Origin of the sequence: Pseudoalteromonas sp. B62 (genome assembly GCF_037162565.1) — a bacterium.
In the GTDB taxonomy this organism is placed as follows: Bacteria; Pseudomonadota; Gammaproteobacteria; order Enterobacterales; family Alteromonadaceae; genus Pseudoalteromonas; species Pseudoalteromonas fuliginea.
In genome coordinates this window covers 2,074,959-2,305,644 of sequence record NZ_JARLVB010000002.1, presented here as the reverse complement: position 1 = coordinate 2,305,644, position 230,686 = coordinate 2,074,959, and the positions used below count along the sequence as shown (strand labels likewise).

Sequence of the window (230,686 nt, the reverse complement as noted above, 5' to 3'; positions counted from 1 at the left end):
TTAAACAAGCACCATGCTACCGGCCCAAGTAAACCAGCCAAAATAAGCCATCGCTTAATTGGCATGCCTTTTTTAATCGTTTCCAAATACATCACGGCTATAAACACACAACTTAGTAAAACAATAAACAAATCTACACCCTATACCAATTCGCTTAATTAAGTGATCTATTTTGAAGTAAGAAAATCGTGTCGATAACAAGGCAAAAATTTCGTTATTTAACTCCTGCATTACCCCGCATCCATGCAGTCATGTATCAGAATTTTTAACGCTGTTAACGTCAGATTTAATCACTCAAATTGATTAAGTATTATTACGGATTGGTATTAAATAGCCTAAAAATAAGGCGTGTATTCTAGCGTTATTTTGGTTGAATTTACAGCAATAAACCTCTTACATACAAAAAAGCCGAGCCATCTAAATTAAGGCTCGGCTTTTTTAAAGTTTATAACTTACTTTTCAGCACGGCCCATGAATTTATGTTCAACAGTATTTATACGAATACGGTCACCTGTTGAAATATGCTCAGGCACAGAAATATTTAAGCCTGTAGACATACGTGCAGGTTTTGAACGAGCGCTTGCAGAAGCCCCTTTAATTGAAGGATCGGTTTCTTCAACAACAAGCTCAACACTTGATGGTAAATCAAGGCCTACTGGTGCACCGTCAATGACAATAACATGCACACCTTGGGTTTCTTCATTTACAAATTGAATCTCTTCGCTAATAGCATCTTTATTTAAGTTATATGGCGTGTAATCTTCGTTATCCATGAAAACATACTCGTCGCCATCAATATACGACAACATTGCTTCGCGACGTGTTAAATCAGCAAGCGTTAGCATATCGCTGTCTTTAAATGTTTCATCCACTTTGCTGCCAGTTACTACATCGTATAAACGCATTCGATATAAACTGCCACCAGCACGGCCTTGCGGCACAGAGCGCACAATATCTTTTACAACTAGCACTCGGCCATTAAAATCAATAGCAGTACCTTTTTTAACATCACTCGCCTTTGGCATGTGTGAATTCCTATTATTTTTTTGATTGCGAGAAACATACCACGAACTCAGGATTCTTCAATAGAAACAAAACAACTTAGTGATACTTTTTGAATAATACTTAAAATCAGCGCCCCTTAATGGCGCGCTGATTTATTAAGAGTGACTTTAAAAGCGGACTTTAACGCCAGCAGATAGCTCACTTACATCGTTTTTTGACACTTTATAGTAGCTATACTTGAGTAGTAACTCGGTATTTTTATAAATCGAATACCCAACTGAACCACCCGCATAAAGCTTGGTCGTATGCTTTTTAGACTCTAGCGTTGCACCATTGGTTATATCACTTTGTATTTTATATTGATGGCGATAAGCCCCCAAAAACAACTTAGTACTAAATGATTCAGCAGGCATAAATAAATAACCGACTTCCGTGGCAACACCTTTTGGTAAGATTGGAGCATAACGCGCGTAGTCATGATGAAGGTCATTTGGTGTTGTTGTATCCGCTGTTAATTCAACACGTCCTTGCCCTAAATCAATATACCGTATTGCAACTTCCCAATTAGGAGCTAGCTCATAGTAAGCGCCCACTGACCAACTAGTATCTTTATCATCAACTGAAATGGTCTTAACATCACTGCCCGTTATTGCCAAAGAATGCTTAGCTTTAGCTTGACCTACAGTTCCCTCAAAAGACCATGCATCAGCGAGTGCACTGCCACTTATTAAGCAACTTGTAGTAATTATCGCAAAACTTGGAAACAATGACTTTCGACGGCTAAATACCAACATTGAAATCAGCAACAACCCAACGCCTCCCATACTTCCTCCCGATGACTTATTACTAATAGAAACTGATTTTACTGCACTAACGGTAATTTCAACTTGTGCCGAAGATTTAGCTCCTTTACTGTCTTTAATAGTATAGTCGACAGTATCAACACCTTCAAAACCTACCTTTGGCATGTATTGTAAAGTGCCATTAATATTAATTGATACAGTGCCATAAGTTGCCGCAGCACTAATAATAAATAATTCATCCATATCAATATCAGTATCATTACCAAGTACATCAATTTCTATTGATACGCGATCGGTGGTACTAGCTGTATCAAATATTGCTGTTGGTGCATTATTTTCCACTAAGTTAACCTTAGCATTATTGTTAGATGTTCCTCCTTGTCCATCAGTAATGCTGTATTCAATGGTCGCAATACCGATAAATGATGTAGGCGGAGTATAAAGTATCTGATTATCAATAATACTCACTTGCCCAAAATCAACCGTCGCACCCGTCAGTGTTAATGCATCTCCATCTATGTCTGTGTCATTTTCTAGCACATCAATAGTAATAGATTCACCTGCACCTATCGTTACTTCATCTTGATTTGCTTGTGGTAACTGATTCGTTGTACGCACAACAGCAACACCGCCAGGATCTACAATAGAGCCATTTGCTTTTCCATCATCATCATTTGGACCACCGTCAACAATTTGTAGTTGCACACACCATGCGCCTTCCGCTAGGCCTTGCGTCCATTCACTACTTCTTGGTGGTGGGCAATAACCTGGTTCACCCGCAGCAGATAATATTTGGTCCTGTGCTGTAGATACAAAATCAACCCATTGGCCTTCTTTAAACTTCCTATAAGTGGAATTTTGTGAGATTGGCTTTCTTTGTGGAAATACAATACTGTAGGTATCTCCAGGGTTTGGAAGCCCTGTCGCAATAAAGTCAAATACTCCACCAATATTTAATGCGTTAGCGTCGGCTGGTAATTCACTCTCTAATAATTGAACCCCTCCTGTCACATTTTGTACAACAGTCACGCCCTTTCTAACACAGACACCTGGCTCGCCTTCAACTAAAAACTTGTCACTGTCTTTGACTTGACCTTGTACCACATTACATTGACTAATAGCATCTAGGTAATCTGGTATGCCGTCATTATCAGTATCGGTAAAGCCTTCTTGGTCATCCGGTATTAGATCGCCATCAGAATCACCCGAATCGAGGGCATCAAGAGACTGTACTACTTCAACATAGATTTCTTTTGTTGTCGATAAGTTTGGTTCACCGTCATCTTCAGCCGTCACTGACACTTTATAAATACCCGGAGCAAGTGATTGTGTTGAAAAAACAAATTCCCCCTCATTTGTACTGGTATTAGTTAACTGATCATCTTGTGATAACCAATTTAGTGTTACGTTATCACTTGGGTTTACGTCCTCAGCGACCCCAGTAATAGTGACTAACTCCTCGCCTATCGCGACAAGCGATCTAGCTTCCTCATTTTGCTTAATCGATGTAGAGATTGTAGGTGCTACATTATCTTCAACAATCGTAATATTAACCGTTGATCTCGCACCCAGATTTAACGTATTCGCTAATGAAACAATAATTGTTTCGTTGCCTTCAATTTCTGAGTCAGCAAAAACAGTAAAGCTTACTTGCCCCTGGACGCCACTTTCAATAACTAATTCACTTGATGTTAAATCGTGGTCAGCACTGTTGGCCGTACCTGAAACAGTATAAGGAATTGTTACTGGATAGGTCGGTGACTCGCCATTTAAAAATACATTAAAGCGATATGTTTGATCCTCTGCTACTTGGCTATCTTTACTTAAAGAAATAAGCGGATTAACATTAATGCTCTGTGTAGCAATTGCTTCAAGCCCATTACTGTCAAAAGCCTGCCAATAGACCAAATGGCTTCCAGGAGTAAACAGTGACGTTGAATCAACGAGTGATACTGCCAATCGGTTACCTTGATTGTCAGTAGCAAGCGGTACACCTAAATCCACCTTAGTGAACAATCCTTTAGCATTAATATCCAAATCAACCGGTGTTTCAATCGTTGGCACATCATCTGTTTGTTTATTCAACGTTAATTTAGCAGTCGTTCTACTTCTTGCTTTATCTGGATCTTCAATCAGGTAACTAATCTGAATAATCCCTTGTGTACTCGCTTGCGATTTATATGCAATCACACCATTTTCAATTGTTACACTCCCCACGCTCGCGCTTGCACCGATAATACTCAATGGTTGTTCATCAGCATCGGTATCATTGGCTAATACATCCAATAAATACGTGTTTTCCTCATTTATATCTAATGAGAATACATCAGGATTTGCAACAGGTCTGTCATTCACTGAAATAACATTCAAGCTTACCGTAGCGATTGCAGATTGTTCTGTACCATCGCTTACAATGTACGTAAAACTGTCAATACCAAAGTAATTCGCATTTGGTGAGTACGTAAACACATTGCCTTGCTTACTTAAAGTACCAAATTGAGGCTGCGATATGGCTGTTAGCGTAAGTATATCGTCATCAAGATCTGAGACATCTGGAGCAAAAGTAATGGAAGCGTCTTCAAGAACATCTAACATCATACTTTGCGACACTGGGGCTTTATTTGTGTTATTTACTGTTACTGTAAATGCAGGTAAGCGTGCTTCAAGTTGTCCGTCAGTTACTGCAATAACAATATTAGTAAATTGACCTGCATTTTCTCTTACTGGTGTGCCACTAAGTTGCCCTGTTGCGCTATTAAAGCTAGCCCAACTTGGCTTATTACTGATACTGAAGGTTAATGCATCCCCATCCATATCTTGTGCACTTGGTGTAAAGCTGTACGACTCTTCTTCATTAACCTGTGCTGTCGGCGTACCCGTGATTGTTGGTGCGTCATTAGTATTAATAACCGTAATATTAAATGGCGCTAAACTTTGAGTCACTGTTGCATCATTAACACTTATAACGATGTTACTGTAGCTACCTACCTGCGCATTGAGTGGCGTACCACTTAATTTTCCGGTTTCGCTATTAAAGCTCGCCCAACTAGGTTTATTACTAATACTAAATGTCAGCGTATCATTATCCGTATCGCTTGCTATCGGGATAAATAAATACTCACTGTCTTCGTTCACTGATGCCGCAGGTATCCCACTTATCAACGGTGCATCATTAACACTGTCGACCGTAATCGAAATACGTGCAAACTCTGAATCAAGCTCACCATCATTAGCCACAATGCTCACAGAGTCACTGCCATTAAAGTTACTGTTTGGTGTATAAATAAGTATGTTACCGGTTAAGGTCGTACTGCCATTAGCAGGCTCAGTTACCACTCGATAGCTTAGAGACTGCTCTTCAATATCATTACCCGATAGAGTAACCGTTAGCGCTGTATCTTCATTTGTTGAAAGTACTTGCCCAGCGACCGTAGGTGCATCATTAATTGCATTGATAATTAACGATACAGTGACTTCATCAGAATCAATTTCACCATCGTTGGCCACAAACGTAAAGCTGTCTGTACCATTAATGTTTTCATTCGTCGTATAAAGCCAACTATCGTTACTTTGCTGTACCAAAGTTCCTTTGCTTGGCGCATTGACTATCCGGTAACTTAACGTGTCTTGATCTATATCTGTTGCAACTAACGTCAGTAGTATTGAGCCATCTTCATCCAGTGATTGCGATTGCGCAACGGCAATCGGTTTATCATTCACGGGAGCGACACTCATAGTCACTGTCGCTATATTTGATACAGCTGCGTTGCTATCTTCAACCGTATAGGTAAAGCTATCATCGCCAAAAAAGTTCGCTTGAGGCGTGTAAACAATTGCACCAGTTGCTGATACGCTCACGGATCCATTTGCAGGGTTAGTAACAATCGTTACAGAGCTCGCGTTAAGGCTATCACCAATATCAACATCACTATCATTACCCAGAACATTGACCTCAAACTGCCCTTCTTCTTGTAACTGTGCAGTGTTATCAACGGCAACTGGGGCATCATTTATCGCCGTAATACTCAGTGTAACTGTGGCTGGTACCGAAGTAAGTCCTTCACTGTCAGTAACGGTGTAAGTAAAACTGTGAACCCCATTTATATTTGCTTTAGGGGTAATTGCTAAACTACCATCAAGGTTCACGCTTACGCTGGCAAAATCATATTCACCTGCACCATCGCCTTTATTTTCTAACAGCACATTTGCGCCATTAAAACCTTGGTCTTCTACATCTGAATCATTCGCTAAAATAGCCACACTGGTTGCAGTATCTTCATCGGTCGTCACTGCATCATTAACGACAACCGGACGGTCATTCACCGCACCTATAGTTACAGTCACAGAGGCTGTATTTGATGCCAAACCATTGCTGTCGGCTATCGTATAAGTAAATGTATCGCTTCCGTTTTCATTGCCTGTAGGTGTATAAATTAAAGTACCGTCATTTTGATCAACACTCACTGACCCTTTGGATGGTTGTGCTACAACACTAATATCACCCGTTGGAATAGTATCTTCTATATCGGTAGCGTTGCTTCTAATTGAAAGTGCAGAAGTTGGTGTATCTTCATCGACCATCTCATTAAAGTTAATAGCAATCGGCGCATCATTCACTGGGGTTATAGTAATCGATACAGTCGCTTTTTCAGATATTAAACCCGTGCTGTCTTTTACTGTATATGTAAATGAATCTGTACCAGATACATTACTCAATGGTGTATAAGTTACGATTCCATTTGCAATACTAGCTTGCCCTTTAGTCGGTGCGTCCACTATCGCAGCAGAAGATACAACCATATTATCTTCAGCGTCACTGTCATTACTAACAACACTAAAAGTAACAGGAGTATCTTCATCAGTTGTTATAGAGTCGGCAACCACAATAGGGGCATCTTCTACTGGCGTAACGGTAAAGCTTACCGTCTGAACTGCTGACTTGTCTCCTGCGGCATCTTCTACCTGGTAGGTGAAACTATCAGACGTGCTTTCACTGCCATCATGTTGATAACTAAAGCTACCGTCGCTATTAAGCGTAACCGTACCCGATGACGGGTTTGTCACTTTCACTGCAGTGAATGTATCACCGCTATCAAGGTCATCATCAGTGGCATTGCTTAATACACCATTAACAGGGATGGCTGCAAATAATGCCCCTTCATCTAAACTAAATACAAAGTTTTGACCTACAGGCGCATCATTGGTATTTTTTACTTCAATATCAAATATCATCGCTGCGCTATCTTCAGTACCATCGGATACCTTTATACTGACATTCGCTGAGGTACCTACATCTTGATCGGTGGGTGTTCCTGACAGTAAACCTGTGGCCGTATCAAATGTTGCCCAACTTGGCTTATTAGTAATACTAAACGTATGTATGTCGCTTGTATCCGGATCAGTGAGCGTTGCGGTAAAGCTGTATTGAGAATCTTCATCTATTGTCGCCAATGGCGTACCTGATAGTACCGGTTTAATGTTGTAGCTTTTAACAATTGTTGCCGTTACATCGCTGGCTTCATTCCCAGCGGTATCTGATACTGTCACCGAAAGTGTAAGTGTACCTTCATTTAAAGTGGTTACATTAACACCCGTAACCTGAGCTGAAGCTCCCGTTATTGCTCTAGAATTACCTATAATTTCATTAGAGCCATCAGTCACTTTGTAAGTAAATGAACCGCTGCTTTCAAGCCCATTTAGAGTAAAACCTAACGCGGCTTCATTATCTCGAGTAATCGTATCTTGAGTTATTAAAACGCTGTGCCCTGTCGGTGCAATATTATCAGTCACCGTTACTGTGAATGATTTTTTAAACGATGACGAAGCATCATCCGCTTGCACACATACTATATAGGTGCCTGCTGAAATGGCGGCTTGAGTTTCTAGCACGCTCCCATTAATTTGAAAGCTACTGTTACCACTATTTGATGAACACGAACCACTGGCTGATGAACTAGGAGCTACCAATGTGTAAGTATGCGTACTATCATCAAGATCCGTTGTACTTAAAGTCCCAACATCAGCGCCCAAAGACACTAAAGATTGATTGATGTTTGTTGCCGATAAAGTAATGTCTGTTGGATCATCATTTACACCCACTACTTTAACCGTAGAAGAACCAAAACTACCTGTAGATCTATCAACACCACCATTAGATGTACCACCGCTATCTTTTATAGACGTTAGCGTTACAACTCTATCTCCTTCTGTCGGTGATTCACTCGTATTTTTATAAGCTAAGAAAGGAACATAGTTCTGCCATACGGCCGCAGTGTCTGAGGCGACAATCGTTACCGTTGCCTTTGAACCGCTAAGAGTGACAACATAACTAAAATTAACTGACCCCGAATATGTACCGGATGCATTATTTTCTAGCCTAATAACATCAGTGCCAAATTGAAGGAACTCATTGCCAATATCTTTTACATTACTTACCGTCAGTAATATTTGCTCAATATTTTGTCCGCTTTCAATAGCATTAATAGAGGCTGAAGAGAAAATACCAACTTGTGAGCCATTTTCTGTAAATGTTGGATTAGCCCCGACTGCTGATACAGTAGGAGCATCGTTAACCGAGGTAATTGTAACTGATGCCTGATTAGTACCTGTACTATCTACGACACCATCATTAAAGGTATAGTCAAGCACAGTTGCATTTAGAGGAATATCTGAGTTATTGGCGTAGGTAATTGCTTGCGCAACAGAGTCTACAATTACAGAAGTAGCATTGCTATTAAATGTTAGCGTTAAAGTACCTGCCGAGTTTGTGGTAACAGTCCCTACATTATTACCGTTATAACTAAATGTATTACCTTCAATTAACGTCCCTAATAGCCCCGAATGACCAAATCGATCTTCGGCACTCGCACCGCCACGTCGGCGAATAGTTAAGCTAGCATTGTTGTAATCCCCTGCGTTGCTGTTAAGTGCATCAAGTTCAGCATCTGCAATTGTCATATCGCTATCAATGCTCACTGCACTTAAACCTTCGATAAACGTAGCACCGCCATTAAGCGAGCTAAATGTAGGCGCAGAATTTGCTGAAACAAATGTAATAACGGAATCTGATCCGCTATCAGCAACCGTAAAGGCCAAATCATTACCAGGCGCATTAGTAAGTGAAAGAGTAAGTTCAGAAATATTAAAATCGGTGGCGTTGGTATCTACTTCTAATGTACTCGTGCCATTAAAACGAACGTTACTGGCCGAAAGCCCTGTGATACCGGTAATAGTAATACGATCGCCTGCGGCTAAATCGGTAATTGTATCTCCTGATAATTGTGATGAGCTACCTACAAAATTATCATTACCTGCATTGCCTGTTAGCGTATCTGTACCAGCGCCTGGGCGTAAAGTATCGGCGCCAGAGCCACCTTTAAGTACATCATCACCATTAAAATCTGATGAGGTCATGGTTAAAATGTCGGCGCTAAATGCACTTGCATCCAGGGTCACTGCAGCTGTAATAGCACTGCCACTAGCATTAGAAAAAGATACAACGCCAGCATCAGTATTAAAATTATCGGTTAAGGTGATAGTCGTGTTGTTATTAGTGCCGATTGCCAGATTCTCAATACCCGATACCGTGGTGCTGGAAAAATTAAAAATACCACCATCCATCAGTTTTAGCGTATCAGCGCCAGCAGAGCCTGTAATTGCAGTATTAAAATCATTAATATTATTAACATCAATTGCTACTGTTGCTGCAGAGGCTAAGCTTAATGTACCAATATTAAAGAATGAGCCAGAAGTCACGTCAGCACCGTCAGTAACACTCACCTTATCTGCAGCATTTAGCTCTGAGGTTAATGAACCACTAAAGCCAGCGCCACCAAGTGCAAAGGTCATTGCTGTGTTACTAGATCTATCTATTATACTTTGGGTCGCTGAGACTATCGTAATTGTTCTACTGTTTGAAGAATCATCAAATACGTTGTAAGTTTCAACATCACTGAAAGTAGAAAAATCACCATCGCCATAAACATCAATTGTTTCAGAACCTATTGCAGATATAGTGCCTGTAAAACCGGCGTGTTGCGAACGCGTCATTGAAACCCGTGCACCACTGCTAAGTGTTAGGTTTTCAATATTGGAAACTGTTGCTCCAGTAATATCCCCCGTATTACTGATAGATAGCGTATCATTAACGCTTGCTTCACCTGTTATTGTTCCAGTAAACGTTAATCCACTGACATCAAACGTATTTGCATCGGTTGTTGATGCGCTTGTCACATTGACAGACGAAGAACCTAACGTAATTGTTCGTGTATTTGTTGAATCATCACCAACGTTAAACGTTTCAATATTGCTAAGTGTTGTAAAGTTACCATCACCCGAAACCGTAATCGTTTCAGCGCCAGACGCTGTAATAGTGCCTGTAAATGTACTCACTTGCGCTGCAGATAAAGCCACCGATGAGTTTGTTGCAAGGGTTAAGTTTTCAAAACTAGACACTGTAGCACTTGTGGTGTCGGCACCTGTTGCCATGCTTAATGTATCGGTACCACCATTTGCATTGAGTGTACCTGTAACCGTTAAACCTGGAATATTTACCGTATCATTGCCCGTGCTGCCTGTTATATTTTGTGAGCCATTTGATAAGGTAATTGTGTTTGCACTACCGAGCACATACGTTTCAATATCATTCGCAGCAATTAAACCATTAGTTGCGTCTGAAATGGTAATTTGATCTGTACCTGCGCCTGAAATTGTAGAAAACGCATCATGCTGCGCTTCTTTCATCGTGACAGATACGCCGCCGCTCAAATTAAGTGTTTCAAAGTTCGAAATCGTTGCCGCCGCTAAACTCGCGCCATTAGCTAGCGTAAGTGTATCTGTGCCATCCCCACCATCGAGAGTTCCTCGGTACGAAAAGTTGGAAATATCGACTGAATCAGCTAAATTACTGCCTGTAACAGACTGGTCTCTGTCTACAAGCGTTAATGAAACTGGTGTATTTAAAACGTATGTTGCGATGGTGCTATTTGCCGTTAAATTTGCATCGCCCCCACTGCCTGCTGTAATCGTAAAGACAGGAGCCCCGCTCCCCGAAATCGTTGTAAATTGCTCATGCTGCGCTTCACTTAACGTTAAAGTGACGCTGCTAGGCACTGATAATGTTTCAAAGCCTGTTAATGTAGTAAAAGCCGTTAAATCGGATCCAGTCGGAACGTGAATGGTATCTGTACCAGTACCACCGTCAGCCACTGAACCTGTAATATGTGATGGATTGCTTATCGTTAATGTTTCGGAGTCACTACTAAACGTTATTGCCGGATTTAAATTTGTACCATCTAAGGTGCTAAAACCCGCTGCTGTAGAGCTAGCTGCTGTAAGATTAGCCACTGAAATTGTCGCGGTACGGCTAGTACTGTTTTCAGTGCCATCATTGATAACAACTGATACTGTCCGCGAAGTTGTGTTGGGCGACGAACTGGTATTGTTATACGTGATTGCTTTAAGGAAAGTGGTAACTTCAGCCGTTGTTGCAGTTGCACCTGTAATAGAAATTGTATCTTGTAAACTAATATCTGATGCACCACTAATTCCACTCAGTGCATTTTGCGCACTGGCAGATACATTAAGACCTTCAAACACCCCGTCTTGATCATTTGTTAATGCAACGGTTATTGTTGTTATTGAGTCGCCATCACTATCACCGGCTTCAGCATCGGGTGCAATCACGGTAGCAGGGCTGCCTTCAGTAAACGCCGAAAAACTCCCTGTACCTGGAATCATTGTGCCATTTAAATCAACAACAGGGGCTGAATTAACAGGAGTTGAAGACAAGTTAGTGATGGCAAGGTTATCAATTTTTAACCAGCTAAGAGTAGCGTTATCAGAATAAGCTATTTTTAACCATTTTATTTCTGTAAATAACGCACCAGAAGCATTTATAGTCTCGCTGCTACCGCTCGGTAAAGTCTCGCTATCCGCTACGCCTCCTTTATCCGTTGTTAGCCGTATAACTCTATTACTACCACTTGAGTTATAAACATATAAACTAGATAAATCAAACGTTTCGTTATTTGTAAAATATATTTTACTGTATGTCTGAGATGATGAGCTTGTAGATATATAAACATAGCCCGCTGAAAAATTATATAAATCTTGACCCCCACCAGCCCCAGACTTAACTTTTATGCTGTAGCTGGTACCCGGTATTATATAACTCTTATTATTAGCGTATCCCGTAGGTATATTATCAAAATTCAATGTACCATCAAACGCTAACACCTCAGAAAAGTCAATCAAGGCTCGCTCTGAAAATGGTCTATCAGCAAAATCGACATCCCCTTTAACTATTTCTAAATCCCAATCTCCGCCTTTATGACTATTACCGGTTAAATCGTTAGAAGCGGCTACATCAAGCTCCGTTGACTGACTAAAGAGTGTTAAAAATTGATCGCCTTGCAGACCCTTACCAATGTCACAGCCATAAAAAAACACATCCCCACCAGGTTTTACAGCCCCCTTAAATACCGCCATTAATTGTGGGTTACTTTCAATAACCGCAGTATTTATTTGGCTGTTACCTAGTTGTAGCTCGCCACTGCGCCCATGAGAAAATATACTCACGCTCTCTAACTGTTGGTAACGACCAAGCAACTCTTCAAGTTGATTTATACCTGATTCATCAGCATTGAGTTCAACAATCTCTGTCTCTGCATTTAAATCGCTATAAAATAAGGCTTTATCAGGTACTCCCGCATCGATAATGACTAGATGGTTAACACTGCTTGCAGCAGTTAACACAAGATCATCAGCCTTTGCCTTAAATGAATTAATACTTGGCACTATAAGTGGGGTGAGTTTAAACTCTGATTGCACTGGCACTTGTACACTCTGTGCAATGCCTGCGGTTTGAGTGAGCCCTAAAACCGAACCGACAACAATAGAAATAGGCGATAAGGAGAATTTCAGCATGTATTCAATCCTTTAATATATTTATGGAGAACAACGTTTTTAATACCATTACTGGTAAATTAAGGTGTTTTTTGTGTTATTAAACTTGCGTTACTGCCTTGTGGTTCTAACCAAAAAGCCATATCACTGTATTTTTTAAATAGTTCAGGAGGGAGTACAGTTTTGCGACCGGTAAACTCCACTTTACTTTTAACTTGATGTAAGCCATCTGCGCCCAAATTTTTATCAAATTCACTGGCGTTATATGTCACATTTTCAAAGTCATGCGCAAAGTTCGGTAAGCCTAAAAACTGATAAATTAGAGCCACACTCTTTTCAGGTTTACTTACGAGCAAATCGTAGTCGATCAGTAATAACTGATCCGAAAACTCACCATAAAAACCTTCTTTTAGCGCAGCCCAAGCACTACCAAAAGGCCCTTGATTAGACGCAATGTGCTCACAGCGGGTATACACGTTTTGTCGTGCTGCGGGGGAATAAATACGGCTAAATTCAAGACTGTTTTGCCTATAGACACGTTCAAAACTGTCCATTATCCAAGCTGGATTTCTGACTAAACAAATCACTTTAAAATCATTACCAAATAAGGAATTTAAGATATTAAGCTTTGCAGTCCACAGTCTATTGGTATCAAAAATAATGGGCTTTTCAACATCTTGGTAATACCCAGACCACACCCCATGACATATATTCAAGCGCTGCGCTGAACTTATGCTACTAGCAAACTCACTCCCAGCTCCCATTTGCTCAAGTAAACTAGTAACAAAACCAGCTACAGGGGTTGACATATCGGCATGAAAATCGGGGTTTTGCCGTAATATACCAGCCAATAATGTTGAACCAGTCCTCGGTAAACCAGCGATAAAATGATAATGACGCGACATAAATAGTTAACTCCGACTCGGATAAATCCCTTGCATGGCGATGATATAATGCATAGCAACAAATGGTGACTGAGAATAAAGCGGTTGGCCACCACCATGTAAATTAACGATACCTGTTAAACTATTCGCGGGCAGAGTTAGGGCAATGTTATCTTGTGCTGGAACATCAAATGTATCAACTGTCACATTACCAATACTGATCAATGAACTTGGTGCCGTAGATTGATATATTTTTTCTTGTTTATCAGGCCCACCACCAGCAACAACCGTAGCAAGTACTGCACCTGCTGTTGGTTCTCCACTATTAGCATCTTGTGTTGTTGCAATGTTTGCAGATCCCGTTACTCCACTTATCGTCTGCCCAGGAATACTGACAGAAACTGACTGTGCAAAACTTGGCAATGCAATCGTACTTTGCATCGGTGGCAAATTATTAGATGTAATATTACTAAGTTCACTTCCGCCACGCTGGCCCCACCTACGACTGGACAAGCCAGCCCCACTACCAACACCTATCGGTGTACGTCCTCTGATATCTGGTAACCCCATTGACGAACGGCCGTCACCACCATAAGTAGTACCAACAAGTGAAAAAAGGGCGGTATTTTGAGCAATACTCAATAGCTGTCCTGCACATATAGCCCAACCTCTAGGGGCAAAATTTCCTGCAAAAATCTCCACTTCGCCTAAAAATGGGTCTGCGCTCATAACGTATTTCCTTTTAAAATAATTTATATAATTACAATTGCATACCAGCTGTAATATTAGCTAAAGATGCAAAACGATAACCTGAAATACACCCAAACTGACATGAAACAATATCTAATGCCACTGAGCCTTGTTTAGTCTGCACAACTAACCCTTGTGACTTGTCAATACTTAAGACCGTACCAGCTGGCTCTGTGAATGAGGCTTGATCAACAAAGGATGCTTGTAGCACATTAAAATCACCAAATTTACCCGATAAAATAAAGCCACCATAAAGCGGGTTACCCGCTCTTGCCGCCGCGACTAAATCAACCGCGCTGTACTGTTCAAAAGACAATGTTAAATTATCATAGTTCAGGGCTGTCGCGACCTTGATTTGTTCAATGTCGGTATCTGATTGCCAATGCAAATTATCAAATTGTTCGAAGAAAATACTCAACACTTGTGGGATTGCAGATGCAACGCGAATAGCAAGGCTTTGATAAGTATCAAATGGGTGAATGGCTATACTCTGCTGTAACGAAAATTGTAGGGGGTGTTCGCAGCTTAAGCGATAAACAGTTAGTAACAAATTATCTTGATGCTCTCTAATTTGCCAGTAGAGTGGATCAGTACCTTGATAATCTGATAACTTTGCAGGGTAAATTCCATAAGCATTACCATGAAAAAAATCAATAATCGTTTGACTTTGAGTTCCCGCATTAAAACAGCTCAAGGCCATTGATACTTGCCAATCATCGAGTTGTGCAAGCAACGTATCATCATTATTCCATACTGAAAATTGTATATTTTGTGATGTGCAATGTGCTTGCAATTGACCAATTTCGCTTTGCATGTTATTTGTTTGCGTTGGCACTAATACTACAGCGCCTAACAACTGGCGCTGTATCAACATATCAATCGTAGGTATAGATAAACAACTTGAAGTAAATAACACTACCTTGCTAATTTGCTCCATAGTGTACCTCTTCGTCAGCTTTCGTCGGCAAAAAACCTGTTAAACCGGTAAGCTTATAATAAAAATCTATTTTATCTTTTTTTGTAAGTAATAAACCATCTACTGCGGGGGCCTTTGGTACAAAATCAATACATACCGAAAAAATAGGCAATGGATGCGTAATGCCTGACTGATATTGCTGTAACCAATGCCCATTATACGTCATTACTTCAGCGTAAAGGACAAGCGTTAGTTCGCTTACATCAGTGGCTGTTTGAGGAATAGAAACTGTGTTACAGCGTACAACTTGTTGTTCTCCAAGAGCAATTATGTCTAGCGTGAGCAAACTATGACGATCAAGAGTTAATATATTTCCCAGCTCAATTCTTTCATTCAACGTATCTTGATTTAATATCGGATTCGCAGCATCGCTTTGCGGTTGCAGCCACTGTTCAACATATTCTCGTTGGCAATTAACTAATGCAGCATTAACCATGATTTTACACGGTAACATTACTCCATGGTGGCTTAGTTGAGAGGCAAAGTTTCTGCATATACTCAAATGAGCTTCTTTAGAAAAACCATGCTGAAATGCCTCAGCAATAAAAATATCAAACGCTTTGTTACCTTTAAACAAAGCAGCATCAGCCTCGTAAATGCCATCGATATAGTCATTAAGTTGCAACTCATTAACTAACACCTTGAGAGATTTGATCGCTCCAGGTTGAATATCGACTAAAGAAATGCGTACTTTTTGTGGTGAAATAATTTTTTGCTGATCCATATACAGCAAAATAGGTAATAATAACGGGGCGAATGGCCCACAAGCTGGGTAGACAATATTTATTTGCGAATCCCGTTGTTGTAAATCATTAATAAGCTCAAAAATCCCTTTGTAGAAACGGGTGTTGCGATGTACATCTTTTATTGTTGTTGTGCAGTTTAAAACCGACATCACTAGGCCATGTTGATTAATATACTGTTTTGTCATTTCAACTTCATGCAATTGAGCTTGCCTAAGGACTTTCATTGCTTCTTCGTAAGCGTCAACAAAAAGTTTTTCAATTAACACAGCATCGTCTCTTTCAGTCAGTGCTTGATCTGCGATTGCTAAAAAGACTGCTGTAGAGTCAACGCTGTAGCTGGTTGCTGTTTAAGCAAACTAATTTGATCGCGCAGTGCCTGATTAAGTAACCCAGTTACAACTGGCTCTTCACTAATACATGCGGCTGACTTAGACAATTGATGGTGTAGCACCACACACTCCTTATAATTTATAATATATATTTCTTAGCGTACAATGATGTAGCAATTAAACTGTGAAGCCATCCATTTTATCAATATTATTGATTGCACAACTTGATCATGTATGGCCTTAAAAGCTTTAACTAATTAAAGGTGTTCAACTTGAGCGTTGCTCAAAGCCAAAGCCAAAGCCATCGCATCAATAAAACTATTTTGCAAAAGTAGGTGTTGTTGCCTGATTGTTAATTTCGCTTTTAAAAGAAATTCAAACCGAGTACGAATCGAGTGCTTTAATAGCTTATTAATTTTGGGTAGTGCCTACTCTAAACATGCTATAAGCTGTGGACTATGTTTTTTCATACTTAAACACTCCTTTGAGCTTTTATTGCAATATAAAATTCTATCGCAAATTAATATTATGTTCAGATAACATAATAACCCAGAAGGTATAGAGTGCAACTTTTTTAGTTCTATTATTTTTAATAATCACTGACTTGCATAAAACACTAAAAACCAATCAACTTATTGTTAACAAACTATCTATAAGTGTGGCACAAGTTAAAGATAAAAAATATTACACTCTATTACACTGCATTATTTATTACTCATAGCGAGTCTTTAGCTACTTATTTTTAATGGCGTCATGTTTATATATTGTACAACACGAGGCCTACTTCCCTTATTTGGACAGCTACCGTGAGGTAATGTATGTCGCCAAACAATTAAGCTACCTGCTTTTGCCGCTAATGGAGTGCTGTTGCATTTATCGAAATTAAAAGAGTGTGGATTAGTATTTTTAGGTAGGTTAGCTAGCCAGTCATCTATTTTTTTATGAAAGCCAGGTACACAACTAAACGCACCTTGCTCAGCGGCAACGTCAGTAAGGTACAGTAACCCTTGCGTTGCAAAGGTGAGTGGTTTATTAAAGTCTATATCCCAGTGAAGATTTGGCCCAGGAAACTGCCAACTTTCTGTCTGCGGTGGATTAAAACTAACCCTATCAGTGCTTACTATTAAGTTTTTCTCCCCCAAAGTTGCTCAAAAACATCTCGAACTTGAGGAAGAGAACGTATAACTTGCATGGTTATATCATTAAATATTTGTACCATAACCCCCTGTTTAAGCGCATGACAGCTATACCATGAAGCGGGGTTGTTTTTATCCATTTTCAAACGTTCATAAAGCATATTACAAACGTCTTCACATAATTTTTTTGACACCAACTCTGGAATAATAACATAACCATTATCATCCCAGCTTTGCCAATGCACTGGCGTTAAAATATAGTGACGAGGCGTCTCTACTAATACTGTTTCATTTTTTATGTCTGTTTTCTCAAAAAATGAAACAATGTTTTTATTAAGCTGATTTATTTTTGCGTTTGAAATAGCTCTACCATGCGTTTTTTTACCCAACTTTCAAATTCGAAAAAACTATCACTCGCAAAAATAGACTCTATAGTCGGTGTGAGCCCTAAGCCTAAAGTGTCCATAATCATGACATCAAGCGACCATTCATCTTCTATTATTTTTTTATCCGCACAGCCTTTTTTTGTAACTGTACTTTGTGCCACATTCGCTTTAATTGAAATAGACCTAAGCGCCCAGTTTCTTTATAACAAGGAAGTGTACTCTGCGTTATTGTGTGCGGAGGTGGTACTTTTACTATCAACTCATTTTGCATAATAACTCCTTTTCCTTGCCTGATTTTAGACTTGAATCTGCCACGCGTAAAACTCCTTAAATTGATTTATTAACACAATCTAAACTTTATTAGAATAGAGTGCTATATTATTGCGAGCAACGATTTTTTAGCTAAATACAGGGAGCGATATGACTATTGAGTTACTGAACAGATACCGTAATGCGGTTACACATTTGCTAAATGAGCCAGCTGATGCGGGGTTGATGAAGCCTTTTATCAACGATTTAAAAAATTACTTAGGGAATATTACGTCTATTTCAACTGACTTAGATATGAATGACTGGAATGATGAAAATACATCCCAAGGCGTTGCAATTTCTCCTGTACAAGCAGCTAAATGCACTGAAGAGACTCTTCGCACACAAATATTTATGCAAGGTATTAAGCTCGCCATTGAAGAACGTTTAAAGGCAAAGACTGATGATATTCATATTCTTTATGCTGGTACGGGGCCTTATGGCACGTTACTTATTCCTTACTTAAGTCTTGCCACAAACTCACGTATAAAAGTCACACTCATTGACATTCACCCAGAAAACATCAGTGCAATTAAAAAGCTAGTAAAGCACTTTTCAATCACCCAAAACATTGTTGCAATTACGTGTGATGACGCAACTTGTTGGCAAGCGCCCCCTCTCAGCAATTTGACATCATTATTTCAGAAACTATGACAGCGCTATTAAAGCGAGAACCTCAAGTGTTCATTTTCTCTCATTTATGCCAATACTTGCATAATTCTGGCACCTTAATCCCACAAAATATTTCTTTAAAGGCATGGCTAACACCTTTTAAATCTTTAATGTCTATAGAAGGGAGTATTACCACTGACATACTCCTAAAAGAGTTTTATTGCTTAAACATCGACGAAGCAAGGCGTTTAAATGCAGGGGATACATCCACCTTTAAAGGCAGTATGCTGATCCCAAATGGCGTTGATACTAATTACAGACTCAAGCTAACAACCGACATTCAAGTATACAAACACCATAAACTAACAGAAAATCAATGTAGTTTAAATATACCGCTTACTTTTTTACCTCATGATGCGCAGCTTCGTGGTGGTGAAGCTATTCATTATGAATACATAACACCTAACAATGCAGACTTTATATTTACATTCCCAATAAAAAACACGATTAAAACGATGAATGAATTGGCAAGATTTACAGATCTCAATAACTTGGGATTGCCTGCTGTAAAGCGTATGTTTGAGCATGCACAAGCAGCTAAATCCGGTCACCCTTTTAGTATTGCCGACGATGAATGGGCATTATGGACAGAGCTACTAGATTCATTAACGCTGCCGTACCATGAAACAACGGCAGCACTTTATCAAAGCCAAAGTATTGAAGAATTTGAACATTGGCTAGTCACTAACAGTAATCTCAAATCATTATGACTATTAGCACTGAACACAATACAGATAAGCAGTTAACTGAGGTTGAAAATATTTTAGCCTTTCTTACTGATATAGGTATAAACCACCGGTATGAAACGTTACACGAAATGACTTTTTACCCGGCCTTAAAATAGAACAAGGCACTTTATTACTTGATTTAGAAAAACTGTTATACCCAGGTGATATTCTTCATGAAGCAGGTCATATTGCAGTTACTTCAGAAGCGACAAGAACGTGTTTAACAGGGGATATGAAAAACCATGATCATCAAGCGGCCGAAGAAATGACTGCAATAGCTTGGTCGTGGGCAGCAGCTTGCTATTTAAATATCGCCCCGGATATTTTATTTCATGAACAGGGTTATAAAGGGGCATCTGATAACTTAATCGAGGCCTTTACCAACAGCACTGGTTTTGGTTACCCTCTTTTATATTCATGGTTTATGTGTGAACAGCCCAATCACCCAAACGGTTATCCAAACATGTTAAGGTGGCTAAGAAATGACGCTTATACACAAGCTCAGCTAAAATAGTCGCAGTAGATTTTATAAGGAATATGAGTGCTTAATAACAGCCTTACGCCAAAGCAGCTAACTATGTTGTGCAACGATTTAGCACAACTTAGATTAATTGCCGATTTAACACTTGCGCCTAAAATGCCTTATTTTGCCAATAAACCCTACCCAATAGGGCGTTGTAGAGAAATTCGCGATGAAGTGTTTTCATTATTGCAAATACAACTACCACAAACAGATAAACCGGGGCTGTGCTTATTAAAAAGCGTATTAACCAAGGTACCGATTTAAAAAAAGCATGGGGGTCATTACGAGATGAATACTTTCAAAACGCACTCATATTCGGGTCATGGTATATCGATGTTGCCAATGACACCGTTAATGCAAATAAGCCAAGAGTCGAAATTTTACCTTTGGCAACATCCAAATTTACGACAATTGAAAGTTTTACTCAGTTTATAAAAATAGCCCGTCCATACTGGCAAGTCGAAATATACAAAAATGATGTGTGCCCAGCTCTAGCACCTTATATGCCATTGCTTTGCGTAGGTAATAATGGATCTAGTTGGTTGGCGGCTGCTAACGATGACATGCTGAATGTTGCAATTAATAGTAATTTTGAAGAATCGAAACTCATTTTAAATTCTTTACCAAGCGCCCCCGATTCAATTACAAAGCGTTGGAAAGAAGTTCTATTACAATTCACTCATGAATATTACTTAACAGCCAAAGGGGATCCCACAGAGTTTTGCCTTCTTTATAGTAAAAATACAACTAAACCAGATCTCGCTCAACGTGATGCCGCTGTCATTGCCTATTCGTCTTTACCTAAGTCAGTTTAGCCTATTAACTGGTTTACTTTAGGTAAGCAAGCCTTGTTGGTAACAAGGTAAAAATTCATTATTTAGTTGCTCTTTGTCAGAAGTTTTTAACGCCGTTAACGCCAAATTTAATACCACACATTGATTAAGTATTATTGCGGGTTGGTATAATATCTCATAGGCTGATTTTTGTATTTAGAAGGTTTATCTCTGTATCAATATAAATAACTTCCAATACTTCAGTGTATTAATGCTAAAAAAATGAAGACAATCGATATTTCGTATCACAAAACTAATAAAATAATGCTATGGTATGTGTACCGAGTATGACTTCAAGGAATGGATCATGGACCAAATAAGAGTGCATGAGTATTTAATTAAAAAGCCACTTGTTCAAGTTACAAAACCGTTTGCTCAAGAGGTTGATGTTTATAAAGTGAATCATAAAATGTTTGCTACTCTTGCCGTTGGCAATGATGGTGAAACAAATGACGATGGAGAAATTATTTGGTGGCTTAATTTAAAGTGCGATCCTGATGAAGCACTTTCGTTACGCGACATTTTCCCTGCAGTGATCCCAGGCTATCATATGAATAAACGGTTATGGAATACTGTTATTTTAGATGGTTCGATTCCACAAGGCGAAATAGAACGAATGATCGATAATTCATTTAATTTAGTCGTGGAAAACATGCCAGAAAAAGATCGTAAAACAATAGAGCAGCATTTGTAAACGTCTACTTCTATTAGGGGCTAGCTTTCTAGCCCAATAAACCCACCTAACGTTGTTAACCTTTCAAGATTAGAATCTTCCAGTCTTGGGCTGTTTAATAGCCTTGATAAATTTATAACTTAGAATGTTTAACGCTGTTAGCGCCAGATTTAATCCCTCAAATTGATTATGTATTATTGCGCATTGGTATTAGACTTTGAGTGTGTAAATTAAATCATCATAACGCGTACCAGCAATAATATGTGATTGAGGTATAGCGTCTGTCTGTGTTAATCCGCATTTGCTCAATACATTTTCTGAGCTTGTATTACCCCGTGTCACCACAGCTTTAAACTGTTTGATACCACATTCTTGCCACGCCCATTCGATTACAGTTCTTAACGACTCAGTTGCGTACCCTTTAGAGAAGTGTTTTGGTAAAAATAAATACCCTAGTTCTGCAGTTATTCCATCATAAGTAAAACCAGTAACACCTATAACCTCCTGTGTTTCATTGTTTATAACAGCAAAGCATAATGGATGGCGAGAGTCCGGATCCCAAATAGGTAAGCGCTGCTCAAACCGCTGTCTCACAAATACTTCTTTTGGCATATCAAAGCAATATTCAAGCACGTCGGGTTCACGATCAGGGCGGGATCACACTTTGTAAATAAACAAATTTTATGATCTAATACCATAAATTTAATCACCTTAAACTTATTATGTCACTCTTCTCACATTTAGAACTCGTCAAAGATAATCGTTCACATATAAATCAACACCATAACTTAGTTGATGTGCTTTTTCTTATTATTACTGCCGTTACATCAGGGTGTGAAAACTGGCAAGATATTGAAGTCTATGGCGAAAGTAAGCTTAATTGGTTAAGAGGATTTCGTTCTTTCAAAAATGGCATACCCACTCGACATAGTATTGCTCGGATTTTTAGAACCGTTGATACTGACTCATTACTACTCGCGATGTATAGCTGGGTCAATCAAAACCGCGTTAAATCAGCGCATCCTGTCATTGCCTTCGATGGCAAAACTATTCGCGGAGCAAGTAAACACATTGCTGATAAATTACACCTCGTCTCAGCATTTGATTGTGAGGCAGGTCTCACATTATTCCACCGAACAGTTGGCAGTAAGACGAATGAAATACCGGCAGTTCGGGATTTATTGAAAATACTCGATATCAATAACACCGTCATTACACTTGATGCTTTGCACTGCCAAAAAGAAACGCTAAAACAGCTAATTAGCAGACATGCAGATTATCTAGTGCAAGCAAAGGGTAATCAAAAGAAACTTTATAGCGCGATTCAAGATGCATTTACACACCAGTATGAATCTGAAAACTCAGAGATACTTAGTCATGTAACACAAGATGCAGGGCATGGGCGAAAAGAAGTACGCACGATAGATTGTCTTGATGCGCGTTTATTACCGAGTGAAATTAAAGAGAGCTGGCCATCAGTTAGGACAATCGTTGCGGTGCAGCGAGAGCGAACGAAGGGTAATAGAACGAGTATTGACACACATTACTACCTAACATCGTTGACAGACAATATATTGATAAGTAAAGCAATAAGACAACATTGGCTGATAGAAAATCAGCAACACTGGATACTGGATGTCGTATTTAAAGAAGATGCCTGTCAAATAAATGAGCCATTAAGTGCGCAACATATGGCACTATTTAGACGCGTCGTTAGGAACATGATAAAGCAGCATACGAAAAGCAAGGGGTCAATAAGAAGTAAGTGTGTAAGAGCTTGTTATGATGATGCTTTTAGAGAAGAACTTCTTTTTGGTTAACATTTTTAACAAAGTATGCTCGCGCCCTGGGTTCACGATGGAGCTGCAAAAAAACAGACCAATCAGCATCACTCAATTGCCGCATTTTTAATCTTTCTGTAAATAACTGCATAGGCCCTCCACAAATGATTATACCAATCTGCTTATATATGGGTTCTATTTAACGTTAAGAAAATTACGCTAGAACTAGGCAAAAATTTTTGTATCTAGTGTTCTAAATAAAAAATTTTTAACGACGTTATAGTGCAATTTAATTCGTTAAATTGATCAAAGATTTATGCAGGTTGGTATTATTAATAAAAAGCACGAAAAACAATCGCAATAACTTATAAATTCTTAAGTAAAAAACCGCTCACTTATAAAGTGAGCGGCTATAAATTATATAAAAACTAAGTAGAACCAATTAGCCTTTATATTTACTCATTACTAAAGTCGCGTTTGTGCCACCAAAGCCAAAGCTATTTGACATAACCGTATTGAGTTCAACATCACGACGTTCAGTAATAATATCTAAACCAGCCGCTTGCTCATCTAGGTCATCAATATTAATTGAAGGCGCTACAAAGCTGTGCTCTAGCATTAATAATGAAAAGATTGCTTCGTGAACACCCGCAGCACCTAGAGCATGGCCTGTCATAGCTTTAGTTGCACTGATCATTGGTGACTTACCGCCAAACACTTCTTGAATTGCACCAAGCTCTTTAACGTCGCCTACAGGTGTAGATGTACCGTGAGTATTTAAGTAATCAATACTGTCTACATCTTGCATAGCTTGGCGCATACAACGTGCCGCACCTTCGCCAGATGGAGCAACCATGTCGTAGCCATCTGATGTTGCACCGTAGCCAACAATTTCAGCGTAAATGTGCGCGCCACGCGCAAGGGCATGTTCAAGTTCTTCAACTACAACAATACCGCCACCGCCAGAAATAACAAAACCATCACGGTTTGCATCATATGTACGAGATGCTTTTTCGGGTGTTTCGTTGTATTTAGTAGAAAGTGCGCCCATAGCGTCAAATTCCATTGCTAATGTCCAGTGTAATTCTTCACCGCCACCAGCAAATACAACGTCTTGTTTACCAAGTTGAATTTGTTCTACCGCGTTGCCAATACAGTGCGCAGATGTTGCACATGCTGAGCTAATTGAATAGTTAACACCTTTAATTTTAAAAGGGGTTGCTAAACAAGCAGAAGTTGTACTTGCCATAGTACGTGGCACCATATAAGGCCCCACACGTTTTACGCCTTTTTCACGTAAAATATCAGCGGCTTCTACTTGCCATTTAGACGAACCGCCACCAGAGCCAACAATAATACCCGTGCGCTCATTAGATACTTGTTCGTCAGACAAACCTGAGTCTTCGATTGCTTGTGTCATCGAAATATAAGAATAAGCAGCAGCATCACCCATAAAGCGCATTGCTTTGCGATCAACATGGGCTTTAACATCAATATCAATTTTACCCGATACGTTACTACGTAACTTATAATCAGCAAATTCTTGGTTAAAAGCGATACCGCTCTTACCTGTTTTTAGCGATTCTAATACTTCTTCTTTGTTGTTACCGATACTTGATACAACACCGATACCTGTAATTACAGCTCTTCTCATGGGTAATTCCCTTAGCTTAATACTCAATTGTGTTCTATTTTACGCGAATTTAATCACCTAAGTGGTCAGCTTTCTAGCGTACACTTGTACTCTGAACCGCTAGCTTATAAATAACGCCAGACTATTACAAAGAAAACACGTAAAATAATTAAAAATATTATTTGTAAACCTTATAAGTCATGATCAAAAACGCGCAAATACACTTTAATCACTCAGGTACTCCTGTTGCCAGCGACTTCGATGATATTTATTTTTCTGATGATAATGGCTTGGCCGAATCCCATTATGTGTTTTATGATCAAAACAATATAGATACTCGATTACAAAATCATGACCAACCACATTTTGTTATAGCCGAAACCGCTTTTGGTACCGGCCTTAACTTTTTAAATGCATGGCAGTGCTTTAATGACCACATTGCACGCCAACAAGTTCAAAATCAATTAGATATAGGTGTTAAACGGCTGCATTTTATTTCCTTTGAAAAGCACCCATTAAAATTGGCTAACTTAAGCCAACTTTTACAAGCATGGCCTTCTTTTCAGCCATTAAGTGAAGAGTTACTTGCCCAGTACCCTATAAATTTAGAAGGATGTCATCGACTCGAATTTAATAATGGCCGTGTTATCCTCGATTTGTACTTAGGTGATGCACTTGAATCAATACAAGCAATGAGCTACCCACAATCTGGAATCGTTGATGCTTGGTATTTAAATGGGCTTGAGCCAAGTAAAAATCCTGATATGTGGCAACAAAGTTTATTTAACTCCATGGCTGATATAACAAGAGCTAATGCAACCTTATCGACTTTTACTTCCGCTGACTTTGTTCAACGAGGATTAATAGAGGCTGGCTTTAGTGCTGAAAAAACAAAAGGCTTTAGCAAAAAACAAAACATACTGTTCGCAAAGCTCAAACAAGCTAATAGTTCACAATCGGCTCCATCTTATTTTAACCAAGATAAAAGCACACTTAAAAATGTGGCTGTAATTGGCGGTGGTATTGCCAGTAGTTGTGTTTTATACAGCTTAGCTAAGCGTGGTATTGCAAGCCAATTATTCTGCCAAGATGAAAAGCCCGCAATGGGCGCTTCGCATAATGTACAAGGTGCTATTTACCCTCACCTACAAGCTAAAAATTCACCGCACAGTGAATTATTCGCACATAGCTTTTTATACGCAAAACGTTTGTATAACCAGTTACTCGGTAGCGGCTTTAGCTTTGATTACGATTGGTGCGGCGTATTACAACACGCAGTAAAAAAGCCTCTCGCCGATAAACACGAAAACTTAGCGCAAAAACAGCTGTGGCCAACCCAGCTAATGCGTAATGTAACAGCCGAGGAAGGTGATGAAATAGTGGGTGTAAAAACAGGTTATTCGGGCGTATTTTTTGAACAAGGCGGCTGGGTTAACCCTCCGCAATTAGTAAACGCCATGTTAAGCGCTGCAAATAGCATAAACCCATTTAAAAGCGTATTTAACTGCAATATAAAACAGCTTAAAAAAACTGACAGCGGTTGGTTTTTATTAACGAATGATGAGCAGTTAGGTCCTTTTAGTGATGTAATTATTTGTGCAGGCGAGCACAGTGATTCATTTGAGCAAACAAAAGCGTTGCCTATTGTAGGCGTAAGAGGTCAAGTTTCGCATGTTCAGGCAAGTAAGCAATCAAACAAACTAAAAACAGTACTATGTCATAAAGGCTATTTTACTCCTGCTTATTTAGATCATCACTGTATGGGTGCCACATTTGAAAAAAATACCAAAAGCCGTCAAGTTACAGCGCTCGACAATCAGTTAAACCGCGAACAACTGCTTAACTTTTATAAACAAAGTGAATTTGCAACAACGCTTGGCAACATAACTTCTGCAAAAGCGGCTGTGCGCTGCACATTTATCGACCACCTGCCTATGGCAGGACAATGGTGTGAACAAAGTGATTACATTACAGCCTTTGCTAACTTGCGCCTAGGTAAGCGCTATCAGTACCAGCAACTAACTAAATCACAGCAAGGTCTGCATATTTTTACCGGTTTTGGCGCACGTGCTTTGTGTAGTGCCCCACTCAGTGCAGAGCACCTTATTAGCTGTTTAAACAATGAACCTCGCCCGTTAAGCGAACGTGTTAGCCAAGCGATTCATCCTGCCCGGTTTATCGTCAGAGATTTAATTCGTAATAAAATTTAAGCAACAGCGGTGCTTTTTGGTAAGCTAAAAAACACCGCTTAAAAAGTTATAATTAAAAGCCTTCCCAACAAAAACGCTACACAACCTAAAAATATAACTGCCAAAAAGTATTGTTAACTTACACCATCGCGATAATATGTAAAAAGCATAACAACCAATCAAAAAACTCTAAAAAACACGATAAAAACAGCTAATTTTAATACTCAGTTAAGTATCGTATTTTAATTAAAGTATTTTTTGAAATTAGCTCATTTAAACTAAAATTTACCCTTTAAAAATAAACGCCTACCCCAAGGTCTGTTTACACAGCACATTACTTTTCAATTTATTTATACCAACAGCATTAAATTAGTGATTTATTATAACGATGAAAAATAGCTTAATAACAAAGTAAAAATTATGACACAGAGTGATCTGTATAAATAATTTTAACAACGTTAGTAAGTTACTATCTTCGCCAGAATATTCACTTTTTAATAAAATTGGTACTAGTTAAGAAGGAATTAATTATGAGCAAGACCTTAATTATTGGCGCAAGCGGTAAAATTGGTAAAATGACCACTGAGTTATTATTAAAAAATGAACAAAATGTGGTTGCCCTAGTGCGTGATAAAAACAAGCTAAGTGATTTAAAAAGCCCTTTTTAAGTATTGTAGAGCAAGATCTCGAAGGCGACTTTAGCAACGCACTAAAAGGCTGCGATCAAGTTATATTTGCTGCAGGTTCGGGCGGTAGTACTGGCGACGACAAAACCGTTTTAATTGATTTATGGGCAGCAACTAAAGCTGCAAACTACGCCCGTGAACATTCAACAAAACACTTCATCATGGTTAGCTCTATTGGTGCAGACGATCCCGAATCAATAAATGGCGACTTGAAACCATACCTTGTAGCTAAGCATATGGCTGATGAGCATTTAATTAACAGTGGCTTAAATTACACAATTATTCGCCCTGCTACATTAACCGACGAAAAAGCATCGTTAGCAGTAACAACCGAACGCCCTAAAGACAGTGACAAAGCTAAAATTAGCCGAGAAAATGTTGCTAATGCATTACTTCATATTGCAACTAACAGCCCAAATAGCAACCGTATTTTTGAACTGTTCGATGGTGACAAACCTATCAAATCCGCTGTTAAATAAACGCCAACAAAACCACAAAATTAGTACAATGTAATACCAATCCCTTAACCAGAACTCTGGTTAAGGGATTTACTAACATATTGAACCATAATAATATTTAAATTTATTTATCTCTAGCCAGAGCTTTCAGTGAGAACAAAGTAAATTTAACGCAGTTAGCGCTTAAAATAACTACTTGAGATAGATTTATTGCCCAGAGTTCAAGTTAATTAAATATTACCTCAAGGCCCTGCCAAGCTAGCTGTAATGCCAGTAATGTTAATATGCATTTAAAAATACACTTAAAATCATTGCTCCAACCAAAGGCAACCATTGCCAAAAGCTAAAACCAACCGCTGCATATACACTCGCTTTAAATAAATGTTGAACCGACATAATGCCAGAAAACGTCGCCGTAAATCGCAGCTTACTGTAATTGCTCATGTGCAAGCAACTTCCAACGAGTGGGCCACTTGCCCCAACAAACATAGAAATAAACGTGGTAACAAAGCCGGAAAAAAACGCCACACGACCGAACTGCTTTGTAACGCAGTGGGGATTTTCCCCACAATAAATAAATTACAAAAAGCCCCGCTATTAATTTCATAGCATCAAGTTGAATATCGACAATAACAAAACTCGACAATATAGCCCCTGCACTCCCTCCAAGCGTAAAATAAATAAACATTCTTTTGTCTATATGCTTAAAACTGAGTAATAACCGATTTGTGTTCGAACCTAATTGCACAAGCCCATGTACAGGCACAACCAACGTCATTGGCATAAATGATGCCATCACAACAAGCAACATCAACCCGCCGCCGGCACCGAATGCAGCTGAAAAAATGAAGTGAAGCCCGCTAACACAATAAAAACGCTCGCCAACAGAGGCGAAATAAGATCGGTGGTAAATAAATCCATCTGTAAACCATGCTTTTAATAGAGCCATAATAATGGCGATTAAATATACCAAGGTCTACTGCTATTTTTCATCAGCCTGAACAGCCATTTTACCTGCGTGTAATGTTACTTAATTTTTGCGCTTTATTTGCACATTTAACAAATACCCTATAGCCCACTTCATTATTTGGATTAATCACGTGATAAAACTAAAATCAGAGTTTTTAAAGCTTGTTTTCATGAGTGTAACAGCCATTGGGTTATCAGCATGTGGTAGCAATAACGACAAAGACACAACTGAAACAGAAGCGATTATTATTGATAATACTTCACCCAATACAACAACGACTACAGTAATAGAAGTAGACCCTTTTAATTTCGAAGGTGGTGCATTGGTATCAGCTATAACAACTCAATTGTGTACATTAAGTAATGGCGATGAAACGTCATGCTATAAAATTGAGATTGCAGGTGCACCTGCAAATCATGAAATAGGTATTTTTTGCCCAAACACGATTACCTCAAATGCTGATGAAGCGGGTATTTGGTTTGATGGTAATGGCAAGGTATATGACATTACCGGTGATTTTATTTTAAATTTACCCGCATTATATAATGATAGCCACTGGAAACTTTATGACGAAAGCACAGGACAAGTAAATATCACAAATACGTATGCATCATGCGATGGTGCAGCAAGGCCCAATGTAGAAGAACAATACCAAAACCACTGCGTAGAATGTTCAATAGAGTATGTAAATGGTGGTATCTCGCAATCATTTCTAATACCTATAACCCCCGTAACCGCAAACCAAGCAAATAGTGTTGGTAGATCAAATATAGGCATCGCGCTTAATGGAGTTGTGTTAGCTGCTCCAGCCCCTGTAGATGCCATTTTGAGTGCCTATACCATAGCCGCATTTGATGATTGTGCAGGCCACATAAACCTTAATGAAGGCTACCACTATCATGGCGAAGCAGGTTGTAGCCAAACGCAAGCTCAATCAGACGGACATGCTGCAATGGTAGGTTATGCATTTGATGGTTTTGGGATCTTTGCCATGCTAGGGAGCAATAATACAGAACCAACTGATTTAGATGAATGCAGAGGACATTACGACGACACACGCGGCTATCATTACCATGCAGCAAGCGTCTCAGAAAATATGTTTATTGGTTGTTACAAAGGCGAAACCGCACAATAAAAAGGACAACAACATGAAAATGTTAACTATATCAAAAATGGTTATTGTGATTTTTACATTAGGCAACTCATTTTATGCGCTTAGCCACGCAGGCCATGGTAATACCGCACCTTGGCATGCATGTGAAAACAAAAAACTTAACCAAACGTGCACTTATACAACACATAATCAAAAAGCAACCGGTACTTGCCAAGCAATGAATAATGTACTTATGTGTGTACGTACTCAACCTCTCGAAAACATAATAGAAAAAGCCACTAAAAGGACGAAAAATGAAGTGACTCCTCAAAGCTCTGCTTATAAGTTAAGTAAACAGGCTACACATTAATATTTTAGCCACTATGACTTTCGAGTTACCCTGAGTTGAATGCAGCCTTGATTATTATGGTACAAAAGACCACACATCATTTGGGAAAGCATAAAAATAGCCCGAGGAGCTAATCTGTAACGTCTTCGAGTTTTTTTGATAATGCGAGAGAGCTTCATACTGATGAGGGTGCGGACTACCATCGTTTGTAACCGCCTGCGCTTTACCAGAATCGTTTGCGATACACCCAACAGCAATAAACCATCGCATATGCTCTACCCGTTTAGTTCCCCAAAAATCGGTAGAGCGATTCTGCGTTGCTTGTTTAAATTTACGTTCAGTCATTCCCAACATAGACGATGCAAATCGAATAATGTCGCCCGCCGTTAATTTTCCATCCTCTGTACCAAGCCAATCACATTCATCTTTACTATCTTGCCACTCGCCTTCAGAGTCAAAAATATACCGCTCACCCTTATTCATGTAAATATACGTTGGAGTCCAGTGTTGCTTAGCAAATACATTAACAACCGTCGATTCCCCAACCTCTAATTTTATTGTTGGCCAATATTCAGGATGTTCAATAGGCGATATTTCTTGACGCTTAAATACACTTTCGTGGAAATTTTCATTATTTGCTGTAATCACACAATCCACATTGCGCGGACGAGATCTAAACTTAGCAAATATTCCTTTAAATGAATTATGAAGTACGCCACAAGGATTTGGATTAAGCTGATTTAAAATGTTATCCCGAAAAAATAAACCGCTCTCCTGCGCTTCCTTTATCATCCACTCAAGTGCAATATCTGATAAATCTGTATCATAATACCCGCCACCTACATCGGAATGTACGCCCGGAAACCACATTTCTTTAACGTCTCGATCAACTAAATTTTCACTCCAGCGAGTAACACAAAAACTACTTCGCTTCTCATCCATTGCCATTGCGTGCCTAGCAATACTTATATGTTTTCCCAAACTAGTATCGTGAAAACGCCATGACGCAGGGTTATCCAACAAGTTAAATAGCTCCATGTCATTTGGTATACCCAACGCCCCCACCGTTTCCCATACGCCTATAAAATGAATCGGTAAGCTTTTTTTATTTTTAATATATAAACTCTTAGGGATCCTCTCTAGTTTTGACTTATAGTTTTCAAAATGTCCATGAGTCTTTTCCCACCGCGCTTTGTTATTTTCAAGCTTATTAAAATCAAGTAGCCCAAGCCCTAACAACCCACCTAAACTCCTCGCCGTAAATGCTCCTCGGCTAAACCCAAAAATAAATACTTTGTCGCCTTCGTTGTAGTTACTCGCTAACCAATGATAAGCACTACAAATATGCCTTTTTATACTTTTACCTAAAGCTCCATCAATTATAGAATCTTTTAGCCCCGTTTCTTCGCCCCCAAGACCTGGGTGGTAGTACAACTTTTGAGTGACCTCTGAATTATCTTTTTTCGCTAGCGCGTGGTAGAGCTTGACGACATTGGTTGGTGCGGGAGCACCATTGTCTTCTTGTTGAGGATTATTCCATGTGCCGTCACAGCAAATTACTAAGTTAGCCATAATTAACTTCCTTGCATCAATTAATGTTTATTATATCAATTCGCTTAATTAAGAGATTATTTTGAGCTAAGAAAATCGTATCGATAATAAGGCAAAAATTTCGTTATTTAGTTGTTATCACTCATTGCTCTGCATCCAGCATCGAGATGTAGTCGTATATCAGAAATTTTTACGCAGTTAACGCCAGATTTAATCCCTCAAATTGATTAAGTATTATTGCGGATTGGTATTACTTATTGTTACTTGAGTTCAAGTATTAAGTGACAAACGTTAATTAGTCAAAAATAAAATCCTAAAAACGAAGATCTGTAGTTCAAAAACCTTTATTGGTGGAGCTGGGGGAGTCTTAATCAATATCGTAACACACTGTTTTAACTTAAATACAAAACCAACAAACAGCTTAATTGGTACTAACCTTGGTACTAAAAAGAAATATCATAATTGAATCCCGACATTAGATTCTTTTAATAAATTATTATAACTTATTTTTATTAAGTTCCGATTTTAAATCTGCTAAAGACTTTGCTGGCTTTATTCTGTGAACCATCGCGTGACAATTAGGACATAGAGGCACCAAATCTTCTTCTGGATTTACTTCGTATTCTTTGCCGATCTCTGATAATGGAACAATGTGGTGGACATGTATATACCCTTTTCCTAAGTCACCATAAACTTTCTCAAAATCAAAACCACATACCTGACATACACAGCCAAAGTGAGCTATACACTTTTTCTAGCCTTAACATCTCTTTCATACTTATTTATAGTTACAACTTTAGTTGCCCCCTCAATGTATGTATCCGCTCCAGTTACTTCTTCTGGCAATACTTGTTCGACAAGCTGCTCATCCGCATAAAAGTTACCCCCTCTTTTGTTAGTGTTTTACTTACAGCTAGCGGAACTATTTTTTTGATTTTCACTTTTCCATTTTTTGTTTTTTCTTCTGAGCGAAACATTTCAAAAGTAAGTAATTCATACTCACCACTTTCAACTAGCTTTAAATGCTCAATTGACTGACTATATCCACTCTGCTTTCTGCCATTCTTATTTTTTTCCCAGCGGTCACTTAAAATAAGCTGACTACCATCACTTGAATTATGATTCCATGCACCAAATATAATTTGCTTTTTTTGCCTGTTAATAAATGACCAACTCCATGTCCAATTTTGACAATCTCCGCCAAGTGATTCTACAAATTGTTTTCTATTCATAATATTCCCTTTTAAGTTAAGTAGTACTCGCTATACCTATATTAAAGACCTTACGATTTCAAAAAAACTAGCCCTTAAACCCGCTCAACATGTCAAATATCACTCGCGCGAATTGCTGGTTTCTTGCGGGATCTGACAGTAGCTGCATCATTTGTTCTTGGTGTGCATCACTGCTTCCTAAGATGGCGTCATCCATCGCTTGAGGGAAATCACCTAGCATTGCTTGCTCTGGGCTATTGTTTGCAATCTGGCTCATTACAGAGGCGTTTTCGGTTAGTTTATCGCGTACTGTATAGGCATAGTTAAGCATGTCTTTATTAGTTAGGTTATCAGTAATAAAAACCTCATTAAGCTTGTCGATTATCTGAGATAAGAACGCTTCTTTTTTATCCTTCGCTTTAGCACTACCCACATCATTACTTGGCTCAAGCTTGTAATCAGGCGCGTCTTCTTTTAGCTGTATATCTTGCTGACGTATTTTTGATAGGCGGTAATGGCTCATTACTACGTTGTCTAAATCAAGCTCATCTTCAGTCACTACTTTTTCACGTAACAGTGGGCGTAAGTGGCGGGCGAACAAGCTTAGTTTTTCAAGCTCTTTGTCGTCGTATTCCACCAGCTGCGACATAAACTCGTAAAAGCGGGTAAAGCTGCCTAAATCCTTTTTGAATATCTCTAGGCGGTCTTTTTCTTGTTTGCACTCTTTAAAGCTTGTTTCTGCGTTAGCTATTAATACAGCGTCTTCAGTCTTTTTGGTGCGTTCAAACATTTCTCTCGCTTTTATATACGCCTCAATTGCCGATGCGTAACGCTTTTGCCAACGCTCTTTAGCGGGGTGAATAATATTGCTAATCGCCGCGTTTGACTTGTTCTTGGTAAAGAAGGCTGCACAAAACTGCTCAACCTCAGACCACAAAAATATACCGCTGGCACGCAGCTTTTCAAACAAATCAAAAACAATCTGAGGGTCAGTAACATCGGCAAGCTCTGCTGTTTGGTAGTAAGGCTGGAATGCTTCTAGTATGTCTTCTGGGGCATTAAAAAAGTCCAATACAAACGTGCCTGTTTCAGCTTTACTTGGGTAAGTACGATTCAATCGTGACAGGGTTTGTACACACTCAACGCCGCCTAGCTTTTTATCTACATACATAGCGCATAGTTTTGGTTGGTCGAACCCTGTTTGAAACTTATTAGCCACCAGCATTACTTGATAATCATCACTATCAAAGGCTTTGCGCATATCGCGGCCTTTGAGGTCAGGGTTCATATTTTTTTCAGTAAACTTTTTATCTAAAAATGCAGCGCTATCAGGATCGCTCTTCGTAAACTCAACTTCGCCTGAAAAAGCCACCATAGCGCGTATTGTCGAGTAACCTGTTTTTTGCTCTGCTAGAGCTTCAGCTACATACTTATCAAACGCTAGTTTGTAACGTACCGCCTCTTTGCGTGAGCCAGTTACTACCATTGCTTTGGCTTGCCCGCCTAATAAACCCATATTACGGCTCCAGCCATGCGCGAGTGTGTTACTCACATAATAAGCCGCCTCATCAGTGGTTTTGCACTTACTAATAATTTGAATATTGTGCCCCCAAGGGATTTGCACTAATTGCGAAACAGCTTGTTTCGCAATTGCATCATCACCACACCAAAATAAGTACCAACGGCGAATATGCTCTAAATTTCGTTTTGAAAAGCCTTTCATTTGCGGAAATTCGGTAATTAAATCATGGCTTAGTTGGGCTAATAACTTATCGCCCCACGCGGCTTGCTGTTGGCGGGCGACTATTTCTTCGCCCAATTGCCAATACAAAGTTAAAAGCTCGGTATTTACTTTAACAACGGCTTTTTGCTGGCTCGATGCCACTTTTTGTTTAAGCTCTGTTAGCCATTGCTTGTATTCTGCACTTTGCAGTAATGCTGGGTGTTTGTTGCTCATTACGAGTGTACCTCTTGCAACAACTTCATAATGTCACTGCTCACAGCATCAAGCTCTTTGTCAATCTCAGCTAAATCACGTGGGGACTGGTATTCATAAAAATGGCGGTTAAACGGTATTTCGTAGCCTACTATACCTAGCTCGGCGTCTTTGTCATCGCGCTTAGTGTCGTTTATCCATGCATCACTTACATGGGGTGCTACCTCGCGGTTAAAGTAGTTTTCAACCATTTGGGTTGTGCTGATACTTGGTTGAGTTGAGCCGTTTAAATAGGCCTCTTTTAACGGTACGTTTTCGTTATCACGTAAGTCGCCATCTTGCTTGTAAGTAACTACTTTGCCTTGCCACTTTTTAACATTACCTTTGTATTCAAATGCGCCATACATTGGGTTTGCTTGTTCTTTAAATGGTTTATCAACCACGCATTCTGCCGCTGGATTCTTAAAGGTAATGGCATCGAGCAGTTGTTTTTTCTCTTTAGTTTCGAGCTTAATATCTAAGACTTTAAGCGCTTGTGTGTAGGTAATGTCAAATTGGTTAAAGTCGTCTGATTGCAAGTGCTTGCCACCAGCATCGTCACCTAATTGTGTTTGTAGCTGCTGTGCTTTTTTCATAAGGGCTTTTTGGAATAACCAAAGCTTAGGCTCTAGTACATCTTTAATTTGTTTTTCTTTCAGCTCTGGGAAGTCGGCTTTAATAATAGCTCTGGCTTCAATTTCAACAGCGCTTAAATCGCCATATTTGTCGTCAGTAGTCCACTGTGTGCCAAATTTTTCATACAGCGCCATCATGGCTGCATTGTAAGGCTTAGGTGCAAAACGCAGTGATGCAATGGCTTCATCAGTTACTTGCGCTGACAACCTGAGTGGGCGCTCTATGGTGATACGACGATAACCAAACTCATAGGTATTAAATATTTTACTGGCAAAGGTTTTTGCTACATCGGCTTTAGGGTTAGCCGCTTGGCGACCACGGCTACTTTTAGCCTCTGTTGGTTTAGTTAAGCCTAGCTCTTCAAGTGTTGTCGTTTCTACTTGCTCAAAGTTACCAAAGCTGCGAGTGATTACTTTAATGTCGTCTTCGCTCATGATATTACGTTTAGAACCAAGAGATTTACGCATTTTACCGCATAGGTTAGCGCCATTAATTAGCTGAACCTTGTTTTTACGCTCAGCGCTTGGCTGCTGTGCTTTTTTGTTCGACAAAACCCACACATAGGTAGCAATGCCTGTGTTGTAAAACATATCAGTCGGTAAGGCTATAATTGCCTCAAGTAAGTCAGACTCTAAAATATAACGACGAATTTCGCTTTCACCACTGCCTGCCCCGCCCGTAAATAAAGGTGAACCATTTAGAATAATACCAATACGCCCGCCATTGTTATGATCGGTTACTGAGGGGGATGCATCGCGCATTTTACTAATAAGGTGCATTAAAAATAGCAATGAGCCGTCTGACACTCTTGGTAGGCCTGCACCAAAGCGTCCATCAAAACCCTTAATGGTATGCTCTTCTTTAATATCGCCTTCAATCTTTTTCCAATCCACCCCAAATGGCGGGTTAGATAGCATGTAATCAAACTTATCTACTGCTAGCTGATCATTCGATAAGGTATTACCTAATTTAATACGGCTTACGTCTTGCCCTTTAATAAGCATATCAGCTTTACATATAGCGTAAGACTCTGGGTTTAACTCCTGGCCAAATGCGCGCATGACTGCATTAGGGTTAAGCTCGTGTACGTACTCCATACCTGAAGATAAAAAGCCGCCAGTTCCTGCTGTTGGGTCGTAAATGGTGCGAATAATACCTTCTTTGGTTAGGGCGTCGTCGTCTTCCATAAATACCAGTGAGGTAGTTAAACGCACTATATCGCGAGGGGTAAAGTGCTCCCCCGCTGTTTCGTTAGAACTTTCAGCAAAGCGACGTATTAGCTCTTCAAACACTAAACCCATATCGTGATTTGATATAGCTTGCGGGCTTAAGTCGGTCGTTGCGAATTTTTTAACGACTTTAAAAAGTAAGTTGGCGTCGTCTAATAGCCCTATAAACTCATCAAACTTAAAGTGCTCAAATATTTCGCGGGCATCGGCTGAAAAGCATTGAAAATAACGCTCAAGATTAGCTTTAATATCACCCTGCCCCATTTTACCTAAATCCATAGGCGAGGTATTAAAAAAGGTTAAGCCGTTTGTAGCTCTTATTAATAGTTTTTCTTGTGCATCTTCTGGCAGGTTTAAGACTTTAATACGCTCAAACTCTGCTACTACTGCATCTTTACTTGGTGCGAGCACACACTCAAGGCGACGTAATAAGGTAAAGGGTAAAATAACACGGCCATATTGAGACTGCTTAAAGTCACCGCGAAGGAGATCAGCTACTGACCAGATAAATGCAGCGGTTTGAGAAAAGTTATTATTAGTTGTCATTTTAATCTTCCATAAAGTAATCGCTATCGAGCGCTTTTACTTCAAATACATGTTTGGTGCTTACGCCTAAATTATGGGTAAGCATGAGTTCGGTTAGTTGTGCGCCATCCACCAGCACTATGCGTTTTTCTATCATGCCGACATATTCAAGGGCATCTTTACTAAAGCTGCTGGTGGTAATGAAAACGCCCTTTTTAGCACGGTGCATATCAAGCGCACCTGCAAAGGCTTGTATATCTGGGCGGCCAACTGTTTTATTGGTATAACGCTTGGCTTGCAAGTATATCATTTCAAGGCCAAGTTTATCTTCTTTGATTACACCATCAATACCACCATCTTGCGTGTATTGAGTGGCTTGGCCTGCATCTTTGCGTGATCCGCCGTAACCCATGGCGAGCATTAAATCGACCACTAGGTTTTCAAAAAATACGGGGGATGCTGCTAATATCGCTTTTAGTATTTCGTCACTTAGGTTGGTATTGAGCGTGTCTACTGCAGCTTCTATGAGCTCTTCAGGGGTTTTATCAGCGTTATTACTTACTATGCTGGTGGTGTTTACTTGTGTGGGCTCACTTGAATCTTTAGAGCGTGTTTTAAAATCGAGGAAAGCATCGAACTTACTTAAGTATTGGTTATTAATTGGCTCGCCCGACTCTATTGCAGCTAGCCCTTTTTGTGTGATTTTACAAAAGGCTCTTTTGGGTTGCTCTATTAAACCTGCTTGCACTAAGTAGGTTTTAGCCCAACCCAAACGGTGATAGGCATAGGTTTGCTTACCGCTCGGTATGCGGAGCTTTAGTTGATCGGCACTAAGCCCAAGTTTACGGTAAACATCGGCATCAATATCACGCAGTTTAACGGTCTTACCATTTGCTAAACATGCTAGCAACGGGGTCATAAAAGATTGGTAATCAGGGAGTGACACAAGTATTCCTTTACAGCCTAAGAGTGGGGCTAATCCATTAATGTATATAAGGATACTATATAAAGTTATGCTATTTATCAAAGCAAACTCTGGTTTAACTTTTACATGGTAGTTAAATGATAAAATTGAGCACCAAAGGTGATCGAATATAAGAGCGATCACTCTTTAAAATTAAACTCGAACGATTTTAAATAAACTTAATTCACTGTTAATAAAGGAAATAATATTTTTTATTTGATTATTTGGTAGCTTGTTCGGTTACTTCCTGTTTTTTATTTTACCGCCTCTAGCCATTTAACTACCCTCTCTATATGCAAGTATACTTGAAGAGTCGTTTTTTACTGATTACAAGACACGCCAGTAATGAGCTAATGTCTTTCGAAGAGCAGAGCTTCCTTTTTGAAGAATGCTGGTTAGTAAGTAAAAAAGACTAAGCGCTACTTTACATTGATTTAATTTTTGAATTAAATCGAACCCTCATTCAATGAGTTTCTTAACTCACTTTTATACTTTTGGTCCAAGCTTACTAGCATAACCAAGTATTTGTTGTAACAGTAAAATATTCCCTCCGTTCATCATAAAATGACTCGCGAAAGTATACCTTAAAGCATGGCTACATTGCCCCTCTGGCAAGTTAATATTGGTTTTACTTACTGCGCTGTACAACGCTGAAATAGCAGCTAAGGCTTAGTTATTACAAACGTTGAACAATCATTAATAATTAAATTATAAGCATAAAAAAACCCGCAAATTTGGATTAACAAATTTGCGGGTTTCTTATGGTTTTCGAATAACGAGTTCAAAAACCTTTATTGGTGGAGCTGGGGGGATTTGAACCCCCGTCCGAAAAGCCTCAACCGTCGGTACTACATGTTTAGTATCGTCATTTAATTAACCTTTAAATCTCGGACGAACACGATAGATAAAGGCGAGGCCGCTTAGTTTTAACGCTTCAACCCCGGCCAGGGTTTTCGTCGCGATCAGGTGTTAGGGTGACACTCCAAAATCCAGTCCACAAGAATACATGGAAGGAGCGCTAGCTAGCCTAAGCTGCTAGAGAGTAGTTATCGTCGTTTGCGATTACTTTAGGTTGCGGCTGTTTAACGAGGCAAACCGCACCTCGACATGCACCTTGGGCGTCTTGAATTCCGTCGAATCCTAATCAGCCCCTGAATCAGTAAACTCATTCAGAGCGTGCGAGCAGTATAACTGAGTAAGGCGCTGATACTCAAGAACTAACTCGCTTTTATTTTATCTGTTAGGACTCGCTGACCTTTTAGGTTGAAATTTGTTCTATATAGAGGTGATTTAATTGCGGCGTGAGGTTTGTAGCCTAGCAGTAGGTAGTAGGCTAAGTAAAAATCGAGCAACAATGAGTGAATAGCCCTTGGAACGAACCCAAAGGGCAGCGTGTGTTTGGCATTTATGCTACGTTATCGCCTATCTATGGGGAACAACCGCACAGCATAGGCTTTGCCTTGCATAAAAACCAAATACACTTCGGCAAATTTAACTTCAAAAAATAAGCAGGCCCTCATACTAACTGCCTATTAAACAATCATATTTTTATAAATAGCTGCATAGTTAAACAACATTTACTTAACACGAGACTCTAGTTGTGCTCCAATAGAGTGCTGGCTTTTTTGATCGGATTAAAAATGCACCTTAAAGCAATAAAAAATATAACAATTATAATAACAGGCACATTAAGTAGGGAATAAATAAATGTCGGTTTTTTCATTTAATGAAGAAACGGGGTACTTATCTTTAATAGCACACCCTGTTGATAGTGGTTTTCCAATAACTGCAACGCAGTTAATTGAACTGCTAGAACAATCTGACTACTGTGATTTTGACGTTATTTCGGCCAACATTGGTAAACTTTTTTCTCAAAGCAAAGATTATAAAGAAGAGTCGTTAATTATTGCTCAGGCTGTAAATGCAACTGTTGTTATTAATATCGATGAAAAAGGCATGGTAGCAGAAGCAACCATTACCACTACAAAAGGTGGTTTATTATTATCGATGGAAGGTGCGCAAAAAGCACTGGCTGATGCCGGTGTTAAAAAAGGAATAAGCCCTCGCGCGCTTGATTCCTTTTTAGGTCAACAGTTTGAACAACCAGCTGGAAGCTCTTACAGTGCAATAATTGCTCACGGACGTAACCCTAAAGATGGCAAAGATGCTAGATTTGTCCGTTTATGCTCAACAGCCCAAGATCGTGTGCTTAGCCCTCAAGCAACTCAAGGCGGTAAGGTTGATATGAAAAACCTTGGCGCAATCATCACGGTAAAACCAGGTACACCTCTTATGCAGCGCATACCCGCCACTCGCGGTGAAGATGGCTACACTATATTTGGTGAAATTATTCCTGCAACACCAGGAAAAGAGCACCAATTACAACCTTTCGAAGGGACTAAAATAGACCCCAACAACCCAGATATACTTATTGCAGATTGTAAAGGTGTACCCGTTGCTTTGCCTCGCGGTATGCGTGTAGATGATGTTTTATGCTTTGATAACATTGATGTAAGTACTGGCCATGTCGATTTTGATGGTAGCGTAATAATCAGTGGTGATATAAAAGATGGTATGCATGTTAAAGCAAACGGCGATATTACCGTTATAGGGTTTGTAGAATCAGGTATTGTTGAGAGCAAAAGTGCTGTAACAATTATGCAGGGGGTTATTGGTCGAAAACGCGAAAACAATGAAGCATTTACATGTCATATTACAGCTTTGCGTACTATTTCAATTGGCTACGCTCAATATTGTAATATAAAAACAGAACAAGATTTATTTATTGAACGCCAAGCACTGCATTGTGATATGAGTGCAAGGCGGTTAATACGCGTTGGTAAAGCAGATAAACCTCGCGGTAAAATTATTGGTGGCAATATTTTAGACGCTATGCGTATTGAAACCGGCGAACTCGGTGCACCAGCGGGAACAAAAACTCGTGTGCTTTTAGCACAAAACTGGTTTGAACTTCGTGACAAGCAGATCCAGATTGCTGATTTTGAAAAAGTGCTTGCAACTAAAGTAACTGCTTTAAAACAAGCTCGTAAAAAAGCGGGACAAGTTGCAGAGCCCACTCAGCGTCAGCAGTTATTGAATAAAATAACCGAAAATGAACAACATATAAAAGCACGTACAGAGCATGTTAATCGTCAAAAATTGTTGATTAAGCGAAAAATCACGCAATTGCTTTCAAGTTGCCGCTTAAAAGTGAATGAGTTAATGCACCCAGGGGTAGAGCTTAAAATAGCAAAAGATTCAAAACAGTTTTCGCGTATTTATCCACCCCATTTATTAAAACTAAATGAAGGAAAAATTACTCAGTCATTTTAGTTTCTGTGCCATCTTGTGTATCCACTTCGGCGTCACTATCATCTAGTGGCGCTAACGGCCAACCACCTAGTTGCTGCCAACGGTTTACAATTAAACAATACAGCTCAGCGGTACGCTCGGTATCATAAAGTGCTGAATGTGCTTGGCTGTTATCAAATTCAATACCGGCAGCGCGGCATGCTTTAGCCAATACAGTTTGCCCTAACGCAAGTCCTGCAAGAGTGGTTGTATCAAAACTTACAAAGGGATGAAATGGTGTTCGTTTTATATTATTACGCTCTATAGCTGCATTTAAAAAGCCATGATCAAACGCTGCGTTGTGCGCCACAATAACAGAGCGTTGACACCCTGCTGCTTTTTGAGCTTTGCGTACCACTTTGCAAACTTCTTTAATAACGTCTTCTTCTGGCACTGCGCCGCGTAATGGCGAAAAGGGATCGATACCATTAAACTCAATTGCAGCTTGCTCTATGTTTGCGCCTTCAAATGGCTCTACATGAAAGTGTACGGTATGATCTATGCTGAGCAATCCTTCGTCATCCATTTTTAAAACTGAAACGGCAATTTCTAGTAAAGCGTCTGTATTTTTATTGAAGCCCGCTGTTTCAACATCAATTACAACCGGAAAAAAGCCACGAAAGCGTTTTGCGAAAAGTGTTTGCTCAGTATTTGCCATAGTATTCTTGGTTTATAGGTATAAGCCCACTATTATGTCAAAAGTGAGTACCTTTCGGCTAGTGCATTGCTAGATTAATTGCGCCTTAAATTGTAGGCATGTAATTTGCTTTAAAGTTTAAGCTAGCTAGGTGTTATTGACCTTGAAATATAATTACTCTGTATTTTGCCAAATTATTGGCATGAAAGATGTGTTGGAGCATGCCCCATGAAGTTTAAGTTGCTATTAATTAGCCTGAGTATCACCAGCGCACTATGCCATAGTAGTGCCTATGCTGCTATGCGCCAATATACAGCTAATCAAGATAACTCTAACTGGGAAGTGGTTAAAACAACAAGGCTACAATGCCAATTAAATCATGAAGTTCCTTACTATGGAGAGGCTATTTTTAAAGCTTCAGCAAGTAAAAACAAAAATCTCAGCTTTCATTTAGATATGGTTGTCAGGCCTGAAAATTATGACATAGCGGGTTTAAAAGCAGTCCCCCTACTTGGCGTGCGGGCTTACCTACGCGCGATATTGCCAATATGAAGCTACTCAAAAAGTTTGACGGTGAGCTAGACAATAAAACATCATGGGAAATGCTAACCGAACTTGAAAAGGGCTTTTACCCTACCTTTTACTATCAAGACTGGCAAAACAGTGCCGATAAAATTGCCGTTGGTATTTCAAGTGTTAATTTTAAACAGGCGTATTGGGCATTTTTACAGTGTCGAGATGAATTACTCCCTTATAGCTTTGAAGATATTTCATTTACCATTATGAATTATCAATCAAATAGCAGTAAGTTAACTAAATCTTCGCAGCAGCGTTTAGATAAGATTGCCGAGTATTTAAAAAACGATCCGAGTATTGAATCCATTAGCATTGATTCGTATACCGATAGCTATGGTGGACGTTGGAATAACCTTGACCTTTCACGCAAACGTGCAAAATCAATTAAAGATTACATGGTTAGTTTAGGTGTTGATGAAGCCAAGGTGCAAACAACTGGTTTAGGTGAAAAACGCTTTGTGGATACAAACGAAAATATTTTAGGGCGTAATAAAAACCGTCGTTTAGTTATCCAAATAGCTAAAATGTGATCACACTGAGGGCGCTTTTAGTCTTGGGTTTTTAATTTGGTCGATTTCAAAAATTTGTCTCCAAATTGAAAAAACCTAAACTAATCAAAATAATAACAGCACCTATCAGCAACTCTCGACTAAGCATTTCATTATTTAGCCATGCACCTAACCCTAAAGCAAAACTAGGGGTAATTAAGGTAGTAAGTGCTACTGTACTTGCATTTAAGTTTTGTAAAACATGAAAGTAGGCAAGCGCACCGATCAGTGATCCAAACACGCCTAAATACCCAATAGCCCAAAGTGATTTTGCGCTCCAATTTGCAGTATTTAACTCTCCATCGAGTAACCACCACGCTATAAAAAATAGTGGCGTTACAAACACTAAAGCACCAAAGGTGGTCGCCATTGGGTGAATTGCTATTTGTACTCGCTTTATCATTACCCCACTTAAGCTAAAAAACACACAGCCATAAACACATAAAGTAGGCCTATACCTTGGGTTTGTGAGTGCTGCACTTGATTGTAACTAACAAAATATAAACCGATTAATGCACATGCCAGTGCCATTAACTTAATTGGGCTAAATTTGGGTTCGTTTAGTAGTTGCTGAGCGAGTAATCCCGACAAAATCGGCGCTAGACCAAACATGAGTGAGATAATTCCTGAGGGAACCGTTTTGGCAGCCATATAGCTAAGTAACATGCCACCAAAAATACCAATGCTCGAATAAAAATAAAGTAAGCACGCATTTTTACTCCAAGGTACTCTAATATTCGTAATAGCAACTATTAAGCCGCCTATAAACAATCCCACAAGCATACGCATGAGGACTGCAAGTGTTGGCGATACGCTTTCGCTGCTCCACACTATCCCTAGCGGCGTTGTAGACCATATGAGAACCATTAAAAAATACGAAGCTTTAACAGGCACGTGCCATCCCTATGCTTTTTATAAATGAATATATTAAAGAATAAATTATACGCTCACTACTGTGTTTTAGTACTTTTTAAACACTAAACGCCTTAATAAATACAGCTGTAAATTGTAAGTTACATTTTAATTGCAGCGTTTTATTATAAAACTATTTGAGTTTTAGGTAACTAGTTATATCGTGCATGTATATTAATAATAATTAAGGTAATTAAGTGCTTAAAAATAAAACAATAGGGAGCATGTTAATTGTTGCAGGAACCACTATTGGTGCCGGAATGCTAGCATTACCGATTGCTTCTGCCGGTCTTGGTTTTAATACCGCATTAGTGCTAATAGTCGCGAGCTGGATGTTAATGACTTACACAGCGTTGCTTATGCTAGAGCTTCATCAGTACGCACCACGTGATGCTACTTTAAATACTTTAGCTAAACTTTGGCTTGGAAAACGCGGGCAGTATGTGGCTAATTTTTCGATGATTTTCTTATTTTATGCACTTTGTGCCGCTTATATTGCAGGTGGCGGAGCACAGCTCCAAGAGCGTATAAATATAGGTTTAAGTGTGAATATAGCTCCACAACTTGGTTCAATTGTATTGGCGGTCATAATTGCGAGTGTAGTAACACTAGGCACCAGTAAAGTAGATAAATTAAACAGGGTGTTATTTACAATAAAAATCATTGTACTTGCTAGCTTGTTCTATATGTTAACGCCCTACGTTCAAGGTAAGCACTTATTAGAGATGCCAGTAGAGCAAGGCTTAATATTGTCAGCGATCCCCGTTATATTTACCTCATTTGGCTTTCATGGCTCTATTCCTTCTATTGTTAAATACGTAGGCCTTGAAATAAAAGTACTGCGCAAAGTAATGATCACGGGTGCTGCTCTGCCTTTAGTGATTTATATTTTTTGGCAATTACTGAGCCAAGGTATTATGAGCCAAGCTGATTTACTCAACAGCCAAGGCCTTAATGGGTTTGTATCTAACGTGGCAGGTATTGCGCATAACCCAAGCGTAACGACCGCCGTTAAGTTATTTGCTGATTTAGCCCTTGCAACATCATTTTTAGGGGTGAGTTTAGGTTTATTCGACTTTTTTGCCGATGCATTTAAAAAAGGTGACAATAAATCAGACCGAGTTAAAACAGCCTTAATTACGTTTATGCCGCCACTTGGCTTTGCATTATTCTATCCACAAGGCTTTATTATGGCTTTAGGTTACGCTGCAATTGCACTTGTCGTACTTGCAATATTTTTGCCTGTAGCAATGGTTTATAAACAGCGTACAACATCAAATAAAACAGGCTACAAAGTCAAAAGTGGGAATGTTGGGCTTGGCATAGCAGCGATATGTGGCATAACGATTATTGCTGCGCAGTTTATGCAAATGGCGGGGCTTATTCCTGCTATCGGTTAAAGGTTACTGCTTTTTGTTTAAATTTAGATAATAAAAAACCGCACATCATTATGATGTGCGGTTTTTTATATTAACTGCGTTTATTTACAAACGTCAGCTACAGCATTTGAAAAGTATTCAATATTTGAATGACTAATACCTGCAACATTTACGCGGCTTGAGCCAACAATGTAAATACCGTATTCTTTTTGTAGGCGAGCAATTTGCTCTTTATTAATACCTAAGAAAGAAAACATACCGTTTTGACGTTCAATAAATGAGAAGTCTTGCGCAATATCTTTAGTTGCTAAGCTTTCTTTAATTAAGCTACGTAAACCGTTTATGCGGCTACGCATTTCATCAAGCTCAGAGTGCCATAATTGTGTAAGCTCTGTACTGCTTAAAATAGTATTAACAATATCAGCACCATGCGCTGGCGGCATTGAGTAAATACTACGCACAACGCTTAGCATTACAGAGTTGGAAATATCTGCTGTTGCGCTGTCTTTTGCAATTAGTGAACATGCACCAATACGCTCGCGGTATAAGCCAAAGTTTTTAGAACATGAAGAACAAATAATTAGCTCTTCTACTGCATCAGCTAAAATACGTAAGCCACGTGCATCTTCTTCAAGTGAAGCACCAAAGCCTTGGTATGCAATATCAACAAGTGGTGTAAAGCCAACTTCTTTTGCAAGTTCAGCAACTGTGTTCCACTGTGTTTCGTTTAAGTCCATACCGCTTGGGTTATGACAACATGCATGCACTAAAACCACATCACCTTTAGGCACTTGTTTAAGTGTGTTGATCATTTCATCAAACAGTAAGTCTTTGTTTTCGTAATCGTAATACGGGTATTCTTTTACTGTTAAGCCTGCCGCTTCAAACAAGCTAATATGGTTAGCCCATGTTGGATTAGTTACCCAAACAGTCGCGTTAGTATTACAACGCTTAATAAATTCAGCTGCAACGCGAAGTGCACCTGTACCACCAGGAGCTTGCGCGGTACGCACGCGATTTGCTAGCAATGCTTGATGTTCGCCTAGTAGTAACTGCTCCATCTTTTGGCAGTAATCTAAGTTACCCGCTAAACCAATGTAAGATTTGCTCATTTCGTTTTCAAGACGAAACGCTTCAGCTTTTTTAACCGCTTTGAGTACCGGTGTATTGCCTTGCTCATCTTTGTAGACACCTACCCCTAAATCAATTTTATTAGGGTTTGTATCTTGTTTATAGGCCGCCATAAGGCCAAGAATAGGATCTGTTGGTAATGGTTTTAATACTGAGAACATTGGCTATCTCTTATCGTTATTTAGGGGTTAGCTGTTAGCCTAAGCTTAACATAAAAGCACGTCACATTGACTAGTGTTATTTACACTAGAAAGTGAGGAATTTTAATACAACACGCAATTAAAACGGCAAGTGTCTTGTCATCAAAAAAGTCATTTTTAAAGGCTTCTGCATCTATAATACCAACGCATTCATTTTGCGCGTTAAATAGAGGTAAGCAGGTTTCTGATTTAACTTTAGGATCGCATGTGTAGTATTCACCACCTTGTGATAAATACGCCTCGACGTTATTGATAATACGACCATGGTGAGATAACGCTACCTGTACATTGTTGCTACCAGCAGCAAAAGCTTCTGTTAATGGAAACAACGGACGACTTGGCACCCCATGATAAGCCAATTTGAGCAATTGCTTACCTTCACTGGTATTGGTTGATTGATAAATACCATACCAGTCGACACCTGTTTGCTGCTCAATATAGCTTACAATACTTTGTAGACTAGCTAGCTTAAACTGTGTTTGCTCATCACTTTTAAGGTAGTCAGTTAATTTGAATGGCTCATCTTGTAGGTAACCAAATAAACTACACGCACCGCCCTCGCCAAGCTCAGGTATTTGATACTCCCAACGCACATCAGGCAAAATTGTGTTTGTAAGATGCAACTCAAGCTTTTCAAGCTCTGTTGAAATCAAAGTAGGATTTGCACTTAGTTGTGCTTGTTTTAGGTAAGAAGAAATCATTTAGCCATCCATACATCTAGAGTTTTCAGAATAATAGCATGGATATTTTTACAGAGCTAGCTCAACTTGTAACACATTTCTACCTGATTCCCACTGGCATTGTAAGTTACTTTCTCGGCTATTTCTTTAAGTAATGACAAACCTCGACCAAATTCACTATTCGTAGCAGAAAGTTCACTTTCACCACGATTAAAACCTCGACCCGAGTCGCAAATAATAAAATATAAACTTAATGTATCTGGGCAATAACGCATATCTATAATAATCATCGCATCTGACAACGCTGCGAGGGCTTTTTCTCTCATCTCATAGTATTTAAAAAAACCATCTTCTTGTAGTTTAATGCTTGAGTCTAAACCCAATACGCCATGGTCAAGCGAATTATTATAAGCTTCAGAAAGTAATAAAAATATATTTGAACGATGATCTTTTAATCCGCCTACCCCGCTTAAAATATTAACTAAATCGTATACGGGATCGGTTTGCTTTATTTGCTTAGCATTTAAACTTAGCGACAAATTAAATGCTAACGTTGAAAACGTCTCTCTAACCTGCTCTTGCGAAGCAAGAGGCAAACAATTAAGTAAAACAATACTGACATCATCTTGTTGCTCGCTCCCATCCGCAAACTCACTCACATATCCAACTATGTTTTCACAGCTAACCATGGGTTTACTTTTTAACGTTTCTAAAAAGCGTTCTTCACCAAAAAAAACATCATTTTTATTAGTTGTTTCTATAATCCCATCTGTTGCAAATGCTAAACGAGTTTCATGATCTGTTTCAAAATGAATAACTTCGTGCTCAAACTCATCTTCATCTAAAATACCTAATGCCATATGTTGAGATTCAAGGACTTGCTTAACATCACCATTTTGATCAATTAAATACGCATCTGGTAATCCGCCTAACCATGCCGATATGCTTTTCCCAGAAGAACTAAGCTCTATAATTGTTGCCGCACAAAACATATGACCAGGTAGTAAGTTATAAAGTAACGTATTAATTTCAGAGGCGACGTCGTTCACAGCCATACCTTTACTTACCATTCTATAAAAGGCACGCGAGGCAGGTAATGCACCAATAGCAGCAGCTAAACCATGCCCCGTAAAATCGCCAAGCATACAGTAAAGGTTACCAATGGGACTTTGTGCAACTAAAAACATGTCTCCATTAAACATAGATGCAGGTGATAGGTTGAAATCGAGGTGGTCTTTAAATTTATCTTGATTTTCGAGTGAGTTATTAAAAATATGTTCAATAATCTCATGCTCTCTTTCGTTTTGGTTGTGATGATATTGAAGAAGTTCTTTTTGTTGATTGGCTTTTTTACTCAATTGGCGAGTGCGGCTGTGCGCTTTAATTTTTGCATGCAAAATAACTTTTTCAAAAGGCTTTTGAATAAAGTCATCTCCGCCAACTTCTAAACAGCGCTCAAAACTACCTTGATCATCCAAAGAAGTAATAAAAATAATCGGTAAGTAAACTTCATCAAAGCGTTGTTTTATTTTTTGAGCTGCTTCAAAGCCATCCATTACAGGCATTATTACATCAAGTAAAATAATATCTATATCTTGTGTTTCAAGCACTTTTAATGCTTCAAGACCGTTATACGCCATCGATATTTTGTAGCCGTCCTCCTCAAGCATCTTACTTAATAAGATTCGGTTAAGCGCCTGATCATCAACAATAAGCACATGGATCATCAGCAAATATCAAACTTTTTATCAAAACGTGAAATTTGTAATATTTTTCGTAACTGTGGCTGACAATTACTTATCTCAATTGTACCTACTTGGCTTTCTATTGTTTTTTTCATGTTAAGTAACATGCCTAATGCCGAGCTATCCATGTACTCTGTTTCTCTTAAATCAACAATTACTTTTACTATATTTTCATTTATTTGAGCGTAAGCTTGTCGAAAAGATTGCACTAAATTAAAGTCAAACTTACCCTTAATTTGTATTGTTAAGGTCGTTCCATCCGCTGATGTGCTCTTAGTTAAGTTCATATATGGGTTCCAATAATATTTCCTTTAAACTAAATATAACCTGTTAAAACTAATTAGCAAAAAGAAAAACACACTAGCGCAAATTTGTTATCATTTGAGCCATTGTTTAATTCATTTTATCTATGTAGGTTAGGTATGAGTGATAATCACTTAGTATATTCGACGGATTCTGGGCGCATTAGTCAGCCTAAACCAGAAAAAGAAAGTACCGGAAAAATTTTTAAAGATGGTTTTTTGCGTATTGAACGTCAAACAAAAGGACGTAAAGGCAAAGGAGTTATGCTGGTTGTTGGAATAGATGCAAAAGATCATGATTTAAAAAAGCTGGCCAAAACAATTAAAAGCAAAATGGGCCAAGGTGGGGCAGTTAAAGGTGGCACTATTGAAGTTCAAGGTGATGATCGAGACAAGCTAAAAGCGATTCTCGAAGGCTTAAAATTTAAAGTGAAAATTGCGGGTGGCTAAACCCGCATTTTACTACTCACTTTGTAACGCTTCAAAGTCAGGTATATCCTTTAGCCTATCAAACAATTTTGGTAACTCAGCCTCAGTAATTGGTGGGCTAAAATAATACCCTTGTACTATAAAACAATTATTATTTTGCAAAAATTGTATTTGTTCTATCGTCTCGACACCTTCAGCAACCACATTAAGTTTTAACTTTTGCGCCATTGCAATAATTGCAGCCGTGATTTCCATATCATTGCTATCCTCTGGAATGTCTTTTACGAATGAACGATCAATTTTTAATATGTCGACCGGGAATCGTTTTAAATAACTTAAAGACGAGTAACCTGTACCAAAATCATCTATAGAAATCGAAACACCTAATGCCTTAAGCTCATGCAACTGCGTTATTGCTGCTTCGACATTTCCCATTAGCATGCTTTCGGTTAATTCTAAATGCAGATGCTTAGCAGACACCCCTGATTTAATAATCATTTTACTAAGCATTGGTACTAAGCTAGCATCTTTAAATTGACGAGCAGATAAGTTAATCGAAATATTATTACTTCGGCCTTTCTCTTGTAATCTAACTGCAAAATCGCATGCTTCTTGAAGTACCCAAGCACCCAACTCAACAATTAAACCTGTTGCCTCGGCAATTGGTATAAACTTGGTAGGAGGAATAAGCCCCTCTGTTGGGTGAAACCACCTAAGCAAAGCTTCATAGCCAACAACATGCTGACTTCGGCTATCGACTTGTGGTTGATAGTAAACAGCGAATTGTTTTTCTTTCAAGGCTTGTCGTAGTTCGTTTTCTATAAATAATCGCTCATTTGCCGCAGAGTCCAATTCTTGGCTATAAAAGTGAAATGTATTACGCCCTTTTGCTTTGGCTTCATACATGGCCAAGTCGGCATGTTTTAACAACTGATCTTCTTCAAGGCTGTCGTAAGGGGCCATTGTAATACCTATACTGGCACTAATAATGACTTCATTACTGCCAAGTTTTATAGGCACATTTAACGTTTTTTGAATCGTATTAGCAACATCGGTAGCATGCTCTTGATGCTCAATACCACTGAGTAAAACCGCAAACTCATCTCCGCCTAATCGAGCAATGGTATCTTCTGCTCTTAAACGTTTTTTTAGCCTATTTGCCACCTCTATTAACAACTGATCCCCAGCATCGTGCCCTAGTGTGTCGTTAATACGTTTAAACTCATCTAAATCGAAGTAAAATAGTGCAAAGGCATAATGCCCTCTTTCTGCAAGTGCCATCGATTTGCGTAACTGCATTCTAAAAAACGTTCTATTTGCTAAGCCAGTCAATGTGTCAAAATAAGCTAACTGCTCCATTTTACGCTGACTTTCTTTTACAAATGAAATATCTTGCGCAGACGCAACATAACTTGTTATTTTTCCGCCGTCCTCGCGAATTGGAGAAACACTCAGCGAAACCCAAATGGGTTGTTTATCTAAAGCTTGAATAAGTGTATCACCACGCCAATAGTTACGACTTCTCAGATCAATGTCTATGTCTTCAACCAAAATGGCCATTTCGGTGGCAATAATATTTAACAACGGCGCTCTACTAAAGTGGCTTTCTTGATACCCTGTCATCTCAAGCATTTTAGGGTTTACATATTCTATAAAGAAGTTTTCATCGGTGATTACAACACCAGTCCCAGAAAATGCAACCGCTTTGGATAAACGATTAGCTGCTTTTTCTGCTATTTCTTTTTCTGTAATACGCATATTGAGGCCATCAATGAGTTTGCGTATTTCTACTGCCATATCTCTAAATGAGCCGTTCAATGTGCCAATTTCATCTTTATTTTCTTCAGGGAATTCAGTTGTTAACTTCCCTTGGCCAAAGTTTGTCACTGCATAAACTAAAGTATGAAGGCGACGAAGAACAAGCTGATAAAGTGCTTGATGTAACAATAAAGCAACTAAAATCGCATATAGAATGAATAACCCAAAAACTTAAGCTTCAGTTCTTGAAGAGCTGAGAGCGTCGATGAACGTTTTTTATAGACACCAATGTACCAATTTAAACCTTCTACTTTACGGATATTAATAATATACGCTTCACCATTTTGCTTAAATGAATTCGCGTATTCAGGTAACTTCCTTTTAGTAGCATCACTAATAATCGACTGTAGATCTTGGTTAACAAAGTCGTAGGTTTTAAGTACTTTACCTTTACTCCCGTAACTGGCTAATAAGCTCGAACTTACTTCTGGGTGCGCTAACAGCTGCCCTTTGCTATCAAATACTAATAAATGTTTTTCTTTGTCGCCCACAGGCAACTGAAATATAAGCGTATCAAGCGCAATATCATTGCCTGTTACACCTAAAAACTCATTATCGACATAAATCGGAACTAATAAACTAATAACCCATTTATGCCAAACTTTATCGTAGTAAACATTTGACCACGTTGGTTCACGGCTTGGGTTAGTTTTTCCTTGAACATAATTAAATGTAGGCCCTTTAGTGAACTTAAATCCGGCGGGTGCATTTAGTGCCCAATTAGGAGGGGATATCCGTATAAAGTTATCTTTAGTAATTAAATAAAAATTAAAAAAATCATTAATAATTGTTGGAGAGATAATTCGCCATAATGATTCTGAGTCGTTAATTAATTGCTTATAAAAAGGTGAGTAACTCTCTTGCGGTAAATAAGCTGCTGATAAACCATCTGCAGACGCACTTCGGATTGTACCATCACTGTTAAACTGTAACTGAGACCTGTTTTTAAGATCAATTGAAACTTGTGTAGAGAACAGCTGCTCTGCAACAACTTTATTGGCCTGCTCTGCGGTATTAACTTTGCTTTTAATCAATCCATCAAATTGCTTAACAAGTAACTCTGTTGAACCTTTAAGTACTTCGTGCTCTTCAAAAACAAGTTGCTTTTCTTCTGACTTGAGCATTAAGGCAGCCGCACACACGCCCGCAATTAAACAAATTGCAGATATTAGCAATGATAATTTTACACTTAGTGAGTTAACACCAAAACGCGATGGAGGGCGTCGATACACCACAGGTCAACCTTATTAGTAATTGTTATTATTTTTAACCAGTAGCCGAAATATACCAGATCCGCTTCGTAATTATAAATTTTTTATAGTTTATCTCTAAAAAATAGAATGATAAATATTAAATTTATAGTTAAGTCATTATTTCGCATAACTGTCTGTTGACATTAATGGTAACTCTCCATACATTGTAATTATGAATATTATTTGTTCTCACACTACCTTTTCGTTTTTTAGCTTCTTTATATAAAAGAGGCTGACCTGTTTGTGAGATAAAATCAATCGAATAGTAAAGCCTCCCAATCGGGAGGCTTTTTTATTTCTGCTGCATAATAACAGCTTGTTTTTTGGAATGAGGAAACCAAAATGACCAATGATGTATTAAATACATTAAGACACGACATAAATGAAATAGATTCAGATTTACTTGTGTTGCTCGCCAAGCGCCGCCGCATTAGCCATGGTGTGGTTGAATACAAAATTGCTAATAATAAACCAATTCGCGATGAAGCACGTGAACTCGCACTTTTAGAGAAACTGATTGGTTATGGTAAATCACTAGGTTTAGATGCTTATTACGTAAATAATGTTTTTCAAACTATTTTGGAAGATTCTGTTTTACACCAACAAGCTATGCTACAAAAAACCTTAATCCAGACGCCCTTAGTGAAACACATCGTGTAACTTACTTAGGTGGTCAGGGTTCTTATAGCCAGCTAGCATGTCATAAATACTTTAGCCGCCGTCCTGGTAAATTAGTTGAAATTGGTTGTACATCGTTTGACGAAATAACAGGTAAAGTAGAAAACGGCCAAGCTGATTTTGGTTTATTACCTATTGAAAATACCAGTTCGGGTAGTATTAATGAGGTGTTTGATTTACTCCAACACGCACAAGTATCTATTGTTGGTGAAGTAACACACAGCGTTGAACATTGTTTATTAGCGACACCTAATACAGAACTAGGCCAATTAACAAAAATATTCGCCCATCCTCAACCATTTGCGCAGTGCAGTCGTTTTTTACAGGGCTTAGGTGAGTTACAACACGAAACCTGTGACTCAACGTCAAGCGCGCTGCAGTCGGCACTAAATACGCCAATGAGTGCTGCAATTGGTTCAGCGCAAGCAGGGAAAAACGTAGGATTAGAAGTTATTAAAACAAATCTTGCTAATCAAAGTGAAAACCATAGCCGCTTTATTGTTGTTGCTCGCAAACCACTGCAAGTTTCGAATCAAATTCCAACTAAGACCAGTTTGATCATGTCTACAAAACAACAAGCGGGGTCGCTTGCTGACGCGTTAATGATTTTTAAACAGCATAAGATTAATTTAGTTAAACTGGAGTCTCGCCCAATGCCTGGTAACCCATGGGAAGAGGTTTTTTATGTCGATTTAGAAGCAAATTTAGCGGATAGCCAAGTAAAAGAAGCGCTAGAAGAACTTAAAGAGCACACCCAATATGTACGTATTTTAGGATGCTACCAAAGCGAGTCATTGCAGGCAGTAAGCGTGAATACTCAATAAGCAATTTTATAAATCAAAAAGGGCCGATATAGGCCCTTTTAGTTAACCAGTGCTAATTTGTATAATACCAACCCGCAATAATACTTAATCAATTTGAGGGATTCCCCCCATATCTAAGCAAACGGTATAACAAATATTAATCTAGCACTTTTGAATCATTCGCTTTATTTAATAAGCTTCTGCTTTGCGTTAAAAAGTGTTCTGTCGAGTCAGAAAAGTAAACTTTAGCCTGCTCAAAAGAATCAATAAGTCCTGCTTTATCTCCCGCCTTTAATTTTGCTAATGTGTTAGCAAAGGTATCTTGATACTGCGCGAGTAAAGTCTCTACATCATCAAACTGCGCTAACATAATATCAGAGTAAAGCTCAGGTGATTGAGCAAATAAACGCCCTACCATCATTAATTCAAGTTGATAAATAGGTGATGAACAACTACGTAGTTCCTCAAGTGTATGGCTTTGTTTTGCTAAAAACTGTCCGTAGACAAAGGTTGTTAAATGACGCATTACTTGAATAATTTGCATTGCTTCATCGTGTTTTTTTGCGTCAAGCTCAACAAGCTGACAACCCCAAACCTGTAATTGCTCTAATAATCCTTTTGCGGCTTGGTGATCTCGCCCTTCACATACAACGACTGTTTGTTTTACCCAGTGTGATATGTCGGGGCCAAACATAGGATGCAAGCCAACTACAGGGCCACTGTGCGCGGCTTTTAGTGCTTTAATAGGCGATTTCTTTACCGATGTAATATCAACAAGTAAGCAATCATCATCTAGTTTAGGTAACTTAGCTACTACAGCGCCCAATGCGTTAATTGGCACACTGATCATTACTAGCTTGGCACCCTTTAAAATATCTTGCGCTTCGTTTTGCTGATCTTTATCTAAAATTTTAACGTTGTAACCTGAGCGAATAAACTGCTGAGCAAATAACTGACCCATGGCACCTTGGCCGCCCACAATAACAATAGGTGAAAGCTCTGGCGCAGCACATGCAAGTTTTGCTTGTTGGTTTTGATAGGCTTCTCGCATCATGCGTCTTAGTATATCTTCAACAAGATCTGGGCTTACACTTTGATTGATCGCTTCTTGTCGTCTTGCTGCTAATAGCTCTGCTTCACGTTCAGGTGCATGTAAAGGCGCGCCTGTTTGTTGTTTTATCTCACCAATCTTTTGCGTAATACCGTTACGTTTAGCAAGTAAGGCAACAAGTTGTGCGTCGCATTCATCTATACCCTCTCTTAGCTGTGCTAAATCACTTATGTCAGCCACGTTCATCCCACCTTAAAAACAAATAACGTAAATATAAATTTACATAAAAGTAAACTAATCAATACGATAAATACTAACAGGATCAGGTAACTGAGAAAAGGCTAAAGCGGAAATTTTACTAATGAAGAATTGAGAATTGAGAATTGAGAATTGAGAAAATAATATTCTAAAACCAAAACGGGTTGCAACCCGAAGGATGCAACCCGTTTTTTTGCGTTGATAAACAGCGCGTATTAGTTAAGTTTTTCTCTAATACGTGCAGATTTACCAGAACGCTCACGTAGATAGTAAAGCTTAGCACGGCGAACTGCACCGCGACGCTTAACTGTTACGCTATCAATAAGAGGGCTGTGCGTTTGGAATACACGCTCAACGCCTTCACCGTTCGAGATTTTACGAACTGTGAATGCTGAGTGAAGACCACGATTACGCTTAGCGATTACAACACCTTCAAAGGCCTGTAGACGCTCTTTAGCACCTTCTTTTACTTTTACCTGTACAACCACTGTATCACCAGGGCCAAATGCAGGTACGTCTGTTTTAAGCTGCTCATCTTCAAGCGCTTTAATAATATTTTGGTTTACTTTTGCCATTATGTTTCTCACTTTCCTAGGTGTAACTGTCTTCTAGCCACAAGCTTTTTGGTACTCTTGCTGAAATTTCGCGAGTAATACCGCTTGCTCCTCAGTCAGAGCTAGGTTATGCAACAAGTCAGGACGTCGTAACCAAGTTCTGCCTAATGACTGCATAAGCCGCCATTTTGCTATCTCTTGGTGGTTACCACTGAGTAATACAGCAGGAACCTGTTTGTCGTCCAATGTTTCTGGTCGTGTATAGTGTGGACAATCTAACAAGCCATCCGAAAATGAATCTTGTTCCGCTGACTGGTTATGACCTAACACACCCGGCACTAATCGCGCTACTGCGTCAATTAATGTCATGGCAGGTAGTTCACCTCCACTCAAAATAAAATCACCAATCGACCATTCTTCGTCAACATATGATTCTATTATTCTCTCATCTATACCTTCATAGCGACCGGCAATCAAAATCAGTTTTTTAGCGTTAGCGAGTTCGCTAGCGCCTTGCTGATCAAGTTTGCGCCCTTGCGGGGACATATAAATTACTTTAGCACCATCACCAGCAGCTTTTTTAGCTTCGGCAATCGCTTTTTTTAATGGTTCAACCATCATTAACATACCCGGTCCGCCCCCGTAAGGACGGTCATCTACGGTTCTATGCTTATCTAAAGCGTAGTCTCGCGGATTCCAGCAGTTAAAATCAATTAAGCCATTTTTTACTGCGCGACCGGTAACACCTTGGTCTGTAATAGCGTCAAACATGTCTGGAAAAAGGCTTATCACCCCTACCCATAATGAACTAGTTTGCGTCATTAAAACCCAGGATCCCAATCTACGGTAATTTCTCTTGCGTCGTATTTAACTTCTTTAATAACTGAATCAGTTAAAAAAGGAATCAAACGCTCAGCTTGACCAAATGCATCTTTACTATTTGCTTTCACAACTAGTACGTCATTTGATCCTGTCTCCATCAGGTCATCAACAATGCCTAAGCTATAACCTTTATCAGTTACAACCGACATGCCAATGAGATCTCGCCAATAGAACTCACCTTGCGGGAGTTCAGGTAATTGCGCTGAATCCATCGAAATTTCTGCATGGGTATAAGCCATTGCTTCGTCTCGATCGTTTATTTGCGCAAATTTAGCGATAAAGCCTTTGTTGTGGCGACGCCAGTCGACCACTTCTAAGGACTGCCATTTACCTTGCTGCCCTATCAACCACGGGCTGAAATCGAAGATCCCTATGGGATCATCAGTAAATGAATGTACCTTAAGCCAGCCCTTTATACCATATGGGGCACCGAGCTTTCCTACGACAATTATTGATGAGGTGTTCTCTTGACTCATGGTTACACTTACGCCTATTAAGCCGCTTTACGAGCGTCTTTTACTAACTTAGCTACGCGATCTGAAAGAGATGCGCCCTGACCTACCCAGTGTTCAACACGTGGTAAATCTAAACGAATTTTTTCTTCTTGACCTGAAGCAATTGGGTTAAAAAAGCCTACTTTCTCGATGAAGCGACCGTCACGCGAGAAACGGCTATCCGCAACCACAATTTGATAGAAAGGGCGTTTTTTAGCGCCACCACGTTGCAAACGAATAGTTACCATACCGTCCTCTATAAAGATTGACTGTTTTCATTAATAAGATTTACTCCCCAGAATGGGGAGCTGGGGAATTGTACGAGTTTTTGGCAATAACGCAAGTAAGAAGTGCAGCAAAAAGGCAGTTTAGTAGGTTAAACCGTGATCTCAACTGAAAATTAGAGCTTATGAGGTATCACGCGCATAATTTATTCAATAAAAAAGGAGCTATTTGCTCCTTTTTTGTCGTTTATTTATTCTTTCAAAAATAGTTAAAGGCTAATATTTAAAATTTAGGGCCGCCGCCGCCCATCATTCCGGGAGGTAACATGCCTTTCATACCGCGCATCATTTTGGTCATGCCGCCTTTGCCTTTCATTTTTTTCATCATTTTTTGCATTTGCGTAAATTGCTTAAGCAACTTATTAATTTCTTGTACCTGTGTACCTGAGCCAGCTGCAATACGTTTTTTACGCGAACCTTTAATAATTTCTGGGCGTGCACGCTCTTTTTTAGTCATCGAGCTAATAATAGCTTCCATTTGGATAAATGTTTTATCACCCATTTGACCTTTAACTGCATCTGGTAAGTTAGACATACCAGGGAGCTTATCGAGCATCGACATCATGCCCCCCATATTTTTCATTTGCTTTAGTTGATCCGCAAAATCATCAAGGGTAAAGCCTGCGCCTTTAAATACTTTTTCAGCAACTCTGGCAGCTTGCTCTTTATCTACTTTCATCTCGACTTCTTCGATTAATGAAAGTACATCACCCATGCCTAAAATACGTGACGCTATACGGTCAGGATGAAAAGGTTCAAGTGCGTCAGTGCGCTCACCAACACCCATAAACTTAATAGGCTTACCTGTGATATGACGAATAGATAAAGCCGCACCACCACGTGCATCACCATCAGTCTTTGTTAATATAACACCGGTAAGTGGTAATGCCTCGTCAAATGCTTTAGCTGTATTTGCCGCATCTTGACCTGTCATTGCATCAACAACAAATAATGTTTCAATTGGGTTGATTGCTTTATGAAGGTCTTTAATTTCGTCCATCATGTCACTATCGACATGTAAACGCCCTGCGGTATCAACAAGTACTACATCGATGAATTTCTTTTTTGCATGAGAAATAGCTGCTGTTGCAATATCTACAGGTTTTTGCGAGATATCACTTGGGAAAAAATCAACATCAACTTCAGCAGCAAGCGTTTCTAACTGCTTAATTGCCGCAGGACGGTATACGTCGGCACTCACTACTAGTACAGATTTTTTCTTACGCTCTTTTAAAAATTTTGCAAGCTTTGCGACACTGGTTGTTTTACCTGCACCTTGAAGACCAGCCATCATTACAACCGCAGGCGGTTGCGCGTTTAAGCTTAGCTCTTCGTTTGCTTCACCCATCGCTTTTTCAAGCTCTTCGCGTACTATTTTTACAAATACTTGGCCTGGGCTTAAGCTTTTTGTAACTTCAACACCGACTGCACGTTCCTTTACTTGCTTTACAAAGTCACGAACAACTGGCAACGCCACATCGGCTTCTAAAAAAGCCATACGCACTTCACGAAGAGTGTCTTTAATGTTGTCTTCAGTTAGGCGGCCACGACCACTGATATTTTTTAAGGTTTTACCTAATCGTTCTTGGAGGTTCTCAAACATGTATCGGTTCCGATAAGACGTTATATCAATCTAATTACACAGCTTTTTTATTTAGCCATCCAATTAAGGATATTGATATTATTAAATTTGAATTAAAAACAGTATACCGTAAATGGTGCCGGACAATACAGTGTTCAAGTGCCGCTAGTTGAGTTTCTTTTTTAAGGTCTATCCATTTGCTTTGCTATAAAATACAATGCCAATATAACAACAAGGATTTTTTGACTCAAATTAAGTGGCCCAAGCACAATGCTGATTATTAGTTTAACTATTATTGCCAGTTTATTTTATGTGTTAGCAACGTCTCACGTGCTATCACGACTGTTTCATCAACAAGGCCCTAGCCAGAAAGTAACTGTAATATTAAGTACGGTTGCTATATTGGCGCACATGCTGCTGTTAGTGAATTCAGTGTTTCGATCCGATGGTCAAGATTTAAGTATCGTTAATGTCTCTTTACTCACCTGTTGGGTTATCGTTGTATCTGTCACAGCCGTGTCATTAAAGTTTCCGGCGACCCTATTACTTCCGGTTGTTTACGGTTTCGCAGCACTTCTAACTATCGCTAGTTTATTTATACCGCACCATCTTTTGCTACAAAGTATAAATGTTGAAATAGGTTTAGTGACACATATCTCTATTTCTTTACTCGCATACTGTATTTTGATTATTGCTACCCTATATGGCGTACAGTTTTACTTTATCGATAAGCGATTAAAACGAAAAGATTTAGCAATTGTACACAGTCATTTACCCCTCTGATGGTTGTTGAGCGCCAGCTCTACCAACTTTTAAACTTAGGGACAATCCTTCTTACTTTTGCATTGCTGTCAGGGTTTTTATTTCTTGATGGGATGTTTGCTAAAGAGTTTATCCATAAAACGATACTGTCGTTAATCGCGTGGGTAATTTTTGCTGTTGTTGCATTAGGTCATATGAAAAAAGGTTGGCGAGGAAAACCGGTCGTTATTACAATTATGATTGCTGCATTTATCCTCACACTTGCTTATTTTGGCAGCCGTTTCATACAAGAAGTGATACTAAATAAGTTTTAACTTGACTCTGCTTGCTCACTCTAGCTTAATACGCATTGATTTATAAGAAAAGGATCCATCGTTGGACGACATATCGACAAGTACCCTATTTATCATTTTAGGTTTTTTGGTGCTTTTTTCTGCTTACTTTTCCGGCTCAGAAACCGGAATTATGTCAATCAATCGTATACGCTTGCGACACCTCGCTAAAGAGGATCATCGTGCAGCTAAACGAGTCAGTAAATTACTTAGCCGTCCAGATAGGCTCATCGGTTTAATCTTAATCGGTAACAATCTTGTTAATATAGCAGCAGCCCAAGTGGCTACAATTATAGGCATTCGCCTTTACGGTGACCTTGGTATTGCTATAGCAACGGGTGTGTTAACTTTAGTCGTGCTTATATTTGCCGAAGTAACTCCGAAAACCCTTGCTGCCCTCTATCCTGAAAAAGTGGCCTTTCCAAGCTCAATAATACTTAAAGGGTTACTAAAAATTCTATTCCCTTTTGTCGTTGTTATTAACTGGATGACCAACGGAATACTGCGATTATTTGGTATTAGCGCCGCTCAAATAGACGAACACAGTATGAGTAAAGAAGAATTAAAAACCGTACTCAATGAGTCAGGCGCACTTATTCCTGCACGCCACCAAAGCATGCTCACCTCAATTTTAGACTTAGAACAAGTAACCGTTGAAGATATCATGATCCCACGTAACGAAATTGTGGCGATAGATATAAATGATGATTGGAAACTAATTAGCCGTCAGTTAACTCATGCACAACATACCCGTGTGTTGTTATACAGAGATAACATAGATGATGCCGTGGGTTTTATTCATTCACGCGATGCGCTTAGGCTTCTTACAAAAGAGCAGTTTGATAAACCTTCGCTGCTACGTGCTGTACGTGAAATTTACTTTATTCCTGAAGGTACGTCCCTTAATACTCAACTTTTAAAATTCCAATTATCTAAAGAACGTATTGGCCTCGTCGTTGATGAGTACGGTGATATTCAAGGCCTAGTAACCCTTGAAGATATTTTAGAAGAAGTGGTTGGCGATTTTACAACAACACAAACACGCACTCCGAGCGAAGAAGTAACAACCCAAACTGATGGTTCTTGTATTGTGGATGGCGGTGCTAACGTACGCGATTTAAATAAAGAAATGGGTTGGGATTTCCCACTTGACGGTCCTAAAACATTGAGTGGTTTAATTGTTGAATATTTAGAAGATATTCCTGATGCAAATATTAGTTTACGTATTGCGGGATACCCTGTTGAAGTACTTGAAGTAAAAGAGAACATGATTAAACAGGTAAAAATACATCCCAACAAACGAACTCGTTAGAGTAAAAAGGAGCCAAATTGGCTCCTTTTTTAGCAATGAAAATAATTAACCTAAACTCTGGTTAAGGGATTTTCAGTAAATTCAATGAAGTTAACGCTGAAAATAGCTACTCGAGATAGATTTATTATCCAGAATTCAGGTTAATTAGCTAAATAATCGCTCTAACCACCCTTTATCAAGCTCTTCTTCACAACGCTTTAATTGTGCGCCATAGCGACTAGCTCGGTGTTTAACTTTATTTGCGACGCCCATTAGCCATTTTTTCTTTTTATAAGTACCACGCTTATATCCGCCCCAGCCTTCGTGATAATTAAGATATTGCGCATAAGCATCCCATTTAGAAATACCATTCACTTTATGCGTTTTATAAACAAACCATGCCATAAAATCTATTGCATCATCAAAATCATCTCTATCAGCACCATTATTACCTGTTTCGCGAATATAATCTGCCCATGTAGGAGTCTTAGCTTGCGAGTAACCATAAGCGTCACTGGCACGCCCAGTTGGAATTATCCACAAAAAGTATTCCATTGGTGGCGCTGCATCGTGTTTAAATGAGCTTTCTTGATACATCATGCTCATTAATACATGCTTAGGTGAACCCCACTTTTCTTGAGCGTCTCTTGCATCGAAATACCAATCGGATTTTTCCTTAAAAATCTTACAAATATCATTCGGTTGCTTTGGTGGGGCTGTAGCGCACCCCGCAAGAGTAATAGCTAGAGATAACATTAGTGCATTTTTTTTCATGTTTTTAGATCTCACTGAACTTTTATAAAAAGTGTGGGTCTGATTTTATAATGCAGCAGTACAGCATTGTTTCATCCCTGAAAAGTATTTACGCAGCCAACTTGGGCTGCGTTTTTTTTGTTTAAAAATAGTGGGCATTAAACTTACTTACTGGCAAAATATGCATCTAAGAATGCTTTGAACGATTGCGTATCCGCTTGCTCAATTGCCACTTGTGCCTCATTAGACTCTATAACTTGTTGTTCCAGCCAAGGCTTTAAAAACTCACTATAGTCAGTTTCAGCATGACTTTTTTATACTTATTAGCTAATGCTAATGCGAAGTGCCCGTTATCTAAACCAGATTCTTTTAGTTGTGAAACGTAACGCCCCGAGTAAGTCAGTGCGGGGTTATCAATCCACGTTGCCATACGCTTTATAGTATCTGAGTAATAATTAACACCGTAAGCATTATCCATCCATTTAGCAACATCCGTTAGCTGGGTAAATATTTCGCCCCCACGACCGCAGGCTTCGTTCTTCGTTATTAAAGTTAAGCATTAGTCCTTCTTCTCGACCTTGATTTACTACTGTGTCGAGGTTTTCAGTACTACGCGCTTGTTCTTTCCAATCCATTGGAGCTGAATCTTTTAATAAACAATATGTTAAAAATACATCTAAAAAGTGAATTTGCTCTATATCAATACCCACTTCGCTAAAAGGGTTTACGTCTAATGCGCGAATTTCTACATACTCAATGCCAGCTCTAAGCAGCGAGTCTGTCGGCGTTTCACCATTTTTAGCATTTCGTTTAGGGCGAATTGGTGAGTAAAATTCATTTTCTATTTGCAAAATATTTTTATTAAGCTGCTTAGGAGCTTCACTCGTATAATCGTCAATATCGCTATAGATTTCAGATGGGGTATTGATCGCTTTTTTCAAACCCGCTACATATTCATCTAGTGAATTATACATTACGCGCAATGATGACTGTGCGCTATTTGTATACCCCAGATTACCTAAACGAAGTGCAGTACCGACTTCTAAATAAAGTGTACCTTTCCCTAATTTTTTAAATGGCAAGTCGGTTTTGCGACCTTGTAAAAATGAATTACATAGCGCCGGAGATGCACCGAACATATAACTTATTAACCACAGCTCGCGTTTAAAATTACGGATCAGTGCTAAATAACCATCAGAGATAAAATCTTGTAAACTGGCGTTACTTTGTTTTAGTGAATGAATTGATTGCCAAAGTGTGTCAGGAAAAGAAATATTAAAATGTACGCCTGCAATTGCTTGCATCATACTACCGTAACGATTTTTTAACCCTTCACGGTATAATGTTTTCATTTGACCAGTATTTGAGCTGCCAAATTGTGCTAATACAATATCATCTTGATGTTCAATAAAGCACGGCATGCTAATAGGCCACAGCAATTCATCGCCCATTTTTTCTAAAGTGAATTTTTGCAAGTCTTTTAATTGCTTAAGTGTCTGTATAGACGATTCGCTAACAGGGGTAATGAACTCAAGCAAAGACTCAGAAAAATCAGTGGTGATATGCCCATTAGTTAATGCACTTCCAACCCCTTTAGGATGCCCTTGAGCTGATATAACACCATCGTTTTTTATTCTTAACGACTCTCGCTCAATACCACGCTTAATGCCTTTAACTGCGTGTTTATGCTCATTTGCTGATAACGCGTTTAGCGTATTTGTTAAATCATGTGTTGTCAAAAATGCTTCCTCGGGCCACGTGGCTTAATCATAGGGTTATGGGGGCTAATTACCTAGACTCAAGATTAAATTGCTAAGAACAAAACAATTTATCAAAATTAATTATCATTTATCCAATTTGGATATGCGTTTGATATGGCATGCATCATACAGTAAACCCTAATATTGCCACCGCTCTTAGTATTATACAATTTTTTTGCATGGGTATTTAACCTAAAAAACGGAAGACTCACGCGACTCAAAATCTCTCATTGCAGTACTTACGGTGTTGAATCTACTTGCAGTCGATTCATTTTAATCTGCGTTCAGAGTAAAGATTAAATTTCATCAATAAATAGACCGGCACTTACACGACATTGGCTCACCTAACTTTCAATAATCAGCTTAACAATTCAATTACTTGATGTAGATCATAAAAATATGAAATTTAAATTATAAGTACTAAAGAAATACTTTGTTTTTTTGCTTTGTAGTTAACAAGCAATATAATGACGCCAACGATAAAGGATGATAAAAAATACAATGCGCAATAATAAAAGCTTAAAAAATGAAGAAGTCCATTTTGATGAGTCACAAGAACTTGTTTCTACGACTGACCTAAGGGAGTAATAACTTATGCTAATCAAGAATTTTGTATCATCGCTGGATACACCTCAGAAGAACTCATAGGAAAAAATCATAATATAGTACGTCATCCTGATATGCCTAAAGCAGCATTTAAAGAAATGTGGGAGATCTTAAAACAAGGCCATTCTTGGCGAGGTATGGTAAAAAATCGCTGTAAAGATGGCCGCTACTATTGGGTTGATGCATTTGTAACGCCTATTTTTGAACATAGTCAGCTTATTGGCTATCAATCTGTAAGAACAAAACCAAGCCAACAACTAAAACAACAAGCACAAGACTTATATAATAAAATAAATGCGGGTAAGTCACTATTTAGCCTCAAAGAACAAACAACAATAAGACAAAGCATCTGCTTTGTATGCGTATTACTATGGCTAATGTATGTTGCTCTATTTGGTTCGCTAAGCATTGCCTTAATAAACTTATTTATTTGCTGTTTAGTTATTGCTCTTAATTATGAAGAGCTAATTGTGACACCTAAAATATTACGTGATCAAAAAGCTAAGTCTGATTCGGTATCTCGTTATATTTATAGCGGCTATAACCCGCATAGTATAAGTGATTACAGAGAACAAATGATCAGTGCAAAATTACGTACTGTATTTGGTCGTATGAAAGATTCAACATTAAGCTTTAATAACATTGCGACCGACTTAGATAAACAATCCGCGATGACTGAAAAAGGTATTGCGGCACAAGGTGAGCGTTTAGAACAAATAGCATCAGCTATGGCACAAATGAGCTCAACAATTGGTGAAATATCAAATAGCACCACAGAAACAGCAGATAAAGTAAACCTCACTCACCAAAGCTGCTCTGATATTAAAAATCATATTGCCGAAAACAGTATCATGGTGTCTGATTTAGCAACACAGGTGGAACAAGCCGCGACAACCGCAAGCAGCTTAGCTTCTGAGGCTGATAAAATAGGTCAAGTGATGAGTGAAATTGAAGGGATTGCGGATCAAACAAACTTACTGGCATTAAATGCAGCAATAGAAGCAGCAAGAGCAGGCGAACATGGTCGAGGCTTTGCCGTTGTAGCAGATGAAGTAAGAACCCTGTCGTCAAGGACTCAAAATGCAACAACACAAATCCATAGCTCAATTAAAGAAATACAAGATACCTTATTTAGCTGGTCTAAAGTAATGCAGAGCACTAAAACTCAAGCCGATACTTGCGTAGATACAACAGCTAAAACTCAGATCGAACTTGATGGTATTTTTGTTCAAATAAGTGAGATTTCTCAACTAGCAATTCAAATATCGACCGCAGCAGAAGAGCAACAGGTAGTTAGTAATGATATTGGTAATAATGTATCGCAGATTAAGGGGTTTGGTGACGAAAATCTCAATTTAAGTTTTAATGTCGCAAAAGGTGCAGCAGAGTTGGTTGAAGGTTCTCGTAAAGTAAATGACCTTTTACTTACGTTTAAAGTTTAAATTAGCACCTATAAAAAAGCCGCTGATTGAAGTGGCCCACAATAATTGGAATGTCCAACTATTGGGTGTCACTTTAGGTAGCGGCTTTATATATTTAACTTCTATTGATTAGCGATTTGTAAATACTAGACCTTCATCGGTTGCATCAATAATGATAACACTGCCAGGTAGATAATCACCACTGAGTAACTTTTGCGCGAGTGGATTTTCAATGGTTTGTTGAATCGCACGTTTAAGTGGACGCGCGCCATAAACGGGATCAAAACCACTTGCTGCAATGCGTTCAAGCGCAGTGTCCGTTATTTCCAGTAAGTAACCCATTTCAGTTAAACGCTCACGTAATTTCATTAACTGAATATCAGCAATCTCTTTGATATGTTCGTTAGCTAATGGATGAAATACCACCGTCTCGTCTATACGGTTTATAAATTCAGGCCTAAATTCATTTATTAATACATCCATCACTTTAGCTTTAAGTGTTGTGTAATCATTATTTCCAGCCTGCTCTTGAATAATATCTGAGCCTAGGTTTGAAGTCATAATAATAACGGTATTTTTAAAATCAACGGTTCTACCCTGCCCGTCAGTTAATCGGCCATCATCTAATACTTGCAGTAAGATATTAAATACATCAGGGTGTGCTTTTTCGATTTCATCAAGCAGTATTACCGAATAAGGTTTACGACGCACTGCTTCAGTTAAGTACCCCCTTCTTCATAACCCACATAACCAGGAGGTGCTCCAACTAAACGCGCAACTGAATGTTTTTCCATAAACTCAGACATGTCGATACGCACCATGGCATCTTCGGTATCAAACATAAAACCAGCCAGTGCTTTAGTTAGCTCTGTTTTACCAACCCCCGTTGGGCCTAAAAATAAAAATGAGCCAATCGGACGGTTAGGATCAGCAAGTCCGGCACGTGAGCGTCGTATTGCGTTAGAAACAGCAACAACAGCCTCATCTTGCCCAATTACTTTGCCGTGAAGTTTTTCTTCCATTTGCAGTAGCTTTTCACGCTCACCTTGTAGCATTCTCGATACCGGTATACCGGTCCAGCGAGAGAGTATTTCTGCTATTTCATCCTCTCCCACTTGGTTTTTAAGCAGAGTCATTTCTTGCATTTCGGCTTGTGAGGCTAAATCAAGCTTTCGTTCAAGCTCTGGAATTCGCCCGTATTGCAGCTCTGACATACGCTGTAAATCACTCGCTCTTCGCGCTACATCTAAATCTAATCTTGCTTGTTCAAGCTCAGCTTTAATTACTTGCGTGCCTTGAAGTGATGCTTTTTCAGCATTCCATATCTCGTCTAGCTCACGATATTGCCCATCAAGGTCGGTGATCAACTCTTGCATTTCAGCTCGGCGTTTTTGGCTTGCTTCGTCTTTTTCTTTCGCTAGTGCATTATCTTCTAACTTTAGTTGGATAATACGACGTTCGAGTTTATCTAATGACTCTGGTTTTGAATCAATTTGCAAACGAATTGAAGAACCCGCTTCATCTATTAAATCAATCGCTTTATCTGGTAATTGACGATCACTAATATAGCGGTGAGATAACTGCGCTGCTGCAACAATAGCGGGATCTGTAATTTCTACTGAATGATGTAACTCATATCGCTCTTTCAAGCCGCGTAATATAGCAATGGTATCCTCGACTGAAGGCTCTTCAATGAGTACTTTTTGGAAGCGACGTTCAAGCGCTGCGTCTTTCTCTATGTATTTACGGTATTCATCAAGCGTGGTTGCGCCAACACAATGTAATTCACCGCGCGCTAATGCTGGTTTTAGCATATTGCCCGCATCCATGGCGCCGTCACTTTTGCCCGCACCCACAATAGTATGTATTTCATCAATAAATAAAATGACTTGGCCTTCTTCTTTAGCCAATTCATTTAATACTGATTTTAAACGTTCTTCAAATTCGCCACGGTATTTAGCACCCGCAACTAACGCGCCTAAATCAAGTGATAGTACGCGTTTATTTTTTAATCCTTCAGGTACTTCACCATTAATAATACGCTGCGCTAAGCCCTCAGCGATTGCTGTTTTACCAACGCCAGGCTCACCTATTAGTACAGGGTTGTTTTTAGTCCTGCGCTGCAGAACCTGAATCGTACGGCGAATCTCATCATCACGGCCTATAACAGGGTCAAGCTTACCCTGCTCAGCGCGTTCAGTTAAATCAATGGTGAACTTTTCTAATGCTTGGCGTGTTTCTTCTGCATTTGGATCATCAACTTTTTGACCTCCACGAATCGCCTTAATCGCACTCTCAACTTTGCTGGCGGTTATATTTAACGCTTTAAAAATAGTCCCAAGCGGGCCTTTATCATCACATGCAACAAGTACAAATAATTCACTAGAGATGTATTTATCTTTACGCTTTTGCGCATATTTATCGCATAAGTTGATAAGCGACACCATATTATTGGACAGTTGAACATCACCGCCGACCCCTTCTACTTTAAATAGCTTTTCTATTTCTTGGGAGAGCTTGGTATTGAGTTCGTCTGCACTTATACCTATTTGGGCAAATAGCGCTCGAACACTTGATCCGCTTTGCTGAAGCAATGAGTACATTAAGTGTACAGGTTCAATAAATTGATGATCGCGGCCAAGTGCCAGCGATTGCGCATCAGAAAGCGCAGATTGAAATTTACTTGTAAATCGATCTAAACGCATAAGGGTTTACCTATCAAATAATCTAATTGCTTAATTAATGGGTATGTTTAGGCGTTTGTTCAAGGTGTAGCAGAAAATATAATCACAACAATGATAAATTACTTGCGCCAGATCAAACTTGCCATGCGTCCAGTTTGGCCATCACGACGATAAGAAAAAACAGGTCTTTGCGAGAAACAGTGCAGTACTCTCCCCTGTAATTTTTTTATACCTGATTTATTTAGTAATATACGAGCAATATTATAAATATCGGCAAGGTATTTGTGGTTAGTTTGTAGTTTAAACGCTTCAACAAAAAGAGATGATTTTGCTTGAAATAGCTCAAAAACGTCTGAGCCAACTTCGAATTTATTTGGACCAATAGCAGGACCTAACCATGCATTGATATCCTTATGCTTTGCATCAAAACAATCAAGAGTACTTTTAATTATACCATGCTCTAACCCTCGCCACCCTCCGTGAATGGCCGCAACTTCATTGCCATCATTACTACTTAATAATATGGGAAGGCAATCAGCAGTCATAATAGCAAGTGGTTGATCGATTAGTTGTGTATAAAGAGCATCAGCATTATGTAACTCAGTGAAGTCAAAATGCTCATCAACAATAACAACATTGTTACTGTGAACTTGATTTAGCCATACCGCTGGTTTTGGAATATGCGTATTTAACAATGCGCGATTTTTTAATACGTACTCTTTATTATCACCAACATGAAGTCCAAGGTTTAAACTTTTAAATGGGACTTGAGAAACACCACCTTCACATGTAGTACTTAACGTACCTACATTATGAAGGTTTTGCCATGTCGCTGATAATAAATTCACTATCTATCTATATCAGGATTAGCTTTGGTGTCTTCGCGTAGTGCTAGCGTCATAGCAACCATATCATCAGGTATAGGCGCTTGCCATGTCATCATTTCACCCGTAATAGGATGAGCAATGCTTAATTTAACCGCGTGGAGAGCTTGGCGTCTAAAACTACGAAGTAGCTCAAATAACTCAGGAGTTGCACCTTTTGGTGGACGCGGACGGCCGCCATAAGACTGATCACCTATTAATGGGTGATTTAAGTAAGCCATATGAACACGAATTTGGTGTGTACGACCGGTTTCTAAGCGCAAACGTAAGCGAGTATGTGCGCGAAACTTTTCAGCCACACGGTAATGCGTAATAGCAGGTTTGCCCATTTCATGAACAGCCATGTGTGTACGCTGTGTCGCATGGCGACCAATAGGCTTTTCAATCATGCCACCAGCGGTCATCGTTCCATTACAAAGCGCTTCATATTCACGCGTGAAGTTTTCACGTTTTTGCAATGCTGTCACTAAATGCGTTTGTGCAGGGATCGTCTTAGCTACAACCATTAATCCTGTCGTATCCTTATCTAACCTGTGCACAATACCAGCTCGCGGAACATTGATAATTTCCGGGTAGTGATGTAATAGCGCATTTAATACTGTGCCATCTGGATTACCTGCCCCAGGGTGGACCACAAGTCCCATTGGTTTATTGATGACCAAAATATGATCGTCTTCATAAACTATGTTCAAATCGATGTTTTGTGCAAGGTATTCTCGCGGTGCTTCAATAGTTGTTTCAACATTAAGAAGCTCACCACCTAATAACTTAGTACGTGGTGTGTTTAATATTTCGCCATCAACAGTAATTTTATCATCCAAAATCCATGTTTTTATACGTGAACGTGAATAATCAGGGAACAATTGCGCTAATACTTGGTCTAGACGTTTACCACCTAAGTCGGTTGGAACCTCGGCTTGAAGAGAAATTTGCTCTGTCATTAGTAACTTTACCCAATTTACCAGTGCAAGCTTTGCTCGACTGGGTTAGAATCGCTTTTAATAAAAGCATAATATAATACGTATAGTTTACTCGGTTTTACCGACTTGGCCTAGCCGAAGACATCGAAGGTAACAAATAAAATGATAAATAAAATAGGGAAACGTGCATTTGCCATTGTTTTTTCAGTTTCTGTACTTAGTTTAGGCGCTTGTTCGTCTGCGCCTGACCAAGAAGATATTCAACGTGTACCAAACAGATCAGCACAAGCTTTGTATGAAGATGCAAAAGAAACACTAGATTCTGGTTTATATGCACGTGCAATTGAACTTCTAAGTGCAATAGATTCTCGTTATCCATTTGGCCCGTTTTCTAAGCAAGTACAAATGGATTTAGTGTATGCGCATTATCAATCGGGTAATACAGAGCAAGCATTAGCAACAGTCGATCGCTTTATACGCCTCAACCCAAATCATAAAGATTTAGATTACATGTATTACATGCGTGGTTTGGTAAACATCAAAGCAGACAAAAATGCATTTCAAGAATACTTTGGTGTAGATAGAGCTGACCGTGATGCAAACCGAACACGTGTTGCATTTACCGATTTATCAACATTGGTTAAACGTTTTCCAGATAGTGATTATGCACCAGAAGCTAAACGTCGTTTGGTGTGGCTGTTAAACCGCATGGCACGTTACGAATTAAAAGTAGCGACTTACTATTACGAACGTGAAGCTTATTTAGCAGCAGCTAATCGTGGTAAATTTGTTGTTGAGCATTATTCACAAAGCAGCTATTTAGACCCTGCACTTGAAATGATGGAAAAAAGTTACGACAAACTAGGGTTAACTGAACTTAGCAAACATGCAAAGCAAACGCGAAAACTGAATAATAGAACCAAATAGAAAAAGCGCTTGTAAGCTGCCTCTTATACACAAACCCCTGCTAAGTAATTAGCTGGGGTTTTTTATTAGGGGTGTGTGCAGGACACGGGATCTTTGCTCAATTTTGACTTGTTTTCTCACGGATGTAAGCCAATAGCATCAAACAGGGGCAGTTACCAAGCCCACTAAGTTACAAACCTCGCGCCGTGATTACCCCCCTAAATAGAACAAATTTTAAGCCTGAAAGGTAATACCAATCTGCTTATATATGGGGTCTATTTAACGTTAAGAAAATTACGCTAGAACAAGGCAAAAATTTTTGTACCTAGTTGTTCTCGGCAATTGCTCCCTGCATTGCTCTACCTCCTGCATCCATGCAGTCGTAAATAAAAAATTTTTAACGACGTTATAGTGCAATTTAATTCGTTAAATTGATCAAAGATTTATGCAGGTTGGTATAAACAGGCCCTGTATTAATTTAAACGTTAAATCGCGTCTTCATCCTCTTCTGCTGTTCGGATCCGTACGACACGCTCAACATCAGTGACAAATATTTTACCGTCACCTATTTTTCCTGTTTGCGCTGTTTTAACGATAACTTCTATAGCACGTTCAACATCATCATCACCAAGTACGATGTCTAATTTTACTTTTGGCAAAAAATCAACCATATACTCCGCACCACGATACAGCTCAGTGTGCCCTTTTTGACGACCAAAACCTTTAACTTCACTTACGGTCATTCCATTGATACCTACTTCAGACAATGCTTCACGTACATCATCGAGTTTAAAAGGCTTAATAATTGCTTCTATTTTTTTCATGTTAACTACTTTTTTAAAGCTTCAGATGCTTCGATTTTAGACAATCATAGAGTTCATAGCAAACAAAGCAATTGAATGACGGTGATAAAACAATCAACCATGGTATAATTTACCAAATAAAAATAGCTATACTTAAACAACTCGCAGTAATGAGATTAATATGAACAATAAACAAAACGGATTCACCCTTTTAGAATTAATGGTCACTGTTGCTATTGTGGGTATTATTGCCTCTATTGCCTTTTGGAACAGTAGCGACATGCTTGAAGAAAATAGGGCTGAAAATTTTTTGTTAGAGTTGAAAAGAAATATTAGCTATGCACGTTCTCAAGCAGCAAGTACTGATGAAATAATGGTGCTATGCCCTGGACCATTAAATAAGATAAGCGAAAATAAATTCTTTAATTGTCAAAACACATGGCAAGGCGATTCGGTAATAGCATTATTTGTTGATAAAAATAACAATGGTAAATTTAATAGAAAAACAGACACTATTTTTAGAGCAATGGAAAAAATTAGTTCTACAGATAAATTAAAATACACTGGAAATGAAAAAATGCTGCGCTTTAATACCAGCGGTCGTATCACGACTAATCCAGGCGACTTTATCTTTTGCCCCAATAACGGTACTGAAAACAATAAAGCGCTCAGAGTTTCTCAATCAGGAACAGCCTTTTATCTAGGAGATACCACAGAAAAATGTGATTAAAAAACACACTAATTAAATTTGTCATATTCTGATTATTTACTAGACTAAATTAATCATTTAGATTGATTTAAGGCTTCAGGGATGAGGTTTAAAACACGTTCAAACAAAATATTAGGGATAATTCTCATAGAGTTAATGGTGGCTTTATCAATCATTGCTATCATCAGTCAGCTTTCAATATGGTTCTTTTCAGATTTTTTAGCCTTAAATCGTGCCGACAATCAAGTTAACCTATTACATCGTAATATTAACTACGCACGGCTGTATGCAATCGAAAATAGCACCTACGTTACGCTATGTACGTTAAAAGAAAAGGAATGTGTGAAAGATGATTGGGACGGTCGAATCTCCTTATTTATCGATAATGATAAATCCACTACACTAAATAACGATGAACTACTTTTGAGTACATTTGAACATACTCATGATGCAGATAGCTTAAAATACCCTCGTGATGCAATAACTTTTAGGCCTGACGGTTCACTAAATGGCTTTCAAAATGGCACTTTTATCTATTGTCCAAATAGCGACAAGGCAAATCTTGAAGGGCTTGCCTTGTCAGTAAGTCAAACGGGTCGAATACGAATTAAATCAACCGATATATGTCAAAAAAGTAACTAACCTGAACTCTGGTTAAGAGGTTTACTAACGTATTTAATCATAGTGATGTTTAAATTTATTTTCTCTAGCCAGAGATTTTCAGTGAAAACAAGGCTAATTTACTTGCAATAGCTGGCCTATTGCAAGTAAATTCAACGCAGTCAGTACTGAAAATAGCTGCTTGAGATAGATTTATTATCCAAAGTTCAGGTTAACTAGTAATTACCGACCCCAACAATAGTCAACATCACTAGATCCTTTAGTACCTTTTGCACCCTTTAAGCCAATATCAGTAATAGATAGTTCAGTACAATCACCATCACCTTTCACTGCGCCACCTATGGGCTTTGCTTTAATGGTAAACGTATTCGTTTGTTTCACTTCGATACTGAGTTCAAAGTGTTTACTTTCTGTTTTATTATTAATACCAAGGTTATCAAACGATTCTGTGTATTCCCTATTATCAACAAAAAACTGCTCTTCTTTATTTGCCGCATCCAATAATGCCGCAGCGGCTTCAGCACGCGAAGTGCGCTTAACATACTCAGTGTAATTAGGTAATGCTATTGAAGCTAATATACCAACGATAGCAACAGCTATCATTAGCTCAATTAACGTAAATCCACCTTGTTTATTGCTCATCTATTTTTCCTTAATTTTTGATTTCGTCATTTTCTTCACGCTTATAAATATAGGTTTGCTGCGTTTTGAAGCCAAAGCCGATAGGTTGAACATCATTAACTAACTTAATCTTACCATCAACAACATTTAACCCAGGCCCTACAATCTCGACTGGTTTCATTGGATTTTCAGCATTTTCGCCTTTGATGCCAGGGCCAATTAAATAGAACTGACTTTCCATTTTAACATCTATGTCTGTATCAATGATATCTGGTGGTGTGGGGTCATTTTCATCCAGAATAGGCTCTGCATCACATTTACCATTGTTATTTGCATCCACACAAGATTCTCCTTCGCCAAAATAAAGCTGTGCTGTATCGGGTACATCATAACTCGTGGAAAATTTTAATTCGTCATACACTTTCGTCCCGTAGTGTAAATGGAATGCATATAAAGAACCTCCTCCCCCACTAAGCGAGCATTGGTTTTCAGTTGACGTATCTGAAGCTGGCTTAAATGATGAAAAATAAGCAACACCACCTACAACGGCAGCTGCAGCTAACGACTTTTCACCTGTGCCTAATTCATAGTGCCAGCCCTTGAATCCAGCTAAATCTACTTCTAAGTCGACAAATTTATCAACATCATTTAATGCATTACCAAAAGGGTCTAAATTCATCGGCATTAAATCAGCTAGTTTAATCGCATCTGGTGTATTTGTTGTAAACGTTCGTGTTACCGTATTTTCATCTCGAATCATTAACAATTGATCTTTTTCATTGGTATCATTCGGTTTCGAACGATTACCGCTCCCTAATACCACAGCATCAAAGGGTGTATCTAGCCGAGTTATAACTTTTTTACCATTTACAGTCACTTCAGAAACTTTGCTAAACATCGTTCTTACTATTAATGGGTTATAAAAAAAGCGTCTATCTTCTGTTGCTTGACTACTTCCCAATTCAGCAAACTTAAAGTGACTAAATTTATTTACATCGTCTCCTGGCATATCAATACGCCATATATCTCCTCCAGTATCAGATGCGTAAATTCTATCAATGTATCCATCGTAATCAGAATCAAGTAAAGAAACATTAGCAGCAATACTGTGTTCGCCCTCAAATCCATTAATATCAGGGGTGAGCGCCCATACTCTTTTTCCTGTTTCAGCTTCAACAATATAAATACCTCTACCTATATTATCTTTACTTCGAATAGCCGCATCCTTATTCGTATCATACCCTGCACCAAACACAAGTAACGGCTTGTCACCAAATGCTTTTATGTAAGCAATCTGTGGCTTTGACCACGTTTGAGCTAATTCTTTAAAATCGCCTTTACCACCTTCGATTGGCTGTGCCCACAACTTTTTTGGCTCACTAGGGTCTGAAATATCAAGTGCATAATAGTTTTTACCACCACGTCGCATACCTGCTACAGCCCAGACTTGATCACCTTGACTTGCATCAATAACACCATCATTTAAGCCATTATCATTTAGGTTTTTATTATTAAAATAAACACTAATCGGCCCATCCATACCATACAGTTTACCGGTTTCATTATTGCGAAGAGGTTTAATAATGTCATATAGATCAGAAGGTATAAATGCCCAACTTTCGCTCACTTCATTATTAACATCATCATCTTTGAACATATGCAGAAATCCAGCATTAGTGCCTATTAGAATACGAATATCATCATTGCCGTAATCTATCGCTATCGGTTTAGAATGCAGGGGGTCACCAAAAATATTACCTCTTTGATCTGTTCTATCGCCATCACCGTTTTCATCATCAACATCAATACCCATAGACCATTTAATATCAGAGCTACTTAAAGTAATCGGATTGTCATCTAATGAATCAAGTATCTCGCTTACAATCGTGGTGTTAAATTCAACAATACTTCCTTGCTTATTTGTATAAAGATTCCGCCTTTTTAAAGCATCACTGCCAGTGAGTGAACTTAAGTGATAATTTACACCACCTTCTGCAACCAAACTTCCATCAGCTGACTGATCACTTGGTAACCAATAGGTTTTTGCATCATCATCAATCAAACCATCCGAATCAAGCGCCGCTTTATTCGTTGAATCAATAATACGGCTACCAGAAACTTTTAATTTTTTTAAGTTTCCTTTCCACCTAGTACCTATTTCAGGATAAAACATAGCGAAATAAATAGCATTTCGACTACGAGTTTGATCGACGTTATTACTCGCTACAGATGGCGATGAAAAGCTATCATTTACTTCTCGAATTTTAGAAATTGCTTTATTTAGTGACTTAGATAATTCATCTGGGGTACTGGCTGGAAAGTTTTCGCCACCACCTAATGACGAAGCTTTAACTAAAAGCTCTTGCCCCTTAGCGCTCATTCCAGAACCAAAACCTATTGTGTATAGACGCCCTGTCTCGTGAATATCAGGAGTCGCTGGATACAAATCTACTTTTACATTACTCGTACCATGAATAACTTTAGCCAACTGATGTAAATAGCTACTGTAATAACTATCAGTACTCCAATTTAGGCCTTGCCCAAAGTACTTCTTATGCTCATCACTAATTACGCTATCACTATCATTATCTCCTGACGGATCACCATCAGTCATATAAATAATATTTACTGAGTTATCACAACGCTTCGCTTCCTCTACGCTGTCATTAAATGGAGAAACATACGTATAAGTAGTTTGTGTATCATAATAGTTATAACAAACCTCTCTGCGATTTTGCCCCCAACCAGTCCAATAGCAATGCTCTTTTTCTATCTGAGTCGTTACAATATCTTCAACACTGGTATCTCTTTCAACTTCGCTTGCTCCCAAGCCATAGCTCACACTTTGCCCTGTAATATATAAATAGGCTTCCCAGAGTGTCTCTGTTAGCGGCGTTCCACCATCCGCTGGTAAATTTGCGATTGACGATTTAACCACAGAGGGGTCTTTCCCCAAGCCATTTATAATATAACCGCCATCAGTCTCTTTAAAACGCATTAAACCAAAGTCAATATTATCGTTATCTTCTATAACTTTATTCATCGCATATTGTGCCGCACCTAGGCGACTATCCGAGCATAATATATAGCGTCTTAGATTATTACTGTACCCACAATCATTACCCGAACTTGATGAAAACGCCATACTTCCCGATGTATCAAATATAAGCAGCACACGTGGTTTTTCATCCACGTTAATATTATGATTCACGTAGAGCTCTATATCCTCAGCGGTAGCCGGTACACTCATTGTTAACCCTAGAGATGCAGCAAATAATTTATTTAATTTAAGTCTCATTTTAAATTCCTTTGCCTGTACTAGCCATTTGTTGAGCAATACCGGTAACAATGGTTAACTGATGTTTGCTTTTAGAGCCATACTCTATTGTTGTTGATACTTGCATCATATTGCAAGCAACCCCTTTTGTGCAGCTATAGCACCTCGGACACTCCAGATTAAGTGCGCCTTTATTTAAGTTAATCATTTTACTTGGCATACCATTATGTTCAGCAATAAGCATTCCGTCGGTGCTTTTGTCAGCTATTTTAGTGACTTCCTCGGGTGACAAGAAGAACTGATTAGCCGCACCTTTATTTGCTTCCTCAGCAATCACGCGAAGTACTTCGCCTATCAATTCATTTTCAGCTACTTCGCGCTCTTGTGCTGCATTCGTAATTTTAATATCAATACTGCTACTGCTCATTAATGTTACCGCAATACCCGTGACAGCAATTACCATTATCAAAGCAGTAATCAGTACAACACCTTGTTGCTTGATTTGTGATTTCATTAAATGCGCCATAAATTTTCCCCAACGTTATTTAATCGAATAGTCGTTGTAAAAACAGTTCGCCTAAAATTATCTGTAAATTGTAATTCTCTATTATCTGCATCTTCGCCTAACGTGTATGTTTGATTTTTAATGCTAAGGTCTGCATCAGGTTGCAGGGCCCGTATCAATAAAAATACTTGCACAGTTAAAATTCCTTTGCGATTTTCCCAATCGGCTGGAGCCATATTATCAATGCTCTTATACATATCTATTCGACTATCATTTGTTGTGTCTAAGCCAAAAACAAAACGCATGTTTTCGACCCCTTCCATTATTGTTTCGGTTTTCATAGCATCGTCAACCAAACGTTTACGCATTAATGCAGGAACCGTTAACTTATTATTATTTACCGTATAGGTTTGATTAGAAATATAATAAACATGGTGACTATACGGCCACACTGTCGCATTAACATTTAGCGTCGCTGGATCAACAATATTTCGCACAAATTGTGCACGCTCTTGCTCTGCTATAAAGTAATTTTCTTTATTTTGTGTTTCATTACTGCCCGCTTTAACTGTAATTGGATCACCCTGTAAAAACTTAAGCTGCAGGATATCCGTTCCACCTATTGGATTAGTTACGCAATTAAGCTCTTTTACGGCTCCCGCTGTTTTGGCATAAATAGTGCGAAAGTTAGTGGTACTGGAAAGATCTGGGAAACTGCCGTTATTTAAGCCTTCAAGGCAATCGTTTGCTGCATTAGGTGTTGCTAATGTCGTCGTGTTCGCTGATGAAAATGAATCATCATAAAATGTTCCCCAAAACCCAATTTGCTCAATATCTCGTTGCATTATATTTATAGCTAAGCGACCTGACTCTTGCAGCTCGCCTATTGTCATAGTATCTCGAGTTGTTACTTTCATACCTATGTAGGTAAACATGACACCACCAAGTACAAGACCACCAATAAAAGAGAGATCATGACTTCTATAAGTGTAAACCCTTTTTGTTTCATGCTTAGCTCCTAAGATAAATATAGCTGGTCAAAACAACTAGACGGCGTCGTTTATCTGCTGTCCCGCATTTAATATCGCCCGTCGCTTTATTAGCGGTAAATTCTTGCCTGCCTTGCCACGAGACAACAACCTCTAAGTTGAATGCTTTACCGCCTGAGCCACCAATAGCTGAAGGGTTTATACATACTGTGGCCCCATCCAGCGTTCCTGTATTTTCGCGAGCGCGTATAGCTCGTTTCCACTGTTCAATATCCAACAGCGCAATTTGTGCTGAACTGCATGAATTACTAAAACAAGTAGTTGTCGATTTCATAGCTGTTTGGCTATTAAACGTTTGTTTATAGAGTGTGCCTAATTGAGACGTATCATTAGCACGAATACGTTGAATAATATCGTTGCCAAGCGCTACAGCCGCAGCGCGCTGCATTGAATCAAAACTTGCTTGCTTTGCTTTAGCTTGTAGTGCGATAGCACCTAACAAACCAAAGCTGAGAATAATAAATGCAATAAGCACTTCTATCAGTGTGAAACCTTTTTGGAAGAAGGAGAGTAAGATTGCATAAAAAAACCAAATGAAAATTATCTAATTATTAGTTTATCTGCTAAATGGTAATGTTCAATCAATACTACGATAGGCGGTTAAATTTGTTGATAAGCGGTTAACAGAATATATTTAAGAGGTATAAAATCAAAGCGCGCTTTTGACAGCCTTGACCTCACGACGACTAACAGGCAGTAACTCGCGACTCCCTTTAAGTTCAATCATGTGATGACTACTCCCTTGCGAATGCAAAGCAATAACCCTTTTTTTATTAACTAATGTATTACGATGAATTCGTAAAACATACGCTGGATAGAGTAATTCTAACTGCTTTAAACTTTGTTCTAGTAAAGCTTCTCCAGTTAAAAATACCATTTTGGTGTATTTTTCTTCTGCACTAAAGTACAAAACATCTTTTATATCAACGCTACGTAGAGTACCAGCTAGCTGATAAGAAATTTTTACATTTTGCTGTTTTTGAATATGCACTTTGTTTAAACGCCCGACTTGCTTAAGCACCTTTTGCAATGATTGCTCTGAAATAGGTTTAACTAAATAACCCGCTGCGCTTAATTGTAAAGCATCGAAGGCATGCTCAGGGTGAGCAGTTATAAAAACAATTGCTGGAGGTAGAATTAAACTATTGAGCTCATTAGCAACTTGTAAACCATTCATTCCAGGCATATCAACATCTAAAAAAATTAAATCTGGCGTTTGCTTTTTAGCAAGTATTAGGGCTTCATTACCATTACTTGCCTCACCTTGTACAACTATACTTTTGTCGTGTGCTAACAAACGAATTAAGCGCGATCTCGCAAGAGGTTCATCATCAACAATGAGTACATTCATACACTGCCCTCAATTAGCTTAGGGATCACGACCTTGACCCTAAACACATCATTTTTACTAGTAATTGTTAGCTGCGCTTTATTTTTATAATAAATATTTAATCGCTGGCGAATATTTTCAAGCGCCATGCCGTTATTAGGCCTAGTTTGAGCATTAGAAATTACTATGGGGTTAGATACAATCATGGTTATATAGCCGGTAGTAATATGCAGCTCTACTTTTATTTCTGCACCATGCTCACTTGTTTCAACGCCGTGGCATACCGCATTTTCAATTAATGGCTGCAGTGTTAAACAAGGAATACTCAATGCAGGTAGTTCATTGGGTATTTGCCAATCAACTCTTAAGCGGTTACCAAAACGCCATGTTTCAAGTGCTATATATTGCTTACTCAGTGTTATTTCATCGTCAAGAGATACATTTTTTCCTGAGTGCATTGCAGCCTGCGATAAGGCGGCTAATGCTAAAATGGCTTGCTCTGCCGCATCGGCATCATGATGGGTAAGCTCTGCAGCAGTGTTTAAACTATTATATAAAAAATGAGGACGTATTCTAGCTTGTAAGGCATCAAGCTCAGCACGAGAGAGCGCCTTAGTTTGTTGCGCTTTTTCAAAATGAATTAATAAAAATTGGACGAATAAAGCCGCCAGCAAAGCCACTATAATGCAATTGCGAAGTGTAAAATAAATTAGGTTCTTTGTATCATCTATATCAAAAGCAAAATGGGAAAATAAAATACTAAAAATGCATGTAGATAATAAAAAAGAGGCAAAAAATAGACTTAACTGAAAAGCTTGAGTACGGTTTTGTAAAAAAAACGACAAAAATATAAAGAAGAAGTGCCGACTAAAACAATTAAATGTAAAAATAAACTAATGATCCCAAGTCGAAGCCAAATATCGCCTTCTACATTGGGTGCAAAGGCTAAAACAATAGCAATAACTTGAGAAACAATAAGCGAAGCTAATACGCCTCGCTCATTAAAAAGAGCCGAAAAAAGCAAACCATCATTTTGAAGTGACTTGCTCATAACGACTCTCCTTTAATCTAAATTTTAAATTAACGTAGCTCTACAGGAACAGCAAATACGATATTCTCTTCTTCGCCTGGGTTTTCAACAACCTGTGTGCCACCTAGCTCTTTTAAACGGCTTATAACTTGTTGTACAAGTACTTCTGGCGCAGAGGCTCCCGCAGTAACACCCACTGATTTAGAGCCTGAAACCCACTGTTCTTGCACATCAGTTGCATCATCAATTAAATAAGCAACCGTGCCCATTTTATCTGCCAGCTCACGCAAGCGATTAGAATTAGAGCTATTTTTAGCGCCAACGACTAATAGCACGTCAACTTTGTCAGCTAAGTCACGCACAGCGTCTTGACGATTTTGCGTTGCATAACAAATGTCATCTTTACGCGGTCCGTCAATTGATGGGAACTTACTGCGTAACGCATCAATAACATCAGCTGTGTCATCAACTGAGAGTGTTGTTTGGCTGCAATAAAAAAGGTTTTCAGCATTTTTTACATCAAGCGCAATTACATCGTCAACAGTTTCAACAAGGTAAATGCCACCGGCTGAGTTATCATATTGCCCCATTGTTCCCTCTACTTCAGGGTGACCATGGTGTCCAATTAAAATACACTCAATACCTTTGCGACTCGCACGTGTAACTTCCATATGTACTTTAGTTACCAGCGGACACGTTGCATCAAATACTTTTAAGTCACGGCGTTTAGCCTCGCTGCGAACAGCTTGCGATACGCCATGTGCGCTAAAAATAACAATGCTGTCGTCAGGTACTTGATCAAGCTCTTCAACAAAAACCGCACCACGGCTTTTTAGTCCATCAACCACATAGCGGTTATGTACTACTTCGTGGCGAACATAAATTGGCTTTTCAAAAATATCCAAAGCGCGCTCAACAATACTAATAGCACGGTCAACACCAGCGCAAAAGCCGCGTGGATTAGCTAATAATATTTCCATTAACCTTCTACCTCTATAATATCAACTTCAAACGTTAAACGCTGACCAGATAAAGGGTGATTAAAATCAATCGTTACCGACTCGCCTTGCACTTCACGTACTAAACCTGGAAGCTCAGTCCCATCAGGTTGAGTAAACGCAATAATTGCACCTACCTTAGCTGGTGTTTCTGGACCAAACTTACTACGGTCAACGTAGTAAATATTATCTGGGTTTGGCTGACCAAATGCATCTTCAGGTTCTAATTCAAACGTTTTACTTTCGCCTGCAGTTAGCCCTAATAAACACTTTTCGAAGTTTGCCGTTAAGCTGCCATCGCCCATTGTTAATTTAGCAGGTTTATTGTGCACCTTGGTAGAATCAGCGGCAGAGCCATCTTCTAATTTAATAGAAAAATGAAAAATAACTTGCGAGTTTTCACCAATTACAGCTTGGCTCATGCTTTATGCTCCTTCGGACTCTCGCCGGTAAAGGCGTCAAATAACAATAATGCTGCGCCAATACAAATAGCGCAATCAGCAATATTGAATACAGGAAAATGTGAGTCTTTATAAAATACGTGAATAAAATCGATTACATAACCATACGCAATACGATCGTATAAATTACCAATAGCGCCTGCAAGTACCAGTGCATAGGCACCGCATAGTACTTTGTTTGTTGCAGGTAAACGTTTTAGCCACCACACAAGCAAAGCACTAATAGCAATGGCAATTGCACTTAAAAACCAACGCTGCCAACCACCCGCTTCACTTAAAAAGCTATAAGCAGCACCATAATTATGCACATAAGTAATACTAAAAACAGGGAGTAAATTTATCGTCTCTTGATAAGCCATTGTCCCTACAACAAGTGTTTTACTGGCAAAGTCTATTACTAAAAGTAATAGACTCAACCAAAGCCACACTAAACCACTTTTTTGGGCTAGTTTGCTCACTAAGAATAACTCCTAAGCGAATTGACGCTTTTCACCTTCGCCATCAACATTACTTACACAGCGACCACAAATTTCAGGATGAGCTGGGTTAACACCTACATCTTCACTGTAATGCCAACAACGCTCACATTTAGCAGCATCTGTTGCAGCAACACTAATGAACAAACCTTCAATTTCGGTAGCTTGTGTATCAGCAGGCTGGCTATCAACTTCAGTAACATTTACCGCTGATGTTAACAATACAAAACGCAGTTCATCACCAAGCGCATTTAACTTAGCGGCAAGCTCTTTACTCGTAAATAAATTAACCGTTGCTTGAAGTGTTGCACCAATGACTTCTTCTTTACGTGCAGCTTCTAATAAGCGGTTTACTTCGTCACGTACTGTTAGAATTTCTAACCAGTCATCGTTACTAAATTGGCTATTTGTTGGTGCTTGTAAGCCATCATACCAAACTGATGTAAATACGTAGTCACTACGCTCACCCGGTAAAGCTTCCCAAATTTCTTGTGCGGTAAAGCTCATAATAGGGGCCATCCAACGCGTCATTGCTTCTGCTATATGATAAAGCGCTGTTTGACAAGAACGACGTGCATGGCTGTCGCTCTTAGCTGTGTATTGACGATCTTTAATAACATCTAAATAGAACGAACCAAGTTCACCCGTACAGAAGTTCATTAGCTTTTGCGTTACTAATAGCATTTGGTAGCTGTCGTACGCGGCTAAAATCTCGTCTTGTAACTGAGCAGCACGGCCAACAATCCACTTATCAAGCTCAACCATATCATCAACAGCTACTTGATCAGTTTTTGGATCAAAACCATTTAGGTTAGCAAGCAAGTAACGGCTGGTGTTACGAATACGACGGTAACGATCGGCTGAGCGTTTAAATATCTCATCCGACACAGTCATTTCTGCCGTGTAATCGGTAGAAGCCACCCATAAACGTAGAATGTCGGCGCCTAGTTTATTCATCACATTTTGTGGAGAAATAACATTGCCTAGTGACTTAGACATCTTGCGGCCGTTTTCATCAACTGTAAAACCATGAGTCAATACTTGGCGGTATGGCGCATGACCATTAATTGCCACTGACGTCATCATTGACGACATAAACCAACCACGATGCTGATCAGAACCTTCAAGGTATAAATCAGCTGGACCAACTAAGTCTTCACGTGCGTCTACAACACATGCATGTGAAACACCTGAGTCAAACCATACATCTAGCGTATCTTGCACTTTCATGTATTGCTTGGCATCTTCTTCACCAAGTAATGTAGCTGGTTCTAAATCGTACCATGCTTGAATACCAGACTTTTCAACAAGCGCTGCTGCTTGAGCAATTAGCTCTTGTGTATTTGGGTGAAGTGCCCCAGTGTCTTTGTCAACGAACAACGCGATTGGCACGCCCCAAGTACGCTGGCGAGAAATACACCAATCTGGGCGGCTTTCAACCATGTTAGAAATACGGCTTTCGCCCCACTCTGGTAACCATTGCGTGTTTTTAATTTCTTTTAAAGAATCTTGACGTAAGTTAGCCTGATCCATGCTTACAAACCATTGTGGTGTAGCACGGAAAATGATTGGTGTTTTATGACGCCAACAGTGTGGGTAACTATGCGTAAGCGCATGATGATGCATAAGCGCACCGTGCTCTTTTAATACTTCAATTACGCTCGCATTCGCCTTAAATACGTGCTGACCTGCAAAAAGTTCGGTATCTGGTAAATAAACACCATTTGCACCAACAGGGTTAGCCACTTCAAGGTTGTAATTTAAACCAGCCACGAAATCTTCTTGACCATGCCCAGGTGCGGTATGTACAACACCAGTACCTGAATCAGTCGTTACGTGTTCAGCAACAATCACTGGTACATTAAAATCATAAAAAGGATGGGCTACTTGTAAGTTTTCAAGCGCAGCACCTTTTACATACCCTAGTACGTGAAAGTGATTAAAACCAAAGCGGTCCATAGCATCTTTAACAAGCTCAGAGCCTAAAATTAGACGTTGTTGTACGCCTTCATCTTCAACCTGTACCAACGCATACTCTAAATCGGCATGCACAGCCACAGCGCGGTTTGCAGGAAGCGTCCACGGTGTTGTTGTCCAAATAACAGTACCAACACTGCCTTCACCTTTATGACCATCAGCCAAATCAAATGCACTCACAACAGCATCTTGATCAACAAATGTAAAACGCACATCAATCGCTGGAGATTGCTTATCTTGGTATTCAACTTCTGCTTCTGCTAATGCAGAACCACAATCTGTACACCAATGCACAGGCTTAGCACCTTTATGCAAATGACCTTTTTCAATAATACGACCAAGTACACGAATTGCATTCGCTTCAAAGTCAAAGTTCATTGTTAAGTAAGGCTTATCCCAATCTGCAAATACGCCTAGACGTTTAAAATCAACTTTTTGACCTTCAACTTGTTTTTTAGCGTATGCACGGCATTTTTCACGAAACTCACTCGCAGTAACTTTTACACCTGGCTTGCCTACTTTTTTCTCAACCATTAACTCGATTGGTAAACCATGACAATCCCAACCTGGAACTAATGGTGAATCAAAGTCAGATAATGTTTTAGACTTAACAATAATATCTTTTAATATTTTATTAACTGAGTGGCCTAAATGGATATCGCCATTTGCATACGGAGGGCCGTCATGCAAAATAAAGGTTTTTTTACCTTTCTTAGCGCTGCGAATTTGACCGTAAAGGTCGTCCTCATACCATGCTTTAAGCATTTTTGGTTCACGTTGTGCCAAATTGCCACGCATTGGAAACGGTGTTTCCGGTAAGTTCAAAGTATGTTTATAGTCGCTCATTTATCCTACATTCCGTCTCTATCGGCTACCTGATTTAAACCAAAACACTGCTTAGCGGCAGCAACATCAGTTGCTATTTGCGCCGTTAATTGTGTTAATGTCTCGAATTTTTTCTCATCGCGAAGTTTTTTTATTAACTCCACATGCATAAATTGTCCGTAAATATCCTGTGCAAAATCAAAAAGGTGAACTTCTAATAATGCACGAGTTCCATTGAATGTCGGCTTATTACCTACATTTGCAACTCCAAAAATCTGTTTTCCTGCAATCGTTGCTTGCACTGCAAACACTCCGTTAACAGGACACACTTGGCGTTTTAGGGCAATATTTGCCGTTCTAAAACCGAGTTCGCGTCCTCTTTTCCAGCCATGTATAACACGCCCAGAAATAGCATAATCGTGACCAAGCATTATTTTAGCACTCGCTAAGTCACCGGATGCTAAAGCATCTCGTATTAAAGTGCTGCTTACTCTAGCATTTAATTGACGAAAGCTCGCGGTGCTTTTTACATCCATGCCCGCTTGCTTACCCATGCTAGCAAGTAAGTGAAAGTTACCTTGGCGTTGCTTTCCAAACTTAAAATCATCACCAACAGTAAGTGCTTTAACACCTAACTTTTTAATCAAAATCTCATTAACGAATTGCTCAGCATGCATGTTTGCAAATTGCTGATTAAAGCTAATGCAAATAACTCGCTCGATACCTAAATCACTTAGCAAACGTAGCTTATCTCGTAAGCGCGTTAGCCGTGCTGGGGCATTATTTTTAGCAAAAAACTCTTGTGGCTGAGGCTCAAACAGCATTACAGTGCTTGGCAAACTATGTGCTTTAGCATCGCTAAGTAAACCTTTTAATACTTCTGCGTGGCCTAAATGAACACCGTCAAAATTACCAATAGTTAACACACAACCAAAATGGTGCGGGCGAATATTGTGTATACCTCTAATTAACTCCATGCCACCTAATGCCTTGTTTAGCGAGTTATTAATTACGACTAAAAATTAATTAAAGTCGCAGAGTTGCCGATTATAATCTTTTTTTAATTTGATTCAGTAATTGCTACACTTTTTATCGTATTTAGTCTAACACCCATCAAAAATAGCATTGCAAAGTAACTAATACCTGCCAAAGCCACTAATGCTATTAATAACATTACCTGATGTGTAAAGCTCCATGCAGCCCAATAATAGTAACTGCTCACAAACCATGTAACAGCTCCCATAACCGCACTTGCAACAACACATTTAAGTGTAAAACGTATACTCATTGATGAGAACTGGTATACATTTTCTTTTTTAAGCTGCCTGTATAATAAAAATGCATTGCAGCTAGCCGATAACGAAGTAGCAAGTGCTAACCCTAAATAACCAATGAAAGGAGCCAGCATAATGTTAAACACCATATTAAGTACTAAGGTGATAATACCAATACGAACCGGCGTTTTAGTGTCCTGGCGAGCGTAAAAGCCAGGAGCGAGTACTTTAATTAGCATAAAACTTACAAGCCCTACTGAATATGCGGCTACGCCTAGGCTTACTGCTTTGACATGATCAATACTGTCTTCTTTAAAAGCACCGTGGTCGAACAATACGGTAATAATAAGTGGACTGATGATCATTAAACCTATCATTGCTGGTAGGCCTAAAAATATAACAAAACGCACTCCCCAATCGAGAGTCTGCTGAAAGTCGCTACTTTTTTTACTGCTATGTAGTTTAGAAAGCGCCGGTAAAATAACTGTCGCAATACCAATACCAAATAAACCCAGCGGAAATTCAATTAAGCGGTCTGAATAATAAAGCCATGCAATTGAGCCCGTCATCAGTAATGACGCAATCATGGTATCTAACAACAGATTAATTTGACTAATAGAGACACCAAACAAAGCCGGTAGCATAAGTTTTCGTACTTTTTTTACGTTTTCGTCTTGCCATGCCCAACGCGGACGCGCCAACATTTTTGCACGGTATAAAAATGGAAGTTGAAACAAAAGCTGTACAACGCCACCAATAAATACGCCAATTGCGAGAGAATAAGCCCCGACGCTAAATTTATCATGTAAAAAAATTGCACATGTAATAATAGAAACATTGAGTAGAACAGGTGTAAATGCAGCAACAGCAAAACGGTTATACACATTCATGACTGCACCACTAAGCGCCACTAAACTTACAAAAAATAAATAGGGGAATGTAAATTTAAGTAATGAACTTGCAAGTTCAAATTTTTCGGCATTAGGCCCGCCCTGCCACCAATCTATAAACCAACCAGTACCAAATAATGCTGCAATAACAGGGGAGGCAACAACACCTATAATGGTGACAATCAATAAAATGGTTCCTAATGTACCCGCCGCTTGTGCAACAAAAAGCCTGACCTTGTCGTCACCTTGTTGCTCTTTAATTTCACTCAACACGGGTACAAATGCTTGTGCAAACGCCCCTTCTGCAAATAAACGACGTAGAAAATTAGGAATACGGTTAGCAAATAAAAAAACATCAGCAGCTGCACTTGCGCCTAACAAGTTAGCAACGACTGCATCTCGAACGAGCCCTAAAATACGCGATATCATAGTCATACAACTAACTATCATACCGGAGCGAAATAAACCTTTTGACACCTTAAACCTACTCAAAAATCCCTAAGAGAGGCAATTATGCCACAGTCTTTTTTATAAATCGCTTTAAAGCACTAGGCTGGGGGTCTGTGCTTTGTTACAATGTCGGTATTAACTGCTAAAGCGGCAAATTGATGCTCGTTATATGGTGCAGTTTTTCTTGGATTGTTAAATTTAAATTGACATTCATGATTGAAACAGGCATATTCCACGGCCTTTAATTTAAGCTTTATTTTAAGATTGTTAGGAGCAAACCTTGGCTAACATCAAGTCTGCAAAAAAACGCGCTATCACAAGCGAAAAAAACCGTCAGCACAACGCAAGCCGTCGTTCAATGATGCGCACTTACTTCAAAAAAGTAATTGTTGCTATTGAAGCGGGCGATAAAGAAGCTGCACAGCAAGCTTTTTCTGTTGCTACACCTATCCTAGACCGTTACGCAACTAAGGGTCTAATTCACAAAAACAAAGCAGCTCGTCATAAGAGCCGTATAGCAGCTAAGATTAAAGCTCTATAATTTGTTTTTGATAAAATATAAAAAACCGGCTTTTGCCGGTTTTTTTTTATTTAAAATTTAATTATATAATTACACGTTTTCTAAATCTGGATAGAACTTCTTAAGCATTGCCGCTATTTTTTTAGGAGTGAATGGCTTAACCACAAAACCTTTAGCGCCTTTATCTATCGCATCTTTTACATTCTCTATACCCGAATGAGCCGATACCATAACAACATTAGTCTCAGGGCTTAATTCATTTATTTGTGCAATTAATTCTTTACCATCACCATCAGGTAATTCAATATCTAAAAAGATGATATTATATTTTGCAGCGCGGCACTCGCTAATACACTGTGAGGCGGTAGATGCTTCCTTTACGTTATCTATCCCTAAATGCATCAGCGTTTGACTTAAAAAGCTGCGTACAGTGCTAACGTCATCTACAATTAAAATTGATAGCTGCGTATTCATCTTCATTCCTCATAGGCTACAAGCCAAATTTACGTTATTATATTGGTATATAAATTTATTCATTTAATTATAGAGACCTACACCAAAAAGGCCAGATCTGCTTTATGTCAAAAACACAAAAAAACAAACACTACTTGGAAAAACGCCTGCCAAAAAAAGCAAGTACAACAACGTAGGCCTCGTACAGCATCGCAAGGCGCAATAAGTGAAACTCAAAGTACGACTATTTCTAGCCAAGGTGGCAAAGAAACTAAGTCAAAAAAAGGTTTAATAATAACTTTAAGCATTGCTCTATTAATAATAATAACGTTTCCAAAGCCGACATTACTCACCTATAAAAAATTAGGGATGGTAAGCGAAAGCATTTATTGGCCTGGTGTATTTGGCTACGGAGCTACCATTATAGATTCAAACTTGCACCCACAATTAGATTCTAGACGAAAATCCCTTTATTTATGTACTAATCCAGAAAGTTTAAATAACTGTCAAAAGTATCAAGTCATAGCAGATCATGGTTTATTTGCAGCGATTGGAAGTTATTTTTAGCATTAAAAAAACTAATCTGAAAATTTAAAATTACTTGGTTGAAAGGTGTGCAAAATATCAACATAATGGCGCTCCTTTTTTCTACAACTGAACTATTGAAACGACCATGCTAAACGAGCTAGATTGGCTTTTAAACACGATACTACTTGCACTAGGTTTAGGTGCATTCTTTATTAACCAGATAACACTGCTACGCGTTGCCGCGATTAGTGCATGTGGTTTGTTATTTTTATCTTTTAGCTTAGATCTTATGTCGTCGAGTGTTATTTCAAATATGAGTTTGGTGCTGATAAATACTTTTTACTTGTTCAAAGTTTATACATTTGGACAATTCAATGTAACTCAAAGTTAACAACTTTCCCTTAGATTATTTTATAGCCCAGCATTGCTGGGCTTTTTTATTGCAAAAATAGAAAGGTTCTCGGAAACATCCTAAATTTAGAAAAATTATTGTCATTAGCAAAATTTTGGGTGAGTAAGACCGTGTTTACTCTTTCAAGGCTGAATTTGTATATTGGATTGCTTGCTCTCCCACATTCAACGCTCGATTCAAAAATTAGACGATAAATTTTTATTCTTATACCTATTAGCTTAATTAAGTGATCTATTTTGAGGTAAGAAAATCGTGCCAATAACAAGGCAATAATTTCGTTATTTAGTTGTTATCACTAATTGCTCCAGCATCCGTGCAGTCGTATATCAGAAATATTTAACGCAGTTAGCGTCAGATTTAATCCCTCAAATTGATTAAGTATTATTGCGGATTGGTACTACCTAGATGTAAGTGGGTAATTCTAAGGAAATAACTTGGCTCTGGATAATAAATCGATCTCAGGCAGCTATTTTCAGCGCTAACTGCGTTGGATTTACTTGCAATAAGCCCGAAGGTTTCAGTCGATTAAGTAATCTCTTAACCAAAGTTTAGGTTAAATAGTATTTATGGAAACGATAAAAAAGCAAAAATTTAGAAATAACCACAGCAAAATTAAATAATTGACTGTGGCATTGTGTAATTACAGAACAGTCGGTTGATTAAACCAAGCAGATACACCCAATACAATAATCGAAATAACAATTAAACTTAACTTCACACCACCTTGATTCGTCTTCATAACACCCTCTTTATTGTTTTTATTAATGAGAATACCTAACAACAATAATAAAAATTACAAGTGTTAACAAGTAGTTTGTTAAATTATTTAACTATCCATTAATAACCTTTCGTTCTATCTATTAGATTATTAAGTTTACTACCTTGCTTTAAACATTCAATATTTTCTGCTATTTGCTCAATAACACTTCTTAAATCAGATAATGCGGCACAGTGAGGCGTCAGTGTTATTTTTGGGTGCTGCCAATATGGGTGGTCGATTGCGAGTGGCTCTTGCTCAAAAACATCTAAAGTAGCTACTCGTAAGCTATCTGTATTTAAAGCATCTAATAAATCTTGCTCAATAACATGCTCCCCACGGGCAACATTAATGAGTCCTGCATGGACTGGAAGCTTTGATAATAATGTGCGATCAATTATACCGGTAGTTTCTTGTGTAAGTGGCAATAAACAAATTAGATAATCTATATTAGGAAGCATTTTATTAAGGCCTTGTTTAGCATAAAACATTTCAACATTAACTGCCTTTTTCTCTCTTTGCGCCCATGCACTTACAAGAAAGCCATTACTAACAAGCTTTTTTGCACACGCCTTGCCCAACTCACCAAACCCTAAAATACCAACATTTTTATAGCTATAAGCACGCTTTGGCTGCCAACTTTGCTGGTTTTGTTTAATAAAATACTCTTTAAAACGTAACTTTTGCGCTAAAACATGAGCAAGTACATATTCAGCCATATCCTCTGCCAACTGAGTATCAACAATGCGCACAACCTCAACGTTCCTAGGTAATAATGCTAAATCGATACTGTCAACTCCAGCACCAAAAGACGAGACAACTTTTAAATTAGGAAGTTGTGACCACATTGTTTGCGGGGCTTTCCAAGCAAGTACAAAGTCGACTTTATCCAAACTCTGGCAATCTGGCCACTCTTCTATGCATACATTAGGTAACCGTATTTTTAATTGCGCCATTAATTTTTTGTTATCTCGCCCTGTGATAGCAACTAATACAGACATCTTTATTTCCAAATAAGTTCGAGTTTAACTAATTATACTAATCAAGATATCTTTGCCTAGGGCCTACTGACCTTTTAGATTGAAATTCGTTCAATCTAGGGGCGATTAAATCGCGGCGCGAGGTTTGTAACCTAGCGGGCTCGGTAACTGCTCCTGCGTTACCCTAGTGGCTTACATCCCTGTCTCTTGATCACAACTTTTCTGTCTGCTGAATTGATATTAACAATTCGGCAGATTCGACCATTTCTGCTAATTTCAACCACCCCTTCCAGAGTGCTTTTACGCCAACTCGACCATTTCTTTTACTGTCATACCACCCTCCCAATTTCGCTAAACTATAGTATAGCCAATGGAGAGACGGTACTTTATCCGGCAACACATCCTTTTCAACCTTTGCCCATAGTAATTTCCACGTCATCTCTTTAACACAAGTTGTACATCTCACTTCTTTGTCTAATTCACTCCTTTGCGCCATATTTTGCAGCTGTAATAACCTGACAGCAATAAACGCTTTAATGATCGCAATTCGTAAAATATTATCACTGTGCTGCAAACGTAAATCTTCTACTTCGGTTCCATCTGTTTTCCATGTTTTATGAAACTCCTCTACACGCCAGCGAAGTTCATAGTATCTTACTAATTTCTGGGCATCTTCTGCTGTATTTACGGGCTCTGTCGTATATAAAATCCAACATAATGGATTTTTTTGCGTACTTTCTTTTTCCTGACAGACAATGACATTGACGCTCAATGTCGGTGATTCTTGCCCTTGTACTCGCTTAGGCTTGGCGAGTGTTATAGGTTGATAGCTCAATGTAATTCGGGCCTGACGCGCTTTTCTTCCCGCACGTTGCGCTATATTAATAGTGTAACAACACTGACCCTGCGCTGTTTCTATTAACTGATTGAGATTGCATTGAGGCTCTATTAATTTTCTATTTTCTTTTGCTCTGACTAAAAATCGATGCCCTTCATCTTTTTGGTAAGTCATGTACTCATAAATGTCAGCTTCTCTGTCGCAGATGTTAAGTATATTTGATAATTCACCTGTACGTTTTTTTATATCCATTAATGTTTGTTGCCAGCGATAGCTTTCTTTCTCTTCGTAAGGGCGTTGCTGTTGTTGATCTTTAGTCCCTTTAACCTTTGATTTCCTAAACCAATAGTACTGGTCGAGTAAACCAATAACGTGCTCCGTATCTGCATCAATTGCTAAAGTTGAATGCGCATATAGCGTTCTTGTTTTTGATGGTTTTCCTAATGTATTTGTACAGTTCACATCGCCTAATTCTTTGCAAACACTGTGTTTAAATGTCAATCCTGTCGTATCTTGGATAGCGAGAACCAAAGGCAACTGCTTTACCGCTTCACTCGTTTGTGAGAATCCTGAATAGGCAATCGCTTGAGGGGATATTTTCTCATTTCTAATGAAACGATAAGCGGCTTCAATTTTTGCGGGTGTATCAGAAGCCTTAACAATTGAGCTGTCTGCATTCTCAGCCATATCGCTTGCTAGTAGAGCTAATCGTCGGGTGCGTCTCGGATCTCCTAAATTAGCGTTACCAAAAATTAATTGAGCCCATTCTTCAGAAGTGTTTGTGTGCATATGATAAATCTATGAGTGATGATGATCGATTAGATCACAGACTTAACGATATTCAAAGACTTGTGTATAAGAGACAGGCTTACATCCATGTAAGAATAAGTAATACCAACCTGCATAAATCTTTGATCAATTTAACGAATTAAATTGCACTATAACGTCGTTAAAATTTTTTATTTAGAACAACTAGATACAAAAATTTTTGCCTAGTCCTAGCGTAATTTTCTTAACGTTAAATAGACCCCATATATAAGCTGATTGGTATAAAAACCGAGCAACAAAGAGTAAATTGCCCCTAGGCAGAGTCCTACGGGCTGCGGATGTTTAACCTCAAAAGATAAACATGCCTTGGCTCAATTCGCACTTTAAAAAGTCACACAACTGCAAAGTAACTGTCACACCCTTTTTTTATTCTAAGTAAATGGTAAACATGCCAATGCGTGAAAGAGGTTTATATGATTAGTATTGATAAAGTGATTGCAGCAAATTTACCACAATTAGAAAAATCACCAAAAGTAAAAGGTCTTGTAAAAAAAGGGCTAGGGTATCTGTTACATGAGCAGGAGTTTGTTGCCTTTGGTGATGCCTACCCTCACTTGCAAGGTTTAGAGTTTGTTGAACAGGTATTAGATGAGCTTGATTTTGATACACGCTACAAACCTAAACAAATTGAACATATCCCCAATGAAGGTAAGCTGGTTATTGTTGCAAACCACCCTATCGGCTCTTTGGACGCACTTGCACTTATTAAAGTACTCTCAACTGTTAGACAAGATTTAAAGGTTGTAGCTAACCGTATGCTGATGTCGGTTACCCCCATGCATGAACTGTTACTACCCGTTGATAACTTATCTGGAACAAGTAAAAAACAAGAACTCAATAATATCCACCAACACTTAAAAAACGAAGGTGCACTGCTTATATTCCCTGCCGGTGAAGTCTCTCGTTTGAGCCCCACAGGCATAAAAGATTGCAAGTGGAATAGCGGTTTTTTACGTATGGCAAAAAAAGCCAACTGCCCCATTTTACCTGTTTTTATAAAAGCTAAAAACAGCCCTTTATTTTATGGCACATCAATGATTTATAAGCCTCTAGCGAGTTTGCTACTGGTCAAAGAAATGTTTAAGCAACGTCAAAAGTCATTGGAGTTTGAAATTGGAGCTTCAATTCCGCCTGAGTCTTATTTGATAGAAAATCTAAAAGATAAAGAAGTTGTAAACCTTATTCGTAAACAGCTTTATAGGCTAACGTCTAAAAAGCCGTTACCACTAAAAACACAAATGCCTCTTGCTATACCTGAATGCAGAAAAGAGCTAAAAAAAGCGATTGATCAATGCCAGTTGCTGGGTAAAACAATCGACGATATGCATATTCACCTTTATCAATATACCGGTAGCTCTGCGGTGTTTAGAGAGCTAGGTCGATTAAGGGAAATTGCATTTAGAGCAGTGGGAGAAGGCAGCGGTAAGCGTCGAGATATAGATAAATATGATATGGATTATCAACATCTTGTATTATGGGATCCTACTCAATTAGAACTCGTTGGTGCATACCGATTAGCTTGTGCGCAAGATATAATAAAAAAACACGGACGAAAAGGGCTCTACACTGATAGCTTATTTTCCTATACAGAGGCCATGACCCCCTACTTACACCAAGGTATTGAGCTTGGTCGCAGCTTTGTACAACCAAAGTATTGGGGACGTAAAAGCTTAGACTATCTTTGGTATGGTATCGGCGCCTTTATTAAAAACTACCCACAATACCGTTACTTATTTGGCGCTGTAACCGTACCTAATACCCTACCAGAGCAGGCAAAAGCCATGCTTGTTTATTATTATCAACATTACTACAAAAACAATGTGCAACTAGCAATGCCTAACAATGAATTTAGACTAAGCGATCAACAACTAACACAATGCCAAACAGTGTTCAGTGGCAACAATGTGAAAGAAGATTTTGTAGAGCTTAAGCACGTACTAGCCAATATGGGAGCGCAAGTCCCCACATTATTTAAGCAATACACTGAGCTCTGTATGCCCGGTGGCGTACAGTTTTTAAGTTTTAGTATTGATCCCGACTTTAACAATTGTACAGACGGCTTGGTTTTAGTCGACCTAGAAAGCGTAAAAGAGAACAAAGCAAAACGTTACTTAAAAAAATAATAACTAGTGCAAAAACTAGAAAAATTTATTACAGCATGTGTTTGGCATTCATGTTATCTCATTGCCTATTTATGCACAGTAACGGCATTGCATAGACGTGACCGATTAAATAACCTGAACTCTGGATAAATCTATCTCAAGTAGAGTTCAGGTTAAACACACTATTACAAATACAACCTCAAAAGGTCAACACGCCCTAGCAATTTAAAAAAACCTGCTCGAGCAAAGAGCTATAAATTGCTTCTATTTTTACTAAATCACTTATAGGTACATGTTCGTTTACTTGATGTATCGTATTATTACGCAAACCGCACTCTATAACTTGAGTGTGGTTATTTGCAAAAAAACGCCCATCGGATGTTCCACCGCTGGTACTGAGCAGTGGATAACAGCCTGTTTGCTTGTAAATAGCCTGCTCAACATGAGAAAGTAAACTCCAGTCATGAGTGTCTGCTGTATAATATGGCTCACACGGACGCTCCCACTCTATTGTAAAGTAATGGGCAAACTCACTAAGCGATTGTGTCAATAACGCTTTAATCGCCTCGCTGCTATATGCATGACTATAACGCACGTTAAAAGTAACCTCACAATAAGCTGGCACAAGATTATCAATAACGTTATCAATATTAATACCCGTTACTTGCAATGTGGTTTTTGAGCTTTGTTCATCACGTTGCCACGTTTGTTCACTCAAGTAATTAACTATTTTAGCAGCTATAAAAGCTGCATTGATCGTATTATCAGGATAAGCCACGTGCCCAGCCTTACCTGTTACCTTAATACGTGCAGAGAGTGCACCTCTTCGCCCATTCTTGATAGTGTCACCTACGCACATATGGCTGGTTGGCTCTCCAACAATACAGCCATCAAGTACAACACCTTGCTCGGCCAGTTTATTAACGATTACTTGAGAGCCAAATTCAGCCTCACCTTCTTCATCAGATGTAATAAGCCAATACAATGTTCCTTGCTTATTCTCGCTATTATTAATCAGATTATTTGTTGCGCTAAGCATTGCAGCCACACCACCTTTCATATCTGCAGCGCCTCGACCATACACTGAATCACATACAATATTCCCTGCAAAAGGTGGGCTTAACCATTGCCCTGTTGCTGCTGGTACTACATCTATATGCCCTGAAAAGGCGACGCATGGTCCGGTTCCAAAACTAATTGAAGCGATTAAATTACTCACGCCGTTTACATTAAAATGCTCACACTGTAATCCCAAGTCACTCAATTCTCTAGTAAGCCAATCAATTGCTCCAGCCTGATTAGGTGTAACAGATTCAAATCGAATAAGCGTTTGTAAATATGCAACAACGTCGCGTTGGAATTCTCTTTCACTGATTGCTTTATCAAAAATAGCGATAGCCATATCAAACGCCCTTTATTACTTAGCCCTAACTTTCGTTAAGAGACTCACGAAAATATTGAGTTATTATTAAAGCCTGAATTTATGTCAGTATTAATACACAGCTGTGACTATTTTTTATATTTTATTATTATAAGGTGTTTAACTTTTGAGGTTAAATTTACAGCAAACTGTGTGGCAATCAGGTAAGGCAGAGCCTAATCATGAAAAAAAGAGACGTTGTTTTCTCGATTCTGGTTAAGGGGGATTTATAACTTTTGCTACCTAAAAAACTGAACTTGCACGCACTAAACAAATTCAGAACAGCGCTTTTAGTTATTTAAGAAATCAAGAGTCAAGTATCTCTGTCGCTAATCAACATCAAAATTAATCTAAATCAATAAAACACTTCACAACGTTCAAACATTTTTGAAACTTTGATCTAGGACAGGTTTTGAACATTTTAAAACTGCAATAATAGCGTCAATCAAAAAGTAGTTCTTGGAGAACAACATGAAAACCACTATTAGTATTGCATTACTGACTTCTTTATTAGCACTTTCTCCTGCTGCACACGCCAATTTTAGCGTAAATGTGGGTGCTATTAACATTAACCCTGATAACAGCAGCTCAAAAATTAACGAAGCACCGACTTTAGGTCTAAAAGGTGATTCTGATACGCAACTAGGTATTACGCTTGACTACGCATTTAACGACCAATGGGTGCTAGAGCTTATTGCAGCAACGCCATTTTCGCATGATGTTAATGGTACTGGTGGGCTAGCGGGTAATAAAATCGCGAATATAAAACAACTCCCCCTTCACTTATTGCTCAGTATCACTTTTTAGATACAAGTTATGCATTAAGACCATTCGTGGGTATTGGAGTTAATTATACAACATTCTTTGATGAGCAACCGTCGCAAGCGCTTAAAACAACGCTTGGTACAAATGATGTAGAAGTAAAGTTAGATGACTCATTTGGATTTGTAGCACAAGTAGGTGCAAATTATAAAATTGATGAAAAATGGGGTTTACATGCAATGGTATCAATTATGGATATTGATACTGATGCAACAGTATATGCTAATGGCGCAAAAGCTCTCACTTCAACCGTTGAACTGGACCCAGTAGTCGCCATGTTTGGGGTTAGGTATAATTTTTAAAAATGCTTTAATGCATGTGTGTGCAAAAGGCCGAAAGGCCTTTTTTATTTTAATTAACTAATCATTTGGGTAAGTTATTTGCTTTTTTCTGTTCAAGCATTTCTTTCCAATGCATAACTTCACTCGGTAGTATCGGTGTTTTACCTTTGAAACTAGCGACTTCAAGCATTTCTTCGATACTTACAATGCCTTTTTTACTTTTAAACACACCGCGTACATAAGCAATAGCATGTAAGCCTCGTGCTGAATGAAATTTTTGTTCTATATAAAAATACTTATGATCCCAACCAACTAGTTTTGTACTAATAGTGTAGCGTTGCATTGGTTTAATATCACGGATATACGTGATGGCGGTAGCATTAACAATAGGAAACCAACGGCGTTTCAAAATTTGCTTAAGCAAACCCACTCGTTCCGTCATCCATGTACGTGACAAATCCATCATGGCTAAATAACGTGAGTTTGTTAAATGCAGATTTATATCGCAATCAGTTGGTAGTGCTTTGTAATCAATATCTACTGTATCAAGTAAGTCTTGATATTGATGATTACGCTTAATTTTAAAAAATAATAAAAGAAGTCGAATATATAAGTTCACAGCAAAGGTCTTACCAGTTCAATTTACCTGAGTGTAACACAGGCACTTGCTAAGACGAATATTCTGCTTTAATCTGAGGTTATAAATACAACTAAAAATTTACTTATGAATTCAAAATTAAACATCCTTATTGCTAGTATATTCTTAACAGTGAGCCACCACGCGTTAGCCGATTTTAATTTCCCCGGTAATGGCTCTATTACTTACTCTACAGGGGTAGAAAAATCGTTTGAATTTGGTTTTGCTTGGCAACAAAAATTTAAAAAATTTACTATTGGCTCAAAGAGTTATGAAATGGATCAAATTCCTAGCTCCTACTCAGTCGCCATCACGCTTGCAAAAGACGGCAGCCAAGTATGGGTTCAAGAATTTAATAATGGATTTATAGAAGCGTTTGATTGGACAATAGGCAAGCACACCATCACTCTAAAAAAACAACAGTTTAGCGATCAAGTGAAAGGGAATTATGTTATTGAGTTAGATGGCCGAAGTTACTTTTTTGCTCGTAATAATGCCAGTATTGTTATGAAATTTGATGAAGATGGTATAAAGACGATTGCCATTGATGGTGTCAAAAAAATATGGGCACTAAAAATTAATTAGCGCCCTATTTTAAATATTGCCGTATTTTAAACTTTAACTGTTTTACGGTTAATACCGTAATCTCGTAGTTTATTTGCAACTGCTGTATGGCTAAGACCTAAACGTTTAGCGAGCTGTCGTGAGCTTGGATAAGCTGGATAAAGTTTGCGTAATAATGTTGCTTCAAAACGTTTTACCGCTTGATCCAGTGAACCTTCAAAATCAGATTCTAAATACCCTAAGTCATGCGTAAACGTAGGTAACTGTAAATGCTCTACTCGTAACTCACTATCATCTAATAAAGATACCGCACGATAAATTGCATTTTCTAATTGGCGTACATTTCCAGGCCAAGGATACTGTTGTAAAAAGCTTAAGCATTCTTGAGATAACAGTGGCACCGCGTGACCATTTTGCTGTGCATATTTTTGAATAAAATGCTCTGCGAGTGGCCCAACATCGGCTTTGCGATCTCTAAGTGGTGCAATATCTAATGTTAATACGTTGATTCGATAGTATAAATCCTCTCTGAACACGCCCTCTTGCACCATAGCAGGTAAGTCTTTTTGAGTAGCTGCGACTATACGAACATTAACTTTAACTTCGTTCTCATCACCCACTTTCCTAAATGTGCCATCTTGTAAGAAGCGCAATAACTTAGTTTGCAGTTGAGTCGACATTTCGCCCACTTCATCTAAAAATACAGTCCCACCATCGGCTTGCTCAAGTACGCCGCGTTTAGGTGCTGCATTTTCTTCATAGCCTGCGTAGCCAAATAACTCAGATTCAGCAACATCGTCTGGTAACGATGCACACGATAAAGCAATAAAAGGCTTCACTGAGCGATTAGATGCGTAATGACACGCCCGTGCTAATAGCTCTTTACCGGTTCCTGTTTCACCCGTAATTAGTATTGGTGCTTCTAACTGAGACATTTTACGCGCTTCGCGAACAACACGACGCATAGCAGTACTAAAGTTATGAATAGTTGCAAAGCTTTCTTGTCCGTAACGTCTAAATGCACTAACTTGTTGACCTAATCGGCTTTGTGATTTTATATTAATAACAGCACCGGCAAGTACATCACCTTCACCACCTTGCGGCACAGCAATAGGTAAAATATCGGCTATAAAGTCTTCACCAGCGACTTCCACTCTGGTGGTTTGCCCTAATACTTCTTTACTTTCTAACCAGCGAGTAAAATTAAAGCCTTTCAACAAATTATTGATATTTGCACCAATAACCTCTTTTTCGCTCAATTGTAAGTCTTTACAAGCCGCATCGTTACATAAGCGTACCCAACCCTTGGCATCAATAGAAATAACACCATCGGGCAATGCTCGAAGCAATGTGTTTAGCTCATTATGCTCACGCTCAGAGGGTAAAAAAGCGGTTGTACGTACATCATGAACACCATCAATTAAACGAATTGATGGCATTATTTTCTGGAACTGTTCAAACTCAATTTCAGGGAAACTTACATACATACGACAATTAACTGAATCAACCTCTATTCCTTTTAGATCAACACTGTAATTAACTAAAATATTGAGAATTTCTTGGGCGATACCGATTCTGTCAGCACAATGAATATCTAAACGCATACATCCTCTAAGGAAGGAAAACTATATTAATTGAATAATACGCTAAGTGGCTATGAGAAGGTAGTTTATTGTAAACATTTTTGGACAATACTAGTGTTTATAATAAATGAGTAGATACATGGATTTATTCACGCAATAACAGCAATAACATATTTACTCCATGAAATATGCCACTACTGCTATTGCAGTTCTTAATAAAAATTAATCACCTTGTGGGTATTCAGACCAATCACCGCCATCTAATTGTATGTATGGTCGTTGATTAACATACATCATTATAGTATCTGCATTTTCAGCAACTTTTGGAGCTTTCGGTAAATTATCTAACAAATTTGCTATACTATTTTTCCCACCAAAAACATTAGTTTTCAATGTTTTACTCACTAATTCTGACAATGAAAAATAACTGATTGAATCATCAATTACAATTTGGGAATAGTTTTGCACATCAGGGCCAATAAATTTAATTGCAACTGGAACTGATACAATAGCTGGGCTTGGTATTTCTCGCAAACCAGCAAATTGTACTTTGTCTCCTTTTAGTGCAGCACCATGCTCAGGTACTACCATCAGCATTACATTTCTACCACGTTTTTCTAGGTTTTTAATAAAGCCATTAATATCAGAAAATAAGTTTGCATGCCTAAGAGGATAACTTTGCTGGCTATTCATGCGGGCTCTATTAGCAAGTTGATTACCATCGTGTAAACTCGTGGTATTGTAGTACATTGCACAAGGCTTACAGACTTTAGCTTGTTGGTCAAGCCAGCCGTTTAGAACCGCACCATCTGAATAAATAGGGCTATTATCAAACCCATACTGAGCAATAGGCATAGAATCAATATTAAATGGCTTGCTGTCTAAGCCACCATATCTATTTATTAGGCCTTTAAATTCATCAAAATGCCCATCGTGATTCATCACTACGTTGTTTTGGTAGCCTAGTTTTTCTAAGTTCTTAAATAAATAACACTGTTCTGGCGCATCCTTGAACAAAGACGCTTGGTTTGTTTGTCCACAGCTTGCTCTTAATAATCGAATGGCTGCTGGACCACTATATGATGTGGCTGAGTTGAAATCAGGAAACACCACATCAAAATCTTTATACATGTCTGTAACGCTAATACCTAAAAAATTTAAGTCAGCAACTGCCATAGAACAAATATTTAAAATAATAACGTCAAACAACTCGCCATTGTATTCCTTTGGAAAGTGACTTGTTAATAAGCTTTGTTGTTGATAAAAATCACTAAGCTTTTGGTCGGGCGATTGGTATTGGGTTGTTACAACAGGCGCCTTACTTTGAGTTGCAATACTACTGTTATTAACCACTGTAGGGCTTTCATTAATATCTAATGAGTTACTTTGACCTTGCCAGCCAATAAACGCCAAGCCAATAATAGTCACTGTAGTAAACCGAATCCATTGAGAGCTGTACCAAAATAAAACAACAATAATGAATAAGCCAAGTAGCATATCGACATTAACTACCCGCCCAACTAGTTCGATAAAATAATCAAAGCTAAAATCTTGAACGTTACCAGCCTGTTTAATTAAACGATTAATGGGAGGTAACCACGAATCTTTATACAGTAAAATCACAGCTATAATCAGTGCGATAATGTGTTTAACCTTCTCAACTCGCGCATTTTTAAATTGTATTACTAACAAAGCGGCCAACGCAGCATTGCTCAAAAAACTAAAATCGATTACACCGTAATAATACAGGGCAAATTTAACTAAAAAATAGAGATTCCAAACCCCTAGACCAGACAATTTCACTTACGTTCCTTATTTTTAGGTGTATAGGGTTCTAGCACTTCGTGCTTAAATGTCATTTTGTAATAATACTTTTTTAATTTAGATACTATGTAAGAGCCAATTAGGCACAATAAAACACCAAATAACCCCGAGATTAATGCTGTAATTAAAAGTTGATTAATACTCATATCACAGCTCTTTAACTTTCATTGTAAAAGCTTTTGCATCAGGGCGTTCCTGAGTGAAAAATTCAGGCGTAGCAATATCAATACTGGGATTTTTTGCTAAAGCAGGATCGAACTTGTAACTGTCATTTTCTTTTAGTTGATTTGTAAAATCACTCACATCTTTATCTCTATAATATCGGCGTAATTGTTTACATTCTTGCTGAATATAGAAGTGGTCCGAAATAATGCTCTGTTGAGCAAAAAAATCACTGGTTTCTAATTTGAATAAATGTTTAATCGCATTCATTACATCATTTTCTCTACAAGCATGTAGATACAAGTAAACTTTGTTTTCAGCAACACTAAATACATCACCTTCACGTTTTATGTGAAATAGATGAAGTGGGTGAATAGGATCTATTCTTGGTAATAACTCAAGTACAACCAGTACCCCACTGACACCTAAATTAACCGCCGAGTCACTGTGCACTTCAACTTGGCGAGTAAAATCAATAAATGGTAAGTAACCTTTTGAAAACGTGTTTTCAGTATATCGTAATACATGCTCAACAGATGGAGGCAATGGTCGAGAAAATTGAAAGCCTTGGATCGACTGAATTTGCGATAACAACCGAGAAGGTTCGGAAAAGCTATACAAAATAAGATTAACACCCAGCGTTAAAAATAAGCACTCGTCTTGGTGCCTGATAATCCCATCTACATTTTGAATCACGAGTTTTAACCAACGACCACAATTTTTTCTCAATTCAAAACATTGTTTACCCAACTCAGATAAGTCGGTATAGCGTGTAACCGAAAATACTAATGTTGCGGCTTCTAGCTGAGGACCTTTTTCAAATAAATCGCTGTTACTTTTTACAACATGATAATTTGCAGGCAGCTTTGTTCCCTCTGGTACTGAGTTTTGTACTAACCACACAACATCTTCATCATTAAAATGTTTATTGCTAAGTGTTTGGGTTTCTATTTTCCCTTCTTCTACAACTAACCGATCATTTTGCAAAATTAACTGATAGTGAGTATTTGATAATACCCCTGTGCTGTGTCTCCAATAGTCGTACTCAAGTACTCGTGCAGCCGAATCATTATCGACAAACACAACGCCGCTAAAGAGTTGATTTAAGCGCCTTACTAAAAATCGATAATTAGCAACTTCAGGACCTGAGATTAAAAATAGAAGACTAGTATTTGTATCAATTAAAAATGATTTATATTGCTCAATAAGCGTTTCAAATTGCTGTTCAGTGGTATCACGTAATTGCTGAGTACTAAAATGAACAACGATTAGAGCATTTTTTATATTTTCATACGCACTTAACTCTTTAATAATCCCTTTATTTATGCGTTTTGCATTCCACTCACTAATTTCTTTTGTAAATGAAAAAGAATGCACTCGGCCTTGCTCACTAGCATCAAGTAGTAAATTCGAACAAGAAGATTCAAAGAATGACTCTATCTGAGAAGAGACTATAAAAATATTTTCTTTCACATCATTGGGGCTTATTGAATGCAATATAAACTCAATAGAAAAATTGTCTAAAGGCGCTAAAACAGCATAAATTGCAGCAGGTTTTATTTCTTCAGCTGCGGGGTCTAATCCCAAAATGTTAAACTTATGCACACAAAACACCTTTCAAAAAAATACTTTTTTACTAGTTTTAGCCGCTATTCTATATATAATAGTCAAATAATGTCCATATATTATAAAATAAAACATACTGATACAGGTAGTAATGCAAAACTTAATTTCAAAAAATCCTCAAACACTCACATCTAACGATATAGCAAACTTAGCTCATCGCTTTGGCGGTAAAAGTGAAGATTACATTGAAATAGTGAATACGCAAAAAAACATGCAAACTATAAATAAATATGCGTTATTAAAAGAAATTGATAACGAACTTGCGTCTATTACTAGCCGTTGAAACTATAGGTAACCCCATCACGTGCAAAGAATTTTTTAAAAGGTATAAAAGGTGGTACAGGTTGTACCGCAATTGTGGCTAATCTTGCCTGCGTGCTGAAAAAATCCGATGTACACGTAATTGCGGTTGATTTAGACCCAAAAAGTGATTTAGGGCTGCATTTTGGTTTGCCTTGGAAAAATACACAAGGCTGGAGCGACGCTGAAAATTTCAACGATATCCTGACATGTTTTTACCAAGATAGTGACGGCATCATTTTTTTACCCCATGGCGAAAAAACACCTTCTAATACCGCATTAAACGAACTGATTGATAATTGCAATAAACTAGATAATATTCAAAACGCTTGGGTACTCTTCGATTGTCCTAGTCATATAGATATCAGTAACTACACCTTACATGAAGACGATATTGTCATTGAGTTAGTCAATTGCGATGCGGTATGCCACAGTCTTATTTATAGACGTTTGCAAAAACTAAAAAAGACAGAAAATTCGTGGCATCACTTTTTTTAGTTAACCGATACAATTCATCCTCTGAATTAGAATTCGATTTATTCTCACTTTGGCAGTCAACACTCCCACTTATGGCACCTTTTTTTATAAATAGTGACGAAGTGATTAAAGAGTCAACGGCTTATCGTAATGTGGCACTAAACTGTGCACCTTATAGCATTGCTAACGACGATTTCGAAACGCTGGCTGGCTGGTTGGTAAGTAAAACAGCATTATGATCTCATTTAAGGCACTTCATAAACACCCTTTTCAAAACACCTTTCGACTGGTGCTGAGTTTATTGTTTAGCGAAAAATTAGTCCGTTTGATTCTGTTTAAGTTTCACGGCTACTTCAATCAACACAGAATGAATGCGATTGAAGCATTGCTGATGCCATTTCTGATTATAGTAAGTTCTCTATTTGTAAAAATTAGCGTTCATAAGCGTAATATTCGTGAATCGATAAGCGTGAATTATCCGCATTTAAGACAACCGTATAGAAACCATCCTTATTCAAATTCAATACGCTTTATTTTACAAAGCGTTTTTTTGACGTTCGTTAAAAAAACGACAAAAAAAGGGCGACGAAAGAAAAAATATCACACCATTTCTATGACTCAGTGAATCGTCTCTTTAGGCAGTTTAGGTGGTTTGATTTAAAATTAGGTAAGTTACTAAGGCGTATACTGTCAAAAAGCAAAAAAAACCTAAACAAAGTGCTTTTTACTCTATTGCCGATGCGCGTGTTTGGCAAAATAAATATGTAAAATACATTGTGATTGCATTCATATTGTTTTTATTAACGATTTTTATCACTATTCCTTTTAGTCTAGAAGCGCAAGCCATTTTTATAAGCTTCATTTTATTAGTCGCCTATTCACTTAAGCGAATAAAAGGCCAGATGGCAACGATTGTAATGATCACTTTATCGGTAACAACGTCCTCACGTTACTTATGGTGGCGTTACACTGAAACGCTAAATTGGGATGATCCTCTTGCTTTAGCCTTAGGAGCTGGACTACTACTTGCTGAAACATATGCTTGGCTTGTTTTAATACTTGGTTTTTTCCAAACTATTAACCCACTCGAACGCAAGCCCATACCATTACCTAGAAACACTGAATTATGGCCTACGGTTGATGTGTATATCCCAACTTACAATGAACCATTGAGTGTTGTAAAACCAACTACATTAGCAGCGCTAAGTATCGATTGGCCTGAGGACAAGTTAAATGTGTATATTCTCGATGATGGTAAACGTCCTGAATTTGCTGATTTTGCAAAAGAAGTTGGCGTAGGGTATTTAACGCGTCCGGATAACAATCATGCCAAAGCTGGCAATATGAACAGCGCTATGCGCTATACCCACGGTGAGTACATTGCTATATTTGACTGTGACCATGTTCCTGCGCGTTCTTTTTTGCAAACAACCATGGGCCAATTTTTAAAAGACAGTAAAGTCTGTTTAGTGCAAACACCACATCATTTTTTCTCTGCTGATCCATTTGAAAGAAACCTTAACAATCACAGCCAAATCCCAAATGAAAACATGTTATTTTACGGGCTTATTCAAGACGGTAACGACATGTGGGATGCGACTTTCTTTTGTGGTTCTTGTGCGGTATTAAAACGAGAAGCGCTGGATAATATTGGTGGTTTTGCATTTGAAACTGTAACCGAAGATGCTCACACAGCACTTCGTATGCAGCGCGCTGGTTATAAAACAGCTTATATCAACATTCCACAAGCCGCAGGACTCGCTACCGATAGTTTATCGGCGCATATTGGGCAACGAATTCGTTGGGCACGCGGTATGGCGCAAATTTTCAGACTTGATAACCCTTTAATGGGCAAAGGGTTAAGTATTCCTCAACGCTTGTGCTATATAAACGCAATGTTACATTTTTTATCGGGAATACCTCGTATTGTATTTTTAACAGCCCCTTTGGCACTGATCTACTTTAATGCCTATATTATTTATGCGCCTTTTTTAGCTATTTTTATTTATGTAGTACCTACGCTTATTCAAATTAAAGCGACTAATTCACGTATTCAAGGTAAATACAGGTACTCATTTTGGGGCGAAGTGTATGAATCGGTGTTGGCTTGGTACATATTGAAACCAACCACTGTTGCCTTATTTAATCCTAATAAAGGTAAGTTTAATGTAACAGAAAAAGGTGGGCTAAATGATGAAGAGCATTACGACTGGGGAATTTCGAAACCCTATCTCATACTGTTAGCAATTAACCTTCTGGGCATCGTGTTTGGGGTACTGCGTTTGATCTTTGGTGACCCTTCTCAAATAGGTGTGTTAGTGATTAGTATGGGCTGGGCGCTCTACAACATGATTATTCTAGGAGCCGCTGTTGCTGTTGCAGCAGAAGCGCGTCAAGTAAGGCACTCACACCGAATAAAAGCCAACTTTCCAGCGGGTATTCGCTTAGCGAATGGGCACACATTAAAAGTTAGAATCACTGATTACTCAGATAATGGTGTCGGTATTGAGACAGAGCATGCCCACCTATGTAGAGTAAACGATAAAATTGAGTTGTTAATGAGTCGAGGAGACAAACAATTTTCGTTTACAACTCATGTGTGTAATACCCGTAATAAACATATAGGCCTGACACTTAAAGATTTGTCGCTCGAAAAACAACGTGCATTTATACAGTGTACTTTTTCTAGAGCAGATGCCTGGCTTGATTGGCAAAATAACTTTAGGCATGATCGCCCGTCATACAGCTTCAAAGAAGTACAAAAGACTAGTTTAAGAGGCTTTAGTAATTTACTATTTCATGCGCCTAGGCCATTACAACCGACTATTAAACTGTTAACTCGTTTAGTTATGTATATAAACTCATTCATTCCAAAAAAACCTATAGTGCAAAATAATTATGATTAATAAGCTACTTAGTACACTCGTTATATTTTTACTCATGAACATTGCTTGGCAAGCTAATGCTATTGAGCCCATGAGTGATAAGACCATATTCAACAATGGCTATCCTGAGAGTGCTCAAGTTACTAGCTTACGTCTTGATTTTGAAGCTCTGGGTTTTAATAATTATAAGCTAGACGGTATAAATAACGATTCAAATGTCGACTTCACTAATCGCATTGATAAGTTGAGTAAAGATTTGATGTTGAATTTCTCATACACAAACTCTCCTTCATTAATTGCCAACGTATCGCATTTAAAAGTGTATTTTAATGAAAATTTAGTGACAGTTTTATCTATAAATGAACCTTCCAATATTATTAAAAATACCGCTGAACATAATATAGCGCTCAACGCAAAATACATTCAAGACTTCAATCAAATTCGCTTTGAGCTTGTTGGTTATTATAGTACGTCATGTCAAGACTATTTTAGCCGTGCTATTTGGGTAGAAATAAACAAATCAAGTAATATAACTCTCGACCAAACTTCACTGGCTATTGATAGTAAAATTGAGTATTTACCTGAACCATTTTTTGATAGCAAAGATTACAGTAAACTAACTCTTCCGTTTATTTTTTCCGGCACACCAAATGAAGAAGCAATAGAAGCCGCTGCAACACTTTCGAGCTGGTTTGGTGCTCAAGCTGATTGGCGTGGTGCTAACTTCCCTGTTGTACTTAATCAATCACCTAATCAACACAGTGTTGTATTTATTACAAACACATCTAAACCTGCTTTTTTAGCCGACTACCCTGATGTAGAAAAACCAACAATAGAGATTATTTCCAATCCAATACACCGTTATAAAAAAATACTCCTTATATTAGGACGTGATGAAAAAGATTTAAAAACCGCAGTAAACGGTTTAGTGTTTGGCCATAAAGTAATGACTGGCCGAAGTGTAAGTATTGAAGGCATGAATAAGATTCCACTTCGCAAAGCTTACGATGCACCTCGATGGCTGAGAAGCGATCGCCCTGTACATTTTGATGAGTTAATTGACTACCCAACTCAGTTACAAACTACAGGGCTCAATAGCGGTCCTGTTAAGTTGAATATTCGCTTTGCACCTGATTTATTTACGTGGCGTGAAAAAGGGATCCCGATAACGCTGCAATATCGTAATACGCCAGAAGATGACACACTAAGTTCTAGGCTGAATATGCTGATAAACCAAGAGTTTATTAGTGGCTTTTTATTAGAAAAAAATGACTCTACTGTAAGTACAACAAAAACACTGTTACCGTTAATTGCTAATACAGATTCAACTCAAAGTACTGAAAACTTTTCGCTTAATGGTATTAACTTGGCTAAACGTAATGAGCTTAATTTTGATTTCCGATTTGACGTACTAAAAAATGCAACATGTACTGGAGCTCCTCTTGGCGGCGAATACGGTGTTATAGACGGTCACTCTCATATTGATGTAAGTAATTTTAATCACTATATCGCACTACCAGATTTAAGTGTATTTGCTAATAGTGGATTCCCGTTTACAAAATACGCCGATTTACAACAAACATTAGTTATTTTGAATGAAAACCCAACACCTAAAGCACTTTCAATGCTCTTTAATTTAACCGGTCATTTTGGCGCTATAACAGGCTACCCTGGTCACCGTTTAACAGTAAAATATTTAAGTGATGATATAAACTACAACGATAAAGACATACTGTTTATAACCAAACCAAGTACGCGCAGTGACAAGCTAAAAGAAGATGAACCAAAAAACATTTTACTTAACAACAATCAACGTGCAATTAAACTCGCTATTTATAACGGTGCTTATGACGATAATAAAGCTGAAAAAATACAAATAAACGTAACGAGTAGCGGCAATATGGCGGTGATTACAGGCTATCAGTCCCCCTTTAGCTCGCAACGTTCTATAGTATCGTTAACGGCAACAACAAATGAAGCGTTTGGCCTGTTAGATAACGCACTGATGAACTCGCAAAGTCGAGAACAAATTAAGGGCAGTGCAACAATAATTACAACACAAGGGATCGAAACAATTAAAACAGATAAACAGTATTTTGTTGGTCAGATCCCTGTTCATACCTTAATTTGGTTTCACTTATCAGATCACCCATTTATATTAGCGTTATTATCTATTTTAACGCTACTGCTGATCTCATTTATTCTATGGCGATTATTACAAGCACTTACATACAAGCGTTTAGCTGAGGGAGATAAATAATGAAGTCACTTATAAAGGTATTCTGCGTTGCTGTGGCATTATTTGCTTTTAATGCGAAAGCACAGATAGAACAGTGTCAACCGTGGCAAGCATGGCAAGTATTTAAAAGCCACTTTATAAGCCCAGATGGTCGTGTTATTGATTTAGGTAGTAAGCAGAGTATTACAACATCTGAAGGTCAGTCTTACGCGTTATTTTTTGCTGTAATAGCAAACGATAAAGCAATGTTTGATTTAGTACTTGATTGGACCGAAAATCATTTATCCGAAGGTGATTTAAGTACGCGTTTACCAGCATGGCAATGGGGTATAAATGAAAAAAATGCAGGATCAATTTTAGATTCAAACCCTGCCGCTGACTCTGATTTATGGATAGCTTATAGCTTATCACAAGCTGCTATTCTCTGGGGTGACCGTCGTTATAGTATATTAGCGGCCGTGCTAGCTCAGCGTATAATACGAGAAGAAACAGCCTATATTTCCGGTCTTGGTTTGTCATTACTACCGGCCCCAGCTGGCTTTGAATTTAAAGATGAACAATATAAATTAAACCCTAGTTACTCACCTTTATTTATATATCAACAATTTAAAAAACTATACCCTCATTCTCCTTGGGAGCAACTGCATGAAAGCTCAGCAAAGTTAATTCTAGATACGGCCAAACAAGGTGTTAGCCCTGACTGGGTAATGTACGACACTAATAATGGTTTTTATTACGATAAAAAAACAAGTGACGTAGGAAGCTACAACGCTATTAGGGTTTATTTATGGGCCAGTATGATGGCAAACGATGCGCCTTATAAAAAAGAATTGTTAGCACAATTTAATCCATTTTTAAAAACAATTAATGACCGTGGTTATGTGCCATTAAATACGTTTTCGAAATCAGGTAAATCAGAAAAAAGAGGCCCATTAGGCTTTAACGCTGCTTTACTACCTTTACTTGCAATACAAGACGATGATTCCTTAGCGATGACAATTCAGCAAAAATTAATGGTTGATAAGTCATTCACTCAAACTCGTTACTACGACAGTGTATTAAATTTATTTGGTACAAGTACTTTAAATAAACGTTTTGCAATTACAGCGGATGGAACATTACAACCTAAATGGAGTACTGAATGCAGCTAAAGGTTGCCCTACTCTGCGTATTAATACTGAGCCCAATGCTAAACGCAAAAACAGTAAATGATATTGATACGCGATCTGTTGAGTGGTTACTAAGCCAAATAAATATTGGTGAAGCACAAAAAAATAAAAGGCTTATTGAAGATAGCTTGAAAAAGCTGGTCGCGATTGCTCCAACCCGCATAGAAACACAGTGTGCTCAAGCGCATTACAACTTTGTTAACGGTGATTTAGATGGAGCAAATCAACTACTAAGCAAGTTAGATAACGGACTTATTAAGCAACCCCTTGCATTGAAAAACTCAAAGTCATGTCTCGAATTGAAGGCAAAGATAAATCGGCTATTCAAGAAGCGAAATTACTAGCTCGCGCAGGTCGGTACGAACCTGCACGTCAAATTTATAATAAAATATTTAATAATGTATACCCAACACTCAATTATGAACTAGAACATTTAAGCTGGTACGCACAAGACAGCTCTCAATGGCAAAGTGTTAAAAATGGTTACGAAACATTATTGCAAAGTTACTCTAATATAGGCCAAGTTGAGATTGCTTACGCGAGGCATTTACTCAGACGTAACCCAAGTGACAAGCACGCTATTCGTATTCTAAGTAAATACGGCTCAACTTCTAGCTTTAGTAATGAAGTAGAAGAGATTTGGCTCGGTTCGCTAGCAAACATGCCAATTAGTGGTGCCACTGATAAAGAGTTTCAAACCTACTTTATGCTTTACCCGTTTAGTACTAAAGGTGAGTTACAGTATCAGGATTTCAAAAAAGATTTAACAGCACGTCAAACCTTAATTGCAGATCCAGCCTATCAGCTCTGGGTTAGAGGCGATAAACTCCTTGAAAAAAACAAATTAAAAGCGGCTGAACCGTTACTGTTAAAAGCGATAAGTGGGCGACCTCAAGACGGTGCAATAATGCGAAGTCTGGGTATTCTTTATTTACGCTTAGGTGACAATCAAAAATCCTATGAGTACTTTACACGAGCGCAACAGCACACCGCCGATTTTGCACAAAGAGAAACCTTAAAAGGATTAGCTAAAACAGCAAAGTTTTGGCTTTATATACGCCAAGCCAAAGATGCAATTAATAAGAATGAATTTAAAATAGCAAAGCTAAAATTAGACTTAGCTGATGCATTGGAGCAAAACCCTAATGCAGTTTTATATAACAGAGGCTTGTTACAATTTGCTCAAGGGCAATACTCTCAAGCAGCACGAACCTATCAAATTGTTTTAAAGAATGCCCCTCTCAATAACAGCGCCTTATTAGGTTTGCTTGAAATAGCTGAACTTGAACAAAGTGAACAAGCTTTAACGTCTTTTTATAGCCGTTTAACATTTGCTCAAAAGGAGCAAATTAAGCAATCCTATTCAATATCGCTTAGTAGCCAATATCGAGCAAAAGCAAATACCCTAGCGCAAGCAGGTGATTTAGAGCAGGCTGAAAAAGTGTTGCGTGAGGCAATAGATATTGCACCAGAGCAATCTTGGCTATATTACGACTTAGCTTTTATATACCAACAAAAAGGGCTTACTGATAAAGCTCGTACGTTGTTTAATAACGTATTGTGGCAGTTCCCTTTAAACCCTCAGCTGCGCTATAGCCACGCGCTTTTTCTACGATCTATTGATGACTACCAAGGCGCTATTGCAACCTTGCAATATATTCCCTTTAGAGCCAGAAATGCAGATATTGTTACGCTAGAACAACAGCTACAACTTAACGAATCTTTAACTCAAAGCGAGCGCCATCTTGATGCTAAAAATAAAGCAACGGCCATCTATCATTTAAGCGCCTTAGAAGCACAAAACTTAACTCCCGTAATGCAAGCCGAATTAGCACGTAATTGGTATCGAATTAATGAAAAGCTATACGCTGTTAAACTTATAAATAAAGCATTAACGGCACAACCTACACTTTCTGCTTATTGGCATATGCTTTATGGCGAATGGCTATTAGAACAAGGAAATGAGCAACAAACTAAACAATGGTTCACCAGTTATGCTCTTTCAGAAAATGCATCTGAAAATGATGTTAATCAATATGTACAGTTACAAAACAACTATATTAACCAGTATTACAGCGGCAGCGATTTAATTGCGAAACTAAATCAACTAGACCAAAAATATAAAAATAACGCAGCAATAACCACAGCATTAATTAACGCAAATTTAGCGCTTGAACAACGCCAAGCAGCGATTATCTTATATCAGCAAAAAGTACAATTATGGCAAATTATTGAGCCACAAGCTTTACTAGCGATTGCTAAAGCGTACAGAGAGCAAGGTGATGATTTTCAAGCCAAAGAAGTAACACAACAAGCTATAACGCAAACTTCATCACAGGAAAGCTATTTACAACGTCAAATTATGGCATCTCTTAATGATTTTAACTACTCAGGTGACGCACTTGGTTTAGCTACAGAACTCATTACTAAATCGCCAAATGATACAGAGTTACGTTATTTGGGCGCCCAAGTGGCCAGCAATTTCAATGAAACAGAACAAGCTCAACTTTGGTACACACAAACACTCTCGCCTAACCGCACATTAACTGAAAAAGAGCTTTATAACTCGCTTTCGCTAATAAATGAAAGCGATGAGTGGTATATAAACGGCGCAAAGCGTGAGCTTATTAATGAACAAAACAAAAACCAAGCTTACATCGCTATTGGTGTTAACTTTAGTGGCCAGACAAGCACTGAAAGTGAAGCAACCCTTGGGGCTGGTTTAGTGCCTATTGAAGCCTATTTCCCACTTTGGCAAGGTCAAGGCTTTGTAAAAATAGACCCGACAACAATTAGTGCGCAAACAACACGTTTTGATGAGCAATTTGCGGGAAGCCGTTATGGCCAAGGTGCTTTATGTATATTTACGTGTTCTCTTGATGAAGTAAGCCCGAAAGAAAGCGGCGTAGATATTGGATTAGGCTGGCAGAATGAAAACTGGCGTTTAGATATAGGTACAACCCCTTTAGGGTTTTTAATTGAGGATATTGTCTGGGGCGTAAATTACGCCGATGATATTGGCGACTTTGGATACAGCCTTGAATTAGAGAAGCGTCCTGTTACCAGCTCAGTACTTTCTTATGCGGGTCTTGAAGATATAAACACCGGTAAAATATGGGGAGGCGTACGTTCTACAGGCCTTACTGCAAATATATCACACGATTTAGGTGGTAATTGGGGATTTTGGTCTAGTGCTGACTTTACCTCATATAAGGGCCAAAATGTAAAAGACAATCAGCGATATCGTATTATGGGTGGCAGTTATTATCGCGTAATTAGCAATCAAGAACGCGAATTCACTGTAGGAGCAAGCTTATTACATTGGGCATACCAATATAATTTAAGTGAAGAAACTTGGGGGCATGGTGGTTACTATAGTCCACAAAATTACGTTGGTTTATCAGTACCGCTTAGTTATGACGCACGTTGGGGCAATGATTTTGTTTATCGTTTGAAAACGGGCGTTTCATATTCACAAACTAAAACCCAAGCAATTGACTTTTTCCCTAACGATCCAGACTTACAAGCAGAAGCGTTTATTCGTCAGCTTGAAACAGGAGCAAATCCAGCGTTTGAGGGCGACACAAGTTCAAGTATCTCTTATAACCTAGAGGGCAGCTTTGAATATAGAATAACGCCACACTGGTTTTTTGGTGGTTACCTGGCAATAGATCGTTCAGACTTTTACGAGCCTAACTTTGGCCAATTGTATATGCGATACTACTTCAACCCTGTATATGGCACTCTTGAATTTCCTGGCACTCCAATTGTACCTTATGCCGAGTTCTAACTCGGCATAAGGTGATACACCGCGCAATACTTCCCCTAGCACTAAGGTATATGTATACTTGTGCCCAATTGTAACTAGGATAAGGGTGTGCCTCTTACCTTGTGGTGTTATTACCCTATAGCAAATCATTATCTTAGCTACAAATACTATACTGATGGTCGAGCATTCTAGTAAATACAAATACTAAAATAGCTAAAGCAAAAAATTATAAGGCCATTACAACAATTCTTAAAGTTAGGAAGTAAATATGAGTTCAGCTCCAGATAGTGGCTGGTTTGGCCACCCTAAAGGACTTTCAACATTGTTCTTCACTGAAATGTGGGAACGAATGAGTTATTACGGTATGCGAGCTATGCTCGTATTGTTTATGACGGCAAGCTTACAACAAGAAGGCCTTGGCTTTACCGTTGCATCAGCTGCTGCAATATATGGTTTATACACAGGCGCAGTATACTTTTTAGGTTTACCTGGCGGTTGGCTAGCCGATAGACTATTCGGTGGTCAAAAAGCGGTTTGGTATGGCGGTATTATTATTATGTGTGGCCATATTATTTTGGCAGTTCCACATGATTATTCATTTTTTATTGGCTTAATATTTGTAGCGACGGGTACTGGTTTATTAAAACCAAATATCAGCGCAATGGTTGGCCAGTTATACAGTGATGCCGACGAACGTCGTGATGGTGGTTACGCTATTTACTACATGGGTATTAACCTAGGTTCTTTGATTGGTTACTACGTTTGTGGTTACTTTATGGAAAACGTAGGCTGGCACTGGGCGTTTGGCGCAGCAGCTGTTGGTATGGCTATTGGTTTAGTGCAATATAAGCGCTCACTTAATAACTTGCCAGAGCATAGCGCTTTACCAGCCAACCCATTAGGCCCTAAAGGTACTTCTCGCGCATGGGGTGGTATTGCTGCGTTTGTAATTATAGCTGCAGCAGTGACTACAGCGGCAATGACCGGCGCAATTGTAATCAATCCAACAGTGGTTGCAGGATACGTAGCTGTTGTATTCACTATTATCTTTTTTGTTTATTTTGGTGTTATTTACTTTACAGGTAAATTAACTGATGCTGAAAAACAAAGAATGTGGGCGCTATTTTTAGTATGTATTGCATCAGCATGTTTTTGGTCTGGTTTTGAACAAGCAGGTTCATCATTAAACTTATTTGCACGCGATTATACTGACCGCCTTATTGGTACTTTTGAAATCCCTACAACGTGGTTTCAATCGTTAAACTCGCTGTTTATTATTGCCCTATCACCATTTTTTGCAGCGCTTTGGATTAATTTATCTAAAAGTCTAGTATCACCTAGCTACAGCGTTAAGTGTGCGCTTGGTTTAATTATCATGGCGTCAGGCTTTTTAGTTATGTTTATGGCGGCTCATTACGCTGCTGAAGGCTTAAAAGTAGCGCCTTACTGGCTTGTTACTACCTATTTTTTACATACAGTAGGTGAGCTTTGTTTAAGCCCTGTAGCATTAAGTGCGGTAAGTAAACTATCGCCTAAACGTTACACAGGTCAAATGATGGGTGTATTTGTATTAACTTACTCAATCGGTAACATCATCGCAGGTTTACTTGCTGGTAATTTCGATCCGAATAATGTTGAAGAAATCCCTAACCTATACCTACAAATTGCATTATTTAGCATTGGTGTTGGTGTTGTTTTAGTACTCATGACATTTAAAGCTAAAGTATGGGAAAAACAAGGGTTAGAAGAAAAAGCTTCTTAATTGTTTTTTAAATAATATAGCTAAAAACCAATCCCTCATAACCGCTATGAGGGATTTTTTTATTCAACTTTGCCGCACCACCGTTAACTGATATTATAGCCTGATTGATTAGAGAATAGACTCAGGGAACAGCTGCATATGCAATCGTTAACGATATTACGTGCCACAATTTTAGCATTTTTAATTATGCTTTTATCAGCTTGTGGCGGCTCCAGTGACGAGGTTACACTCAACCCAAACAACCCAGCTGAACCAGAGCCAAGTACATTAACATTATCAAGCTCGACTGGTTTAGACACGACATTAGATGAAGGTAATTTTATACTAACCGCTCCTGCTGGTGCGACTTCTAGTAATACTGAGCTTACTTACGAGAAAACACTATTAGATGAAGCAAATGAGCAACAAAATATAGTTTCAGATTTACATAGTCTTACACCAAACTCGCTGACTTTAATTACCCCCATCACTATTTCAATAAAAATCCCTGTGGACTATGCATTAGGCGGGCAACTCTTTATAGCAAAACTATCAACCAATACATGGGACATAATCGAAAGCTCAACCGTGTTAGATGGCTTCGTTAACGCGCAAGTGAACACATTAGGCACCTACGCAATACAAATGCAGCGTAATGAAACTTTTGCCAATATAGGCCCAACTTGTGATGCGAGTGCCACTAAACAATCAGTGAGGTTTGTGCATGTTGCCGATTTACATGCTCGCTTTGGCTACCAAGAGCAATATTTCAGCCGTATTAAAGCCTACTACAACCAAGTAGCAAGCCAAACTCCTCATACCTTATTTACAAATGGTGGTGATGACTATGAAAAAGGCACCGTTGCAGAGCAACTATCACAAGGTACTGCAACAGAAGAAGCAATTAAAGCGATGCAATTTGATGTTCGTGTTGTTGGAAACCATGATTACGCATGGGGCCCAGAAAAATTACTAAGTTATTCCCAAGACGAGAATGCAATTGTACTTGCTAGTAATACTCGTTATGAAGCAGAGCAACTACAAGATTTTGCAGGCGTAGGATTTGCAAAAGTTCAAGTAGGATGTATTACACTTGGTGTGTTTGGCATGACCTCAGTGCCATGGAATGAGCTAGATGAACCAATTGAAGATGAACCAATCCCTGATTTCATAAAACAATTTAAAATGAGCTGGCAATGGCAACAAGTGGCGCAAAGCATTGTTAGTCAATATCGTGACGACGTAGATTATATGATCATGCTGAGCCATTTAGGTGTCGCTCTTGATACTGATATGGCAACAAACGTACCCGGTATAGACTTAGTACTTGGCGGCCACACGCATGGTGGTGAAAGTTTCGAGACATTAGACAACGGCGCGATTGTTATTCAGCCAGATTTTTACGCTAAAGGAATTACTGATTTAACGCTTGATTTTGATTTAGCGGATAAATCATCTCCGGTTGTTTATTACAAAACAATTGAAACCGACTCTATTAATGAACGAGATGAAACGACTAAACAAGCTATTGATGAAATTATGGGTCGTTATGCTCCTGATGCTGAAACAGAAATAACTATTTCAGAAAATTATCCAACTACTTTACAATTAGCTGAAATAACCGCCTTAGCTGCAAAGCATTCAAGCTCAATAAGCGCAGCGCTTTTAAATCCTGAGCTAGTACAAAAACGCTGGACACCGGGCGCGCTTACCCAAGAAGATTTTCATAAAGCTTTTTATGTAGAAAGGCAGCCATCAAATACGCCTGGGTTTAACTCTATCTATAAGGTAACAGTATCGGGAAGCGACTTAGCAGCGATGTTTGCCAGTCAACCTGATTGGTTTTTACTTAAACCTGAAGATATACAACCCACAAATAATTACGAAGTTGCGCTATTTAAAGGCGCGGCTTTAAATCCTGATTTATTTTTTAATAGTGTGACATTCTCAAACATAGAGCCAATAGCCGAAGCTTGGTGGCTACTTGATAAATATGCTCGATTTAGAACAAGCCAATGCCTACATTTGGATACCGACACTGAGCTTTACTCGTGCAGTAACGTAGCAAATGTAACTGTATGGAATTTTGAGGATGCTAACAATCCGTTAGCGGCTGATTTTGGGCCTTCAGTACTTAACTACTTTGATCCAGATGAAACAAATTGGGGCACTGATGAAACCCAATATAACACCACCACTCAGTTAAATATTGATGATTTAACTGACGGCCCTTCGGGTGTCATGGCATTTTCGCGCCACTCCCCGACAGAAGGCTTATTAATTGAATTAAACACCCCTGCAAATGGTGATTTTGCAAACGAAGGAATGGTATCTGACTACACACTTGTTATGGATTTATATTGGCCTTCAGAAGGCAAAGATATTTATCGTGCAATAATGCAAGCAGAAACAACCAATTATCTGGATGACGATGCTGACATATTTATAGACCCAAGTGGTGGTTATGGTAAATCAACAAGCGACAGTGGCTACTTTGGTAATACTCAGGCAGAAGCATGGCACCGTGTCGCATTTGTTTTCTACACAGCACCTACAAATGGGGTATTTGAAGTATACATTGATGGTGAATTAGCTGGCGTTAAAGAAGACGGCGAAATTGACCGTCAATGGGCACTCAATAAAACGGTGCTTTTATTTACCGATAATAATTTTGAAACCGTAGCGGGTTACTTGAATGCATTGCTTTATGCTGGCCGTGCTATGACCCGAGATGAAATTAAGCGTATGGGCGCTGCACAACAAAAATTAACATTTGAGCAATCTACACGTACTTTAAACCAAACAATTGAACGTCACTACAAAGCAGCTCCAGCAATAAAAACTAACCCATGGCTAGAGCAGCGAAACAAGTTTTTTGGCAACGCCTCTCAAAGTGTAAACAATTAAGTACGAAAAAGCTTTTACTTATTAATTATAAAAGGAGGTTTAACGCAGGTTAAACCTCCTTTTTAGTATTTAAATACAATAACTTAAAAACAAGCACTCCCACTTGAATTTATACCATATAACTTCATTTTACTTAACTGTATTACAAACACGTAACTTTATAATAACCGTCCTATAAAATTTACACATGCACTAGACACTAAATAGCGCCCTCCTCTTCCCCAAATTAAAAATCTGGTTGATTATCTACTGCAATATGACAACAACACATAATCGCAGTGCTTAATTGCGGGAGTAATAATAATGAGTGAAGTAAATAACTATTTAGGTTTAGTCGGTATTGAATTTACCGAGTACGCAACACCTGATGCTGATTATATGGATAAAGTATTTACTGATTTTGGCTTCTCTAAGCTTAAAAAATTCAAAGGTAAAGACATTGTTTATTACAACCAAAACGATATTCACTTTTTACTGAATAACGAGCGTGAAGGTTTTTCTGCAGAATTTGCTAAAAGCCATGGTCCTGCTATTTGTTCAATGGGTTGGCGTGTTGAGAATGCGCAAAAAGCATTTGAAATAGCAGTAGAGCGTGGTGCAAAACCAGCGACCGACTCAACGCATAAAAATATGCCTTATCCTGCAATCTATGGTATTGGCGACAGCCTAATTTACTTTATTGAACAATTTGGCGACAAAGGCACTATTTACGAAAGTGATTTTGAAGACTTAGAAACGCAAAATGTTGTAGAAGATAAAGGCTTTATCCGAATCGATCATTTAACCAATAACGTTTATAAAGGCACCATGGAAAAATGGGCTAACTTTTATAAAGACGTATTTGGTTTTACTGAAGTACGCTACTTTGACATTAAAGGTCAAAAAACAGCGCTTATTTCGTATGCACTTAAGTCCCCTTGTGGCACCTTCTCTATCCCAATAAACGAAGGTAAAGGTAACGATAACAACCAAATTGACGAATACCTTGGTGAGTACAACGGCCCAGGCGTTCAACATTTAGCGTTTTTAACAGATGACTTAGTAAGCTCTCTTGATAAGCTTGATAAATCAACAATTGCTACTTTAGATATTATCCCAGAGTACTACGATACAATTTTTGACCGTGTACCTTGGGTTGCTGAAGATAAAGAAAAAATTCGTCAGCATCAGATACTCGTAGATAGCCAAAGTGAAAATTGTTATTTATTACAAATTTTCTCTAAAAACTTATTTGGTCCAATCTTTATAGAAATGATCCAACGCGTTGATGATGGTGGCTTTGGTGAAGGTAACTTCCAAGCATTATTTGAATCAATCGAACGTGACCAAGAGCGTCGCGGCGTTTTATAAAATATTTGAGTAAATTAAAAGCAGCGAACTTCGCTGCTTTTTGTCGTTTTAATATTTAAAAAGTATGGCGCCAAGTACAAGTATGATTAAATAAACTATACCTTGTCGCCATACAGTAAAATCCAAAGGAAATGTAATGAGCCTAATTAACGAAACCCACGATATTAGTTTAACCAGCTGGGTAGAATCAGCTAATGTTGATAATTGCGACTTCCCGATTCAAAACTTACCGTTTGCAGAATTTCGTCGTAAAGGGTCTGATGAGGCCTTTCGTGGTGGTGTTGCAATTGGTGACCAAGTAATCGATTTAGCAAAACTAAGTAAATTAAACGTTTTAAAAGGTGACGCTAAAACAGCCGCAGATGCAGCAAGTGAAACAACCTTAAATACATTTATGGGTTTAGGGAAGCAGTATTGGTCAGCCCTTCGTTTGGCCCTTTCAAAAGCACTAAGAGCAGGCTCTGAGCACCAACAAGCGCTTAGCGATACATTGGTTGCACAGTCTGATATAGAGTTTTCTTTGCCTTGTCGCATCGGTGATTACACCGACTTTTACACTTCTATTTATCATGCTACTGCTGTGGGTAGTTTGTTTCGCCCTGACAACCCATTATTACCTAACTATAAATGGGTACCTATTGGTTATCATGGGCGCTCTTCATCTATTGACGTATCGGGTCAAACATTTCATCGCCCTAAAGGTCAAACCAAAGCGCCAGACGCTGAAGTGCCATCATTCGGTCCGTGTAAACGCCTTGATTACGAACTAGAGCTGGGTATTTACTTAGGTAAAGGCAATGCACTGGGCGATGCAATCGCTATCGAAAATGCTGAAAACCACGTATTTGGCTTTTGTGTATTTAACGATTGGTCAGCACGTGACTTGCAAGCGTGGGAATACCAACCGCTTGGTCCATTTTTAGCTAAAAACTTTGCCTCAACTGTATCGCCTTGGATTGTAACAACCGAAGCATTAGCGCCTTACAGAACAAGCTGGACACGTGATGAAAACGATCCACAGCCTATGGACTATTTAGAATCAAAAGCGAATCGCGACCAAGGTGCTTTTGATATTCAAATGGATGTTAAAATTCAAACGCAAAAAATGCGTAGCGAAGGCCATAACCCAACGCGCGTATCAACATCTAGCTTTAAGCACTCTTACTGGAGCGTGGCACAAATGGTTACACACCACACAGTGAATGGCTGTAACTTTATGCCAGGTGACATGCTAGGTTCGGGCACTCAGTCAGGTCCAACGCACGAAGAAGCAGGTTCATTACTTGAGCTTTCTCGTGGTGGCAAAGAAAAAATTACGCTAAGTAATGGCGAACAACGCAGCTTTTTAGAAGATGGCGATAACGTTATTATGCGTGGCTGGTGTGAAAAAGAAGGCTATGCACGTATAGGTTTTGGCTCTGTAGAGAGTACAGTTCTGCCTACAAAATAATACGAGTATTAAATAAAAGGGCTGCTTACTAAAAGCAGCCCTTTTTTATTAATTTTTGAACAGTTACAATTTTTCTCTGGCTTTTTTAACTCAAATTGCTATCTTAATTCGGTTAATAGCCAATGTTTATATGCCATGTCAGTATTTATAAAGTCTTTTTATCAAAAAACATTTCCAGCCCGTCAGTTACTTATTCGCCAAAATGGTGAAGTTAAGCATGTTGTTTTGCCGTCTTGGGTTCAGCTTACTGTTGCAGTACTTGTTTTTGCTACTTTAGCTTGGATCAGTATTTCTACATTACGTGTTTATTCACAAACGAACAAAATTTCCAACATCCAGCAAAACCAATTGAATAAACAACTACTTTGGCAGAAAAAAGTCAGCGAACAAAATGCACTTTATACAAATCAGTTAGAACAGCTGGCTATTCTTGAACAAAAACAGGCTTTATTGCAAAGCATGATAGAGTCATTACCAGCCTCGATTAGCAAAGATTCAATACAGCTTGATAGTAATCTCGAGTCACCAATTAGTGAACGAAAAGAAGAATTTCATGCTCCACTACTTGATGAAGAGCCAAACAATAAGCAAGTGAACTTAGTTACCCCGCTTACTTTTTCAGCAAGATACCAACATTTAGCACAAGCTTATCAAAAAAACTTTGCATTACTTGATAGCCAAATAAATAAACGACACGACGATATTTTAGCAATGCTTAAAGGCGCAGGGCTTGAATCGGCACTTAAACAACATTTGGCACTAAGCGAACAAAAAACAGCACAAGGTGGCCCACTTGATGTTTTTGATGAAACAAAAATTCCGACCCAATTTTTACTTATTGCCGATAAACTACTCTTATTAAATAACCTTGAGAGCTTTTTAACAGAGCTTCCGAATTCTTTACCTTTGCCTGCTGCAAAATATTACATTTCAAGTAGTTTTGGTCTTCGTAAAGATCCTATGAATAATCGTCGAGCCTTTCATAAAGGAGTCGATTTAGCTGGTTGGCATAAAACCGAAATTTTTGCCCCTGCTGACGCTATAGTTCTCAGAGCCGGCCGCAACGGTGGTTACGGTAACTTTATTGAGCTTGAACATAAAAATGGCCTTGTGACTCGTTTTGGCCACTTAAATAAGATTAAAGTAAAGAAAGGTCAACTAATTACTAAAAATGATGTAATAGGTTTAATGGGGAGCACCGGTAGAAGTACCAGTACTCACTTGCATTATGAAGTATTACTTGATGGCAAACATGTTAATCCTCTAAAAATAACAAAGGCGCTTTCTCATGTTCGGTAGAAAGAAACAAAAACCAGGAAGCTCTACTTTAAAAAGAGTAAATAACACTCCCTCTATTATTTCACAAGATGTTCGTCTCACAGGCACCTTAGTTAGCCAAGGTGAAGTACAATTAGATGGTCGTATTGATGGTGATATTAAAGCAAAACATTTAGTTATTGGCTCAACAGGTATTATTGAAGGTATGGTTGAAGCACAAAATGTAGTTGTAAAAGGCAAAGTTATTGGTTCAATAAACGCCAGTGAAGTAAATGTTAAAAGCGGCGCACATGTTCATGGCGATGTGTTCCACGATACCTTAAGCATAGATGCCGGTGCGATTATTGAAGGTAGTTTAAAGCAACGTTTTGAAAAAGATGCAATTGAGCTTATTAGTGAAGAATTAAAAGCAGTCAGTGAAGTTAAAATGTTGTTAGAGGAAGACGACAGCGGCTTGTCGTTTGTAAATAAACAAGCCACAGATAAAAACTAAATCAACTCAGTTGACTGTTCATTATTTCTTCTCTGTAATATACATTGTAATATCAGCAGTGAATACAAGTTCATTACGAGTATTATAAAGCTTTACTGGCACAACTAAGTCCTCTTTATCTATCCATTTATGCGGTAAATCAATCTCTGCAATTGCAGTTACATCAGTGTCTACTTTAGCTAAATACTGCACTGTCATCCCTTTTGGGATCCAACGATGCGTTTTAACTGGCACTGTAGCATCAACCATTACACCCGCACACAATTCAGCTAAGTTACACTGCGCAATAGCATGAATAGTTCCAATATGATTATGAACGCTGCGACGATTTTTAACCACCGCACTACAATGGCCCTCTCTCAAATCGAGTACGTAAGGTTTCATCGAACCAAAATATGGCGCTTTAAAGCAAACAGCTTTAGTAAAAAGCCAATTCCCAAAAGGTAAGCGCTTAAACTTGTGCCATGTTTTTACAAGTGCAGATTTATTACTCATTATTATTTTCCATCAACAGTTACTTTTTTAAAATTAACACATCAGACCAGTTTTAAAAAGTGCATTTATGCTGGCTTTTTAGCTTAATCCAATCAAAAAGTAAGAATGACAGCCTATGCAGGGGTCATAAGCCCTTTCTTTTTTATGAGTGCCCACCTAAAATACTCGGCAAAAGGAGACTCAATGCAAACACAGCCCGCTAAACCTAATATGACTTTGTTACTTATCTTAGCGTTACTCGTTATATTTTGCCCTATGGCAATCGATATTTACCTACCTGCTTTTCCAACTATTGCAGAACAATTTGCAGTTACTGAACAACAAGTACAGCAAACCGTTGCTATTTTTATGCTAACAGTAGGCCTAGGCCAATTAATTGCGGGCCCTTTAGCTGATAGATTTGGCCGAAAACCAGTGGCAGTAGTGGGCATTAGTTTGTATGCAAGCTCTGCATTACTCGCATACTACTCGCCTTCTTTTGAGGTATTGCTGATAGCACGTGCTTTTCAGGGAATTGGAGCCTGTGCCACGTTTGTTGTCGCATTTGCGATAGTGCGTGATAAATATGGTAGTGAACGAAGCGGTCAGATGATCACCTACCTTAACGGGATTGTGTGTTTCATTCCGGCAATGGCACCTATTTTAGGGGCTTGGCTTACCGTACAGTTTGGCTGGCGTATGAACTTTATGTTTTTAACCGCGTTTGCCATTTTGGGCCTTATTGTTACCCTATTCTTTTTAGAGAAACTCGCCCTGCTGATAGTCATTATCAAGGGCATATTTTAGATTTACGTCGCTTTACACCGATTATTAAAACACCGGTATTTTTGTTTAATAGCCTAATTTGTATGGTCTCAATGTCGGCCATATTAGTGTATGTAACGCTCGCTCCAGGCTGGCTTATTACACATTTAGGCGGCACCGTAGCCGACTTTACTTTTTGGTTTACGTTAAATGCCGTAATAAGTATTGTCGCAAGTTTTATTTTACCAACCTACATTAAACGAAATAGCCAACGTGCTTTGCGTGTCGGTGTGAGTGTACTGGTTTTCTCAGGCATTTTAATGTTAGCCCTTAGCGGTATAGAAACAGCATTTGCGCTTATGTTACCTATCTTAATTGCTGCATTAGGGTTTGCTTTAAGTTTAGGCTCTGCAGCAGGAATGTCTCTGTCTAGCTTTCCTAAACAAGCAGGCACAGCCTCTGCATTACTCGGTGCTATGCAAATGAGTGGCGCTAGCATATTGGTAGTATTGACCCAGTATTTAGGGCTAAGCACACCATGGCTAATTGCTTTTCACTTATTATTACTAGTTCCGCTTTGGCTTATTTTAATGAGCAAAAAAGCACATACTTTACACCCAACTAAAAGCGCCCAATGATCAATCCTGATTTTTTAGTCTCGTTTTTATTAGCCAGCTTTTTAATGGCGGTAGCACCTGGGCCATCAAATGCATTTTTGATGGCACAAACATTTGCTAATGGTCGAAGCGCCGGTATGCAAAGTGCTTTTGGTTTTGCATTAGGTGGGGTTATTCATACTCTATTTGCTGTTGTAGGGCTAAGCGCAGTCCTAAAAGCTTCCCCTAGTGCCTATGCCGCAGTGCAATATGCAGGCGCAGCATACTTATGTTATTTGGGGTTTATGATGATTAAAGGCACGCTAAAGCAGCCAGAGCCTATATCTGATGACAAGCAAACCGATAAACCGCATATAAGTACCAGTAAAAAAAGTAATGTCATGTTTCAAGCCATGATGACTGAAGTGCTAAACCCTAAAGTGGCGCTGTTTTTTATTGCATTTATTCCGCAATTTGTAGATCCAACGCTTTCATCTGCTACTTTTCAACTCGCTTTTTTTGGCTTGCTTTACCCTATTTTTGCTTTTCCGATTGACTGCACGTATATTTATTTTGGCGACAAAATTGCACAGTTTTTTAGACGTAACCCAAATAGCCAACTTTGGATTGATAGGATCACCGGCACTGTATTTATAGCCCTTGCTATCAATCTATTATTTTAACTAACCTGCACTTTGGTTAAGAGATTTATTACCCAGAGTTTAAGCTAACTAATAAAAAAGAATCAGCATGGAACAAAAAACACAATCTCTTCCCGCACAAAAAAATATTGCTTTAGTTGCCCACGATGGTAAAAAAGCAGCACTAAAATTATGGTGTGAAAAACACAAAGAAATACTAAGTAAGCACACTTTATATGGCACAGGTACTACGGGGCATTTAATTCAAAAAACGACGGGGCTTGATGTAGTTCAGCTTTTAAGTGGCCCTATGGGCGGCGATCAACAACTTGGCGCTAAAATAGCAGAACATGAGATACATGTATTAATATTTTTTGGGACCCATTAGCATCACAGCCTCATGACCCTGATGTTAAAGCACTACTGCGTTTAGCCGCTGTTTGGAATATTCCGGTGGCGTGTAATGAAGTGAGTGCAGATATGTTATTAAGCTCACCGCTTATGGACGTAGAGCTTGAACGTACATTGCCAGATTACGAAAAATACCTCGCAACCCGACAAATAGATCTTTAAACCTCAATTGTAATCTAGGTTATTTATAAAGCATGCTGGCCCATTTAGTCAGGCCAGCGGTTACACTACCAAAGTGATCCCCGTTAACCATTTTTATATCGCCTAAGTGCTCACTTAAAGCCGCTTTAATCAATGGGGATTGTGCACTACCCCCTGTTAAATAGATAATGTCTGGCGTGGTCGCAGCGTCACTGATTGCTTGTTTTGCTAAAGTAACTATTTGGCTAATACTACTCTCAACGGCAACAGCTAAATCGCTTACCGATACATTTTTATTCAGTCCACTATCTAAAAAGCTTAAATCGCAATCAAACGCACTAGCTGATGAAAGTGCTATTTTAGCCGCTTCACCTTGTTGCACTAATTGATGGCCTTGCTTGTTTTGCTGTAAATGTATTAAACGCTTATAAAGCTCAGGCGCACTAACATCACGTAATTGTGCATTTAGCTCTCGGGTATGGCTTTCACTATAAAATTGGCTTTGTAAGTTTACATCGTTAATTTTACACGCTTGCCAAAACGCTTGATTAGGCAAAGGCAAACCCGATTTAAACGTACTACCTAAACCCAATAACGGCATTAAACCATGAAAGCTCAAAGCAATATCTAAATCATTTCCGCCAACACGTTTACCACTGTGAGATAAAAAATCGCTATCGCGCTGGCTATTTCCTCTAAAGCTTGGGCCCATTTGTACAAATGAGCAGTCACTTGTACCACCACCAATATCAATAACGAGTACTTTTTGATCCTGAGTTAAATCACTCTCGTAATCGATACCCGCAGCAAGTGGCTCATATAAAAACTCTACGTCTTTAAAACCAGCACGTTTAGCAGCACGTTCTAAAATACCGACCGCTTGTTGATTTGATTGATCGCCACCCACAGCTTGGAAGTTTACTGGGCGACCAATCACTGTTTGTGTAAGTGTTTTACCTAAAGAGCGCTCAGCGCGTTGCTTAATTTTTAAGATCATCGCGGTTGCGATATCTTCAAAAAAGTTAATTTGACCTTGCTTTAAACCTGTTGCACCAAAAAATGATTTAGGGGACTTAACAAAATAGCCTTCTTCAGGAAACTGCACGTACTCGCTAATCGCTTCACGACCAATAAATAGGGTTTCATCTGAAGGTTGTAAATCAAGGTCTGACTTAATACGAGGTAAGGTATTTAATAATGCTTGGCGCTGCGTTAAAAAGTCATGCTCATGGGCTGTGCCATGTAAATGCTTAGCAACAAAATCAACAACCAACGCACTGTGATGAGTGTAAAGTGTAGACGGTAAGTAATGTTTTCCTTGCTCTAGCGGTACTAATTGAACATTACCCTCGCTCATTACACCCATAGCACAATTAGAACTACCGTAATCAAAACCTACAAACATACTTCACCACACATTACCAAAAAGGCCGCGCAATTTAGCACACTTTGTAAAATTTATAAATGTTATAAACTATCTCTGACCCGTAAAAAACTAGCAAAACGCGGTAACCCATTTTTTGTTAAGCCATGAAATCGGTACGTTACAGTACTACCAATTTCCGGTGGAATGGAGCGCTGTGCATCATTAAACCCAGTACCAATAGAAAATACCTGCCCCTGCGCTGTTTTTACCCTTAATGCCCCTAACATTCCTTGATATTTACCTTTGCCTGGTAAGTGTGCAATTACAACCGCTTCTGCATCTAAATAAGGTTTTAATTTTAGTAATGCATTACTTCTTCCATTGCTGTGCTTCGCGCTGGCCAAATGAAGCATTACGCCCTCGCCGCCCTGCTTAGTTATGTTCTCAAAATACTCTGTAAGCTGCTCATTATTTGTAAAGCTATATTGACCTACTGCACTAATGTGCGGCAAGTTTAGGCTAGTAATTAGCTCATTATAGTTTTTATAGCGAGTGCTAAAAGGCAGATTTTTATCTGGCATATCAAATACTTTATAAGTAATAGTTTGCCAATCATGATTATTAGGTTTTTTAGTTCTGACTATGCCACTCAGCGCAGAAAAGTGCTCACGTTTAGTCCACAGCTCACCATCAAGCCATACATTTGGCAATGGCGCTGTAAACCAACTTGGCGCATTGATAATATTGCCCTTGCGAGTAACAAACTGCGTGCCGGTCCATATAGCTCTTACGCCATCATATTTTTCACTGACTAAATACTTACTTACATCATAATGCTTAGTTTCGTCATATACTTTAGCCAGTAAAACAGACGGCTGTGCTGCACTTATGCATTGCGTAAAAAGTACAATAACAATTAAAAGCAGGTGTTTAATAGTAAACATTGGCGCATCCAAGCATGTAAAAGTTGGCTTAAACTATAGTTGAGATTGCGCCCATTGCCAAAACTCATCTAAGTTGCTCATTTGATAGGTAGCTTGGCTAAAATCGTGATCTTTAGTATGGCTATTGGCAATGGCTACCACACGTAACAAAGCATTGTTGGCCGCCGTAACGCCGGTAAATGTATCCTCAACAGCAATTGCATTGCCTGCCTGTATATTTATCTGCTCAAGTGCCAGTAAATACGGATCCCCTGCAGGTTTAGGATTCGTTACATCATCTTTTGTAACCACCGTATCAAACAGCTCATAAAACCCTAAACCTTTAAGTATTGGCATAGCTTCACTTTTAGCACTGCCTGTTACTAGCGCCATTTTTAAGCCACTCTCTTTTACAGCTTTCAACGTTTGCTCTGTAAATGGCATCAGTGGCGGTAAATGTGTTACTACATATCCACCAAATAAACGGTATTTTTCATCTGCTAAAAATTGTGCACTTACCGATAAGTTATGCTCTTGCTTAATTTCGATTGCGGCTTCTAAAGTGGGCCGTCCCGAAAAGCGCTGACAAAAATCATTTTCTAAATAACTAACACCGTAAGGCTTAAGTAGTTTACTCCAGCATACAAAGTGCATACTTTCTGAATCAACTAATGTGCCATCCATATCAAATAATATTGCTTGTAAAGTCATCCTCATTCCTTATACCAACCTGCATAAATCTTTGATCAATTTAACGAATTAAATTGCACTATAACTTCGTTAAAAATTTTTTATTTAGAGCAACTAGATACAAAAATTTTTGCCTAGTTCTAGCGTAATTTTCTTAACGTTAAATAAAACCCATATATAAGCAGATTGGTATTATTTAACCTAAGCTAAATTTTGACAATAAAAAAAGGCGCCTTAAGCACCTTTTATATAAATACAGTTATTGCGTTAAGCCTGCTGGCGGCTCACCCATTGCTTCCTCACCCGTATCAACATCAACAAGCTCATAGCCACGCGTTTTGCGCATAACTTTAAGTACAGGTTTTTCAAATGCTGTTTTTAAACGCTCTGAGTCATCTTTTAATTCATCTAATGTTGTACCAAAAGGGGCTGCGCCTGTTTCTGACCAGTTAGTTACTTTGCCGTTCAAGTTATATTCCACTTCGTGTATTTGATATTGCGCTGCTTCGTCTTTCGTTGCTTCACAAAAAATTACACGGTAATTCCAAAATCCAGCCATTATCTTATCTCATTAAAATTAATTTACGCTACTTTACCAGCTTTAAAAAACATAAAAGCCTGCACAGGGCAGGCTTTTAAAAATCAATATAATTTAAAGCTAACTTTAGAAGAAGTTAACTTTAAACTCAGCGCCAACATAGCGTTCTTCATTAACCATTGCTGTGTTGTTATTAAAGTCGATTGCACCAATAGCAACTTGCTCATCAAATAAGTTACGAGCAAAAACAGCTACTTCGTATTCATTATCATCCTGAGCCCAAGTATAACCGGCGCGCACACCTACTTCTGTTAATGGTTTGCCTTCAAACTCAACCGCTTCATATAGGAAGAAGTTAACTTTACTGCGGTACGATACATCGGTGTAAGCGTAAAAGTTACCTTCGGCTAGTTCTTTTGAATAACGAAGTGTTATGTTAGAAATAAACTCAGGTGCATTAGGTAAGCTATTACCATCAATGATTGCTCTGCCATTTACTGTCGTATCAGTAATATGCAATGTGTCACGATCTGGTACAGGAATGGTAATGCTGTTATCTTTTAACTCTGTTTTGTTATAACTAAAGTTAAACGTGGCATTAAGCTCATCAGTTAATACCCACTCGGTATCAAGTTCAAAACCATAACCTGTTGTCTTATCTGCATTGAGCAAACTTGTGGTATTTGCAGTCCCACCTACAGCAGTTAATTGCTGATCATCCATAGTAAAATAATAAATACTCGCATTTACACGCCCGCGACCATCAAGTACGTCTGATTTGAAACCTGTCTCATATGAAGTAACAGTTTCAGAGTCAGCTGTAGTAACCTCGTCAGAGAACGTGATACGACCTTGAATACTAGGAGCGCGGAATGTATTTGCAACTCGTGCATATAAATTAACATCATCATTTAATTTATAAGACGCTGAAATATCCCAACTTACATGATCATCACTTACATCAGTTGTACGGGTGATATCGTTTGTACATTGTATCAAGTTATTTAGGCAGTCATCGCTAACTATTTTACGTACTGCTTCAAAGTCTTTTTCATCGTCTGAGTAACGAAGGCCAGCCGTTAGTTTTAAATCATCAGAAACAGTGTAATCTACAGAACCAAATACAGCCCAAGCTTTAGTATCTTGCTGTTGATTAACGTAACCGTTTAACGCGCCCCCAGCTAGAGTGTTATAGCCGAAGTTTTCAATCGTTACTGATTCATCAAAATAAAATAAACCGGTTTGAAAATTAACATCGCCGTCAAAGTTACTCGCTAAACGTAATTCTTGCGTGTATTGGTCGTGATCTGGTAAACCACTTTCACTTTCTGATGGGAATGGAATTGAACCTGGACCATGAAACTCACCTAAAAAGTCAGCACCATAACCACCATCAATATCGCCACGCGAGTTTACTTCTGCGCTTTCCCAACCTGAAATTGAAGTAATTGTATAATCATTAAAATCATATTCTAGCTTTAAGCTTAAACCTTGTGCATCAACAGTTTGCTTTTCACGTGCTGCTGCATCGTGGTAAACAACTTTATAATCAAAGTCATCAACTAGATCGTTAGTGCCACTTTTAATTGCATTCGCACGAAATGGAATAGGTGTGCCATCCATATTACGTACGTGATAATTAAGTAAGGCTGAAAAATCATCTTTTTCATATAAAAATTGGATACGTGCAGCTCTATCGGTATAACCACCTAGCACATCGTCTTGTTCAAAACCTGGTGCACGGTTATCAATAAAATTATCTTTGTCTTGCCATAAAACAGAAACACGTGCAGAAAGATTATCCGTTAAGCCACCGCCTACAGCACCTCTAAAATCTACAGCACTGTCAGTACCATATGATACTGAACTAAAACCTTCAAATTCTTGGCTTGGCTTAACTGAATCAAATTTTACAAGACCAGCCGGTGTATTACGGCCAAACAATGTACCTTGCGGACCACGTAAAACCTCTACGCGCTCAACATCAAATACAGGGAAACCTTTTAGAATCGCATTTTCTTGAACGATATCGTCAACAACCAGTGACACAGGTTGTGATGCATTTAAATCAAAGTCGGTATTGCCTAAACCACGAACATAAAAACGTGGAAATGTACGGCCATAAGAAGACTCAATCGCTAAACTTGGAATTTTCGCATTCATAAAGCGAATATCCATACCGGCAGAGCTATACACATCAAGGTTATCACCTTGTAATGCAGATACTGCCACGGGTACTTCTTGAGCGTTTTCGACACGTTTACGAGCGGTTACTTGAATAACTTCTAATTGGTTGCTCTTTTTAGCTGTTTCTTGCGCAGCTAAAGAAGAAAATGAAGTACCTGCTACTGCAGAGAACAACGTTGCGTTAATTAGGGTTGCTAACGTAGATCGTTTCATTGCTTTCATGTTGGGTTTAACCTTTTGTGTGCACTCTTATTCAACGGTTTATGTGTTGCGCAATTTATACCATGGAGGTAGATGCGGGTTCGACCAATTTTTCGCGTCTTGCTATAGGCTGCGCGGACCTTATTATCGAGAGTACAAAAACGATGTTATAAGGCTGAACGAACGATCGATATTATACCACCACGTAATAATTTTACTGCAAAAAGATGAGCAAAAAAGTAAACTCTTTTGCAACATTTAACTACACGTTATGCCATTTTTATACATTTAAAGGCATAAAACACAACAAATAAGGACATATGTCCTTATAAAAAAACACCAAACAAAGTAGCCACTTGCACTTTTTAAACAAAAATGAAAAAACACGAACATAGTTTGAAAATAAAAGAGCTGCACACGGCAGCTTTATTTTTTATGGACTCAGATAACTGAATGTTTTTTATTTGATACGCTTAAGTGCAATTTCTCCATCTATATGAATATCACGCTGCGGGAAAGCAATCACTACATCATGCTCTTCAAATACAGCGTAAATACTAAAGCGAATATCACTGCGTACTTTTCTAAGCATAGTCTCCGACTCTGCGCATACCCAAAAAATAGCGTTAAATACAAGTGAGCTATCTGCAAAGTCATCAAATAGTACTGACGACTTTGGATTAGCCAATATAGCTTCATGGTCATCAAGTACTTGCTGAATTAGCTTTTTAACCAGCAGTACGTCCGATCCGTATGCAACACCAACGCTCACCGCTGAACGCGCATTACCATCAATTAGTGTCCAGTTAGTTACTGTATTTTCTAATAGCTGGCTATTGGGTATCAGCATATGCACACCATCGTTTCGGCGTATACGTGTTGAACGTGTATTTATTGTTTCTACCACACCTTTTGCATTACCTACTTCTAAAAAGTCACCAATACGAATTGGTCGCTCCCACATCAATATCCAACCACTTATAAAGTTGTTGATAATATTTTGTGCACCAAAACCAACGCCAATAGCAATAGCGCCCGATACGAATGCAAATGCAGTAACGGGGATACTAAGCACTTCTAAGGACGTAAAAACTAAAATAGCAATGCTTATAATAAAGTAGATACGAGTGAATAAATGCACCGCGTCTTGGCTTAACTTTTTTGCTAGTAAGGTTTTTTTATCAACTTACCAATACGCGTAACAACAAACCAAATAGCGAAAAGTATTAAAGGTACTTTAATGATTTTTGCAACGGTAATATGTACATCGCTGTAACTAAATACAACAAAGGCAAGAATTTGGTTTATGTGTTCTAACGTCATTTATTTTCCAATACAAGCAAGGAGCGCTTTAAAGTTAAATCGCTATAGAGTGAAAGTGATTCAGTGTTGGGTAAGTTTAGCACGTCATAATATAACTTAAACACACTGTTAATAAGTTCAATATGCACTGATTTAACTCCTACTGCAGCAAGTCCCCTCTAGTTATTAAAAAGTGGCGCGAGGTTTGTAACCTAGTGGGCTCAGTAAAAACCGAGCAAAGCTTCCGCATCCTGCTCACGCCCCTTATCTACATCCTGTAAGCAACAAAGAGTTAATCGTCCTTAGAAATAACCCGACGGGCTGACGAATCCCCAAAACGTGACAGGCACAGCAATTTATGATCTTATGTAAATCACCACAACCCACATAAGTCACAACTGCTATGCCTGACACATCAGTTTGCCATAAGTACTTTAAACATGCATTAGCGCCATTCAATAATGCCAGAGTAAAAACATTACTAAGCTGCAGTAATGCATTAATTTCGGGCAATAAACTTACCTTAACTGAAATCGGCAGAAATTTGTCTGGCGCTGTGGATGTAAAACATAAAATAAAACGCGTTGATCGCTTCTTAAAAAATACTCACCTCTACAATGAAAGGGTCGCTATCTATAAAGCATTAGCTCATCCTATTATCGACTCTTTACCAATGCTTGCAATTGCCGTTGACTGGAGCGGTGCCTGTGGTCACGACTATCACTTACTGCGAGCAAGCTTACTTGTGGATGGGCGCTCTATCGTGATTTATAACATGATTGTTGAGCAGAAGAATTTTGATAGCCCAGCAACCAACAGCCTGTTTTTAGATGAACTTTATGAAGTGCTTGGACGACATCCTAGTGTCTATATTGTAACAGACGGCGGCTTTCTTACGCCTTGGTATAGTAAAGTACGCGAACTTGGTTGGCATATGATAGGTCGATTAAGAGGCTCAATGAAGTGTAAACTAGCCATGCAATCACAATGGCATACATTAAAACAACTTAGGGCTGGTGCCAGCGATATACCAAAGGCGTTAGGTCAAGCAAGACTAACTCAGTCCAGCCCGACAGCATGCGATGCATTTTTACACGTATATCATGGAAAAAATAAAGGAAGAAAAGGAAAAAGCAGATTTACGAAAGATACAAAAATGTATCAAAACTTAGCGAAAGAGCCATGGTTACTCGCGACATCAGACAATACAATGACGAGTAAGCGAGTAGTTGGTTTATATAGTAAAAGAATGCAAATAGAGCAAAATTTCCGCGATGACAAAAGTTTGAGATATGGTTTTTCGTGGCGTTTTAGTAAAAGCACCGGCATAAATAGAATAGGAATATTATGCTTGATAGCCACAATAGCGAGCACTGCGTTATGGTTTATAGGGTGTGAAGCAGAAAAAAGAAAGTGGCATATAAAATTTCAAGCAAATAGTGTTAAGAATCGCCGAGTTCTTTCATTTTTAACCTTAGCCAAGCAAGTCATAAAGCTATGTAAGAGACGTATTACACAAAGCTATATAGAAAAAGTTTAAAAAACTTTATTTCTAATTATCAAAAAGAGGCCGCTGGATAAAGTGGGGATCCCTCAGCCCGACGGGCAGCGCATGCTTGGTCTTTGTGCTACGTTATCGCCTATTTATGGGGAATAATCACACTTCATAGGCTCTGCCTTGCCTAAAAACCAAACATACTGATGCAAGTTCAACACGCCCTAACCTACATTTTAGAGCATCGTAATAAAATAGGGTGTCTACTTGCATAGCAAGAGTAAATGTATAAACAGCGCCTCTTTTGATACTCAGCAGTAGTTAAAACGATGTTTTAGAGCTGTATTTACCTACCTAAATGCCTGTTATTAGCTAATTTGCGTTCAAATCCCGCTTAATATCGATAAACTTTATTGTATATAAATCAGAATTTGGTAAGTTAACTGGGTTTTTAAACTCATAAAGCCTATTCCGGCTAATCTTTCTATGGAGTTATTATGCGTAAGACACTGATCGCCACTACTATTGCTAGTGCCCTAATACTATCGGCCTGTTCATCAGATGAAACAACAAAAACGGCAGAAGAAGGCGCAGCACAAGTGCAAGACATGAACGCAAACAATGTTTTATTTAAACCAAGCCCATTGCAATATATGGCGCCAGAATTTGATAAGTTTGGCACAAAAGACTACGAAGCAGCGTTTGATGCTGGTATTGCACAGCACACAGCGCAAATTGAAGCTATTGCTAATAACCCAAAACCTGCAACATTTGAAAATACATTAGTTAAAATGGAGCTATCAGGCGAGTTATTGAACCGCGTATCGGCTGCTTTTTACAACTTATCGGGTTTAATTTCAGATGACGAATACCAGCGCATTGATGAAAAAATGGCGCCGGTATTATCAGCTCACTCAGACGATATTTACTTAAATGGTGCATTATTTAAGCGCGTACAAACAATTTATGACAATCAAGATAAATTAAACGCAGAAGATAAACGCCTAGTTGATTTTTACTACAAGCAGTTTGTAAAAGCAGGTGCTAAATTAAACGACGCTGAAAAAGCTAAAATGCGTGAAATTAACTCAGAGCTAGCTCAGCTATCTACTGCGTTTTCACAAAACATTTTAAAATCATATAAAGAAGACGTCATTGTCGTTACTGATAAAAGTAAATTAGCCGGTCTTTCTGAAGGTGAAATTGCTGGTCTTGCAGCTTCTGCTAAAAAGGCGGGTAAAGACGGCTACATGATCACGTTAGTAAATACAACGCAACAGCCTATTTTAAGCAGCCTTGAAAACCGCGACCTGCGTGAGCAAATTTTTAAAGCTTCTGCAAATCGTGCTGCAAAAACTAACGGCCCTATCATAATTAAAGAAACCAACCTACGCGCTCAAAAAGCAGAGCTTTTAGGTTATAAGGATTGGGCTTCTTATGTAATGACATCGCGTATGGCGCAAACAACTGACAATGTATATGGCATTCTAGACGACCTTGCGCCAAAAGCAGTTGAAAAAGCCAAAATAGAAGCAGCCGCTATTCAAAAAGTGATTAACGATTCAGGCGAAAGCTTTGAGCTTAAACCATGGGATTGGACTTTTTATGCTGAAAAAGTACGTGCAGAAAAATACAACTTAGACCCAGCACTTGTTAAGCCATACTTTGAAATGCAGTCGGTAATTCACGACGGTTTATTCTTCGCGATGAATAAACTATATGGCATTACGTTTAAAGAACGTAAAGATCTTCCTGTTTATCATGAAGATGTAACTGTATACGAAGTATTTAACGCTGATAACAGTGCTATTGGCTTATTTTACTTAGACCCATATGCACGTGAAGGTAAACGTGGCGGTGCATGGATGAGTGCATACGTAAGCGAAAGTGGCTTAAAAGGTACTAAACCAGTTATTTACAATGCGCAGAACATTCCAAAACCTGCTGCAGGCGAACCTACGCTAATGACGTTTGACGAAGTGTCTACTATGTTCCATGAATTTGGTCATGCTGCACACGGTTTATTCTCAGATGTTAAGTACCCAAGCTTAGCGGGTACTGCAACGGCGCGTGACTTTGTTGAATTTCCGTCGCAAGCAAACGAAGATTGGATGATTGAACCAACGGTACTTGCTAACTACGCTAAGCATTACAAAACAGGTGAGCCAATTCCACAAGCCCTACTTGATAAAGTACTTGAATCGCAAAAATTCAACCAAGGCTACGGCACTACCGAGTATTTAGCCGCTGCACTACTTGATATGGAATGGCATTCATTTGGTTCTGATGAAAAAATTACTGATGTTCAAAAGTTTGAACAAGACGCGCTAGAAAAACACGGTATTGCTTACTACCCTGTTCCACCGCGTTACAAATCAAACTTCTTTAGCCACACATTTGCAGGTGGTTATTCAGCAGGTTACTACGCGTACCTATGGACTGAAGTGTTTGCAGCAGATGCCTTTGCACATATGGAAAACAACGGCGGCTTAACACGTAAAAATGGTGACAAGTTCCGTAAAGAAATCCTATCAAAAGGTAACAGCCGCGACTTAATGCAAAGCTACATTGAGTTTAGAGGTCAAAAACCAACTACCGACGCATTACTTAAGCGCCGTGGTTTAGTTGAGTAAATAACTTAATTTATTAAGCTCACTTTTATAAAAGCCCGCTTGCGGGCTTTTATTGTTTATACCCTCACATATAACAGATAAACTTAGCTCAATATTTATTAAAAGATGATGGTTATGCAGTACTTATTTACAGTCACTTTGCTATGGGCGTTTTCGTTTAGTTTAATTGGTGTGTACTTAGCAGGACAAGTTGACGCTTGGTTTAGCGTATTAATACGCATAGCACTGGCAACACTGATTTTTTTACCTTTTTTAAAGCTCAAACAAACGCCTAAACCTTTAGCCTTAAAGCTTATGCTGATTGGCGCTATACAACTTGGTGTTATGTATAGCTTTTACTACCACTCATTTTTATTTTTAACCGTTCCTGAAGTACTGCTATTTACTGTAATGACTCCTTTGTACATTACCTTGCTAAATGATGCATTGAATAGACGCTTTAACCCACGCTTTTTTATAGTCGCGCTTATTGCTGTAATCGGCGCAATTACTATTCGTTACGAAAACCTAAATAACAATTTCATAATCGGTTTACTATTAGTTCAAGGTGCGAATATAAGTTTTGCTGTAGGCCAAGTCACCTATAAACGCTTAATGAATAAAAATCAACTTGATGATAAAACCGTGTTCGGATGGTTTTTTATAGGCGCACTTATTATTGCCATAATTTGTTATGCATTATTTGGCAATTCAAACAAATTACCAACCACTTCTACTCAGTGGGGCATACTGATTTATTTAGGGGTTGTTGCATCAGGCCTTGGTTACTTTATGTGGAATAAAGGCGCAACACTTGTCAACGTTGGAGCTCTAGCAGTCATGAATAACTTACTTATCCCAGCAGGGATTATTGTTAACGTGCTTATTTGGAACAGAGACGCTGACATAGTTAGGTTAAGTATTGGAGCAGCTATAATGTTAGGTGCATTATTGGTCAATCAAATGCTTAATAAAAAGTGAATTAATAAGTTTGTAGCTAAATTGTCATTAATAATCATTAAGGTAGTACAAATTTTACTTTTTAAGGATAAACAATGAAACGTATTACCTTACTTACAAGCTGTATATTGTTAGCCGCACTTGCAGGCTGTGATGACGATGTAGAAATAGTAGAAAAAGAAGTGGTTGTTACCAACACCGAAGTGGAAATTGTTGAAGTACCTACGCCCATTGTTGTAGAGGTTGCTGAAGGCGCAAATATTCAGCTAGGCACTCGCCCCGACTATTTAATTGATGATATGGCGCAAAGCACACTAAAAACAAAATTAGAGTCATGCAGCGAAGGGCCATTTTATCGTACTGATTTTTCCATTGGTCATCGCGGTGCGCCAATGCAATACCCTGAGCATACTAAAGAAGCCTACATTGCTGCAGCCAGAATGGGCGCAGGCATTGTTGAATGCGATGTTACATTTACAAACGACAAAGAGCTTGTTTGTCGCCACTCTCAATGCGATTTGCATACCACGACTAATATTTTAGCCATTCCTGAACTTGCAGCGAAATGCAGTGTGCCATTTACACCAGCCGATCCTGCTAATGGTATTGCTGCATCAGCTAAATGTTGTACCAGCGACATAAGCTTAGCGGAGTTTTTAACCCTTGAAGGTAAAATGGATGGTGCAAACACTAATGCAACTACCGTTGCCGATTACATGGATGGTACACCAAGTTGGCGCACTGATTTATATGCCACCAACGGCACATTGATGACCCATAAACAAAGCATTGCACTGTTTAATGAGCTGGGTGTAAAAATGACCCCAGAACTAAAATCGCCACAAGTAAGTATGCCATTTGATGGAATGACACAAGAGCAATATGCGCAAAAAATGCTAGACGAGTACACACAACTGGATGTGCCAGCCTCAAAAGTTTACCCGCAATCATTTAACCTTGATGACGTAAAATACTGGATTAACAACAACCCTGACTTTGCAGACAAAAGCGTATATCTAGATGGTCGCGACAGTGAAGCCGGTTTTGATCCAAGTAACCCGCAAACATGGCAACCAAGCATGGATGAACTTGTTGCCGATGGCGTTAAAATTTTAGCCCCTCCTATTTGGATGATGCTAACAATAGATAGCGAAAACAATATCGTCCCCTCGCAATATGCAATTGACGCTAAAGCGGCAGGTTTAGCGCTTATTGCATGGAGCCTTGAGCGATCAGGCCCGCTAAATGAAGGCGGCGGCTATTACTATCAATCAATTGCTGATGTTATAGATAACGATGGCGATATGATGACGGTTGTTGATGTACTTGCAAAAGACGTGGGGGTCATGGCTATATTTTCAGATTGGCCTGCTACGGTAAGTTATTACGCCAGTTGTAATAAAATGCCTGCAAGTATTTAATACCAATCTGCTTATATATGGGGTCTATTTAACGTTAAGAAAATTACGCTAGAACTAGGCAAAAATTTTTTTATCTAGTTGTTCTAAATAAAAAATTTTAACGACGTTATAGTGAAATTTAATTCGTTAAATTGATCAAAGATTTATGCAGGTTGGTATAAATACTCAACAACAAGAGTCGTTTATTTTATCGCGCTCAGTTACCATATCATTATATATAATTTTATTTAACTGAGCGCTTTTATGATAATCCAACAACATAATGCTGACTTGCCAACATCTACAGGTTTAATGCGAACAACTGTATATCGCCCTCAAGCGCAAGGACAGTTCCCTGCTATCATTTTTTATTCTGAAATATTTCAGCAAACCGCCCCGATTGCACGCAGCGCAGCTATTTTAGCAAGCCATGGCTTTGTGGTGTTAGTCCCGGAAGTATTTCACGAGTTAAACCCTATAGGCACTGTGCTTGCTTACGACGATGCAGGTAAAGACAAAGGCAATGCCGACAAATGGGCAAAACCACTTGAGCATCATGATAGCGACACGCAAGCCATTATCGACTTTATAAAGCAACAAACTTACTGCACAAGCACCGTAGGCGCAATGGGCGTATGCATTGGCGGACATTTAGCTTACAGAGCAGCACTTAACCCTGAAATTAAAGCGGCTTTTTGTTTATACGCTACTGATATTCACAGCAATACATTACCGGCAAAACTAGGCAACAACTCATTCGAGCGTATGGCTGATATACAAGGTGAAATTCACTTTATATGGGGAAAACAAGACCCGCATGTACCAAAGGAAGGCCGCGCTAAAATATACCAACAATGTGTAAGCACAAACATTAATTACCAGTGGCAAGAAGTTAATGCACAGCATGCCTTTATGCGTGATGAAGGTGAGCGATACGATGCAGCCCTTGCTATTAATATGTATCAACAAGCGGTTGCATTATTTAGCCGTACTTTATAAGTGCTTTATAAATATTTTAAAAGCGAAAATAATTAAACGCCTTTCAGCATACCTAAAGCGGTATGCTGTTTTACAAAGTAGGCTTTTAAGTAATCAATAAATAATCGTAGTTTTTTAGATCCCGCAGCCCCTGGCGGAAATACTCCGTACAGTTCAATATCTTTGCTTTTATAATCATCTAATATTATTTCAAGCAACCCAGCTTGTACTTTTGGCCACGCATCGTAAAGCGGAATACGCCCGATGCCATGCCCCGCTTCTACAAAGGCAGTACGTGCGGCTGCGTTATTAGTACTTAGCCCGCCTTGCATTGTAATATCGTGTTTTTTGCCATCTTTTTGAAGTGTTAATGTTTTACTCCCGAGCTGGTAAACGACCCATTGGTGCTCTGCTAGCTCTAAGGGCGTTTTAGGTTTTCCAAAATGTGCAAAGTATTCCGGCGCGCCACAAATACAGGTGCTCATTGTAGTCAGCTTGGTTGCCTGCAAGTTGGAGTCACTCAGCGCCACACCCCTAATTGCAAAATCAAACCCATTTTTAATAATATCGATAACGTCATCCGTAAGTTGTAAATCAATTTTAATTTTAGGGTATTGCCGTTTAAAGGTATTTATTGCAGGCACAATTAATTGCATTCCTACATTTACGGGGCAACTAATTTTAAGCAAACCTTGTGGCTCACTTTTTATATTTTCTATTTGTTGATTAGCGGCATTGGCTTGTTCGGTAATTATTCTACAACGCTCATAATAAGCAATGCCGGCTTCAGTGAGCGCCATGGTGCGGGTTGAACGATTTAGTAAAGTGATTTCAAGTTGGGTTTCTAATTTTTTTAAATGATAACTTGCCACGGCTCGCGTAAGCCCTAGCTGTTTAGCAGCAGCGGTTAAGCTACCCTGCTCTACAATTTGTGCAAATACCACCATACTTTTTAACTGCTCAAACGACACTTTCATAAACGCTCCACAATGTGTTTCAAATTCAACCCTTCAATTGTATCAATTATTAAATCAATAAAGTTAAATTTATCATCGTTGTTTAAAGGAGTGTTAGTGCATATAGTAATCGGTAAGCAAGATTACTAATTTAAATCATCAGAAGGAATATATTCAATGTCTAAAAAAATACTTATGGTTCTTACATCTCACGCAGAACTTGGTAACACTGGCGAAAAAACAGGTTTTTGGGTAGAAGAATTTGCAGCCCCTTATTACGCCTTTGTTGATGCAGGCGTTGAAGTAACGTTAGCGTCTCCAGCTGGCGGCCAACCACCCATTGATCCGACAAGTACACTTGCTGATTTTCAAACAGATGCAACAAAACGTTATGACGCAGATAGCGCAGCACAAACATTAATGGCAAACACTAAAGTGTTGAGTGAAGTGAATTCAAGCGATTTTGACGCTGTATTTTACCCAGGTGGCCACGGCCCATTATGGGACTTGGTTGACAACACAGATTCAATTTCACTTATCGAAAGCTTTGTAAAAGAGCAAAAACCGGTTGCTGCGGTATGTCATGCAAGCGCGGCATTTTTAAATGTTAAAGATGCTGATGGCAATGCGTTAGTAGCGGGTAAAAAAGTAACTGGTTTTACCAACTCAGAAGAAGCTGCAGTACAACTTACCGATATCGTGCCATTTTTAGTTGAAGACGAGCTAATTAAAAAAGGCGGCGATTATCAAAAAACTGACGACTGGGGCGTATTAGCACTAGTAGATGGTTTAGTAATTACCGGTCAAAATCCAGCAAGCTCTGAACTAGCTGCTAAAAAGCTACTAACTAAGTTAGGTTAATAGCGAGTAATAATTAAAATTAAGCACAGTATTTTATGCTGTGCTTTTTTAATTGCTTTTCATTAGCAAATACAATTCCTATACTGGCAACTCTTAAAGTCAATTAGGGCAATTATATGGCAACCAAGCCAACCACACTGTCATTACTAACCAGTACCCGTTTCGCAATTTTTAGTATTGTTGTTATTTGCTTTGTACTACAAGTAATTAATAGCCTCCCTGGTATAAGCTTAAATGGTTTAGGAATATACCCACGCAGTATCCAAGGCTTAATTGGCATACTATGCGCGCCTTTTTTACATGGTAGCTGGTGGCATTTTGCCAGTAACATGATCCCATTTGTAGTATTAAGTTGGCTAATTTGCCAATACAGCGTTAAGCGTTTTTATAATGTATTCATTTTTACCGCTTTAGTTGGTGGACTGTTAGTTTGGGCATTTGGGCGCAGTAACATACATGTTGGTTTAAGCGGTGTTATATATGGTTTGTGGGGATTTATACTTTGCTATGGCGTGGTCAGGCGTTCGTTAAAATCCATTATCATTGCTATTGCTGTTGCCATACTTTATAGCGGTTTTATATGGGGTGTTTTACCTCAGCGCTACCATGTATCGTTTGAAAGCCATCTATTTGGAGCGCTAAGCGGGTTGTTTTTAGGTTATAGATTAGCAAAAAACGATAAGCTAAAAGGTCGATGAGTTAAATATTAAACGAAACCTTTAATTAATTTTTTATGTCCCCATTTATGAGTAAGTATTAAACAATTCTATTTAACATTGAGGTTATTTATGAGTGATGAAAACGAGTATACACCACCAAAAGTATGGACGTGGGAAAGTGAAAGTGGCGGTAAGTTTGCTAGTATTAATCGCCCCGTTGCCGGCGCGACTCATGACAAAACTCTACCTATTGGTGAGCACGCATTTCAGCTTTATTCTCTTGCGACACCTAATGGTCAAAAAGCCACTATTATGTTTGAAGAGCTTTTAGAGCTTGGCTTAACTGGTGCAGACTACGACGCATATTTAATAAATATAGGTGATGGTGATCAGTTCGGTTCTGACTTTGTTGATATTAATCCAAATTCGAAAATCCCAGCACTAATGGATCATTCAACCACGCCACCGACTCGTATTTTTGAATCGGGTTCTATTTTACAGTATTTGGCTGAAAAATTTGATGTACTCATCCCTAAAGACTTAAAAGCTAAAACGCAGTGTCGTAACTGGCTGTTTTGGCAAATGGGCTCAGCGCCATACTTAGGTGGCGGATTTGGTCACTTTTATAGCTATGCGCCAAGTAAAATGCAATACCCTATTGACCGTTTTACAATGGAAACTAAACGCCAACTTGATGTGTTAAACCGTCATTTAAGCGAAAACGAATACATGGCGGGTGATGAGTATTCAATTGCCGATATCGCCATTTGGCCGTGGTACGGCTCGCTAGTTCTAGGTGCTTTGTATGATGCTGCTGAGTTTTTAGATGTTGCTTCATACACTCACGTTGTACGCTGGGCTACACAGGTTTCAGAGCGTCCAGCTGTAAAACGCGGTCGTCGTGTTAATCGCACATGGGGCCCTGAAGAAGAGCAAATGGCAGAGCGCCATAAAGGCAGTGATTTTAAATAAAATAGCCACGCATCTTTGTATAAAAGCCAGTAATATTTTCTGGCTTTTATACTTCAAAAAACACGCCATTTATTGCCAATAAATCAATTAAAGCAACAGCTTAATACAAATTAACTATTTAAATAATTTATTATAAAATTATTTTCTTTTAAAATATGAAAACGCTCCAAAATAAGCTAACTTTAATATAAATTATTAAAACTAAGTGTTTTTATGCGTATAACTATTTATCTCATCATCATAAGCCTCTTTTATACGGCCTCTTTTTCCTTTAGTACCTACGCTGAAAATATTAAAACACTGACTATTTATCACGATTCTGACTACTCTAATCATAACGAATCCGCCTATGCAATGAAAATGGGAGCACTTACAGCACTCGCCGAAATTAATAATAATGTACAAGGTTACCAAATAAATTTTATTGAAAAAGATAATAGAGGAAACTCTAATCGCAGCTTGCTGCATATGCAGCAGTTTTTAAAAGATTCAAACGCGTTAGTTTTTTTGGGGGGTCTACACTCTCCTCCCTATATTAAAAATAGAGATTTTATAAATAAAAATAAACTATTACTTTTAGTTCCTTGGGCTGCTGGTGGGCCAATTACCCGCTACCCTGACGAGAAAAACTGGGTATTTAGACTCTCTGTAGACGATACAAAAGCAGGCCATAGAATGGCCCAATTTGCAACGCAGACTCTTGGTTGTCAAAAACCCCAACTGTTATTAGAAAATACCCCTTGGGGTAAGTCTAACAATATTGCGATGAGCAAAGCATTGGGGAATATTAAAACTAAAGTAAATTGGTTTAATTGGAACATAAAAGCGAATAGTGCAAAAATAATTCTACGTGAAATCATAAGCGACCAAGCAGATTGTATTTTGTTTGTGGGTAACGCACTTGAAGGAGCTGAAATAATTAACGCTATGGCAAGCTTTGTAGAGAATAAGCGAGTACCTATAATTAGTCACTGGGGGATCACTGGGGGGATTTTTTCACAAATGTTGAGCACGCAATAAAATCAAACCTCAGCCTGCATTTCATACAAAGCTGTTTTTCTTTTTTAACTAAACCCCAAACAAAGCTTACCAAAAACGTGGTAAATCAAGCGCTATCGCTTTTCCCCCTTCTATAGCACCAGAAAAGCTGGATTCTCCGGCTGGGTTTATCCATGCATATGATCTTACTAAAATCCTATTACAAGCCATTTCGCAAACAACATTAACCGACGATATACAAAAAAACAGGGCGAATATTAGGCTCGCATTAGAGAATTTAAATCAACCAATCGATGGATTAATTAAACAATATAAGCAGCCTTTTACTCAGTGGTCTAATGATGATGCAGATGCACATGAAGCACTTGGGTTAGGTGATTTATGCATGGCAAATTATAAACCTGATGGGAGTATTCATATATTAAATAATTTAGAAGGCAGTCCAGAATAATGCCAAACTCACTGAGTAATAAATTTAAACTGACAACAAACAATGCATTTTATACTTTTTTAGCATTGAGTTTAATACTTTCAGTAACAATAAGCCTTTTACTTGTTGGGAGCAGAGCTAATGATGCTATTTATGATTTACAGAGTAAAAGTATAGAAATTGAATCAGAGTTAACCACTAGTTACTTAATGCTTTTTATAGAAACCCGAGAACAGATCCTCAAAGATATTGCTCGCCAGCCAATTTTGTCAAATGCAATCATGGGCTCAGAAACATCTAAAGCTGCGCTATTAGATTACCTTGATGAATATAAAATTTTAGGAAAAACCGAAAAGCTTGTTATTACAAATATTCTCCAAGAAGTTGTGTATAGCAGTGACTCATCATTAGCTGAGGTAATTGCGACAGAACCTACTTGGCTAAATAGTATAATTAACAATCAAATAGAAAGCGCTGTTATTTTACGGTCATCACAATCGCAATATTTTTTTACCATTGCAGTACCTATAAAATATAACAACCTCAGTGAAGGGGTGCTAACAGTACAATTTAGCACACCGCTTAGGGAGTTATTACCTGCAAAATTTGTATTAAATAATCATAACATCATACTCAGTGGCCCTTGGGTCTCTTTTTCAAATTTAGATGAAACACAGCAGTATATTTCAATCAGTAAAACACCGGTTGGCTCCACAGGCATTGAGTTAAATTATTTAATAAAAAACAGCTTGTTAGCTGAAAAAGTAACCGCCTTTATGCTAGATATAGCAGTAGCTCTTATTTTAAGCCTACTCCTTTCATCTGTTGTGTTATTAATTTTTGGTAGGCATTTACTATTAAACCCATTTAAGCAACTTGAGATTTCAAAAAAAGCAATCAAATTAAGTGAAGCCCGTTATGAGTTAGCAGTTGAAGGCAGCAATGATGGTATTTGGGATTGGGATATCCTCTCTAATACAATCTATTTTTCCCCACGGATTAGAGTATTACTTGGATACAATGAAAACGATATAGAGTTTTTACCTAATACAATTGAAACATTTAATAACCTAATTCATATTGATGATATAGATGAAAACCAAAAACAATTAAAAGCGCATTTAACGCAAAATAAACCATATAATATTGAATACCGCTTAAAGAATAAATCAGGTGTATACCGTCACTTTAGAGCGAAAGGCATGGCATTACGAGATAGCAATAATATTGCCATCAGAATGGCGGGCTCAATTACTGACGTCACTGAACAAAAAAAATCACAAGAGGCATTAAAAAAAGCCAAAGAACAAAATGATTTATTGGCCCATGCTATAGAGTCTTGTAATGTAGGAATATCGATCGCAGACGCTAAGGTCCCTGGTCTACCTTTAGTATTTTTAAATAGCGAGTTTGAAAAAATAACAGGTTACAAAAAAGAAGATATGATCGGTAAAAATTGCCGTATTTTACAAGGCCCCAACACAGATAAAAAATCAATATCGGTCATTAAAAATGCAATAAAAACCTTAAAAACTCAGCGTGTAGAAATAGTAAACTACAAAAAGGATGGCACCGCATTTTGGAATAGTTTACAAATCTCCCCTGTTTTTGACGAACACTCTAAACTCACCGCCTTTGTAGGAATTCAGCAAGATATCACTAAACGGATTGCTGCCAATCATTCATTAATTGAAGCAAAAGCATTAGCAGAACAAGCGAATATAGCAAAAAGTGAGTTTTTAGCCTCAATGAGCCATGAAATACGTACGCCTATGAACGGAGTACTCGGTATGCTTAACTTTATTTTAGATAGCCCTTTAAACGAAAAGCAGCAATATCAAACACGTATTGCACTTAACAGTGCAAATTCTTTACTCAATATAATTAATGATATTTTAGATTTTTCAAAAGTAGATGCAGGTAAGCTTGAGCTAGAAGAGTTAGAGTTTAACTTGCATGCCATGCTAGGAGATTTTTTAGAAACAGTCGCAGCTCAAGCATATAGTAAAGGTATTGAACTTATTTTAGATATTACAGATATCAAATACCCTTTTGTTATTGGAGATCCTGGACGACTCAGACAAATATTAACAAATCTTGTTAATAACGCCCTTAAATTTACCCATGTAGGGGAAGTTCAAATTATTGCTAAATTAATTCCCACTAATGGGAATGAAATACGCTTTAACTGCCAAGTGAAAGATACCGGAATAGGCATTCCAGTAGAGCAACAAGCCAAGCTATTTAAATCATTTTCACAAGTAGATTCTTCAACAACACGGAAATACGGCGGGACAGGATTAGGCTTAGCCATCGTTAAAAAACTCTGCAATTTGATGCAAGGTGAAGTAGAGGTAAAATCGGACGAAAATAAAGGGAGTAACTTTATTTTTGATATCACTTTAAAGAAAGGTAAAAAAACAGAAAAAGTAATGCCTCCTATAGATATTACTGGAATTAACATACAAATAGCGTGCAGTAACAAAAGCCAAACTAACGTACTTCAAAAGCAGCTTACACAATGGGGAGCAATCGTAACAATAAGCTCATCAGCAAAAATTGCGCTAAATACTTACGAGCAATTTTATACCCAACATGCTCATCCTTTCGACATTGTAATTATTGATACAAAACTTAGCGACAGTAGCGGATTAACACTCGGTAAAACGATTAATGATCTAAATCTTCTCAGTACAGCAAACCTTGTATTGATGACCACAATAGATCAGTTTGAAACTAATGAACACTATAAACAAAATGGTTTTACTGCTTACTTTCCAAAACCGATGACAACTAAAGATATTTTTAACCTTCTTACAAAATGCTTACCCGAGAGAAACACTTTACATAGTGAAAATACCCAAACTTGTACCATAACCGAAAAACCACTTGGGCCGAATGATATTGTATGGCGTGAAGATATACGTATTTTATTAGCTGAAGATAATCAAATTAATCAGATTGTCGCCGCAACAACATTGAAAAAAATGGGAATTAGTGTTGTAGATATTGCGACCAATGGTAAAGAGGTACTTGATTACTTAGATCAAAAAAATACTATTGAGCCATACTCTCTTATTTTAATGGATTGCCAGATGCCTGTTATGGACGGATATCAGGCAACAACTTTAATTAGAAATAATGAAGCAAGAGATAAAGCAAACGCCATTACAATCATAGCAATGACAGCGAATGCTATGACGGGTGATAAAACTAAATGTTTAGATTCCGGAATGGATGACTATATATCAAAACCAATTGCCCAAGATATTTTATTTGAAAAGCTTTTAAAGTGGCTTCCTCACTCTGTAAAATAGACATTCAGCCACATTTTCTTACATATATTTAGTTGTTCTAAAATTAGTCGTTGGTACTATAAATTAATCTTGAGCAATACTATATTGCTCGTTAATTTAAAGAATTAACGAATGAATAAAATAATAATAACGCTATGTGCTTTAGCTCCTTGCCTTGTATCAGCACAAAAACTAGCAATACAAACAACACAAGCATTAATTACAACCGACTCCGCAACTGTATTTGCATATAACAAGACCCTAAAGCAGCTTGAGAGCATCAATTTACTAAGCGCAAAAAGCATTCAACTTACCCTACCCAATAATGCGATTGGTTTTGATGTAGCAACACTTGCCAATGCCGATACCAAACAAGCACTAATTTTAGCAAACGACGGGGTTTATAAAACCAATAGCGATAAAACAACATTATTGTTTACTTATGAATCAGTGCTTAATACATTAAAAGTAGATGAGTTTGAGAAAATTGATTTTGTTTTTGATGCCAATAACGATGGCTTAAGTGATATTTTTATCCCTAATTTAACAAGCAGCACCTTATATGTTCAAAACAAAGACGGCAGCTTTAAGCCCAACCAATTTATGCAAACACCTTTGTATGAAGGTCGTTTTTCAAGTAAAGGACTTTCGCTGGAAGTTAATATTAGCAATAAACCCGTCGTTATTGATTTTAACCACGACGGCTTAAACGACCTAGTATTTTCAAACGACTTTGGAGCAGATGTACTCCTTGCTAATTCAGAGGGCTTTGAGCAAAAGCTTACCTCAATTGACTTTGACATCGAGTTAGGCGAACTAAGTAATGGTGAAACTCGAAAAATAAAGCAAATTATTGATATTAATAACGACGGATTTCTTGATTTTACAACCAGGCAGTTTAAGCCTACGCAAGGTATGGATTCGTTAGATATAAAAATAGCACATACTTTATACCTAGGGAGCGCTAAAGGTTTTACTAATACGCCCATTACCTTATTTGAAACACAGGGCCCTAGTGAACTATTGCTCAAAACTGATTTTAATAATGATGGCTTAATTGATTTACAAAAAATGGACTTAGATATTGGCTTAGGTACTATCGCGTCTATGGCATTGGGCGGTGGCAGTACTGATGTAGATGTAGAAATGAATCTTTATAAACAGCAACCCGACGGCTCATTTGCCAATAAATCGAGTATCGAACTTGATTTAGAAATGGAAGTGGGAATGAACGGCAATGATTCCAAACCAGCGCTCTATTTAGGCGATATTAACGGCGACAGCTATATTGATGCGGTATACAAATACAGTAAAAAAACACTGTATATTTATTACGGAGAGCAAGATTCACTGCTAAATAAAAAACGTAAGAAATTAAAATTAACGCTGCCTAAAAATAACAAAGATATTCTGTTAGTTGATATAAACCAAGATGGTAAAAAAGATTTTGTATTTAAATTTACCGAAGAAGATGGCACCAGCAAAATAGAAACACGGTTAAATTAAGCCAATAAAAAAGCCCAACAGAATTAACCGTTGGGCTTTGGACTTAAGACTTTCGAGTAACAGTCAGCTTTACTCTAAGTAATAATACCTAAGCAGTTACATTTAGCAGCGAATCGCCTTCACTTAAACCAAATTTCTCTTGCACTGATGCAAGAATTGATTCTTTATCTTCATCAGACAACTGGTTTGAATACTCAGTTAAGAGCTCATCTAAATAGCTGACTACTTCGTCTGTATCGACTGATTCTAATGAGTTTTGCGGCGGTGGCGGACGCTGGCCTTCTGCCCGTCCTGCATCACCAATACTTTTAGCATCAAATTCAAGTTCGCCCATTAAATCAGCAAGCTCTTTAGTGGGTGCAATACCTTGCTCTTTAAACGCCGCTTGAATACTTTGCGCATCGTCGCTAGTTAAGTTTTCTGCATCAAACTGTGCAAGCGTTTCTTTAATAAAATCGCTTTGCTCTGTTGTTAGCTTTGCTGTTTGGCTGCTTTGTTGCGACATCAAACTGGCAGAACTGCTGTTAATACTATTAATCATTTTAGTACCCTTTCAACGTTCACGACGAGGTGGTTTATGATCGCTAAGCTCTTGTTCACTGATTTCGCCATTACCATCGGCATCTATAGAATCAAAAATTGTTTGTGCATCGCCGTGCGGTGGTTTTTTAGCACTAAACTCTTCAAAGCTAATTACACCATCGCCATCAGTATCAATAGTTGAAAAATCAGGTCTTTCAGGAGGATTGTCACCGCCTCGTGCAGCTACATTAGCTGAAAAAGCAATAGATAATATTGCCACAGTGGCAAGTGTTGAAAAATGCTTCATAGTAATAACCTCGTATTTAAGAATTAAATTAAGATTACGCTTTAAAAACGCAAACAATGTGCAAACAATAGGGAAGTAGTAAATTATTTTGATAAAAAAATTAATTTAAAAAGTTATGGTTGATTGCATTGCAATCAATATATAAGCTAATAAAATAATACGATTAATAACTGACGAGCAGTTGCGTTACTGCCCTTAATTCTCAAAGCTGATATACTGCTTGAGCCAATTAAACAAACAAATACAGAGCACTTTCATAAATAATGATTAATAACCAACCCTACTTAGCAGGCAATCTGTGAAAATACCTAAACGCCTACAACCTCTTGTTGATGATGGCCTTATTGACGAAGTTATAAGCCGACTAATGAGCGGCAAAGAAGCCGATGTATTTATTGTGCGTTGTGGTGAACACATACGCTGTGCAAAAGTGTATAAAGATGCCGTTAAACGTAGCTTTAAAAAAGCGGCACAATACCAAGAAGGCCGAAAAGTACGTGGTGGACGCCAAGCCCGTGCTATGGGCAAACGCTCTAGCTATGGCCGTCAATTAGAAGAAGAGATTTGGCAAAATGCCGAAGTGGATGCGCTATCTCGTTTAGCCGGTGTGGGTGTACGTGTACCTGATACTTACTTTTGTATTGATGGCGTGCTGCTTATGGAGCTCGTGTCGGACGAGGATGGTAACGTAGCTCCTCAACTTGGACATGTCGTTTTTAGTGAAGAGCAAGCGATTGAGCAGCATAAACTCATGATGCATTATATTAAGCTTATGCTTTGCGCAGGTATAATACACGGTGATTTATCTGAATTTAATGTACTTGTAGATAATAACGGCCCTGTAATTATAGATTTACCGCAAGCAGTTAACGCTTCAGCAAATAACAGTGCACAAGCTATGTTTGCACGCGATGTAAATAACATACGCCGCTACTATGGTGAATTTGCGCCAAGCGTACTAAAAACTCAATACGCTAAAGAAATGTGGGCATTATTTGAAGAGGCCAATTTAACGCCTAATTCAACGCTTACAGGTGAATTTGAAGACAGCGACGAACTTGCCGATGTAGATTCTATTCTTGATGAAATCCAAGCGGCAGAATATGAAGAGTTTGACCGTTTAGAGCGAATTAAAAATGCTGACGATGATGAGTAGCTCATCGTCATAGCTCACTAATCCCCCCTTACTGCGGGTGCACAAATCGGTAGCCAACCCCATAAACAGACTGAATAACACTTTCAGTTTGTGTCACTTCATCTAGTTTTTTACGCAACTTTTTAATATGGCTATCAATAGTACGATGGCTCACAATACGCTGATCGGCGTACATAGTGTCCATTAAACTATCGCGCGAATAAATACGATTTGGGTTGTTAAACAAAGGTTTAAATAGCTGAAATTCAAAGTTCGTTAGCTCTATGCTGCTTGATTTGTATTTTACGTTGTAGGTGCTCTCATCAAGTTTCATTGTTGACTCTGTAACATCACTTGCGTTATTTAATCGCCTTAATATAGCTTTTACGCGTGCCACCAGCTCAGCATAACTAAACGGCTTACAGATATAGTCATCAGCACCTAACTCTAGTCCAAGTAATCTATCTATTTCTTCGACTCTTGCCGATACCATAATAATAGGCACGTTTGAAAAGCGCCTGATTGCTTTACACAATTCAATGCCACTTTGGCCAGGTAACATTATGTCGAGTAAGATTACACTCGGGCTGTTAATTTCAAGCCAAGGTAATACTTCATTCCCGTGATGTATTTGATGAGTGATAAAGTGGTGGCTGCTTAAAAAGTCACTCATTAAGTTAGCTAGCTTTACTTCATCTTCCACAATCAGAATTTGTTCACTCATAGGCATCTCTGTAAGTAACCTCAACTTTATTTTTATAAACTAAATCGTCGGCAATCTAATAATAATGGCAAGACCACCTAAACTGGCTTTTTTAGCAGCTATTTCACCATTATGGCCTTTAACTATATGCTGGCAAATAGATAAGCCTAAACCAGAACCCCCTCTTGGCGATTACGCGAACTATCTACTCGATATAAATACTCAAACAAATGCGATAAATGCGACTGCTCTACACCTACGCCATTATCTTCAATTATAAGCTCTAAGTAGGTTTGCCCTTTAATACTTATATTGCTAGCCGTTAATGAAATAGTTGAGCATTGTGCATAGTGTACTGCGTTCATTAAAATATTATCGAGTAGCTGCAAAAGGCGTGTTTTATCTGCTTGTACAGTTATGTGTTTAGCGCTATTTAGTAAATGAATTTTTATATTATGTTGTTCAAGCACAACCTGATATTTTTGCTCAATAGTATTTAATAATAACGCCATATCAGTAGGTTGCATAATGTAGTGCATACCTCCTAACTCTGCGCTATTGAGCATATGCAAGTCGTCTATTAAGCGTTTTAAATGCAAAGCTTCATCGTTAGCCGAACTTATATTTTTTGTGTTCGGTTCTCGTATACCAAGTAGCATAGCTTCAAGTTCACCGAGTAAAATGCTCATTGGCGTCCTAAGCTCATGAGAAATATTAGCAAGCCATCGCTTACGTACTTGCTCATCTTTAGCGAGTGTAAATGCAAGGATATTAAAATCTTCGCTTAATTGGCCTAATTCGTCTTTTCGCTCAAGCGTAAGTTTGGTCTCGTAATTACCTTGCGTTAAGCGATGCATACCGTTAGCAATTTGCTTTACTGGGCTTACTAGGTGACGAGACAATAAAAAGGTAACCAGTAATGTAAGCACTACCGCAGCTAAAGCAATAAACCATAGGTAGTTAGTTTGTTGCTGTAAAAAATCAAGTTCATAACCATCCACCAAGCTATCTCTTTTAGAAACAGCTAAGTAACCCACTACTTTATCGCCCACTGTAATTGGGGTTGTTATATATTTTAAATCACTGAGATACTTACCCACTACTCGCTGTTTATTTTCATCAAGTAAAGCGTAGTGAGCAATATTGTCCGGTGGTGGGCGGCGATCCATCCCTAAACGAACATGATCGGGTGGCGGTCGTCGCATCATACCTCCTCTGGGGCCTGGACCTTTTGGTGGTCTAGGTAAAAACTGGCTATTTTCTAGCTGCGATTCAACAAGCTTTCTAAAATTTTCGCCATCGCCAACAACGCGTTGCCATGAGGGTGTTTGTTCGTACTGTCTTGACAGCTGCGCAACAAGTGGTTCAAGCGCTTTCACCTCTTTTGCATTAACAAAATCAATTACGCCTTGGCCTATACTCCATTGTATAAGTACCACCAGCCCTGCAATAACACTAAAAGTAAAACTAAATAGTATTAAAAAAAGTTTATTATGAATTTTCATTAATGCGTGTTTTCAACCTTGCTAGGAAAGCTTTCAAATCGGTATGTTATAAACTCTTTGCTTTGATCGCTAACATACAACGTAGCAACTATTTTTTTGCCTTGAACGGTCCAATACATATGACCATGATTATTTAAAGTAACCGATACGGTATTTATACCACTTTTAAATAAGTTAGCAGGTAAATGCAACGCTTGTCCGTAAATTCGCTGTATTTTAATCCCATTTATATATAAATGAGCATGACCTTGTAAAAAGCCCGTGTCATCGTTTGTAGTAACGCTCATCATTTGCTGCATGTTCATCGCACCCTCAGGGGGTACAGATAAATCATAGTTCTGTGTATCTAAAATTAAGTTATAACCCGACATACTATCTTTTAATAACTTAAGGCTTAATGCCGGGATTGGCGTATCACTTGGCACTGCTATAGGCATATGACTATGATCCATCATTTCCTGCCGCGCAAAGAGCTTAAAGCTCAATAGCGCAGCAGTAGTTAGGATCAATGCGTATTTAAAATAACGCATAGTTACTCCTTATATTCCCGGTGGTGGACCCATTGTTTCGCCCGTATCACAGCGACCAATTGAATTATCGGCTAATTGACCTTTAAAACGAGGCCCTATTTGATAAGGAAAAGAAGGCTGTAATTTACCATCGCTGTCTAACGTTAGTGTTATATGGTAGTGATAACCCTTGCCATCGTTAGTATCGTGGCCGTTATGCTCATCTAATTGAGCACCGGTTACTGTTTTTTGTGCGTAGTAATAATCTTCAAAATAATAACCATCGTCGGCATTTAATGTATTACCAGAGAGCGTCGTTACTTCTGCGCCAATAGCAGGACCTGCATCACTTGTTTGTGTACCTTGGCTAACATCGTATTGATCAACTAAGGTACAGCTTCGCTCGCCCTCAGTACCACAACCACCCTCACTTTCTGATGCGCCATAATCACGCATTTCCCAGCCGCTTAATGCAAGTTGACCGTTACTTTCATAAGGACCATAAAGCGGATAGCCATCAGCTGCAAACCCATAAATAGGTGAATGCGCATCGCCATCATCTTCAAGTAAATCAGCTAAGCAACTCGTATAAAAGTGATGATGATATTCACCGTTAGCAGCATGTCCGCCACACACATCAACATCATATTGCTCAGCAATGGGCGCTAGTGTATACCAAATATTATTACCGTAGCTCATACCATCGCCCCAGTTAAATATACTGGTGCCATTAACCATTAAGCCAACTGTACCTAAACCTGTTTCACAAGTTTCAGTGCCTGATAAGTCGGTAGGTGTTATCGGAAAATACGCCTCAACTGTTTGTTCTGTCGGGCAACCTGGTCCTGGAGGCCAATAACCTGCACCGCCTGTGTCATCACAGTTTTCAGTGCTGCTGTTATAGCCAATATCTTCACCAAACGAAATGGTTTGCCCTACTGCTGCTGAGGTTACACCGTTATAAAAATCAGTAGCTGCACGCGGGCGATTATTAAGTGCGTCTACTTGGTCTTGTGTAAGCGTTACGTCATATTTAGGAATGTCAGTTGTTTGCACATACATGTATTCAACGTCAGCATCTTCCTCAGTAACAGTAACAACCTCAACTGATTGAACATCTTCAACCACTGCGCCATTGTTTTGTATATAAGTGGAGGTTGTATCGTTGTTAATTAACCAGCTGGTAAGTTTTGCACTATTATCAACTACACCAGTATCTGAGTCTGATGAAGCAATAACATTAACTATAACGGTATCTACAACGACATCGTTTGTGCCGTCATCTGCACTGATTTCAAATACAAGTGCTTCATCGGTTAATACCTCAGGTGCAACAAACTCAGTAGACGTTGCGGTACTTGAAGATAAACTAACGGTAGTGCCTGATGTTTGTGACCAACTAACAGATACTTCGCCGTCATCTTCAACCGTTGAACTTAAATAAACGGTATCACCCGCATTAACAGTTTGGTCAATACCGGCGTCAACCGTTGGAGCACTATTACTGACCGTTTCGCCGTCTGTTGTAGTACTTGTAGAATCGCTGTTACATGCGCTTAAAGCGATACAAAGCGCGCTTAATGCAAATAACTTAGTTACATTAGAGGCTTTTGTTTTAAGAAGTGTTTTCAATGCTTGAACCTTTACTTTAACGTTTAATAAAACAAAGTTAACAAGTAAAAGTGCAAACAATGTGCACAAACAAAGGAAGAATCTACATAAAATTACAACTGTGGTCTTTTAAGCAAAAACTTATCTTTGGTTGTACTAAAGTAATCGCCGCCCATTTTGCCCACTGCATTTAATAATTCAGGATCAATATAGCCATTACTCATCACTTCATAGTCTATAAAAATACCCACTACATCCAACAACATCATTTTTCCGCCGCCAGGCTCATTTGAAATACTAATAACTTCGCGTAACTTACATTCAAACCGTACTTTTGAATCGGCAACGCTTGGCGTATTAACTAACTTACTTGGAGCTTGCGCGATGTTAGCTGCATCAAATTCACTTATATCACTAGGGTAATTTGCACAACTTTGATTCATTTTTTCAACTAGCTCTTGGCTAACTATATTAACCACACATTCTTTAGTTGCCATTAGATTACTGAGCGTATCTTTATTCGTTTTATCACTAGGGTTTACTTGCGTAACACTTAAAACAGGTGGCTTGCAGCTAGCCACAGTAAAAAATGAATAAGGCGCAATATTCGCAATACCTTCACTATTTAATGTACTTATCCATGCGATAGGCCGTGGGCTTATACCGCCGACTAAGTAAGAGTAAACATTTTGGTTGGTATTTTCGGTGAGATCTAAAAACATACTTTTCCTTTATTAAAAGTCACGCGGCAAATCTTAAAATAAGTTTATTACGTACAATACATTAAAGCAGCAGCCATTTTTTAAAATATGCATGAAAAAATAAACATAGTGTGGTTTAAACGTGATTTGCGTCTTAGCGATCACCAACCATTAAAAAGTGCATTTAGTAATGGCTTACCGACACTGTTACTTTATAACTTTGAGCCATTACTGCTCGAAGATGCACACTACAATGAGCGGCACTGGCGCTTTGTATATCAATCAATAGTTGAGTTAAATAATCAGCTAGCGCGTTTTAACGCCTGTGTTCATATCTTTAATTTAAACATGAGCGATTTACTTGAATCGTTAAAGACGCAGTTTGAAATAGTAAATATATTTAGCCATCAAGAAATAGGCTTAAACAATACCTTTGAGCGCGATAAAGCAATAAAAACTTGGTGCCAGCATAACCACATTAATTGGCTAGAGTCGCAAAAAGGCGCGGTTATTCGCGGCAAAAAAAATCGTAATAATTGGAATGAACGCTGGCAGCAAACAATGCAAGCACCTATTGCTGTTCCTAATTGGAAGAGTATAAAAACAATTACCCTCAATAACTACCAAGCACCTGAGCTGCCAAGCGCTTACACGCAAGATCACGACAGCTTTCAACAAGGCGGCCCGTTGCATGCACGCCAAGTAATACAGAGCTTTTTTGCCGAGCGCGGTAAAGGTTATCAAAAAGGAATATCGAGCCCAAGTTTAAGCCAAACCCATTGCTCTCGGCTTTCGCCTTATTTAGCGTGGGGGAACATTAGCCTTAGGCAAGTGTATCAAATGGCAATTGATGAATATCACTCAAAGCACCCCGATAAAAGAGGCTGGAAGCGCCCACTTGCTGCGTTTGTATCGCGCTTGCATTGGCACTGCCACTTTATGCAAAAGTTTGAAAGCGAATCCTCTATGGAATTTTTAGCCCTTAATTCGGGTTATCACGTATTTCCGTATCGCGATGATGAACATGTTAAAAACGATATTGAACGCTGGGCGCAAGGTCAAACAGGTATTCCCATTATTGACGCTTGCATGCGCTGCTTAAAAGCCACCGGTTATATAAACTTTAGAATGCGCGCCATGCTTGTAAGCTTTGTAACCCATCATTTAAATATAAGTTGGCAGCAAGCAAGCTTTCCGCTCGCTAATTACTTTTTAGATTTTGAGCCCGGAATTCACTACCCGCAAATTCAAATGCAAGCCTCGGTAACAGGCATTAACACCATTAGGCACTACAACCCAATTAAGCAGTCAGAAGATCAAGACCCAACAGGCTCGTTTATTAAAAAGTGGTGCCCAGAGCTTGAAAAACTCCCTATTGAATATTTACATCAGCCTTGGGAGCAAACTCCAATGGAAGCACTCTTTAACGACTTTAAATTAGGGGAGGATTACCCTGAACCCATGCTTGATTTAACAGCAGCCTCAAAAGAAGCACGCGAACGCTTATGGCAATATCGTGAGCGAGCCGATGTTAAACGCGCCATAGGGAAAATTCTTAGGAGGCACGTAGCAATTACACCAAAAACAAGCCAAGTAAGAAATAAAAATAACACTGAAAGTAATAGTGAGACTAAGTAAGCATGACGCATAAAAAACTAAACTTACCTCAAAAAATATGCCCTCTTTGTAATAAACCTTTTACGTGGCGTAAAAAATGGCAACGCGACTGGGATAACGTTATTTACTGTTCAGAGCGCTGCAGACGTAATAAATAAGAGTAACAATTAGCTGGCGTCTATTTTGCAACATCATCAGTAATTAGTGCTTTTAAGGCTTTATATAAGTTTATTTTGTAAATAACGCTTAACTAACCTGAAAAGCTTACACCCAAGCAAGGGGAAGATGATGACTATTAAAAAAACGGCAAGTTCTACATGGTCTGGCGACATTAAAACAGGCAAAGGTAGTATATCAACTCAAAGTGGCGCGCTTAACAAACAACCTTACGGTTTTAATACCCGCTTTGAAGATAAGGCAGGCTCAAATCCTGAAGAATTAGTAGGTGCAGCGCACAGTGCATGTTTTAGTATGGCGCTTTCGCTTGCATTAGGTGATGCAGGCTTTACTGCAGACAAAATTGATACTAAAGCCACTGTAAGCCTTGATGAAGTAGATGATGGTTTTTCGGTTACGCATATTGCCCTTGAAGTAAAAGCGCGTATTGATGATATTCAAAATGAGCAGTTCCAAGCCTTATGCGAGCAAACCAAAAAGAACTGTCCTATTTCCAAGCTCTTAAATACTGAAATATCATTAGATGCGACACTTCAATCAGCATTTTAACTATTTAGACTTAACTATTACAGTCCCTTACTAAACAAGCCAAGTAAATATTTACTTGGCTTTTTTATTATAAAGAAGTATCTCTAGGGCGTGTTGTTCTTTGGTGGTTGAATTTACAGCAATGTGCTTGGTATTTAGGCTAGGCAGAGCCTATGTTGTGTGGTTATTCCCCATTAATAGGTGATAACGCAGCATAGATGCCAAACATGCGCTGCCCTTTGGGTTCTTTCTAGGGACGATTGACTCTTTGTTGCCTACATGGGTGTAGGTAAGGGGCGTGAGCAGGACGCGGAAACTTTGCTCGGTTTTTACTTATTCTTACATGGATGTAAGCCAGTAGAATAAAGCAGGAGCAGTTATCGATCCCACTAGGTTACAAACCTCACGCCGCGATTAAATCGCCCCTAGATTGAATAAATTTCAATCCACAAAAATCAACACGCCCTAGGTTTATTCCTACTCAAAGCACTTACTACTAGCCCAATTCCCATCCCAAGCGCTGGCCATACTACCCAGATATAACTAGGCGAAGTTAGTAAATTTATAACGCTTAGCAAAGTTAAAATAAGTAAATATGCTTTAATTTTTTTGCCTATTGTAATTGTATTGCTCATTTATATTCTCCAAGTAATTTATGTCGCTATTATTGTTTTAATAAGCAACGTACACACCTGCCAAATGTCACTAAGTGATCTGACATTAGTCATTATTTTTCATTTAATTACATAGTTATTTATTACGTATAAAAACATAAAAAACAATACTTTAATCTATTTGTGTTAGAATCTAATCTCAACTAACCTAAACAAATATGCATAAGAGGATGAGCTAAGTGAGCGAAAAATCAAAAGATTGCGAAAAAGTGACGTGTAGTAACTGTGCTGACGCTAACGATCTCGAATTTGATTTTTCTATGGCTTTTCAACCGATTATAAACTGTAAAACTAATCTTATTTATGGCTATGAAGCGCTGGTTAGAGGTTTAAATGGCGAGTCTGCTTATTCTATTATTTCAAAAGTGAATGAAGACAACCGCTATGCATTTGATCAGCTTTGCCGTATTAAAGCCATTCAACTAGCTTCAAAGCTAGGCATAACATCAATGCTAAGTATTAATTTTTTACCTAATGCTATTTATAAACCAGAACGATGTATACGCACCACACTAGAAGCTGCAAAAAAGTATAACTTTCCAATTCAAAATATTATGTTTGAATTTACTGAAGTAGAAAAAATAGAAGACACCGCACACATTAAACGCGTTGTTGATTACTACCAGTCTCTCGGATTTAAAACGGCTACCGATGACTTTGGTGCAGGTTATTCTGGTTTAAATCTACTGGCTGACTTTCAAACAGATATTATCAAGCTTGATATGGCGCTAATACGCGATATAAGCAACGATAAAAAACGCCAATTAATAGTAACTCATTGCTTAAATATGTTTCGCGACTTAAACATTACCGCACTGGCTGAAGGAATTGAAACAGTAGAAGAATATACGTGGCTAAAAAACGCAGGTGTTGAGCTTATGCAAGGGTATTTATTTGCCAAACCAAGCTTCGAAAACTTGCCTGAGGTAACCTACGTTTTTAATTAAGAAAATCTACAATATTCAAACAATTTATTACAATCATTTAATTGCCTTATAAAACTGCATTAATATAATGCCCATTCTAGTAACAAGTTTACTCAATTATAAGAAGGGATACTTATGCGCTTTTTAATGCCACTCACTTTACTCACACTTAGCTGCACAGCGTCTGCAAACGCTGAGCAGTCAGAATCAAAACAATGGTTTAACTCTATAAACTACGCAAAAATTGATTCTGATTATTACAGCGATGATGTGTATGGGCTATCAACTCACTATTACTTTGAGGAACAGCAAAACTCTGGTGTTTGGGATGATTATGGCTACTTGGATACAGATAGTAATATAGGCTTAAATTATTTTAATTCAGATAGTTACAGTGGAAAAGGTATTTTTGGAGAAGGCTTTTACGGCAATGCTTTTGCAACTTTTGAACTACCTAACATTGGTGATGCCGACAACTATTCGCTTGGTTTAGGTTACTTGTTTGCTGATTCACTAAAAGTATCTGTACGTATGTTAGATTATGAATATAGTGATACAGTTTATTTGTTTAAAGCTCAGTATAATCATGAGATTAACGACACCGACTACATTGGTTTTACTGTTGAAACAGATGATGAAACAGAGTCGTGGGATTCTATCATCACGTTACTTTGCCCACCTTTATGATGACAGCTATTTTGCTATAAATGTTGACTATCTAGATGTTGGCGACGACTCAGTTTTTAATGTACTCGCAAACTATTACTTCAATAAACATGTTGCGGTCGGTATTGGCTCAAACGATTCTGATTTAGTGATTGAAGGTAAGTACTTTATTAATGATAGCTACTACTTTACAGCTAATTACACTGATGATGATAACTACGATGTATACAACCTTAGCTTTGTAGCCCAATTTTAATAAGTACAAAAAAGCCGCCTTACTGGGGTCACTTCAGTCAAACAAGGCGGCTTTTACTAAACAACTATAACTTACATATTACCCAGCTCTATCATCATAGCTGTATACATACGCAAATTAAGCTCTAGTTGCTCAAGCGTCATAAATTCATGCTCTGAGTGACCTGTGTAGCGCTTACCTGGCATTGAAGGACCAAACGATACCGCGTTATCAAACAGCTTTGCATTAGTCCCACCACCAATCGATACAAAGTCAGCTTTTTCGTCACCCGTAAAATGCTTGAAAATATCAAGTAGCTTTTGTGCATGCGGCGCACCATCTAGTAGCATTGGAGTGCCAATAATTGTTTCTATGTTAGCAAGCGTTACATTGTTAGCAGCCTGCCAATTCGCGAGTGCATCATCAATTTGCTTTTGCAGTACAGCTTCGTCTTTACCCATAGGGCGACGTGCATTTACAGCAAGTGTTAGCGCATTACCATCGCGCTCAATAACTGTTGGTGCAACCGTCATCGGGCCCATAAAGTCGTGCTTATAGGCTATTTCGCCAAATTGTTTACCGTGAATGTCTAAACCAATTAACTGGTTTACAAAGTCGATTAGCTCGCCGTCGCTATTATTTTCAAGCTCCACGCCTTTAAATAATTCAGCCAAATACGCAATGGCATTTATACCTGACTCTGGCTCTGATGAATGTGCCGACATACCTTTAACGCTTATTGCTAAGCTATTACTTTTTTCACTAAAGTTAAATTCAACTTTATTTAATGTTTTTGCTTTTGCTTTTAATGTATTAATAAGTGCCGCGTCTGCATTGTGAAGTACTAAGCTTGCATCTTCTGGAATTTGACTTCTAAACGCACCGCCAGTTACATCCTTTACATATAAACCCGTCTGTGGTGATGTTGCATTAAAAGTAGGTGCAATTAAGCTCCAGCCTTTCTCGGCAACCACTACAGGGTATGATGCATCAATCGTTACTGCATATTTTGGTTGTTCATACGTTTTCATGAATTTAGTAAGCGGACCCCAATCAGACTCCTCTGCAAGGTAAATCATCAGCTCAATTCGGTTATTAAGGGTTATGCCTTTATCTTTAATTGCTTTCATGGCGTAAAGCGCTGTTGCTATTGCACCTTTATCGTCTTCCGTACCACGACCAACTAATTTACCCGGTTCAGATGTATCAATAATAAAAGGACTTTGTTTCCATTTGCTAGCATTAGCAGGTTGCACATCGCCGTGGGTTACTACCGTTACTTTTTCGCTTTGCTCGCCCATACCAATTAATACGGTGTAGCCTAAATCTTGATAGTCAAAACCAAGCTCTGCGGCTTTCATTTTTAAAAGTGCTTTAAAGCCAATAAAATCGGGATTTTGAGGAGCGCTAATGTCGTTTTTATTAACCGTCGGAAAAGCCACTAAGTTAGTTAGTGTGTGTATTTGAGCATTTTGGTAGGTATTTACTGCGTAATCGGCAACGCTATCAATATTTTTATTTAACTGCGCATGAGCACCAAATGCAAATAAAGCAATACTGGCTAAAGCTAACTTTTTCAAAACAATTCCCATTTAATTAATAACTAAGAGCATTAATTATAACGCTATGGGAGGCTTACATATAGCAATTTGTGGCAGGCACACAGGTAACTTAAGGTAAATATTTATATAGCAGCTTTTATGAGGATGAATGTATAATGCGCGACTTAAAATTAACAGGGTCTTTAATTGTGAACCGTCGTAAAAAAATCGTCACTAAATTTCAAAAGAAAGATAAACGCACTAACGCTAAACTACACAAAAGCAACAAACCGTCTTATGTATCAAAAGCTGAGCGCGAAAAACTAGCTGAACAAGAAAGTAATGAGCCACAGGTAACCCAAGAGTAACTTTACGTTACCCGTTGCTTTGATAATTTAAAGTGGCAAAAGTAGCGACCACTTACATAACATATCACTCCCGTGGCAACTATAAGCTCAAACGTAGCTAAGTAATTAACTGTATCTACATATGGTATTGCGAGGTTTATACTTTGCATCCAGTCTTTCATTTTAAATAATGCAGTTGCCCCAATAACCATTGGAAATGTAAAAGCAGCGTAGCTCGGCGTAAAAGGTCTGCGTAATAACTTTATAAATAACACATAAACAATCAGTGTTTTTATTATCGCTAATATAAATAATGCCCCCACTATAACAAGTGATGGATTAGCTACAATATGAAAATACCCCGCTAATGTTAAACTGGCAGGCGCAGCTAAAATGGCAAGTGTTGGCTGTATTTCGTAGTCACTTTTTAATGCTAATAAAAAACGATAAAACATAATTGGCAGCATTATCGCGTACGTTGATATACCAATAACCAGCGCGCTATAAGCTAACCACGCTAATGTCGGATTTCCCGAAAAAGTAATATCTGCAATAATTATCCCTACTGGTGGCACAAACCAGCTGGGCGCCATATCCTCAAAGTTAAACTTTTTTGCTCGCTGGTATAAAAAACTCACCAAAAATGTGAGATGCAGCACAAAAGCTAAAACCCACATAATATCACCAGCCAATGGGTTAAATTGCCCAATTGAGTTTGAAATAACAAGATTAGCCATTGCAAATGTAGGGATCACACTTCCTGCAACTGGGTGTGCTAAATCGGCTTTTAATAAATGAGGGTGTAGTAAAAACTTAGCAGCCAAAAGTAAAACTAATACGCCAGCTAATACCGCTCCCAAAAATTGCCCTTGAGAGTTTAAATTAAAAACGTTTTCCCATGTCCATCCCATACTAGCAATACCCAAAGCTAAACCGGCCATAGCTGTTGGCGCACCCATCACTTTATTTTTAAATTGCTTAAACACTGTACTTCCTAATCATTGGGTGATGAACAAGTTACTGCTTTTTACTGCATTACCTTAAAATAACGCTGTAAAATTAATCCAAGCGTGCTTAATAGAACCCTTTTTGCATACAAATATTTCATAAAAACAAAAAACCATAACACAGCTACGGCTTTTGCTTTATTTTAAATTTGAATATGAGGTTAATTAAAACGCGTAACTAACGCTTACATTAAATGAACGACCTTGCCCTGCTAATTGCTCAAACCCGTTGCCGCTATCTTGTTTAAGCGCTGCAATACTTACACCGCCAAGGGGGAGCTGGTAATATTCATCAAACACGTTACTCACTTCTGCGCTTAGCGTTAATGAATCCCATGTGGCTTTAGAGCTTAAATTAATCAGGCTGTAGCTGTCTGTTTGGTTTTCAAAACGATTATTATCTACACGGCTTTTTGCATCTACCCACTGCCAAGATAACGCATTTTCAAATCGATTAATTTGCTGGCTAATACCTAGCTGGGTTTGCAGTGGTTTAATTTGATAAAGCGGCTGGTTGGTATCGTCGCGCTTACCTCTCGTATTAGTAACATTAGCGTGCAACTGCCAGTTACCTAAATCCTTAGATTCATAAATGTTGGCTGTTAAATCTATTTTTGCACCATATAAAATGGCATCTACATTAGTAAACTGCAAAATGTTACGCGCTGTATTATCTAAATCATAACTATTGAAGCTTCTTACAATATCAGCATCAATATAATCATTCACATCTGTATACCAAACATTGGTGCTTAAACGCCAACCATCATCTTTAGCCTGCTTAATATAAGTAGCACTTATTGTATGCGCTGTTTCAACGTCTAAATCAGGGTTACCAATATAGCCATTACCATCGCCATACCAACCAATCATGGTGGTTGCCATATTGCTTACGCCCCAGCTGTATCGCTCGTATAAATTAGGCGCTCGGTTTTTACGGGCAAGGCCAAATTGCAGCTCATCATAATTTGTTATTTGGTAGTTAATTAATAAATTAGCATCAACTATGGTGTCAGTTTTATCTCTGTTGGCAGCATTAAAGTTCTGTGCAGCAATGCTATTATCTGTAGACGTATCGCTCATGGTCATAGTTTCCATACTGCCTATACCCATCATGCTCATACCATCGTTGTAAGATTGAACCTCCCCAACGTGGGTATTAATACTTTCAATACGCACGCCTACGTTTAACCATAACTTTGTATTTATTTGACTCTCAAATTCAGCAAATGCCGCTATGCGCTCTCGTTTACCGTTATTTATATTTACGTAATCGTCTGGTCCCATCATGGTTGAGCCTTCAATACCTGGCCACCAATCATCAATGCTGTAATTGTAATATTCTTGAGCGAGTAAAATACTGCTGTTTTTATTAAGCGCGATACGCCATTTAAGCTGCGTACTTATATCTTGTGCATCGGTTTTCATTGGCATCATGCCTCTTTTTTCTTCACTGAAAAAACCCATTTCGTGCTTTACGCTATGCCAGTTAACTTGCCCTTCAAGCTCGCTGTTATCAAAAGAGCGTTTGTATTGAGCTATTGCGCCGTAACTGGTGTTATCGGTCATATCCATGTACTGATTTGCAAATCCCTGATACGGGATTTTTTGATGCGTTAGCTTTATCACTAATTGCTGTTTATCATCGCGCATAGCTGCGGTTAAACTATGATTTTGTGCTCGGTACAATGTATCTAACACTACATCGCCGTTACCGTCTTCATAACTATCTGCATCACTAAACGAGCCCTGGTAATTAAGGCTAAACGTGTCACTTGCTAAACGTGCACCTACGCCAAGTTTACGTCCGTTATCAACACTACTATACTTTGCTGACACATAACCTGAGTGCCAACCTAATTCATTGCTATCGCTATACTGTGGTGAAATAGAATTAACGCTTATTACGCCAGCAATATTATCGCCGCCCGCGCTCACTGGCGACACGCCTGCAGCCACATTGTAAGACGAAATTTGATTAGCCGAGATATACGACAGTGGCGGGTTCATGTGATTAGCGCATGCAGCGGTTACATCTGCACCATCAATTAACACTTTAACTCTGTCGCCCATTAAACCATTTAAAATAGGGAGGTTAGATACGCCGCCCGCATCTGAAAAGTCGACACCTAAATCACTTAATAACGATTCTGACGAACCAAGTGCTAAATGCTTATTTTGAGCATGTCCGTGTACTTCAATTACTTCTAAAGACATATCGTCGGCAAATGCAAAAGGAGATAGCACACCGCTAATAAAAAGTGCGACAGGGGAAAGTAAGTAAGTTTTTTGAGTTTTGCTTTTATAAACCATTGTTAATTTATGCCACTGTAATAATTGGCGTAATTATAGTGTGAACTACAAAAGCAAAAGCGCGACATATTGTCGCACTTTATCAATTAAGAATGTTGTTAAATTGCCCCTAGACAGAACCCTTCGTGCAGCGCGTGTTTGGCATTTATTCTACGTTATCGCCTATTTATGAGGAATAAACACTACATAGGCTCTGCCTTACTTAAATACCAAACATACTGCTGAAAATTCAACCTCAAAAGATAAGTAGGCCATAAATAAAGGATGGTTTTAATTACAAAAAAGAGCCAACAGTAAAACTGTGACCCTTATATAAAAATGTATTCTTTAAATTTATACATTTAGCTGCGACACAATCTCCGAAACTTTCTCCGCCCCAGCTTCAATGTCTTTTATAACGTCAGATACTTCTGAAATTAACTCTCGCCCTTTAACCGAGGAATCAGAAACAGATGTTATTTGCTTTGAAATATCATTGGTCAGCTCTTGATTGTTTTTTACAACCGTTGCAATTTCATTTGTAGAACTACTCGTTCTTGCTGCCAATTGTCTAACTTCATCAGCTACTACTGCAAAACCTCGGCCATATTCACCTGCTCTAGCGGCTTCAATAGCTGCATTTAAAGCTAGTAAATTAGTTTGATCGGCAATACTACTTATAGTAGAAACAATTGATCCTATGACCGCAGATTGTTCATTTAGATTTTTAATTAACTCAACTGATTTAAGGACCTGATTTACGATGGCATCGGAATTTGCGATCGAATCGCTTAAAATACCAGAGCCTAGTACGGCGGTTTTAACCGTAGAAACGGCTGATTCGTGTGCAATCGCTGTGGCTTCTGTAACGGCTCTATTACGCGACATGCGCTCAGTTATATCCGAAGCAAATTTAATAACCTTTATCACGTTTCCCTTGTTATCTAAAATAGGGTTATATGTTGCCTCAAGCCAAATTATGTCTCCATTTGCTTTTACTCGTTTAAACTGTCCTGATTTGAATTGCCCTTTCCCTAACTCATCCCAAAAATGCGGGTTTTTATCGTAAAACTCGTCGGTGCAAAACATCCTATGATGCTCACCTGTTATTTCATTTAGCTTATAACCGGTAGCAGACAAAAAGTTGTTATTAGCTGTTAATATTTCACCTTGAGGGGTAAATTCAATCGTTGCCAACGCTTTGCTTAATGCTTCTGCAACTGCTTCTTGTGCTTTTCTTTGCGTGTAATTAGCCGTAATATCAGAGGCTATTTTAATTACCTTAACGACAACCCCATCTATTTCAACTGGAAAGTATGTTGCTTCTAACCATATTTTTTCGCCTTGGGAGTTATATCTTAAAAAAGACCCACTTACTGACTTACCGTCTCTGAGATTTTTCCAAAATTGAGTATACTCTTTCGATTCCGCATATGATTTTTCACAAAACATGCGGTGATGATGACCAACAACATCATCCTTGGTATAATCTACTGTGTTCAAAAATAATAAATTAGCGTCTAAAATAATCCCTTCAGCCGTAAACTCAATATAAGCAACATGCTTCGTTATTGCATTTAATACTGATTCTTTTTGAGCGACTTGTAACTCAAGTGCTTCTATTTTCGAGTTACTTTTATTTATACCAAACATATAAGCTGCCTTAGGGTAAATGTTTAATCTGAATGAGCTGTTTCTTTAAGCTCTATACTACAACTATAAAATTTAAATATAGGCAAAAATACAAATTTAATCTAATAAATTAGACTTTATGCGCCGCATCACACTAATTGACCGAAACTCTGGATAATCAATCTATCTCAAGTGGTTACTTTCAGCGCTAACTGCGTTTAATTTACTTGCAATAGGCCAGCTATTAACGCGTAAACTCGCCTTTTTTCACAGAAAATCTCTGGCTAGAGAAAAACCTCAATCTGAGTTTAGGTTAATTATCTAGAGCCTGTTGATCTTCAAAAATTAAAATTTATTCTATCTTGGCCGATTAAATCGCGGCGTAGGCTAGGTAACTGATCCTGCTTACTCTACTGATTTACATTGACATAAGAGTGAGTAAAGACAGCGCATGCTTGGCATTTACGCTACGTTATCAAACACTTATGGTAGTTAACCAGGGTACGTAAGGCCACTGTGCTTAAAAGTAAACAAGCTCCTGTAAATTCAATCTCGAAAGATAAACGGGCTCAAGAATAATCTATTTTATATATAAAAATATCACTACGCGGATTCAAATCTGAAGTGCATAACGTTTAGGCGGCTTTAGGCGCCAAGTGATCCTGCATCAATTTTGCAGGCGTTTCAAATCCAAGTGTCTTTCTCGGACGATTATTAAGTTGCTCAAGTACTGGTATAACTTGCGCTGGTGTTACCGCCTTAAAATCTGTGCTCTTCGGCCAATACTGGCGTAGTAATCCATTCGTGTTTTCATTCAATCCGCGCTCCCATGAGTGATAAGGGTGAGCAAAATAAACAGGAACACTTAATGCCTTTGTGATTTGCTCATGATAAGCGAACTCTTTTCCATTGTCAGCCGTTATGGTATGAAGCGCTGACCTATATGGCCTTAATAGTTCTATCGTCGCCGCAGTGACGGCTTGTGCTGTTTTTCCTGCCACCTGAGTTGATACAGTGAATTGGGTGACCCGCTCTACAATGGTAACAAGGGCGCCTCGATGGCCTTTACCTATGACGGTATCTATTTCCCAATCTCCGATACGGCCTTTCTCATCAACTATTTGTGGACGTTCTTCAATGCTAACGCGATTTTTTATTTGTCCTCGGTTTGTCTTACCATGACTGCGCTTGTGATATTTCTTACCGTGTCGGCGTAGATGTAGGTATAACTCACCACCTGCTTTTTTATTTTCCCAGATATATAGATAAATGCATTCATGACTGACAGATTGTTTATTTTCCTTGCGCAACCATCCCGTTATTTGTTCAGGACTCCACTTCTCATTAAGCTTCTGGGTAATTAAAGCCATCATTTCAAGTGTCATCTTAAGTGGTTTTCTTGCACTTCTTCGGCGAGACAAAGCCCGCTCATGAGCTTGTTTGTATCTGTAACCTCGCTTGCCTGTATTTCTAGAAAGCTCTCTTGAAATCGTAGATTGCGATAAATTAGTTAGCTCAGCAATACTTTGTTGCGTAAAACCGCTTTTCTTTAGAATAGCGATCTGGCATCTTTGCTCATAGGTCAGTTGTTTGTAATGTCTCATTGTAAAATCTCTTGCCGGAGAAAAAGCAGTTAGCTTATGAGCAACTGACCACTTAATCTAGCCAAAACAAGTTATGCACTTACAATTTGAATCTAGGACTGCCAGTTTTGATGCACACGCACGTAAAAAATTTGGCAGCAGTAAACGCGGAAAAACGCCTGCAACACAACAAACAGCGCAAAAACAAAAAGCTGATACAACAACCCCAACGACTGCCCCAAAAGCTAAATCAAATAAAAAAGGCATTATGGCAGGCGTTTTAGGTGGCCTTTTAGCGGGTGGCTTAATTGCAGCAATGCTAGGCGACAATTTTGAAGGTTTTCAGCTATTAGAAATGATTTTATTAGCTGGCGGACTCTTTATTTTATTTAAGCTAGTAACGGGCTTTTTACGTGCTAATCGTGCCCCACAACTTGCCAGTGCAAGTACAAGTGCTCAGCAAAATGCTTTTAAACAAGCACCTATTGAGCAACCAACAAGTACCGGCTTTGCAAGCAGCGCCCCACAAGGTGAAAGTGTGCCTTTTAATTTACCACCTAACTTTGACGTTAATGGCTTTTTGCAAGGTGCCCGTAGTCATTACCATACGCTACAAACTGCATGGAATAATGCCGATTACACCACAATGGCTGAATACTTAAGCCCTGCACTTGTTGCCGAATTTAAAACTGAGCGTGAAGCTATACAAAGCGTAGAAACAGAAGTGATGTTTATTGATGCCGAACTTGTGCGCGCAGATACAAACGCGCAATCGTGGCAGGTTAGTGTTCGCTTTAAAGGTAAGTACCGTGATTTAGGCGATAAAAAGGAAGAGTCTATTTTAGAAATTTGGCACTTAGAGCGTCTAATTTCAGACGACACTCCATGGCTAATAGTGGGTGTTGAAGATTTAATTGATACTCAGTAATTTTATATTGTGTAAAACACCGCGCTTTTAGCACGGTGTTTTTTTATTTAAAAAACAATTGACTTACCACGTCCTGATGCTTCAGAAGCGGCATCTAATTGGCCCTCTTTATTAATAATAACGTGTAAGTCACCAAAGTGATTCTCATCTATGGTGTAACCCATTTTTGTAAGCTCTGCTTTTACGCTATCGGTTAAACCTATGTGTGTTCTAATTATATTTTTAGGCCACAGTTGATGATGAAAACGAGGGCTATTTACAACCTGCTCTGCAGTCATATCAAACTCTACCGCATTTAAGATAGATTCGTACACAGAGCTAATAATTGTTGTGCCACCAGGCGAGCCTGTCACCATTTTAACGGTGTTGTCTTTAAGGAGTATTGTAGGCGTCATAGAGCTAAGCATACGCTTGTGCGGCTGTATTTCGTTAGCTTTACCGCCTATTGCACCAAACACATTCATAACGCCTGGTTTGGCACTAAAGTCGTCCATTTCATCATTTAAAATAAACCCTGCACCTTCAACAACCACACCGCTACCAAACCCTAAGTTTATTGTGGTGGTATTTGCGACAGCGTTACCCATTTTATCAACGATTGAAAAGTGCGTAGTTTGCTCACTTTCTTTAAGGCCCGGTTTAATATTTTCAGTAGTCGAGATCGCGGTTAACGAAATGCCATCACTGCGCTCTTTGAGGTAGTTAATATTAGTTAATGCGCTGACTGGTATATCAAAAAAATCAGGATCGCCTAAATACTCCGCCCTATCTGCAAATACACGTTTACCTATTTCAGAAAGTAAGTGTACATACTGAGTAGAGTTATGCGCTAAGCCCGCATCTGGTTTTTGCAACTCATACATTTTAAGCCACTGTAAAATAGCAATACCACCTGAACTCGGCGGTGGCGAAGTAAGTACTTCATAACCATTCCAACTCGCTTTAATAGGTGTACGTGATTTAGCGGTATAATTTTTTAAATCATCTTGATTAATAATACCACCATGCTGGTGCATAAATTTAGCAATAATATTTGCAGTTTCGCCTTTATAAAACCCATCTTGGCCATTATCACGAATACGCTTTAACGTTGCCGCTAACTCGGGTTGCTTAAATACTTTATTAGCTTTTACATCAGCAAAATATTTTTCGAAGTTTACATTTATTTTTTGCTCTTTTAGATAGGCTATATAATGGCTAACACCTTTTGCTAATTTAGGCGGAACTACAAACCCTTGCTCAGCCAACGTTACAGCAGGCTGTACTAGTGCTTCCCACTTTAAAGTGCCATGCTTTTGATGGGCAAGCCACATACCCGCTACACTGCCAGGTACACCGCTTGCGTGAATGCCATATATTGATTTGTTTGCAATAACATTCCCTTGATCATCTAAATACATATCACGATGAGCCGCTGTTGGCGCTGTTTCGCGATAATCTATAAAATCACCTTTGCCATCTTTTTGAATAAGCATAAATCCCCCACCGCCAATATTGCCAGCTTCAGGAAGCGTCACTGCAAGTACAAATTGTGCCGTAATAGCCGCATCAACAGCATTACCGCCTTGCTCTAATATACTTTTAGCAGCATCGGCACTGAACGAGTCAGGCATTGCGACTGCGCTTTGCGCTAAAGGCTGCGCCAAAACACTAAAAGCAGTGAACTGTAAAACCAGTACACTTTTGACGATTAATTTACGTGGTGAAAAAACAATTCCATACAACATCCTTAATTTATTATTTTTGTTGCCTATATTAATGCACGTCATTTAAGGACAGGTCAATCTTTATGCTATTGATATTTAATCATCTTCAAACTTTTTTTGAATAAAGCACCGCTGGTAAATCGCCTTGCTCATCTGTATGTGTGTAATTTTTTATAAATTGCAGACCTAACTTTTTCATTATTTTTATAGAGGCTGTATTATCTTTGAGTGCCGTTGCACTTATCGCCTTAACGTCATCTTGTTTTATAAGTTCATCACATAATGCTAAAGCCGCCTCGGTTGCATAACCATGCCCCCAACTTGATTGCTTAAAACGCCAGCCTATTTCAATATCACCGTAATTTGGTGCATCACTAAAAAATCCATAGGCCTTATTAATACCCAGCCTATAAATGTATTGGTTTGCTTTATCGTGATACTCCACAGCCCCCAGCCTTTTAGCTCATTTCGATATGCGAGCATACGAGGTACTCCCTCATTTTTTATTTGCTCTAAAGAGGTAGGCACACCTCGCGTTAAATACTGCATTACAGCTGGGTCTTGGTCGAGCTCAAATAATTGAGGCCAATCATGCTCATTCATTAATTTGAAATTTAATCGTTTTGTTACGGGGGCGTTCATTTTCATTGTTGTATAGTCTACCTTGAATTAATTATCAGTCTCTAAAGGAGATAGCACATGAATAAATTAGCAGGTTTAGCTTTATTAGGCACTTTAATTACATTAACTGGTTGTGAAGATGCCAACGAAGTAAAAGAAGATGCAAAAGATAAAAGCGCACAAATGCAAGAAAAGCTTGGTGATGCATGGAACGACGTTAAAGAGACAACTAACGATCTTAAAAATGACGAGTCTTTAAACGAGCTATTAGAGCAAAGTAAAACAATGGGCTTAGACATGTACGACGACGGCAAAGAGATTGCGGTTGACGCATGGGTTAAAAGCAAAGAAGCTGCTGGCGAATTAACTGAAAAAACCAAGCAAAAAGCGCAAGAAATTGCTGACGAAATTGAACAAGCGCGTAAAGAACATAACGAAGGTTAATTTTACCTTCAATAATAAAAAAGGAAAGCCTCGGCTTTCCTTTTTTGTTTTCAATATTTGTTAATACTGACTAATTATAGCTCAAAATCTTTTTTGAATTTCAAACCAAACTCGCTGCGGTCATTACTGCGCATTACACCAACAAAACCTGATTGTTGTAAGCGACCTACATCATAAACTTCATTTAGAACATTCTCGCCGTATAACGTTACTTCCATATCGCCATATGGATTCGTGTACGAAATATTAAAGCCAACCAATTCTCGAGAATCAATCGTTTCACTTTTGTTAAAAACAGATTGACCTTGCATATCACTTCTAAATGAATAATTAGCATTAAGTGCTAACGTTCCGCCATTACTTAAATCCATAAAGTAAGATGGTGCAATCATTACAGTCCAGCGAGGTGTCAGTGCTGGTGAATCACCTTTACCAATACCTTGAACCCCTTCTGATACTTCGGTAATTTCAGAGTCTAAGTAGCCTACCGCACTTCTAATTGTAAAATCATCAGTAATAGCCACTGTTGTTTCAAGCTCAATACCTTGCGCTTTAGATTGACCAGCATTTTCGACAATAGTCACAAACCCACCACCTGAAGTAGGGTCAGAGAACGGTAATGCTAAATCGGTGTAATCAGTCACAAATACCGCAAGCATCATAGACACATTTTCGTGTACTTGACCCTTTAAGCCTATTTCGTAGTTAATCGCTTTTGTTTCATCAAACGATACAAACTGGTCTGGCCCGCCAAATGGGCGCGGTGGGAAACCACCTGTTTGATAGCCTTTTTGAACTTGCCCATAGACATTCATATTATTGCTAAGCTGATAAGAAGCATTTATATCCCACGTAACTGCATCAAAATCTGCACTGACATATTTACGAGTTGGGAATGATGGGAATATAGCATTTGCATCTTTTTCATCTTGTGAATAGCGAAGACCACCACCAAGCGTTAAATCGTCAGTTAAATCGTAGCTGGCATTGATGTACGCGGCATATGAGTTAGTTTCTTGGTTAATTTCAAAGTCGCCGTAACCACCAAACGATTCCGTTACACCATCATTTAATAAACCATTAGGTGTATTAAATGGGCTAAAAACAAACGGACCTGAACGTGTAAAGCCATCTTCATTAAAAAAGTAAAGACCCGATACAAAGTCCATATTATCGAATGTGGCGTTTAGCTGAACTTCAAAAGAGTACTGATCTGCACCGCCCTCTTCAGGGAATTCAGATAAGTTTAAAGGTGATGCATCATCATCTAGGCCACCTTCATACTCAGATGTACGGTAGCTTGAAATGAATTTAGCAGTATAAGTATCGTTAATTGCCCAATCAGCGGTAAACGATGTACCCCAACCTGAGTAAGACGTAGATTCAATACCAGCAACCGTTGTGCCTAGATCATCAGGGTCTGATGGAATTAAATCTTGAGTTAATAATGGGAAATCACCATTAAAAACATCATTTGGATCGAGGGGTTCTGTCAACTCAATTGTATAAGGCGACTGGCCAGATTCATTATCAACACCATCTAAAGAAAAAGTAAATGCTAAATCTGAATTAGCTTGCCACTTAAGTGCAATACGACCGCTAAACTCTTCTTCTTCGCCTATTTCTTTTTCTGGATTCGTTAAGTTAACAGCTTCGCCCACACCATCACGTATTTTGTACGATGCACTGGCAGACATACTCACATCATCAGAAAGCGCGTTATTAAAATACACATCACCAGCAATTCGCCCACGGCTACCAACTTTTGCTGTCGTTGTAATAATACCTTCATCACCGGGTTGTTTTGTAATTACATTTACTGCACCACCTAATGTATTACGGCCATATAAAGTACCTTGTGGACCACGAAGTACCTCAACACGCTCAACATTAGGTAATGATAAATTAGAACCCATTTGACGGCCTAAATAAACGCCATCTAAGTATACGCCTACACCTGGATCAGTAGTTATTATGTGATCTTGCAGACCAATACCACGAATAAATACAGAGGCATGTGCTGCATTACCAACACCGTAACGGGTGATGTTTAAGTTTGGAACATATTTACCAATATCTTCAAGGTTACTCATATTGGCTTTATCAATTAAGTTGGCACCAATTGATGTGATAGCGGTTGGAGATTCGAACAGACTCTCTGTACGTTTACGCGCTGTTACTTCGATTTTTTCAAATGCATCTTGTTTTGCTGTTGTTTTAGCTTCTTCAGCATGTATTGAGGTCGTCAGTGCAGCAAGAATTGCTATGCTTAGCTGTGAGAGGTTGCGTAGTTTCAAAATATTCTCCAAAGGATACCGTATGATTAGTTATGCGTTTATATTTTGATAATATAAATTTCAGGCATAAAAAAAGACGCTAAATAGCATCTTTCCTCTGGAGGGGTATTATATGGCAGAATTGTAAAGAAATGTATAAATTTTTCATAAAACATCTATAAAAGCGACTTATGTTGTTACTTAACCTGAACTCTGGTTAAGAGATTTACTAATATAGTGAATCATGGTGATATTTAAATTTATTTTGTTTAGCCCGATATTCTCAATAAAAACAAGGCGAATTTACGCGTCAATAGCTTGCCTACTGCAAGTAAATTCAACGTAGTTAGCGCTGAAAATAACTATTCGGGATAGATTTATTATCCAGTTCTCAAATTAATTAACGCAACCACAGCTCGGGTTTATCTACATAAAACTTATCAAAGAATTTCATCATACATTTATAGCCTTCTGACTTAATCTCGTAAAATGATAAAGTTAAACAACAAAATCATTCTGTTAATTAGATAAATTGTTTTTATGCTACTACAATTAAAGTGAATTAACATTTAAACAACAAGTAGGAAACATACATGAATAAGCTATCAGTAGCAGTAGCGGTTTGTTGCGCGATTGCAACAAACTATGTAAATGCCGAAGTAAGAATTAATGGCTTTGCATCAATTATAGGCGGAAAAAGTCTAGATAGTGAGCAAACTATTTATGGTTATGACGACGACATATCATTTAAAAATGAAAGTGTTTTTGCATTACAATTATCAGCGGATTTACAAGAGAAATTAACAGCCACTGCACAGATTGTTGCTCGTGGTGACAATGATTTTGATGCCGATTTTGAATGGGCTTATTTAACATATCAATTAAACGATGAAATACAAATAAGCGCAGGTAAAATGCGAGCTCCATTTTATAAGTACTCTGATTTTTTAGATGTAGGCTATGCATATAGATGGGTACGTCCCCCACAATCAGTATATAGCATTGCTTTTTCAACATATGAAGGATTAAGCTTGCTATATGATACTCAAATGGGTGATTGGGACTCTTCATTACAACTTATTTATGGATCGTATGATGGAAACCTCAACGGCTCTGCTTCTAAAACTATATTAAATGATTTTACTGGTATTAACTGGTCTGTAACACGAGACTGGTTTAGTGCGCGAGTAGCATATTTACAGGCAGAGTCATCTACAGAGCTATCAACCGATAGCTCACTATATGGCTTATTAGCGACATTGAACGAAAATGGTCTTGTCGAGCAAGCAAAAAGTTTAGATATAGATGAAGAAGATGCACGGTTTTACGCTTTAGGCTTTTCTATAGATTATAATGATGTGCTTTTTGATGCTGAATACACTAAGTTAAACCCAGGTGACAGCCTACTACCAGAAGAAACACAATACTATGCATCTATCGGTTATCGAATGGATGAAATAATTGTTCATTTTACTTATGAAGATAATGATGATGCTAATGACTCATCAAGCTATGATCAAATACCAGAGATCCCTGCACTAAACGCTGCAATTAATGGCTCTTTTGATGCATTCAATGCCCAAGATAATGTCTATACAATAGGTGTTCGTTATGATTTTCATCCTTCAGCAGCCTTTAAAATTGACTTCAGCCGATATGAAAATAACATAACAGACACTGAAACTGATGTTGTTGCTGTCGGCGTTGATTTAGTATTTTAATTGGAGCAAATGATGAAAAAAATTATTTTAGCTGGCGTATTTTCATTGTGCTCAATCAGCACATTTGCAGAAGTAGCCGTTATTATTAATCCGAGCAACGCAAGTAATATTGATGCGGACACAATCAAAAAGATCTACTTAGGAAAAAGTAAGTCATTTGACAATGGAACAAAGGTCAATCCGGTAAATCAAAATGACAATGCAATAGCCGACGAATTTAATGATAAAGTTGTTGGAAAATCGAGTAACCAACTTAATGCATACTGGTCGAAACTTATATTTACAGGCAAAGGGACTCCCCTGTAAAATTAGATAACGACCAAGCAGTGCTAGATTTTGTCGCAGCAAATGGTGATGCTATAGGTTATGTCGAAAGTGGGAAAGTAAATGATAAAGTCAAGGTCGTTGGAAAGTTTTGAGACTAACTTTATTGTTAAGTGCTTATCCGATATAAAACAGCGTTAGCAATACACATATTTAAAATATGAACTAACAAAAAATACAAAAATTGTAACTTAGCCTGCTAAGTTACAATTTTTTTGTCATTGAATAACCTTCCATTTTCAACTAATTAAAATCTCAATAATCCCAACAATATTAATCGTCAATACTCATCCTGTGTCGGGAGTCACATTATCAATATAACAAATAATAACAATTCGTATAATTATTATTATCACCTTTAAAAAGAAGCGCTTATATTTTATATAATAATATAAACGTCTCTATTTATTAGATATATTTTAGATAAGTACCTATAATGAAAATGAAATCAACATTTAAATTAAACAGGAAATACATATGAAAAAGCTATCTGTAGCAGTAGCGGTATGTGCAGCTTTAGTATCAAGTTATACAAGTGCTGAAGTACGAATAAATGGATTTGCATCAATTGTTGGCGGAAAAAGCCTAGATAGCGATAGCACATTATATGGGTATGACGACAACATTTCGTTTAAAAACGAAAGTGTATTTGCGCTACAGTTATCTGCGGATTTGCAAGATAAGTTAAGCGCAACAGCTCAAATTGTAGCCCGTGGTGATAATGATTTCGACGCGGAGTTTGAGTGGGCATATGTTACTTATGAGTTTTCAGATGAGTTGCAGTTAAGCGCAGGTAAAATGCGAGTTCCTTTTTACCGTTATTCTGACTTTATTGATGTAGGCTATGCCTATAGATGGGTTAGGCCTCCACAATCTGTTTACAACATTCCATTTTCAACTTATGAAGGCTTAAGTCTACTACACAACACTCAATTAGGTGATTGGGATTCAACCCTACAGGTTATTTACGGTGGTTTTGATGGTGAAATTGATGCTGTAAGTGCTAACGATAAAGCCGAGTTAAACAATTTTGCAGGTATAAACTGGACAATGTCTCGCGATTGGTTAAGCCTTCGTGCAGCTTACTTAGTTGCTGAAACCTCTTTTGAGCTTGATTCAAATGACTCAACAGGCGCAGCATTGAACGGCCTGGAAGATATACTTAGAGCAAGTAATTTGAATAGCCTAGCGGATGATATAGCTATTGATGAAGATAATAGCACATTCATTGGTTTAGGTTTTTCAATTGACTACAACGACATTTTGTTTGATGCAGAATACACACAGCTTGAAGTTGAGAACAGTATTTTAGCTGAGCAATCTCAATATTATGCATCAGTAGGTTACAGATTAGATGACGTCATCATTCATTTCACCTATGAAGACAATGACGATAAACATGATTCTTCTCGTTTTGATAAAATTCAAGCGATTCCAAGTCTTAATGCCGCAGTGAATGGCGCTTTAGAAGGTGTTCGTGCACAAAGTAATGTTTACACTATTGGTGCTCGATACGACTTCCACCCTTCTGCTGCATTTAAAATAGATTTTAGTCGATTTGAAGATGACATAACAGATACAGAAACTGATGTTATTGCTGTAGGCATAGACCTAGTATTTTAATTGGAGCAAACCATGAAGAAGTTAATTTTAGCCAGTGCACTAACATTATGCTCAATCAGCGCCTCTGCTGAGGTAGCTGTTATCGTAAATGCGAGTAATACAAGTAACCTTGATGCAGATACAATCAAAAAGATTTATTTAGGTAAAAGTAAATCATTTGATAATGGTGCGAAAGTAAATCCAGTAAACCAAAATGGCAATAGTGTTGCCGATGAGTTTAATGATAAGGTTGTTGGTAAATCGAGTAGTCAGCTCAATGCCTATTGGTCAAAGCTGGTATTTACAGGTAAAGGAACCCCTCCTGAAAAGCTAGATAATGATCAAGCAGTACTCGACTTTGTTGCAGCAAACAACGACGCAATAGGTTATGTTGATAGTGCAAAGGTCAATGGTAGCGTAAAGGTAGTTGGTAAATTTTAATTTACTGATGAATAAAAAAAACCACAATTATTTTTAATTGTGGTTTTTTAGTTTTAATAAATATAGTTACTTAAAAGTATTACTACTCTATTCTAAATTTAGCTGTTGCATCTAATAAGTTATCTGATAGGTAATGAAGGTTTTTAGCAACATCACGTGCTGCCAATAATGAGTCCATGGTATCCTCAAACGATACGTGCATATTCGATACGTTTTCTACTACCATTGCAGCTACAGAGGTTTGTTCTTCCGTAGCAGCAGCTATTTGAGAGTTCATTCCATTTATTTCGAGCATTTGCTCTGCAATTTTTTCAATAGAAATCCCTGTTTTTTCTGCTGCGGTCGCATTATCAGTAGCCATGTCCCTTGCCGAAGTCATCGCTGTCACAGATTCATTAGCAGCTGTTGTTAATGCACCTAATAACTCGCGTATTTCATTGGTCGAATGTGCTGTACGAGATGCTAATTCACGAACTTCATCAGCTACAACAGCAAAACCACGGCCATGCTCACCAGCACGAGCTGCCTCAATGGCGGCGTTAAGTGCAAGTAAATTAGTTTGATCTGCAATAGAAGTAATTACATTCAATATTTGTGATACATTTTTTGTATCATCCGCCAGTTTATTTATTGTAGTAGCAGCTTGGTTTATTTCATTACTAAGCGTGCGAGATGCAGTTACTGACATCTGTACTTGAGTTCTGCTTTGTTCAACCTCTTTTTCTGCTGTTTCAGCTGCATGGGAAGCACTAGCGGCTGATTGAGAGATATCACCAACGCTTTGCTTCATTTCTTCCATTGATTGCTTAACAATTTCAGCATCGGTAGTTTGTTTCGTTGTGGCACGCTCAGCTTGCTCCATCCCCTGAACAAGTCGCGTAGAATTTTCCATCAAAGGTTCGCACACGGCAATAACCTCAAGTACAGTTTCTCTAAGCAGAGTAATAAACGCATTAAAGTTAATTGATACTTGCCCTATTTCATCTTCAGAGCTTACTTTTAATTGTGTGCTAAGAGAGCCTTTACCGCTTGCTAATAAGCTTAAGTTATTTGCAGCATCACTAGCTGACGAGCCAATCCCTCTGGCAATCCAAACGGCCATAAATAATAGTAATATTAACGATACGACGGATACGACTAGCATTAAAGTTAATGCATAGTCAGAACGATCTTTGGTACTAGTAACAAGTTCAAAAAAACGATTGTCTGCTTTTTGTTGCGCACTTTTAAAATTACTTAAGACCTCGTTATAAAGAGATGTTTTTAACTGAGCTTGCTGTTGAATTTTACTAAAATCAGCAGTGCCACTAACCATCCCATTGGCAATAATCGAAGATATCTCTTCATAATTAGCTAACTGCTTTTTTGTCTCACTGTTTATATAGGATTCATTTATCTGTTCAATTAAATTAATATTCGTTTCTAACAATTTATAAGTGTCACTTGCTTTAACAACAAGGTCTTGCTCACCGAATGTGACAGCTTGAGTATAAAGCTCGTCTAACTTTTCTAAAGTACTAACATTTTCTGAAGTAAGCTTAACAACCTTGTATGTAGAGCTCTCCATTTCATTAAGTGATATCCTATTATCATTCATTGCAAAATAATTGATCAGAACGATCGCTAAAAAAGCCAAAACTGCAATACATGTTATTGCATGTATTTTTTTAGTTATGCTTAGGTTTTGAAAAGAGAAGCCTGCGGCCATATTGATTACCTTATTTTATTGTCTATAACTATTATCGGCTTAATAACCATAAGTGTTAACTATATTTGTAATATTTCTAGTTTTTTTGTGATTTTTCGCGAATTTATATGAAATAATTTAAAAACAGGCTGAGTAGTTCGAAAAACAATCAAAATTATTTTTATTAAAAAAAACCAGTAACATTTCTGTTACTGGTTTATTAAATTTGGTGCGGATGGGGGGACTTGAACCCCCACGCCCTAAAGCACCACCCCTCAAGGTGGCGTGTCTACCAATTCCACCACATCCGCATTTCAAGCTTTCGCTTAAGTGTTAAACTTAATGATTTAAATGAGGAATATAAATCGTCTAACATTTATTTAAGTTAAATCAATTTGGTACGTCAGAGCTTTTCTCTTTCGTAGATGTTACAGGAACATCCTCTTCTACAGGAGACACTGTTTCAACTGCAGGCGCTGCTTCTAGATTTTCCCATTCGTCAGTCTTTTTAATTTGACCCGCAGTAAGGTTACCTAAAACAATGCTTAAAACAAAAAATACAGTTGCCAAACTTGTCGTTGTTTTCGTCATGAAATTACCAGCACCTGACGATCCAAAAACAGTAGCAGACGCACCGGCACCAAATGAAGAGCCCATATCTGCGCCTTTACCTTGTTGGATTAAAACCATACCAACTAATGCCAAGGCAACAACTAAATAAACTACTAATAAAATTTCGTACATCTTATACGGTTCCTTCTGCACTTTTACAAATTGCAATAAATGAATCTGCTTTTAGACTAGCACCACCAATTAGGCCACCGTCTATATCTGTTTGTGCAAATAATAATTCGCTATTTTTTTCATTAACGCTACCACCATATAAGATGGTAAGCCCTTGTGCTAAATTGCCATCTAATGAAGCAATTTTATCACGGATAAATTTGTGAACGTTTTGTGCCTGTTCTGGCGATGCAGTTTTACCTGTGCCGATGGCCCAAACGGGTTCGTATGCTATCACAGAATCTTTTAGTGCCGCTACACCTAATTTATTAATTATTGCATCAATTTGTGTAGAAACGACAAGCTCAGTTTTACCATTTTCTTGCTCTGTTTCACTTTCACCCACACATAAGATTGGAATGAGACCAACATTTTGAGCTCGAGCAAATTTTTCAGCGACCGTAGTATTACTTTCATTATAAATACTGCGTCGTTCTGAATGACCTACTAGCACGTACTTCGCGCCTAAATCTTTAATAAGTTTCGCATCAACTTCACCGGTAAAGGCGCCTGGTTCGTTTTCAGAAACAGTTTGCGCTCCTGTACAGACTCCGGTTAAAACCATTGATGATACTAATGGGAACGGGGGAAATAAGACAATGTCTATCTCTTTTGATTTAACATTGTTGATGGCACCAGACATTTGTTTAATTAGCTCTAACGAACCGTTCATTTTCCAGTTGCCTGCGACCATTGGCTTGCGTATTGCCATTTTTCCACTCCACATTAGAAAGCGGGCGAGATATTAACTTTTCTCGCCCAAAGTTACAAGAGGTTATTGTTATCAATCAGTTTATTTGCTCATAGATTCGACAACTGTCGCAATTTTTTGCGCACTATCAAGCACTATTTTTTCTTGTTCTGCTTCAACCATAACACGCACAACAGGCTCAGTACCTGATTTACGAAGTAAAACGCGCCCTTTATCACCTAAGCTTTTCTCTACTTCGGCAACAGCTGCAAGGACCTCTGTTGTACTCGTTGGATCAGTTCCCGGTGTATAACGTACGTTAATCATTTTCATTGGGTATTTAGTAAAGCCTGCACCTAAGTCTTGTAGAGTGCGGTTTTGTGCAACCATTGCAGCCAATACTTGTAGGCTTGAAATAATACCATCCCCGGTACTGATCAAATCTAGATTTAGAACATGGCCCGAGCTTTCCCCACCAATTTTCCAACCCTTCTGCTGCAGTAATTCCATAACGTAGCGATCGCCTACTTTACTACGTGCGAACTCAATTCCTTTGGCTTTTAAAGCATTTTCAAGACCCATGTTAGACATAACAGTCCCAACTACGCCACCACCTAAGTTATCTTCTTGGGCTGCTTGACACGCAATTATATAAACTAGATCATCACCATCAAATACACGGCCATTATGATCAACCATCATAACGCGATCACCATCACCATCATAAGCAATACCTACGTCTGCTTTAAATTCAAGTACTTTACGTTTAAGTGTATCTACGTGTGTAGCACCACATTCATGATTTATGTTTACGCCATTTGGCTCACACGCATGGGTAATTACTTCAGCACCAAGTTCGCGCATAACAGAAGGAGCAATATGATATGTAGCACCATTAGCACAGTCAACGACGACTTTGAGACCCTCTAATGACAAACCTTGTGGAAACTGACTTTTACAAAATTCTATGTAACGGCCATCTGCACTGACTAAACGAGATGCTTTACCTAATTTATCAGATGCAACGCAAGTCATTGGCTCATCAAGCATCGCTTCTATTTGAAGCTCTACGGAATCAGCTAGCTTTAGGCCTTGTCCGTTAAAAAACTTAATACCATTATCGTAATAAGGGTTGTGTGATGCACTAATTACAATTCCCGCTTCCGCACGAAACGTTTGCGCTAAATAGGCAACAGCAGGCGTTGGCATAGGGCCAAGTAACACGACGTCAATACCTGCGGCAATTAACCCAGCTTCAAGTGCTGTTTCAAGCATATAACCTGAGATACGTGTATCTTTACCAATAATTACTTTTTTAGTGCCACCCAGAGATAAAACACGCCCTGCTGCCCAACCTAATTTCATAGCAAACTCTGGGTTAATAGGTGCTGTACCAACTAATCCACGCACTCCATCAGTGCCAAAATATTTTCTTTCTTTCATTATTGTATTCCTTGTTCGCAGGCTCGTAATACACTAAGCACGTCTGCGGTTTCTTTTACGTCATGTACGCGAATAATTTTTGCGCCATTTTGCGCCGCGATTAGCGCACCTGCTAAGCTACCTGCCAATCGCTCACTTGTTTCTCTATTTAATAAATTACCTATCATCGATTTACGAGATAAACCAGCCAATAATGGCAAACCCAATTTATTAAAATCATTAAACTTAGCCAATATTTGATAGTTATGGTTAAGCGTTTTTCCAAATCCAAAACCAGGATCTAGGATAAGTCGTTCAAACTTAATCCCGGCTGTTTCACAGGCTTTAATACGTTGACTAAAAAACATATTTATATCTGCAAACAAATCATCATAATGAGGTGCACATTGCATACTGCGAGGTTGCCCTTGCATATGCATTAAACAAATTGCTACATCTTCATAGTGCGCAACCGTTTCTAACGCATCTAATTCTTGCAAAGCTCTTACATCGTTGACTATATCAGCCCCTGCGAGTATTGCTTGTTCCATTACTTGCGCTTTACTGGTATCAATTGAAATAACGCAATCACTGTGCTCACGTATTGCTTTAATAGCGGGAATTACGCGGGCAAGTTCATCTTTCAAACTCACATTTGGTGCGCCGGGGCGGGTAGATTCTCCGCCTATGTCTACAATTTTCGCACCATCATCCAATAACTGCATTGCACGTTTCAGTGCTATTGTTGGGTCTAAAAACTGCCCACCATCAGAAAATGAATCCGGCGTTACATTTAATATTCCCATAATAACGGGCTTTTCAATATTAAGCGTACGTCCTCTGGGAAGCTTTAATATGTTAGTCATTGCCAACCTTTATTCTTTTTCCAATAAAATTAAATTAATGATCTATTATAGCGATAAGTAAATAGCTTAGTAACAAGGCGAAATGATGACATATAGTTATTCTATATAAATAATTTCTCAGCGAAGTTAGTGAGTTATTTAATTCGCTAGAATGAACATCTATCAATAAAATTGGTATAAATAACTGATACAAAAAAGCCCCGAAGTACGGGGCTTTCATTCGCTATTTTAACGATTATTCAGCTTTATCATCAAGGTTTGTTTCATCTTTTTTCGATGAATCATCCGATTTTTGACTTCCATCGCTAACTGGCTCTTGAGAGCCTTCAGCTTTTACCGGTTTTGCTTCATGGCGGTCATGTGCATCACGCGGTTCACGCACTGGTTGGCGCGCCATTAAATCATCAATTTGCTTAGCATCAATAGTTTCATACTTCATCAGGGCATCTTTCATTGAGTGAAGAATATCAATGTTTTCTTTTAATATTTCTTCTGCTCGTTGATAGTTACGATCTGAAAGTAATCGAACCTCTGCATCAATTATCTTTGCTGTGTCGTCTGACATGCTAGATGCACGACTGCCGCCGCCACCCATATACATTTCATTTTGATCTTCAGCGTAAAGTAACGGACCTAGCTTTTCACTTAAACCCCAGTGTGTAACCATTTTACGAGCAATATCTGTAGCTCGTTCAATATCATTACTCGCACCTGTTGTTACTTTATCAGCACCATAAATAAGCGCTTCAGCAATTCGACCACCGTAAAGGCTAGAAATCATTGATTCTAAAAGCTCTTTTGAATGGCTAACACGGTCTTGTTCAGGCAAGTACATTGTTACACCTAGCGCACGGCCACGTGGAATAATAGATACTTTGTAAACTGGATCATGTTCTGGCACCATACGGCCCACAATTGCGTGACCTGCTTCATGATACGCAGTCATTGCTTTTTCTTGCTCGCTCATCACCATGGTTTTGCGTTCTGCACCCATCATGATTTTATCTTTAGCAGCGTCAAATTCAGCCATACTTACAACACGCTTATTGCCACGTGCGGCATAAAGTGCAGCTTCATTTACTAAGTTTGCTAAATCAGCACCGGAGAAACCTGGGGTACCTCTTGCAATAAGTGCCGCTTCAACGTTATCGCCTAATGGCACCTTACGCATGTGTACTTTAAGTATTTGCTCACGGCCACGAATATCAGGTAAACCTACTTCTACTTGACGGTCAAAACGACCTGGACGAAGTAATGCTGGGTCTAATACATCTGGTCGGTTAGTTGCTGCAATAACGATAATACCTTCGTTACCACCAAAGCCATCCATTTCTACTAGCATTTGGTTAAGTGTTTGCTCACGTTCGTCGTTACCGCCGCCCATACCAGCACCACGTTTACGACCAACAGCATCAATCTCATCTATAAAGATAATACAAGGCGCTGCTTTTTTAGCTTGCTCAAACATGTCACGTACACGTGATGCACCAACACCTACAAACATTTCAACAAAATCTGAACCAGAAATTGTAAAAAACGGTACTTTCGCTTCACCCGCAACAGCCTTTGCAAGTAACGTTTTACCAGTACCAGGAGGACCAACCATTAGTACGCCTTTAGGAATACTACCGCCAAGTTTTTGAAACTTAGAAGGGTCACGTAAAAAGTCTACCAATTCGGTAACATCTTCTTTCGCTTCATCACAACCAGCAACATCTGCAAACGTTGTTTTAATTTGATCTTCGCTCATTAAACGCGCTTTACTCTTACCAAATGACATAGCGCCTTTACCGCCGCCGCCTTGCATCTGACGCATGAAGAATATCCATACACCAATAAGCAGTATCATTGGGAACCAAGAAATAAATATACTTGCTAAAAATGACTGTTCTTCAGGTTTTACACCTTTCACATTCACATTACTTTTTAATAAGTCATTTAAAATATCTTTGTCATAAATAGGCATAATCGTTTGAAAACGTTCGCCACTGGTTTTAGTACCTGTAATTGTCCCACTGGTACTTTCAATTGCCACTTCTTGTATAGAGCCATTTCGGGCGTCTTTAACAAATTGACTATAGCTTGTCTGACGATCAACTTGATCGCCACCATTAAAGCTCTGAAAGACTGACATCAGCACAACTGCAATGACCAGCCATAGTATTAAATTTTTCGCCATATCGCTCAAGGGGTTAACCTCTTGTATCCAATTAATTTAAATTCAACTAAACGCCAAGCAACTGTACTACAGTTTGTATCCAGTCGCTACTATATATACTTCCCGAGAACGGGCACGCGAGGCATCAGGTTTACGTATCTTCACTACTTTAAAACTATTACGTACGTCTTGTAAGTATTGATCAAAGCCTTCACCTTGAAACACTTTAACAATAAATGCACCATTTTTCTTTAGCACTTGGCTACACATATCTAATGCAAGCTCTACCAAATACATACTACCAGCTTGATCAACTGAATTATTACCACTCATATTTGGTGCCATGTCAGAGAATACCACATCAACATTTTTCCCATCAATGCGTTTTAATAATGCATTTAATACAGCCTCCTCACGAAAGTCACCTTGTAAGAAGTCTACACCTGCAAGGGAATCCATCGGTAAAATATCACATGCTATTACTTGACCTTTATCACCCACTTTTTCGGCTAAATACTGTGACCAACTACCCGGCGCTGCCCCTAAATCTACCACTGTCATACCCGGACGCAGTATTTTATCTCTGTTCTGAACTTCATCTAATTTAAAAACCGCTCTAGAACGCCAGCCTTTTTTTGCGCTTCTTGAACATATTTATCATCAAAATGTTCTTTCAGCCATCGCTGTGAACTGGCTGACTGTTTTTTATTTGTCATAAATTAACACGCAACTAATTAGTAATATTCTTTAGATGGCGGTAGAATACCCTTAATTCAAGCCATATTCAGCAAAATTTGTATAAACATGACATTATCAAATAAACAAAAGCAGTTTTTAAAAGGTCAGGCACATAGCCTCAAGCCAGTAGTTTTACTAGGTTCTAACGGTTTAACCGAAGGCGTAGTAATGGAAATTAAAAGTGCGTTAGAAATTCACGAATTGATTAAAGTGAAAGCGCCGACTGACGATCGTGAAACTAAAGCTCTTATTTTTGAAGCTATCGTACGTGAAACTGGTGCGACTAAGTTACAAACAATTGGTCACACTATTGTACTTTATCTTCAAAGTGCTGAGAGAAAAATACATTTACCACGTAACTAAATTACTATTTTAAGTAACCTAGTGTGTTTAATGAAAAAACCAGCTTAATGCTGGTTTTTTGTTATTTTACGTTTTAAATTAAAAACTCATTTTATGATGGGTTACATCATATTCACTGCCAGTACTACTGGGCTTCTTATTTAATATAAAGTACTGAGTAAATTGTGTTTCACTCATTGCTAGCACTTTTTCATTCGAAAGTAGCTCGGCTAGTTGCGGTGTTGTATTACTGTGCCCAATAACAACAGCTACACCTTTTAGTTTTAGTAACTCATTTTTTAAATCACTTAGCTCACCTGCGTTATACACATTTACGTCGATATTAAAATATGCCTGCAAAGGAGCTGCTGTTTGTAACGTACGTTTATAGTTGCTGCTGAAAATATGTATCTTTTGATATTCTTTAAAAAAAGTAACTAAATTATTTGCACGTGCCTTTCCCGCCTCTGAGAGCGCTGGATTTTTACCCGCTAATTTTTCGCTATGACGAAACAAATATATTTCATCCGGTGTTGCAAATGCCAAACTACAATTAAATAACATAACTAAAAAAATGATTGCTAATATTATTTTATTATTCATATTTTTTTACCTCGTTTGTATTCTAATAGTCTGTCGATGAATTCAGTCGTTAGTTCATTGATTACGCCAGTTTCAGCATTAACTATTAAGCTAAAACCAATATTTAAGTGAGGAAATACAACCACATCACTTCTATAGCCTTGCACCCACCCGCTATGATAATAAAGCGTTTCTTCCGCGTAGTTATAAACACGCCAGCCTAAGCCGTAATATGCTTCATTAAGATGCTTTTTCCACACCCTGCGATACAGTTCTTTTTTGTATGTGTATAAGGACGTGTTTGTTTTGCTAACGCATCTAGCGATAGAACATCAGGGTATTGTCCTAGTTGCGCTTTTAACCAAATAGCCATGTCACTAGCACTGGCATTAACACCTGCTGCGGGCCCTACTTTATAGTAATTTTTTTTAAGTTTAGCAGTATACCAACGCTTTTTACCACGCACGTGAGGGAGTGCAAAATTTTTATCTTTTACCATACCGTCATAACCTAAACTGGCATCTGCCATTTTCAGAGGTAAAAAAACAGCTTTACTTAACCATTGGGAATAACTTTTATTTGTAGCGTGAAAAATCACATCGTCAATTAAGCTAAACATTACATTTTGATAACCGTAGCATTGTCCGGGTTCACAAATTGGCTTAACGCTAAGTAGCTTTTCAACAATATCGGGGTAGCGCATACGCGACTCAATTAAGTTATCGTATGCATTTGGTACTAAACCACTTGAGTGACTTAAAAGGTGAAATACTTTTAAATCATCTTCATACACTGTGTTTTTGAACTCTGGAATATAATTACTTATTGGTTCATCTAACCTTAATATCCCGTCAGAGGCTAGCTTTGCAGCTAACGAACCTGCAAAGGTTTTAGACACAGATGCCAATCTAAAACGAGTATGAGCATCAACACTTTGCCCATTACGTGCTTTGGTAGCTCCTATCGGATGAATGTAGTCACTATTTTGAATATTAACTATCGATAATGCCGCACCGGGAATACCTTTACTCTTTAGTTTCTTTTCGGCATAGCGACCGTACTTTTTTACAAATGAATCCCAACCGGGATCCGCTTTTGCTACGACATCTATTGAGCTAAGCAATAAACACAGCGCTAGAAGGCCATACAATACAGGGGGAGGTACTTCATTTTTTATAATTTTTATCTTTTTAAACTACATCTAGGTACATAATATCATGAAGTTTTGTTTGGACTAACGTACAATACGACGATTATTGTATTTTTAGTGGGTGTGAAGTACTTATGCGTTTTTTAGTTGTGTCACTTTTTATTTTATTTTTAAGCGGGTGTGTTATCACAAAACAACCAGCGGAGCCTTTAGCTATGCCGTTGAAGCCTAACTTAAAAAGCCAAACATACCAGCTTGAATATGAAACGACTCATTCGTCACCAAAAGTTAAATCTGTTCAATTACCTGCACATAAAGTTATAAAAAATCAAACTGTTAAGATAATTTCAGACAAAGCAAGCCTAACAGACACACTATTATCGCAAATAAGCCAAGCATTAAACGACAAAGCATTAAAAGTAACGACAAAAAATAATAGTGACTATGTTCTTACTATACAGCAGCTTGATTTGTCATTTACAGACGATACAAAATATTTAATTAAACAGCCAAAAAAGCCCTTTTCGTTTTATACAGAGGTTGCCCAACAGTACCCAATTCAACAATGTGCCACTATTTTTGCTCAAGTCAGCATGCGTCTAACTCATAAAAAGTCTGGCGACATTGTCTGGTTTGCTAAGTCTTCAATCGACAGCGCAAGCTTTCATCGTGAGCCGCTAGTGTATAGTTTTAATGAAGAACAAAAAATTACGAATGAATTAGAAGTTGTTGCCTTTATCCACCAGCAAAATACAGAAGAGGCACGTTTAGCAAGGTTAGGTAAAGAAATACAAATTCCTAGCTACAAAACACTATCTAAGTTATCAAGCTTAACAAAGCTTAGCGGTCCATGTAATCGTACAGAAATAAGTGCATTAACCCCAATGATGCAATTTTATTTAAGCAGTATATTAATCGATAAAATTAAAGTTCAGTAATTTCTAATGTTTGCTACATTTTTTTACAGATTTAAGGAACGTATTAACAATATACTACGCTTTATAACATATAATAATTAGGCTCTTTTGAGATGAAAAACGCTTTACTTAATTATACTTTTTTATCATTACACTCTTATGTATGAGTATTTTTAGTACTTCAAGTATGGCAAGTAATCGTTATTATGCTGATAACACCTTAGAGCCAACTCAAGGTTTTGCATGGGATTGGAGCGCTGGTGTTGGTTATCATATCGGTGACTCTTACCTAATAGGTGTCGACTCTTATGACCATGGAATGCTGGTTGACTTAACACTTGCCCTATCTTATGAAAATTTTTATCTCGACTTTGATCATAATCAACTAAGTGGCGGCCTTGTTGTAGGTTACAGCCTGATAGACAAGTTTGATTGGGGTCTCGATATTTTAGGTACAAATGTTCAAAGTGGCTTTAACGATAAAGGACTTGGTCTATACAATGATGGCATTATCGATGAGTTAAGGGGTATAAAAACACGTAACTACGATTTTGATACCGGACTCAGATTAACTCGTCGATTTGAAAACTCACAAATTTCTTTTGAATACCTTCATGACATTTCTGGCACACATAATGGCTGGATCGTAAATACCTTTTTTAGCCATATTTTACCCTGGCGTAACTGGGAGTTTAGAACTGGAGTTGGGTTGAGTGCTTACTCTAGTGACTTCACCAATTATTATTTTGGTATAGACAGTAGTGAAGCGACGAGTGATCGTCCAATTTATAGAACAAATGCAAGTAGCAGTATGATGTTTGAATTCCATGCTGAGTACCCAATTAACCAAGATTGGGTCTTTTTAGCAGGATGGCTGACGACTTGGTTTTCAAATGAGATTGATGAAAGCCCTATTATTACTCGAAGATATCAACACCAAGCCAAGGTAGGCCTTCGTTATGTATTTTAGATGGGTCTGTGCTTTTCTGCTTTTCCCTACGGCATTTTTATCAAAAGCAGATGAAATGCCCAATGCTCTTATTGCGCTTCCAGATACTTGTGTCGCACTTAGAGAAGGAAGAAACTGTTATGCTGATATCACTCTAACATGGCATCAGCCAACGTTTGGCAATTACTGCTTACGCGATGCGACCTCAAAGTACATTATGCAATGCTGGCTTAAACAAAAGGAAGGAACTTTTAATTATGCTTTTGATTCACAGCAGAGTATCTCATTTGAGCTCTTTGATAGTAATACATCTAAAGTTATTAGCCTTACAGAAGTAAAACTACAGTGGGTATATCAAAACAGACAAAAGAAACGCCGTTGGCGATTATTTTAATAAACACATTAAGGATAATTTATGAATAACTACGGCACTATTTTACTCATTGAAGATGATGTATCGCTCGCTCAGTGGGTTGCAGAATACTTAACGGAGCAAGGTTATACGACCCATGTATGCCATCGAGGCGACGAGGTTATTGGCCAAGTAAAAACCTTAAATCCTAGCATTGTCCTACTTGATATTATGCTTCCTGGACAAGACGGAATTAGCGTATGCAGAGAACTGCGTAGCTTTTATAACTCCTATTATAATGCTCACCGCACGCGATGAAGAAATGGATGAAGTAATAGGGTTAGAAGTTGGTGCAAGTGACTATGTCATGAAACCAGTTCGCCCTCGTGCACTTTTAGCTAGAATTAAAGCTGCACTTCGCCAAAATAATGAACCAAACAAATCACTGGCAAACGAAAAATTAATAACGGTTGGCGCGCTGAGTATTAACACAGAATCTAGAAGCGTAAAATTAAACGATCTTGATATAAATATATCCAGCGCAGAGTATTTACTTCTTCACTATTTAACGAGTAATGCGGGTCAAGTCGTATCACGTGATGCTGTTTTTAAAGCAACAAAAGGCCGTGAGTATGACGGCTTGGATAGAAGTGTTGACGTACTTATTTCAGCACTGCGCAAAAAATTTAATGATGATCCACAAAATCCGACTAAAATTAAAACTATATGGGGACGAGGTTACTTACTCGTATCTACCGCATGGTAAAAAGTGATACATAAGTGAAGACGTTTTATATTTCACTACTTAGCAGTGCGCTTTTATCTATCGTTGTACTTGGCTGGTTAATTGATGCATTTAGCCAACAAACACAAACCTCAGAAGATGAATTTAGTGTACAAGGTAAGATGATAATGGGCTTTAGCAAACAATTAGCTAATATCCCAACTTCTGAACGTGGTCGTTATGTAAAGCAACTAGCGAATGAGTTTAATTTATTAATTGATTACAAGCACAATGAATCTCTCGCACTACCTCCTTCATTATTATTACAGATGCACACTGCCGGTGGGTTGATTTTAGAAGATCAACAAGGCTTCTATATGCTTTATAGTAGTCAAATATTAAGCCCCTTTCATATATCAATGCGGTTAGACAAACGCGTAGATACTGAGCAGCGCAATGATATATTTTTAACACTACTATTTTATGCTGGTTTGTGCGTATTTATGGGGTTTATTATTACCCCTCTTGCAAAGCGCTTAACAGTCTTAAATGAAGCAGCTAAAAAGTTTGCCTCAGGTAATGTACAAGCAAGAATTAAAGTGTCGCACTTCACCTACATAAAAGATGTAGAGCTCACATTTAACAGAATGGCCAGTCAGATAGAAAAACTAGTCGCCGAAAATAAACTAATGGCGTCAAGCTTATCTCACGATATTCGTACACCCATTGCGTGCCTGCGCTTTGGATTAGATGCGGCTATTGATAGCTATGATGAGCAACAAATAAAAAAATATTTATCCCGTATGGAAAGCGATTTAGACCATATGGAGTCTATGTTAAAAAGCTATTTAGCCTTTGCAACGCTTGAGCAAAATGCCAACAAATTGACCTACTCTTCAACTAATATTAAGCACTATCTCAGTGATATATTAATACAACTTGCACCTAAATTTGAATCGCAAATGCTCAACGTACAACTTAATAGCTCAAGTGACATTATCAATGCCGACTTACATTGGCTTGCTCGTGCAATAACTAACTTATTAAATAATGCTTGTGACTTCGCAGAGCTACATATTTATCTAAGTGCTAAAGTGTACGAACACCAGCTTGTAATCACTGTTGAAGACGATGGCCCTGGTATAGCAAAAGAAAATTTTAACAACGTATTTAGCCCATTTTTCAAAAGAAGAAGAACATCGTAACCGCGCAGATAAAAGCTATGGGCTTGGCCTTGCGATTGTTGAAAAAGTAGCTGATTGGCATCATGGCAGCGTAAAAGTAAGTAAAAGTAACCAATTAGGTGGAGCCTGTTTTACACTTATTATCGTTCAACATCACAAAGCGTAAAGCATTAATTACACCCTGTAATTAACATTTTAAAAACAAAAACAACCTGTTAACTTTAACTATACAGTAACATTTATTAAAAACATCGCGTATACCATACTACTGGCATACTAAATTGTGTGAGATCAGCAAATAAGCACTTTTTATTTTTTTACATTTCCAGTAGATTGTCTGCGCCGTCAAAAAATAGAGAAGTACAATAATATGAGCGCAGTTAGAGGCGAGTTTAGTTCTCGTTTTGGTTTTATTATGGCCGCCGCAGGTTCTGCTGTTGGCTTGGGTAATATTTGGGGATTCCCTACACAAACAGCCAGCAATGGTGGTGCTGCTTTTTTAGTTGCATATTTAGTACTCGCGTTCTTTTTGGCTTACCCAGCTTTAATGGCCGAACTTATGATTGGTCGCCATGGTCAAGCAAATGCAGTTTCATCGCTTCAAAAAATATCTAATAGACCTTGGCAAAAACACTTCGCGTTTATTGTTGGTTTTGGCGGTATTTTATGTGCTGGATTTATATTAAGTTTTTACGCGATTGTTGCCGGTTGGATGCTCAGCGCAACAGCAGAGCCAATAGCGACGCTTGTTGGTGCAAACTCTACATCCACATGGCTAAGCGAGCAATCACTTACGCGAAATATTATATTTACTATGATCTTTATCTTATTAACCGTCGCTATTATTAGTCGAGGTGTTGAAAATGGTATAGAAAAATGGTCAAAGCGTTTAATGCCTGCATTACTGGGAATTTTATTTTCATTAATTGCTTATGTAATGACGCAAAATGGCGCAATGGAAGGCTTAAAGGCGTACTTAGTTCCTGATTTTTCTTCTATTTTTGATCCTCAGTTATTAGTCAGTGCGTTAGGCCAAGCTTTTTTCTCATTATCATTGGGTACCAGTGTAATGATTATTTATGGCTCATACATTAGTAAAAAAGAGAACCTCGTTTCATTAGGTGCTTATGTAACCCTTATTGACGTCTTCATTGCCTTTGTAGCAGGTTTACTTATTATTCCTGCAATGTATGTCGCTCAAGCACAAGGCGTAGAAATATTTTCACCGGTAACAGGGAAGCTGTTATCAGAAGATACATTAGTATTCCAAGTACTACCTGCATTATTTGATGGTATGGGTAGCGTAGGCTTATTTGTTGGCTTTGCATTTTTTGCGTTGATGAGCATAGCAGCGCTAACATCATCAATCTCAATGCTTGAAGCACCGGTATCATACACAGTAGAACGCTTTGCAATGAAACGTGTGCAAGCTACTTGGTTCATTGGCGCTTTAATTACTGTCGTTAGTATTACAATTGTATGCAATCTCAGCTCTTTATTTGGTCTGGTTATAACACTTACAACGAAAGTTGCCCAACCACTATTAGGGTTAATGTGTTGTATATTTGTTGGTTGGATTTGGTACAGGGGTTCACTACTCAAAGCTATTCAGCAGGGAAACCCTGAAGTCCATAATACATTTTTTGGAAAATATGGCCTTGGTATACTAAGTTTGTATGCCCACTAGCAATAGGTACAGTTTTTTTACATTCGTTATTAGGTTAAGCACTATAAAAATAGCCCACATTTGTGGGCTATTTTGTTAGCTATTAAATTAAGTCACTTAGCGTAACTAAAATCACTAAACCACTTTTAAAATCATGTCTTGATGAGGAATACCATCTTCAAGGTACTCTTCCCCCACACTTTCGAAACCAAATGAGCGATAAAAGTCGAGTAAATATGTTTGCGCGCCAATGTAAATATCACGCTCAGGCCACTGGTCTTTACAACAATTTATAGCTGTAGCTACAAGCTCACTTGCATAACCTTTGCCTCGTACCTTTTCATTCACTAAAACACGCCCTATTGAGCTGTACTGCGCGTTTCTATCATAACAACGAGCGTAGCTAAGCAACTTATTATTATCAATGCTATATATGTGCCGAGTAGTCACAGCAACATCATTATCATCAAACTCTGGGTAAGGACAAGCCTGCTCAACTACAAACACATCCACCCGACCGCGTACAATAGTAAAAAGTGTATGTGTATCAAAAGCCTCAAATGACTCACATTTAAACTGCATATTAAATCCTATAGACAAAAACCCAGCCTAAGCTGGGTTTGTTTAAATCACTGGCGAGTATTAAGCAAATAAACGCTCTAACTGATCACAAAGCTGTGAAAGATTAACATGATCATGCTCTATTGTTACGTCAATATAACCATCACCTTTAAAAGCACGATCGAGCTCAATTAAAACATGTGTTTTATGCGCTTCCGGCACAAACGACAATTCAATTTCCTGAATGCCAAATAAGCTTCTGCTATTAGGTTTATATTCAAGCTCTTGATAACAGCCAGATACAGACTGAAATGTAGATGCGCGTAAATGCCCCTTCTCCACATCAGCTTTAGCTAAGCTAAAACCTAATTTTTCCATTGCCTGCATACAGGTTTTAACTGCTTCATTAGGGTAAATATGCAAATGGTCTTTATCAGTAGGGTCAAGTGCTAAATCAATATCCAAACCAGTTTCTAGCCAAACGTGAGATTGATTGTAACCTGCATTAATTTCTGTAATTGGTGTTTCAGAGTGAAGACGCGCCTCAAAAGGAATACTTTTAACTTCGCCAGGCTCAATTGTACCAATTTCAGTGATGCGCCACTGATCAATTACATGATTAGTAAAATAATCCCCATCATCTCCTGCTACTTTAACACGAGTCATTAGTAGCAAATCTAAGCCTGATATTTCTTGGCTTATATCACCTGCAGTAATTACAATTTGTGCATTGAAAAGCTGACCTGGTTGCAAGTGCTCTGTCTCTAAAATAGTGTCTACTTTAGCGGCACCAATACCTACCGATGCTAAAATCTTTTTAAACATATATTTCTCCTTAAGCTGAGCGGCTCTGTTATATGCTCTAACTTAAACCTCTTCGTTATCGCATCTTAACCATATTTAAAAGCGGTTGTCAGTGAAAAAGTGTTATTTACATGCTATTTACGATTAAATACGTGTTATATGAGCATTTTTCATACGCAGTAAAGTATCAACTTCATTAAATGAGCATGTCTTTACACTATATTTATTTTCATTGATATGAGTTTTTCGCTACACTGCAATACCAAATGAAGTGATATTAAGAATTATGGAACTAATCTATTTTGCTACCGCGTTTGTTTGTGGTTTTGCTGTTTACCAATTAAAACTACCTCCTCTTATTGGCTTTTTATTAGCAGGCTTTGCTTTAAATTTATCGGGTTATAAAAGTACAGAACTGCTTGATACAATTGCAGCCCTTGGTGTTACCCTTTTATTATTCAGCATTGGCTTAAAACTCAAAGTTAATAGCTTAATGAAACCGCAAGTCTGGGCACCAGCCACGCTTCACATTATTTTTAGTAGTGCTTTATTCAGTGGCTTTATGTTATTGCTTGGGGTCTTCGCCCTCCCTCTTTTTGTCGACTTGAGTTGGCAAAGCGCCTTATTAGTTGGATTTGCCCTAAGTTTTTCTAGTACTGTATTTGCGGTGAAAGTACTCGAAGAACGCGGAGAAATGGCAAGCTTACACGGCAAAATTGCCATTGGTATATTGGTAATGCAAGATATATTCGCCGTAATATTTTTAGCAATTAGTACAGGCAAAGTCCCTAATGTTTGGGCGTTAGCGCTTATTGTTGCTCTACCTTTATTGCGCCCTCTTATGTACTGGGTGCTTAATCGCTCTAAACATGGTGAGCTACTCCCATTATTTGGCTTTTTCTTTGCGCTTATTGCAGGTTATAACGCATTTGAATATGCAGGCCTTAAAGGTGATTTAGGAGCACTTATAATAGGAATGATGTTTGCACCGCATAAAAAAGCTGGCGAATTATCAAAATCGTTACTTAATTTAAAAGATATATTACTGGTTGGTTTTTTCTTAAGCATTGGCTTAAATGCCGAGCTAACGATTAATTCTTTAATTATTGCCATCATACTTATTTTTGTATTACCGATTAAAATAGCCCTTTATTATTTATTTACAAATGCATTTAAACTACGTGCTCGTACGTCGCTACTTACAGCCTTTAGTTTATCCAATTACAGTGAGTTTGGCCTTATTGTATGTGCGGTAGCGGCTACAACGGGGATGATTACCTCTGAATGGTTAGCGGTAATGGCTATCGCTGTCTCTATCACCTTTGTGATTGCATCTCCTCTAAACAAGCGTTCCAACGAGTTATATGTAAAAGTAGAACATTGGCTATTAAAGTTCGAAAGTAAAACACGCTTAGCAGAAGAACTACCTGTAAATCTGAACGATACTAAAATAGTTATTTTTGGAATGGGTCGAATTGGTACTGGTGCATACGAAACAATTAACGCTACGCACCCAAATTTAGTTGCTGGTATTGACATAAAACCTGAGGTGGTTGATAAACATATTAATAGAGGCAGAAAAGTGCTGATTGCAGATGCAACCGATCCCGACTTTTGGCAACGCGTAAACCACTCTCATGTAGAAATGGTTATGCTTACTATGCCAAAGCATATGCAGAATATTTTTGCCTTAGAGCAGCTCCAAGCCTCAGGTTATAAAGGTCAGGTAACTGCCATTGCAAACTACCCAGATCAACAAAAAGAGCTTGAAGATATGGGCGTACACTCGACCTATAACTTTTACCTAGAGGCTGGTAGTGGTTTTGCTGAACATGTAAAACAAAAATTGTTTACGTAAAGTGAGATATAGTCCTTAATAATTACTAAAGATAATTTGGCCTTTTTTCCTACACGGATGTAGGTAATGGGCGTTATCAGAACGTAGAAGCGTGTTAATAATTTTTATTTAGAACAACTAGGTAAAAAAATTTGCCTAGTTCAGCGCAATTTTCTTACCGTTAAATAGACTCCATATAGAAGCAGATTGGTATAAATCCCCCAAGTTAGAACAAATTTTAATCCGGAAAGATCAACAAGCACTAGCTAAAAAATAATGAACTATACATTTATTTTAATACTTTTTGATGACTGAAAATCAATTCTATTTACATTCCTTTACAAGCGGGCCAACTAACATGTAAAAAAACAGGTAAACTGTTCGTGTTGGTTAAATAAGCTTCATGTTCTAAGACTTAATTAATTAGACTCCAGCTAATTAAAGTTCAACTAAGTTTAATTTTCTAACATAAATTCTTAATTAAGAGGGCCTACTCCCTCACTCAATAGGCTGTTTCTTGCCCGTCACAGCCTATTTTATTTCCTTAAAACACCTTACACTTAACTATGTCTTATACATTGAAGTAAGTGAATGGATCCAGAACAATTAAAACTTGCCATTAATACCAAGATGCCGTTTGGAAAATATGCAGGACGCCCATTATTAATGCTGCCAGAGCCTTATCTTGTGTGGTTTAAGCAACAAGGCTTTCCTGATTCAAAACTAGGTAGTCAATTAGCAATGATGTACGAAGTAAAGTTGAATGGGCTTGAGCAAATGTTGATGCCGTTATTAGAAAAAAATAAAATAATTGGAAACTATTTTTAAAATACACGGTCTACTACTTTGCTACTTGTTGATTTTGGTTTTAACCACAAAAAAAGCGCCTTAAGGCGCTTTTTTTATATCCTCCGTGAAACTACTTTTTAGCGGCAAGCTAATGACAAATTTAGCCCCACCAAGGACTGATTTTTCAACCCAGTAATCACCTTGATGCCAAGATACAATTTTACTCACAATAGCGAGTCCTAAACCAAACCCACCTGTTTTTTTGTCTCTACTCTTATCGAGGCGCGTAAAAGGTTTAAACACATTTTCTCGCTCCATTTCAGCGATACCTATTCCATCGTCTTCAACAATAAATAGTATTCTGCGAGGTTCTGTAAGCAGTGTTACTTTTACTTGGCTTGTTGCGTATTTAATAGCATTACCAACCAAGTTCTGAAATACGCGAGCAATGAAATGACTATCGCATTTATAGCTTAACTTATCAGGCAAGTTATTTATAAGTCTAGTTCGCGTATCAAAATTTAGCTTTTCAATACTTGTTTTAACCAATCCGACTAGATCACAACTTACAGACTGTAAACTTGGTTGCTGAGAGTCTAACCTTGCGTATTCAAGCATTTCTGAAACAAGTGATTCAAGTTCATTTATATCAGCGCTCATATTAGCTAAATATTTTTCGCTTTTATCATCTAAAAGTTGATCTTGGAGCATAGCAATTGCAAATTTAAGACGTGCCAACGGCGTTCGAAATTCATGAGAAACAGACGATGTAAGCTCCTGCTGAGCTGTTAATAAAAAAGTTATACGTTGTTGCATTACTTTTAGTGTATCGGTAACGGGTAAAAAAACGATTTAGAGGTATTTGTTAATTGAAAATCTTGCAAGCCTTCGACGGCCTCACATGCGTGTCGCAATTTAGAAAAATCACGCCAAAGTAAAAAGCTCCAAAGACCTACAGGCACACCAACAATAATAAGTAATAATAAATATGGCCAAACAGAAGTGGGGGTAGACGTTGATACTCCTACAGGACCAACCTGTAGCAGTTCATTTTCGCTAAGCTCTACATACCATACAATACGTTGTTGTTTATCGTATAAATAGAGGTAGTGATTGTCTGTTAATTTCGCTTGTTGTGCTAAAGGTAATATTAAATCACGTCGAGCAATTATGTGGCTTTCAAAATTATGTTCTAGCTTTTTTAGACCGTTAGGAGTTTGTGAGAGCAACCAAAGCGATTGCCCAAACTCATCGTCTAATAATACTTGCTGCTGTGAGTCTTCATAAGGCCATAACTGTTCAACTACACCGCTTACTACGAATAAAGAAACCACGATGTAAATATATAAACTCGTAAACAGTTTTCCCATTAAAGCCGACTAACCCATAACATTAATTATAATTCCCATGCATCAGAAACAAATAAATAACCTTGTCCCCACACTGTTTTGATACGATAAGGCTTATCGCTATTGTCACCTAGTTTTTTACGAATGCGTGATACCCTAACGTCAACAGTTCGATCAAGGCCGTCGTACTGACGTCCTATCATATGTTGATGGACATGTTCACGACTAAGCACTTCACCCGCATTAGAGGCCAGTAACCAAAGTAGTTCAAATTCATGAGAAGTAAGCGTTATTTCATTATTATTTAATTTTACGATACGGCTTGTTTTATCTATGCTTAGATCACCAAACTGTAACTCTTCACTTGCTTTCACGATAGGTTGACCACGGCGTAACAGCGCATTTATTCTAGCGAGTAATACACGCGGTTCGGCAGGCTTTATAACGTAGTCATCAGCACCAAGCTCTAAACCAAGTACCTGATCAAAATCTTCACCTTTGGCTGTTAGCATAAGAATAGGCAGAGTATATTTATCGCGAACTTGACGGCAAACGCTAAAACCATCTTTTCCTGGTAGCATTACATCTAAAATAATTAGATCGACTGGATTAGCTTCTAAGTAGTCAAAGACTGCATCGCCACGATCTAACACTGCGACTTCTAAGCCGTTATGTTCAAGATAATCTTTTGTTAATTGCTGTAAGCCGAGATCATCTTCAACAAGTAAAATTTTTGGCATTAGTTGCTCCTAATTTAAAAAAGCTCCACGGAGAGCGAAGTCTGCGCCTATTTTTCTTTGCGTGCGCGCTCTGTACTTCAACCTGTATTTTTGCTAATAGTACACCCGTGTGAGGATTGATTAGGGAGTATATGGTCTCTACCTGAACCCGCGCTTTATAATTGAATTGCCCTGAACGTTGCTGTTTCCAACAATAAATTTTTTCATATTGTTGATATAAACAAACATCACTCAATGCTTCTTGCTGCCAATTAAATTGTAAATCAAGATCACAAAATGCTTGTTGCTCAGAAATCACACAGACTTTGGGAGAGACGCTAAAATTAGCGGTTTGTGCTCTGCAAGAACCACTAAATAGCGATGCTATAAGCACAATAAACATTAAATACTTCATATTAAAAAGTATGATCTAATCCTATAAAGGCAGTCATTGAATAAGCATGTTCAAAGAGCGGACTACCATCCATAGCCGAATAATTGTAATATGCTAAATGAAAACGAAGTGAGTTAACCTTACTCAGCGGCCAACGGGCGTCGATTTTAGCATAAGGCTGCCAACTACTGCCAACATCAATTTTACCTAATTGAGTTTCGTCGGCTTTTAGTCCATAGAAATAGTCATTTAGTTCAGCCGATTTATAATTTATTCCCAGCGTCGGTTTTATTTTTAACTTTCCAACTTCAGCATGATATTGCCACTGCAATGCACCACGCAATCCGTTATAAACACTGGTAACATCATGAAGTGCTTGAATAGAAAATACGTTAGCATCATCTACATAGTGATATGCAATGCCCGCATCGAGGGCAATATGGCGTTTTTCTATGTCATTTATATTGATATTTTTGGGAGATGAAGTACTTTGTTGCTGCACTAACTGACTGTTTAACGCACTCGTTTGCAGAGTAAAAATATTAGTAGGATGCCAATCAATAAAAAAACGAGACTCTGCATTTAATTCACTAACAAGGTTTAAATTATGTTTTTGACTTTGTATAAAAGAATAACCAAGCCTTCCATTATCGAAAAACCAGTGCTGGCCATAAAAAGCCACCTGCGGAATCAACACAAGGGGAATGTTGTCCCCACCTCGTAATGGGTTTGTAACAACTCCAGCACCAGCGCTTAGACTAAAATGCCACTGCTCTATAGCTATATGTTGCTCTTCAAACTCTTGTGTTACATTTTTAGCTTGCTGTCCATTGGCAGCAAAGCATGCAACTAAAGTGATCAGCAAAAAAGCTGTTAATATTGAAAAGTTAAACCGCATCAGTATAAGTCAAAGTGTGTGAAAATTATTAAGTGCCCCATAGTAGCAAGGTCGTTTTAAACTAGCTCTAGCTAGTTACAATCATTCACAATTTTTATACATATTAATTAACTTATGTTCATTATTTGAACAGCTAAACATCTGGCGCTATCTCTATTCGATTACGACCATGAGTTTTTGCTATGTAAAGCGCTCTATTAGCGCGTTCAACTAACACAGTGCCATTAGTAAATGGTCGTAGAATAGCCAAACCAAAACTCGCAGAAATAGCACGTTTAGTATTAGTATCACCTTTTTTACGAACAGCCAATTTTGCAATATCCAAACGAATACAATCTGCAAATGCCATCATATCGTTGATAGTGTCAAAATAAGCTGTAATACAAAATTCTTCACCGCCATAACGATAAACTTTTGCAGTCTCTTTAATTTTTTCTTTCACTTTTTTTGCTACTAACTTTAATACTTCGTCACCTTTTTGATGGCCAAAGTCATCATTAAAACGCTTAAAATGATCAATATCAAACATAATGAGAACCGCAAGTGATGTGTGTTGATTTTGCTCAGAATACTTTTTACAAAAATCCGTAATATCTAAATCAAACTTACCTCGGTTATAAAAACCAGTAAGAGGGTCTGTATCAGCAACTTTTTTGAAACATTGAGTGCTTCTTTTAAGTCTTTTATTTCATTATAAGCAAATGCAAGTTTAGTTTGAAACTCACGTGCATGATTTTGCATTGCAATCGATTCATCGGTTAAACGTTCAACGCACCCAAGCACTTGATTATACGAGCTAATATCTGTAATCAAATTTAACTCATTCTGGGAGTCAACCAAGGTTGTAGTAAAACTTTTTGAATGCTCAAGCGCAATGCCTAAATCTTGTTGCACTTGATCGATTGTGCTATAAAATTTTTCGGATACGTCTTGAAATAACGCTAAATCGTCTTTATTTAAATGCTTATCAAATATTGCCTTCGCTCTATCTTGAGTGCATGTTTGTTGCTGAGCAATGACATGATCAAGCTCTGCATTTAAAGAGGGTTTATTACCTTGTATATAACAATACCAAATAGCGTAATTGATTGGCGTAACCGGCATGCGGTACTTTACCATCATAGGAATCGCCTTTTTTAGGCATTGAGCAGAATGAGCAAGTGATACGGCACGATCCATAGTAAAATAAACTCTCAAGCGTCATTATTTTTATTGTTAGGTTTTTGATGTTAATTAATAGTAAACCTATAAGCAACTAATATTCATACTATTTTATGAACTAAATGAATATTTGCTCCTTTAAATAGCACTTGCGTCTAAAGTTTGTGCAATACTCCATAAAGCGCTAATAGCAGGATCATTTAACTCTTTACGAAGGACAGCTAGACCAATCTCAAAACCTTCTGGAGTAGCCCTCTTTGTATCCAATACTTGTACCTTATCCTGCAGTGGACTGTTATCTAGCACTATTTTAGGGACCATTGCGACACCTAAACCCAGACTCACCATTGACACCATAGCTTCATGTCCAGCGACTTGCGCATAAATCTTTCCATGAACATTATTTTTACGCCACCACTGCTCAAGTCGTTGCCTTGAAAAACCTTGCTCCGGAACAATAAATTCAAGTTCAGACCAATCAATATTATCACCGCTCTTTATTAACTTTTCAGTGATCTGACAATGAATTCTAGGTGCAATTAAAACAAGTGGTGAATAGCCTATTTTTACAAATGCTATTTGTGTAGGAAGCTTATTTGGCTTGGCTGCAATTGCCATCGACTCGTGACCATCGAGTACCCTATTAATAGCTAAAGCTGGATCACCGGTATTTAAAGTTATTTCGATATGCTGATGCTGTGCACGTAATTGCTCTAATATTTGATGTAAAAAACTATAAGAAGCTGTCACTGAGCAATAAATACTAACATTGCCATAAATATGCTGTTGTGGATCTTTCACATTCGCTTTAAAACGTTGCCAACTGGCTAACGTTGCCGTAGCGTAATCAATAAACGACTCTCCTTCACGTGTTAATTTAACACTGCGGTTATCGCGTATAAATAATGCAACACCAACCTCTTCTTCCAAGTGTTTTATATTGCGGCTCAAAGTAGGCGCACTTATATGGCAAAGTTCGCTTGCGCGGCCAAAATGAAGTGTTTTAGCCAGTGCTAAAAAGTAGTTTAAATGTTTATGATCCATGCCAAACTCAGTATTTCATATTATGAAACACTTTAATTCAAATATATCATTTTACGCAAGTAACTATTTTACATATGGTGTTTGTAAGCGCAGTAAACATTGCGCATCTAACAAATATTACTTTATAGGACACTAACAATGGCGAATTATTTCAATACCTTACCTTTACGCGAGCAATTAGCGCAATTAGCGCAATGTGAATTTATGGACGCAGCCGAATTTGCCGATGGCGTTGATGCACTTAAAGGTAAAAAACTCGTTATTGTAGGCTGTGGCGCACAAGGTTTAAACCAAGGCTTAAACTTACGTGACTCTGGTTTAGATGTTTCATACACATTACGTGCATCAGCCATTTCTGAGCGCCGTCAATCTTTCCTTAATGCATCTGAAAATGGCTTTGCGGTAGGCACTTACGAAGAATTAATTCCTACAGCCGATGTAGTACTTAACTTAACGCCAGATAAACAACATACCGCTGTAGTAAGTGCGATTATGCCGCTTATGAAAAAAGACTCTACACTTGCTTACTCTCATGGCTTTAATATTGTTGAAGAAGGCATGCAAGTGCGTGAAGACATTACCGTAATCATGGTTGCGCCTAAGTGTCCTGGTTCTGAAGTTCGTGAAGAATACAAACGTGGTTTTGGTGTGCCAACTCTAATTGCTGTTCACCCAGAAAATGACCCTCAAGGTCATGGTTTAGCACAAGCTAAAGCGTATGCAGCAGGGACTGGCGGACACCGTGCTGGTGTACTTAAATCATCATTTATTGCTGAAGTTAAGTCAGACCTAATGGGCGAGCAAACCATTTTATGTGGCATGCTACAAACTGGCTCTATTTTATGTTTTGATAAAATGGTAGAAAAAGGCGTTGATGCGGGTTATGCATCAAAGCTAATTCAATACGGCTGGGAAGTAATTACCGAAGCACTTAAGTACGGCGGCGTTACAAACATGCTTGACCGCCTTTCAAATCCTGCAAAAGTAAAAGCGTTTGAACTAAGCGAAGAGCTAAAACTAATTATGCGCCCGCTTTATAATAAGCATCAAGATGACATCATCGACGGCACTTTTTCACGCACCATGATGGAAGACTGGAATAACGATGACGTAAACTTACTTAAATGGCGCGCAGAAACAGCTGAAACTAACTTTGAAAAAACTCCAGCTGGCGACGTAGAGATTTCTGAACAAGAATTTTTTGATAACGGTATTTTAATGGTAGCAATGGTTAAAGCAGGTGTTGAACTTGCATTTGAAACCATGACTGCCGCCGGTATTATTGAAGAGTCGGCTTACTACGAGTCATTACACGAAACGCCATTAATCGCCAATACTATTGCGCGTAAAAAGCTTTTGAAATGAACCGTACTATCTCTGATACTGCAGAATACGGCTGTTATTTATATAACCATGCATGTTTACCATTACTTGCTGATTTTATGAAAAACGTTGATACAGACATTATTGGTAAAGGCCTTGGCGAGCACAGTAACCAAGTTGATAACCAAACATTAATTCAAATCAATGCTGCATTGCGTGAACACCCTGTTGAAAAAGTAGGTGCTAAACTACGTGGCTACATGTCTGCAATGAAGAAAATTGTTTAATTCTAGACAATAAAAGTTTCGCTTGTTAGAAACCAAGCCCATATGCTTTTCGCACGTGGGCTTTTTTATGCATATTCACAACACTGCTTACTTTCATTTGTTCAGCTTGAGCTAATAATTAGCCCATAATAAATAATGTGCTAACATGGCTTTCTAATTAAGTTGTAAAATAAATTATTATGATGTTACAAAACCTTTCTATTACTCAAAAAATAACAGCCCTTGGCAGTAGTATTGCTATCTTTGTTGCCGCACTAATAGGCCTAACCTCGTTATACAGTTCAGAAGATATTATTGAACAACGTATGATTGAGTCTGAACTTCCAAGTAAGCTGCAAACTATCAGTAACCATATTGGTGGTGAAATAAACGCACTCATTGGTGCTGCTGAACAATTATCGTCAAATGAATTCATTTTACAATGGTCGCAAACTAATACTAAAAATGATGCTGTCTTACTTAAAGAATTAAACCGTTTAGTCACGCAGTACAATTTAGCAACCGCGTCTTGGGCAAATAGAGACACAGCTCAATATTGGAACCAAAATGGCTTTTTGCGCGTATTAAAAAATGATACTGCTGATGGCTGGTTTTTTGCATTTAAACAATCGAAAAAACCATACTCAATAAGTATTTACCAAGAGTCTGCAAATGATGTAAAAATGTTTATAAATCATCAACAGCCTAATGGAACAGGCTTAGCTGGCCTTGCTAAAAGTATTACTGAGATGCAAAAGCTATTGCAGCAATTTAAAATTGAACAAACTGGTTTTGTATTTATTGCAGATAAAAGTGGTTTAATTCAGCTGCATAAAGATTCAAGTAAAGTAGCAAAAGTTAATATTGATGAATTATTTACAGCTGACATACATAACCAGCTATTAAGCAGTTATGGCTTTGTATTAAAAGAAATAAACTTAAATGGTGAGCCAACCCTCGTGGCGGCAACACCAATCAAAAACACCGATTTATATGTTGTAGCCCAAGTGCCAAAAAGTGAAGTATTCGCAAGCGTAAATACCCTGCAATGGCAAATTTTTACTTTTACATTAATCATTGCATTAGTTGCTAGCCTAATTAGTTACTTACTTGCTCGATCGCTCTCATCACCTTTATCTAAAATGGCAGAACTATTTTCACGCTTGGGTTCTGGTGATGCTAATCTTGCTTATAGATTACCTGAATCAAGCCAACCAGAGCTTAATAACTTAAGTGCTGGTTTTAATCAGTTTATCGAAAAAATAGAAATTGCTATTCAGCAAGTCGCGAATGAAAGCCATGACATAAGAAAAAGTTCAGATCATGTTTTTGAACAAGCTAAACGCAATTCACTCGCAATCGATAGTCAAAAAGAACAAACGATCTCGGTTGCTGCTGCAATAAACCAAATGGGTGCAACGGTACAGGAAATAGCACAAAGTGCGGCAAACACAGCAAAACTCACTGATAGCAGCCGTGAAAAAACTATACAAAGCCATCAGCAAGTTGTTCAAAGTCAGACAACTATTTCTGCTCTTGCGAGTGATATAGATGGCATTACAGAGCAAGTTACCCTGTTGTCTAAAAAAACAATTGATATTGCTAACATTATTGATGCAATCAGAAGCATTTCTGAACAAACTAATTTATTAGCATTGAACGCAGCTATTGAATCGGCTCGTGCTGGAGAGCATGGTCGCGGGTTTGCTGTTGTTGCCGACGAAGTGCGCGCACTAGCAAACCGTACTTCTCAGTCAACAAATGAAATTCAGTCAATGATAGAAGAGCTAACACAGATTTCTGATGATGTAGTTAACGATATTAGCCAATCAAAAGATAAAGCGCAGCAAAGCGTAGGGGCAATGCAAAACTCAGTAGAGTTACTCAATACGATAACCGAAACTGCAAACCAAATAAACGATATGGCCACACTTATAGCCACAGCAACAGAGCAGCAAAGCAATGTAGTTGCCGATGTAGGACGTAATATTGAGCAAATAAGTGAAATTAGTGATAAAGCAATGAGCGAGCAAATTAATACAGAGCAAGCCATTCGTGATTTAGCAAATAGCGCTCAAACTCTTGATGAGCTTGTCGATACATTTGAAAAGCATCGTTAAGTGGTTTGGCACTGCTATTACGAACAAGCTAGCATTAACTGCAGTTAATGCTAGCTTGTTCGTAGAGGTGAAGTTTTAATTACGATGAATAAAATTAATTAAAGTTTATATTTACAGCGATTTAGTCTTGTTAATATCCACTTTTTTAAAATTGAGAACATATGCCTCTTTTCTAACTTTTGTCAGTTTTTTAATCTGATGCTCCAACTTACTCGCATCACTTTTACTGCCCACTTTTTGTTGGTGGATAAGCAGTAAAGGGCCTTTCCCTCTGAGGTTTTTGGCCCCTTTACCCACTTGATGTGTAGCAAAGCGTTTTTCTACATTTGTTGTAATACCCGTGTACCAATGCCCAAAGCGAGTCTGCACGATGTACAAATACCAAATAGAATCCCTTTTTACATTACAAGATTCAATATGATGTAAACTTTTTTCATTATTAATGGTCAAAATATTACCTTAACGCCCTTAACAAAAAACAATTGCTAAAAGGGTTTTACCTTCAGTGACTAATCGGTATCATGCAGATTATAAAAAATAAGGATCACAACTAACAATGCAGTCGTTAAAAACTTTTTCCCTTTGGCTTATCGTTGCACTAACACTCAGTACAACAGCGGGTTGTTCTAGCTGGGTATACAGAATCAACATCCCTCAAGGTAATTTTTTAGAGCAATCTGATGTTGAAAAGCTTCGTGTTAGTATGACTCGAGAGCAAGTTATTTACGTTTTAGGCCGTCCAATTGCCGAGGATGCTTTTGATAACAATACATGGCGTTACGTTTATAGCTTCAATAAAGGCCGTAAAAACGAGCAACACAAATCTTTAGTTATTAAATTTGAAAACGAAAAACTAGTATCTATTTCGGGCGATTATGATCAGCCAGAAAATTTCAACACACCGCTAGAGCAATAAAAAAGCGAGTTGTGCGTTAATAAAAAAGGTGAGCCGTGCTCACCTTTTTTATTTCTACGTTAACGTTCTAATGGACGCCCACCTGTTACTTTGTTTGCTCGCCCTTCTTCCTTTGCTTTTTCAGCGCGTTTTCTACGGGCATCTTTAGGATCTGCAATTAATGGGCGATAAATTTCAACTCTATCACCATTTTTAAGTTCTTGATTTAATTTTACCGTTCGATTCCAAACGCCTAGAGTTAATGAAGTAGCCTCTATTTCTGGACATTTTTCTATAATGCCAGATTGGATAACAGCTTGCTCTGCTGTCGTCCCCTCTGGTACTTCAAGTGATAAACACGTCGCCATGGTTGGTAATGCAAATACCACCTCAACATTAATCATACTCGCGCTCCATAAACCTGCTTGGCACGTTGAGTAAATGCACTCACCATGTTTTTGGCAACATCGTTAAATATTTTACCAAAAGCAAGTTCGATTAATTTGCTTGAAAATTCAAACTCTAGCTCTAAATAAACTTTACATGCTTTAGCATCAAGTGCTTGAAAGTGCCAACGACCCTGCAGCATTTTAAATGGCCCATCCACTAGGCGCAGTAACACGGTTTGTTCATCAACAAAGGTGTTTTCGGTGGTAAACCACTTTTTTATACCCGCCTTAGATATTTCTAAACTCGCGGTCATGTTATTATCATGCTGTGAAACAATTTTTGAGTCTGAGCAATTTGGTAAAAACTGTGAATAAGCTTCTACATCATTAACTAGATCAAACATCTCTTTAGTGCTGTACATAACCAGCGCACTTTTTTCTATTTGTGGCATACTCACTCCCAACTGTGTGGGCGAATTTTAGCAAGCTTTGTGCGTTTCCCCAAATTTTCATACAGCTTAAATAAAAGCTTAATTTTTAAAAGCATTATTAAAAAATCGATGTAAAACATCTCACATTACGTATATTATAGGGCACTATGGCTAAGAAAAATTCATCAAAATCGACAAGTAATACCATCGCGCTAAACAAAAAAGCGCGACATGAGTATTTTTTACACGATAAGTTTGAAGCGGGTGTCGAACTCCAAGGCTGGGAAGTTAAAAGTATCCGAGCTGGAAAAGTAAACATCACCGAAACTTATATTCACCTTAAAAATGGCGAAGCATTTTTACTTGGCGCGCAAATCCAGCCACTTAATAGTGCATCAACCCACGTAATTTGCGATCCGTTACGTTATCGTAAATTACTATTAAGCAGACGCGAACTTGACCGTCTACTCGGAGCAACAGAGAGAGATGGTTATTCATTAATTGCTACTGCTATGTACTGGAAGAAATGTTGGGTAAAACTTGAATTTCATCTAGCAAAAGGTAAAAAGCTACATGACAAACGAGACGACGGGAAAAACAAAGATTGGTCTCGCGAAAAAGAACGCTTAATGAAGCACAAAGTATAATAAAAATGCCTAACCTTGTTAGGCATTTTATTTGATATGGATAACCTCCCCGTAGTAAACAGATCTCAAGCAGCTATTTAAAATGTTAACTCTGTTGAGCTTAATAGCAATAAAGTTGCGAGCGTCACGTAAATTCGCTTTGATAAATCTAGGCAAGAATTTTTATATTTAGTTGTTCTAAATAAAAAATTTTAACAACGCCATAGAGTTATTTAATTCGTTAAATTGTTCAAATATTTATGCCGGTTAGTATTGTCACGGCGCAAAGTTTATAACCTCGTAGACTCAAAAAGCCGAGCAGCATAAGCTCTACCTTAGCTAAAAACCAAACCTTTGATGAAAATTCAACCTAAAAAGATAAGCAAGCCCTAATTTCCCAAGAAATAAATTATTACAAATTAGTTTTATCTTCATTACTTACTTTTTCAGCCTAATTTAACAAGACAAGAAATATCAAATACAGCTCCTATTTACGCCCAGTTTGGCCTCAAGCAAAAATATATAAAAATTAATATACAAAAACTCTTTAAAATTCATAATCAAAAGCTAAAAAAGTAGAGCGAATTCAAGTTACTGGTTCTCGTATTAAGCGAACTGATATTGAAGGGCCTTCTCCTGTGCAATCAATCGGTAGAGCTGAAATCGAAAACATGGGTTACGATAACTTACAACAGCTTCTAGAAAGAATGCCTGTGGCAGGTAGCGGTACTTTTTCAACCCGCGGAAATAATCAAGATTCAACCGCTAACGGCTCAGCTGCAGTAAGCTTACGAGGCTTAGGTGCTGATGCAACACTGGTACTAATCAATGGTCGTCGTGTATCAATTAGTGCTTTTGCTGAAGGTATCACCAACTCATTTGTAGATATTAACAGTATTCCCGTTTCTGCTATTGAGCGCATCGATATACTAAAAGATGGCGCTTCAGCTATTTATGGCTCAGATGCAGTAGCCGGTGTAGTTAACGTTATTTTAAAGAAAGATATTGACGGCGTTGAGATTAATTTAGGCTATGGCGGTACAGATGGTCCAAATTATGAAGAGACAACAGCCAGCCTTGTTTGGGGTACTACGAGCGAAAAAAGTAGTGCATCCGTTATTATCGATTACTTTAAAAATACATCCCTTTCTTCTGATGAAATGGGCCGCCTAGGCACTGCAAACCAATCGCCTTATGGTGGTGAGGATTTCCGTTCATCTCGTGGTTTTCCTGGCTACTTTTATGTAGATGGTGTTAAAACTATCGATCCTGATTGTCCTGCTGAAAATGCAACTTCAAGTGGTAGCTGTTTATTTGATTACGGCCCATATGGCTATATTTCTCCAGCCTCTGAACGTATAGGCGCTATTTCACAATTTGAATACCGCTTTGATAACGGTATTACAGGCTTTTTAGAAATGGCTGTTCAGCATAATAGTTCTGTCGCTGCAGGAGCACCACTTGATGAAGATGCTGGCCTGACAGTGCCTGCTAGTCACCCTAACAATCCATTTGGTGAAGACATTCAAATTGGTCGTTACCGTACAGTTGATGCTGGTGCTCGCCAATGGGATATTGAGTCAGATACCTTATGCTTTGTTGCTGGGTTAAAAGGCGAAATAAACGATTGGAGCTGGGAAACAGCAGTACAAAAAGGTCGCAGTAAATCACTGCAAACTGGCGATCGCACACAAGGCTGGGTACGCACCGATTTTTTACAGCAAGAAATTGATGCCGGTAACTATAATCCATTTGGTGGCACATATAACGATCCTGCGGTAGTTGACACAATAACAACCAGCTTAGTACGTCGCGGTGAATCTCATATGACGTCTTTTGATGCCAATATAACTGGTGAAGCATTTAGTTTTGGTGGCGAAGCAGTAATGATGGCCGCGGGTATTGAATACCGTGAAGAAGATGTAAATGATATTCCTGATGATCAATTTCAACGCGGTTTGATATTTGGTACTGAATCAGTATCCGCTTCAGCAGATCGTGTTCAATACGCTGCATACGTTGAATTCTCAATCCCGCTTGCTGAAAACCTTGAATTGCAATTAGCTGGTCGTTACGCTGATTACAGCGACTTTGGTACTACAACGAATCCAAAAGTAGCTCTGCGCTGGGCACCGACTGATGAAGTAACCGTTCGAGGTTCATGGGCGCAAGGCTTTAGAGCGCCTTCATTAGCGCAAATAGGCTTAGGTCCGTCACAAAAGAGTCAATTTTTTGTTGATACGCAGCGCTGTGAACAAACTGGGTTAGATTGCCAAGCGCTGGATTACAATATTGAGTTCTCTGGTAACCCTGATTTACAAGCAGAAGAGTCAGAATCATGGAACGTGGGCGTTATATGGGCACCAACAGCCGAGTTTGGCTTAAGTGTTGATGTATGGAGTATTACCCAAGATAACAAAATAGATGAAGAAGAGTTTGGCCCTATTTACGCTGCAGAATGTGGCAGTCAAAGTAGTACCGTGTGTGTTCGTTTGGCCCCAACGGGCTGACGAATCCCCAAAACGTGACAGGCACAGCAATTTATGATCTTATGTAAATCACCACAACCCACATAAGTCACAACTGCTATGCCTGACACATCAGTTTGCCATAAGTACTTTAAACATGCATTAGCGCCATTCAATAATGCCAGAGTAAAAACATTACTAAGCTGCAGTAATACATTAATTTCGGGCAATAAACTTACCTTAACTGAAATCGGCAGAAATTTGTCTGGCGCTGTGGATGTAAAACATAAAATAAAACGCGTTGATCGCTTCTTAAAAAATACTCACCTCTACAATGAAAGGGTCGCTATCTATAAAGCATTAGCTCATCCTATTATCGACTCTTTACCAATGCTTGCAATTGCCGTTGACTGGAGCGGTGCCTGTGGTCACGACTATCACTTACTGCGAGCAAGCTTACTTGTGGATGGGCGCTCTATCGTGATTTATAACATGATTGTTGAGCAGAAGAATTTTGATAGCCCAGCAACCAACAGCCTGTTTTTAGATGAACTTTATGAAGTGCTTGGACGACATCCTAGTGTCTATATTGTAACAGACGGCGGCTTTCTTACGCCTTGGTATAGTAAAGTACGCGAACTTGGTTGGCATATGATAGGTCGATTAAGAGGCTCAATGAAGTGTAAACTAGCCATGCAATCACAATGGCATACATTAAAACAACTTAGGGCTGGTGCCAGCGATATACCAAAGGCGTTAGGTCAAGCAAGACTAACTCAGTCCAGCCCGACAGCATGCGATGCATTTTTACACGTATATCATGGAAAAAATAAAGGAAGAAAAGGAAAAAGCAGATTTACGAAAGATACAAAAATGTATCAAAACTTAGCGAAAGAGCCATGGTTACTCGCGACATCAGACAATACAATGACGAGTAAGCGAGTAGTTGGTTTATATAGTAAAAGAATGCAAATAGAGCAAAATTTCCGCGATGACAAAAGTTTGAGATATGGTTTTTCGTGGCGTTTTAGTAAAAGCACCGGCATAAATAGAATAGGAATATTATGCTTGATAGCCACAATAGCGAGCACTGCGTTATGGTTTATAGGGTGTGAAGCAGAAAAAAGAAAGTGGCATATAAAATTTCAAGCAAATAGTGTTAAGAATCGCCGAGTTCTTTCATTTTTAACCTTAGCCAAGCAAGTCATAAAGCTATGTAAGAGACGTATTACACAAAGCTATATAGAAAAAAGTTTAAAAAACTTTATTTCTAATTATCAAAAAGAGGCCGCTGGATAAAGTGGGGATCCCTCAGCCCAACGGGCTGACGAATCCCCAAAACGTGACAGGCACAGCAATTTATGATCTTATGTAAATCACCACAACCCACATAAGTCACAACTGCTATGCCTGACACATCAGTTTGCCATAAGTACTTTAAACATGCATTAGCGCCATTCAATAATGCCAGAGTAAAAACATTACTAAGCTGCAGTAATGCATTAATTTCGGGCAATAAACTTACCTTAACTGAAATCGGCAGAAATTTGTCTGGCGCTGTGGATGTAAAACATAAAATAAAACGCGTTGATCGCTTCTTAAAAAATACTCACCTCTACAATGAAAGGGTCGCTATCTATAAAGCATTAGCTCATCCTATTATCGACTCTTTACCAATGCTTGCAATTGCCGTTGACTGGAGCGGTGCCTGTGGTCACGACTATCACTTACTGCGAGCAAGCTTACTTGTGGATGGGCGCTCTATCGTGATTTATAACATGATTGTTGAGCAGAAGAATTTTGATAGCCCAGCAACCAACAGCCTGTTTTTAGATGAACTTTATGAAGTGCTTGGACGACATCCTAGTGTCTATATTGTAACAGACGGCGGCTTTCTTACGCCTTGGTATAGTAAAGTACGCGAACTTGGTTGGCATATGATAGGTCGATTAAGAGGCTCAATGAAGTGTAAACTAGCCATGCAATCACAATGGCATACATTAAAACAACTTAGGGCTGGTGCCAGCGATATACCAAAGGCGTTAGGTCAAGCAAGACTAACTCAGTCCAGCCCGACAGCATGCGATGCATTTTTACACGTATATCATGGAAAAAATAAAGGAAGAAAAGGAAAAAGCAGATTTACGAAAGATACAAAAATGTATCAAAACTTAGCGAAAGAGCCATGGTTACTCGCGACATCAGACAATACAATGACGAGTAAGCGAGTAGTTGGTTTATATAGTAAAAGAATGCAAATAGAGCAAAATTTCCGCGATGACAAAAGTTTGAGATATGGTTTTTCGTGGCGTTTTAGTAAAAGCACCGGCATAAATAGAATAGGAATATTATGCTTGATAGCCACAATAGCGAGCACTGCGTTATGGTTTATAGGGTGTGAAGCAGAAAAAAGAAAGTGGCATATAAAATTTCAAGCAAATAGTGTTAAGAATCGCCGAGTTCTTTCATTTTTAACCTTAGCCAAGCAAGTCATAAAGCTATGTAAGAGACGTATTACACAAAGCTATATAGAAAAAAGTTTAAAAAACTTTATTTCTAATTATCAAAAAGAGGCCGCTGGATAAAGTGGGGATCCCTCAGCCCAACGGGTGGTGCAAGCTTGGGCACAATACAAAAAATACACAGCACCTTCAAAAACTTATCATCGCAGGAAGTGTCTGGTGTTGATGTTTCAGCAAACTATAATCACTCTCTTGATGACTTAGGTTTACTTAAATTTAATCTAGAGTGGGCATATCAAGATAAATTTGAAAAAGATGGCCGTGATTACACGGGTGAATATGGTTACCCAGAGCACCGCTTTATTTTCTCAACTAACTGGGAAATTGGCGACTTTAACACTAACGTAAATATCAGTTATGTGGGTGAATTTGAAGATACACCTGATATCGACTTTGATGGTAATTTAGATTTTGATAGTAATACATCGCGTATGATAGATTCACAAACGCTTGTGGATTTACAAACATCGTACCGTATTACTGAATCAGCTAAAATATCTTTAGGTGTTAATAACTTATTTGATGAAGAGCCACCATTTGCTATTGGTGATGGCGATTTATATGGTTATGCGTCAGGTGTGCACAACCCTCGTGGCCGTTACCTGTATACTAAAGTAAGCTTCTCCTTCTAAGTAAAGACACAAAAAAAACCGCCAATTGGCGGTTTTTTATTTAAAACTAAGGGCTAAATTATAGCTCGCCTTCGTTTTCAGATAAGAACTTTGCAACGCCTTCAGGGCTTGCGTCCATACCTTTTTTACCTTCAGTCCAACCAGCAGGACATACTTCACCGTGTTCAGTATGGAACGCTAGTGCGTCAACCATACGAAGCATTTCATCGATGTTGCGACCTAGTGGTAAATCGTTCACTACTTGGTGACGTACATTGCCTTCTTCGTCGATTAAGAATGACCCACGAAACGCAACACCCGCTTCAGGATGCTCAACGTCATATGCTTTACAAATTTCGTGTTTAACATCTGCAACTAGTGCGTATTGAACTTTACCAATACCGCCATCTGCTACAGCAGTGTTACGCCATGCGTTATGTGAGAATTGTGAATCGATAGAAACACCAATAACTTCTACGCCACGCTTTTGGAACTCTTCAAAACGCTTATCAAATGCAATAAGTTCTGAAGGACACACAAACGTGAAATCTAGTGGGTAAAAGAAGATAACTGCTTTTTTACCTTTGATTGTTTCATGAAGGTTATAGCTATCTACAATTTCACCGTTACCAAGAACAGCTGCAGCGGTAAAGTCTGGTGCCTGGCGGCCTACTAATACACCCATTTTATTCTCCAAATATTTTGAGTTTGTTTTCAATTGCTTTCGCAATGCTGGTACTTATATGGGCGCTAAAAATTAAAAACCAATAGCGCATACATATAATTAATTGGCATTCTAAATTTTTTAGTTTAAAAAGAACAATCGTATTTAGCGATGTGAGCAATCGAAAATAACGAACACTTACAACTTGCACTAATCTGCTTGAATAATAGATCTCATTTTGAGGTGTAAATTGCGTTGTAATTAGATAGTATTTTTAGCGTTACTGAAGAAGGGTTAATACATTAAATTGTTTAAAAAAAACATATAATGTGGTATGAATTTTTACAGATAAAAAAACCTGCAAATGCAGGTTTTTCGTTTAGATTTAATCCATTATATCCGAAGGCATATCACCTCGAATATTCTGCCAAATTTCACCCGTTTGATGACCATACTTACGCATCATAGAAATAGCGCCATCATGCTCTTTATTTTCAGCCAGTATAGTTAAATCTTTATAAAACTGACGGGCAAGCTCTCGTGTTCCTGCATCTGAAAAGTAATGACAACCAATCTTTGAATAAAACCCTCTAAAACCGTTAAGAATTAATACATAAATACGGTTATTACCAGCAACTGCTAATTCGTGATGAACTTTATAATCGTAATCAGCAAATGCCTGTGCAGTATCTTCTAATTCATGGCTTTGTGATAAAATTTCAATAACGCGCTCTGGATTCAACTTAATAGCGGCACGCGTATAAATAGCACTAATATTCGTTCTTGCCGATAAAAGCTGATCTGTCAGCTCAGGCATTTTATCTTCATCAAGGCGTGCTAACGTTTCAAGAATATTTAAACCAGACGTTTCCCAAAAATTATTAACTCGTGTCGGTTTACCGTGCTGGATAGTCAACCAACCATCGCGAGCTAAACGCTGTAGTACTTCTCGTAAAGTTGTTCTTGTGACACCAATTAACTCTGAGAGCTCTCGCTCGGCAGGTAGAATTGAACCTGGAGGGAAATCGCCATTCCAAATAGACTCAACTATATATTCTTCAGCAAATCCTGCTGGGCTTTTCGCTTTAAAAATTCTCATTCAATTCCCACTCGAAGTAATCTACAACTTATCGTCTTACACGAATAACTGACTGATTGTACCAGAGGAAGCACAACTAACAAGTAAAGTAAGGCATATTAGTTCAACCAAATGAGTAGAAATTTAATATTTATAAATAATTAAATTTTGATTTTTCTATTTTAGCTACAGTGTATATAAATATAGGCCACATTCACATTAGGTACATTGTTATCACTCGCATATTTTTGTTTACACAAAGCTTTAGCTGAATTAACTTAACGGGCACTAGCTATACATATAAGTACAATAAAAAGGAACACCTATGCAGCAGAGTGTTTTAACTGCAACATTTAAGAATTTTTTAGGTAATGCGCCACAATGGTATAAATATACGATCATTACGTTTCTAATTATTAACCCTATCCTTTTTCAACTAAATCAATACGTGGCAGGCTGGGCGTTAGTATTAGAATTTATATTCACCTTGGCAATGGCACTTAAATGCTATCCACTGCAGCCTGGTGGCTTACTTGTCATTGAAGCCTTATTTATAGGAATGACGACTGCAGGACAAGTTGAACATGAAATAGCACAAAACTTAGATGTAATTTTGCTGTTGATTTTTATGGTCGCCGGCATTTACTTCATGAAAGATTTATTACTCTACATTTTTACGAAACTAGTCGTGTCAGTCAGAAGTAAATCTATTTTATCTTTAGCGTTTACTCTTGCAGCTGCTTTTTTATCTGCATTTTTAGATGCATTAACAGTTATGGCAGTAGTCATTGCCGTTGCAATGGGATTTTACAGTATTTATCACAAAGTCGCGTCAGGAAAAGACTCCAACAGCGAACATGATATAAATGATGATAATCAAGTAAAAGAAGTTAATCGCCAAGAACTCGAAGAGTTTCGTGCTTTTTTACGTAACCTATTAATGCATGCATCTATTGGCACTGCACTCGGTGGTGTTTGTACTATGGTTGGTGAGCCTCAAAATTTAATTATTGCTGAGCGAGCGAGTTGGCAGTTTGGTGAGTTTTTCTTAAGAATGCTGCCTATCACCTTGCCTGTATTTTTTGCTGGTTTATTAACTACTTTTGTTCTGGAAAAAACAAAAGCCTTTGGGTATGGCGCTAAATTACCTAAAAAAATTCACACTATCTTAAAAAATCACGCTGAAGGGCTTGATAGTAAACGAACTAAACGCGATAAAGTTAACTTAACTATCCAAGCGTTCATTGCGGTATGGCTTATTGTCGGTTTAGCAATGCATTTAGCCGCTGTTGGGTTAATAGGTTTATCAGTGATTATATTGGCAACTGCCTCTGCCGGTATTATTGAAGAACATCAACTAGGAAAAGCATTTGAGGAAGCTCTGCCATTTACAGCGCTTTTATGTGTGTTTTTTGCCGTTGTTGCCGTTATTATAGACCAACACCTATTCACACCTGTTATTGCTTGGGTACTTACATTTGAAGGGCAATTACAATTAGTCATGTTCTTTATCGCCAATGGGTTACTCTCCATGGTAAGCGATAATGTATTTGTTGGTACTGTGTATATAAACGAAGTTGCAGCGGCACTGAAATCTGGGGAAATTACCCGTGATCAATTCGACCTTTTAGCTGTTGCTATTAATACAGGTACCAATTTACCAAGTGTTGCGACTCCAAACGGTCAAGCTGCATTTTTATTTTTGCTTACATCAACACTTGCCCCAGTACTGCGTTTGTCCTATGGGAGAATGGTTTACATGGCATTACCATATACAATCGTGTTAACTACTATAGGGCTTACCTTTACTTACATAAGTTTAAGCGATATGACCGAACTAATGTATCAATGGGGCTGGATAGATCATCATGTAGCGACCATAGGGGCTGCATCAAGTAGTCACTAATCTCATCTTAAAAAAGCTACTTCGGTAGCTTTTCTTTCCTTTTTGTTGCTGCGTACTTTATCCTACGCCATAATATATCGTCTTATTTAAGCGTGGAATTTTTATGAACTGGCTTGCACAATTACCGACTCAACGTACCCCGTGGATTTTATTCACCGTTATTGTTTTTTTACTTGAAGTAACCGCCCTTTTCTTTCAATACAAAATGGGGTTAGCACCTTGCATAATGTGTATTTATCAACGTACCGCAGTACTAGGGTTACTTAGCGCTGGTATTATTGGCTCAATTAAACCGCAAAACAAAGTAGTCAGAATAGCGGCTTACTTAACTTGGGGCGTATCAAGTGTTTGGGGATACCTGATTGCTCAAGAACATATAGATATGCAAACCACCACAGACCCTTTTGCTTTTAGCTGTGAATTTGAACCTAATTTCCCATCATTTTTGCCATTGCATGAGTGGATCCCTAGCTTTTTTCAGGCAACTGGTGATTGTGGAAATATAGACTGGCAATTTTTGGGTTTGAGTATGCCCGCTTGGATGGAAATCATATTTGGACTATTTGCTAGTGTATTTTTTATAGTGATTAGTAGTCGTTTACTTTTTAAAAGATCGGTTTAATTAGTATGTTTACTTTTTTTCGAGTCAAATTATAGAATTAAAACATTTAAAAGTACGCGAAAGGCAAGCCGTTATAGCCCTATCGCTAGGTCTGATTTCACCTACTGAACGCGTGTTATTACGTATAATAAAGCTTATATTGTTAAGCCCACTGTTTTTAATATTTACCCTATTTGAAGGCTGGGTAGTTATACCATTTTTAATGCTTGGTGTACTTTGTTATCCATTATTAACTACGCCTATCGAAATTAATTTTGCCAAAAAAATCTTAATAAAGCATTAAAAGAATATGATCAGGGCGCTTAGAAGCGCCCTAACCCACTTATAATGTTATTTTATCTTTTAGCTTAGTTATTAACTTTTTTCCTACACCTTTCACTTTCGCTAAATCGTTTACTTCAGTGAACTCTCCATTTGCTTCCCTATAATCAACTATTGCTTGTGCTTTTTTCTTCCCTATTCCTGGTAGCTTAGCGAGCATACTCGCATCAGCATCATTAATACTTACAACATCATATTTAGGCATTTCTTTGACCACATCAACTACCTGTGAAAACGCTGCAGTAGTCGGGAGCAAACATAATATACTTATGAATAAGAGTTTTTGTAAAAGACGCATTTATTTTCCTTATTGTACTTTCGAATTATTAAATTTTGCTCAGGAAATAGTAAAATAAAAATAGCTCATTATATAAAATCACCTAAACACATGATCACTATTATCCGAAATCCTAAAATGCAGCTGGTACAACAAGTGATTTATTAAATAAAGTAAAGTTACAGTTTTTTGTCAAATCTTAAATAAACTAAAAATTAATATCAGATACTTGCAAATTACACCACAAACCATTACTGTACATAAAAACAGTAATCTAATGGTTTTCATAAACCACATTGCCACGCAAGCTTGCAGGAGAAATCATGGCTGTTGTTGTTAAATATGTTGTAGAACGAAACGGAGTCGAGCGCATGACGTTTACTACTAAAAAAGAAGCTGATGCTTATGACAAAATGCTCGATATTGCTGAGTCGCTTGAGCTAATGTTAGAAAAGGTAGATGTGCCATTGAGCGAGCAACAAATAGAGTCGCTTGCTTTAGAAATAGCCAAGAGTAAAGAAGACTTTATGACTATATTAAAAGGTGGCAAAGACCCAGTTGTCACCAAAGTCCCAACAAAAACTAAAAAGTCAGATAACGTTGCATCAACTGAAGACAACAACGATAAAAAAGCAAGTTAACTAGCCGTTTGCTCCCTATTGGACAGGGCAAGATCATACTTAACTTGATTATTACTTCGAATCTGTGATCAAATCGCCTTTTTCTCAAAGGCGATTAACATGTCATTCATCAACCATTTCAACGACATTCAAGATACTCGTTCACACATCAACAAAAAACATGAATTGCTGGATGTTATATTCCTTACAGTCACTGCGATTATTTCAGGTGCTGAAGGGTGGAAGGATATTAAGCAATTCGGTGACAGTAAACTGACTTGGTTACGTAAGTTTCGTTCATTTGAAAATGGTATTCCTGTCGATGATACGATTGCTCGTATCATTAGCTCACTGGCCCCTGAAGCTTTATTAGCTTGTTTTGTTTCTTGGGTTAATGAGCTTAGAGATGCGAATAATCAAAGCGTCATTACCTTTGACGGTAAAACACTTCGCCATTCTTATGATGGTGATAAAAAAACAGCTATTCACAGTGTTTCAGCTTATGCAGTTGAACAGGGCCTAGTACTAGCACAATGCAAATCAAAAAGTAAGAAGAATGAAGTATCAACAGTGATGGCACTTATTGAATTACTTGAGCTTAAAGGCAATATCATCACAGCAGACGCGATGCATTGTTTAAAGAAAGTGACGAAAGCCGTCAGCAAGAAAGACGGAGACTATTTGCTGCAAGTGAAGAATAACCAAGGAAAATTGAACAAAGAAATTCAAGCCTACTATCACAAAGTCAGACGAGAGCAGCCATCACTCATCCAGCAAAATAGCCATGAAACAGTAAATGATGGGCATGGTCGAATAGAGCAGCGCACTTACACTCAACTGTTGGTGACAGATTGGCTTGAGCAGCGCCACGGTTGGGTCAATTTCAACTCCATAGTCGAGGTAGTACGACAGCGTTATGTTGGTGATAGTCATACAATGGAAACGAGTTATTACATCAGCTCGCTAGGGATAAACCCAGAGCAAGTAGCCAAGTCTATTCGCCAGCATTGGGGAATAGAAAACTCAGCACACTGGGTATTAGATATGACATTTAAAGAAGACGATTCACGTATTCGTCGAGGTGATGCCCCCGAGAATATGGCGACCTTTAGACGATTTGCGATGAACTTAGCGAAATTAAGCGCGATAAAAGACAGTATGAAAGGTAAGTTGAAACAGGCTGCTTGGTCAGATGAGGTAAGAGAGCAGCTTATTTTAGGATAAATAACGCTCAAGTATGATTTTGCCCTGCCCTATTGGATGAGTTAAGCTAAATAAAAAAGGGAGCAACTAAGTTGCTCCCTTTTTTATTGCTTACCACTTATTTTAAAATAGGTGGTAATTGCTATTTAAAGCTCTTTCTCTACTTCATCAAATAAAGCAGTGATGTTTTGCTCTGGCTCTTTTGTTACTAAGCTAATAACAACAATTGCGATACAAGATAAAATAAAACCAGGTACAATTTCATACATAAAGCTACTTAAGCTTTCGCCATTAATAGTAAATGGGCCATAAATCCAAATTAGCACAGTAAATGCACCCACTAACATACCCGATAATGCACCGGCAAAGTTCATGCGTTTCCAATAAAGGCTAAATAAAACCAATGGTCCAAACGCGGCGCCAAAGCCTGCCCAAGCATTACTTACTAAATCTAAAATAGAGCTATCTCTGTCGTAAGCTAAGTAAATGGCAAACATAGCAACTATAGCAACACTGATACGGCCAACAGCCACTAGCTCTTTATCGCTCGCCTCTTTACGCAAAAATGTTTTGTGAAAATCTTCTGTTAGTGAACTTGAACTCACTAGTAACTGAGATGAGATTGTGCTCATAATTGCAGCTAATATAGCGGCAAGTAAAAAGCCTGCTATTAGTGGATGAAATAAAAGCTCTGAAAGCACTAAGAAAATAGTCTCTGGGTCTTTGACCGTAATATTATTTTCGTATGTGTAAGCGGCGCCAAAAATACCAGTAGCAACTGCACCAACAGCAGCAACAATCATCCAAGTCATACCTATACGACGCGCTGTGGGCATCTCCTTCACACTACGAACAGACATAAAGCGCACAATAATATGAGGCTGTCCAAAGTATCCCAACCCCCAAGCCATTGCTGAAATAATCCCTAAAGTAGACCCTGCACCTATCCAATTAAGCATTTCGGGGTTTACACTATGTAAAGTGGACTCTAAAGGCTGTTCTAAAAGTGAGTAGGTTACACAAGGCACTAAAATTAGTGCGATGAACATAATACAACCTTGAACAAAGTCAGTTAAGCTGACGGCTAAAAAACCACCAAACAAAGTATATAAAACAACAACACCTGTAGTGATATACAAACCCATCTCATAACTTAGCCCAAATGAGCTTTCAAATAATTTACCGCCGGCAACAACACCAGAAGAGGTATAAAGCGTAAAGAAAACAATAATAACTACTGCAGATACAACGCGTAGTAAGTTAGATTTGTCGTTAAAACGATTTGAAAAATAATCTGGAATAGTAATCGAGTCATTTGCTTTTTCTGTATAAACTCTGAGTCTTGGAGCTACTAAAAAATAGTTTAACCAAGCACCTGCGATCAAACCAATCGCTATCCATGTACTGCTAAATCCACTTACAAACATTGCACCGGGCAAGCCCATTAAAATCCAACCACTCATGTCAGATGCGCCAGCAGATAATGCAGCGACACTGGGGGAAAGGTTTCGCCCACCTAACATGTAACCAGAGACATCGCTTGTAGATTGTTTATATGCATATAGTCCGATACCTAGCATTACAACAAAATATAACGCCAGTGAAATAATCATTCCTGTTTCCAAATTAGCCTCCGCACATTTAATAATACCAAGCTTTTAATCCGAATATTGACTCTTAAAATTTTATAATAAAGACAGCATTGAGGTAAAAGCATTCCAGCCGACTATATCATGCCTAATATGGAAATCTCCAACTTGTTACCTTTTCCTAGTTTAAAAATATTCATGCTGCACACTTTTAGAACAACACTATGTAAACTCACAAAATAAAACAGATAAACCCTCTTATTTTTAATGATAATTTATTAATCATGCAAATATACGTAATGCTATTTTGAATGTTTTCCAATATATTATTACAATACCTGCTGACTTTACTCATACGGAATTGTTTATGTACTTTTATGCCGCACGCCAACCGATTTTAAATCGTGAAAAAGAACTCATTGGTTATGAGCTTTTATTTCGCGATGGCGTCGATAATGTGTTTCCCGATATAGATGGTGACGAAGCGACAACACGTTTAATAGAAGGCAGTCAATTCAACTTTGGTTTAGAAGATTTAACTGATAATAAGCCCGCTTATATAAACTTTACGTTGGATACGTTATCAAAAGGTTATCCAACACTACTGGGTAAAGATACAATTGTGGTTGAAATACTTGAAACAGTTCAACCCGGGAAGCGCTTATTAGCAATTGTTAAAGACCTAAAAGATAAAGGGTATACTATTGCACTTGACGATTACATTCATCAGCCTGTGTGGCGTCACTTTTATCCATTTATAGACATCATTAAAATTGATTTCTTAACATGTGATACAACTACAATAAAAAACGTTATTGACGATATAAAACAACATTCTCATATTAAATTACTTGCCGAAAAAGTTGAAACGTATGAAATGTAT

General features: G+C 38.3%; 166 protein-coding genes, 1 tRNA gene, 1 other RNA gene and 35 pseudogenes (2 of these 203 only partly in view). 91 read left to right on the top strand and 112 right to left on the bottom strand.

All coding sequences use genetic code 11. The features are described from left to right. The 11 genes from P4S71_RS14865 to P4S71_RS14815 form a co-directional block, all read right to left on the bottom strand. Window positions 1–131: the 5' portion of a hypothetical protein gene (locus P4S71_RS14865; protein WP_033016303.1), read on the bottom strand. The gene continues 64 nt to the left of window position 1, outside the view; only the first 131 of its 195 coding nucleotides appear in the window; it begins with the start codon at window positions 129–131; its stop codon lies off the left edge, out of view. A gap of 321 nt (window positions 132–452) precedes the next feature. After that, window positions 453–1,025 carry an elongation factor P-like protein EfpL gene (gene efpL / locus P4S71_RS14860; protein WP_007377734.1) on the bottom strand — a complete coding sequence of 191 codons (573 nt, stop codon included), beginning with the start codon at window positions 1,023–1,025 and terminating at the stop codon, window positions 453–455. 147 nt (window positions 1,026–1,172) lie between these two features. Then, a complete protein-coding gene (locus tag P4S71_RS14855; RefSeq protein WP_337150917.1) occupies window positions 1,173–12,734 on the bottom strand; it encodes a tandem-95 repeat protein in 11,562 nt (3,853 codons plus the stop codon). A 59-nt stretch (window positions 12,735–12,793) separates the two neighbouring features. Next, window positions 12,794–13,618 (bottom strand): sulfotransferase family protein, encoded by an 825-nt coding sequence (locus P4S71_RS14850; RefSeq protein WP_193155724.1) that lies wholly within the window; start codon window positions 13,616–13,618, stop codon window positions 12,794–12,796. A gap of 6 nt (window positions 13,619–13,624) precedes the next feature. After that, on the bottom strand, window positions 13,625–14,326 hold the full coding sequence (locus P4S71_RS14845; protein ID WP_337150916.1) for a phage tail protein: 702 nt from the start codon (window positions 14,324–14,326) through the stop codon (window positions 13,625–13,627). Window positions 14,327–14,357: 31 nt separating this feature from the next. Beyond that, window positions 14,358–15,284: a hypothetical protein gene (locus tag P4S71_RS14840; protein ID WP_096793460.1), complete on the bottom strand. Its 927-nt coding sequence runs from the start codon at window positions 15,282–15,284 to the stop codon at window positions 14,358–14,360. Then, window positions 15,271–16,335, bottom strand: coding sequence for a hypothetical protein (locus P4S71_RS14835; RefSeq protein WP_337150915.1), 1,065 nt, complete (start codon window positions 16,333–16,335; stop codon window positions 15,271–15,273). Before P4S71_RS14835 ends, P4S71_RS14840 begins: the two co-directional genes overlap by 14 nt. Before the next feature lie 38 nt (window positions 16,336–16,373). Continuing rightward, complete coding sequence (locus P4S71_RS14830) at window positions 16,374–16,520, bottom strand: hypothetical protein (protein WP_337150914.1); 147 nt, start codon at window positions 16,518–16,520, stop codon at window positions 16,374–16,376. A 606-nt stretch (window positions 16,521–17,126) separates the two neighbouring features. After that, entirely contained in the window at window positions 17,127–17,540 is a 414-nt protein-coding gene (locus tag P4S71_RS14825; protein ID WP_337150913.1) for a phytanoyl-CoA dioxygenase family protein, read from the bottom strand. Beyond that, on the bottom strand, window positions 17,522–17,923 hold the full coding sequence (locus P4S71_RS14820) for a hypothetical protein (RefSeq protein ID WP_337150912.1): 402 nt from the start codon (window positions 17,921–17,923) through the stop codon (window positions 17,522–17,524). Before P4S71_RS14820 ends, P4S71_RS14825 begins: the two co-directional genes overlap by 19 nt. Next, window positions 17,878–18,081 carry a hypothetical protein gene (locus P4S71_RS14815; RefSeq protein ID WP_337150911.1) on the bottom strand — a complete coding sequence of 68 codons (204 nt, stop codon included), beginning with the start codon at window positions 18,079–18,081 and terminating at the stop codon, window positions 17,878–17,880. Before P4S71_RS14815 ends, P4S71_RS14820 begins: the two co-directional genes overlap by 46 nt. Before the next feature lie 259 nt (window positions 18,082–18,340). Between P4S71_RS14815 and P4S71_RS14810 the strand changes: the two genes are divergently transcribed. The 6 genes from P4S71_RS14810 to P4S71_RS14785 all read left to right on the top strand — a co-directional run bounded on the left by P4S71_RS14810 (window position 18,341) and on the right by P4S71_RS14785 (window position 21,679). After that, window positions 18,341–18,883 (top strand): hypothetical protein, encoded by a 543-nt coding sequence (locus P4S71_RS14810; protein ID WP_337120595.1) that lies wholly within the window; start codon window positions 18,341–18,343, stop codon window positions 18,881–18,883. A gap of 56 nt (window positions 18,884–18,939) precedes the next feature. After that, the gene (locus tag P4S71_RS14805) at window positions 18,940–19,611 is read left to right on the top strand and encodes a hypothetical protein (RefSeq protein WP_337150910.1); all 672 of its coding nucleotides are present in this window, start codon (window positions 18,940–18,942) and stop codon (window positions 19,609–19,611) included. Window positions 19,612–19,861: 250 nt separating this feature from the next. After that, entirely contained in the window at window positions 19,862–20,143 is a 282-nt protein-coding gene (locus P4S71_RS14800) for a hypothetical protein (RefSeq protein WP_337120597.1), read from the top strand. A gap of 27 nt (window positions 20,144–20,170) precedes the next feature. Continuing rightward, window positions 20,171–20,416: a hypothetical protein gene (locus P4S71_RS14795; protein WP_337150909.1), complete on the top strand. Its 246-nt coding sequence runs from the start codon at window positions 20,171–20,173 to the stop codon at window positions 20,414–20,416. Then, entirely contained in the window at window positions 20,377–20,967 is a 591-nt protein-coding gene (locus P4S71_RS14790; RefSeq protein WP_337150908.1) for a hypothetical protein, read from the top strand. Before P4S71_RS14795 ends, P4S71_RS14790 begins: the two co-directional genes overlap by 40 nt. A 325-nt stretch (window positions 20,968–21,292) precedes the next feature. Then, window positions 21,293–21,679 (top strand): MmcQ/YjbR family DNA-binding protein, encoded by a 387-nt coding sequence (locus tag P4S71_RS14785; RefSeq protein WP_007377720.1) that lies wholly within the window; start codon window positions 21,293–21,295, stop codon window positions 21,677–21,679. A gap of 189 nt (window positions 21,680–21,868) precedes the next feature. Here the strand turns inward: P4S71_RS14785 and P4S71_RS14780 are convergent, their stop codons facing one another. Beyond that, window positions 21,869–22,291, bottom strand: coding sequence for a GNAT family N-acetyltransferase (locus tag P4S71_RS14780; protein ID WP_337150907.1), 423 nt, complete (start codon window positions 22,289–22,291; stop codon window positions 21,869–21,871). 89 nt (window positions 22,292–22,380) lie between these two features. Here P4S71_RS14780 and P4S71_RS14775 point away from each other — a divergent pair, with 89 nt between their 5' ends. Further along, window positions 22,381–23,478 carry an ISAs1-like element ISPsesp1 family transposase gene (locus P4S71_RS14775; protein ID WP_337150906.1) on the top strand — a complete coding sequence of 366 codons (1,098 nt, stop codon included), beginning with the start codon at window positions 22,381–22,383 and terminating at the stop codon, window positions 23,476–23,478. Between the two features lie 403 nt (window positions 23,479–23,881). Here P4S71_RS14775 and fabB read toward each other — a convergent pair whose 3' ends face one another. Continuing rightward, window positions 23,882–25,093 carry a beta-ketoacyl-ACP synthase I gene (gene fabB / locus P4S71_RS14770; RefSeq protein WP_007377718.1) on the bottom strand — a complete coding sequence of 404 codons (1,212 nt, stop codon included), beginning with the start codon at window positions 25,091–25,093 and terminating at the stop codon, window positions 23,882–23,884. Between the two features lie 179 nt (window positions 25,094–25,272). Here fabB and mnmC point away from each other — a divergent pair, with 179 nt between their 5' ends. Together mnmC and P4S71_RS14760 are read left to right on the top strand one after the other, a co-directional pair. After that, on the top strand, window positions 25,273–27,282 hold the full coding sequence (gene mnmC / locus P4S71_RS14765; RefSeq protein WP_337150905.1) for a bifunctional tRNA (5-methylaminomethyl-2-thiouridine)(34)-methyltransferase MnmD/FAD-dependent 5-carboxymethylaminomethyl-2-thiouridine(34) oxidoreductase MnmC: 2,010 nt from the start codon (window positions 25,273–25,275) through the stop codon (window positions 27,280–27,282). 509 nt (window positions 27,283–27,791) lie between these two features. After that, a pseudogene (locus tag P4S71_RS14760) lies at window positions 27,792–28,426 on the top strand (SDR family oxidoreductase). A gap of 258 nt (window positions 28,427–28,684) precedes the next feature. Here the strand turns inward: P4S71_RS14760 and P4S71_RS23175 are convergent. After that, complete coding sequence (locus tag P4S71_RS23175) at window positions 28,685–28,849, bottom strand: hypothetical protein (protein ID WP_442961683.1); 165 nt, start codon at window positions 28,847–28,849, stop codon at window positions 28,685–28,687. Beyond that, window positions 28,833–29,354 (bottom strand): sulfite exporter TauE/SafE family protein, encoded by a 522-nt coding sequence (locus P4S71_RS14755; RefSeq protein ID WP_442961682.1) that lies wholly within the window; start codon window positions 29,352–29,354, stop codon window positions 28,833–28,835. The genes P4S71_RS23175 and P4S71_RS14755 overlap by 17 nt, the downstream gene beginning before the upstream one ends. 190 nt (window positions 29,355–29,544) lie before the next feature. On the opposite strand from P4S71_RS14755, the gene P4S71_RS14750 reads away from it, so the two are divergent. Then, window positions 29,545–30,510 (top strand): YHYH protein, encoded by a 966-nt coding sequence (locus P4S71_RS14750; RefSeq protein ID WP_033028289.1) that lies wholly within the window; start codon window positions 29,545–29,547, stop codon window positions 30,508–30,510. A gap of 13 nt (window positions 30,511–30,523) precedes the next feature. Further along, the gene (locus P4S71_RS14745) at window positions 30,524–30,838 is read left to right on the top strand and encodes a hypothetical protein (protein WP_337150904.1); all 315 of its coding nucleotides are present in this window, start codon (window positions 30,524–30,526) and stop codon (window positions 30,836–30,838) included. Between the two features lie 54 nt (window positions 30,839–30,892). Here P4S71_RS14745 and P4S71_RS14740 read toward each other — a convergent pair whose 3' ends face one another. From P4S71_RS14740 to ssrA, 8 genes and pseudogenes are all read right to left on the bottom strand, one after another. After that, window positions 30,893–32,389 (bottom strand): DUF2235 domain-containing protein, encoded by a 1,497-nt coding sequence (locus P4S71_RS14740; RefSeq protein WP_337150903.1) that lies wholly within the window; start codon window positions 32,387–32,389, stop codon window positions 30,893–30,895. A 475-nt stretch (window positions 32,390–32,864) separates the two neighbouring features. Further along, window positions 32,865–33,035: an HNH endonuclease gene (locus P4S71_RS23170; RefSeq protein ID WP_442961719.1), complete on the bottom strand. Its 171-nt coding sequence runs from the start codon at window positions 33,033–33,035 to the stop codon at window positions 32,865–32,867. Between the two features lie 163 nt (window positions 33,036–33,198). Further along, a complete protein-coding gene (locus P4S71_RS14735) occupies window positions 33,199–33,600 on the bottom strand; it encodes a hypothetical protein (RefSeq protein WP_337150902.1) in 402 nt (133 codons plus the stop codon). A gap of 67 nt (window positions 33,601–33,667) precedes the next feature. After that, on the bottom strand, window positions 33,668–35,536 hold the full coding sequence (locus P4S71_RS14730; RefSeq protein WP_337150901.1) for a DUF1016 N-terminal domain-containing protein: 1,869 nt from the start codon (window positions 35,534–35,536) through the stop codon (window positions 33,668–33,670). Continuing rightward, complete coding sequence (locus P4S71_RS14725; protein WP_337150900.1) at window positions 35,536–37,965, bottom strand: type I restriction-modification system subunit M; 2,430 nt, start codon at window positions 37,963–37,965, stop codon at window positions 35,536–35,538. The genes P4S71_RS14730 and P4S71_RS14725 overlap by 1 nt, the downstream gene beginning before the upstream one ends. A gap of 1 nt (window position 37,966) precedes the next feature. Continuing rightward, on the bottom strand, window positions 37,967–38,890 hold the full coding sequence (locus tag P4S71_RS14720; RefSeq protein WP_149605893.1) for a restriction endonuclease: 924 nt from the start codon (window positions 38,888–38,890) through the stop codon (window positions 37,967–37,969). A 528-nt stretch (window positions 38,891–39,418) separates the two neighbouring features. Further along, window positions 39,419–39,523, bottom strand: a pseudogene (locus tag P4S71_RS14715) (site-specific integrase); the annotation flags it as partial. 180 nt (window positions 39,524–39,703) lie between these two features. Next, window positions 39,704–40,060, bottom strand: a transfer-messenger RNA (tmRNA) gene (gene ssrA / locus P4S71_RS14710). Between the two features lie 555 nt (window positions 40,061–40,615). Between ssrA and P4S71_RS14705 the strand changes: the two genes are divergently transcribed. Beyond that, the gene (locus P4S71_RS14705; RefSeq protein WP_337150899.1) at window positions 40,616–42,241 is read left to right on the top strand and encodes a DUF342 domain-containing protein; all 1,626 of its coding nucleotides are present in this window, start codon (window positions 40,616–40,618) and stop codon (window positions 42,239–42,241) included. Here the strand turns inward: P4S71_RS14705 and rnt are convergent. Continuing rightward, a complete protein-coding gene (rnt, locus tag P4S71_RS14700) occupies window positions 42,225–42,917 on the bottom strand; it encodes a ribonuclease T (RefSeq protein ID WP_008137071.1) in 693 nt (230 codons plus the stop codon). The two genes, P4S71_RS14705 and rnt, sit on opposite strands and share 17 nt — an antisense overlap. A 207-nt stretch (window positions 42,918–43,124) precedes the next feature. Here rnt and P4S71_RS14695 point away from each other — a divergent pair. Next, window positions 43,125–44,002: pseudogene (locus P4S71_RS14695) on the top strand (flagellar protein MotY). A 17-nt stretch (window positions 44,003–44,019) separates the two neighbouring features. Here P4S71_RS14695 and P4S71_RS14690 read toward each other — a convergent pair. After that, a pseudogene (locus P4S71_RS14690) lies at window positions 44,020–44,914 on the bottom strand (DMT family transporter). Window positions 44,915–45,129: 215 nt separating this feature from the next. On the opposite strand from P4S71_RS14690, the gene P4S71_RS14685 reads away from it, so the two are divergent. Then, window positions 45,130–46,332: an aromatic amino acid transport family protein gene (locus tag P4S71_RS14685; protein WP_337150898.1), complete on the top strand. Its 1,203-nt coding sequence runs from the start codon at window positions 45,130–45,132 to the stop codon at window positions 46,330–46,332. Window positions 46,333–46,412: 80 nt separating this feature from the next. Here the strand turns inward: P4S71_RS14685 and P4S71_RS14680 are convergent, their stop codons facing one another. From P4S71_RS14680 to P4S71_RS14665, 4 genes are all read right to left on the bottom strand, one after another. After that, entirely contained in the window at window positions 46,413–47,603 is a 1,191-nt protein-coding gene (locus P4S71_RS14680) for an amino acid aminotransferase (RefSeq protein WP_033031018.1), read from the bottom strand. Window positions 47,604–47,683: 80 nt separating this feature from the next. Then, the gene (locus P4S71_RS14675; RefSeq protein ID WP_008135709.1) at window positions 47,684–48,343 is read right to left on the bottom strand and encodes a GAF domain-containing protein; all 660 of its coding nucleotides are present in this window, start codon (window positions 48,341–48,343) and stop codon (window positions 47,684–47,686) included. Window positions 48,344–48,399: 56 nt separating this feature from the next. Beyond that, on the bottom strand, window positions 48,400–50,049 hold the full coding sequence (locus P4S71_RS14670; protein WP_096793480.1) for an ATP-binding SpoIIE family protein phosphatase: 1,650 nt from the start codon (window positions 50,047–50,049) through the stop codon (window positions 48,400–48,402). Continuing rightward, window positions 50,049–50,354, bottom strand: a complete 306-nt coding sequence (locus P4S71_RS14665; RefSeq protein ID WP_008135712.1) for an STAS domain-containing protein — start codon at window positions 50,352–50,354, stop codon at window positions 50,049–50,051. The genes P4S71_RS14670 and P4S71_RS14665 overlap by 1 nt, the downstream gene beginning before the upstream one ends. Before the next feature lie 135 nt (window positions 50,355–50,489). Here P4S71_RS14665 and P4S71_RS14660 point away from each other — a divergent pair, with 135 nt between their 5' ends. Then, on the top strand, window positions 50,490–50,819 hold the full coding sequence (locus P4S71_RS14660) for a stress response translation initiation inhibitor YciH (protein WP_337150897.1): 330 nt from the start codon (window positions 50,490–50,492) through the stop codon (window positions 50,817–50,819). Between the two features lie 12 nt (window positions 50,820–50,831). Here P4S71_RS14660 and P4S71_RS14655 read toward each other — a convergent pair. Continuing rightward, window positions 50,832–53,851 (bottom strand): annotated as a pseudogene (locus P4S71_RS14655) (bifunctional diguanylate cyclase/phosphodiesterase). Window positions 53,852–54,211: 360 nt separating this feature from the next. On the opposite strand from P4S71_RS14655, the pseudogene P4S71_RS14650 reads away from it, so the two are divergent. Further along, window positions 54,212–55,371: pseudogene (locus tag P4S71_RS14650) on the top strand (chorismate mutase). A 136-nt stretch (window positions 55,372–55,507) separates the two neighbouring features. Here P4S71_RS14650 and tyrA read toward each other — a convergent pair. From tyrA to ffh, 6 genes are all read right to left on the bottom strand, one after another. After that, entirely contained in the window at window positions 55,508–56,641 is a 1,134-nt protein-coding gene (tyrA, locus tag P4S71_RS14645) for a bifunctional chorismate mutase/prephenate dehydrogenase (protein WP_337150896.1), read from the bottom strand. A gap of 233 nt (window positions 56,642–56,874) precedes the next feature. Then, on the bottom strand, window positions 56,875–57,234 hold the full coding sequence (gene rplS / locus P4S71_RS14640; RefSeq protein ID WP_007581406.1) for a 50S ribosomal protein L19: 360 nt from the start codon (window positions 57,232–57,234) through the stop codon (window positions 56,875–56,877). Window positions 57,235–57,267: 33 nt separating this feature from the next. Next, window positions 57,268–58,035, bottom strand: coding sequence for a tRNA (guanosine(37)-N1)-methyltransferase TrmD (trmD, locus tag P4S71_RS14635; protein ID WP_008135721.1), 768 nt, complete (start codon window positions 58,033–58,035; stop codon window positions 57,268–57,270). Then, the gene (rimM, locus tag P4S71_RS14630) at window positions 58,035–58,571 is read right to left on the bottom strand and encodes a ribosome maturation factor RimM (RefSeq protein ID WP_008135722.1); all 537 of its coding nucleotides are present in this window, start codon (window positions 58,569–58,571) and stop codon (window positions 58,035–58,037) included. Before rimM ends, trmD begins: the two co-directional genes overlap by 1 nt. A 17-nt stretch (window positions 58,572–58,588) precedes the next feature. Further along, entirely contained in the window at window positions 58,589–58,837 is a 249-nt protein-coding gene (rpsP, locus tag P4S71_RS14625; protein WP_002962192.1) for a 30S ribosomal protein S16, read from the bottom strand. Window positions 58,838–59,096: 259 nt separating this feature from the next. Next, window positions 59,097–60,476 carry a signal recognition particle protein gene (gene ffh / locus P4S71_RS14620; protein ID WP_008135724.1) on the bottom strand — a complete coding sequence of 460 codons (1,380 nt, stop codon included), beginning with the start codon at window positions 60,474–60,476 and terminating at the stop codon, window positions 59,097–59,099. A 249-nt stretch (window positions 60,477–60,725) separates the two neighbouring features. Here ffh and P4S71_RS14615 point away from each other — a divergent pair. Beyond that, window positions 60,726–61,531 (top strand): annotated as a pseudogene (locus tag P4S71_RS14615) (cytochrome C assembly family protein). 61 nt (window positions 61,532–61,592) lie between these two features. Next, complete coding sequence (locus P4S71_RS14610) at window positions 61,593–62,861, top strand: HlyC/CorC family transporter (protein ID WP_008135726.1); 1,269 nt, start codon at window positions 61,593–61,595, stop codon at window positions 62,859–62,861. A 144-nt stretch (window positions 62,862–63,005) separates the two neighbouring features. Here P4S71_RS14610 and P4S71_RS14605 read toward each other — a convergent pair whose 3' ends face one another. Further along, window positions 63,006–63,614: a transglycosylase SLT domain-containing protein gene (locus P4S71_RS14605; protein WP_007378361.1), complete on the bottom strand. Its 609-nt coding sequence runs from the start codon at window positions 63,612–63,614 to the stop codon at window positions 63,006–63,008. Window positions 63,615–63,757: 143 nt separating this feature from the next. Continuing rightward, window positions 63,758–65,332: pseudogene (gene gshA, locus P4S71_RS14600) on the bottom strand (glutamate--cysteine ligase). 522 nt (window positions 65,333–65,854) lie between these two features. On the opposite strand from gshA, the pseudogene P4S71_RS14595 reads away from it, so the two are divergent. Next, window positions 65,855–67,401 (top strand): annotated as a pseudogene (locus P4S71_RS14595) (methyl-accepting chemotaxis protein). Between the two features lie 108 nt (window positions 67,402–67,509). Here P4S71_RS14595 and clpB read toward each other — a convergent pair. From clpB to rluD, 3 genes and pseudogenes are all read right to left on the bottom strand, one after another. Next, window positions 67,510–70,085, bottom strand: a pseudogene (clpB, locus tag P4S71_RS14590) (ATP-dependent chaperone ClpB). A 98-nt stretch (window positions 70,086–70,183) separates the two neighbouring features. Next, a complete protein-coding gene (pgeF, locus tag P4S71_RS14585) occupies window positions 70,184–70,912 on the bottom strand; it encodes a peptidoglycan editing factor PgeF (RefSeq protein ID WP_337150895.1) in 729 nt (242 codons plus the stop codon). Beyond that, entirely contained in the window at window positions 70,912–71,889 is a 978-nt protein-coding gene (rluD, locus tag P4S71_RS14580) for a 23S rRNA pseudouridine(1911/1915/1917) synthase RluD (protein WP_007378366.1), read from the bottom strand. Before rluD ends, pgeF begins: the two co-directional genes overlap by 1 nt. A gap of 141 nt (window positions 71,890–72,030) precedes the next feature. Here rluD and P4S71_RS14575 point away from each other — a divergent pair, with 141 nt between their 5' ends. After that, window positions 72,031–72,795 carry an outer membrane protein assembly factor BamD gene (locus P4S71_RS14575; protein ID WP_007378367.1) on the top strand — a complete coding sequence of 255 codons (765 nt, stop codon included), beginning with the start codon at window positions 72,031–72,033 and terminating at the stop codon, window positions 72,793–72,795. Between the two features lie 464 nt (window positions 72,796–73,259). On the opposite strand, the gene P4S71_RS14570 is transcribed toward P4S71_RS14575, so the two are convergent. Then, window positions 73,260–73,598 (bottom strand): P-II family nitrogen regulator, encoded by a 339-nt coding sequence (locus P4S71_RS14570; RefSeq protein WP_008135742.1) that lies wholly within the window; start codon window positions 73,596–73,598, stop codon window positions 73,260–73,262. A gap of 160 nt (window positions 73,599–73,758) precedes the next feature. On the opposite strand from P4S71_RS14570, the gene P4S71_RS14565 reads away from it, so the two are divergent. Both P4S71_RS14565 and P4S71_RS14560 read left to right on the top strand, forming a co-directional pair. Continuing rightward, entirely contained in the window at window positions 73,759–74,307 is a 549-nt protein-coding gene (locus tag P4S71_RS14565; RefSeq protein WP_096793485.1) for a GspH/FimT family pseudopilin, read from the top strand. Window positions 74,308–74,388: 81 nt separating this feature from the next. Next, window positions 74,389–74,928, top strand: a complete 540-nt coding sequence (locus P4S71_RS14560) for a GspH/FimT family pseudopilin (protein WP_007378370.1) — start codon at window positions 74,389–74,391, stop codon at window positions 74,926–74,928. 201 nt (window positions 74,929–75,129) lie between these two features. Here P4S71_RS14560 and P4S71_RS14555 read toward each other — a convergent pair whose 3' ends face one another. The 13 genes and pseudogenes from P4S71_RS14555 to murJ all read right to left on the bottom strand — a co-directional run bounded on the left by P4S71_RS14555 (window position 75,130) and on the right by murJ (window position 90,055). After that, window positions 75,130–75,549 (bottom strand): type IV pilin protein, encoded by a 420-nt coding sequence (locus P4S71_RS14555; protein WP_337150894.1) that lies wholly within the window; start codon window positions 75,547–75,549, stop codon window positions 75,130–75,132. A 10-nt stretch (window positions 75,550–75,559) separates the two neighbouring features. Next, the gene (locus P4S71_RS14550; RefSeq protein ID WP_337150893.1) at window positions 75,560–78,826 is read right to left on the bottom strand and encodes a pilus assembly protein; all 3,267 of its coding nucleotides are present in this window, start codon (window positions 78,824–78,826) and stop codon (window positions 75,560–75,562) included. A gap of 1 nt (window position 78,827) precedes the next feature. Further along, complete coding sequence (locus P4S71_RS14545; RefSeq protein ID WP_337150892.1) at window positions 78,828–79,331, bottom strand: pilus assembly protein PilX; 504 nt, start codon at window positions 79,329–79,331, stop codon at window positions 78,828–78,830. Beyond that, window positions 79,319–80,319: pseudogene (locus P4S71_RS14540) on the bottom strand (PilW family protein). The gene P4S71_RS14545 and the pseudogene P4S71_RS14540 overlap by 13 nt, the downstream one beginning before the upstream one ends. A 2-nt stretch (window positions 80,320–80,321) precedes the next feature. Next, complete coding sequence (pilV, locus tag P4S71_RS14535; protein ID WP_337151632.1) at window positions 80,322–80,876, bottom strand: type IV pilus modification protein PilV; 555 nt, start codon at window positions 80,874–80,876, stop codon at window positions 80,322–80,324. Window positions 80,877–81,008: 132 nt separating this feature from the next. Further along, on the bottom strand, window positions 81,009–81,710 hold the full coding sequence (locus P4S71_RS14530; RefSeq protein ID WP_337150891.1) for a LytR/AlgR family response regulator transcription factor: 702 nt from the start codon (window positions 81,708–81,710) through the stop codon (window positions 81,009–81,011). Continuing rightward, a pseudogene (locus tag P4S71_RS14525) lies at window positions 81,707–82,740 on the bottom strand (sensor histidine kinase). Before P4S71_RS14525 ends, P4S71_RS14530 begins: the two are co-directional and overlap by 4 nt. Window positions 82,741–82,769: 29 nt before the next feature. Further along, window positions 82,770–83,699 carry a 4-hydroxy-3-methylbut-2-enyl diphosphate reductase gene (gene ispH, locus P4S71_RS14520; RefSeq protein ID WP_008135758.1) on the bottom strand — a complete coding sequence of 310 codons (930 nt, stop codon included), beginning with the start codon at window positions 83,697–83,699 and terminating at the stop codon, window positions 82,770–82,772. Beyond that, complete coding sequence (gene fkpB / locus P4S71_RS14515) at window positions 83,699–84,139, bottom strand: FKBP-type peptidyl-prolyl cis-trans isomerase (protein ID WP_002958231.1); 441 nt, start codon at window positions 84,137–84,139, stop codon at window positions 83,699–83,701. The genes ispH and fkpB overlap by 1 nt, the downstream gene beginning before the upstream one ends. Further along, window positions 84,136–84,636: a signal peptidase II gene (gene lspA / locus P4S71_RS14510; protein WP_337150890.1), complete on the bottom strand. Its 501-nt coding sequence runs from the start codon at window positions 84,634–84,636 to the stop codon at window positions 84,136–84,138. The genes fkpB and lspA overlap by 4 nt, the downstream gene beginning before the upstream one ends. 12 nt (window positions 84,637–84,648) lie before the next feature. Then, window positions 84,649–87,477 (bottom strand): isoleucine--tRNA ligase, encoded by a 2,829-nt coding sequence (gene ileS, locus P4S71_RS14505; protein WP_337150889.1) that lies wholly within the window; start codon window positions 87,475–87,477, stop codon window positions 84,649–84,651. Window positions 87,478–87,482: 5 nt separating this feature from the next. Continuing rightward, window positions 87,483–88,433, bottom strand: a complete 951-nt coding sequence (ribF, locus tag P4S71_RS14500; protein ID WP_096793492.1) for a bifunctional riboflavin kinase/FAD synthetase — start codon at window positions 88,431–88,433, stop codon at window positions 87,483–87,485. Between the two features lie 83 nt (window positions 88,434–88,516). Next, window positions 88,517–90,055: a murein biosynthesis integral membrane protein MurJ gene (murJ, locus tag P4S71_RS14495; protein ID WP_442961681.1), complete on the bottom strand. Its 1,539-nt coding sequence runs from the start codon at window positions 90,053–90,055 to the stop codon at window positions 88,517–88,519. Between the two features lie 295 nt (window positions 90,056–90,350). On the opposite strand from murJ, the gene rpsT reads away from it, so the two are divergent. After that, the gene (gene rpsT / locus P4S71_RS14490) at window positions 90,351–90,611 is read left to right on the top strand and encodes a 30S ribosomal protein S20 (RefSeq protein ID WP_002958225.1); all 261 of its coding nucleotides are present in this window, start codon (window positions 90,351–90,353) and stop codon (window positions 90,609–90,611) included. Window positions 90,612–90,680: 69 nt separating this feature from the next. Here rpsT and P4S71_RS14485 read toward each other — a convergent pair whose 3' ends face one another. Continuing rightward, window positions 90,681–91,064, bottom strand: coding sequence for a response regulator (locus P4S71_RS14485; RefSeq protein ID WP_007376916.1), 384 nt, complete (start codon window positions 91,062–91,064; stop codon window positions 90,681–90,683). A gap of 42 nt (window positions 91,065–91,106) precedes the next feature. On the opposite strand from P4S71_RS14485, the gene P4S71_RS14480 reads away from it, so the two are divergent. Then, window positions 91,107–91,610 (top strand): hypothetical protein, encoded by a 504-nt coding sequence (locus tag P4S71_RS14480; protein WP_337150887.1) that lies wholly within the window; start codon window positions 91,107–91,109, stop codon window positions 91,608–91,610. Window positions 91,611–91,716: 106 nt separating this feature from the next. Continuing rightward, the gene (locus tag P4S71_RS14475) at window positions 91,717–91,962 is read left to right on the top strand and encodes a hypothetical protein (protein ID WP_007376914.1); all 246 of its coding nucleotides are present in this window, start codon (window positions 91,717–91,719) and stop codon (window positions 91,960–91,962) included. An 858-nt stretch (window positions 91,963–92,820) separates the two neighbouring features. Here P4S71_RS14475 and P4S71_RS14470 read toward each other — a convergent pair. Continuing rightward, on the bottom strand, window positions 92,821–93,741 hold the full coding sequence (locus P4S71_RS14470; RefSeq protein ID WP_337150886.1) for a 2-hydroxyacid dehydrogenase: 921 nt from the start codon (window positions 93,739–93,741) through the stop codon (window positions 92,821–92,823). Window positions 93,742–93,931: 190 nt separating this feature from the next. Continuing rightward, window positions 93,932–95,347: an IS4 family transposase gene (locus tag P4S71_RS14465; RefSeq protein WP_337150885.1), complete on the bottom strand. Its 1,416-nt coding sequence runs from the start codon at window positions 95,345–95,347 to the stop codon at window positions 93,932–93,934. Between the two features lie 452 nt (window positions 95,348–95,799). On the opposite strand from P4S71_RS14465, the gene P4S71_RS14460 reads away from it, so the two are divergent. Continuing rightward, a complete protein-coding gene (locus tag P4S71_RS14460) occupies window positions 95,800–97,509 on the top strand; it encodes a lysophospholipid acyltransferase family protein (protein WP_337150884.1) in 1,710 nt (569 codons plus the stop codon). Between the two features lie 196 nt (window positions 97,510–97,705). Here the strand turns inward: P4S71_RS14460 and dapE are convergent, their stop codons facing one another. After that, a complete protein-coding gene (gene dapE, locus P4S71_RS14455; RefSeq protein WP_337120630.1) occupies window positions 97,706–98,890 on the bottom strand; it encodes a succinyl-diaminopimelate desuccinylase in 1,185 nt (394 codons plus the stop codon). Between the two features lie 489 nt (window positions 98,891–99,379). Between dapE and P4S71_RS14450 the strand changes: the two are divergent. After that, window positions 99,380–100,032: pseudogene (locus tag P4S71_RS14450) on the top strand (OmpW/AlkL family protein). Window positions 100,033–100,093: 61 nt separating this feature from the next. On the opposite strand, the gene P4S71_RS14445 reads toward P4S71_RS14450, so the two are convergent. Beyond that, complete coding sequence (locus tag P4S71_RS14445; RefSeq protein ID WP_007376908.1) at window positions 100,094–100,630, bottom strand: thioesterase family protein; 537 nt, start codon at window positions 100,628–100,630, stop codon at window positions 100,094–100,096. A gap of 105 nt (window positions 100,631–100,735) precedes the next feature. Here P4S71_RS14445 and P4S71_RS14440 point away from each other — a divergent pair. Beyond that, window positions 100,736–101,229, top strand: a pseudogene (locus P4S71_RS14440) (hypothetical protein). 30 nt (window positions 101,230–101,259) lie between these two features. Here P4S71_RS14440 and tyrR read toward each other — a convergent pair. The 3 genes from tyrR to bcsE form a co-directional block, all read right to left on the bottom strand. After that, window positions 101,260–102,816, bottom strand: coding sequence for a transcriptional regulator TyrR (gene tyrR, locus P4S71_RS14435; RefSeq protein WP_007376906.1), 1,557 nt, complete (start codon window positions 102,814–102,816; stop codon window positions 101,260–101,262). 201 nt (window positions 102,817–103,017) lie between these two features. Further along, entirely contained in the window at window positions 103,018–104,598 is a 1,581-nt protein-coding gene (bcsG, locus tag P4S71_RS14430; protein ID WP_337150883.1) for a cellulose biosynthesis protein BcsG, read from the bottom strand. Window positions 104,599–104,766: 168 nt separating this feature from the next. Further along, complete coding sequence (gene bcsE, locus P4S71_RS14425; protein WP_033031542.1) at window positions 104,767–106,386, bottom strand: cellulose biosynthesis protein BcsE; 1,620 nt, start codon at window positions 106,384–106,386, stop codon at window positions 104,767–104,769. 112 nt (window positions 106,387–106,498) lie between these two features. Here bcsE and bcsR point away from each other — a divergent pair, with 112 nt between their 5' ends. The 12 genes and pseudogenes from bcsR to P4S71_RS14365 all read left to right on the top strand — a co-directional run bounded on the left by bcsR (window position 106,499) and on the right by P4S71_RS14365 (window position 126,465). Then, window positions 106,499–106,690: a BcsR/BcsP family cellulose biosynthesis protein gene (gene bcsR, locus P4S71_RS14420; protein ID WP_007376902.1), complete on the top strand. Its 192-nt coding sequence runs from the start codon at window positions 106,499–106,501 to the stop codon at window positions 106,688–106,690. 44 nt (window positions 106,691–106,734) lie between these two features. Further along, window positions 106,735–107,423, top strand: a pseudogene (gene bcsQ, locus P4S71_RS14415) (cellulose biosynthesis protein BcsQ). Further along, window positions 107,420–110,090: pseudogene (gene bcsA, locus P4S71_RS14410) on the top strand (UDP-forming cellulose synthase catalytic subunit). Before bcsQ ends, bcsA begins: the two co-directional pseudogenes overlap by 4 nt. Next, a complete protein-coding gene (gene bcsB, locus P4S71_RS14405; protein WP_337150882.1) occupies window positions 110,083–112,329 on the top strand; it encodes a cellulose biosynthesis cyclic di-GMP-binding regulatory protein BcsB in 2,247 nt (748 codons plus the stop codon). Before bcsA ends, bcsB begins: the two are co-directional and overlap by 8 nt. Then, entirely contained in the window at window positions 112,329–113,459 is a 1,131-nt protein-coding gene (gene bcsZ, locus P4S71_RS14400; RefSeq protein ID WP_096793501.1) for a cellulose synthase complex periplasmic endoglucanase BcsZ, read from the top strand. The genes bcsB and bcsZ overlap by 1 nt, the downstream gene beginning before the upstream one ends. Continuing rightward, window positions 113,450–117,267, top strand: a pseudogene (locus tag P4S71_RS14395) (cellulose synthase subunit BcsC-related outer membrane protein). Before bcsZ ends, P4S71_RS14395 begins: the two are co-directional and overlap by 10 nt. A 247-nt stretch (window positions 117,268–117,514) precedes the next feature. Continuing rightward, window positions 117,515–119,008 carry a peptide MFS transporter gene (locus tag P4S71_RS14390; RefSeq protein WP_007376896.1) on the top strand — a complete coding sequence of 498 codons (1,494 nt, stop codon included), beginning with the start codon at window positions 117,515–117,517 and terminating at the stop codon, window positions 119,006–119,008. A 138-nt stretch (window positions 119,009–119,146) separates the two neighbouring features. After that, the gene (locus P4S71_RS14385; RefSeq protein WP_337150881.1) at window positions 119,147–121,894 is read left to right on the top strand and encodes a metallophosphoesterase; all 2,748 of its coding nucleotides are present in this window, start codon (window positions 119,147–119,149) and stop codon (window positions 121,892–121,894) included. Between the two features lie 303 nt (window positions 121,895–122,197). Beyond that, entirely contained in the window at window positions 122,198–123,244 is a 1,047-nt protein-coding gene (hppD, locus tag P4S71_RS14380; protein WP_337120635.1) for a 4-hydroxyphenylpyruvate dioxygenase, read from the top strand. 136 nt (window positions 123,245–123,380) lie between these two features. Then, entirely contained in the window at window positions 123,381–124,694 is a 1,314-nt protein-coding gene (gene fahA / locus P4S71_RS14375; RefSeq protein ID WP_337120636.1) for a fumarylacetoacetase, read from the top strand. A 135-nt stretch (window positions 124,695–124,829) separates the two neighbouring features. Then, window positions 124,830–125,993 carry a M23 family metallopeptidase gene (locus P4S71_RS14370; RefSeq protein WP_337120637.1) on the top strand — a complete coding sequence of 388 codons (1,164 nt, stop codon included), beginning with the start codon at window positions 124,830–124,832 and terminating at the stop codon, window positions 125,991–125,993. Further along, entirely contained in the window at window positions 125,983–126,465 is a 483-nt protein-coding gene (locus P4S71_RS14365; RefSeq protein ID WP_337120638.1) for a bactofilin family protein, read from the top strand. Before P4S71_RS14370 ends, P4S71_RS14365 begins: the two co-directional genes overlap by 11 nt. A 21-nt stretch (window positions 126,466–126,486) precedes the next feature. On the opposite strand, the gene P4S71_RS14360 is transcribed toward P4S71_RS14365, so the two are convergent. After that, window positions 126,487–126,960: a hotdog fold domain-containing protein gene (locus tag P4S71_RS14360; RefSeq protein ID WP_008134698.1), complete on the bottom strand. Its 474-nt coding sequence runs from the start codon at window positions 126,958–126,960 to the stop codon at window positions 126,487–126,489. 183 nt (window positions 126,961–127,143) lie between these two features. On the opposite strand from P4S71_RS14360, the pseudogene P4S71_RS14355 reads away from it, so the two are divergent. The 3 genes and pseudogenes from P4S71_RS14355 to P4S71_RS14345 all read left to right on the top strand — a co-directional run bounded on the left by P4S71_RS14355 (window position 127,144) and on the right by P4S71_RS14345 (window position 129,514). Next, window positions 127,144–128,342, top strand: a pseudogene (locus tag P4S71_RS14355) (multidrug effflux MFS transporter). After that, on the top strand, window positions 128,339–128,983 hold the full coding sequence (locus P4S71_RS14350) for a LysE family translocator (RefSeq protein WP_096793508.1): 645 nt from the start codon (window positions 128,339–128,341) through the stop codon (window positions 128,981–128,983). Before P4S71_RS14355 ends, P4S71_RS14350 begins: the two are co-directional and overlap by 4 nt. Before the next feature lie 67 nt (window positions 128,984–129,050). Beyond that, window positions 129,051–129,514: pseudogene (locus P4S71_RS14345) on the top strand (methylglyoxal synthase). 19 nt (window positions 129,515–129,533) lie between these two features. Here the strand turns inward: P4S71_RS14345 and yegD are convergent. The 6 genes and pseudogenes from yegD to P4S71_RS14315 form a co-directional block, all read right to left on the bottom strand. Further along, window positions 129,534–130,898 (bottom strand): molecular chaperone, encoded by a 1,365-nt coding sequence (yegD, locus tag P4S71_RS14340; protein ID WP_007376888.1) that lies wholly within the window; start codon window positions 130,896–130,898, stop codon window positions 129,534–129,536. 62 nt (window positions 130,899–130,960) lie between these two features. Beyond that, entirely contained in the window at window positions 130,961–131,803 is an 843-nt protein-coding gene (locus tag P4S71_RS14335) for a DNA ligase (protein WP_337150880.1), read from the bottom strand. 33 nt (window positions 131,804–131,836) lie between these two features. Then, a complete protein-coding gene (locus P4S71_RS14330; RefSeq protein WP_096793511.1) occupies window positions 131,837–132,493 on the bottom strand; it encodes an HAD family hydrolase in 657 nt (218 codons plus the stop codon). A 238-nt stretch (window positions 132,494–132,731) separates the two neighbouring features. Then, on the bottom strand, window positions 132,732–133,031 hold the full coding sequence (locus P4S71_RS14325) for a hypothetical protein (RefSeq protein WP_096793512.1): 300 nt from the start codon (window positions 133,029–133,031) through the stop codon (window positions 132,732–132,734). Between the two features lie 105 nt (window positions 133,032–133,136). Further along, window positions 133,137–135,419 carry a TonB-dependent receptor gene (locus P4S71_RS14320; protein ID WP_337150879.1) on the bottom strand — a complete coding sequence of 761 codons (2,283 nt, stop codon included), beginning with the start codon at window positions 135,417–135,419 and terminating at the stop codon, window positions 133,137–133,139. 439 nt (window positions 135,420–135,858) lie between these two features. Then, window positions 135,859–136,721 (bottom strand): annotated as a pseudogene (locus tag P4S71_RS14315) (mechanosensitive ion channel family protein). A gap of 382 nt (window positions 136,722–137,103) precedes the next feature. On the opposite strand from P4S71_RS14315, the gene P4S71_RS14310 reads away from it, so the two are divergent. From P4S71_RS14310 to P4S71_RS14290, 5 genes are all read left to right on the top strand, one after another. After that, a complete protein-coding gene (locus tag P4S71_RS14310; RefSeq protein WP_337150878.1) occupies window positions 137,104–138,240 on the top strand; it encodes an IS4 family transposase in 1,137 nt (378 codons plus the stop codon). A 452-nt stretch (window positions 138,241–138,692) separates the two neighbouring features. After that, complete coding sequence (locus tag P4S71_RS14305) at window positions 138,693–140,828, top strand: M3 family metallopeptidase (RefSeq protein WP_337150877.1); 2,136 nt, start codon at window positions 138,693–138,695, stop codon at window positions 140,826–140,828. Window positions 140,829–140,942: 114 nt separating this feature from the next. Next, window positions 140,943–141,788 carry a carboxylate/amino acid/amine transporter gene (locus P4S71_RS14300; RefSeq protein ID WP_007376881.1) on the top strand — a complete coding sequence of 282 codons (846 nt, stop codon included), beginning with the start codon at window positions 140,943–140,945 and terminating at the stop codon, window positions 141,786–141,788. A gap of 74 nt (window positions 141,789–141,862) precedes the next feature. Then, complete coding sequence (locus tag P4S71_RS14295) at window positions 141,863–143,188, top strand: glycerophosphodiester phosphodiesterase family protein (RefSeq protein WP_007376880.1); 1,326 nt, start codon at window positions 141,863–141,865, stop codon at window positions 143,186–143,188. A gap of 243 nt (window positions 143,189–143,431) precedes the next feature. Further along, on the top strand, window positions 143,432–144,166 hold the full coding sequence (locus P4S71_RS14290) for a dienelactone hydrolase family protein (protein WP_337150876.1): 735 nt from the start codon (window positions 143,432–143,434) through the stop codon (window positions 144,164–144,166). A 32-nt stretch (window positions 144,167–144,198) separates the two neighbouring features. Here P4S71_RS14290 and P4S71_RS14285 read toward each other — a convergent pair whose 3' ends face one another. Next, the gene (locus tag P4S71_RS14285; RefSeq protein WP_007376878.1) at window positions 144,199–145,122 is read right to left on the bottom strand and encodes a LysR family transcriptional regulator; all 924 of its coding nucleotides are present in this window, start codon (window positions 145,120–145,122) and stop codon (window positions 144,199–144,201) included. Window positions 145,123–145,278: 156 nt separating this feature from the next. Between P4S71_RS14285 and P4S71_RS14280 the strand changes: the two genes are divergently transcribed. The 6 genes and pseudogenes from P4S71_RS14280 (at window position 145,279) to P4S71_RS14255 (ending at window position 153,824) form a co-directional block, all read left to right on the top strand. Further along, a complete protein-coding gene (locus P4S71_RS14280; RefSeq protein WP_008137014.1) occupies window positions 145,279–145,962 on the top strand; it encodes a type 1 glutamine amidotransferase domain-containing protein in 684 nt (227 codons plus the stop codon). A gap of 116 nt (window positions 145,963–146,078) precedes the next feature. Continuing rightward, window positions 146,079–146,660: a rhomboid family intramembrane serine protease gene (locus tag P4S71_RS14275; protein ID WP_033031816.1), complete on the top strand. Its 582-nt coding sequence runs from the start codon at window positions 146,079–146,081 to the stop codon at window positions 146,658–146,660. 90 nt (window positions 146,661–146,750) lie between these two features. Further along, a complete protein-coding gene (yghU, locus tag P4S71_RS14270) occupies window positions 146,751–147,593 on the top strand; it encodes a glutathione-dependent disulfide-bond oxidoreductase (RefSeq protein WP_007376875.1) in 843 nt (280 codons plus the stop codon). A gap of 213 nt (window positions 147,594–147,806) precedes the next feature. Then, window positions 147,807–149,043: pseudogene (locus tag P4S71_RS14265) on the top strand (ABC transporter substrate-binding protein). Then, window positions 149,043–152,339 carry a PAS domain S-box protein gene (locus P4S71_RS14260; RefSeq protein ID WP_337150874.1) on the top strand — a complete coding sequence of 1,099 codons (3,297 nt, stop codon included), beginning with the start codon at window positions 149,043–149,045 and terminating at the stop codon, window positions 152,337–152,339. Before P4S71_RS14265 ends, P4S71_RS14260 begins: the two are co-directional and overlap by 1 nt. A gap of 111 nt (window positions 152,340–152,450) precedes the next feature. After that, window positions 152,451–153,824: an FG-GAP repeat domain-containing protein gene (locus P4S71_RS14255; protein WP_337150873.1), complete on the top strand. Its 1,374-nt coding sequence runs from the start codon at window positions 152,451–152,453 to the stop codon at window positions 153,822–153,824. Between the two features lie 88 nt (window positions 153,825–153,912). Here P4S71_RS14255 and P4S71_RS14250 read toward each other — a convergent pair whose 3' ends face one another. After that, entirely contained in the window at window positions 153,913–154,365 is a 453-nt protein-coding gene (locus tag P4S71_RS14250; protein ID WP_337150872.1) for a hypothetical protein, read from the bottom strand. A gap of 12 nt (window positions 154,366–154,377) precedes the next feature. Then, complete coding sequence (locus P4S71_RS14245; protein ID WP_007376870.1) at window positions 154,378–154,653, bottom strand: EF-hand domain-containing protein; 276 nt, start codon at window positions 154,651–154,653, stop codon at window positions 154,378–154,380. A 298-nt stretch (window positions 154,654–154,951) separates the two neighbouring features. Between P4S71_RS14245 and P4S71_RS14240 the strand changes: the two genes are divergently transcribed. After that, window positions 154,952–155,809, top strand: a complete 858-nt coding sequence (locus P4S71_RS14240; RefSeq protein WP_337150871.1) for a PA4780 family RIO1-like protein kinase — start codon at window positions 154,952–154,954, stop codon at window positions 155,807–155,809. Window positions 155,810–155,837: 28 nt separating this feature from the next. Here the strand turns inward: P4S71_RS14240 and P4S71_RS14235 are convergent, their stop codons facing one another. The 5 genes and pseudogenes from P4S71_RS14235 to P4S71_RS14215 all read right to left on the bottom strand — a co-directional run bounded on the left by P4S71_RS14235 (window position 155,838) and on the right by P4S71_RS14215 (window position 160,838). After that, window positions 155,838–156,512 (bottom strand): response regulator, encoded by a 675-nt coding sequence (locus P4S71_RS14235; protein WP_033023590.1) that lies wholly within the window; start codon window positions 156,510–156,512, stop codon window positions 155,838–155,840. A gap of 39 nt (window positions 156,513–156,551) precedes the next feature. Continuing rightward, window positions 156,552–157,996: pseudogene (locus P4S71_RS14230) on the bottom strand (ATP-binding protein). After that, complete coding sequence (locus tag P4S71_RS14225) at window positions 157,996–158,526, bottom strand: hypothetical protein (RefSeq protein ID WP_337150870.1); 531 nt, start codon at window positions 158,524–158,526, stop codon at window positions 157,996–157,998. The pseudogene P4S71_RS14230 and the gene P4S71_RS14225 overlap by 1 nt, the downstream one beginning before the upstream one ends. A gap of 9 nt (window positions 158,527–158,535) precedes the next feature. Further along, window positions 158,536–160,197 (bottom strand): YHYH protein, encoded by a 1,662-nt coding sequence (locus tag P4S71_RS14220; protein WP_096794130.1) that lies wholly within the window; start codon window positions 160,195–160,197, stop codon window positions 158,536–158,538. A gap of 32 nt (window positions 160,198–160,229) precedes the next feature. After that, window positions 160,230–160,838: a flavin reductase family protein gene (locus P4S71_RS14215; RefSeq protein WP_096793521.1), complete on the bottom strand. Its 609-nt coding sequence runs from the start codon at window positions 160,836–160,838 to the stop codon at window positions 160,230–160,232. An 87-nt stretch (window positions 160,839–160,925) separates the two neighbouring features. Between P4S71_RS14215 and P4S71_RS14210 the strand changes: the two genes are divergently transcribed. The 3 genes from P4S71_RS14210 (at window position 160,926) to P4S71_RS14200 (ending at window position 163,160) form a co-directional block, all read left to right on the top strand. Then, window positions 160,926–162,455 carry a cryptochrome/deoxyribodipyrimidine photo-lyase family protein gene (locus tag P4S71_RS14210; RefSeq protein WP_337150869.1) on the top strand — a complete coding sequence of 510 codons (1,530 nt, stop codon included), beginning with the start codon at window positions 160,926–160,928 and terminating at the stop codon, window positions 162,453–162,455. A 2-nt stretch (window positions 162,456–162,457) separates the two neighbouring features. After that, window positions 162,458–162,592, top strand: a complete 135-nt coding sequence (locus tag P4S71_RS14205; RefSeq protein ID WP_076925416.1) for a DUF2256 domain-containing protein — start codon at window positions 162,458–162,460, stop codon at window positions 162,590–162,592. Between the two features lie 130 nt (window positions 162,593–162,722). Then, entirely contained in the window at window positions 162,723–163,160 is a 438-nt protein-coding gene (locus P4S71_RS14200; protein WP_008136991.1) for an OsmC family protein, read from the top strand. Between the two features lie 434 nt (window positions 163,161–163,594). Here the strand turns inward: P4S71_RS14200 and P4S71_RS14195 are convergent, their stop codons facing one another. Continuing rightward, a complete protein-coding gene (locus tag P4S71_RS14195) occupies window positions 163,595–163,774 on the bottom strand; it encodes a 2TM domain-containing protein (RefSeq protein ID WP_096793523.1) in 180 nt (59 codons plus the stop codon). 218 nt (window positions 163,775–163,992) lie between these two features. On the opposite strand from P4S71_RS14195, the gene P4S71_RS14190 reads away from it, so the two are divergent. The 3 genes from P4S71_RS14190 to P4S71_RS14180 all read left to right on the top strand — a co-directional run bounded on the left by P4S71_RS14190 (window position 163,993) and on the right by P4S71_RS14180 (window position 165,661). Next, entirely contained in the window at window positions 163,993–164,760 is a 768-nt protein-coding gene (locus P4S71_RS14190) for an EAL domain-containing protein (RefSeq protein WP_096793524.1), read from the top strand. Between the two features lie 114 nt (window positions 164,761–164,874). Further along, a complete protein-coding gene (locus P4S71_RS14185; protein WP_337150868.1) occupies window positions 164,875–165,426 on the top strand; it encodes a putative porin in 552 nt (183 codons plus the stop codon). Next, window positions 165,374–165,661, top strand: coding sequence for a hypothetical protein (locus P4S71_RS14180; protein ID WP_337150867.1), 288 nt, complete (start codon window positions 165,374–165,376; stop codon window positions 165,659–165,661). The genes P4S71_RS14185 and P4S71_RS14180 overlap by 53 nt, the downstream gene beginning before the upstream one ends. Window positions 165,662–165,732: 71 nt before the next feature. Here P4S71_RS14180 and P4S71_RS14175 read toward each other — a convergent pair whose 3' ends face one another. Continuing rightward, on the bottom strand, window positions 165,733–167,220 hold the full coding sequence (locus P4S71_RS14175; RefSeq protein WP_096793526.1) for a dipeptidase: 1,488 nt from the start codon (window positions 167,218–167,220) through the stop codon (window positions 165,733–165,735). A 137-nt stretch (window positions 167,221–167,357) separates the two neighbouring features. On the opposite strand from P4S71_RS14175, the gene P4S71_RS14170 reads away from it, so the two are divergent. Next, window positions 167,358–167,549: a DUF2986 domain-containing protein gene (locus tag P4S71_RS14170; RefSeq protein WP_033030776.1), complete on the top strand. Its 192-nt coding sequence runs from the start codon at window positions 167,358–167,360 to the stop codon at window positions 167,547–167,549. Between the two features lie 2 nt (window positions 167,550–167,551). Here P4S71_RS14170 and P4S71_RS14165 read toward each other — a convergent pair whose 3' ends face one another. The 4 genes from P4S71_RS14165 to P4S71_RS14150 all read right to left on the bottom strand — a co-directional run bounded on the left by P4S71_RS14165 (window position 167,552) and on the right by P4S71_RS14150 (window position 174,063). Continuing rightward, window positions 167,552–168,514, bottom strand: coding sequence for a TDT family transporter (locus P4S71_RS14165; RefSeq protein ID WP_096793527.1), 963 nt, complete (start codon window positions 168,512–168,514; stop codon window positions 167,552–167,554). Between the two features lie 186 nt (window positions 168,515–168,700). Next, window positions 168,701–170,848 (bottom strand): TonB-dependent receptor, encoded by a 2,148-nt coding sequence (locus P4S71_RS14160; protein ID WP_337150866.1) that lies wholly within the window; start codon window positions 170,846–170,848, stop codon window positions 168,701–168,703. A 333-nt stretch (window positions 170,849–171,181) separates the two neighbouring features. After that, the gene (locus tag P4S71_RS14155; protein ID WP_337150865.1) at window positions 171,182–172,480 is read right to left on the bottom strand and encodes a methyl-accepting chemotaxis protein; all 1,299 of its coding nucleotides are present in this window, start codon (window positions 172,478–172,480) and stop codon (window positions 171,182–171,184) included. Window positions 172,481–173,094: 614 nt separating this feature from the next. Continuing rightward, window positions 173,095–174,063, bottom strand: a complete 969-nt coding sequence (locus P4S71_RS14150) for an IS30 family transposase (protein ID WP_337150864.1) — start codon at window positions 174,061–174,063, stop codon at window positions 173,095–173,097. A gap of 73 nt (window positions 174,064–174,136) precedes the next feature. Here P4S71_RS14150 and P4S71_RS14145 point away from each other — a divergent pair, with 73 nt between their 5' ends. After that, entirely contained in the window at window positions 174,137–174,970 is an 834-nt protein-coding gene (locus tag P4S71_RS14145) for a Tim44 domain-containing protein (RefSeq protein ID WP_337150863.1), read from the top strand. Between the two features lie 47 nt (window positions 174,971–175,017). On the opposite strand, the gene ggt is transcribed toward P4S71_RS14145, so the two are convergent. Beyond that, entirely contained in the window at window positions 175,018–176,697 is a 1,680-nt protein-coding gene (gene ggt / locus P4S71_RS14140) for a gamma-glutamyltransferase (RefSeq protein WP_337151630.1), read from the bottom strand. Between the two features lie 85 nt (window positions 176,698–176,782). Beyond that, a pseudogene (locus P4S71_RS14135) lies at window positions 176,783–177,324 on the bottom strand (GNAT family N-acetyltransferase). A gap of 51 nt (window positions 177,325–177,375) precedes the next feature. Between P4S71_RS14135 and P4S71_RS14130 the strand changes: the two are divergent. Beyond that, a complete protein-coding gene (locus P4S71_RS14130) occupies window positions 177,376–177,741 on the top strand; it encodes a hypothetical protein (RefSeq protein ID WP_008138625.1) in 366 nt (121 codons plus the stop codon). Window positions 177,742–177,815: 74 nt separating this feature from the next. Here P4S71_RS14130 and P4S71_RS14125 read toward each other — a convergent pair whose 3' ends face one another. Continuing rightward, window positions 177,816–180,038, bottom strand: a complete 2,223-nt coding sequence (locus tag P4S71_RS14125) for a TonB-dependent receptor (protein WP_337150862.1) — start codon at window positions 180,036–180,038, stop codon at window positions 177,816–177,818. 572 nt (window positions 180,039–180,610) lie between these two features. Between P4S71_RS14125 and P4S71_RS14120 the strand changes: the two genes are divergently transcribed. The 4 genes and pseudogenes from P4S71_RS14120 to P4S71_RS14105 all read left to right on the top strand — a co-directional run bounded on the left by P4S71_RS14120 (window position 180,611) and on the right by P4S71_RS14105 (window position 184,105). Further along, entirely contained in the window at window positions 180,611–181,738 is a 1,128-nt protein-coding gene (locus P4S71_RS14120) for a porin (protein ID WP_008136003.1), read from the top strand. 12 nt (window positions 181,739–181,750) lie between these two features. Further along, window positions 181,751–182,157: pseudogene (locus P4S71_RS14115) on the top strand (phosphate ABC transporter substrate-binding protein). Between the two features lie 382 nt (window positions 182,158–182,539). Next, on the top strand, window positions 182,540–183,685 hold the full coding sequence (locus P4S71_RS14110) for a porin (RefSeq protein WP_337150861.1): 1,146 nt from the start codon (window positions 182,540–182,542) through the stop codon (window positions 183,683–183,685). A 12-nt stretch (window positions 183,686–183,697) separates the two neighbouring features. After that, window positions 183,698–184,105, top strand: coding sequence for a phosphate ABC transporter substrate-binding protein (locus tag P4S71_RS14105; protein ID WP_337150860.1), 408 nt, complete (start codon window positions 183,698–183,700; stop codon window positions 184,103–184,105). Window positions 184,106–184,187: 82 nt separating this feature from the next. On the opposite strand, the gene P4S71_RS14100 is transcribed toward P4S71_RS14105, so the two are convergent. The 8 genes and pseudogenes from P4S71_RS14100 to rlmE form a co-directional block, all read right to left on the bottom strand. Next, entirely contained in the window at window positions 184,188–185,813 is a 1,626-nt protein-coding gene (locus P4S71_RS14100; RefSeq protein WP_033023762.1) for a methyl-accepting chemotaxis protein, read from the bottom strand. Between the two features lie 206 nt (window positions 185,814–186,019). Continuing rightward, a tRNA-OTHER gene (locus P4S71_RS14095) sits at window positions 186,020–186,103 on the bottom strand. Between the two features lie 79 nt (window positions 186,104–186,182). After that, the gene (secG, locus tag P4S71_RS14090; RefSeq protein WP_007377779.1) at window positions 186,183–186,536 is read right to left on the bottom strand and encodes a preprotein translocase subunit SecG; all 354 of its coding nucleotides are present in this window, start codon (window positions 186,534–186,536) and stop codon (window positions 186,183–186,185) included. Between the two features lies 1 nt (window position 186,537). Beyond that, the gene (tpiA, locus tag P4S71_RS14085) at window positions 186,538–187,287 is read right to left on the bottom strand and encodes a triose-phosphate isomerase (RefSeq protein ID WP_096792675.1); all 750 of its coding nucleotides are present in this window, start codon (window positions 187,285–187,287) and stop codon (window positions 186,538–186,540) included. 81 nt (window positions 187,288–187,368) lie between these two features. After that, window positions 187,369–188,709, bottom strand: a complete 1,341-nt coding sequence (glmM, locus tag P4S71_RS14080; RefSeq protein ID WP_007377781.1) for a phosphoglucosamine mutase — start codon at window positions 188,707–188,709, stop codon at window positions 187,369–187,371. Next, the gene (folP, locus tag P4S71_RS14075; protein WP_096792673.1) at window positions 188,709–189,554 is read right to left on the bottom strand and encodes a dihydropteroate synthase; all 846 of its coding nucleotides are present in this window, start codon (window positions 189,552–189,554) and stop codon (window positions 188,709–188,711) included. The genes glmM and folP overlap by 1 nt, the downstream gene beginning before the upstream one ends. Window positions 189,555–189,789: 235 nt before the next feature. After that, the gene (gene ftsH / locus P4S71_RS14070) at window positions 189,790–191,733 is read right to left on the bottom strand and encodes an ATP-dependent zinc metalloprotease FtsH (protein WP_337151629.1); all 1,944 of its coding nucleotides are present in this window, start codon (window positions 191,731–191,733) and stop codon (window positions 189,790–189,792) included. Between the two features lie 66 nt (window positions 191,734–191,799). Beyond that, window positions 191,800–192,428 (bottom strand): annotated as a pseudogene (rlmE, locus tag P4S71_RS14065) (23S rRNA (uridine(2552)-2'-O)-methyltransferase RlmE). An 88-nt stretch (window positions 192,429–192,516) separates the two neighbouring features. On the opposite strand from rlmE, the gene yhbY reads away from it, so the two are divergent. Beyond that, window positions 192,517–192,813, top strand: a complete 297-nt coding sequence (yhbY, locus tag P4S71_RS14060; RefSeq protein WP_007377785.1) for a ribosome assembly RNA-binding protein YhbY — start codon at window positions 192,517–192,519, stop codon at window positions 192,811–192,813. A gap of 78 nt (window positions 192,814–192,891) precedes the next feature. Here yhbY and P4S71_RS14055 read toward each other — a convergent pair whose 3' ends face one another. Both P4S71_RS14055 and P4S71_RS14050 read right to left on the bottom strand, forming a co-directional pair. After that, a complete protein-coding gene (locus P4S71_RS14055) occupies window positions 192,892–193,395 on the bottom strand; it encodes a SixA phosphatase family protein (RefSeq protein WP_337150859.1) in 504 nt (167 codons plus the stop codon). Beyond that, window positions 193,392–194,544, bottom strand: a pseudogene (locus tag P4S71_RS14050) (serine hydrolase domain-containing protein). The gene P4S71_RS14055 and the pseudogene P4S71_RS14050 overlap by 4 nt, the downstream one beginning before the upstream one ends. A 114-nt stretch (window positions 194,545–194,658) precedes the next feature. Between P4S71_RS14050 and P4S71_RS14045 the strand changes: the two are divergent. The 6 genes and pseudogenes from P4S71_RS14045 (at window position 194,659) to P4S71_RS14020 (ending at window position 200,375) form a co-directional block, all read left to right on the top strand. Beyond that, entirely contained in the window at window positions 194,659–195,462 is an 804-nt protein-coding gene (locus P4S71_RS14045) for a hypothetical protein (protein WP_337120022.1), read from the top strand. A gap of 166 nt (window positions 195,463–195,628) precedes the next feature. Then, window positions 195,629–196,411, top strand: a complete 783-nt coding sequence (locus tag P4S71_RS14040) for a MipA/OmpV family protein (protein ID WP_337151628.1) — start codon at window positions 195,629–195,631, stop codon at window positions 196,409–196,411. Beyond that, on the top strand, window positions 196,401–196,784 hold the full coding sequence (locus P4S71_RS14035) for a DUF3019 domain-containing protein (protein WP_008136943.1): 384 nt from the start codon (window positions 196,401–196,403) through the stop codon (window positions 196,782–196,784). The genes P4S71_RS14040 and P4S71_RS14035 overlap by 11 nt, the downstream gene beginning before the upstream one ends. 21 nt (window positions 196,785–196,805) lie before the next feature. Beyond that, window positions 196,806–197,508 (top strand): annotated as a pseudogene (locus P4S71_RS14030) (response regulator). 14 nt (window positions 197,509–197,522) lie between these two features. Then, window positions 197,523–198,816: pseudogene (locus P4S71_RS14025) on the top strand (ATP-binding protein). Between the two features lie 204 nt (window positions 198,817–199,020). Beyond that, a pseudogene (locus tag P4S71_RS14020) lies at window positions 199,021–200,375 on the top strand (sodium-dependent transporter). A 76-nt stretch (window positions 200,376–200,451) separates the two neighbouring features. Here P4S71_RS14020 and P4S71_RS14015 read toward each other — a convergent pair. Continuing rightward, window positions 200,452–200,898 carry a GNAT family N-acetyltransferase gene (locus P4S71_RS14015; RefSeq protein WP_337120016.1) on the bottom strand — a complete coding sequence of 149 codons (447 nt, stop codon included), beginning with the start codon at window positions 200,896–200,898 and terminating at the stop codon, window positions 200,452–200,454. Between the two features lie 60 nt (window positions 200,899–200,958). Beyond that, on the bottom strand, window positions 200,959–201,702 hold the full coding sequence (locus P4S71_RS14010) for a sporulation protein (protein ID WP_096792667.1): 744 nt from the start codon (window positions 201,700–201,702) through the stop codon (window positions 200,959–200,961). Window positions 201,703–201,967: 265 nt separating this feature from the next. Here P4S71_RS14010 and P4S71_RS14005 point away from each other — a divergent pair, with 265 nt between their 5' ends. Continuing rightward, the gene (locus P4S71_RS14005) at window positions 201,968–203,539 is read left to right on the top strand and encodes a cation:proton antiporter family protein (RefSeq protein WP_033028584.1); all 1,572 of its coding nucleotides are present in this window, start codon (window positions 201,968–201,970) and stop codon (window positions 203,537–203,539) included. Window positions 203,540–204,109: 570 nt separating this feature from the next. Further along, the gene (locus P4S71_RS14000; RefSeq protein WP_337120011.1) at window positions 204,110–204,346 is read left to right on the top strand and encodes a DUF3820 family protein; all 237 of its coding nucleotides are present in this window, start codon (window positions 204,110–204,112) and stop codon (window positions 204,344–204,346) included. 60 nt (window positions 204,347–204,406) lie between these two features. Here P4S71_RS14000 and P4S71_RS13995 read toward each other — a convergent pair. The 6 genes and pseudogenes from P4S71_RS13995 to ilvY all read right to left on the bottom strand — a co-directional run bounded on the left by P4S71_RS13995 (window position 204,407) and on the right by ilvY (window position 209,872). Further along, a pseudogene (locus P4S71_RS13995) lies at window positions 204,407–205,677 on the bottom strand (ATP-binding protein). Window positions 205,678–205,703: 26 nt separating this feature from the next. Further along, entirely contained in the window at window positions 205,704–206,396 is a 693-nt protein-coding gene (locus P4S71_RS13990) for a response regulator (RefSeq protein ID WP_007378650.1), read from the bottom strand. Beyond that, entirely contained in the window at window positions 206,374–206,790 is a 417-nt protein-coding gene (locus tag P4S71_RS13985; RefSeq protein ID WP_337150858.1) for a DUF3019 domain-containing protein, read from the bottom strand. Before P4S71_RS13985 ends, P4S71_RS13990 begins: the two co-directional genes overlap by 23 nt. Window position 206,791: 1 nt before the next feature. Next, the gene (locus tag P4S71_RS13980; RefSeq protein ID WP_033028586.1) at window positions 206,792–207,667 is read right to left on the bottom strand and encodes a MipA/OmpV family protein; all 876 of its coding nucleotides are present in this window, start codon (window positions 207,665–207,667) and stop codon (window positions 206,792–206,794) included. Window positions 207,668–207,800: 133 nt separating this feature from the next. Continuing rightward, window positions 207,801–208,786, bottom strand: a pseudogene (locus tag P4S71_RS13975) (GGDEF domain-containing protein). A 180-nt stretch (window positions 208,787–208,966) separates the two neighbouring features. Then, entirely contained in the window at window positions 208,967–209,872 is a 906-nt protein-coding gene (ilvY, locus tag P4S71_RS13970) for an HTH-type transcriptional activator IlvY (RefSeq protein ID WP_007378646.1), read from the bottom strand. Between the two features lie 138 nt (window positions 209,873–210,010). Between ilvY and ilvC the strand changes: the two are divergent. Then, window positions 210,011–211,482 (top strand): annotated as a pseudogene (ilvC, locus tag P4S71_RS13965) (ketol-acid reductoisomerase). Between the two features lie 179 nt (window positions 211,483–211,661). Beyond that, a complete protein-coding gene (locus P4S71_RS13960) occupies window positions 211,662–213,581 on the top strand; it encodes a methyl-accepting chemotaxis protein (protein WP_033023841.1) in 1,920 nt (639 codons plus the stop codon). 111 nt (window positions 213,582–213,692) lie between these two features. Here the strand turns inward: P4S71_RS13960 and P4S71_RS13955 are convergent, their stop codons facing one another. Next, the gene (locus tag P4S71_RS13955) at window positions 213,693–214,031 is read right to left on the bottom strand and encodes a GIY-YIG nuclease family protein (RefSeq protein ID WP_193371851.1); all 339 of its coding nucleotides are present in this window, start codon (window positions 214,029–214,031) and stop codon (window positions 213,693–213,695) included. A gap of 106 nt (window positions 214,032–214,137) precedes the next feature. Here P4S71_RS13955 and P4S71_RS13950 point away from each other — a divergent pair, with 106 nt between their 5' ends. Beyond that, window positions 214,138–214,497 carry an outer membrane protein assembly factor BamE gene (locus P4S71_RS13950; protein WP_008135869.1) on the top strand — a complete coding sequence of 120 codons (360 nt, stop codon included), beginning with the start codon at window positions 214,138–214,140 and terminating at the stop codon, window positions 214,495–214,497. A gap of 59 nt (window positions 214,498–214,556) precedes the next feature. On the opposite strand, the gene P4S71_RS13945 is transcribed toward P4S71_RS13950, so the two are convergent. Next, window positions 214,557–214,880 carry an RnfH family protein gene (locus tag P4S71_RS13945; RefSeq protein ID WP_007378641.1) on the bottom strand — a complete coding sequence of 108 codons (324 nt, stop codon included), beginning with the start codon at window positions 214,878–214,880 and terminating at the stop codon, window positions 214,557–214,559. Then, on the bottom strand, window positions 214,877–215,317 hold the full coding sequence (locus P4S71_RS13940) for a type II toxin-antitoxin system RatA family toxin (protein ID WP_007378640.1): 441 nt from the start codon (window positions 215,315–215,317) through the stop codon (window positions 214,877–214,879). The genes P4S71_RS13945 and P4S71_RS13940 overlap by 4 nt, the downstream gene beginning before the upstream one ends. A 146-nt stretch (window positions 215,318–215,463) precedes the next feature. On the opposite strand from P4S71_RS13940, the gene smpB reads away from it, so the two are divergent. The 5 genes and pseudogenes from smpB to P4S71_RS13915 all read left to right on the top strand — a co-directional run. Beyond that, window positions 215,464–215,943 (top strand): SsrA-binding protein SmpB, encoded by a 480-nt coding sequence (smpB, locus tag P4S71_RS13935; protein WP_004335699.1) that lies wholly within the window; start codon window positions 215,464–215,466, stop codon window positions 215,941–215,943. Window positions 215,944–216,485: 542 nt separating this feature from the next. After that, a pseudogene (locus P4S71_RS13930) lies at window positions 216,486–218,429 on the top strand (TonB-dependent receptor plug domain-containing protein); the annotation flags it as partial. Between the two features lie 81 nt (window positions 218,430–218,510). Then, window positions 218,511–219,689, top strand: coding sequence for an IS4 family transposase (locus tag P4S71_RS13925; RefSeq protein ID WP_337150857.1), 1,179 nt, complete (start codon window positions 218,511–218,513; stop codon window positions 219,687–219,689). A gap of 107 nt (window positions 219,690–219,796) precedes the next feature. Then, window positions 219,797–220,975: an IS4 family transposase gene (locus P4S71_RS13920; RefSeq protein ID WP_050484169.1), complete on the top strand. Its 1,179-nt coding sequence runs from the start codon at window positions 219,797–219,799 to the stop codon at window positions 220,973–220,975. An 11-nt stretch (window positions 220,976–220,986) separates the two neighbouring features. After that, window positions 220,987–221,544 (top strand): annotated as a pseudogene (locus P4S71_RS13915) (TonB-dependent receptor domain-containing protein); the annotation flags it as partial. 58 nt (window positions 221,545–221,602) lie between these two features. Here the strand turns inward: P4S71_RS13915 and P4S71_RS13910 are convergent. Continuing rightward, window positions 221,603–222,208, bottom strand: coding sequence for a peroxiredoxin (locus tag P4S71_RS13910; protein ID WP_007378637.1), 606 nt, complete (start codon window positions 222,206–222,208; stop codon window positions 221,603–221,605). Between the two features lie 364 nt (window positions 222,209–222,572). After that, on the bottom strand, window positions 222,573–223,286 hold the full coding sequence (fadR, locus tag P4S71_RS13905; RefSeq protein WP_007378635.1) for a fatty acid metabolism transcriptional regulator FadR: 714 nt from the start codon (window positions 223,284–223,286) through the stop codon (window positions 222,573–222,575). 304 nt (window positions 223,287–223,590) lie between these two features. Here fadR and nhaB point away from each other — a divergent pair, with 304 nt between their 5' ends. The 3 genes and pseudogenes from nhaB (at window position 223,591) to P4S71_RS13890 (ending at window position 226,099) form a co-directional block, all read left to right on the top strand. After that, window positions 223,591–225,171: a sodium/proton antiporter NhaB gene (nhaB, locus tag P4S71_RS13900; RefSeq protein ID WP_337150856.1), complete on the top strand. Its 1,581-nt coding sequence runs from the start codon at window positions 223,591–223,593 to the stop codon at window positions 225,169–225,171. 103 nt (window positions 225,172–225,274) lie between these two features. Then, entirely contained in the window at window positions 225,275–225,793 is a 519-nt protein-coding gene (gene dsbB, locus P4S71_RS13895; RefSeq protein WP_033031451.1) for a disulfide bond formation protein DsbB, read from the top strand. Between the two features lie 28 nt (window positions 225,794–225,821). Then, window positions 225,822–226,099: pseudogene (locus P4S71_RS13890) on the top strand (DUF6170 family protein). 16 nt (window positions 226,100–226,115) lie between these two features. On the opposite strand, the gene P4S71_RS13885 reads toward P4S71_RS13890, so the two are convergent. Beyond that, the gene (locus P4S71_RS13885; protein WP_007378631.1) at window positions 226,116–226,412 is read right to left on the bottom strand and encodes a ComEA family DNA-binding protein; all 297 of its coding nucleotides are present in this window, start codon (window positions 226,410–226,412) and stop codon (window positions 226,116–226,118) included. 302 nt (window positions 226,413–226,714) lie between these two features. On the opposite strand from P4S71_RS13885, the gene P4S71_RS13880 reads away from it, so the two are divergent. After that, window positions 226,715–227,032, top strand: a complete 318-nt coding sequence (locus P4S71_RS13880; RefSeq protein WP_149606239.1) for a YebG family protein — start codon at window positions 226,715–226,717, stop codon at window positions 227,030–227,032. A gap of 99 nt (window positions 227,033–227,131) precedes the next feature. Then, window positions 227,132–228,235 carry an ISAs1 family transposase gene (locus tag P4S71_RS13875; RefSeq protein ID WP_337150855.1) on the top strand — a complete coding sequence of 368 codons (1,104 nt, stop codon included), beginning with the start codon at window positions 227,132–227,134 and terminating at the stop codon, window positions 228,233–228,235. A 125-nt stretch (window positions 228,236–228,360) separates the two neighbouring features. Here P4S71_RS13875 and putP read toward each other — a convergent pair whose 3' ends face one another. Beyond that, window positions 228,361–229,839 (bottom strand): sodium/proline symporter PutP, encoded by a 1,479-nt coding sequence (gene putP / locus P4S71_RS13870; protein WP_337150854.1) that lies wholly within the window; start codon window positions 229,837–229,839, stop codon window positions 228,361–228,363. A 331-nt stretch (window positions 229,840–230,170) separates the two neighbouring features. On the opposite strand from putP, the gene P4S71_RS13865 reads away from it, so the two are divergent. Further along, window positions 230,171–230,686 carry the 5' portion of an EAL and HDOD domain-containing protein gene (locus P4S71_RS13865; RefSeq protein ID WP_337150853.1) on the top strand. The gene runs 708 nt beyond the window's last position, so only the first 516 of its 1,224 coding nucleotides appear in the window; the start codon lies at window positions 230,171–230,173; its stop codon lies beyond the right edge, outside the window.

Coding starts and splice junctions, on each gene's coding strand:
- P4S71_RS14680 (WP_033031018.1), bottom strand. CDS start 47,603: ATGTTCTCAGTATTAAAACCATTACCAACAGATCCTATTCTTGGCCTT.
- ggt (WP_337151630.1), bottom strand. CDS start 176,697: ATGTTGTATGGAATTGTTTTTTCACCACGTAAATTAATCGTCAAAAGT.
- P4S71_RS14155 (WP_337150865.1), bottom strand. CDS start 172,480: ATGTTTGGTATAAATAAAAGTAACTCGAAAATAGAAGCACTTGAGTTA.
- P4S71_RS14325 (WP_096793512.1), bottom strand. CDS start 133,031: ATGGCTGGATTTTGGAATTACCGTGTAATTTTTTGTGAAGCAACGAAA.
- P4S71_RS14855 (WP_337150917.1), bottom strand. CDS start 12,734: ATGCTGAAATTCTCCTTATCGCCTATTTCTATTGTTGTCGGTTCGGTT.
- P4S71_RS14385 (WP_337150881.1), top strand. CDS start 119,147: ATGCAATCGTTAACGATATTACGTGCCACAATTTTAGCATTTTTAATT.
- tyrR (WP_007376906.1), bottom strand. CDS start 102,816: ATGCGTTTAGATATTCATTGTGCTGACAGAATCGGTATCGCCCAAGAA.
- P4S71_RS14740 (WP_337150903.1), bottom strand. CDS start 32,389: ATGGCTAACTTAGTAATTTGCTGTGACGGCACATGGAATAATCCTCAA.
- P4S71_RS14015 (WP_337120016.1), bottom strand. CDS start 200,898: ATGCAGTTTAAATGTGAGTCATTTGAGGCTTTTGATACACATACACTT.
- P4S71_RS14235 (WP_033023590.1), bottom strand. CDS start 156,512: ATGAGTGAACAAATTCTGATTGTGGAAGATGAAGTAAAGCTAGCTAAC.
- P4S71_RS14320 (WP_337150879.1), bottom strand. CDS start 135,419: ATGAAAGCAATGAAACGATCTACGTTAGCAACCCTAATTAACGCAACG.
- P4S71_RS13990 (WP_007378650.1), bottom strand. CDS start 206,396: ATGCCAAAAATTTTACTTGTTGAAGATGATCTCGGCTTACAGCAATTA.
- P4S71_RS14665 (WP_008135712.1), bottom strand. CDS start 50,354: ATGAACTTAACTAAGAGCACATCAGCGGATGGAACGACCTTAACAATA.
- ftsH (WP_337151629.1), bottom strand. CDS start 191,733: ATGGCGAAAAATTTAATACTATGGCTGGTCATTGCAGTTGTGCTGATG.
- P4S71_RS14485 (WP_007376916.1), bottom strand. CDS start 91,064: ATGAATACGCAGCTATCAATTTTAATTGTAGATGACGTTAGCACTGTA.
- secG (WP_007377779.1), bottom strand. CDS start 186,536: ATGTACGAAATTTTATTAGTAGTTTATTTAGTTGTTGCCTTGGCATTA.
- P4S71_RS14725 (WP_337150900.1), bottom strand. CDS start 37,965: ATGACAACTAATAATAACTTTTCTCAAACCGCTGCATTTATCTGGTCA.
- P4S71_RS14335 (WP_337150880.1), bottom strand. CDS start 131,803: ATGTTTACTATTAAACACCTGCTTTTAATTGTTATTGTACTTTTTACG.
- P4S71_RS14205 (WP_076925416.1), top strand. CDS start 162,458: ATGACGCATAAAAAACTAAACTTACCTCAAAAAATATGCCCTCTTTGT.
- P4S71_RS14570 (WP_008135742.1), bottom strand. CDS start 73,598: ATGAAAAAAATAGAAGCAATTATTAAGCCTTTTAAACTCGATGATGTA.
- P4S71_RS14250 (WP_337150872.1), bottom strand. CDS start 154,365: ATGATTAATAGTATTAACAGCAGTTCTGCCAGTTTGATGTCGCAACAA.
- P4S71_RS14160 (WP_337150866.1), bottom strand. CDS start 170,848: ATGGTTTATAAAAGCAAAACTCAAAAAACTTACTTACTTTCCCCTGTC.
- P4S71_RS14530 (WP_337150891.1), bottom strand. CDS start 81,710: ATGAATGTACTCATTGTTGATGATGAACCTCTTGCGAGATCGCGCTTA.
- P4S71_RS13920 (WP_050484169.1), top strand. CDS start 219,797: ATGCCTGACACATCAGTTTGCCATAAGTACTTTAAACATGCATTAGCG.
- nhaB (WP_337150856.1), top strand. CDS start 223,591: ATGCAGCAGAGTGTTTTAACTGCAACATTTAAGAATTTTTTAGGTAAT.
- P4S71_RS14170 (WP_033030776.1), top strand. CDS start 167,358: ATGCGCGACTTAAAATTAACAGGGTCTTTAATTGTGAACCGTCGTAAA.
- P4S71_RS14035 (WP_008136943.1), top strand. CDS start 196,401: ATGTATTTTAGATGGGTCTGTGCTTTTCTGCTTTTCCCTACGGCATTT.
- ribF (WP_096793492.1), bottom strand. CDS start 88,433: ATGGAGTTAATTAGAGGTATACACAATATTCGCCCGCACCATTTTGGT.
- P4S71_RS14360 (WP_008134698.1), bottom strand. CDS start 126,960: ATGAGTAATAAATCTGCACTTGTAAAAACATGGCACAAGTTTAAGCGC.
- P4S71_RS14775 (WP_337150906.1), top strand. CDS start 22,381: ATGTCACTCTTCTCACATTTAGAACTCGTCAAAGATAATCGTTCACAT.
- P4S71_RS14475 (WP_007376914.1), top strand. CDS start 91,717: ATGCTAAACGAGCTAGATTGGCTTTTAAACACGATACTACTTGCACTA.
- P4S71_RS13950 (WP_008135869.1), top strand. CDS start 214,138: ATGCAGTCGTTAAAAACTTTTTCCCTTTGGCTTATCGTTGCACTAACA.
- ispH (WP_008135758.1), bottom strand. CDS start 83,699: ATGGAAATATTATTAGCTAATCCACGCGGCTTTTGCGCTGGTGTTGAC.
- P4S71_RS14150 (WP_337150864.1), bottom strand. CDS start 174,063: ATGAGACATTACAAACAACTGACCTATGAGCAAAGATGCCAGATCGCT.
- P4S71_RS14705 (WP_337150899.1), top strand. CDS start 40,616: ATGTCGGTTTTTTCATTTAATGAAGAAACGGGGTACTTATCTTTAATA.
- bcsB (WP_337150882.1), top strand. CDS start 110,083: ATGATTAATAAGCTACTTAGTACACTCGTTATATTTTTACTCATGAAC.
- P4S71_RS13875 (WP_337150855.1), top strand. CDS start 227,132: ATGTCATTCATCAACCATTTCAACGACATTCAAGATACTCGTTCACAC.
- P4S71_RS14675 (WP_008135709.1), bottom strand. CDS start 48,343: ATGATTTCTTCTTACCTAAAACAAGCACAACTAAGTGCAAATCCTACT.
- fkpB (WP_002958231.1), bottom strand. CDS start 84,139: ATGAGCCAAGCTGTAATTGGTGAAAACTCGCAAGTTATTTTTCATTTT.
- P4S71_RS14180 (WP_337150867.1), top strand. CDS start 165,374: ATGAAACAGAGTCGTGGGATTCTATCATCACGTTACTTTGCCCACCTT.
- murJ (WP_442961681.1), bottom strand. CDS start 90,055: ATGACTATGATATCGCGTATTTTAGGGCTCGTTCGAGATGCAGTCGTT.
- P4S71_RS14130 (WP_008138625.1), top strand. CDS start 177,376: ATGAATAAATTAGCAGGTTTAGCTTTATTAGGCACTTTAATTACATTA.
- yhbY (WP_007377785.1), top strand. CDS start 192,517: ATGACATTATCAAATAAACAAAAGCAGTTTTTAAAAGGTCAGGCACAT.
- fabB (WP_007377718.1), bottom strand. CDS start 25,093: ATGAGAAGAGCTGTAATTACAGGTATCGGTGTTGTATCAAGTATCGGT.
- P4S71_RS14560 (WP_007378370.1), top strand. CDS start 74,389: ATGAGGTTTAAAACACGTTCAAACAAAATATTAGGGATAATTCTCATA.
- P4S71_RS14005 (WP_033028584.1), top strand. CDS start 201,968: ATGGAACTAATCTATTTTGCTACCGCGTTTGTTTGTGGTTTTGCTGTT.
- P4S71_RS14750 (WP_033028289.1), top strand. CDS start 29,545: ATGAGTGTAACAGCCATTGGGTTATCAGCATGTGGTAGCAATAACGAC.
- ffh (WP_008135724.1), bottom strand. CDS start 60,476: ATGTTTGAGAACCTCCAAGAACGATTAGGTAAAACCTTAAAAAATATC.
- P4S71_RS14470 (WP_337150886.1), bottom strand. CDS start 93,741: ATGTCTGTATTAGTTGCTATCACAGGGCGAGATAACAAAAAATTAATG.
- P4S71_RS14255 (WP_337150873.1), top strand. CDS start 152,451: ATGAATAAAATAATAATAACGCTATGTGCTTTAGCTCCTTGCCTTGTA.
- dapE (WP_337120630.1), bottom strand. CDS start 98,890: ATGGCTATCGCTATTTTTGATAAAGCAATCAGTGAAAGAGAATTCCAA.
- trmD (WP_008135721.1), bottom strand. CDS start 58,035: ATGACGCAAACTAGTTCATTATGGGTAGGGGTGATAAGCCTTTTTCCA.
- P4S71_RS23175 (WP_442961683.1), bottom strand. CDS start 28,849: ATGAGCAATTACAGTAAGCTGCGATTTACGGCGACGTTTTCTGGCATT.
- P4S71_RS14245 (WP_007376870.1), bottom strand. CDS start 154,653: ATGAAGCATTTTTCAACACTTGCCACTGTGGCAATATTATCTATTGCT.
- P4S71_RS14195 (WP_096793523.1), bottom strand. CDS start 163,774: ATGAGCAATACAATTACAATAGGCAAAAAAATTAAAGCATATTTACTT.
- P4S71_RS13925 (WP_337150857.1), top strand. CDS start 218,511: ATGCCTGACACATCAGTTTGCCATAAGTACTTTAAACATGCATTAGCG.
- P4S71_RS14465 (WP_337150885.1), bottom strand. CDS start 95,347: ATGCACACAAACACTTCTGAAGAATGGGCTCAATTAATTTTTGGTAAC.
- P4S71_RS14845 (WP_337150916.1), bottom strand. CDS start 14,326: ATGAGCGCAGACCCATTTTTAGGCGAAGTGGAGATTTTTGCAGGAAAT.
- P4S71_RS14310 (WP_337150878.1), top strand. CDS start 137,104: ATGCCTGACACATCAGTTTGCCATAAGTACTTTAAACATGCATTAGCG.
- rimM (WP_008135722.1), bottom strand. CDS start 58,571: ATGAGTCAAGAGAACACCTCATCAATAATTGTCGTAGGAAAGCTCGGT.
- P4S71_RS14300 (WP_007376881.1), top strand. CDS start 140,943: ATGCAGTACTTATTTACAGTCACTTTGCTATGGGCGTTTTCGTTTAGT.
- P4S71_RS14350 (WP_096793508.1), top strand. CDS start 128,339: ATGATCAATCCTGATTTTTTAGTCTCGTTTTTATTAGCCAGCTTTTTA.
- P4S71_RS14785 (WP_007377720.1), top strand. CDS start 21,293: ATGGACCAAATAAGAGTGCATGAGTATTTAATTAAAAAGCCACTTGTT.
- fahA (WP_337120636.1), top strand. CDS start 123,381: ATGAGCCTAATTAACGAAACCCACGATATTAGTTTAACCAGCTGGGTA.
- P4S71_RS14545 (WP_337150892.1), bottom strand. CDS start 79,331: ATGGCGCATTTAATGAAATCACAAATCAAGCAACAAGGTGTTGTACTG.
- yghU (WP_007376875.1), top strand. CDS start 146,751: ATGAGTGATGAAAACGAGTATACACCACCAAAAGTATGGACGTGGGAA.
- ilvY (WP_007378646.1), bottom strand. CDS start 209,872: ATGGATCATAAACATTTAAACTACTTTTTAGCACTGGCTAAAACACTT.
- P4S71_RS14390 (WP_007376896.1), top strand. CDS start 117,515: ATGAGTTCAGCTCCAGATAGTGGCTGGTTTGGCCACCCTAAAGGACTT.
- P4S71_RS13880 (WP_149606239.1), top strand. CDS start 226,715: ATGGCTGTTGTTGTTAAATATGTTGTAGAACGAAACGGAGTCGAGCGC.
- dsbB (WP_033031451.1), top strand. CDS start 225,275: ATGAACTGGCTTGCACAATTACCGACTCAACGTACCCCGTGGATTTTA.
- P4S71_RS14280 (WP_008137014.1), top strand. CDS start 145,279: ATGTCTAAAAAAATACTTATGGTTCTTACATCTCACGCAGAACTTGGT.
- P4S71_RS14210 (WP_337150869.1), top strand. CDS start 160,926: ATGCATGAAAAAATAAACATAGTGTGGTTTAAACGTGATTTGCGTCTT.
- P4S71_RS14290 (WP_337150876.1), top strand. CDS start 143,432: ATGATAATCCAACAACATAATGCTGACTTGCCAACATCTACAGGTTTA.
- P4S71_RS14200 (WP_008136991.1), top strand. CDS start 162,723: ATGACTATTAAAAAAACGGCAAGTTCTACATGGTCTGGCGACATTAAA.
- P4S71_RS14550 (WP_337150893.1), bottom strand. CDS start 78,826: ATGAGACTTAAATTAAATAAATTATTTGCTGCATCTCTAGGGTTAACA.
- bcsR (WP_007376902.1), top strand. CDS start 106,499: ATGCAAAACTTAATTTCAAAAAATCCTCAAACACTCACATCTAACGAT.
- P4S71_RS14850 (WP_193155724.1), bottom strand. CDS start 13,618: ATGTCGCGTCATTATCATTTTATCGCTGGTTTACCGAGGACTGGTTCA.
- P4S71_RS14730 (WP_337150901.1), bottom strand. CDS start 35,536: ATGAGCAACAAACACCCAGCATTACTGCAAAGTGCAGAATACAAGCAA.
- P4S71_RS14105 (WP_337150860.1), top strand. CDS start 183,698: ATGAAGAAGTTAATTTTAGCCAGTGCACTAACATTATGCTCAATCAGC.
- P4S71_RS14145 (WP_337150863.1), top strand. CDS start 174,137: ATGCACTTACAATTTGAATCTAGGACTGCCAGTTTTGATGCACACGCA.
- P4S71_RS14285 (WP_007376878.1), bottom strand. CDS start 145,122: ATGAAAGTGTCGTTTGAGCAGTTAAAAAGTATGGTGGTATTTGCACAA.
- P4S71_RS14840 (WP_096793460.1), bottom strand. CDS start 15,284: ATGGAGCAAATTAGCAAGGTAGTGTTATTTACTTCAAGTTGTTTATCT.
- P4S71_RS14185 (WP_337150868.1), top strand. CDS start 164,875: ATGCGCTTTTTAATGCCACTCACTTTACTCACACTTAGCTGCACAGCG.
- P4S71_RS14010 (WP_096792667.1), bottom strand. CDS start 201,702: ATGTTTAAAAAGATTTTAGCATCGGTAGGTATTGGTGCCGCTAAAGTA.
- P4S71_RS13910 (WP_007378637.1), bottom strand. CDS start 222,208: ATGGGTGTATTAGTAGGCCGCCAGGCACCAGACTTTACCGCTGCAGCT.
- P4S71_RS14555 (WP_337150894.1), bottom strand. CDS start 75,549: ATGAGCAATAAACAAGGTGGATTTACGTTAATTGAGCTAATGATAGCT.
- ileS (WP_337150889.1), bottom strand. CDS start 87,477: ATGAGCGACTATAAACATACTTTGAACTTACCGGAAACACCGTTTCCA.
- P4S71_RS14565 (WP_096793485.1), top strand. CDS start 73,759: ATGAACAATAAACAAAACGGATTCACCCTTTTAGAATTAATGGTCACT.
- rplS (WP_007581406.1), bottom strand. CDS start 57,234: ATGGCAAAAGTAAACCAAAATATTATTAAAGCGCTTGAAGATGAGCAG.
- P4S71_RS14800 (WP_337120597.1), top strand. CDS start 19,862: ATGAAAAACCATGATCATCAAGCGGCCGAAGAAATGACTGCAATAGCT.
- P4S71_RS14055 (WP_337150859.1), bottom strand. CDS start 193,395: ATGAATAATAAAATAATATTAGCAATCATTTTTTTAGTTATGTTATTT.
- yegD (WP_007376888.1), bottom strand. CDS start 130,898: ATGTTTGTAGGTTTTGATTACGGTAGTTCTAATTGTGCTATGGGTGTA.
- smpB (WP_004335699.1), top strand. CDS start 215,464: ATGGCTAAGAAAAATTCATCAAAATCGACAAGTAATACCATCGCGCTA.
- fadR (WP_007378635.1), bottom strand. CDS start 223,286: ATGAGAATTTTTAAAGCGAAAAGCCCAGCAGGATTTGCTGAAGAATAT.
- P4S71_RS14225 (WP_337150870.1), bottom strand. CDS start 158,526: ATGCGTTATTTTAAATACGCATTGATCCTAACTACTGCTGCGCTATTG.
- P4S71_RS14745 (WP_337150904.1), top strand. CDS start 30,524: ATGAAAATGTTAACTATATCAAAAATGGTTATTGTGATTTTTACATTA.
- P4S71_RS14365 (WP_337120638.1), top strand. CDS start 125,983: ATGTTCGGTAGAAAGAAACAAAAACCAGGAAGCTCTACTTTAAAAAGA.
- P4S71_RS14810 (WP_337120595.1), top strand. CDS start 18,341: ATGACTATTGAGTTACTGAACAGATACCGTAATGCGGTTACACATTTG.
- P4S71_RS13885 (WP_007378631.1), bottom strand. CDS start 226,412: ATGCGTCTTTTACAAAAACTCTTATTCATAAGTATATTATGTTTGCTC.
- P4S71_RS14110 (WP_337150861.1), top strand. CDS start 182,540: ATGAAAAAGCTATCTGTAGCAGTAGCGGTATGTGCAGCTTTAGTATCA.
- mnmC (WP_337150905.1), top strand. CDS start 25,273: ATGATCAAAAACGCGCAAATACACTTTAATCACTCAGGTACTCCTGTT.
- P4S71_RS13960 (WP_033023841.1), top strand. CDS start 211,662: ATGATGTTACAAAACCTTTCTATTACTCAAAAAATAACAGCCCTTGGC.
- P4S71_RS14305 (WP_337150877.1), top strand. CDS start 138,693: ATGCGTAAGACACTGATCGCCACTACTATTGCTAGTGCCCTAATACTA.
- tpiA (WP_096792675.1), bottom strand. CDS start 187,287: ATGGCAATACGCAAGCCAATGGTCGCAGGCAACTGGAAAATGAACGGT.
- P4S71_RS14660 (WP_337150897.1), top strand. CDS start 50,490: ATGAGTGATAATCACTTAGTATATTCGACGGATTCTGGGCGCATTAGT.
- P4S71_RS14370 (WP_337120637.1), top strand. CDS start 124,830: ATGTCAGTATTTATAAAGTCTTTTTATCAAAAAACATTTCCAGCCCGT.
- folP (WP_096792673.1), bottom strand. CDS start 189,554: ATGACTAACATATTAAAGCTTCCCAGAGGACGTACGCTTAATATTGAA.
- P4S71_RS14670 (WP_096793480.1), bottom strand. CDS start 50,049: ATGATCCATGTGCTTATTGTTGATGATCAGGCGCTTAACCGAATCTTA.
- glmM (WP_007377781.1), bottom strand. CDS start 188,709: ATGAAAGAAAGAAAATATTTTGGCACTGATGGAGTGCGTGGATTAGTT.
- P4S71_RS14215 (WP_096793521.1), bottom strand. CDS start 160,838: ATGTTTTTAGATCTCACCGAAAATACCAACCAAAATGTTTACTCTTAC.
- rpsP (WP_002962192.1), bottom strand. CDS start 58,837: ATGGTAACTATTCGTTTGCAACGTGGTGGCGCTAAAAAACGCCCTTTC.
- P4S71_RS14460 (WP_337150884.1), top strand. CDS start 95,800: ATGATTAGTATTGATAAAGTGATTGCAGCAAATTTACCACAATTAGAA.
- P4S71_RS14045 (WP_337120022.1), top strand. CDS start 194,659: ATGCGTTTTTTAGTTGTGTCACTTTTTATTTTATTTTTAAGCGGGTGT.
- P4S71_RS14330 (WP_096793511.1), bottom strand. CDS start 132,493: ATGACTTTACAAGCAATATTATTTGATATGGATGGCACATTAGTTGAT.
- P4S71_RS14275 (WP_033031816.1), top strand. CDS start 146,079: ATGGCAACCAAGCCAACCACACTGTCATTACTAACCAGTACCCGTTTC.
- P4S71_RS14755 (WP_442961682.1), bottom strand. CDS start 29,354: ATGGCTCTATTAAAAGCATGGTTTACAGATGGATTTATTTACCACCGA.
- P4S71_RS14040 (WP_337151628.1), top strand. CDS start 195,629: ATGGCAAGTAATCGTTATTATGCTGATAACACCTTAGAGCCAACTCAA.
- bcsZ (WP_096793501.1), top strand. CDS start 112,329: ATGAAGTCACTTATAAAGGTATTCTGCGTTGCTGTGGCATTATTTGCT.
- P4S71_RS14120 (WP_008136003.1), top strand. CDS start 180,611: ATGAATAAGCTATCAGTAGCAGTAGCGGTTTGTTGCGCGATTGCAACA.
- rnt (WP_008137071.1), bottom strand. CDS start 42,917: ATGGCAAATACTGAGCAAACACTTTTCGCAAAACGCTTTCGTGGCTTT.
- P4S71_RS13945 (WP_007378641.1), bottom strand. CDS start 214,880: ATGATTAATGTTGAGGTGGTATTTGCATTACCAACCATGGCGACGTGT.
- P4S71_RS13940 (WP_007378640.1), bottom strand. CDS start 215,317: ATGCCACAAATAGAAAAAAGTGCGCTGGTTATGTACAGCACTAAAGAG.
- P4S71_RS14575 (WP_007378367.1), top strand. CDS start 72,031: ATGATAAATAAAATAGGGAAACGTGCATTTGCCATTGTTTTTTCAGTT.
- P4S71_RS14000 (WP_337120011.1), top strand. CDS start 204,110: ATGGATCCAGAACAATTAAAACTTGCCATTAATACCAAGATGCCGTTT.
- hppD (WP_337120635.1), top strand. CDS start 122,198: ATGAGTGAAGTAAATAACTATTTAGGTTTAGTCGGTATTGAATTTACC.
- rluD (WP_007378366.1), bottom strand. CDS start 71,889: ATGACAGAGCAAATTTCTCTTCAAGCCGAGGTTCCAACCGACTTAGGT.
- P4S71_RS14605 (WP_007378361.1), bottom strand. CDS start 63,614: ATGAAAAAAAATGCACTAATGTTATCTCTAGCTATTACTCTTGCGGGG.
- P4S71_RS13980 (WP_033028586.1), bottom strand. CDS start 207,667: ATGCGGTTTAACTTTTCAATATTAACAGCTTTTTTGCTGATCACTTTA.
- efpL (WP_007377734.1), bottom strand. CDS start 1,025: ATGCCAAAGGCGAGTGATGTTAAAAAAGGTACTGCTATTGATTTTAAT.
- P4S71_RS14100 (WP_033023762.1), bottom strand. CDS start 185,813: ATGGCCGCAGGCTTCTCTTTTCAAAACCTAAGCATAACTAAAAAAATA.
- P4S71_RS14295 (WP_007376880.1), top strand. CDS start 141,863: ATGAAACGTATTACCTTACTTACAAGCTGTATATTGTTAGCCGCACTT.
- P4S71_RS13985 (WP_337150858.1), bottom strand. CDS start 206,790: ATGAAGTATTTAATGTTTATTGTGCTTATAGCATCGCTATTTAGTGGT.
- P4S71_RS14260 (WP_337150874.1), top strand. CDS start 149,043: ATGCCAAACTCACTGAGTAATAAATTTAAACTGACAACAAACAATGCA.
- P4S71_RS14735 (WP_337150902.1), bottom strand. CDS start 33,600: ATGAATAGAAAACAATTTGTAGAATCACTTGGCGGAGATTGTCAAAAT.